Source organism: Stappia sp. (genome assembly GCF_965276915.1).
Classification (GTDB): domain Bacteria; phylum Pseudomonadota; class Alphaproteobacteria; order Rhizobiales; family Stappiaceae; genus Stappia.
The window spans coordinates 1,481,856-1,706,323 of record NZ_OZ255709.1 but is presented as its reverse complement, the minus strand read 5'-3'; the positions used below and the strand labels follow the sequence as shown (position 1 = coordinate 1,706,323).

At 66.3% G+C, this 224,468-nt stretch carries 217 protein-coding genes, 2 tRNA genes, 1 pseudogene and 1 riboswitch (2 of these 221 cut by a window edge); of the genes and pseudogenes, 88 read left to right on the top strand and 132 right to left on the bottom strand.

What is annotated here, in order from left to right:
- Together ACQY46_RS07980 and ACQY46_RS07975 are read left to right on the top strand one after the other, a co-directional pair.
- A protein-coding gene (locus ACQY46_RS07980; RefSeq protein ID WP_428699724.1) for a LysR family transcriptional regulator crosses the window boundary here: on the top strand, positions 1-324 show its final stretch. Its footprint begins 633 nt before the window's first position; the window shows 324 of its 957 coding nt (coding positions 634-957); the start codon falls outside the window, past its left edge; it ends in the stop codon at positions 322-324.
- A 156-nt stretch (positions 325-480) separates the two neighbouring features.
- A complete protein-coding gene (locus ACQY46_RS07975; protein WP_428699723.1) occupies positions 481-879 on the top strand; it encodes a c-type cytochrome in 399 nt (132 codons plus the stop codon).
- A gap of 131 nt (positions 880-1,010) precedes the next feature.
- Here the strand turns inward: ACQY46_RS07975 and ACQY46_RS07970 are convergent, their stop codons facing one another.
- The 4 genes from ACQY46_RS07970 to ACQY46_RS07955 all read right to left on the bottom strand — a co-directional run bounded on the left by ACQY46_RS07970 (position 1,011) and on the right by ACQY46_RS07955 (position 6,004).
- Positions 1,011-2,378, bottom strand: coding sequence for a DUF3422 family protein (locus tag ACQY46_RS07970; RefSeq protein ID WP_428699722.1), 1,368 nt, complete (start codon positions 2,376-2,378; stop codon positions 1,011-1,013).
- Between the two features lie 70 nt (positions 2,379-2,448).
- Entirely contained in the window at positions 2,449-3,831 is a 1,383-nt protein-coding gene (locus tag ACQY46_RS07965) for a TRAP transporter large permease (protein ID WP_428699721.1), read from the bottom strand.
- A gap of 16 nt (positions 3,832-3,847) precedes the next feature.
- Complete coding sequence (locus tag ACQY46_RS07960; protein ID WP_428699720.1) at positions 3,848-4,810, bottom strand: TRAP transporter small permease subunit; 963 nt, start codon at positions 4,808-4,810, stop codon at positions 3,848-3,850.
- A gap of 147 nt (positions 4,811-4,957) precedes the next feature.
- Entirely contained in the window at positions 4,958-6,004 is a 1,047-nt protein-coding gene (locus ACQY46_RS07955; protein ID WP_428699719.1) for a TRAP transporter substrate-binding protein, read from the bottom strand.
- Between the two features lie 364 nt (positions 6,005-6,368).
- Here ACQY46_RS07955 and ACQY46_RS07950 point away from each other — a divergent pair, with 364 nt between their 5' ends.
- From ACQY46_RS07950 to ACQY46_RS07910, 9 genes are all read left to right on the top strand, one after another.
- Entirely contained in the window at positions 6,369-7,199 is an 831-nt protein-coding gene (locus ACQY46_RS07950) for an FCD domain-containing protein (RefSeq protein ID WP_428699718.1), read from the top strand.
- On the top strand, positions 7,196-8,017 hold the full coding sequence (locus tag ACQY46_RS07945; protein ID WP_428699717.1) for a (Fe-S)-binding protein: 822 nt from the start codon (positions 7,196-7,198) through the stop codon (positions 8,015-8,017). Before ACQY46_RS07950 ends, ACQY46_RS07945 begins: the two co-directional genes overlap by 4 nt.
- A gap of 3 nt (positions 8,018-8,020) precedes the next feature.
- Entirely contained in the window at positions 8,021-8,569 is a 549-nt protein-coding gene (locus tag ACQY46_RS07940) for an arsinothricin resistance N-acetyltransferase ArsN1 family A (RefSeq protein ID WP_428699716.1), read from the top strand.
- On the top strand, positions 8,562-10,001 hold the full coding sequence (locus tag ACQY46_RS07935) for a LutB/LldF family L-lactate oxidation iron-sulfur protein (RefSeq protein ID WP_428699715.1): 1,440 nt from the start codon (positions 8,562-8,564) through the stop codon (positions 9,999-10,001). The genes ACQY46_RS07940 and ACQY46_RS07935 overlap by 8 nt, the downstream gene beginning before the upstream one ends.
- Entirely contained in the window at positions 9,998-10,678 is a 681-nt protein-coding gene (locus tag ACQY46_RS07930; RefSeq protein ID WP_428699714.1) for a LutC/YkgG family protein, read from the top strand. Before ACQY46_RS07935 ends, ACQY46_RS07930 begins: the two co-directional genes overlap by 4 nt.
- An 86-nt stretch (positions 10,679-10,764) precedes the next feature.
- A complete protein-coding gene (locus tag ACQY46_RS07925; RefSeq protein WP_428699713.1) occupies positions 10,765-11,394 on the top strand; it encodes a thioredoxin family protein in 630 nt (209 codons plus the stop codon).
- A gap of 3 nt (positions 11,395-11,397) precedes the next feature.
- Positions 11,398-12,015 (top strand): hypothetical protein, encoded by a 618-nt coding sequence (locus ACQY46_RS07920; protein ID WP_428699712.1) that lies wholly within the window; start codon positions 11,398-11,400, stop codon positions 12,013-12,015.
- 166 nt (positions 12,016-12,181) lie between these two features.
- A complete protein-coding gene (locus ACQY46_RS07915) occupies positions 12,182-12,442 on the top strand; it encodes a hypothetical protein (protein ID WP_428699711.1) in 261 nt (86 codons plus the stop codon).
- Between the two features lie 136 nt (positions 12,443-12,578).
- Complete coding sequence (locus tag ACQY46_RS07910) at positions 12,579-13,520, top strand: DMT family transporter (protein ID WP_428699710.1); 942 nt, start codon at positions 12,579-12,581, stop codon at positions 13,518-13,520.
- 26 nt (positions 13,521-13,546) lie between these two features.
- Here the strand turns inward: ACQY46_RS07910 and ACQY46_RS07905 are convergent, their stop codons facing one another.
- Positions 13,547-14,431, bottom strand: a complete 885-nt coding sequence (locus ACQY46_RS07905; RefSeq protein WP_428699709.1) for a LysR substrate-binding domain-containing protein — start codon at positions 14,429-14,431, stop codon at positions 13,547-13,549.
- A 231-nt stretch (positions 14,432-14,662) separates the two neighbouring features.
- On the opposite strand from ACQY46_RS07905, the gene ACQY46_RS07900 reads away from it, so the two are divergent.
- The 4 genes from ACQY46_RS07900 (at position 14,663) to ACQY46_RS07885 (ending at position 18,506) form a co-directional block, all read left to right on the top strand.
- Positions 14,663-14,971, top strand: coding sequence for a DUF1127 domain-containing protein (locus ACQY46_RS07900; protein WP_428699708.1), 309 nt, complete (start codon positions 14,663-14,665; stop codon positions 14,969-14,971).
- Between the two features lie 310 nt (positions 14,972-15,281).
- The gene (locus tag ACQY46_RS07895) at positions 15,282-16,877 is read left to right on the top strand and encodes a DUF4173 domain-containing protein (protein WP_428699707.1); all 1,596 of its coding nucleotides are present in this window, start codon (positions 15,282-15,284) and stop codon (positions 16,875-16,877) included.
- Positions 16,855-17,532, top strand: coding sequence for a response regulator (locus ACQY46_RS07890; RefSeq protein ID WP_428699706.1), 678 nt, complete (start codon positions 16,855-16,857; stop codon positions 17,530-17,532). The genes ACQY46_RS07895 and ACQY46_RS07890 overlap by 23 nt, the downstream gene beginning before the upstream one ends.
- Positions 17,529-18,506: a sensor histidine kinase gene (locus ACQY46_RS07885; RefSeq protein WP_428699705.1), complete on the top strand. Its 978-nt coding sequence runs from the start codon at positions 17,529-17,531 to the stop codon at positions 18,504-18,506. Before ACQY46_RS07890 ends, ACQY46_RS07885 begins: the two co-directional genes overlap by 4 nt.
- Before the next feature lie 17 nt (positions 18,507-18,523).
- Here the strand turns inward: ACQY46_RS07885 and ACQY46_RS07880 are convergent, their stop codons facing one another.
- The 3 genes from ACQY46_RS07880 to ACQY46_RS07870 all read right to left on the bottom strand — a co-directional run bounded on the left by ACQY46_RS07880 (position 18,524) and on the right by ACQY46_RS07870 (position 21,629).
- Positions 18,524-19,306 carry a DUF937 domain-containing protein gene (locus ACQY46_RS07880; RefSeq protein ID WP_428699704.1) on the bottom strand — a complete coding sequence of 261 codons (783 nt, stop codon included), beginning with the start codon at positions 19,304-19,306 and terminating at the stop codon, positions 18,524-18,526.
- Between the two features lie 81 nt (positions 19,307-19,387).
- Positions 19,388-20,761 (bottom strand): glutamate--cysteine ligase, encoded by a 1,374-nt coding sequence (locus ACQY46_RS07875; protein ID WP_428699703.1) that lies wholly within the window; start codon positions 20,759-20,761, stop codon positions 19,388-19,390.
- Between the two features lie 118 nt (positions 20,762-20,879).
- A complete protein-coding gene (locus ACQY46_RS07870) occupies positions 20,880-21,629 on the bottom strand; it encodes a 16S rRNA (uracil(1498)-N(3))-methyltransferase (protein ID WP_428699702.1) in 750 nt (249 codons plus the stop codon).
- A gap of 108 nt (positions 21,630-21,737) precedes the next feature.
- Between ACQY46_RS07870 and xseA the strand changes: the two genes are divergently transcribed.
- The gene (gene xseA / locus ACQY46_RS07865; RefSeq protein WP_428699701.1) at positions 21,738-23,186 is read left to right on the top strand and encodes an exodeoxyribonuclease VII large subunit; all 1,449 of its coding nucleotides are present in this window, start codon (positions 21,738-21,740) and stop codon (positions 23,184-23,186) included.
- Between the two features lie 76 nt (positions 23,187-23,262).
- Here the strand turns inward: xseA and ACQY46_RS07860 are convergent, their stop codons facing one another.
- The 5 genes from ACQY46_RS07860 to ACQY46_RS07840 form a co-directional block, all read right to left on the bottom strand.
- Positions 23,263-24,630 carry a TRAP transporter large permease gene (locus ACQY46_RS07860; protein ID WP_428699700.1) on the bottom strand — a complete coding sequence of 456 codons (1,368 nt, stop codon included), beginning with the start codon at positions 24,628-24,630 and terminating at the stop codon, positions 23,263-23,265.
- Positions 24,627-25,274: a TRAP transporter small permease subunit gene (locus ACQY46_RS07855; protein ID WP_428699699.1), complete on the bottom strand. Its 648-nt coding sequence runs from the start codon at positions 25,272-25,274 to the stop codon at positions 24,627-24,629. The genes ACQY46_RS07860 and ACQY46_RS07855 overlap by 4 nt, the downstream gene beginning before the upstream one ends.
- 258 nt (positions 25,275-25,532) lie before the next feature.
- Complete coding sequence (gene dctP / locus ACQY46_RS07850) at positions 25,533-26,543, bottom strand: TRAP transporter substrate-binding protein DctP (protein WP_428699698.1); 1,011 nt, start codon at positions 26,541-26,543, stop codon at positions 25,533-25,535.
- 250 nt (positions 26,544-26,793) lie between these two features.
- Positions 26,794-28,218 carry a sigma-54-dependent transcriptional regulator gene (locus ACQY46_RS07845; protein ID WP_428699697.1) on the bottom strand — a complete coding sequence of 475 codons (1,425 nt, stop codon included), beginning with the start codon at positions 28,216-28,218 and terminating at the stop codon, positions 26,794-26,796.
- 52 nt (positions 28,219-28,270) lie between these two features.
- Positions 28,271-30,136 carry an ATP-binding protein gene (locus ACQY46_RS07840; RefSeq protein WP_428699696.1) on the bottom strand — a complete coding sequence of 622 codons (1,866 nt, stop codon included), beginning with the start codon at positions 30,134-30,136 and terminating at the stop codon, positions 28,271-28,273.
- 56 nt (positions 30,137-30,192) lie between these two features.
- On the opposite strand from ACQY46_RS07840, the gene ACQY46_RS07835 reads away from it, so the two are divergent.
- From ACQY46_RS07835 to ACQY46_RS07825, 3 genes are all read left to right on the top strand, one after another.
- On the top strand, positions 30,193-31,347 hold the full coding sequence (locus tag ACQY46_RS07835; protein WP_428699695.1) for an acyl-CoA dehydrogenase family protein: 1,155 nt from the start codon (positions 30,193-30,195) through the stop codon (positions 31,345-31,347).
- 192 nt (positions 31,348-31,539) lie between these two features.
- Positions 31,540-32,367 carry a universal stress protein gene (locus tag ACQY46_RS07830; RefSeq protein WP_428699694.1) on the top strand — a complete coding sequence of 276 codons (828 nt, stop codon included), beginning with the start codon at positions 31,540-31,542 and terminating at the stop codon, positions 32,365-32,367.
- A 202-nt stretch (positions 32,368-32,569) separates the two neighbouring features.
- Positions 32,570-35,284 carry a bifunctional acetate--CoA ligase family protein/GNAT family N-acetyltransferase gene (locus ACQY46_RS07825; RefSeq protein ID WP_428699693.1) on the top strand — a complete coding sequence of 905 codons (2,715 nt, stop codon included), beginning with the start codon at positions 32,570-32,572 and terminating at the stop codon, positions 35,282-35,284.
- Between the two features lie 9 nt (positions 35,285-35,293).
- On the opposite strand, the gene ACQY46_RS07820 is transcribed toward ACQY46_RS07825, so the two are convergent.
- The 8 genes from ACQY46_RS07820 to ACQY46_RS07785 form a co-directional block, all read right to left on the bottom strand.
- Entirely contained in the window at positions 35,294-36,967 is a 1,674-nt protein-coding gene (locus tag ACQY46_RS07820) for a thiamine pyrophosphate-binding protein (protein ID WP_428699692.1), read from the bottom strand.
- A 127-nt stretch (positions 36,968-37,094) separates the two neighbouring features.
- Positions 37,095-37,475: a hypothetical protein gene (locus ACQY46_RS07815; protein WP_428699691.1), complete on the bottom strand. Its 381-nt coding sequence runs from the start codon at positions 37,473-37,475 to the stop codon at positions 37,095-37,097.
- A gap of 490 nt (positions 37,476-37,965) precedes the next feature.
- The gene (locus ACQY46_RS07810) at positions 37,966-38,511 is read right to left on the bottom strand and encodes a GcrA family cell cycle regulator (RefSeq protein WP_428699690.1); all 546 of its coding nucleotides are present in this window, start codon (positions 38,509-38,511) and stop codon (positions 37,966-37,968) included.
- 264 nt (positions 38,512-38,775) lie between these two features.
- Complete coding sequence (locus ACQY46_RS07805) at positions 38,776-39,198, bottom strand: hypothetical protein (RefSeq protein ID WP_428699689.1); 423 nt, start codon at positions 39,196-39,198, stop codon at positions 38,776-38,778.
- A 172-nt stretch (positions 39,199-39,370) separates the two neighbouring features.
- Positions 39,371-39,790 carry a hypothetical protein gene (locus tag ACQY46_RS07800; RefSeq protein ID WP_428699688.1) on the bottom strand — a complete coding sequence of 140 codons (420 nt, stop codon included), beginning with the start codon at positions 39,788-39,790 and terminating at the stop codon, positions 39,371-39,373.
- Between the two features lie 276 nt (positions 39,791-40,066).
- Positions 40,067-40,143 (bottom strand) — tRNA-His (locus ACQY46_RS07795).
- 247 nt (positions 40,144-40,390) lie between these two features.
- Complete coding sequence (locus ACQY46_RS07790) at positions 40,391-40,906, bottom strand: phasin (RefSeq protein ID WP_428699687.1); 516 nt, start codon at positions 40,904-40,906, stop codon at positions 40,391-40,393.
- Between the two features lie 361 nt (positions 40,907-41,267).
- On the bottom strand, positions 41,268-41,603 hold the full coding sequence (locus ACQY46_RS07785; RefSeq protein ID WP_428699686.1) for a phasin family protein: 336 nt from the start codon (positions 41,601-41,603) through the stop codon (positions 41,268-41,270).
- Positions 41,604-42,070: 467 nt separating this feature from the next.
- Here ACQY46_RS07785 and ACQY46_RS07780 point away from each other — a divergent pair, with 467 nt between their 5' ends.
- From ACQY46_RS07780 to ACQY46_RS07765, 4 genes are all read left to right on the top strand, one after another.
- Positions 42,071-46,531 carry an ATP-binding protein gene (locus ACQY46_RS07780; protein WP_428699685.1) on the top strand — a complete coding sequence of 1,487 codons (4,461 nt, stop codon included), beginning with the start codon at positions 42,071-42,073 and terminating at the stop codon, positions 46,529-46,531.
- A 131-nt stretch (positions 46,532-46,662) separates the two neighbouring features.
- Positions 46,663-47,625, top strand: a complete 963-nt coding sequence (locus ACQY46_RS07775) for a threonine dehydratase (RefSeq protein ID WP_428699684.1) — start codon at positions 46,663-46,665, stop codon at positions 47,623-47,625.
- A 224-nt stretch (positions 47,626-47,849) separates the two neighbouring features.
- Positions 47,850-48,902: a Fe(3+) ABC transporter substrate-binding protein gene (locus ACQY46_RS07770; protein WP_428699683.1), complete on the top strand. Its 1,053-nt coding sequence runs from the start codon at positions 47,850-47,852 to the stop codon at positions 48,900-48,902.
- 148 nt (positions 48,903-49,050) lie between these two features.
- Positions 49,051-50,763, top strand: a complete 1,713-nt coding sequence (locus ACQY46_RS07765) for an ABC transporter permease (protein WP_428699682.1) — start codon at positions 49,051-49,053, stop codon at positions 50,761-50,763.
- Positions 50,764-50,779: 16 nt separating this feature from the next.
- On the opposite strand, the gene ACQY46_RS07760 is transcribed toward ACQY46_RS07765, so the two are convergent.
- The 4 genes from ACQY46_RS07760 to ACQY46_RS07745 all read right to left on the bottom strand — a co-directional run bounded on the left by ACQY46_RS07760 (position 50,780) and on the right by ACQY46_RS07745 (position 55,788).
- A complete protein-coding gene (locus tag ACQY46_RS07760; RefSeq protein ID WP_428699681.1) occupies positions 50,780-52,072 on the bottom strand; it encodes an NAD(P)/FAD-dependent oxidoreductase in 1,293 nt (430 codons plus the stop codon).
- Between the two features lie 23 nt (positions 52,073-52,095).
- Entirely contained in the window at positions 52,096-53,493 is a 1,398-nt protein-coding gene (locus ACQY46_RS07755) for an aspartate aminotransferase family protein (protein ID WP_428699680.1), read from the bottom strand.
- Between the two features lie 65 nt (positions 53,494-53,558).
- The gene (locus tag ACQY46_RS07750) at positions 53,559-54,956 is read right to left on the bottom strand and encodes a glutamine synthetase family protein (RefSeq protein ID WP_428699679.1); all 1,398 of its coding nucleotides are present in this window, start codon (positions 54,954-54,956) and stop codon (positions 53,559-53,561) included.
- A 109-nt stretch (positions 54,957-55,065) separates the two neighbouring features.
- Positions 55,066-55,788, bottom strand: a complete 723-nt coding sequence (locus ACQY46_RS07745) for a GntR family transcriptional regulator (protein WP_428699678.1) — start codon at positions 55,786-55,788, stop codon at positions 55,066-55,068.
- Positions 55,789-55,916: 128 nt separating this feature from the next.
- Here ACQY46_RS07745 and ACQY46_RS07740 point away from each other — a divergent pair, with 128 nt between their 5' ends.
- The 5 genes from ACQY46_RS07740 to ACQY46_RS07720 all read left to right on the top strand — a co-directional run bounded on the left by ACQY46_RS07740 (position 55,917) and on the right by ACQY46_RS07720 (position 61,735).
- Positions 55,917-57,308 (top strand): glutamine synthetase family protein, encoded by a 1,392-nt coding sequence (locus ACQY46_RS07740; RefSeq protein WP_428699677.1) that lies wholly within the window; start codon positions 55,917-55,919, stop codon positions 57,306-57,308.
- Positions 57,309-57,566: 258 nt separating this feature from the next.
- A complete protein-coding gene (locus ACQY46_RS07735) occupies positions 57,567-58,658 on the top strand; it encodes a polyamine ABC transporter substrate-binding protein (protein ID WP_428699676.1) in 1,092 nt (363 codons plus the stop codon).
- Between the two features lie 69 nt (positions 58,659-58,727).
- A complete protein-coding gene (locus ACQY46_RS07730) occupies positions 58,728-59,876 on the top strand; it encodes an ABC transporter ATP-binding protein (protein WP_428699675.1) in 1,149 nt (382 codons plus the stop codon).
- Positions 59,877-59,934: 58 nt separating this feature from the next.
- Positions 59,935-60,873: an ABC transporter permease subunit gene (locus tag ACQY46_RS07725; protein WP_428699674.1), complete on the top strand. Its 939-nt coding sequence runs from the start codon at positions 59,935-59,937 to the stop codon at positions 60,871-60,873.
- Positions 60,874-60,913: 40 nt separating this feature from the next.
- Positions 60,914-61,735 carry an ABC transporter permease gene (locus ACQY46_RS07720; RefSeq protein ID WP_428699673.1) on the top strand — a complete coding sequence of 274 codons (822 nt, stop codon included), beginning with the start codon at positions 60,914-60,916 and terminating at the stop codon, positions 61,733-61,735.
- Between the two features lie 57 nt (positions 61,736-61,792).
- On the opposite strand, the gene ACQY46_RS07715 is transcribed toward ACQY46_RS07720, so the two are convergent.
- Positions 61,793-62,035, bottom strand: a complete 243-nt coding sequence (locus tag ACQY46_RS07715; RefSeq protein ID WP_428699672.1) for a DUF6460 domain-containing protein — start codon at positions 62,033-62,035, stop codon at positions 61,793-61,795.
- A 130-nt stretch (positions 62,036-62,165) separates the two neighbouring features.
- Entirely contained in the window at positions 62,166-63,965 is a 1,800-nt protein-coding gene (locus tag ACQY46_RS07710; RefSeq protein WP_428699671.1) for an AsmA family protein, read from the bottom strand.
- Positions 63,966-64,292: 327 nt separating this feature from the next.
- On the opposite strand from ACQY46_RS07710, the gene ACQY46_RS07705 reads away from it, so the two are divergent.
- From ACQY46_RS07705 to ACQY46_RS07695, 3 genes are all read left to right on the top strand, one after another.
- Positions 64,293-64,988, top strand: a complete 696-nt coding sequence (locus ACQY46_RS07705) for a CoA transferase subunit A (RefSeq protein ID WP_428699670.1) — start codon at positions 64,293-64,295, stop codon at positions 64,986-64,988.
- A gap of 17 nt (positions 64,989-65,005) precedes the next feature.
- Positions 65,006-65,641, top strand: a complete 636-nt coding sequence (locus ACQY46_RS07700; RefSeq protein ID WP_428699669.1) for a CoA transferase subunit B — start codon at positions 65,006-65,008, stop codon at positions 65,639-65,641.
- A 215-nt stretch (positions 65,642-65,856) separates the two neighbouring features.
- The gene (locus ACQY46_RS07695; protein WP_428699668.1) at positions 65,857-67,098 is read left to right on the top strand and encodes a diguanylate cyclase; all 1,242 of its coding nucleotides are present in this window, start codon (positions 65,857-65,859) and stop codon (positions 67,096-67,098) included.
- A 27-nt stretch (positions 67,099-67,125) separates the two neighbouring features.
- On the opposite strand, the gene ACQY46_RS07690 is transcribed toward ACQY46_RS07695, so the two are convergent.
- Positions 67,126-67,875 (bottom strand): SDR family oxidoreductase, encoded by a 750-nt coding sequence (locus tag ACQY46_RS07690; RefSeq protein ID WP_428699667.1) that lies wholly within the window; start codon positions 67,873-67,875, stop codon positions 67,126-67,128.
- Positions 67,876-67,912: 37 nt separating this feature from the next.
- Entirely contained in the window at positions 67,913-69,382 is a 1,470-nt protein-coding gene (locus ACQY46_RS07685; protein ID WP_428699666.1) for an aldehyde dehydrogenase family protein, read from the bottom strand.
- 255 nt (positions 69,383-69,637) lie between these two features.
- Here ACQY46_RS07685 and msrA point away from each other — a divergent pair, with 255 nt between their 5' ends.
- Complete coding sequence (gene msrA, locus ACQY46_RS07680) at positions 69,638-70,228, top strand: peptide-methionine (S)-S-oxide reductase MsrA (RefSeq protein ID WP_428700435.1); 591 nt, start codon at positions 69,638-69,640, stop codon at positions 70,226-70,228.
- 39 nt (positions 70,229-70,267) lie between these two features.
- Here msrA and ACQY46_RS07675 read toward each other — a convergent pair whose 3' ends face one another.
- From ACQY46_RS07675 to cysG, 9 genes are all read right to left on the bottom strand, one after another.
- Positions 70,268-71,419, bottom strand: coding sequence for a lytic murein transglycosylase (locus tag ACQY46_RS07675; protein ID WP_428700434.1), 1,152 nt, complete (start codon positions 71,417-71,419; stop codon positions 70,268-70,270).
- 141 nt (positions 71,420-71,560) lie between these two features.
- On the bottom strand, positions 71,561-72,565 hold the full coding sequence (locus tag ACQY46_RS07670) for an NADP-dependent oxidoreductase (protein ID WP_428699665.1): 1,005 nt from the start codon (positions 72,563-72,565) through the stop codon (positions 71,561-71,563).
- A gap of 37 nt (positions 72,566-72,602) precedes the next feature.
- The gene (locus ACQY46_RS07665; RefSeq protein ID WP_428699664.1) at positions 72,603-73,235 is read right to left on the bottom strand and encodes an NUDIX domain-containing protein; all 633 of its coding nucleotides are present in this window, start codon (positions 73,233-73,235) and stop codon (positions 72,603-72,605) included.
- Positions 73,236-73,311: 76 nt separating this feature from the next.
- Positions 73,312-74,124, bottom strand: a complete 813-nt coding sequence (locus ACQY46_RS07660; RefSeq protein ID WP_428699663.1) for a ferredoxin--NADP reductase — start codon at positions 74,122-74,124, stop codon at positions 73,312-73,314.
- Between the two features lie 82 nt (positions 74,125-74,206).
- Complete coding sequence (locus tag ACQY46_RS07655; protein WP_428699662.1) at positions 74,207-74,731, bottom strand: DUF934 domain-containing protein; 525 nt, start codon at positions 74,729-74,731, stop codon at positions 74,207-74,209.
- A 2-nt stretch (positions 74,732-74,733) separates the two neighbouring features.
- Positions 74,734-75,480, bottom strand: a complete 747-nt coding sequence (locus ACQY46_RS07650; protein ID WP_428699661.1) for a phosphoadenylyl-sulfate reductase — start codon at positions 75,478-75,480, stop codon at positions 74,734-74,736.
- Entirely contained in the window at positions 75,467-77,122 is a 1,656-nt protein-coding gene (locus tag ACQY46_RS07645; RefSeq protein WP_428699660.1) for a nitrite/sulfite reductase, read from the bottom strand. Before ACQY46_RS07645 ends, ACQY46_RS07650 begins: the two co-directional genes overlap by 14 nt.
- 87 nt (positions 77,123-77,209) lie before the next feature.
- A complete protein-coding gene (locus tag ACQY46_RS07640; RefSeq protein WP_428699659.1) occupies positions 77,210-77,515 on the bottom strand; it encodes a DUF2849 domain-containing protein in 306 nt (101 codons plus the stop codon).
- 22 nt (positions 77,516-77,537) lie between these two features.
- Entirely contained in the window at positions 77,538-78,983 is a 1,446-nt protein-coding gene (cysG, locus tag ACQY46_RS07635; RefSeq protein ID WP_428699658.1) for a siroheme synthase CysG, read from the bottom strand.
- 688 nt (positions 78,984-79,671) lie between these two features.
- On the opposite strand from cysG, the gene ACQY46_RS07630 reads away from it, so the two are divergent.
- Positions 79,672-80,373, top strand: a complete 702-nt coding sequence (locus ACQY46_RS07630; protein ID WP_428699657.1) for an HAD family hydrolase — start codon at positions 79,672-79,674, stop codon at positions 80,371-80,373.
- A 110-nt stretch (positions 80,374-80,483) separates the two neighbouring features.
- Here ACQY46_RS07630 and ACQY46_RS07625 read toward each other — a convergent pair whose 3' ends face one another.
- Positions 80,484-81,650 carry an acetyl-CoA acetyltransferase gene (locus ACQY46_RS07625; RefSeq protein ID WP_428699656.1) on the bottom strand — a complete coding sequence of 389 codons (1,167 nt, stop codon included), beginning with the start codon at positions 81,648-81,650 and terminating at the stop codon, positions 80,484-80,486.
- Positions 81,651-82,003: 353 nt separating this feature from the next.
- On the bottom strand, positions 82,004-83,287 hold the full coding sequence (locus ACQY46_RS07620) for a porin (protein WP_428699655.1): 1,284 nt from the start codon (positions 83,285-83,287) through the stop codon (positions 82,004-82,006).
- A gap of 444 nt (positions 83,288-83,731) precedes the next feature.
- Here ACQY46_RS07620 and ACQY46_RS07615 point away from each other — a divergent pair, with 444 nt between their 5' ends.
- The 3 genes and pseudogenes from ACQY46_RS07615 to ACQY46_RS07605 all read left to right on the top strand — a co-directional run bounded on the left by ACQY46_RS07615 (position 83,732) and on the right by ACQY46_RS07605 (position 87,474).
- The gene (locus tag ACQY46_RS07615; protein WP_428699654.1) at positions 83,732-84,535 is read left to right on the top strand and encodes a glycosyltransferase family 2 protein; all 804 of its coding nucleotides are present in this window, start codon (positions 83,732-83,734) and stop codon (positions 84,533-84,535) included.
- Positions 84,536-84,580: 45 nt separating this feature from the next.
- A pseudogene (locus ACQY46_RS07610) lies at positions 84,581-85,825 on the top strand (TIGR03862 family flavoprotein); the annotation flags it as partial.
- A gap of 374 nt (positions 85,826-86,199) precedes the next feature.
- The gene (locus ACQY46_RS07605) at positions 86,200-87,474 is read left to right on the top strand and encodes a diguanylate cyclase (protein WP_428699653.1); all 1,275 of its coding nucleotides are present in this window, start codon (positions 86,200-86,202) and stop codon (positions 87,472-87,474) included.
- Between the two features lie 132 nt (positions 87,475-87,606).
- Here ACQY46_RS07605 and ACQY46_RS07600 read toward each other — a convergent pair whose 3' ends face one another.
- Positions 87,607-87,945 carry a BA14K family protein gene (locus ACQY46_RS07600; RefSeq protein WP_428699652.1) on the bottom strand — a complete coding sequence of 113 codons (339 nt, stop codon included), beginning with the start codon at positions 87,943-87,945 and terminating at the stop codon, positions 87,607-87,609.
- A gap of 269 nt (positions 87,946-88,214) precedes the next feature.
- Between ACQY46_RS07600 and ACQY46_RS07595 the strand changes: the two genes are divergently transcribed.
- From ACQY46_RS07595 to ACQY46_RS07565, 7 genes are all read left to right on the top strand, one after another.
- A complete protein-coding gene (locus ACQY46_RS07595) occupies positions 88,215-89,411 on the top strand; it encodes a substrate-binding domain-containing protein (RefSeq protein WP_428699651.1) in 1,197 nt (398 codons plus the stop codon).
- Positions 89,412-89,502: 91 nt separating this feature from the next.
- Positions 89,503-90,309: an ABC transporter ATP-binding protein gene (locus ACQY46_RS07590; RefSeq protein WP_428699650.1), complete on the top strand. Its 807-nt coding sequence runs from the start codon at positions 89,503-89,505 to the stop codon at positions 90,307-90,309.
- Positions 90,302-91,027, top strand: coding sequence for an ABC transporter ATP-binding protein (locus tag ACQY46_RS07585; RefSeq protein ID WP_428699649.1), 726 nt, complete (start codon positions 90,302-90,304; stop codon positions 91,025-91,027). The genes ACQY46_RS07590 and ACQY46_RS07585 overlap by 8 nt, the downstream gene beginning before the upstream one ends.
- Positions 91,024-92,052 (top strand): branched-chain amino acid ABC transporter permease, encoded by a 1,029-nt coding sequence (locus ACQY46_RS07580; protein ID WP_428699648.1) that lies wholly within the window; start codon positions 91,024-91,026, stop codon positions 92,050-92,052. Before ACQY46_RS07585 ends, ACQY46_RS07580 begins: the two co-directional genes overlap by 4 nt.
- 8 nt (positions 92,053-92,060) lie before the next feature.
- On the top strand, positions 92,061-93,119 hold the full coding sequence (locus tag ACQY46_RS07575; RefSeq protein ID WP_428699647.1) for a branched-chain amino acid ABC transporter permease: 1,059 nt from the start codon (positions 92,061-92,063) through the stop codon (positions 93,117-93,119).
- Positions 93,116-93,925 carry an alpha/beta fold hydrolase gene (locus ACQY46_RS07570; RefSeq protein WP_428699646.1) on the top strand — a complete coding sequence of 270 codons (810 nt, stop codon included), beginning with the start codon at positions 93,116-93,118 and terminating at the stop codon, positions 93,923-93,925. The genes ACQY46_RS07575 and ACQY46_RS07570 overlap by 4 nt, the downstream gene beginning before the upstream one ends.
- A gap of 277 nt (positions 93,926-94,202) precedes the next feature.
- Positions 94,203-94,415, top strand: a complete 213-nt coding sequence (locus ACQY46_RS07565) for a cold-shock protein (RefSeq protein WP_306026921.1) — start codon at positions 94,203-94,205, stop codon at positions 94,413-94,415.
- Between the two features lie 113 nt (positions 94,416-94,528).
- Here the strand turns inward: ACQY46_RS07565 and ACQY46_RS07560 are convergent, their stop codons facing one another.
- From ACQY46_RS07560 to ACQY46_RS07530, 7 genes are all read right to left on the bottom strand, one after another.
- Positions 94,529-94,894, bottom strand: coding sequence for a phosphate acetyltransferase (locus ACQY46_RS07560; RefSeq protein WP_428699645.1), 366 nt, complete (start codon positions 94,892-94,894; stop codon positions 94,529-94,531).
- Complete coding sequence (locus tag ACQY46_RS07555; RefSeq protein WP_428699644.1) at positions 94,894-95,319, bottom strand: MaoC family dehydratase; 426 nt, start codon at positions 95,317-95,319, stop codon at positions 94,894-94,896. The genes ACQY46_RS07560 and ACQY46_RS07555 overlap by 1 nt, the downstream gene beginning before the upstream one ends.
- Positions 95,316-96,851 carry an AMP-binding protein gene (locus tag ACQY46_RS07550; RefSeq protein WP_428699643.1) on the bottom strand — a complete coding sequence of 512 codons (1,536 nt, stop codon included), beginning with the start codon at positions 96,849-96,851 and terminating at the stop codon, positions 95,316-95,318. The genes ACQY46_RS07555 and ACQY46_RS07550 overlap by 4 nt, the downstream gene beginning before the upstream one ends.
- Positions 96,848-97,642 carry an enoyl-CoA hydratase/isomerase family protein gene (locus ACQY46_RS07545; protein WP_428699642.1) on the bottom strand — a complete coding sequence of 265 codons (795 nt, stop codon included), beginning with the start codon at positions 97,640-97,642 and terminating at the stop codon, positions 96,848-96,850. The genes ACQY46_RS07550 and ACQY46_RS07545 overlap by 4 nt, the downstream gene beginning before the upstream one ends.
- Positions 97,639-98,388: a TetR/AcrR family transcriptional regulator gene (locus tag ACQY46_RS07540; protein ID WP_428699641.1), complete on the bottom strand. Its 750-nt coding sequence runs from the start codon at positions 98,386-98,388 to the stop codon at positions 97,639-97,641. Before ACQY46_RS07540 ends, ACQY46_RS07545 begins: the two co-directional genes overlap by 4 nt.
- 97 nt (positions 98,389-98,485) lie before the next feature.
- Positions 98,486-99,121, bottom strand: a complete 636-nt coding sequence (locus ACQY46_RS07535) for a LysE family translocator (RefSeq protein ID WP_428699640.1) — start codon at positions 99,119-99,121, stop codon at positions 98,486-98,488.
- Between the two features lie 100 nt (positions 99,122-99,221).
- Entirely contained in the window at positions 99,222-99,848 is a 627-nt protein-coding gene (locus ACQY46_RS07530) for a pyridoxamine 5'-phosphate oxidase family protein (RefSeq protein ID WP_428699639.1), read from the bottom strand.
- 166 nt (positions 99,849-100,014) lie between these two features.
- Here ACQY46_RS07530 and ACQY46_RS07525 point away from each other — a divergent pair, with 166 nt between their 5' ends.
- Positions 100,015-100,926, top strand: a complete 912-nt coding sequence (locus ACQY46_RS07525; protein WP_428699638.1) for a LysR substrate-binding domain-containing protein — start codon at positions 100,015-100,017, stop codon at positions 100,924-100,926.
- 94 nt (positions 100,927-101,020) lie between these two features.
- Positions 101,021-101,488 (top strand): Rrf2 family transcriptional regulator, encoded by a 468-nt coding sequence (locus ACQY46_RS07520; protein WP_428699637.1) that lies wholly within the window; start codon positions 101,021-101,023, stop codon positions 101,486-101,488.
- Positions 101,489-101,666: 178 nt separating this feature from the next.
- Here ACQY46_RS07520 and ACQY46_RS07515 read toward each other — a convergent pair whose 3' ends face one another.
- The 8 genes from ACQY46_RS07515 to kynU all read right to left on the bottom strand — a co-directional run bounded on the left by ACQY46_RS07515 (position 101,667) and on the right by kynU (position 109,263).
- The gene (locus ACQY46_RS07515; RefSeq protein ID WP_428699636.1) at positions 101,667-102,866 is read right to left on the bottom strand and encodes an ABC transporter substrate-binding protein; all 1,200 of its coding nucleotides are present in this window, start codon (positions 102,864-102,866) and stop codon (positions 101,667-101,669) included.
- 158 nt (positions 102,867-103,024) lie between these two features.
- Complete coding sequence (locus tag ACQY46_RS07510) at positions 103,025-104,005, bottom strand: branched-chain amino acid ABC transporter permease (RefSeq protein WP_428699635.1); 981 nt, start codon at positions 104,003-104,005, stop codon at positions 103,025-103,027.
- 15 nt (positions 104,006-104,020) lie between these two features.
- Positions 104,021-104,893: a branched-chain amino acid ABC transporter permease gene (locus ACQY46_RS07505; RefSeq protein WP_428699634.1), complete on the bottom strand. Its 873-nt coding sequence runs from the start codon at positions 104,891-104,893 to the stop codon at positions 104,021-104,023.
- A gap of 5 nt (positions 104,894-104,898) precedes the next feature.
- The gene (locus ACQY46_RS07500; RefSeq protein WP_428699633.1) at positions 104,899-105,606 is read right to left on the bottom strand and encodes an ABC transporter ATP-binding protein; all 708 of its coding nucleotides are present in this window, start codon (positions 105,604-105,606) and stop codon (positions 104,899-104,901) included.
- On the bottom strand, positions 105,603-106,373 hold the full coding sequence (locus ACQY46_RS07495; RefSeq protein WP_428700433.1) for an ABC transporter ATP-binding protein: 771 nt from the start codon (positions 106,371-106,373) through the stop codon (positions 105,603-105,605). Before ACQY46_RS07495 ends, ACQY46_RS07500 begins: the two co-directional genes overlap by 4 nt.
- Before the next feature lie 88 nt (positions 106,374-106,461).
- Positions 106,462-107,088, bottom strand: a complete 627-nt coding sequence (kynB, locus tag ACQY46_RS07490; protein ID WP_428699632.1) for an arylformamidase — start codon at positions 107,086-107,088, stop codon at positions 106,462-106,464.
- Positions 107,089-107,155: 67 nt separating this feature from the next.
- A complete protein-coding gene (gene kynA, locus ACQY46_RS07485; protein WP_428699631.1) occupies positions 107,156-108,031 on the bottom strand; it encodes a tryptophan 2,3-dioxygenase in 876 nt (291 codons plus the stop codon).
- On the bottom strand, positions 108,028-109,263 hold the full coding sequence (gene kynU, locus ACQY46_RS07480) for a kynureninase (protein ID WP_428699630.1): 1,236 nt from the start codon (positions 109,261-109,263) through the stop codon (positions 108,028-108,030). Before kynU ends, kynA begins: the two co-directional genes overlap by 4 nt.
- Before the next feature lie 167 nt (positions 109,264-109,430).
- Between kynU and ACQY46_RS07475 the strand changes: the two genes are divergently transcribed.
- On the top strand, positions 109,431-110,138 hold the full coding sequence (locus ACQY46_RS07475; protein ID WP_428699629.1) for a GntR family transcriptional regulator: 708 nt from the start codon (positions 109,431-109,433) through the stop codon (positions 110,136-110,138).
- A gap of 128 nt (positions 110,139-110,266) precedes the next feature.
- A complete protein-coding gene (locus tag ACQY46_RS07470; RefSeq protein ID WP_428699628.1) occupies positions 110,267-111,649 on the top strand; it encodes an L-serine ammonia-lyase in 1,383 nt (460 codons plus the stop codon).
- 9 nt (positions 111,650-111,658) lie between these two features.
- Here ACQY46_RS07470 and ACQY46_RS07465 read toward each other — a convergent pair whose 3' ends face one another.
- Positions 111,659-113,005 carry an NAD(P)H-dependent oxidoreductase gene (locus tag ACQY46_RS07465; RefSeq protein ID WP_428699627.1) on the bottom strand — a complete coding sequence of 449 codons (1,347 nt, stop codon included), beginning with the start codon at positions 113,003-113,005 and terminating at the stop codon, positions 111,659-111,661.
- A gap of 94 nt (positions 113,006-113,099) precedes the next feature.
- Between ACQY46_RS07465 and ACQY46_RS07460 the strand changes: the two genes are divergently transcribed.
- Positions 113,100-113,762 (top strand): thiamine diphosphokinase, encoded by a 663-nt coding sequence (locus tag ACQY46_RS07460; protein WP_428699626.1) that lies wholly within the window; start codon positions 113,100-113,102, stop codon positions 113,760-113,762.
- A 38-nt stretch (positions 113,763-113,800) separates the two neighbouring features.
- On the opposite strand, the gene ACQY46_RS07455 is transcribed toward ACQY46_RS07460, so the two are convergent.
- From ACQY46_RS07455 to thiD, 9 genes are read right to left on the bottom strand one after another with little or no spacing between them, the layout of a single operon-like run.
- Positions 113,801-114,577, bottom strand: a complete 777-nt coding sequence (locus ACQY46_RS07455) for an ABC transporter permease (RefSeq protein ID WP_428699625.1) — start codon at positions 114,575-114,577, stop codon at positions 113,801-113,803.
- Positions 114,574-115,302 carry an ABC transporter ATP-binding protein gene (locus ACQY46_RS07450; protein WP_428699624.1) on the bottom strand — a complete coding sequence of 243 codons (729 nt, stop codon included), beginning with the start codon at positions 115,300-115,302 and terminating at the stop codon, positions 114,574-114,576. The genes ACQY46_RS07455 and ACQY46_RS07450 overlap by 4 nt, the downstream gene beginning before the upstream one ends.
- On the bottom strand, positions 115,299-116,036 hold the full coding sequence (gene tenA, locus ACQY46_RS07445; protein ID WP_428699623.1) for a thiaminase II: 738 nt from the start codon (positions 116,034-116,036) through the stop codon (positions 115,299-115,301). The genes ACQY46_RS07450 and tenA overlap by 4 nt, the downstream gene beginning before the upstream one ends.
- 45 nt (positions 116,037-116,081) lie before the next feature.
- Positions 116,082-117,029 (bottom strand): ABC transporter substrate-binding protein, encoded by a 948-nt coding sequence (locus tag ACQY46_RS07440; protein WP_428699622.1) that lies wholly within the window; start codon positions 117,027-117,029, stop codon positions 116,082-116,084.
- Between the two features lie 60 nt (positions 117,030-117,089).
- Entirely contained in the window at positions 117,090-117,710 is a 621-nt protein-coding gene (locus ACQY46_RS07435) for a thiamine phosphate synthase (protein ID WP_428699621.1), read from the bottom strand.
- A complete protein-coding gene (locus ACQY46_RS07430; protein WP_428699620.1) occupies positions 117,707-118,480 on the bottom strand; it encodes a thiazole synthase in 774 nt (257 codons plus the stop codon). The genes ACQY46_RS07435 and ACQY46_RS07430 overlap by 4 nt, the downstream gene beginning before the upstream one ends.
- Before the next feature lie 3 nt (positions 118,481-118,483).
- Positions 118,484-118,681, bottom strand: a complete 198-nt coding sequence (gene thiS, locus ACQY46_RS07425; protein WP_428699619.1) for a sulfur carrier protein ThiS — start codon at positions 118,679-118,681, stop codon at positions 118,484-118,486.
- Positions 118,650-119,660, bottom strand: a complete 1,011-nt coding sequence (thiO, locus tag ACQY46_RS07420; RefSeq protein WP_428699618.1) for a glycine oxidase ThiO — start codon at positions 119,658-119,660, stop codon at positions 118,650-118,652. The genes thiS and thiO overlap by 32 nt, the downstream gene beginning before the upstream one ends.
- Complete coding sequence (gene thiD / locus ACQY46_RS07415; protein ID WP_428700432.1) at positions 119,657-120,517, bottom strand: bifunctional hydroxymethylpyrimidine kinase/phosphomethylpyrimidine kinase; 861 nt, start codon at positions 120,515-120,517, stop codon at positions 119,657-119,659. The genes thiO and thiD overlap by 4 nt, the downstream gene beginning before the upstream one ends.
- Before the next feature lie 164 nt (positions 120,518-120,681).
- A riboswitch (TPP riboswitch) is annotated at positions 120,682-120,784 on the bottom strand.
- 157 nt (positions 120,785-120,941) lie between these two features.
- Here thiD and ACQY46_RS07410 point away from each other — a divergent pair.
- Positions 120,942-121,505 (top strand): YybH family protein, encoded by a 564-nt coding sequence (locus tag ACQY46_RS07410; RefSeq protein WP_428699617.1) that lies wholly within the window; start codon positions 120,942-120,944, stop codon positions 121,503-121,505.
- A 12-nt stretch (positions 121,506-121,517) separates the two neighbouring features.
- Here the strand turns inward: ACQY46_RS07410 and ACQY46_RS07405 are convergent, their stop codons facing one another.
- The 3 genes from ACQY46_RS07405 to ACQY46_RS07395 all read right to left on the bottom strand — a co-directional run bounded on the left by ACQY46_RS07405 (position 121,518) and on the right by ACQY46_RS07395 (position 123,677).
- Entirely contained in the window at positions 121,518-122,030 is a 513-nt protein-coding gene (locus tag ACQY46_RS07405; RefSeq protein ID WP_428699616.1) for a hypothetical protein, read from the bottom strand.
- 148 nt (positions 122,031-122,178) lie between these two features.
- Entirely contained in the window at positions 122,179-122,916 is a 738-nt protein-coding gene (locus tag ACQY46_RS07400) for an SDR family oxidoreductase (protein WP_428699615.1), read from the bottom strand.
- Between the two features lie 56 nt (positions 122,917-122,972).
- Positions 122,973-123,677, bottom strand: coding sequence for a GntR family transcriptional regulator (locus ACQY46_RS07395; protein ID WP_428699614.1), 705 nt, complete (start codon positions 123,675-123,677; stop codon positions 122,973-122,975).
- A gap of 144 nt (positions 123,678-123,821) precedes the next feature.
- Between ACQY46_RS07395 and ACQY46_RS07390 the strand changes: the two genes are divergently transcribed.
- The 3 genes from ACQY46_RS07390 (at position 123,822) to ACQY46_RS07380 (ending at position 126,723) form a co-directional block, all read left to right on the top strand.
- Entirely contained in the window at positions 123,822-124,796 is a 975-nt protein-coding gene (locus ACQY46_RS07390) for a sialic acid TRAP transporter substrate-binding protein SiaP (RefSeq protein ID WP_428699613.1), read from the top strand.
- A gap of 88 nt (positions 124,797-124,884) precedes the next feature.
- Positions 124,885-125,433, top strand: coding sequence for a TRAP transporter small permease (locus ACQY46_RS07385; protein WP_428699612.1), 549 nt, complete (start codon positions 124,885-124,887; stop codon positions 125,431-125,433).
- A gap of 9 nt (positions 125,434-125,442) precedes the next feature.
- Entirely contained in the window at positions 125,443-126,723 is a 1,281-nt protein-coding gene (locus ACQY46_RS07380; protein WP_428699611.1) for a TRAP transporter large permease, read from the top strand.
- A 91-nt stretch (positions 126,724-126,814) separates the two neighbouring features.
- Here ACQY46_RS07380 and ACQY46_RS07375 read toward each other — a convergent pair whose 3' ends face one another.
- Positions 126,815-127,144, bottom strand: a complete 330-nt coding sequence (locus tag ACQY46_RS07375; protein WP_428699610.1) for an L-rhamnose mutarotase — start codon at positions 127,142-127,144, stop codon at positions 126,815-126,817.
- Positions 127,145-127,297: 153 nt separating this feature from the next.
- On the opposite strand from ACQY46_RS07375, the gene ACQY46_RS07370 reads away from it, so the two are divergent.
- The gene (locus ACQY46_RS07370; RefSeq protein ID WP_428699609.1) at positions 127,298-128,809 is read left to right on the top strand and encodes a UxaA family hydrolase; all 1,512 of its coding nucleotides are present in this window, start codon (positions 127,298-127,300) and stop codon (positions 128,807-128,809) included.
- Between the two features lie 60 nt (positions 128,810-128,869).
- Here ACQY46_RS07370 and ACQY46_RS07365 read toward each other — a convergent pair whose 3' ends face one another.
- Both ACQY46_RS07365 and ACQY46_RS07360 read right to left on the bottom strand, forming a co-directional pair.
- Positions 128,870-129,886 (bottom strand): aldo/keto reductase, encoded by a 1,017-nt coding sequence (locus ACQY46_RS07365; RefSeq protein WP_428699608.1) that lies wholly within the window; start codon positions 129,884-129,886, stop codon positions 128,870-128,872.
- A gap of 85 nt (positions 129,887-129,971) precedes the next feature.
- A complete protein-coding gene (locus ACQY46_RS07360) occupies positions 129,972-130,712 on the bottom strand; it encodes a GntR family transcriptional regulator (protein WP_428699607.1) in 741 nt (246 codons plus the stop codon).
- Positions 130,713-130,921: 209 nt separating this feature from the next.
- On the opposite strand from ACQY46_RS07360, the gene ACQY46_RS07355 reads away from it, so the two are divergent.
- From ACQY46_RS07355 to ACQY46_RS07325, 7 genes are all read left to right on the top strand, one after another.
- A complete protein-coding gene (locus ACQY46_RS07355) occupies positions 130,922-131,668 on the top strand; it encodes an SDR family NAD(P)-dependent oxidoreductase (RefSeq protein WP_428699606.1) in 747 nt (248 codons plus the stop codon).
- A 52-nt stretch (positions 131,669-131,720) separates the two neighbouring features.
- Complete coding sequence (locus tag ACQY46_RS07350) at positions 131,721-132,566, top strand: fumarylacetoacetate hydrolase family protein (RefSeq protein ID WP_428699605.1); 846 nt, start codon at positions 131,721-131,723, stop codon at positions 132,564-132,566.
- Positions 132,567-132,575: 9 nt separating this feature from the next.
- Entirely contained in the window at positions 132,576-133,445 is an 870-nt protein-coding gene (locus tag ACQY46_RS07345) for an amidohydrolase family protein (RefSeq protein ID WP_428699604.1), read from the top strand.
- Positions 133,446-133,575: 130 nt separating this feature from the next.
- Positions 133,576-135,075 carry a sugar ABC transporter ATP-binding protein gene (locus ACQY46_RS07340; protein ID WP_428699603.1) on the top strand — a complete coding sequence of 500 codons (1,500 nt, stop codon included), beginning with the start codon at positions 133,576-133,578 and terminating at the stop codon, positions 135,073-135,075.
- Positions 135,072-136,070 carry an ABC transporter permease gene (locus ACQY46_RS07335; RefSeq protein WP_428699602.1) on the top strand — a complete coding sequence of 333 codons (999 nt, stop codon included), beginning with the start codon at positions 135,072-135,074 and terminating at the stop codon, positions 136,068-136,070. Before ACQY46_RS07340 ends, ACQY46_RS07335 begins: the two co-directional genes overlap by 4 nt.
- A complete protein-coding gene (locus ACQY46_RS07330) occupies positions 136,067-137,032 on the top strand; it encodes an ABC transporter permease (RefSeq protein ID WP_428699601.1) in 966 nt (321 codons plus the stop codon). Before ACQY46_RS07335 ends, ACQY46_RS07330 begins: the two co-directional genes overlap by 4 nt.
- A 27-nt stretch (positions 137,033-137,059) precedes the next feature.
- A complete protein-coding gene (locus ACQY46_RS07325) occupies positions 137,060-137,995 on the top strand; it encodes a sugar ABC transporter substrate-binding protein (protein WP_428699600.1) in 936 nt (311 codons plus the stop codon).
- A 75-nt stretch (positions 137,996-138,070) separates the two neighbouring features.
- On the opposite strand, the gene ACQY46_RS07320 is transcribed toward ACQY46_RS07325, so the two are convergent.
- The 12 genes from ACQY46_RS07320 to ACQY46_RS07265 all read right to left on the bottom strand — a co-directional run bounded on the left by ACQY46_RS07320 (position 138,071) and on the right by ACQY46_RS07265 (position 151,821).
- A complete protein-coding gene (locus ACQY46_RS07320; protein ID WP_428699599.1) occupies positions 138,071-138,979 on the bottom strand; it encodes a 4'-phosphopantetheinyl transferase family protein in 909 nt (302 codons plus the stop codon).
- Positions 138,957-141,941 (bottom strand): AMP-binding protein, encoded by a 2,985-nt coding sequence (locus ACQY46_RS07315; protein WP_428699598.1) that lies wholly within the window; start codon positions 141,939-141,941, stop codon positions 138,957-138,959. The genes ACQY46_RS07320 and ACQY46_RS07315 overlap by 23 nt, the downstream gene beginning before the upstream one ends.
- A 254-nt stretch (positions 141,942-142,195) precedes the next feature.
- On the bottom strand, positions 142,196-143,122 hold the full coding sequence (locus ACQY46_RS07310) for a Pnap_2097 family protein (RefSeq protein ID WP_428699597.1): 927 nt from the start codon (positions 143,120-143,122) through the stop codon (positions 142,196-142,198).
- Positions 143,123-143,176: 54 nt separating this feature from the next.
- Positions 143,177-143,986, bottom strand: a complete 810-nt coding sequence (locus tag ACQY46_RS07305) for a class II aldolase/adducin family protein (protein ID WP_428699596.1) — start codon at positions 143,984-143,986, stop codon at positions 143,177-143,179.
- A gap of 87 nt (positions 143,987-144,073) precedes the next feature.
- Entirely contained in the window at positions 144,074-145,099 is a 1,026-nt protein-coding gene (locus ACQY46_RS07300; RefSeq protein WP_428699595.1) for a TauD/TfdA family dioxygenase, read from the bottom strand.
- Positions 145,100-145,125: 26 nt separating this feature from the next.
- Positions 145,126-145,551, bottom strand: coding sequence for a PaaI family thioesterase (locus ACQY46_RS07295; protein ID WP_428699594.1), 426 nt, complete (start codon positions 145,549-145,551; stop codon positions 145,126-145,128).
- 69 nt (positions 145,552-145,620) lie between these two features.
- A complete protein-coding gene (locus ACQY46_RS07290) occupies positions 145,621-147,399 on the bottom strand; it encodes a fatty acyl-AMP ligase (protein WP_428699593.1) in 1,779 nt (592 codons plus the stop codon).
- A gap of 22 nt (positions 147,400-147,421) precedes the next feature.
- Positions 147,422-148,201: a thioesterase II family protein gene (locus ACQY46_RS07285; protein WP_428699592.1), complete on the bottom strand. Its 780-nt coding sequence runs from the start codon at positions 148,199-148,201 to the stop codon at positions 147,422-147,424.
- Positions 148,198-149,502, bottom strand: a complete 1,305-nt coding sequence (locus ACQY46_RS07280; RefSeq protein ID WP_428699591.1) for a cytochrome P450 — start codon at positions 149,500-149,502, stop codon at positions 148,198-148,200. Before ACQY46_RS07280 ends, ACQY46_RS07285 begins: the two co-directional genes overlap by 4 nt.
- Before the next feature lie 121 nt (positions 149,503-149,623).
- Positions 149,624-150,511 (bottom strand): class I SAM-dependent methyltransferase, encoded by an 888-nt coding sequence (locus ACQY46_RS07275; protein ID WP_428699590.1) that lies wholly within the window; start codon positions 150,509-150,511, stop codon positions 149,624-149,626.
- Positions 150,512-150,519: 8 nt separating this feature from the next.
- Positions 150,520-150,807, bottom strand: coding sequence for an acyl carrier protein (locus ACQY46_RS07270; protein ID WP_306026864.1), 288 nt, complete (start codon positions 150,805-150,807; stop codon positions 150,520-150,522).
- Between the two features lie 36 nt (positions 150,808-150,843).
- A complete protein-coding gene (locus ACQY46_RS07265; protein WP_428699589.1) occupies positions 150,844-151,821 on the bottom strand; it encodes an acyl-CoA desaturase in 978 nt (325 codons plus the stop codon).
- A 426-nt stretch (positions 151,822-152,247) separates the two neighbouring features.
- On the opposite strand from ACQY46_RS07265, the gene ACQY46_RS07260 reads away from it, so the two are divergent.
- Complete coding sequence (locus tag ACQY46_RS07260; RefSeq protein WP_428699588.1) at positions 152,248-152,886, top strand: LysE family translocator; 639 nt, start codon at positions 152,248-152,250, stop codon at positions 152,884-152,886.
- Positions 152,887-152,942: 56 nt separating this feature from the next.
- Here the strand turns inward: ACQY46_RS07260 and ACQY46_RS07255 are convergent, their stop codons facing one another.
- Together ACQY46_RS07255 and ACQY46_RS07250 are read right to left on the bottom strand one after the other, a co-directional pair.
- A complete protein-coding gene (locus ACQY46_RS07255) occupies positions 152,943-154,208 on the bottom strand; it encodes an MFS transporter (protein WP_428699587.1) in 1,266 nt (421 codons plus the stop codon).
- A 12-nt stretch (positions 154,209-154,220) separates the two neighbouring features.
- Positions 154,221-155,642 (bottom strand): amidase, encoded by a 1,422-nt coding sequence (locus tag ACQY46_RS07250; protein ID WP_428699586.1) that lies wholly within the window; start codon positions 155,640-155,642, stop codon positions 154,221-154,223.
- A gap of 183 nt (positions 155,643-155,825) precedes the next feature.
- Here ACQY46_RS07250 and gcvA point away from each other — a divergent pair, with 183 nt between their 5' ends.
- Positions 155,826-156,719, top strand: a complete 894-nt coding sequence (gene gcvA, locus ACQY46_RS07245; RefSeq protein ID WP_428699585.1) for a transcriptional regulator GcvA — start codon at positions 155,826-155,828, stop codon at positions 156,717-156,719.
- A 47-nt stretch (positions 156,720-156,766) separates the two neighbouring features.
- On the opposite strand, the gene ACQY46_RS07240 is transcribed toward gcvA, so the two are convergent.
- From ACQY46_RS07240 to ACQY46_RS07220, 5 genes are all read right to left on the bottom strand, one after another.
- Positions 156,767-156,843: transfer RNA gene (locus ACQY46_RS07240), tRNA-Arg, on the bottom strand.
- Between the two features lie 211 nt (positions 156,844-157,054).
- On the bottom strand, positions 157,055-158,569 hold the full coding sequence (locus ACQY46_RS07235; protein WP_428699584.1) for a sensor histidine kinase: 1,515 nt from the start codon (positions 158,567-158,569) through the stop codon (positions 157,055-157,057).
- A gap of 134 nt (positions 158,570-158,703) precedes the next feature.
- A complete protein-coding gene (locus tag ACQY46_RS07230; RefSeq protein WP_428699583.1) occupies positions 158,704-160,134 on the bottom strand; it encodes a dihydrolipoyl dehydrogenase family protein in 1,431 nt (476 codons plus the stop codon).
- 85 nt (positions 160,135-160,219) lie between these two features.
- Positions 160,220-161,020 (bottom strand): TVP38/TMEM64 family protein, encoded by an 801-nt coding sequence (locus ACQY46_RS07225; RefSeq protein ID WP_428699582.1) that lies wholly within the window; start codon positions 161,018-161,020, stop codon positions 160,220-160,222.
- Positions 161,021-161,069: 49 nt separating this feature from the next.
- Positions 161,070-161,915: a DUF547 domain-containing protein gene (locus tag ACQY46_RS07220; protein ID WP_428699581.1), complete on the bottom strand. Its 846-nt coding sequence runs from the start codon at positions 161,913-161,915 to the stop codon at positions 161,070-161,072.
- A gap of 415 nt (positions 161,916-162,330) precedes the next feature.
- Between ACQY46_RS07220 and rpmH the strand changes: the two genes are divergently transcribed.
- From rpmH to ACQY46_RS07175, 9 genes are all read left to right on the top strand, one after another.
- Positions 162,331-162,465: a 50S ribosomal protein L34 gene (gene rpmH / locus ACQY46_RS07215; protein WP_067220180.1), complete on the top strand. Its 135-nt coding sequence runs from the start codon at positions 162,331-162,333 to the stop codon at positions 162,463-162,465.
- Between the two features lie 38 nt (positions 162,466-162,503).
- The gene (gene rnpA / locus ACQY46_RS07210; protein ID WP_428699580.1) at positions 162,504-162,926 is read left to right on the top strand and encodes a ribonuclease P protein component; all 423 of its coding nucleotides are present in this window, start codon (positions 162,504-162,506) and stop codon (positions 162,924-162,926) included.
- A gap of 9 nt (positions 162,927-162,935) precedes the next feature.
- On the top strand, positions 162,936-164,762 hold the full coding sequence (gene yidC / locus ACQY46_RS07205; RefSeq protein WP_428699579.1) for a membrane protein insertase YidC: 1,827 nt from the start codon (positions 162,936-162,938) through the stop codon (positions 164,760-164,762).
- A 227-nt stretch (positions 164,763-164,989) separates the two neighbouring features.
- The gene (locus ACQY46_RS07200) at positions 164,990-165,679 is read left to right on the top strand and encodes a CatB-related O-acetyltransferase (RefSeq protein WP_428699578.1); all 690 of its coding nucleotides are present in this window, start codon (positions 164,990-164,992) and stop codon (positions 165,677-165,679) included.
- 144 nt (positions 165,680-165,823) lie between these two features.
- Positions 165,824-166,420, top strand: coding sequence for a ribosome biogenesis GTP-binding protein YihA/YsxC (gene yihA / locus ACQY46_RS07195; protein ID WP_428700431.1), 597 nt, complete (start codon positions 165,824-165,826; stop codon positions 166,418-166,420).
- A 232-nt stretch (positions 166,421-166,652) separates the two neighbouring features.
- On the top strand, positions 166,653-168,875 hold the full coding sequence (locus ACQY46_RS07190) for a sensor domain-containing phosphodiesterase (protein WP_428699577.1): 2,223 nt from the start codon (positions 166,653-166,655) through the stop codon (positions 168,873-168,875).
- A gap of 111 nt (positions 168,876-168,986) precedes the next feature.
- Positions 168,987-169,874 (top strand): acetylglutamate kinase, encoded by an 888-nt coding sequence (gene argB / locus ACQY46_RS07185; RefSeq protein ID WP_428699576.1) that lies wholly within the window; start codon positions 168,987-168,989, stop codon positions 169,872-169,874.
- Positions 169,871-170,608, top strand: coding sequence for a pyrimidine 5'-nucleotidase (locus ACQY46_RS07180; RefSeq protein WP_428699575.1), 738 nt, complete (start codon positions 169,871-169,873; stop codon positions 170,606-170,608). The genes argB and ACQY46_RS07180 overlap by 4 nt, the downstream gene beginning before the upstream one ends.
- Positions 170,609-170,620: 12 nt before the next feature.
- Positions 170,621-171,520, top strand: coding sequence for a DUF817 domain-containing protein (locus ACQY46_RS07175; RefSeq protein WP_428699574.1), 900 nt, complete (start codon positions 170,621-170,623; stop codon positions 171,518-171,520).
- Here ACQY46_RS07175 and ACQY46_RS07170 read toward each other — a convergent pair.
- Positions 171,480-172,403 carry a LysR family transcriptional regulator gene (locus ACQY46_RS07170; RefSeq protein WP_428699573.1) on the bottom strand — a complete coding sequence of 308 codons (924 nt, stop codon included), beginning with the start codon at positions 172,401-172,403 and terminating at the stop codon, positions 171,480-171,482. The genes ACQY46_RS07175 and ACQY46_RS07170 overlap by 41 nt on opposite strands.
- A gap of 124 nt (positions 172,404-172,527) precedes the next feature.
- On the opposite strand from ACQY46_RS07170, the gene ACQY46_RS07165 reads away from it, so the two are divergent.
- The 4 genes from ACQY46_RS07165 (at position 172,528) to ACQY46_RS07150 (ending at position 175,687) form a co-directional block, all read left to right on the top strand.
- A complete protein-coding gene (locus ACQY46_RS07165) occupies positions 172,528-173,631 on the top strand; it encodes an alkene reductase (RefSeq protein WP_428699572.1) in 1,104 nt (367 codons plus the stop codon).
- The gene (locus tag ACQY46_RS07160) at positions 173,628-173,975 is read left to right on the top strand and encodes a cupin domain-containing protein (RefSeq protein ID WP_428699571.1); all 348 of its coding nucleotides are present in this window, start codon (positions 173,628-173,630) and stop codon (positions 173,973-173,975) included. The genes ACQY46_RS07165 and ACQY46_RS07160 overlap by 4 nt, the downstream gene beginning before the upstream one ends.
- 14 nt (positions 173,976-173,989) lie before the next feature.
- Complete coding sequence (locus ACQY46_RS07155; RefSeq protein ID WP_428699570.1) at positions 173,990-175,000, top strand: zinc-binding alcohol dehydrogenase family protein; 1,011 nt, start codon at positions 173,990-173,992, stop codon at positions 174,998-175,000.
- A 153-nt stretch (positions 175,001-175,153) separates the two neighbouring features.
- On the top strand, positions 175,154-175,687 hold the full coding sequence (locus tag ACQY46_RS07150; RefSeq protein ID WP_428699569.1) for an alkylphosphonate utilization protein: 534 nt from the start codon (positions 175,154-175,156) through the stop codon (positions 175,685-175,687).
- Between the two features lie 29 nt (positions 175,688-175,716).
- On the opposite strand, the gene ACQY46_RS07145 is transcribed toward ACQY46_RS07150, so the two are convergent.
- Positions 175,717-176,622 carry an EamA family transporter gene (locus ACQY46_RS07145; protein ID WP_428699568.1) on the bottom strand — a complete coding sequence of 302 codons (906 nt, stop codon included), beginning with the start codon at positions 176,620-176,622 and terminating at the stop codon, positions 175,717-175,719.
- A gap of 207 nt (positions 176,623-176,829) precedes the next feature.
- Between ACQY46_RS07145 and ACQY46_RS07140 the strand changes: the two genes are divergently transcribed.
- The 6 genes from ACQY46_RS07140 (at position 176,830) to ACQY46_RS07115 (ending at position 181,460) form a co-directional block, all read left to right on the top strand.
- A complete protein-coding gene (locus ACQY46_RS07140; protein ID WP_428699567.1) occupies positions 176,830-177,174 on the top strand; it encodes a DMT family transporter in 345 nt (114 codons plus the stop codon).
- A gap of 1 nt (position 177,175) precedes the next feature.
- Positions 177,176-177,757 carry a TetR/AcrR family transcriptional regulator gene (locus tag ACQY46_RS07135; RefSeq protein WP_428699566.1) on the top strand — a complete coding sequence of 194 codons (582 nt, stop codon included), beginning with the start codon at positions 177,176-177,178 and terminating at the stop codon, positions 177,755-177,757.
- Between the two features lie 135 nt (positions 177,758-177,892).
- On the top strand, positions 177,893-178,750 hold the full coding sequence (gene dapD, locus ACQY46_RS07130) for a 2,3,4,5-tetrahydropyridine-2,6-dicarboxylate N-succinyltransferase (RefSeq protein ID WP_428699565.1): 858 nt from the start codon (positions 177,893-177,895) through the stop codon (positions 178,748-178,750).
- Positions 178,751-178,859: 109 nt separating this feature from the next.
- Positions 178,860-179,288, top strand: a complete 429-nt coding sequence (locus ACQY46_RS07125; RefSeq protein WP_428699564.1) for a DUF805 domain-containing protein — start codon at positions 178,860-178,862, stop codon at positions 179,286-179,288.
- Between the two features lie 55 nt (positions 179,289-179,343).
- The gene (gene dapE, locus ACQY46_RS07120) at positions 179,344-180,519 is read left to right on the top strand and encodes a succinyl-diaminopimelate desuccinylase (RefSeq protein WP_428699563.1); all 1,176 of its coding nucleotides are present in this window, start codon (positions 179,344-179,346) and stop codon (positions 180,517-180,519) included.
- 101 nt (positions 180,520-180,620) lie between these two features.
- Entirely contained in the window at positions 180,621-181,460 is an 840-nt protein-coding gene (locus tag ACQY46_RS07115; protein WP_428699562.1) for a DUF2189 domain-containing protein, read from the top strand.
- On the opposite strand, the gene truA is transcribed toward ACQY46_RS07115, so the two are convergent.
- The 5 genes from truA to def form a co-directional block, all read right to left on the bottom strand.
- Positions 181,448-182,254 carry a tRNA pseudouridine(38-40) synthase TruA gene (gene truA, locus ACQY46_RS07110; protein WP_428699561.1) on the bottom strand — a complete coding sequence of 269 codons (807 nt, stop codon included), beginning with the start codon at positions 182,252-182,254 and terminating at the stop codon, positions 181,448-181,450. The two genes, ACQY46_RS07115 and truA, sit on opposite strands and share 13 nt — an antisense overlap.
- A 19-nt stretch (positions 182,255-182,273) precedes the next feature.
- The gene (locus tag ACQY46_RS07105; RefSeq protein WP_428699560.1) at positions 182,274-182,801 is read right to left on the bottom strand and encodes a GNAT family N-acetyltransferase; all 528 of its coding nucleotides are present in this window, start codon (positions 182,799-182,801) and stop codon (positions 182,274-182,276) included.
- A gap of 110 nt (positions 182,802-182,911) precedes the next feature.
- Entirely contained in the window at positions 182,912-183,859 is a 948-nt protein-coding gene (gene fmt, locus ACQY46_RS07100; protein ID WP_428700430.1) for a methionyl-tRNA formyltransferase, read from the bottom strand.
- Positions 183,860-183,908: 49 nt separating this feature from the next.
- Positions 183,909-184,541: a MarC family protein gene (locus ACQY46_RS07095; protein ID WP_428699559.1), complete on the bottom strand. Its 633-nt coding sequence runs from the start codon at positions 184,539-184,541 to the stop codon at positions 183,909-183,911.
- A 33-nt stretch (positions 184,542-184,574) separates the two neighbouring features.
- Positions 184,575-185,093, bottom strand: coding sequence for a peptide deformylase (gene def / locus ACQY46_RS07090; protein ID WP_428699558.1), 519 nt, complete (start codon positions 185,091-185,093; stop codon positions 184,575-184,577).
- 129 nt (positions 185,094-185,222) lie between these two features.
- Here def and ACQY46_RS07085 point away from each other — a divergent pair, with 129 nt between their 5' ends.
- Complete coding sequence (locus tag ACQY46_RS07085) at positions 185,223-186,503, top strand: DNA recombination protein RmuC (protein WP_428699557.1); 1,281 nt, start codon at positions 185,223-185,225, stop codon at positions 186,501-186,503.
- A gap of 33 nt (positions 186,504-186,536) precedes the next feature.
- Here the strand turns inward: ACQY46_RS07085 and ACQY46_RS07080 are convergent, their stop codons facing one another.
- The gene (locus tag ACQY46_RS07080) at positions 186,537-186,863 is read right to left on the bottom strand and encodes a hypothetical protein (protein ID WP_428699556.1); all 327 of its coding nucleotides are present in this window, start codon (positions 186,861-186,863) and stop codon (positions 186,537-186,539) included.
- A 211-nt stretch (positions 186,864-187,074) separates the two neighbouring features.
- On the opposite strand from ACQY46_RS07080, the gene ACQY46_RS07075 reads away from it, so the two are divergent.
- On the top strand, positions 187,075-188,019 hold the full coding sequence (locus ACQY46_RS07075) for a 2-hydroxyacid dehydrogenase (RefSeq protein WP_428699555.1): 945 nt from the start codon (positions 187,075-187,077) through the stop codon (positions 188,017-188,019).
- 24 nt (positions 188,020-188,043) lie between these two features.
- Here the strand turns inward: ACQY46_RS07075 and ACQY46_RS07070 are convergent, their stop codons facing one another.
- From ACQY46_RS07070 to ACQY46_RS07055, 4 genes are all read right to left on the bottom strand, one after another.
- A complete protein-coding gene (locus ACQY46_RS07070; protein ID WP_428699554.1) occupies positions 188,044-188,472 on the bottom strand; it encodes a response regulator in 429 nt (142 codons plus the stop codon).
- A 346-nt stretch (positions 188,473-188,818) separates the two neighbouring features.
- Positions 188,819-189,718, bottom strand: a complete 900-nt coding sequence (locus tag ACQY46_RS07065; RefSeq protein ID WP_428699553.1) for a C40 family peptidase — start codon at positions 189,716-189,718, stop codon at positions 188,819-188,821.
- A gap of 29 nt (positions 189,719-189,747) precedes the next feature.
- Positions 189,748-190,098, bottom strand: a complete 351-nt coding sequence (locus tag ACQY46_RS07060; protein ID WP_306026826.1) for a MarR family transcriptional regulator — start codon at positions 190,096-190,098, stop codon at positions 189,748-189,750.
- A 115-nt stretch (positions 190,099-190,213) separates the two neighbouring features.
- Positions 190,214-191,602 carry a leucyl aminopeptidase family protein gene (locus ACQY46_RS07055; RefSeq protein WP_428699552.1) on the bottom strand — a complete coding sequence of 463 codons (1,389 nt, stop codon included), beginning with the start codon at positions 191,600-191,602 and terminating at the stop codon, positions 190,214-190,216.
- Between the two features lie 193 nt (positions 191,603-191,795).
- Between ACQY46_RS07055 and ACQY46_RS07050 the strand changes: the two genes are divergently transcribed.
- On the top strand, positions 191,796-192,617 hold the full coding sequence (locus ACQY46_RS07050) for a tetratricopeptide repeat protein (RefSeq protein WP_428699551.1): 822 nt from the start codon (positions 191,796-191,798) through the stop codon (positions 192,615-192,617).
- 160 nt (positions 192,618-192,777) lie between these two features.
- On the opposite strand, the gene ACQY46_RS07045 is transcribed toward ACQY46_RS07050, so the two are convergent.
- From ACQY46_RS07045 to ACQY46_RS07005, 9 genes are all read right to left on the bottom strand, one after another.
- Positions 192,778-193,758 carry a type II secretion system F family protein gene (locus ACQY46_RS07045; protein WP_306026823.1) on the bottom strand — a complete coding sequence of 327 codons (981 nt, stop codon included), beginning with the start codon at positions 193,756-193,758 and terminating at the stop codon, positions 192,778-192,780.
- 36 nt (positions 193,759-193,794) lie between these two features.
- Positions 193,795-194,814, bottom strand: coding sequence for a type II secretion system F family protein (locus tag ACQY46_RS07040; protein ID WP_428699550.1), 1,020 nt, complete (start codon positions 194,812-194,814; stop codon positions 193,795-193,797).
- On the bottom strand, positions 194,807-196,339 hold the full coding sequence (locus ACQY46_RS07035) for a CpaF family protein (protein WP_428699549.1): 1,533 nt from the start codon (positions 196,337-196,339) through the stop codon (positions 194,807-194,809). The genes ACQY46_RS07040 and ACQY46_RS07035 overlap by 8 nt, the downstream gene beginning before the upstream one ends.
- A gap of 48 nt (positions 196,340-196,387) precedes the next feature.
- Complete coding sequence (locus tag ACQY46_RS07030) at positions 196,388-197,707, bottom strand: AAA family ATPase (protein WP_428699548.1); 1,320 nt, start codon at positions 197,705-197,707, stop codon at positions 196,388-196,390.
- A gap of 21 nt (positions 197,708-197,728) precedes the next feature.
- Positions 197,729-198,493 carry a CpaD family pilus assembly protein gene (locus ACQY46_RS07025; protein ID WP_428699547.1) on the bottom strand — a complete coding sequence of 255 codons (765 nt, stop codon included), beginning with the start codon at positions 198,491-198,493 and terminating at the stop codon, positions 197,729-197,731.
- A gap of 11 nt (positions 198,494-198,504) precedes the next feature.
- Positions 198,505-199,914 (bottom strand): type II and III secretion system protein family protein, encoded by a 1,410-nt coding sequence (locus tag ACQY46_RS07020; RefSeq protein ID WP_428699546.1) that lies wholly within the window; start codon positions 199,912-199,914, stop codon positions 198,505-198,507.
- A gap of 40 nt (positions 199,915-199,954) precedes the next feature.
- The gene (cpaB, locus tag ACQY46_RS07015) at positions 199,955-200,731 is read right to left on the bottom strand and encodes a Flp pilus assembly protein CpaB (RefSeq protein WP_306026817.1); all 777 of its coding nucleotides are present in this window, start codon (positions 200,729-200,731) and stop codon (positions 199,955-199,957) included.
- 242 nt (positions 200,732-200,973) lie between these two features.
- Positions 200,974-201,480 carry an A24 family peptidase gene (locus tag ACQY46_RS07010; RefSeq protein WP_428699545.1) on the bottom strand — a complete coding sequence of 169 codons (507 nt, stop codon included), beginning with the start codon at positions 201,478-201,480 and terminating at the stop codon, positions 200,974-200,976.
- A gap of 216 nt (positions 201,481-201,696) precedes the next feature.
- Positions 201,697-201,876, bottom strand: a complete 180-nt coding sequence (locus ACQY46_RS07005; RefSeq protein ID WP_306026815.1) for a Flp family type IVb pilin — start codon at positions 201,874-201,876, stop codon at positions 201,697-201,699.
- Between the two features lie 416 nt (positions 201,877-202,292).
- On the opposite strand from ACQY46_RS07005, the gene ACQY46_RS07000 reads away from it, so the two are divergent.
- The 3 genes from ACQY46_RS07000 (at position 202,293) to ACQY46_RS06990 (ending at position 204,042) form a co-directional block, all read left to right on the top strand.
- Positions 202,293-202,766, top strand: a complete 474-nt coding sequence (locus ACQY46_RS07000; protein ID WP_428699544.1) for a pilus assembly protein N-terminal domain-containing protein — start codon at positions 202,293-202,295, stop codon at positions 202,764-202,766.
- An 86-nt stretch (positions 202,767-202,852) separates the two neighbouring features.
- On the top strand, positions 202,853-203,425 hold the full coding sequence (locus ACQY46_RS06995) for a TadE/TadG family type IV pilus assembly protein (protein WP_428699543.1): 573 nt from the start codon (positions 202,853-202,855) through the stop codon (positions 203,423-203,425).
- Positions 203,426-203,427: 2 nt separating this feature from the next.
- Positions 203,428-204,042: a TadE/TadG family type IV pilus assembly protein gene (locus ACQY46_RS06990; protein WP_428699542.1), complete on the top strand. Its 615-nt coding sequence runs from the start codon at positions 203,428-203,430 to the stop codon at positions 204,040-204,042.
- 44 nt (positions 204,043-204,086) lie between these two features.
- Here the strand turns inward: ACQY46_RS06990 and ACQY46_RS06985 are convergent, their stop codons facing one another.
- Positions 204,087-205,145 (bottom strand): phosphate/phosphite/phosphonate ABC transporter substrate-binding protein, encoded by a 1,059-nt coding sequence (locus tag ACQY46_RS06985; RefSeq protein WP_428699541.1) that lies wholly within the window; start codon positions 205,143-205,145, stop codon positions 204,087-204,089.
- Between the two features lie 196 nt (positions 205,146-205,341).
- On the opposite strand from ACQY46_RS06985, the gene ACQY46_RS06980 reads away from it, so the two are divergent.
- Entirely contained in the window at positions 205,342-205,959 is a 618-nt protein-coding gene (locus ACQY46_RS06980; RefSeq protein WP_428699540.1) for an HAD family hydrolase, read from the top strand.
- Positions 205,960-205,963: 4 nt separating this feature from the next.
- On the opposite strand, the gene ACQY46_RS06975 is transcribed toward ACQY46_RS06980, so the two are convergent.
- The 19 genes from ACQY46_RS06975 to ACQY46_RS06885 form a co-directional block, all read right to left on the bottom strand.
- A complete protein-coding gene (locus tag ACQY46_RS06975; RefSeq protein WP_428699539.1) occupies positions 205,964-206,998 on the bottom strand; it encodes a histone deacetylase family protein in 1,035 nt (344 codons plus the stop codon).
- The gene (locus ACQY46_RS06970) at positions 206,995-208,026 is read right to left on the bottom strand and encodes an aldose epimerase family protein (protein ID WP_428699538.1); all 1,032 of its coding nucleotides are present in this window, start codon (positions 208,024-208,026) and stop codon (positions 206,995-206,997) included. The genes ACQY46_RS06975 and ACQY46_RS06970 overlap by 4 nt, the downstream gene beginning before the upstream one ends.
- Before the next feature lie 90 nt (positions 208,027-208,116).
- Complete coding sequence (locus ACQY46_RS06965) at positions 208,117-208,629, bottom strand: retropepsin-like aspartic protease family protein (protein WP_428699537.1); 513 nt, start codon at positions 208,627-208,629, stop codon at positions 208,117-208,119.
- 148 nt (positions 208,630-208,777) lie between these two features.
- Entirely contained in the window at positions 208,778-209,701 is a 924-nt protein-coding gene (locus tag ACQY46_RS06960; protein WP_428699536.1) for a ribokinase, read from the bottom strand.
- Between the two features lie 73 nt (positions 209,702-209,774).
- A complete protein-coding gene (locus ACQY46_RS06955; RefSeq protein ID WP_428699535.1) occupies positions 209,775-210,563 on the bottom strand; it encodes an SDR family NAD(P)-dependent oxidoreductase in 789 nt (262 codons plus the stop codon).
- Between the two features lie 125 nt (positions 210,564-210,688).
- Positions 210,689-211,318 (bottom strand): uracil phosphoribosyltransferase, encoded by a 630-nt coding sequence (gene upp, locus ACQY46_RS06950; RefSeq protein ID WP_428699534.1) that lies wholly within the window; start codon positions 211,316-211,318, stop codon positions 210,689-210,691.
- Positions 211,319-211,451: 133 nt separating this feature from the next.
- Positions 211,452-212,471, bottom strand: a complete 1,020-nt coding sequence (locus tag ACQY46_RS06945) for an adenosine deaminase (RefSeq protein ID WP_428699533.1) — start codon at positions 212,469-212,471, stop codon at positions 211,452-211,454.
- 6 nt (positions 212,472-212,477) lie between these two features.
- Entirely contained in the window at positions 212,478-213,341 is an 864-nt protein-coding gene (locus ACQY46_RS06940; protein ID WP_428699532.1) for a phytanoyl-CoA dioxygenase family protein, read from the bottom strand.
- 104 nt (positions 213,342-213,445) lie between these two features.
- Positions 213,446-214,666 (bottom strand): phosphopentomutase, encoded by a 1,221-nt coding sequence (locus ACQY46_RS06935; RefSeq protein ID WP_428699531.1) that lies wholly within the window; start codon positions 214,664-214,666, stop codon positions 213,446-213,448.
- An 84-nt stretch (positions 214,667-214,750) separates the two neighbouring features.
- A complete protein-coding gene (gene deoA, locus ACQY46_RS06930) occupies positions 214,751-216,073 on the bottom strand; it encodes a thymidine phosphorylase (RefSeq protein WP_428699530.1) in 1,323 nt (440 codons plus the stop codon).
- A 4-nt stretch (positions 216,074-216,077) separates the two neighbouring features.
- The gene (deoC, locus tag ACQY46_RS06925) at positions 216,078-216,854 is read right to left on the bottom strand and encodes a deoxyribose-phosphate aldolase (RefSeq protein ID WP_428699529.1); all 777 of its coding nucleotides are present in this window, start codon (positions 216,852-216,854) and stop codon (positions 216,078-216,080) included.
- Positions 216,847-217,659, bottom strand: coding sequence for a purine-nucleoside phosphorylase (locus tag ACQY46_RS06920; RefSeq protein WP_428699528.1), 813 nt, complete (start codon positions 217,657-217,659; stop codon positions 216,847-216,849). The genes deoC and ACQY46_RS06920 overlap by 8 nt, the downstream gene beginning before the upstream one ends.
- The gene (gene cdd, locus ACQY46_RS06915) at positions 217,656-218,066 is read right to left on the bottom strand and encodes a cytidine deaminase (protein ID WP_428699527.1); all 411 of its coding nucleotides are present in this window, start codon (positions 218,064-218,066) and stop codon (positions 217,656-217,658) included. The genes ACQY46_RS06920 and cdd overlap by 4 nt, the downstream gene beginning before the upstream one ends.
- A 42-nt stretch (positions 218,067-218,108) precedes the next feature.
- Complete coding sequence (locus ACQY46_RS06910) at positions 218,109-219,077, bottom strand: ABC transporter permease (RefSeq protein WP_428699526.1); 969 nt, start codon at positions 219,075-219,077, stop codon at positions 218,109-218,111.
- 14 nt (positions 219,078-219,091) lie between these two features.
- Positions 219,092-220,198 carry an ABC transporter permease gene (locus ACQY46_RS06905; protein WP_428699525.1) on the bottom strand — a complete coding sequence of 369 codons (1,107 nt, stop codon included), beginning with the start codon at positions 220,196-220,198 and terminating at the stop codon, positions 219,092-219,094.
- Positions 220,195-221,733 carry an ABC transporter ATP-binding protein gene (locus ACQY46_RS06900; protein ID WP_428699524.1) on the bottom strand — a complete coding sequence of 513 codons (1,539 nt, stop codon included), beginning with the start codon at positions 221,731-221,733 and terminating at the stop codon, positions 220,195-220,197. The genes ACQY46_RS06905 and ACQY46_RS06900 overlap by 4 nt, the downstream gene beginning before the upstream one ends.
- A complete protein-coding gene (locus ACQY46_RS06895; RefSeq protein WP_428699523.1) occupies positions 221,730-222,722 on the bottom strand; it encodes a BMP family lipoprotein in 993 nt (330 codons plus the stop codon). The genes ACQY46_RS06900 and ACQY46_RS06895 overlap by 4 nt, the downstream gene beginning before the upstream one ends.
- A 76-nt stretch (positions 222,723-222,798) precedes the next feature.
- Positions 222,799-223,791, bottom strand: a complete 993-nt coding sequence (locus ACQY46_RS06890; protein ID WP_428699522.1) for a BMP family lipoprotein — start codon at positions 223,789-223,791, stop codon at positions 222,799-222,801.
- 37 nt (positions 223,792-223,828) lie between these two features.
- Positions 223,829-224,468, bottom strand: partial view of a sugar-binding transcriptional regulator gene (locus tag ACQY46_RS06885; RefSeq protein ID WP_428699521.1) — the 3' portion only. It continues 338 nt past the right edge of the window; 640 of the gene's 978 nt are visible here — the last part of the coding sequence; its start codon lies off the right edge, out of view — the gene reads right to left on this strand; the stop codon is at positions 223,829-223,831.

The window sequence follows — 224,468 nt, the reverse complement described above, 5'->3', positions numbered from 1 at the left end:
ACCGGCGGTCCGATCCGCACGAATTCCAGCGAAGTCGTGCGGGAGGCCCTTCTGGCCGGGCTCGGCATCGCGCTCAGGTCGACATGGGATATCGGCCCGGAGCTGCACGACGGCCGGTTGCGCATCGTCCTGCCGCATTACCGCGCCTCGAAGAATGTCGGCCTGCACGCGGTCTATCCGAGCCGGCGCTTCCTGCCGGCGAAAGTTCGCGTCTTCATCGACTTTCTCGCCAAGCTCTATGGCCCCGCTCCCTACTGGGACCAGGGGCTCGACCAGTGGCTGACGATCCCCGACAGCGCGCCGGTGACGGCCGAGGCCGGCTGATCCGCAAAGGGGCGCCCGAGCCAATGCGACATACTGACCCTGCCCTTGCGGGGTGACGTCGCCGTGGAGCATGCTAGTCTTCAGGGACCTGTCCGACAGGCCTTCGGGCGACACGCGCCCGGACTGAGGAACAAGAGAGTTTCGGGAGAGATGCTTATGAAACGTCTGATGCTGCTTGCTGGCGCTGCCATTCTGGCTTTTTCGGCGAACGCGCATGCCGAAGGCGACGCAGCCGCCGGCGAGAAGGTTTTCCGCAAGTGCATGGCCTGCCATGCCGTGGGAGAAGGCGCCAAGAACAAGGTCGGCCCCGCACTCAACGGCATCGTCGACGGCCCCTGGGGCCATGCCGACGACTACAAGTATTCCAAGCCGCTGCTCGAGGGCAAGGAAGCCGGCAAGGTCTGGGACGCCGAGACGCTCGGTGCCTATCTCGAGGCACCCAAGAAGGTGATCCCGAAGGGCAAGATGGCTTTTGCCGGCCTCAAGAAGGAAGACGAGCGCGCCGACGTGATCGCCTATCTGACGCAGTTCAACGCGGACGGCACGACCAAGTGACGCCGGCCGCCGGGCCAGGGTCCGGCGGCTGCCGATCAAGTGCGACAAGAAGGGGCCGGACCATTGTCCGGCCCTTTTCACATCGAAGCTCCCGCCGGACGGCGCCCCGGACGAAGTGAGGGAGGCCGCGGTCATTCGCGCCCGTCCGCGTCTCCGTGATGGCGGCGAATGCGCCGAACGACGAGATAGACGGCGGCCAGCACGACCGGCACGGAGGCACCGGCCATGACCTCCGGCGATGGCAGGAAAGTCGCGAGCGGGCCGCTCTTCATGCCCTTCACCAGATAGGCAATCAGGCCGACCACGTAATAGCTGATGGCGGCAACCGACAGGCCCTCGACCGTCTGCTGCAGGCGCAACTGCAAACGGGCGCGATGGTTGATCGCTTCAAGCTGCGTGCGGTTCTGTTCCTGCAACTCGACGTCGACCCGGGTGCGCAGCAGCGTCGCGGCGCGGGCGAGCTTGCGCGACAGGTTCGCCTGACGCTCGTCGAGGGTCTCGCAGGTGCGCATGGCCGGTGCCAGCCGCCGGTTGAGAAACTGGGTAAAGGTGAAATAGCCGCCGCGCGGGTGCTCGCCGAGAACCTCCAACCGCTGCTTGACGATCTGATAATAGGCGCGGCTGGCTCCAAGACGGTAGGCGCTTGCTGCCGCGCCGGCCTCCAGGTCGGCCGCAAGCCGGGTCAGTTCGTCGAGCAGCAGGCGGTTGGCATCAAGGCCGACGCTGGCGCGCATCCGCTCGGTGATGGCCAGAAGGCCGGCCTCGATCTCCGAAACCCGCGGCGCCTGCCGGTTGGCCTCGGCCAGTCCAAGCATCGCGAAGGTGCGGTAAGTCTCCAGTTCCAGCAGGCGCTGGGTCAGAGCGCCCGCCTGCACGGCATTGAGCGACTGGTCCCCGACAAGAAGCCGGGTGAGGCCGTCGCGGTCCTGCCGGAAGTCGGTCGCGATCACCGCCGCGCCGCCGTCGGTTTCCGCCACAGACAGGCTGGCCTGGTCGAAACGCTCGAAGCGGGTCTCGAAGGCGGCGCTGGCAGCGGGAACGAAATCGCACCGGATCGCGACCATCAACGGCCCCGGCGCCTGGAAGCGCGCACCGAAGGGATGGCCTTCGGGGGGAACCTCGCCATTCGCCGCTGCATCGAGCGGCCCGTCCCATGTGTAGGTAATGAACTCGCCATGACGCTCGCGCCGAAGCACCGCCTCGCCAAGGCGCAGGAGATGGTGGCGTTCGGCGGCCGCCGGGCCGGGCATGCCGATCGACCGGCAATAGCCGGAAAACCACTCCCGGTCGCGCTCGACCGAAGCCTCGTCGACGACGAAACCGTAGCGCAGGAAGACACGCGGTCCGGCGAGCGGGTGGAACGGACGGGCATGCACCTCGCCCAGGACAAGATCCCGCGCGGGATGCGCCGCAAAGGCGGGAAGCCGCTCGGACCCATGGCGATCCCCGCCGTCGGCCCGAACGGCCTGTGGCGCAAGCTCCTCGTCCCTGTTCGCCATGGTCTGGCGCCTCCCGTGCTGCCGGCCGGTTCTCCGTCACGAAAGACGGAGAACCATTAGTTCACAGGCATCACTTGCCAAGCAACAGGTTAGGTAGCCACAGGACCAGATCCGGGAACAGGATGCACAGTCCAAGTCCGATCAGCTGCAACAGCACGAAGGGGATGATGCCCTTGTAGATGTGCTGGATGGTGACGCCCGGAGGCGCGACACCCTTCATGTAGAACAGCGCGAAGCCGAATGGCGGCGTCAGGAAGGATGTCTGCAGGTTGGTCGATACCAGGATCGTGAACCAGATCAGGGCCGCCTCGCCAACCCCCTCGTAGCCGCCGAGATGGGTGCCGAAGTCGAGCGCGGCGACGATCGGGCCGAAGACCGGCAGGACGATCAGGGTGATCTCGACCCAGTCGAAGAAGAAGCCGAGGAAGAAGATCATCCCCATCAGCACGAAGAGGATGCCCCAGGGACCGACACCGGCCCAGGCGATGAACTCGTCGATCAGCACCTCGCCGCCCAGCCAGCGGAACATCAGCGAGAAGCAGGTGGCGCCAAGGAAGATGCCGAACAGCATGGCGCCGGTGAGCGCCGAGCGATGGCACACCTCTTTCATGACGCTCACCGACAGTTTCCTGTTCAGCAGCGCCAGCAGCGTCGCGCCAGCAGCGCCCACGCCCGCCGCCTCGGTGGGCGTGGCCAGGCCGGCGAAGATCGAACCCAGCACAATGACGATCAGGAAGACCGGCGGAATGAAGCTCTTGAAGATCATCGTCCAGAACTCGGCCCGGTTGGTCGGTCCGATATCGTCCGGCAACGGCGGGGCGAGATGCGGCTTCAGCCGGCACAGGACGATGATGTAGAGCGCATAAAGCGCGGCAAGCAGAAGTCCCGGGACAATGGCGGCGACGAAGACGGTGCCGACCGGGATCGACATCAGGTCCGACATGATTACCAGCATGATCGATGGCGGAATGAGGATGCCGAGGGTTCCCGACGAGGCGATCGTGCCGGTTGCCAGGGGAATGTTGTAGTTGCGCTCAAGCATCACCGGCAGGGCCAGCAGGGTGATCATCACCACCGAGGCACCGATGATGCCGGTGGTGGCGGCCATGATGGTGCCCATCAGCGTGACCGACAGCGCAAGACCGCCGGGAATGCGCCTCGTCAGCACCTGCAGGCAGTGGAGCAGATCCTTGGCGACGCCGGATTTTTCCAGCATCGTTCCCATGAAGATGAACATGGGAATGGCCACAAGGACGGGATTTTCCATCGTCCCGCCGAAGATGCGGTTCGGGATGATGACGAGCCGGGCGACGTTGAAGGCGCCCAGTTCCTGCGCAAGGAAGGCAAAGCCAAGACCCACGCCGCCAAGGATGAAGGCGACGGGAAAACCGGTGAACAGCAACAGCGCAAGCGCCAGGAACATGAAGACCGGCAGAAGTTCCACAAATGTCATGATGCGAAATCCCCGATCAGTCCGTTATCGGCCCATTGGTGGCGACATCCTTGGGCAGGTCCGCATGATGGGTCCCTGCGTAGTCGCCGGAGCGTTCGTTCAGGTAGGTCGGACCGAACAGGTAGACGACGCATCTGAAAGCGGCCGAAACCCCGGCCGCAAAGAGCAGCGCGAAGCCGACAGGCAGCATCCCCTTGATGACCCAGCGGTGACTGAGCCCGGTCTGGGCCGCCGACACCTCCCCGATCTGGTACGACTTGGAGGCAAAGACCCAACCGAACTCGACCGTCAGGTAGCAGTAGGTCAGCAGGAAGAAGAGGATGCCGAGCAGCTCCATCCACACCCGGGCCCGCTGGCGGAGGCGGTCGCGAACCAGCTCGATGCGCACATGGGCGTCGTAGCGGTAGCCGAAGCCGAGGCACAGCAGGAACAGCGTGGCATGCAGGTGCCATTCGAGCTCCTGCAGCTTGGTGCTGTCGAAATAGAAGGGTGAATCGATGATCGAGTTGTCGAAGTCGAGCAGCTTGCGCTGGCTGACGTCGTAGAAGATCACGATCATCATCGGCACGAAGAGCCAGGAGGCCAGCTTGCCGACGCCGTTGACGACGCGGTCGATATCGTCCGATGCGCCGAGCATGGTCTCGAACCCCTGCGGCGCGTGGCGGCGTGCCATCAGCAGGGTCAGCCCAAGGATCAGAAGGGCGCCGATCAGGCCCGAGAGGCCGTCATAGGCGCGGAAGAAATTGCGCGGATTGACGTCGAGCGACGTCAGCAGCGCCGTCATGCCGTCCGACGTGATGGCGAAAACGAAAGCGCTCAGCACCATTCCCGCCATCGCCAGCGACAGCCGACCGCGGGCAAGACCGCCGATCGCGCTGAGGACGAAGGCGACGGGGCACAGGATGTAGGCGGGAACGCCCAGCCCGAACAGCGCGATCACGGACAGCGCAATGCCGGCAAGGCAAAGCAGAGTTGACATGAAGACCTTACTCCCGACTGGGGTATCGCGACACGACAGGGACAGCGGCGGCAGATCCATCCGGGGGACACGCAGTCCGTCACCTGTGACCCGCGCACGCAGGATCGCGCGACCCGAAGGCCGCGCGATCGTTTCTTGCCGTCCGGATTACCTCTTCAGGTAACCGATGTCGGACCAGATCTTGTATTCCTCGCGGAACTTGGTCAGCGAGTCCCAGGCCTTGACGAAGTTCGGGTTCGCGGCCTTTTCCTCTTCCACGACCTCGAGCCATGCGGCCTCGAGCGCGGTGAGGGTGGCGTCATCCCACTCCATGATGTTGACGCCGTTCGACTTCAGCTCGGCAAGAGCCGAAGCCTGGATCGCCTCGCCTTCGGCCATGCCGTAGACGATGTTGGCATCGCAGACCGTCTCGAAGATCGAGCGGGTCTGGTCGTCGAGGCCATCCCACTCGGCCTTGTTGAGCATCAGCTCGAACATGGTCGACTGCTGGTGCCAGCCCGGGAAGTAGTAGTACTTGGCGACCTGGTAGAAGCCGAGCTTCAGGTCGATCGCCGGCATCGAGAACTCGGTCGCATCAATTGTGCCGAGCTCCAGCGCCGGGAAGATGTCGCCGCCGGCGAGCAGCTGCGTCGAGACGCCGAGCTTCTGCATCACCTTGGCGCCAAGACCGAAGAAACGCATCTTCAGGCCCTTGAGGTCGTCGACCGACTTGATCTCCTTGCGGAACCAGCCGGCCGCTTCCGGCGCGATGACGGCGCAGATCAGCGACTTGATGCCATATGCGGCGTAGATCTCGTCGAGCAGCTCCTGGCCGCCGCCGAACTTGAGCCAGGACACGTATTCCGGCGTGCTCGGACCGAAGGGCACGGCCGCGAAGAGCGCCAGCGAGCTGTCCTTGCCGGTCCAGTAGCCCGGCGTCGACCACGCCGCCTGGACGGCGCCGCTTGCCACGGCGTCAAACGCCTCCAGCGCCGGAACGATCGCACCCGGCTCCTGGAACTTCAGGTTGATCTCGCCGCCGGACACGGCGTTGAGGCGCTCCGACAGAACCTTTCCGAGGGTGCCGAGCTGCGTCAGCGACCCGGGATAGGTGGACTGCATGTCCCAGTCGAGCTTGTCGAGCGCGACGGCCGGCGAAGCCGCGCCTACCGCAAGAGACGCCGTTACGGCAACTGCTGAAAGAAATGATTTCACGTTGATGTCCTCCCTAGGAACAGACATACGGGCGTTTGCCCGCACGTACGTCAAACCGCCGCGGTCCCAATTCGCAGCGGGTCGGCACAAGGTGACAGCCTTCCGCTCCGGCACATCACAAGACACGCCTCAGACCAGCCCAACCGACGCCGCCCGGTCAGGCGCAGACATGTCCCATTCTCCATCCGGAACGAATGATGCTCCCCCCGGCCTCCCAACCGGAGCAATCACCTCGCCCTAACTGGATAACAATATTGACCACTCAACGCAACACAGAATAGATTGCTGGTCCGCGCCGTAAGCGAACGCTACTTGCTGCGATGCAATATCATCTTCTGGCGCTGCAATAAAAACGAACGGGAAAATGGTATTCCGAAAGATCCAACACAACCGGACAGCAGATTCGGTTGTCGACCAGGTTGAGGAGCTCATCCTCCAGGGCGTCCTGCGCCCCGGCGACCGGCTGCCGGCCGAGCGCGATCTGGCCAAAAAAGTTGACGTCTCCCGTCCCATTCTCCGCGACGCCATCAAGACGCTGGAGGAGCGCGGGCTGCTCGTCACCCGTCATGGCGGCGGCACGTTCATCGCCGATGTCATCGGAACCGTGTTCTCCGACGCGATCGTCGAGCTGGTGCGCCGTCATCCGCCGGCCATTGCCGACTACCTGGAATACCGCCGCGAGATCGAGCGGATGACGACGCGCCTGGCCGCCCTTCGCGCGACCGAAGCCGACCGCGAGATCATCAGCCGCATCTTCAACGCGATGGAGTCCGCCCACGACAGCGAGAATTTCGACACCGAGGCGGAGCTCGACGTCGAGTTCCACCAGGCAATCGGCGAAAGCGCGCACAATATCGTGCTGCTGCACACGTTGCGCTCCTGCTACCGGCTGCTGGCCGACGGCGTGTTCTACAGCCGCGTGCAGCTTTACCGCTATCCCGGGTCGCGCGAGCGGCTGCTTGCCCAGCACAGGGCGATCTACGAGGCGGTGATGTCCGGCGACGCGGCCGCGGCCACCGAGGCAGCTGGCGCCCATATCGACTATGTCGAACAGATTGCCCATGCGATGGCGCGGACGGGCAGCTGGAACAACGTCTCCGCCCTGCGTCTCGAACAACGCATCGAGAGCGAACAGGACGACAGCAAGAGGCGCCGCCCGCAGCGCCGCTCGACAGAGGAAGCCACCACTCCATGACAGCCAACGCGCAGCACGACGCGCAGCAAAACCCCGACGGCCGCTCCGAGGCCGGAAAGGCGCCACGTGTCGGCCTCTTCGTGACTTGCCTTGTCGACCTGTTCCGGCCCAGCGTCGGTTTCGCCTCGGTCAAGCTCATGGAAGATGCCGGCTGCCGCGTCGACGTGCCGGCCGCGCAGACCTGCTGCGGCCAGCCGGCCTTCAATTCCGGCGACCGCAAGGATGCGCGCGCGATCGCGGAAGGCGTCATCCGCTCGTTCGAGGACTACGACTATGTCGTTGCCCCGTCGGGCTCGTGTGCCGGCATGCTGAAGAAGCATTACGCCGAGCTGTTCGACGACGATGACGAGGCTCGCGCCCGCGCCGAAGCCTTCTCCGCCAAGGTGTTCGAACTGGTCAGCTTCCTCGCCGACGTGCTCGGCGTTACCGAGGTGAGCGCGCGTCATGACGGAACGGTCACCTATCACGACAGCTGTTCCGGCCTGCGCGAGCTCGGCATCAAGGAACAGCCGCGCCAACTGTTGCGCTCCGTCGAGGGGCTCGAGCTGAAGGAAATGAAGGATTCCGACGTGTGTTGCGGCTTTGGCGGCACGTTCTGCGTCAAGTATCCGGACATCTCCAACAAGATCGTCGAGGAAAAGACCGGAACCATCGGCGAGGCCGGCGCATCGCTGCTGCTGGCCGGCGATCTGGGCTGCCTGATGAACATGGCGGGCAAGCTGAAGCGCGAAGGTTCGGCGATCGAGGCGCGGCATGTCGCCGAGGTGCTTGCCGGCATGACCGACCAGCCGGCAATCGGCGAGAAGAGGCGCGGCTGAACCATGACGGCCCCCGCCCCCGCCGCAGATGTGCCCGCCGCAATGTCCTTCACCGCGCGTGCCGGTCGCCGGGCGGATGCGGCGGCGATCGCCGCGATCTACAACCAGGGCATCGACGACCGGGTCGCGACCTTCGAGACCGAACACCGCGATGCCGACGCCATCGGAACCTGGTTCGATGCCGGCCATCCGCTCGTCGTTGTCGAGGATGCGGGCGGCGACATCGTCTCCTACGCCGCCGCTTTCCCCTACCGCGCCCGCCCCTGCTATGACGGGGTCAGGGAGTTTTCCGTCTATGTCCGGCGTGATGCCCGGGGCACGGGATGCGGCCGGGCAGCACTTGCCGGCCTGATCGAGGCGGCACGCGTGAACGGCGCCTGGAAGCTGCTGTCGCGGATCTTCCCGGAAAACACCGCCAGCCTGGCGCTGTGCCACAGTCTCGGCTTTCGCGAGGTCGGCACCTATACCCGCCACGGCAAGCTCGACGGCCGCTGGCGCGACACGGTGATCGTCGAGATTCTGATCGACGAAGAAGGAGAACCCCGTGGTTGAGATCACCTCCCCGGCGTTCAAGGCCAATGCCCGCGAGGCGCTCGCGGATGCGCCTCTCCAGCGCGCGCTCGGCCATGTGCGAACCGGTTTCATCGCCAAGCGCGCGGTCGCGGCCGAGGCCCTGCCCGAGTTTGACAGGCTCCGCGACAACGCCCGCGACATCAAGGACCACGCACTCGCCCATCTCGACCTCTACCTGGAGGCCTATGCCGACAAGGTGGAGGCGGCCGGCGGCCATGTGCACTGGGCCGAAACGGCGGAAGACGCGCGGCGCATCATCCTCGACATCTGCCGCCAGAAGAATGCCCGCACGGTGACCAAGGGCAAATCGATGATCACCGAGGAGATCGGCCTCAACGCCTTTCTCGAGGAGCACTCGGTGGCGCCCGTCGAGACGGATCTGGGCGAATACATCATCCAGCTGCGCGGCGAGCATCCCAGCCACATCATCGCGCCGGCCGTGCATGTCAACAAGGACCAGGTGGAAGCCGACTTCCGCCGCGTCCATACCCATCTCGACCCGGACCGCAATCTCGATGAGCCGACGACGCTGCTGGGCGAGGCCCGGGCCGTGTTGCGCGAGAAGTATTTCCAGGCCGATATCGGCATCACCGGCGCGAATTTTCTGGTCGCCGAAACAGGCACGTCGGTCATCGTCACCAATGAAGGCAACGGCGACCTGACGCAGTCGCTGCCGAAGACGCATGTGGTGGTCGCCTCGATCGAGAAGATCGTGCCGACGCTGGAGGACGTGTCGCAGATCCTGCGCGTGCTGGCACGCTCGGCCACCGGCCAGGACATGTCGGTCTACACGACCTTCTCCACCGGGCCGCGCCGCGAGATCGACCCCGACGGGCCGGAAGACTATCACGTCGTGCTTCTCGACAACGGCCGCTCGTCGATGCTCGGCACGGAGTTCCAGGACATGCTCCGCTGCATTCGCTGCGGCGCCTGCATGAACCATTGCCCCGTCTATCACGCGGTCGGCGGCCACGCCTATGGCTGGGTCTATCCGGGCCCGATGGGCGCGGTGCTGACCCCCTCGCTGATCGGCGTCGACCAGTCCGGCCACCTGCCCAACGCCTCCACCTTCTGCGGGCGCTGCGAAAGCGTCTGCCCGATGCGGATCCCCCTGCCGAAGATGATGCGGCACTGGCGCGAGCGGGAGTTCTCCCGCAACCTCAATCCGGCGGCGGCCCGCTACGGTCTCGGCCTGTGGGCGTTTTTCGCCAAGCGCCCGGCGCTCTACCAGGCGCTTACCCGGGTCGCCATCGGCACGCTCGGGCTCATGGGCCGCGCACGCGGGCGCTTCCGGGCGATGCCGCTTGCCGGCGGATGGACCCGCTACCGCGACCTGCCGGCTCCCGAGGGAGGGACATTCCAGGCCCAATGGGCAAAACGGCACGGCAACAGCAGGAGAGGCGCCCGATGAGCGATGCACGAGCCGCCATCCTGGCCAAGATGCGCGCCGCCATGGGACGGGGAAGGGACGACGACGCACGCCGCGCCGCCGTCACCGACCGGCTGCAGCGCAGCCCCCGCGGCCTGATCCCCGCACGCGGCCAGCTTGACCCCGCCGGCCGGATCGCCCTCTTCTGCGAAATGGCGGAGAAGGTGCAGGCGAGCATCGCCCGGCTCCCGGGCAGTGCGGATGTTCCGGCCGCGGTCAGCGACTATCTGAAATCGAAGAACCTGCCGGCGCGCGTGCGCACCGGCGCCGATACCCGCCTGGCCGACCTGCCCTGGCAGGGCCAGGCACATCTGGAGGTGGCGAAAGGCCCGGCGCAGGCCGACGACATGGCCAGCGTCTCGCACGCGCTTGGCGGCGTTGCCGAGACAGGAACGCTGATGCTGACATCGGGACCGGACAATCCGACGACGCTGAACTTCGTTCCCGAACACCACATCGTGGTGCTTCGGGCCGCCGACATTGCCGGCGATTACGAGACGCTGTGGGACCGCGTCAGGGAGATACACGGCAAGGGCGTCATGCCGCGCACGGTGAACCTTGTGACCGGCCCGTCGCGGTCGGCGGATATCGAACAGACCCTGCTGCTCGGCGCGCACGGCCCGCGGGCGCTGCACATTCTTGTCGTCGACGACGTCTGAGAAACCCACCCTCGCGATTTCACCGGATGGCAAGGCGCGGAAGACCTGATACATTCCCGACACGGAATATGTCGGGAGGACACATCATGATCACGAGACGGCACTTCGGCCTTGGCGCGCTGGCCGCCGGCACGGCGGCGACCCTGTCAACAGCCCCCGCGCGCCCTGCCCGCGCCGCGACACTTGGCGATGACGGGCTCTACAAGCAGGACTGGTTCGTCGAGAGCTTTCTCGATCTGGGCGAGGACCTCGCCGAGGCACATGCGGCGGACAAGCATCTGGTGGTCATGTTCGAACAGGGCGGCTGCCCGTTCTGCCGCAAGACCCACGAGGTCAACCTCGCACGCGAGGATTATCTCCCCTATCTGAAGGAGAATTTCTCCTTCATCCAGCTCGACCTGTTCGGCGCCCGCGAGACCACAGATTTCGACGGCGAGGCGATGGAGGAGCGGGCGCTGGCGCGGCGCTGGCTGGTCAATTTCACGCCGACGATCGTCTTCTTCCCCAAGAGCATCGAGGCGGTGGAGGGCAAGGACGGGCGCTCGGCGGAGCTGGCCCGCATCCAGGGCTACCTCCCGCCTTTCTACTTCTATCATTTCTTCGAATGGGTGCGCAGCGGCGCGCATCAAAGCGAGGGCTTTCAGCGTTACTCCAACGATCGCGTCAACCAGCTGCGGGACAAGGGCGTGGAGACCGAGGACTGGCGGCTGGGCTGAGCCGTGGCACTGCGAAACCGGGTCGCACCGGACGGCACGTTCCACGCGGTGACGGCGCGCGGCACCCTGATGGGCAATCGCGGCGGCCGGCTGCATGACCCGCAAACGCGAACTCTCGGCCGGGCCCGTTGGCGCTCGCGCGCATGGATCTGCTGCGAGATCGCCTTCAAGGACCGGCATCGCAGCGTGATGGGCGCCGGCTACACGGAGTTCTTCTTCCTCGACGAGGTGACCGCGCTCGCCGCCGGCCATCGTCCCTGTTTCGAGTGCCGGCGCGCCGATGCACTGCGCTTCCGGGAGGCCTGGACACGGGCCGACGGCACCCGGCCAGGACCAAGCGCCCCCGAGATGGATGTCAGGCTGCACGGCGAGCGAACCGGGGAGCGCCCCCTGGCGCGGCTCGGCGCCTTGCCGGACGGGGCAATGGCCCGTGTCGGCGACCAGGTCGTCACGCCCTGCAAGGGCCGCCTGCTCGGCTGGAGCTTCAACGGCTACGCAGCGGTAGCGGGAACGGATCCCGATGCACTGGCGGAACTCCTCACCCCGCCGGCCATCGTGTCGGTGCTTGCCGCCGGCTACCGGCCGCGCTGGCACGAAAGCGCCGGCGGCATCGCGGGCTGAGACACGCACGCACGCCTCCCGGGCAAGCCGGTCGAGATTGTCGCAGGGACAGGCCGTCGCATCACCGGGCGCGGGGTCTCGAGGCTAAGGTGCCGGTTTCGCGCCCGTGGAGGGCAGGCCGCCAGCCGCGGCCTGCCGGGCGCCGCGACAACAGGACGGACATTTCATGACGAACAGGCTCATCCGCCTTCTCGAATACATCCCCGTGTTCGGCGCCTTCGTGCGCAGCGCCCGGCTGGGCGGCTATGCGGAGCGGCTCGCCTTCGTGCTCAACATCCTCGCGCTCTGGCTGCTGGCCGTCATCTGGGTCGGCTATCCCCTGCTGATCGTCACGATGCTGTCGATGACGGGGCTCTATCTCTTCGGTCTTGTCTATCTGACCTCGGAAGGCATCCGTTCCCGCTGGCGCGCGCGCGGGCGCGCCTGAACCAGCGCAGGACAGCAAGGCCCGGGACGCGATCCATCACCAACAGGCATGGATCGCGTCAACAATCATGATTTGTCTGCATGGACCGGTTGGGCCATGCTGCGAGCCTGATCTCCCAAAGGAATTTCCGCCCCCCATGACCTCGCTCGCCACCGGCGCGCCGACGCGCGATGCCCCTTCCCTGACCCCGGCCGACCTTGGCCTCTATGGCCTGACCGTGATCGCCTGGGGGTTTTCCTGGTACGCGCTGAAGCTGCAGCTCGGCACCGTTCCGCCGGAAGTCTCGGTGTTCTGGCGTTTCGTCGTGGCGGCGGCGATCATGATGGGCTGGGCGCTGGCGCGCGGCGCCAGACTGCGCTTTCCGGCGATGACGCACCTTCGGTTCGCGGGCCTTGGCCTGTTCATCTTCTCGACCAATTTCACGCTGTTCTACTATGGCGGCCAGTATGTCCCCTCCGGCCTCCTGTCGGTAGTGTTCTCCCTGACCTCGATCTTCAACATGATCCTCGGCTTCGTCATCTTCCGCCAGAGGATCAGCCGACGCGTGCTGATCGGCGGCGTGCTCGGCTTTGCCGGGATCGCGCTGCTGTTCTGGCCGCAGATCGCCGACCAGGCGGGCGGCGGCTTCGACCGGCAGGCCCTGCTCGGCCTGGCGCTGTGTATCGGAGGAACGCTGTCGTTCTGCTTCGGCAGCATGGTCTCGGCGGCAAACCAGCGGGACGGCATCTCCATCGTTTCGGCGAGCGCCTGGGGCATGGTCTATGGCGCGATCTTCCTGGGGCTGTTCGCCAGCGCGCGCGGCGCGTCCTTCGCCATCGAGTGGACGCCGACCTATCTCGGCGCGATGGTCTATCTCTCCGTCGTCGCGTCCGTGGTCGCCTTCGCCTGCTACCTGACGCTGCTTGGCCGCATCGGGTCGGCGCGCGCCGGATATTCGACCGTGATGTTCCCGGTCGTGGCGCTGCTGGTTTCGACCGTGCTGGAGAATTTCCACTGGGGCGCGGCCGCGCTGACCGGTCTTGCCTGCGTGCTCGCCGGCAACCTGCTGGTGCTGCGCACCGGCAAGGCGCGCGGCTGACGCTGCCCGTCGAGCTGCGCGCGGGCCTATTCGGCCGCCATCAGCTCCGCCGCGACGTTGCCGATCGCCGCGCGGATATGACAGCAGAGCGCATCATGCACCGGATCGGTCGCGGCCGCGGCCCGGATCATCGTGATGTCGCAGGGCGGCAGCATGGGGAAGCCGTCGTTCTCGCCAAGGATGCGCATGCCTGACCGCACCGCGCTTTCAGGCAGGACGGCGACCGCGAGACCGGCCTGGACAGCGCCGATCAGGGCGGCGGCGCTCGACGAGGTGTAGGAGATGACATGCCGGCGATTGATCCGGTCGAGCAGGGAAACGGCTTGCGAGCGCCAGGCGCAGCTTGTCGGTCCGAGCGCCAGGCGGACCACATCCTCGGTATGGATGCACATGTTGGCCGGAGCGACCCAGTGCAGCGGTTCGCGGCGGATCACCTCTCCGTGCACCTTGACGCAATCGCCGGAGGTGACGATGGCAAGGTCGAGATCGCCCCGCTCTATCATGTCACCGGTGAGGGTCGAGCCCTGGCACTGGACGGCGATCTCGATGGCCGGATTGAGACGGGCGAAGGCGGCGAGGACCTGCGGCAACAGCCGCTCGGCATAGTCGTCGGGAAGTCCGAGGCGGACGCGGCCGACGATCGAGGGCTCGGCAAATGCGGTCATCGTCTCGTCGTTGAGGCGGATCATGCGCTGCGCGAACTCGATCAGGCGGTGGCCGTCCTCCGTCAGGCGCGACTGCCGCCCGTCCTTGACGAAGATCGGCCGTTCAACCCGATCCTCCAGGCGCTTCATCTGCATGGAGACGGCGGACTGGGTCTTGTTCACCGCATCGGCGGCCTTTGTGAAGCTGCCGAGCTCGGCAATCGCAAGAAAGGTGCGCAACTGGTCGATATCGAGTGCATGGGCCATGGCTGTCGCCTCCGGCTTGCGCAGCGCGCCAAAGGGCCGCCTGCCGCGCTGACTGTGTCCTGATCCCAATACATCACGGATCAAGATCGATATCCATCGAAAACATTCGTTTGTTAAATCTATCTCCCGGGCTTAATTTCTTCTCATACGAAACGACCAGAGGCGACGGCCCGCCGTCGCCAGCCAATACCAGGCTCCGGAACCCCGGGCGTCGGAAAGGAGACTGTTGCCATGACACAGGCATGCGATACCCAGACTGCCAGATCCTACCGCTTCTCCGCGAGCACCGTTGCAGCTGCCGCCGCGTCCAGCTTCTACCTCGCGCTGGCCGGCGCATGGCGACGCTACCGCAACCGGAAGGCCGTCTCCGGACTGCTCGAGCTGGACGAGCACATGCTTGCCGATCTCGGCGTGACGCGGAGCGACGTGGCCGCGTCCCTGCATGGCAGCGACTACATGGATCCGAGCGTTCAGCTCGCCCGCCTGCGCAACGAACGCCGTTCGTCGACGCTGTCCGCAAGGCGGATACGCCGTCGCTAGAGGCTTGACCCGCGGCTAGTTGCATCCCCGCAGCCTGCCGCAGGTCCCCGGAAGGGCCCCGCCTTCCTGACCTTCTTCGCACCGGGCCGGGTTGAAGACCCTCTCCCACCGCCCCGTGCCGAGGCCCTGTCGGCCCCTCGCCGACGCACCTTGCCCGCCTCTCCGGAGGCGGGCTTTTTTTGTGCCTCCGCCGGCATCTGCACAAAAGCTGCAGAACTCCTTCAGGCGAACTCCGCAATCGCCATGGCACGGGAATGCCGGCTGATCCGCCCGGATCGGTCCTGCCTCGTCCCTGCCGAAGGAACCTCCGATGACGCTTGCAGCAACACTGGACCGCAGCCTGCCACGCCTGCTGCAACGGGAGGGATGGTGGCTGACCTCGGCCGCCGCACCAGCCGGAGCGGATGCAGGAACGCCGGCGACGACGGCCGCCGCGCGGCCCGAGAGGCACGCAGACGTCTCGTCCGACGCGGACGAGGCACCCGCCGCCAGCCACGGACCTCCGGACGGCCGCTTCCGCTGGCCGTCGCAGGCAAGCCTTGCCGCACTGCTTGCCTGCGTGATCGCCGCGAACCTCCTGCTCTACCACCGTTGGCCGGGCCTTGCCTTCGTCCCGTTCGCCGTCATCGTCTTCCTCGCCGGCATCGCCGCCCTTCCGGGCCGCAAGATCCCGCGCGGGCCGGCGCTGCTGCTCCTGGCGAGCCAGCTGCCGCTGATCGAGTACCAGCAGCTGCTCGCCGTCGCCTTCGCCGTTGCCGGCCTCGCCGTCAGCCTCGTGTGGGCACGCGCCGCCGCAAGACCCGGAGCGGTGCAGGTCATCACCAGCGCGGCCCTCCTGCTGTTCTCGTCGGTGAAACAACCCTTCAGGGCGATCCGTTTCGCCTCCCTCGCCGTGCAGGCGGGAGGTCGGGGCAAGAACACCGGGACAGTGGCGCTGAAAGCAGCGAGCAGGCTCGCCTTCCCGATGCTGGGTGCAGCGGCGCTGCTGGTGCTGCTGGCCGTGGCCAATCCCGTCATCGAAGGCTGGCTCGACCGGTTGCTTAGCCTGGACATCCATGTCGTCCTGCTGTTGTGGCGGCTGGTGTTCCTGTCACTCGTCGCATCGCTGGTCTGGCCGTTCCTGGCTTGGTCCGGCGTCCTGCCGCCAATGCGGGTGACGGATGCCGGCGCGCCTGTCGGCCGCTGGCTCGGCCTCAATGCCGGCTCGGTGAGCCTGGCGCTCATTCTGTTCAACGCGATGCTGCTGGTGCAGGTCGGCACGGATGTCCGCTACCTGCTCGTCGGTGGCGAGTTGCCCGAGGGGCTCACCTATTCGGCCTATGCCCGGCACGGTGCCTTCGCGCTGATGGCGACGGCGATCCTGGCCGGCGCCTTTGCCGTGCTGGCGCGCCCGTTCCTCGGCGAACGGCCCGGGCTGCGCGGCCTGATGTATCTGTGGCTTGTCCAGAACCTGGTCCTGACGGCAGCGGCCGGATACCGCCTGTGGATCTATGTCGAGGCGTACGGGCTGACCTATCTGCGCATCCATGCAGCGATCTGGACGCTGCTGGTCGGCGTCGGCCTCGCCCTGATCGCCTGGCAGATCCGGCGCGAGCGCTCGGCGGGATGGCTGCTTGCGCGGATCGCGGCGCTGGCGCTGGCAACGCTCTATCTCTGCTCCTTCGTCAATTTCGGGCACATCATCGCCAGCCACAACATCGCCCGGCTAAAGGGCCCGGGCGAACCCGTTTGCGAGGCAGGCTATCCGGTGATGCCGAGCCATGCCCCCTCCAACGCACGGTGCAGGGCCTACGCGCCGCGTATCGGCAACTGGCGCAATTGGGACTTTCGCACCTGGCGAGCGATCGGTTATCTGGAGGCCGACAAGGTCCGGAGGCGCATGAATGAAAATCCTGGTCGTCGATGACGACCCGCACCTGCGGGACCTGCTGTCGATCACGCTGCAGCGCTCCGGCTTCGACGTGCTGACGGCAGCGGACGGCCAGATCGCCCTCACCCATGCGGCACGCGAACGGCCGGACCTGATCGTCCTCGACGTCGGCCTGCCGGAGATCGACGGGTTCGAGGTCTGTCGCAGGCTGCGCACGCGCTCCGAGGTGCCGGTGCTGTTCCTGACCGCACGGGACGAGGAGATCGACCGTGTGGTCGGGCTGGAACTGGGAGCGGACGACTACGTCACCAAGCCGTTCAGCCCGCGCGAACTCGTCGCGCGGGTTCGCGCGATCCTCAAGCGCGGGCAAGGGGCGGCCGCGCCGCGCCCGATGCGGCACGGGGCGCTCGAGCTCGATCCGCAGGCGCATGACTGCCGGCTGGGCGGCACCGCCATCGCCCTCACCTCGACCGAGATGCGCATCCTTGCCGCGCTTATGCAGGACCCGGGACGCACGGTGTCGCGGCAGCGGATCGTCGACATCGTCTGGGGACCGGCGAGCCAGGTGTCGGACCGTACGCTCGACAGCCATGTCCGGAACCTGCGCCAGAAGCTCGCTGCGGCCGGCGGCGGCGAGGCGCTGGAAACGGTGCATGGCGTCGGCATCCGCATGGGGGCTTGCGCGCCGTGACCCGCAAGTGGCGCCCCTCGCTGTGGCTTGTGCTGGGCGGCGCGCTGGCCGGGACGCTGGCGCTCTCGCTCGCCGGCATCGTGGCGCTGCGCTATCTCGGTCCGGAAATCGGCTTCCGCCACGCGGCGATCCTGCTGGCGGCGATCATCGGCCTGCTGACCGCCGTCCTGTGGCTGATGCTGCTGCGCGTCTTGCTGCGGCCGGTCGCCGCCCTTGCCGCCTATGCCGCCGCGATGCGGGCGCCGGGCCGCGAGGCGGTCGCCCCACCAAGCCATTTCGGCACGCGCGAGCTGCACGACATGGGCATGAGCGTGATCGACATGGCCGCGACGCTGAGCAATCGCGAGACCACCGTGCGCAGCTTCACCAATCATGTGACGCACGAGCTGCGCACGCCGATCTCGACGCTGCGCGCAGCGACCGAACTGCTGGAGGACAGCGCCGAGCTGTCGCCGGCCGACCGGCATCTGGTGGCCCAGATCCGCGGCGCCGGGCAGCAGCTCGACCGACAGATGGAGGCACTGCGCCAGATGGCGGCGGCCCGCGAGGCGGACTACCGCGGACGCACTGCGCTATGTGCCGTGATCGAGCGGCTGGCACCGCGCCACCCCGGTCTTCGGATCGTCCCGGAGGGCGAAAGGGCCGTGCTGCCGCTGACGATGGAGGGGGCGGAGATTGTCTTCTCGCATCTTTTCGGCAATGCGACCGGGCACGGAGCGAAGACGGTGAGCGTGGAAACGCGGAGCAAGGCAGGGCTTCTCGTCGTTGTGCGCGACGACGGGCGCGGCGTGTCGGCCGGCAACCGCGAGCGGATCTTCGAGCCGTTCTTCACAACACGGCGGGAGAGCGGCGGCACCGGCATGGGACTGCACATCGTCGCCAGCCTGCTGCGCGCCCATGGCGGACGGATTTCGCTAGAGCCGGCCGCTGCCGGCAGTGGCGCGGCGTTCCGGATCGAATTCCCGCAAACCTGACGCAGCGCGCCGGACCATCATTCCTTCTTACCGGAAGAGGCCTGCTCGAACAGGGTCTCGAAGCTGCGGATCTGCCGCTCCTGGATATCGCGGCCGAGCGACAGCCAGCTGTCAACCAATGCCGAACCGTCATCCGCAGCGGTGTCGTCGGCGGGTTCATCGCCAGGTCCAGGGTTGGGCCCGGACGCAGGCTCGGGCGAGACTTCCGGCGCGGGCTCCTCTTCTCCCTGGTGCGCCGCGACGCCGGTCGCTGTGGCGGCGCCGACAAGCCCGAGATAGCCATCCCAGAAGGAGCGCATCGCCTCCGTATAGGGCGCCATCATCCGCATCGGATTGGGAACCGGTTTCGGCCGGCCGCGCGCATAGCCGGCCAGGAACGCGTCGAGCAGTTCCCGTGCCGGACCGACGGTGAACCCGCGGGCCGCCTGGCCGAGCGCCAGCGTGGCGACGACCGGCATCATGGTCTCGATGCCCGGAAGTTCGAGCCCGGTCTGTTCGGACACATATCGGGCAACGGAGCGCTGGACCTCGGCCGGACCGAAGATCAGCGCCAAGGGCTCGCCGACAAGGCTGTCCGGCCCGGGCATGGCGGTTGCCCGCCCGGGACCCGGCAGAAAGGCAAGCAGCGCCTCGAAGGCGGACGGTGTGGCGGCGTAGCGGCGCATGCCGGCAAGGGCGGCGGGCATCAGGGCCCCGGCGGCCCGCGCGACATCGGCGTCGCGCCAGCCGAACTGGCGCTGCATGGCCTCGCTGACGGAGGCCGGATCGAAGGCGCCGAAGGTCGGGAATCGGTCGGTCATGATGCGCCTCTCCGCTTGGGTTGCCGCATCTTCCGACGTCCGTGCGGACGGGTCAAATGGCCCGTCCGCGCGCAACGGCCTTCAATAGGCGTAGGCCTGGTACACTTTCGACAGATCGCCACCCCATTCACCGTGATAGCGGCGCAGCATGACGTCGGCCGGCGTCATGCCGCTTGCCAGCGTCTCCTCGACCGCCGCCAGATGAACCCGCTCGTCCTGGCCGCCGTCATTCAGGCGAGCCCGGCGCTTCAGCCCCTCGCGGGAAAGCGCGACCATGTCCTTGGCGAGATCGCGGACGGTGCGATTACGGAACGGCGTCTCAAGCCCGAGGCGCGGCACCTCGTCGCGAAGATGCACGCGTTCCTCTTCGGTCCAGTCGCGGATCATCTCGCCTGCCTGGTCGAGCATCCCCTGGTCGTACAGAAGCCCCACCCAGAGCGCGGGGAGCGCGCAGATACGCCGCCACGGGCCGCCATCGGCGCCACGCATCTCCAGATACTTCTTCAGCCGGACATCCGGGAAAAGCGTCGACAGGTGGTTGTTCCAGTCGCCCAGGGTGGGGCGCGCGTCCGGGATCACGCCTTCGAGCGCGCCGTTCATGAAGGCGCGGAAGGTGGTGCCGGTAACGTCGTGATAGGTGGTGCCGCGCTTGACGAAATACATCGGCACGTCGATCGCCCACTCGACATAGGATTCAAAGCCGAACCCGTCCTCGAAAGCGATCGGCAGCGGCCCGGAACGGTCGTTGTCCGTGTCCTTCCAGATCTCCGCGCGGAAAGACTTGAAGCCGTTGACCTTGCCGTCGGTGAAGGGCGAATTGGCGAAGATCGCCGTGGCGACCGGCTGCAATGCCAGCCCGACGCGCATCTTGGCCCGCATGTCGGCCTCGGTGGAAAAGTCGAGATTCACCTGGATGGTCGAGGTCCGGTACATCATGTCGAGACCGAGCGAGCCGACCTTGGGCATGTAGCGCGTCATGATCTGGTAGCGCGACTTGGGCATGACCGGCACGTCCGCGCGGGCCCAGGTCGGCGTCATGCCGAGGCCGAGAAAGCCGATGCCGAGCGGCTCGGCGACCTGACGCACCTGGGCGAGATGACAGTTCGTCTCCCGGCAGGTCTGGTGCAGGTTGTCCAGCGGCGCGCCGGACAGCTCGAACTGTCCGCCCGGCTCGATGGAAATGGCGCCGCCACCGACCGGATCGGCAAGTCCGATGATCAGGCCGTTGTCCTCTATGCGCTCCCAGCCGAGCAGCCCTTCCATGCCCTTGAGGACGGCCTCGATGCCGCGCGGCCCCTCGTAGGGAATGGGGGAATTGTCGGAGAGGTTGAAACCGAATTTCTCGTGTTCGGTGCCGATGCGGAAATCGCTTTCCGGCTTGCACCCCGCCTCAAGTGTAGCGGCAAGTTCAGCAACCCCGGATACTGGGGTCGAATCAATGGTATCGCGGGCCATGAAGATGGGTTCCTTCGCGCTGTTGGCGCGCACCTTACTCAGGCGCCCGGATCAAAACAAACGCGTTTTTTTGTGATGATCGATCAATGTTCTGGGCTTGATCGCGGCGCAAAAGCGCCTATCGCCAGTCGCCGAGGACGGCCTGGACAACGGCAAGCGCGGCGACCGCAGCCGTGTCGGCACGAAGCACCCGGGGCCCGAGCGGCATCGGCGTGACGAAAGGAAGGCGGCGCAGCAACTCCCGCTCGTCTTCCGCAAAGCCGCCTTCCGGCCCGATCAGCACCGCAAGCGGCCCGCGTTCAAGACCCCGAAGCGCATCGAGGGGGTTCTGGCTCGCCTCGCCCTCGTCGCAAAAAACAAGCCGGCGTCCCGGCTCCGACGCCTCCCACCCCTGCAGCAGCACCTCCAGCGCGACAGGCTCGCGGATCTCCGGCAGGCCGAGCACGCCGCATTGCTCGCAGGCCTCGACCGCGTTGGCGCGCATCCGCTCCAGGTTGACCCGCGCCGACTGGGTGTGGCGGGTGATGACAGGCCGCAGGGCACCCGCCCCCATCTCGACAGCCTTCTGCGCCATGTAGTCGAGGCGCGCATGCTTCAGCGGCGCAAAGAGGTAGTGGAGATCGGGAAGCGGCTCCTGCGCACGGGTGAGCGCGCCCGCGACCAGGGACGCCTGCTTGCGTCCCTCCTGGCGGATCGCCGCGCGCCATTCGCCGTCCCGGCCGTTGAACAGCAGCACCTCGTCGCCATCCTTCAGCCGCAGCACGTTCAACAGATAATTCGACTGCGCCCGGTCGAGCGGAAGCGCCGCGCCCGGCCCGAGATCCGGCTCGACGAAAAGGCGCTGCATGCGGAATTCGTAACGGGGCATCGGGAAGCCGGTCCTCAAAGCTTGCGTGGACTTGCGGGCGCGCGGTCTTGACGGCGGGACCCGGGTACGGTCCCCTCCCAGGAACCAGACAGCGAATGGATACGAACCTTGTCCGACGACAGCAACATTGCCGAATACTCGGTGTCAGAGATTTCCGGCGCGATCAAGCGCACGATGGAGGACACGTTCGGCTATGTGCGCGTGCGCGGCGAGTTGGGGCGCATCTCGCGCCCCGCGTCCGGGCATATCTACCTGGACCTCAAGGACGCGCAGTCGGTACTCTCGGGTGTCATCTGGCGCGGCCAGGCATCGCGGCTGAAGATCCAGCCCGAACAGGGGCTGGAAGTGATCGCCACCGGCAAGATCACCACGTTCCCCGGCCAGTCGAAATACCAGATGGTGATCGATTCGATCGAGCCGGCCGGCATCGGCGCGCTGATGGCGCTGCTCGAGGAACGGCGCAAGAAACTCGCCGCCGAAGGCCTCTTCGCGGAGGCGCGCAAGCGCCCGCTGCCCTATCTGCCGCGCGTCATCGGTGTCGTCACCTCGCCGACCGGCGCCGTCATTCGCGACATCCTGCACCGGATCTCCGACCGGTTTCCACTGCATGTGCTGGTCTGGCCGGTGCGCGTGCAGGGCGAGACCTCGGCGCGGGAAGTGGCGAACGGCATCGAGGGTTTCAACGCATTGCAGCCGGGCGGCGCGATCCCGCGTCCCGACCTCATCATCGTGGCGCGCGGCGGCGGCTCCATCGAGGATCTGTGGGGCTTCAACGAGGAGGTTGTCGTGCGTGCAGCGGCAGCCTCGCGGATCCCGCTGGTCTCCGCGGTCGGTCACGAAACCGACTGGACCTTGATCGACCATGCCGCCGACCTGCGCGCGCCGACCCCGACGGGGGCCGCGGAGATTGCCGTGCCGGTGCGCGGCGAACTGATCGCCTCACTCGACGACCTTGCCCGGCGCACCATCTCCGGGCTGCTCCGGCTGATTGCCGGGCGGCGCACGGAACTCCGGGCAGCGTCGGCGGCCCTGCCCTCGCCGCGCGACCTGCTGGCGCTGCCAAGGCAACGGCTCGACACCTATGGCGAACGGCTTGCACCGGCCCTGCGTGCCGGGCTACGCGACAAGCGCGGGCGCTGCGATGCCGCCTCCGCACGGCTTTCCCCGCATGCCCTGTCGCGTGGCGTTTCGCTGGGGCGCGAGCGGCTTGCCGGGCTCGAGGCGCGGGCGCGGCGGGCGCATTGGCAGCGGCTCGCAACGGAGCGGGCACGGCTGTCCTCGTCGGTGAAACTGCTCGAAAGCCTGTCCTACAAGAACGTGCTGGGGCGCGGCTACGCCCTGGTGCGCGGCGGCGACGGCGAACCGCTGCGCTCGGCCACGGGAGTTGCGACCGGCGCGGCGCTTTCCATCGAGTTCGGCGACGAGACCCGGCTCGCCGCCGTTGCGGGCGGGGATGGCGGGCCGACACCTCCCGCATCGCAGTCCGCAGCGCCGCGCCCCAGGAAAAGCGGCAAGACGGCAAAGGCGGCGAGCAAGGGGCAGGGCTCGCTGTTCTGACCCCGCGCTTTGGACGGCACCAACGAAAAGGGGCGCCCGGCGGCGCCCCTTCGATGTTCAGGCTGTTGCCCGCCCCTTACATGATCGACGGCAGGAAGGTGATGATCGACGGGAAGGCGACGAGGCCGCCGATGGTCAGGATGTCGGCGACGAAGAAGGGCGTGCAGCCCCGGAACACTTCCTGCACCGGAATGTCGTCGCGCACCCCCGCCACGACGAAGCAGTTCAACCCGATCGGCGGCGTGATCAGGCAGAGCTCCGCCATCTTCACCACCAGGATGCCGAACCAGATCGCGCACATTTCACCGGACATGCCGAAGGCGCTGTCCGCCGCTGCGACGCTTTCCCCGCCGTTCAGCGCCATCACCGCCGGATAGACCACCGGAAGGGTGAGGATCAGCATGCCGATCGCGTCCATGAACATGCCGAGCAGCGCATAGACGCAAAGGATGAGGATCAAAATCAGCCAGGGCGAGAAGTGCAGCGACACGATGAACTGCTCGAACGCATCGGGAAGACCGGCGAAGCCGAGGAAGCGCACATAGACGAGCACGCCCCAGATCAACGTGAAGATCATCACCGTGAGCTTCGCCGTCTCGTGCAGGGCCTGCCAGAGCTGCTTGCCGCGCATGCCGTTGACGAAGGCCGAGATCAGCACCACGAAGGCGCCGAGCGCGCCGGCTTCCGTCGGCGTCGCGTAGCCGTAGTAGAGCGATCCGAAGATGATCACCACGACGGCGATGATCGGCAGGGTCCCGGGAACCGAGACGAAGCGCTGCTTCCAGGTGAAGCCGCCGACCGCCGGGGCATCGCCCTTCCACATCGCCATGCCGATGATGATCAGAACATAGACCAGCGCGGAGAAGATGCCGGGCAGGAAACCGGCAAGCAGCAGCTTCGCCACCGACTGCTCGACCAGGATCGCGTAGATGACGAGGATGGCCGAGGGGGGGATCAGCGAGGCGAGCGTGCCGCCGGCCGCGACAACCGCCGCCGACAGGCGCTTGGAATAGCCGACCGCAAGCATTTCCGGGATCGCCACGCGGGCGAAGACGGCGGCAGTTGCGACGGAAGCGCCCGACACGGCGGCGAAGCCGGCGGTGGCGAAGACCGTGCCGACCGCCATGCCGCCGGGCAGCCAGCCGAGCCAGCGCTTGGCCGCCTCGAAGAGCTGGCGGGTGAAGCCGGCATAGAAGGCGAGAAAGCCGATCAGGATGAAGGTCGGCAGCACTGACAGCGAATAGGTCACCGACTTCGAATGCGGAATGGTGCCGGCCATCTTCAGCGCAGTGACCACACCGCGCTCGAAACCCATCCGCATGGAGAAGATGGCGATCAGGCCGAGCGTGCCCACAAGGGCGGCGGCAAAGGCGACCCGCATGCCGAGCACGACGAGAACCAGCAGCAGGCCGGTCATGATGAGACCGATATCGAACGGGGTCATCGGCGCGTTCCTTCATTGCCGGAGGCATCGTCCGCATCGTCGCCGAGCGCTTCCTCGATCTCGTGTTTGGCAACCGATTCGACATCGCTGATCACCGGAACGGCGATCGGCTCGGCCGACGGGTCGCGCACCAGCCGCCAGTATCCGTAAAGCTGCAGGCTCAGGCGCAGCAGCAGCAGGGACAGCGCGACGGGGATGACCAGCTTCGACGGCCAGGTGGGAAGGCCGATGTCGATGGTGCTGTCGCCGAACGACCAGGACCGCTCGAAGTGGAACCAGGAACCGTAGATGAGGGCGGCGACGACGATCCAGATGCCGGTGATGCCGACCATCTCGGCGACCCACATGGCGCGGCCCGAGAGCTTGCCGAGCAGCAGTTCCATCCGGATGTGCCCGCCGACGCGCTGGCAATAGGCAATGCCCATGAAAGCGAACACGGCCATGGCCTGTTCGGTGATGTCGATGAAACCCGGCACCGGCCAGTTGAAGGCGTTGCGCCCGACGATCTGGACAACGGCCAACAGCATCAGCAGCAGGATGCTGCCGGCGGCGACGAGATTGAAAGCGTTTTCCAGACCGCGCAGCCATCCGTCGAAGCGGATATAGGTGCCCGGCCGGCCGCTTGGTGCGGATGGCGATGTCATGGCTAACTCCGGCCGTGCGGCCGCTCGTCAGGCGGGTGCCGGCACGCGCCCGCAAACAGCGGTGCTCGCCCGGCTCCGCTTGACGGAAACCGGCATCGCAGGCGGAGCCTGGCGCGCTGGTCCCATTGCGGGCGGTGAAACGGCTTCAAGGGTCTGGGCGGAACTCAGGTCACACGTGGTGCCGGCCGCAAGGCCGGGGCAATCCGTGCGGCGGACCGCCCGGGAATTGCCCAGACGGCCCGTTGCATCGGCGCGTGATCAGTTGAGCTTGGACAGGGCCAGGTCGAGAAGCTCCTGACCGGGAATGCCCTGGGCATTCATCTTCTGCACCCAGGCATCCCAGAGCGGCTTGCCGGCCTTCGCCTTGAACGCGTCAAGCTCTTCCTTGGTGAACTCGACCTTCTGGATCTTCATCTCGTCAAGCGTCGGGAACCACTTCTCGTAGACCTTGTCGTAGGTGGCAAGGTAGTGCTCCAGCGATGCGTCGACGGAGCTGTCCAGAGCCTCGCGGAAATTGTCCGGCAGGGCGTCATAGGCGGCGGCGCTGACGACGACCGGGCAGCTCACCGTGCCGGGGTTCATGTTGGTGGTCCACCAGTTGCCGGCTTCGACCGTCTTGAAGGACAGGTGCGCATGCGGCGCGAAGGACGCCGCGCGCACCGTGCCGGAATCGATCGCCTGGAATGTCTCCGAAGCGGTCACCGTGGTGGGAACCGCGCCGATGGTCTGCATGGCCTGGCCAATGCCGCCAAGCGCACGCACGCGCATGCCTTCGAAGTCCGACACCTTGGTGGGCACCTCACCCTTGCCGACGAAATTGTACTGCGGCATCGGCGAGGACATCAGCAGCTTGGCATCCCAGCGCATCAGGTCCTTGACCACGGCTGGGTGCGAATAGATCGCCTTGTCGAGCTCGATCTGCGTGGGCAGGTCCGGCACGCCGAGGAACGGCAGCTCGATAACGGTCAGGGTCGGGTTCTTGTCCTCGTGATAGGACGCGCAGATCTGCGCCATCTCGAAGGCGCCGATGGAGATGCCGTCGAGGTTCTCGCGCGACTTGGACAGGGCCTCGCCATAAGCGATGTTGAGGGTGAATTCGCCATTGGTCTTCTCGCTGACCAGCTCGGCGAGCTTCTCGATGTGCTCGGTGAAAGCGCGGCGCTTGCCCCAGACGGAAACGTTCCACTCGAGCGCCATGGTCTCGCTGGCAAAGCCAAAACCGAGAATAGTGGCCGTGCCGAGCACGACCAGCTTGCGGGAAATGTTCATGTCAGTCCTCCCAAGGATAATTTCCGGCCCGGCGGGTTGACCCCGTCGCGGCCTGTCTTGCCATCCTCGCCAGCCCTCCCAGGCAGGCGATTGCAATTCCCATGGCAATCACCATGCCAGTTGGCCGCGGCCACGCGCAACCCGCGCCGCTCCTCAACAAAAGATTAACGGACAGCCGGGACAGCGCGCGCCCTCAGGCAACATATTGCCGATAAGACGGAGGCCGTCGGCAAGATCTTGCCGACGCGGCTCATGCATCGGCCGAAGGGTCGATGTCCCCGCGACTGAGACCAAGGCGCGTCATCTTCTCGTTGAGCGTACGGCGCGGCAGGTCCAGTTCGGCCAGAACCGCAGCGACGCTGCCGCCGTGGCGGCGCAGCGCGTCCGCGATAATCCGCCGCTCATACCCCTCCATCAGGTCGCGCAGGCGCCCGTGCGGTTGCATGTCCGCCGCCTCCCGCGCCCCGCCTGCCAATGTGCGCAAGGCCGGGGCGCCCATCGGCGTGTTGAGGACATAGCGTTCCGCCGCGTTGCGCAACTCGCGCACATTGCCCGGCCAGTCATGCGCGAGCAGGAAGGCGGCATCGTCGGCGGAAAGCGGCGCGGGCTCGATCCCGTAGTCGGAGGCGAAGCGATTGACGAAACTGTCGAACAGGAGCCGCGCGTCGCCGCCGCGCTCGCGCAGCGGCGGAATGCGGATCTCGACGGCATTGAGCCGGTAGAGCAGATCCTGTCGCAGCAGGTTTTCCGAGACCGCGCGATGGGGATCCATGTTGGCGGCGCTGACAACGCGGATATCGACCCGTGTCGTGCCCCGCCCGCCGATCCTGTCGACCTCCCGTTCCTGCAGGACGCGCAAGAGCTTGGGCTGCAGCGCCAGCGGCATCGCCGAAATCTCGTCGAGAAAAAGTACGCCCGCCTCGGCCTGCTCGATGCGGCCGGCACGTGCCTGACCCGCTCCCGTGAAGGCTCCGGCCTCGTGGCCGAAAAGCTCCGCCTCGACCATGGTCTCCGGCAGGGCGGCACAGTTCAGGGCGACGAACGGACCGCCCGCGCGGGCCGACAGGTCGTGCAGGGCGCGCGCCACGACTTCCTTGCCGGTCCCCGTTTCACCGACGATCATCACCGAGGCATCGGTCGCCGCGAAATGGGAGATCTGCTCGCGCAGGGCGCGCATCCGCGCGGATTCCCCGATCAACCGCGCCGCCAGACCGTTCAGATCCTGGAGGCGTCGGGTCAGGCTGCGGTTTTCAAGCACCAGGCGGCGGCGTTCGACCGCCCGGCGCACAACGGCGGCGAGAAGGTCGGGATCGAACGGCTTCTCGATGAAGTCGGCGGCCCCCTGGCGCATGGCCTCGACCGCCATCGGCACATCGCCATGGCCGGTCATCAGCACCACCGGCAACTCGCTGTCGATCTCCTTCACCCGGCGCAGGAGATCGACTCCGCTGGCTCCGGGCAGCAGCACATCGGAGACGATGCAGCCGGGAAAGGCCGCGTCAATCCGCGCGAGCGCGGCTTCCGCGTCGACGGCCTCGACCGGCTCGAACCCGGCCAGCCGCATCCACTGGCGCAGGCCGGCGCGCATCGACGGGTCGTCGTCGACGACCAGCACCGGCGTCCGGTCGATCGCGGCCGGTGCTGTCCCCGGTGTGGTGTCAGTGTCCCTGCTCATCAGCCCCAGCCCCGTGGCGCGGATCGGCCGCCATTTCCCTGAAATCCGCCCGTCATTGGCGCGCAAGCGGCAGCGACAGGACGAAGCAGGCGCCGCCCGACCGCCCCTCGCGCACGCTCAGGCCGCCGCCGAGGTCTTCGACGATCCTGGCCGAAATCGCAAGTCCCAGGCCAAGACCGGCTGCCGCGGGCTTGGTCGTGAAGAAGGGCTCGAAGATCCGCTCGCGCAGCTCTTCGGGAATGCCCGCGCCATTGTCAGCGACCTCGATCATGGCGCACCCTCCCTCGCTCCAGGCGCGCGCCTCGACACGCGGCTCGGCTTCGCCCTGGCAGGCATCGATGGCGTTGCGGATCAGGTTGACCAGAACCTGCTCGACCCTGAGCGGCGCGGTGGTCGCCAGGAGGTCGGCGGAGGTCAGGTGCAGGTGCAGCGCCACGCCGGTTTCCTCGACGCGCGGCCGCACCAGCTTGGCGCTGGTCTTCAGGCAATCCCGCAAATCCACCGTCTCGATGCGCGATTCCCCCGGTCGGGCGAAGCGCTTGAGTTCCTGCGTCAGGCTCGCCATGCGCAGGCGCAGGGCGTCGATCTCGTCGAGGTTCTCCAGCACTTCCGCCGCCTCGCCGCGCTGGTGATAGAGCCGCGCACCGGAGACGAACATGCCAAGCGCCGCCAGCGGCTGGTTGAGCTCATGCGCCACCGCCGCCGACATCTGGCCGACCGCCGCAAGCCGGCTTGCCCGCGCCAGATCCGCCTGGGTCTCGCGCAATTCGCGCTCGACACGGCGGCGTTCGTCCACCTCGTCGACAAGGCGCCGGTTGAGGTCGCGCAGGCCGGCCGCGTCCTGGCGCAGACCCGCCGTCACCCGGCCGAGCCGCCGGCTGCGCAGGAACAGCAGTGCAACCGCATAGACCAGGATCAGCGCGAAGGCGGCCGCCCAGACCGTCCCGCGCGGGGCACGCACCTCCGCGAGAGGCGTGAAGTAGTGGATCGACCAGTCGAGCAGGCCGACCCTCAGCCGTGCCTGCCGGTAGGCCGTCCCGCCGATTTCAAGATCGGTTGCATGCGCCGGTCCCTCCTGAAGGCTTTGCAGCCGTTCGCCGCCATACTGGCGGTCGGAGCGGATCGCGGCGACCACCATGTCATCGAGCGGCGCGATCGAGGCATAGCGCCAGTCGTCACGGGTGCCGAGGAAGACGACCCCGTGGACATCGGTGACGATCACCGTCTCGCCGCCCTCGAGCCAGTTGCGCTCCAGCCGGTCCATGTCGACCTTGACCACCACGACGCCGCGTGGCCGCACCCCGGACGGCGTGGAACGCGCGAAGAAGAAGCCCGGCTCGCCGGTCGTCGCGCCGACGGCGAAGAAGCGCCCCTCCTCGCCCTCGAGCGCCGCCTGGAAATACGGGCGGAAGGCATAGTTGCGGCCCATGAAGGAATTGGCCGTATCGAAATTGCTGGCGGCAACCGTCAGGCCGTTCCGGTCCATCACGTAAAGGGCGTCCGCTCCCGTGGTCGCGGCAAGGTCCTTGAGGAAGCGGTTGGCGGCATCCGTCTCGTCCGGATCGGAAAGCACCCCGACGGCGCGCGGATCGCGGGCGACGATGTAGGGCAGGTAGCGGTACTTCTCCAGCTCCCGCAGGATTGTCTCCCGGTAAAGCGTCAGCCGCTCGCGGGCGCCCGCGTCGCTGCGCTCGCGCGAGCGTTCCTCCGCCCAGTCCGCGGCAAGGACGGCGGCGGCGAGCACCGCCAGCGGCGGCAACACAAGCACCAGCCTGCGCAAGACCCGCCGCGACAGGCGCAGGCCCAGGACCGGCCATGACGCATCCGGCCGGGCGACGCTCGCGCCGGTTGCATCCGCCGCCGCCGCCTCGGGCGTGGACACGGCCGGAGCCTGCCCGTATGAATTTGCTGTTGTCATGATCAATCGTAGCGGCCGTGGGCCGCGGTTGCCACCATTGCCCTGAAAGGACGCAGATGCAGTTTTCACTGAGCGAGGAAGAGTATCTCATCCAGGATACGGCGCGAAAGCTCGCCGAGGACAGGATCGCGCCGCTGGCCGAGGAACTGGACAAGGGTGAGGGCCGGGAGGCCTTTCTCGCCAATCTGAAACTGCTTGCGGAAAACGGCTTCATGGGCCTCAACGTGTCGCCGGACCACGGCGGAACGGGAGCCGGCACGGTCGCCTTCGCGCTTGCCGTGGAGGAGCTTGGCCGTGCATGCGCCTCGACCGGGGTGACGGTGTCGGTCTCCAACATGGTCGCGGAAGTCATCCAGGCCGTGGGAACCGATGAGCAGCGGGCAACCTACCTGCCGAAGCTGACCGACGGCACCTATTCCGCCGGCGCTTTCTGCCTGACGGAGGCCGGCGCCGGGTCGGACCCCTCCTCGATGCGCACCCAGGCCGTGCGCGACGGGGACGACTACGTCCTCAACGGCGCCAAGCTCTACATCACCTCGGCGGAATATGCAGGCGTCTTCGTCGTCTGGGCGGTGACGGACAAGGCCGCCCCGAAAGGCAAGGGCATCACCTGTTTCCTGGTCGAGGCGGGCACGCCCGGTCTCCTCATCGGCAAGGCCGAGAAGAAGATGGGCCAGACGGGCTCGGCGACCAACGAAGTGCTGTTCCAGGACTGCCGCGTGCCGGAAAGCGCCATTCTGGGGCGCCCGAACGACGGCTTCCGGATCGCGGTCGGCGAGCTTGCCGGCGGGCGGATCGGCATCGCCTCGCTGTCGCTCGGCATCGCCCGCGCTGCGATGGATCGGGCCAAGGCCTATGTGAAGGAACGCCGCCAGTTCGACAGGACGATCGCCGAGATGCAAGGCGTGCAATGGATGATCGCCGACCGCGAGACGGAACTCGAGGCGGCAAAGCTCCTGATCCTGCAGGCGGCCGCACTCAAGGATGCCGGCAAGCCCTTCGCCCGGGAAGCGTCGATGGCCAAGCTGTTCGCCTCGGAGGCCGCGCAGAAGGCGACCTACACAGCGCTGCAACTGCATGGCGGCGCCGGCTACATCCAGGACTATCCGCTGGAGCGCCTGGCCCGCGATGCACGGATCACGACGATCTACGAAGGCACCTCGGAGATCCAGCGCCTGGTGATCGCCCGCGAAGCGCTCAAGTCCGTCTAGTCACCCTGATCCGAGGTTCGTTTCACGGCGCAGCATGCTCCGGGCGAACTTCGGATCGACCACACCAGCAGGTGATTGATCCCGGATTGATCCCGGTCAAAGATCGGCCTTCGTCTTCGTCCTAGATATAGGCAACTTTCATGGAGGCTGCGGCATCGCGCCGGAGCCTCCGTTCAAGGAGGGACGTATCTCATGGCGATCAAGGACATCCTCACGCTGGTCGATCTTGCCGGCAAGCAGCAGGCGGCACAGGTGGCCCTGCAACTGGCGGCCCGGACCCAGGCGCACGCAACGGGCCTGACCGTCGCGTTCGAGCCGGTCGTGCCCGGTTTCATCGCAGGTCCGATGCCGGCCGACTACGTCGCCATCGCCCGCGACCAGGCCTTGCGGGCGGCGCATACGGCGGGCGAGGCCTTTGCCGAACTGGCGCGCAAGGCCGGCGTTTCCTCCGAGACACGCATCGCCGAGGTGATCACCGGCGGCTCGGCGGAAGCGGTGCTCGCCCATTGCCGGCTGACCGATCTTGTCGTCGTCGGCCAGGACAATCCGGACGAACCCGAGCCCATGCGTGAAATGCTGATCGAGACGGTGCTGTTCGAAGCCGGCGTACCGGTTCTGGTGGTGCCCTATATCGGCGGCGGCCTGCCGATGAACAATGTCATGGTCGCCTGGGACGGCAGCCCGACGGCAAGCCGGGCCGTGCATGCCGCGATGCCGATGCTGCAGATGGCGAAGAAGGTCACCGTGATGATCGTCGAGACCGGACGCCGGCACGATGGCGAACCCGGCGCCGACATCGCCACATATCTGGCCCGGCACGGCCTGTCGGTCACGATCGACGTGGTCCCGCGCCCCCATTCCGGCGTCGCCGACGCGATCCTGAACTATGTCTCGGACCATTCCGTCGACATGATCGCGATGGGTGGCTACGGTCATTCGCGCATGCGCGAGTTCCTGTTTGGCGGGGCGACCCGCGACATTCTCGCCTCGATGACGGTCCCGGTGCTGATGGCGCACTGACACCGGAGAGAAGTCCGCGTTCCCCTCACGCCAGGCCGCGTCCCGCGGCCGGCGTGGTGGGAGGGCGCCGCCATTCGGGGGGATGGCGGCGCCTTTGACTTGCTCCCCCCATCGCCACATTGTCTCTGAAGAACAGGCAGCTCCCGCACGGCGCGGGTTTCGACGTCCCTGACGCGCATTGCCACCTGCATGAGACGGGCCCATGACGATCCGAAATCTCGACGCCCTGTTTCGCCCGCGATCGATTGTCGTCGCCGGCCCCAACCGCCTCGGCGCGGAGGCATTGGAGCTGTTGCTGCGGCGGATCTCCGAGGGCGGTTTTGCCGGCACGAAGACCGTGGTTGGATGCGGCGAGGAACTGCCGGACGGCTATCGGCCGAAACGACGCATTTCGGACATGCAGGAGGGCGCGGAGCTCGCCATCCTGCTCGGCGCGCCGGAGGAGGCGGCGGCCACCGTCAAGACGCTCGCGGCATCGGGAACGCGCGCGGCCGTGGCTCTTTCGCCGCACTATGACCGGTGGCGCGACGCCGACGTCACAGCGACGCTGCAGGCCGGACAACCGGCAACACTACGTCTTCTGGGACCCGGCAGCCTCGGCGTCGCGGCGCCTCTGGCCAATGTGTCCGCGCATCTGGGTGCCTGCGACGCGCATCCCGGCGACCTGGCCTTTATCGCCCGCTCCGGCACGGTGGCGAACGCCACCCTGTCCTGGGCGGCGGCGAACGGGGTGGGCTTTTCAGGCGTGGCCTCGCTCGGGCAGCGCGCCGACATCGACGTCTCGGACATGCTCGACTGGTTCGCGCTCGATTACCGCACGCGCGCCATCCTGGTTCATCTGGAGACCATCGCCAATCCGCGCAAGTTCCTGTCGGCGGCGCGTGCCGCCGCCCGTTCCAAGCCGGTGGTGGTGCTGCGGTCCGGCGCCAGCCGGGAGGTGAGCGGCGAACGCGTCACTCACGCGGGACGGATCGCGGTGGCCGATGCGGTCTATGATGCCGCCCTTGCACGCGCCGGCGTCCTTCGGGTCGAGGATATCGACGAGATGTTCGAGGCGGTGGAAACCATCAGCCGGGTGAAGCCGGTCAGCGGACGACGGCTCGCCATCGTCGCGACGGGAGGCAGCCTTGCGACGCTGGCCGCCGACCAGTTGCAGCGGCAGGGCGGGGTTCTGGCCGAACCTCATCCCGACACGGCCAGCGCACTCGCGGCCAGCCAACGCCCCGGACATCCCGCATCGAATCCCCTGTGCCTGTGCGAGACCGCCGGTGCGGAGGCCTATGCGCAAGCCGCCGGCGCATTGCTGGCGGACCGCAATGTCGATGCGGTGCTCGCGGTCGTCGCCCCGTCCGCCTTCACCTCGCTGGAAGACACCGCCAACGCGCTGGCGCATGCGGGCTCCGCCGGAGGATCGGCGTATGGGCGACGAAAACCGCTGCTGGTGGCGCTGACGGCCGGCGCACCGCTGCCGCGCAAATCGCTCGACCGGGCGCGCATCCCCTGCCATGGCAGCGCATCGGAGGCGGTCCGCGCCTTCATGCATCTGGTACGCTATGCCGACGGGCGCGACATGCTGATGGCCGCACCGCCCAGCCTGCCGGCGGATTTCCAGCCCGACCCGGAAACGGCCCGCGATGTGGTGCGCATGGCGCTTTCGCGCGGGCAGCAATGGCTTACCCCGCCGGAAATCCACAGGATACTGGCGGCCTACGGCATCTCGCAGGTGGAGACCCGACTGGCGCGAAGCCCGCAAGAGGCGGCGTCCATCGCCGCGGAACTGATGCAGACCGGCGACAGGATCGCGGCAAAGCTCGTGTCCCCGCAACTGCCCTTCAAGTCGGATGTTGGGGGCGTCCTGCTCGACCTCGACACGCCGGAGGCGGTGGAGAGCGCCGCCAGGGACTTGCTCGCCCGCATCGCCGAAACCCATCCCGACGCAGAGATCACCGGCATCGCGCTGCAGCCGATGTTGCACCATGCCCATTCCAGCGAGGTGTTCATCGGCCTCGCCGACGACCCGACGTTCGGCCCGGTCCTGCTCTTCGGCCATGGCGGCACCGGCGTCGAGGTAATGGGAGACATCGCAATCGGACTGCCGCCCCTCGATCTCAACCTTGCAGAGGCGATGGTGCGCGGAACCCGTGTCAGCCGCCTGCTCGAAGGTTTCCGGAACCGCCCGGCGGCGGACATGCACGCCATCGCCCTGACGCTGGTCAAGGTGGCCCAGATCGCCGTCGACATTCCCGAAATCCGCGAGCTCGACCTCAACCCGCTGATCGCCGACAGCCGTGGCGTGACGGTGCTCGATGCCCGCATCGCCATCTGCGAGGCGCGGGTGCATCCCGGCCGCCGCCCGACGTCGCGGCTGGCGATCGCTCCCTATCCCAAGGAATGGGAACGGGACCTGGCGCTGAAGGACGGTACGCGCGTCGACATTCACCCCGTCCGGCCGGAGGACGAGGACCGTTATCGCCGCTTCTTCGAGAAAGTGTCGCCGGAGGACCTGCGCCTGCGCTTCTTCGCGCCGGTCAAGGAGTTCAACCACGCCTTCATGGCGCGTCTCGTGCAACTCGACTATTCGCGCGCCATGGCCTTCGCCGCCTCCGACCCGGAGAGCCGCGACATTCTCGGCGTGGTGCGGCTGCATGCCGACCCCGACCATCGCACCGGCGAATACGCGATCCTGGTTCAGTCCTCGCTGAAGGGACAGGGGCTCGGCTGGGCCTTGATGCAGATGATCATCGACTATGCCGCGGCCGACGGCATCGAGACGATCAAGGGCGAGGTGCTGAAGGAGAACACCACCATGCTCGCCATGTGCACGGCGCTCGGTTTTTCCGTCCGCTCCTCGCCCGACGACGATGCCATCGCCGAGGTGACCCTGCCGGTGTCCCCGGCAGGAAGGCCTGCCGATTGAGACGGCGCCTCAGCCGGCGCGGATCTGGCTGAGCGAGCGAACCGGCGTGATCGCCTCCGGATCGAGCTTCAGATGCAGCAAGGCCGGCTTACCGGATGCCGCCGCGCGCTCGAAGGCCGGCGCGAATTCAGCCGCCGTTTCCACCGTCTCCGCATGGGCGCCATAGGCGCGGGCGAAGGCGGCAAAATCCGGATTGACCAGCGTCGTCGCCGAGACACGCCCGGGGAAGTCACGCTCCTGATGCATGCGGATGGTGCCATACATGCCGTTGTCGACGACAATGGTGATAATCGCGGCCCCCTCCTGCGCCGCCGTGCCGAACTCCTGCATGGTCATCTGCAAGCAGCCGTCGCCGGCAAAACAGACCACCATGCGCTCCGGATATTTCAGCTTGCCGGCGACCGCCGCGGGAAGGCCGTAGCCCATCGAGCCGCTGGTGGGCGCGAGTTGTGTGTTGAGGCGGCGAAAGCGGTGGAAGCGATGCACCCAGGTGGCGTAATTGCCAGCGCCATTGGCCAGGATCGCATCCTCGGGCAAGTGCTGCTCGAGCCAGTCCATCACCTGCGCCATCTGCAGCGCGCCGGGCACCTGCGGCCGCGCGCCCGACCAGGCGAGATAGTCGGCATGGGCCGTCCCGGCCGCTCCGTCCCAGGCAATCGCGTTGGGCGGCTGAAGTGCCTCGAGCGCCGCGCAGAAGCCGTTCGGCGTCGCGTGGATGGCAAGGTCCGGCAGGTAGACGCGGCCGAGTTCCTCGGCCCCGGCATGGACATGCACCAGGGTCTGGCTCGGCTGCGGAATGTCGAGCAGACCGTAGGACTGGCTTGGCATTTCCGACAGGCGGCCACCGACGAGCAGCAGCAGGTCGGCCTCGCGAACGCGCTCCGCCAGCTTCGGGTTGATGCCGATGCCAACGTCGCCGGCATAGTTTCCATGCAGGTTGTCGAACAGCATCTGGCGGCGGAAGGAGCAGGCGACGGGCAGTTGGAAGCGCTCGGCAAAGCGGGTGAAAGCCGCCCGCGCACCCTCGCTCCAACGGCTGCCGCCGAGGATGGCGAGCGGACGCTTCGCCGCCCACAGGCGCTTCTGCAGATCGGCCATCTGGGCAAGCGAGGGATGCGTTTCCAGCGGCGTGAAGGCCGGCAACGCGGACACCTCGGCACTCTCCGCCAGCATGTCCTCCGGCAGCGCCAGAACGACCGGGCCGGGGCGGCCGGACGTCGCCACATGATAGGCCCGCGACAGCATTTCGGGGATACGGGCGGGGCCCTCGATCTCGGCCACCCATTTGGCCATGCCGCCGAAGAACTGGCGGTAATCGACCTCCTGGAAGGCGTCGCGCCCGCGCATGCCGGTCTCGATCTGGCCGACGAAGAGGATCATCGGCGTGGAATCCTGCTGTGCGACATGGACACCGGCGGCCGCGTTGGTAGCCCCCGGGCCGCGCGTCACCATGCAGATGCCCGGCCGGCCCGTCATCTTGCCGAAGGCCTCGGCCATCATCGCCGCGCCGCCCTCCTGGCGGCACACGGTCACAGGGATCTCGGCGTCATGCAGCGCATCGAGGACAGGAAGATAGCTCTCGCCGGGAACGCAGAAGATGCGGTCGGCTCCCAACTGCTCGAGTGCCCTGACAAGCAGGGCCCCACCGGTGCCGGTGATCCGGCGCGCCGCACGCTTTTCCATGTCGATTGTCCCCGATCAAGCAGAGTGTTGCCCTTTCGATATACAACGGCGGCGCAGATCGGCGCAAAGGCACGAGACTCCGTTTCCAATTCCGGTCCGGAATGAACTTTATCCCGAAGCCGGAAACTCAGAGATCCTGCACGGTCACGACCTGGAACGTGTGCAGTTCGCCGTCCTCGTCCTTGATCGAAACGTACTCTCCGGGGCGGAAGGGGTGTGCGCCGAAACGGTATCCCGCCTCGTCGTCCTCATCGCCGTCGATATCGTAGTGGAAGGCCCAGGAGCCGCCCGGGCGATGACGGAGGTGTCCGATGTCCTCTTCCTCGTCGGCCCAGAACCGGCGCACCCGGCACTCGCCCCTGTGCTTCTTCCATCCCCCCGCGTCGATGTGATCGTCCGCATCGAGAGGAGCGATGAACTCGTAGCCATGCCGGGCCGAGCCGTTCGGGAATTCCCGGGTGCGGGCCAGGTTGAGGCGGATCTTCTTGAGGCCGGAATGAGTGGTCATGGATGTCGGAGCTCCTGCTTTCCGCTGGGCGAATATTAGCAGTTTCAACGGGATCGGGCATCCCGCAATGAGCGAGATCAAATTCGCCGCAAAGCCCCTCTCCGGCAGAAGCCGGACATGAAAAGGTGAGGGCCGGAACACCGGCCCCTCTCCGGCCCAGGCCGGACATGAAAAGGCGGGGCCGGAACACCGGCCCCTCTCCGGCCCAGGCCGGACATGAAAAGGTGAGGGCCGGAACACCGGCCCCTCTCCGGCCCAGGCCGGACATGAAAAAGGCGGGGCCGGAACACCGGCCCCTCTCCGGCCCAGGCCGGACATGAAAAAGGCGGGGCCGGAACACCGGCCCCTCTCCGGCCCAGGCCGGACATGAAAAAGGCGGGGCCGGAACACCGGCCCCGCCTGGGGCAAACGCATCTGCCTGGGAGGGAGGAAGCAGGGAGCGTCGTACCCGAACCGTTGGGCCCGAACCGTTGGGCCCGAACCTTTGCGCTCAGACCGCGATGGCGCGCAACGGAAGAGCGACAGGCGCCGAGGCCGTCTTCTCCGCCGGGCGGCGGCGACGCACACCCTGATATGCGAGCCGGTGATGGAATTCGCAGTAGGAACGGTTGTTCTCCGCGTCCTGGCTGCAGAAGTGGAAATCGGCGTCCGACGGATCGCCGATCGGCCACTTGCAGGTGCGGCTGGTCAGCGTCATCAGCGTGATGCGGTCCTCGGCGGCGACATCGGAGTGCGCAACATCGAAGCTCTTGTGCGCTGTGCCGAAGTCGAGGCCGCGGCGATACTGGACATCCGACGCGGTATCGCGAGGCGCCGGCTTTCCGCTGACGAAGGCGAGCGAAGGCTTGCCGCGCTGGACGCGGGGCTTGGGACGGTGGCTGGTCGCAGGAGACCGCTTGGGCAGACCCATGCGATGGGCCTTGCCGATCACCGCGTTACGGGTGACGCCCGCCATAACATAGGCGATCTGGCTTGCGCTGAGGCCTTGCAGCCAGAGCTTCCTGAGCAGATCTTCGCGTTCCTGTGTCCAAGCCATGTTCAGCCCCACTTCTTCTTGTCACCTGGCGGAGACGGTTACGCGGGTACACATCTCTCCCGTTCCGCCGGAACCCTTTTCTGGGGTACCGACGGCCGCCAACTCGTTTCTGTTGCGATAGCGACCGAGATCGCCGTGATGGGGACCCTGGCGGATACCGCCTTTCGGGCCACGTGCCGTTCGATGAACTCGCCATCGACTATGCGTAACTTATAGTGAACAAATCCTTAACAAGTCAATCTAAAGCTCTTTTCATTTTGGTTTTTACTTATTTTTCTCAAGTATTATTGCCGTAAGTGATTTTACTATGATATCCAATACATCTTTCTGAAAAATTTTATTTGAATTTTCTTCTTCTTGTTCAGGATGAGCAAATCTCATCTCAGGAGATATAGAAAACAAAAGCTTGTTGTTAGATCTCCTCATGCATATCATTCCGTCTTCACACATTTTATCAACTTTTCTGCGCACAGTTGAATACGGAATATCTGTCTCTTCAGAGATTACCTCAATATCCGGGTCGATCTTGTTTGCATTCGCGATTGCAATTGTCGTCAGTATCATCAACTGACCCAGGTCTTTTACTTCATACTCCTCCATGAACCGGAACATGAGACTGAAGAACATCTCATAGAGGCGGAGTATCCGGTGAGCCTGAGTCGAAAGTTCTTCATCCTGCGATGACATCGGCGCCTCCTTGGTGCCTTACATTCGTCATTTTGACGAATGTTGCCCGCTTTGCGCATGGATTCGCACGCATGCAACAACGGGTTCTCGACTTGGCTCCATATTCCCCAGGGTAATTCGGGCTTTAATTCAGCTTTTCCACAAATTTTAACCAAACCGGCCTTGCGGCGCCTCAATCGTTCGCCACGTCGAAAACCATCGCCATCACCGCCCGCACCATGTCGACGCTCATGTCAGGGTCCGTGCGCTCGGCGGATTTTCCGCAGGCCGCCTCCGTCGACCATAGATAAACGACCGACTTTCCGCGTCGTTCCTTGGCAATCCGGCCGTCATCGAGATAGGGGCGCAAGCGCCGCTCGACCGTCGAACGTGAGGTGCCGAGCTTTTCCGCCAGCAGCTCGGCATCCATCGGCGCGCCCCTCAGGTCCGCTATGGCGACCAGCACCAGCAGCAGAACGTCGGAAACATCGCGCACCTCGAGCCGGTCGCTGATCTGCAGCGTGAGGTCGTAGTAGGTCTCGAGCAGGCGCCGCATGCGGTAGGCGGTCGCGTTGCCACCGGCCGGCATCGGGGTTTCCGCTTCACTGTCCATGTCCCCTCCCCGCGTGACATCGGTCTCGCGAACAGACGGCCTTCAAAGAGGGCTGGCCATCGGCGGTCACGCGACGCTTGCACGCAGGCTCAAGGGTGCCTCAAGAGCGCCCGGCGACGCAAGCCGGGCGGAACCGCGCGGATCCCGCACGCACGCATCGACAGGAGGTCGCTCGAAACGCGGAAGCCGGCAGCGCCGCGCAGACAGCAGCGCAAGGCCCGGTGGGCCGGAGGCAACACGCTCGACAGGACAGGGGGGGGAAGACAGGGAGGCGAATGGTACAGACGGTTGGAGTTGAACCAACGACCTTCGGAGCCACAATCCGACGCTCTAACCAACTGAGCTACGTCTGCACGTCAATTCGGTGGCGGAAACTAGTTTGAAAAGCGGGGGAATGCAAGAGGCAGTACCGAGCATTCGCTACACTCGTCCACAGCATGGAAAAGCGTGTGCAAAAGCGCGAGAACCGCGTCCCGCGCCCTCTCCGCAAGGCCTTGCCGGAATGCCCGGTCGCAGGTGCGACAAGGCGGGCCGGCCGACAAAAAAGAACCCGGGCCGTGGGCGGCCCGGGTTCCGGTCTGCTTCAGGTCACGCCCGTGGTCAGGCCGCCTTGAAGTCCTTGGTCGTCTTCTCGACGGCACCCTTGAAGGTCTCCGTCACTTCGCCGGCCAGCTTGGAGGACAGCTCCTGCATGTCCTTGGCCTGGGCGCTGAACGCGTCGAACTGGCTGCGGGCGAACGACGTCTGCAACTCGATCGCCTCGGCCAGCGTCTTCACCTCGAAGAGGTTCTTGACGAACTGGAAGGTCGCATCGGTGTTCGACTTCGCGGCGTCGACGGCCTTGTGGTTGAAGTCGAGGACACCGCGGCGGGTGGTCTCGAAACCGTCTTCCATGAGGTCGGTCGCGTCCTCGGCAACCGTCTTGAGCTTGGAGTAGGCCTCACGGGCCTGCTCGATGCTCTTCTCGGCCATTTCGCGCGTCACGGCGGGGATTTCCATCTTGGGCATGTTGAAAGCCTCGAAGTTCGGGAATGCGGAAACCGTCGCATCGACGGTCTTGGCGGTCTTTGCACGCGGCGCCTTCGGCGCAGCGGCTGCGGTCTTCGTCTCGGTCATGATCTCAACTCCTTTGGCCGGGGCGCGCTTGAGCAGCGTCCCGCGCCTTGCGGGGAATTTTTTGCGATCTCAACGCCAACGCGCCGATCGCCATCTACAGGAGGATACATAGCAAGACTTATTGTGCATTGCAACATAAATATTGCGACGCACAAGATCACCGCCCCGGAAACCGGACCGGAAACGGCCGCACGCGGCGGGCCCTGGCCGGGCCGCCGCGTCCGCCAAGACGCCTGTCATGTCGCAAGCCGGGGTTGCGGCGGCGGCCGCCGTGACGCGGTCGCCCGCCGCGATATCCGCAGTGTGCGGCCGCGCCTCTTCAGCCCGTCACCGCAACCGCCAGTCTTCGCGCGCGCGTCTTTTAGCCGCGCGTTTTCTTCGCCGCATCCTGGGCGGTCCTTGCCGCCTTGTCGCCGAGATCGCGGACCTGCTCGCCGAGCGCCTCCATCTGCTTGCGCAGATATTCGCTCTGCAATTTCATCATTTCCTGCACGTCGCCGGCCCGCACCATCTTCTGTGCGAGATCGAATGCGGCGGAGACATGCTCCTCCGTGTATTCCAGCGCGGTGCGGCCCATGTCATCGGCGCCCGCCTTCACGGTCTGCGCCGTATCCTCGGCGCTGCCGACGGCCTTGCGCGTCGCGCTCATGTAGTCGTCGAAAGCCTTGCGCGCCTGGCCAACGCTCTGATCGGCCATTTCTCGCATCTGTTCAGGGATCTCAAAGCCGCTCTTGTCGCCTTTCGCCACGATGCCTCTCCTTGCCGTTGTTGATCATATGCCCAGACGCCAGGGGATCTTCGCCCGCCGGCACCGGCCTTCGATCCTAGAGGAAATAGCGCCCAAGGGGAGCCCCCAGATCTCTGTCCGGCACCGCTTCGCAGGCAGGCGTCATGCCAATGCCCGATTCCCGGGATTAACCACACTTGAAGAGAATGGCGGCATTCGGGGTGCTTGGCGTGGACGACTCGGATTTGAAACGATATTTACTCTTTGTTTACCGCGTGAGGCGTTAACGGAATGCGGTATGTACGCGCGGGTTTGCGTCGAAGCCCTTGAGAGACGGGGATTTCGGCCGTGCCGCGCGACCACCGCCCGGGTTCCGGCCGCGTATCGCGTTTGAGGGAACCACCGGCGAGCACCGCAACGGCGGAGAGAGCGTGCCCATGAACAGCCAGTTGAGCACCTTCATGGCGTTGAGCGGCCTCGCTGCCGCCAACATCTATCTCACCGACCCCCGTCCTGCCTGGATATGGGCGGAGGACGGGAAGAGCATTCTGTGGGCCAATCCGGCGGGCGCCGCGTTTTTCGGCGTCGACAGCCTGTCCGGGCTCGCCGACCTGACCGGCCTGGCCCGCGCGCCGGCCCGTCCTCATATCGCCCGCGTTGCCACATCCGGTCCCGTCGATCGCGACACGACCGACCGCCTGCGCTTCTATCGCGGGCTGCGGGTGATGCTTCTTACCTGTGCTTGCCGCCGCCTCGTGCTGGCGGACGGGAGCAATGGCGCGCTCATCGTCGCACTCGACGCTCCGGGGACCGCCGGCGCGCAGGATGAGAGCGCATTGCTCGCCCTGATCTCCCATTCCTCGCATGCCGCGTTTCTCTACCGCCGCGACGGCAGCGTGCAGTCCGGCGACGCCGGGCTCGCCGGTCCAGATCTCGACACCGTCAAGACGGCGCTGCGCAGCGCCAAGCATGCGCCCTTGCGCCGGAGCTTCGAGATCGAGGGCGCCGATCGCGACGCCTCGGTTCTAATGCTCGACACCGGGTCGATCCTGCTGCTCGCCGACATGACGAACGCCGGCGGCGTGGAGAAGACCGCTCCCATCGCCGACGTCCCTGTCGCCGACGTCCCTGTCGCCGACGCGGCTGCCATGGCCATGTCGCAGGAAGACCCGGACGGGTTCGAGCCGGAAACTGATGGGGACATTGCTTCAGCGGAAGCCGAGGCGCCGACGGGCGCTCCGGTTTCACAGGAAGAAGCCCCGCAAGACGAAGTCCGGCAAGACGAGACCGTGCCGCCCGGCCCGACCGAGGCCGACACCCGCACGCCGGAGCCGGCTCCCGCGCGGCGACGCTGGGCGCAGGGCGGCCTTTTTGCCTTCGCCAGCGGCACCCGGTTCCTCTCCTCCTCGCGCACGGCCGACAGGCCTGCGGACGAGATCTCCGCAGACGCCGCGCAGCTGCCGCCGGCGGGCACCGAGCCTGCCTATGAGGCGTTTCCTGGAGACGACGACGCAAGCGGCGACGTTGAGACCGCCAGCCAGCCGGAAGGGCTGTCGCCGGTGCCGGATCACGCCGACGGGGACACGGAAACCGCCGCGGCCGGCACGGAGCAGGCGGATACCGAGCGCGACCCACAATTCCCGGCGGATGCCGACGACGCTCTCGGTCTCGTCGGGGTCGACGACGCTCCCGATCTCGTCGGGGTCGACGACGGGGACGCCGGCCAGGACGAAGAGGATGCCGGTGCGCGAGCTCATGCAGGGCTTTCCACCTCTCCTGCCGAAGAGGCAAACGAGCGCGCGGCTGCCGATGACGGCGACCTTGCCGACGACATCCTGGGCGCCGGCGAGCTGACGTTCGACGACCTCGCAGCCACAGGCGAGGAAGCCCACGCGGCAGTCGACGGGCAGGCCGATGTCGATGCGGCCGACGAGGTGACTGAAGAAGAAGACGAGACCCCGGCTCCGCCTCACACGGGACCGGATCATGCGGACGACGCCGTTCCCGCCGTTGACCTGCCGGCGGCGGCCGCTTCCGGCTTCCTGTTCGACGCGCGCGAGCGTCCGGTGCGTTTTGCCTGGAAGATGGATATCGACCGGCGTTTCACCTTCCTGTCACCGGAATTCGCCGAGACGCTCGGCCCCGAAGCGGCCGACGTCGTCGGGCTGACCTGGGAAGAAGTGGCGGAACGCTTCGACCTCGATCGCGACGGCCGGGTATCGGCGGCGCTCAGGCGACGCGACACGTGGAGCGGCCGCACCGTCGCGTGGCCGGTCAGCGGCGCGGCCCTGCGCGTTCCCGTCGACATGGCAGCCCTGCCGGCCTTCGACAGGCAACGCATCTTCGAAGGCTTTCGCGGGTTCGGCGTCTGTCGCACCGGCGAGGCGGTGGACGACACCGACGCCCTCGGCACACGCCTTGTCATGCGCCCGACCCTGGAGGCCGTCAGCGCCGATCCGGCAGAGCCGGAGGAGGCTTCGGTCGCGGAGGAGCCGGTTGCCGACGACCTGATGCCTGATCTGCCGGTTCTTGCCGACGACGAGGCGGATGTCGCGGACGCAACAACCGCGGCGACGATTGAGGCCGATGCCGTTTCCGCCGCGGATACCGACGCGCCCACGATCATCGACGAAGGTTTCGAGCCGGAGCCGGAAGAAACCGGGCCCGAAGAGCCCGCCGCAACCGGTCTCCCGGGCGATGATGCAAGGGAAGAGTTCGCCTTGCAGCCTGCCGGGATGCACGGGATCAGCGCATCCGACGACGACATGCCCGCTGCCGAAGACAGCGCCCCCGGAACCGAAGATGACGACGAGGACATCGGGTTTTCCGGGCTCGCGGAGAACGCGCTTCCAGAAAGTCCGGAAGAAGAGCCGGACGCTGCCGACGAGGACGAGCACGCGGCGGGCGCGCTGCCGCTGGATGAGGTCGATGCGGACGCCGCAGCCCTGGCCGACCTGCTCCACCACACGGCAACCGATAGCCCCGCAGCCGACAACCCGGCCACCGACAGCCTTGCGAACCGGGAAGACGCGCCGGCCGGCACGGGTCCCGCGCCCGATGAAACCCCGATCCCGTCTGTCCGGTCCGCTTCGTCCTACAGGACCGAGGCCACGGACACCTCGCGCCTGTCGAAGCCCGAAAGGGAAGCTTTCCGCAAGATCGCCGAGGCGCTCGGCGCGCGTTCCGAATCCGACGAACCGGTGATGCTCGCCGCCGCTCCGCAGGACAGCGCGCCGACCGTTGCAACGGATGGTGCGAAAACGGACGCGGATCTCGTGGAGGCCGCCAAACCGACGGAAGACATCCCCGCTCCTGACGAAGACGATCTCGCGAGAACGCCGGCACCGGCCAATGTCGCGAGCCTTGGCATCATCCCGCGCGCTCCGGCCGGCACCACCCGGGCGGCGCGCACCAACCTGCTCGACAAGCTGCCCGTGGGCGTCGCCATCATCGACGGCGAGGACGTGGACTACGCCAACGCCACCCTGCTCGACCTGCTCGGCTACCCCGATCTCGAGGCGCTGCATGCCGTCGGCGGGCTCGACGCGATCTTCGCCGAGCCGGAGGACTGGCCAAGTTCGCTGCCAGGCGCGATGACGGAGCGCACCATGCGCATCCGTCTGGCCGATGGCGGGGCGAAGCCGGTCAAGTCGCGCCTGCACAGCGTCGCGTGGAAAGACGGTACGGCGCTGATGATGTCGCTGCTCGACCGCCACGATCCGGCGCAGGAAGCGGCGCTCGACCGGTTGCACGAGACGCAGTCGTCCCTGTCGCTTGCCGAGGAGCATCTTGCCGAGATGGACGCGGTGCTCGAGACCGCGACGGACGGCGTGCTGATCCTCGACGAAGGCGGCCGCATCATGAAGGTGAACCGGTCCGCCGAAGCGCTGTTCGACGCGGCGCGAGAGGACATGGTCGGCGCGCCGCTCAACGACTATCTGGCTCCCGAAAGCCACCGCGACGCGAGCGACTATCTCGACGGCCTCGCCCGCAACGGCGTCGCCAGCGTGCTCAATGACGGGCGCGAGGTGATCGGCCAGCTGCGCTCGGGCGGCCTGATCCCGCTGTTCATGACCATCGGCCGGGTCGGCCACGGCGCGGAAGGCCCGCGCTTCTGCACGGTGCTGCGCGACATCACCCAGTGGAAGACGGCGGAAGAGGAACTGACGGATGCAAAGCGGCAGGCGGAGAACGCCAGCTCGCAGAAGTCGGACTTCCTCGCCAAGATCAGCCACGAGATCCGCACGCCGCTCAACGCCATCATCGGTTTTTCGGAAGTGATGATGGAAGAGCGCTTCGGCCCGGTCGGCAACGAGCGCTACAAGGGCTACCTGCGCGACATCCACAATTCCGGCTCGCATATCATGAGCCTGATCAACGACCTGCTCGATCTCTCGAAGATCGAGGCGGGCAAGCTCGACCTTACCTTCGAGGCGGTCTCGGCGAACGACATCATCCGCGAATGCGTCGCCCTGATGCAGCCGCAGGCCAATCGCGAGCGGGTGATCATTCGCGCCAGCCTGCCGACCTCCGTGCCGAAGATCGTCGCCGACGGCCGCTCGGTGCGCCAGATCGTGCTGAACCTTCTGTCCAACGCGATCAAGTTCAACCAGCCCGGCGGCCAGGTCATCGTCTCGACCGCACTGGAAGACAGCGGCGAGGTTATCCTGAGGGTTCGCGACACCGGGATGGGAATGAGCCACCAGGATCTGGCCGCGGCGATGGAGCCTTTCCGCCAGTTGCACACCGCACGCCACGGCGGCGGCACGGGCCTCGGCCTGCCGCTGACCAAGGCGCTGGTCGAGGCGAACCGGGCAAGCTTCCGCATCGATTCGGAAGTCAATCACGGCACGCTGATCGAGGTCACCTTCCCGCCGCAGCGGGTGCTTGCCGAGTAATCCGGCGGGACGACGCCGACGCGCCGGGCAACAGGTCCGGCGCGGATTGACCCTTGCACGCTTCCTTGCCAGTGTGGTCGTCCCTCCTCTGGTCGCGCGCCGCAGGCCGCGCCCGTTCTCGCGGACACGCCATGCTCACTCTTGCCGCAATCGAAGACGCAGCCGACATCGTCTACCGGTCAATGCGTCCGACCCCGCAATATGCCTGGCCGCTGCTGGCCGAGGCCGTGGGCGGCCCCGTGTGGGTCAAGCACGAGAACCACACGCCGACCGGCGCGTTCAAGGTGCGCGGCGGCCTCGTCATGCTGCACGAACTGGCCCGGCGCTCGACACGCGGCACCGGCATCGTCTCGGCCACCCGCGGCAATCACGGACAGAGCCTCGCCTTCGCCGCGAGCCGGCACGGCATCGCCTGCACCATCGTCGTTCCTCGGGGAAACTCCACCGAGAAGAACGCGGCGATGCGGGCGTTCGGCGCGGAACTCGTCGTTGAGGGCGAGGATTTCGACGCGGCCAAGGCGCATGCGAAGGCGCTGGCCGAGGAGCGCGGCCTGTTCATGGTGCCGAGCTTCCATGCCGATCTCGTGCGGGGCGTCGCGACCTATGCGATGGAATTCCTGCGGGCGGTGCCGGATCTCGATGTGGTCTATGTGCCGATCGGGCTGGGATCGGGCATTTGCGGGCTCATCTCCGCACGCAACGTCCTCGGCCTCACGACCAAAATCGTCGGCGTTGTGTCCGACAAGGCGGATGCCTACGCGCGCTCCCTCGAGACGGGCAGGCTGACCGAGACGGCCAGTGCCGCGACCTTTGCCGACGGCATGGCGGTGCGTTGTCCGGACGAAGCCGCGCTCGCCGTGATCCGGGCCGGTGCGGAGGACATCGTGCGCGTCAGCGACGACCAGGTGGCCGAGGCCATCCGCCTCTATTACCGCACCACGCACAACCTTGCCGAGGGCGCGGGAGCCGCTCCCCTCGCCGCACTGATGGCCGACGGCAAGCGGGGCAAGACGCCCGGCGTCATCCTTTGCGGCCAGAACATCGACACGACCTGGATGTGCGACGTACTCGCCGGACGGACGCCGTCGCCCTGACGGAGCAGGCATTTTCCCGCAAGGCCTTCTGCGAAAACCGGAAACCGCCATTCAGGTTAGTTTTGAACTCTTCTAATCTATTGATATTACAAGCGATATTTGTTGACACCAAAACTCCTGTTTCTATGATGCAGGCGCGCATGAGGCTCTTGCCGTAACGGCAGCGCTCCGCGCCAATGCAAACCGACATCAGGGCCTTGTCCCCTGGATGCTGGGAGAGACACATGATCAAGAAAGTTGCCGCCCTGCGCGGCGCGGCCCTGTCCGCCCTGCTGCTCGCTTCCGCCGCGATCGCGACGCCCGCTGTCGCCGAAGGCGAGGTCAACATCTATTCCTATCGCCAGCCCTTCCTGATCGAGCCGCTGCTCGAGGCCTTCACCAAGGAAACCGGCATCAAGGCCAACGTGATCTTCGCCTCCGACGGCCTTGCCGAGCGTATCGAGGCCGAAGGCGCGAACTCTCCCGCCGACGTGCTGCTGACCGTCGATATCGGCCGCCTCGACGGTGCCAAGCAGCTTGGCATCACCCAGCCGGTCTCGTCCGAGGTCGTCAACGGCAACGTTCCGGCCGCCTATCGCGATCCCGAGGGCCACTGGATCGGCCTGACGACCCGCGCGCGCATCGTCTATGCCTCCAAGGAGCGCGTCGAACAGGACGCGATCACCTACGAGGAACTGGCCGATCCGAAGTGGAAGGGCAAGATCTGCACACGCTCCGGCCAGCATGTCTACAACGTCGCCCTGTTCGCCTCGATGGTCTCCCATCTTGGCGCCGAGGAAGCAGAGAAGTGGCTTGCCGGCCTGCGCGACAATCTCGCCCGCAAGCCCTCGGGCAATGACCGCGGCCAGGTCCAGGCGATCTTTGCCGGCGAATGCGACATCTCGCTCGGCAACACTTATTACATGGGTGCCATGCTGACCAACGAGAAAGAGCCGGAGCAGAAGGACTGGGCCAACTCGGTCAAGATCCTGTTCCCGAATGCCGGCGACCGCGGCACGCATGTGAACATTTCAGGCGTCGTCATGGCCAAGCATGCCCCGAACCCGGATGCGGCCCTGAAGCTCGTCGAGTTCCTGTCCTCGGAAGAGGCCCAGCACATCTATGCCGAGGCCAACAACGAGTATCCGGTCAAGCCGGGCGTGGAAATCTCGGAAATGGTCGCCTCCTGGGGCGAACTGAACGCCGACACGCTGCCGCTCGACGAGATCGCCAAGAACCGCAAGACCGCCAGTGAACTGGTCGACAAGGTCGGCTACAACGACGGTCCTGCAAGCTGAGGGACCCTGCGTCCCGAAGCAAACCCGCTCCTGCGCGGCGCCCGACCACGAGGTCGGGCGCCGTTCGCCATTTCCAGCCAACGACCCTTCCGGATGACGACGCAGCCCGTCCGTCCGGCTTCGCCAGCAAACAGCCCCGACGACACGCATGACCGACACTGCCCGCATGGATGACCTGACCGCAGGCGCTCCCGTACCGCGTTCCGCCGCCACGCCGGCCGACAGGATCTGGCTCGTCGCCGGCTTTGCGGTCGCGGCGCTGACGCTGCTGCCTGTCGTGGCCCTTGCCGTCCTCGCGGCGCAGCCGACGGGGGACGTGTGGGGACATCTCGTTGGAACCGTCCTGCCGCGCTCGCTCTGGACAACGGTCCTCCTGATGGCGGGCGTCGGCGCGATCACTTTCGTCGTTGGCGTTGGCACCGCCTGGCTCGTGACCATGTGCCGCTTTCCCGGCCGCGCCTTCTTCGACTGGGCGCTGCTGGTGCCGCTCGCGGTGCCGACCTACATCATCGCCTATACCTATGTCGAAATCCTGGATTTCACCGGCCCGGTGCAGACCGCGATCCGGGAGATCTTCGGCTTCCGCACCTCACGCGACTACTGGTTTCCGGAGATCCGCTCGCTCGGTGGCGCCATCTTCGTCATGGGCTTCGTGCTCTATCCGTATGTCTACCTGACGACGCGCGCGTCCTTCCTGCTGCAATCGGCCTGCACGCTCGACGTCTCGCGAACGCTGGGCGCCGGGCCGATGCGCCTGTTTTTCCGCGTGGCGCTGCCGCTGGCGCGCCCGGCAATCGTCGTCGGCGTATCGCTTGCCCTGATGGAATGCCTCAATGACATCGGCGCGGTCACCTTCTTCGGTGTCCACACGATGAGCTTCTCCGTCTATGACACCTGGATCAACCGCTCGAGCCTGGCCGGCGCGGCGCAGCTTGCCTGCGCGATGCTGGCGCTGGTCTTCGCGCTGTTGTGGATCGAGCGGCACGCCCGTCGCAGGCAGCGCTTTCACGTCACCTCGACACGCTATCTGGCCCTGCCGAGCTACCGGCTCGAAGGTTGGCGCGCCGGACTGGCGACGGCGGCCTGCGCGGCGCCGGTGATGATCGGCTTCGTCTTTCCCGCCGGCCTGCTCGTCGACTATGCCAGCCGGCGGCTGGACGAGCTCGGCGATCCGGCACTCGCCGCCGCCGTGGTCAACACCTTGTCGCTGTCGGTTGCCGCAGCCCTGCTTACCGTGGCGATCGGCATCGTTCTGACCTATGCCCAGCGCGTGCAGGCCAACCGGGCAACGCAGCTGTTCGGACGGATCGCCTCCATCGGCTATGCCATCCCCGGCACGGTGCTCGCCGTCGGCATCCTCATTCCGCTTGCGACCTTCGACAATTTCATCGATGGCATCGCCCGCTCGACCTTCGGCTTCTCGACCGGCCTGCTGCTGATCGGCTCGGGCACGGCGCTGGTCTACGCCTACATGGTCCGCTTCCTCGCGGTCGCCTATGGCCAGGTGGAAGGCGGCTTCGGCAAGGTGACGCCGCATCTCGACATGGCGGCGCGCACCCTCGGCAGGAGTTCCGGCCGCATCCTGTTCGAGGTGCATCTGCCGATGATCCGCCCGGTGCTGCTGACCGCGCTGCTGCTCGCATTCGTCGACTGCATGAAGGAGTTGCCGGCAACGATCCTGCTGCGTCCTTTCAATTTCGAGACGCTGGCGACGACCGTCTACAACGCCGCCTCGCGCGAGGCGTTCGCAGACGGTGCGCTGCCGGCACTGCTCATCGTCATGGTGGGCCTGCTGCCGTCGATCCTGCTGGCCCGGACATCGGCCCGCAGCTTTCGCGACAAGTCGACCGAACGCGCCTGAAGATCGGCCCCTTCCCTCAGCCGAGCCGGTCGCGCAGGGCGAACCAGCTCATGGCCAGGACCAGGATCGGCCAGCGCAGGGCCCGTCCGCCGGGAAAGCGTGACGGCGCAAGGCCCGCGAAGACGTCGAAGCGCTCCGCGTCGCCGAGCATCGCGCGCGCCGCCACATGGCCGCAAAACCCCGCCATCGCAACGCCGTGCCCGGAAAAGCCCGCGGCAACATAGACACCCGGCCGCGTACGGCGCAGGCAGGGCATGCGCGAGCGGGTGACACCGAGCGTTCCGCCCCAGGCATGCGACACCGGCGCCTCGGCAAGCTGCGGATAGACATTGCGCAGGTGCGAGCGCACGAAGCTGCGCATGTCCGGCGGAAAGCCGCGCCGATAGGTTTCGCCGCCCCCGAAGAGCAGCCGCCGGTCCGCGGTCAGGCGCCAGTAATAGACGACGAAACGGCTGTCGGAGACCGCCTCCCTGCCCGGGATCAGGCGATCGGCGGCCTCTTGCGAAAGCGGCTCCGTCGTCAGGATGTAGTTGTTGATCGGCATGACGCGGGCCTCGCTGTCGGGATCGATCCCGGCGAGATAGCCGTTGCCGGCAAGCAGCACCGTCTCCGCGTCGATCATGCCGTTCGGCGTCGCGATCTCGACCCTGCCGCCGCGATCCGCGACCGTAGTCGCCGCCGTCCCTTCGTGGATGACCACGCCGCCGGCTTCGGCGGCATCGGCAAGCCCCTGCGCAAGCTTCAGCGGATGGAGATGCCCGGCGCCCGTGTCGCGGGAGCCGCCGAAATAGCCGGGCGTACCGATCGCGGCCGCAAGCGCATCCCGGTCGAGCGTCTCGATGCGGTCATAGCCATAGACCCGCTCCAGATGCTCGGCATAGTCCCATTCCTCGGCAACGAAACGCGGCTTGTGGGCGGCATGGATGAGCCCTGGCGTCCAGTCGCAATCGATGGCGTGGCGGATACGGCGCTGGTGCAGCAGCGCCTTCGCCTCCTCCGCCATTTCCCAGAGCCGGCGGGCGGTCTCTGCTCCGTAGGCGCGCTCGAGATGATGCTGGTCGCGCCTTTGGCCGCTGTGCAGCTGGCCGCCATTGCGACCGGACGCTCCCCAGCCGATGCGGTTCTGCTCGATCAGGACAACAGAGCGACCGGCATCCGCGAGGGTGATGGCAGCGTTGAGGCCGGTGAAGCCGCCACCGACGATCGCCACGTCGCACCTGACCCGCCCGGCGAGCGCCGGACGTGCCTCCCGGTCGGCCGTTGTCGCCGCATAGTAGGACGGGGCGTGAGCGCTCGTTGCATCGGCCATGCGGGTCCTCCGGCGCCTCGCCGTCAGGCAGCGAGACGTCCGTCCTTCTTCAGCGCCGCATGGGTCTGGTCGAGCGTGCGGACGATGCGGGCAACCATGTCGTCGGCCTCTTCGCGGGTGAGCACCAGCGGCGGCGAAATGATCATGCTGTCGCGTACCGCCCGCATGACCAGCCCGTTTTCGAAGCACAGGTCGCGGCACAGCGTCCCGGCCTCGCCGACGGAAGCGAACTTGCGCGCCCTGTCGCCCCTGGCCGGTACCAGTTCCAGCGCGCCGACAAGACCGACCATGCGCGCCTCCCCGACCAGCGGATGTTCTCCAAGAGCCCGCCATTTCGCCTGCAGATAGGGGCCGATGTCGTCGGCAACCCGCTCCACCAGCTTCTCGCGCTGCATGATCTCCAGATTGGCGAGAGCGGCCGCGCAGCACGCCGGATGACCGGAATAGGTGTAGCCGTGGAAGAATTCGCCGCCCTTTTCGATGAAGGCGTCCGCCACCCGGTCGGCAACCATCACGCCGCCGATCGGCAGGTAGCCGGAGGACAGCCCCTTGGCGATCGGCATCAGGTCCGGCTCGATGCCGTAATGCTCCGATCCGAACCAGCGGCCGAGCCGGCCGAAGCCGCAGATGACCTCGTCCGCGACGAGCAGGATCCCGCGCTCGCGGCAGATGCGCGAAACTTCCGGCCAGTAGGTGTCGGGCGGGATGATCACGCCGCCCGCCCCCTGGACCGGTTCGGCAATGAAGGCGGCCACCTTGTCCTCGCCGAGCCTGTCGATGGCCCGCTCCAGTTCGCGCGCCGCCCAGACGCCGAACTCGTCCGGCGACATGTCGCCGCCCTCGCCGAACCAGTAGGGCTGGGCGATATGGTGGACACCGGGAACCGGAAGGTCGCCCTGGCCATGCATCGCTGTCATGCCGCCGAGGCTCGTGCCGGCCAGCGTCGAGCCGTGATAGCCGTTCCAGCGGCCGATGATGGTCTTCTTCTCAGGCTTGCCCATCAGGTCCCAGTAGGTGCGGACCATGCGGAAGACCGTGTCGTTGGCCTCCGAACCGGAGGAGGTGAAGAAGACCCGGTTGAATTGCGGCGGGCTGAGCTCGGCCAGTTTCTCCGACAGGGCGATGACCGGCGGATGGCTGGTCTTGAAGAACGTGTTGTAGTAGTCGAGCTCGCGCATCTGGCGGTTGACCGCATCGGCGATCTCGTCTCGCCCGTGCCCGACCTGGCAGCACCAGAGACCGGCCATGCCGTCCAGGTAGCGGTTGCCGTCGCTGTCGGTCAGCCAGACGCCGTCCGCGCTGGTGATGATGCGCACGCCCTCCCGGTTGAGCGCCCCCGTATCGGAAAACGGATGCATGTGGTGGGCGGCGTCGCGAGCACGCAGCTCGGCCGTCGGATAGATGTTGGATGCACCGCTCATGGCGTCATCTCTCCCGATTTTCGTTCATGTGTGTTCGTATCCGGCGAGGGGTCCGAGCGTGCCGGTCAGACGTTGAGAAGCAGGTATTCCCGCTCCCAGGGGCTGATCACCTTCATGAAGGTCTCGAACTCCTCCTGCTTGATCGCACGGTAGGTGGCGACGAACTTCTCGCCGAAAACGTCGATCAGCTCGTCGCATTCCCCGAACAGCGCCACCGCCTCGAGGAGGCCGCGCGGCAGGGCATGCATGTCCTCGCTGAAATTGCCGCTGCGCGGCTCGTCCGGCGTCAGCTTCTGCTTCATGCCGAGATAGCCGCAGGCAAGCGAGGCGGCGATGGCGAGATAGGGATTGGCGTCCGATGACGGCACCCGGTTTTCCAGCCGCCGCGCCGCCGGCTTGGAATTGGGCACACGCAGGCCGACGGTGCGGTTGTCATAGCCCCAATAGGCATTGACCGGTGCCGTCGTCCCCCGGGTGAAGCGCCGGTAGGAGTTCACATAGGGCGCCAGGATGCAGGTCACGGCCGGCAGGTAGGCCTGATGGCCGGCGATGAAGGACAGGAAGCGGGGCGACGCCTCCCCGTCCTCGAGCGAGAAGACGTTCTTGCCGGTTTCCCTGTCGACCAGCGACTGATGGATATGCATCGAGGAGCCGGGCTGGTTCGACATCGGCTTGGCCATGAAGGTGGCGTACATCTCGTGGCGCAGCGCCGCTTCCCGGATGGTGCGCTTGAACAGGAACACCTGGTCGGCCAGCTCCAGCGGCCGGCCGTGACGCAGGTTGATCTCCATCTGCGCCGCGCCTTCCTCGTGGATCAGCGTGTCGATCTCCAGCCCCTGCGCCTCAGACAGGTCGTAGATGTCGTCGATGAGGTCGTCGAACTCGTTCAGCGCCGAGATCGAATAGGACTGCCGGCCCACCTCGGGACGGCCGGAACGGCCCGTCGGCGGCTCCAGCGGATAGTCCGGATCGGTGTTGGGGCGCACCAGGTAGAATTCCATCTCGGGCGCGACAAGCGGCTCCAGCCCCTCGTCCTCGTAGAGTTGCAACACGCGCTTGAGCACGTTGCGCGGCGCGGTCTCCACCGGGATCCCCTCGCGCGTATAGGCGTCGTGAATGAGCTGCGCGGTCGGATCGCTTTCCCAGGGCACGGCCGTCAGCGTCGCATAGTCGGCGCGGAAGAACAGGTCGCCATCGGTGACATTGTGCTGGAAGCGGTCATCGTCGGGCGGATAGTCGCCGGAGATCGTCTGCGCGAAGATCGAGGCCGGCATGGTCATGACCGGGCCGGAGAAGAACTTCTCCGTCGGCATCATCTTGCCGCGCGCGACCCCGGCAAGGTCGGGCACGATGCACTCGATATCCTCGATGCCCCGTTCCGACAGCCATGTGCGCGCATCCTCGAAGGAGCCCACGCCGCGACGGCTGTTGATACTGGGTTCCTGCTTCTTCTTCTTGCTCACGTCTCTCGCCTTTCAGGCGTGTCCGTCGGCGACCCCCAATGCCCGGGCCATGAACCGTCTTTCCCACGCCAATTTGTGATCACATTTATAAACGGCAATTCGCTTTCCGTCACCCCGGCGCCGGAAACCCCTCGACGAGCAGGTCCATGCCGCAGCGAATATCGGCGGCGACCGCGTCCCGCAATGCCCGGACATCAGCCGCACGAATCGCGTCGACCGCCTCCTTGTGATGATCCACCAGCGCGGACGTGCCGACCCTCCCGTAGACGGTGCGCATGAAGGGGGCGAACTGCAACCAGAGAGTTTCCACAAGCGGCAACAGCACCTGCGATCCGGCCGCACGATAGATCCGGAAGTGGAAGGCATGGTTGAGGCGCATATAGGTCTCCGCATCACCCCCATCGAGGCTTGCATCTATCCTGTCGTCGATCGCCGCGAGCCCGGCGGCATCCGCACGGTTCAGCCCCGGCCCGGCCAGGCCAGCGAGTTCAGGCTCCAGAAGAAGCCGCGCCTTGAGGATTTCCTCCAGGCGCGGGCGGGTCATTGTCGGCACCTGGATGCGGCCGTTGGGGCGGATCTCCAGCGCGTTCCCCGCGGACAGGGCGCGCACCGCCTCGCGCACGGGCATCGGACTGACGCCGAGTTCCTGCGCCAGGCCGCGCAGGGTCACTGCGCGTCCCGGCACGAACCGGCCGGTCAGCAGCGCCTCGCGCACGGCCCGCTCCACGGTGTCCCGGACCGAGCCACGCGGCGACATTGCACCCTTGATGGCACTCCCGCCGCGCCCATCCGTCGCAGGGACGTCCGCCCGGCCCGACAGTGGCTCCGCCATGTTCCAGAACCCTGATGGCCGACCCTTCGGCCGGCTTGCTTGACAGTCTTGCCGCTACGTGATCACATTTTTCTCAATCCGGCAATCGGTCCATCCCGGTCGATCCGCCACCCCAACCGGAGGACTTCATGTTGCAGACCCATCGCTCGGCCTGGCAGCGCCCGGCCGGCGGAGACGACTGGCAGGAGGAGGTCGCCCGCTTCGAGGCGGAACATCCCGACCTCGACACGCTTGAGGTGATCCTGCCCGACAGCAACGGCGTCCTGCGCGGCAAATGGCTGCCCGGAAGCGCGCTGCGCAAGGTCTTCGAAAGCGGTGTCGCGCTGCCCTTCTCCCTCTTCGGCCTCGACGTTTGGGGCCGCGAGGTCGAGGAAACCGGCATGCATATCGAAACCGGCGACAAGGACGGCGTGTGCTGGCCGGTGCCCGGATCGCTGCGCTCGGTCCCCTGGGCGGAGCGTCCGACGGCGCAGGTGCTCCTGTCCATGCATGACCGGCAGGGCGGCGCTTTCATGTGCGACCCGCGTCATGTGCTCTCTCGCATGTCCTCGCGCCTCGGCGAACACGGGCTGAGCGCAACGGCCGCTTTCGAACTCGAGTTCTACCTGTTCGAGGACCAGGACGACGGCGACTGGAGCGGCGCGCCGACGCCGGTCTTCTCGACCCATCTGGGGCCCGCACGCCAGAACATGTACGCCTTGTCCGATCTTGAGGCCTTCATGCCGCTGGTCGACGAGATCCGCCGCTCCGCCGACGCGCAGGACATTCCCGCCGATGCCGCCGTCTCCGAGGCGGCCCCGGGACAGTTCGAGCTCAACCTGCACTACCAGCGCGACCCGTTGCGCGCCGCCGACGACGCGGTGCTGCTGCGCCGGCTCGTTGCCGGCGTCGCCCGCAAGCACAACCTCAAGGCCTCGTTCATGGCCAAGCCCTTCGTCGAGTGGCCGGGCAACGGCATGCACGTGCATGTCTCGATGGAAGACGGCAGCGGCAATATCTTCGCCGACCCGGAAACGGGCGAGGCGCGGCTCGGCTACGCCATCAAGGGCCTGCTCGACACGATGCCCGAGGCGCATCTTCTGTTCGTCTCGACCTTCAACGGCTTCCGCCGCATGCAGCCCGGCTCCTATGCGCCGACCTCGATCTGCTGGGGGTTCGACAACCGCTCGGTGGCACTGCGCGTGCCGGCCGGAACGCCGGCCTCGGCCCGCATCGAACACCGGATCGCCGGTGCCGACGCCAATCCCTACCTGGTGCTGACGGGCGTGCTGGCGGGCATGCTGCAGGGCGTGGCCGGCGAGACGGCCCCGCCGCCGCCGGTGGAAGGCAACGCCTACGAGAAGACCGCACCGCGCCTGACGCCGTGGATGGACGAGGCGATCGACGCCTTCGCCGCCTCGAAACATATGCAGGATGCGGTCGGCGAGGAGATGCACAAGGTGCTGGTCGACATCAAGCGTCACGAACTCTTCGCATTCGGACGCGAGATTTCGACCCTGGAGCGTCAGACATACCTGTGAGCGGTCAGGCCGGAGAAACGAAGCGAGGCATTGCCACGGCCCCGGAAGAAGCGTCTGGCAAGGCGGATGAATTCCCGGCGACGCACGTCACGCCTCCCCTTGAGGCTGAGGGCTATCGCTTTTAGGCTGACGTCATGACGCCAACGGCGCATTCGGGAGCAACAGGCCCGCAGCACAGGATTTTGCCGCAGGGGACAAGACAATCGAAAACACGGCGCGCAAGATGATGCGCCGGAACAGGGCCAGACGGAGGGACACATGAAGAAGTTTCTATTCGCAGGCGTCGCGCTGATCGGCGCGGTCGCGGCAACCGGGCTCGCGGCGCAGGAGCGCACCGTGCGGGTCTTCAACTGGTCGGACTATATCGACGAGTCCGTGCTTGAGGAGTTCACCAAGGAAACCGGCATCAAGGTCGTCTATGACGTCTTCGACAGCAACGAGATGCTGGAGACAAAGCTGCTGGCCGGCGGCACCGGCTATGACGTCGTCGTGCCGACCGGCACGTTCCTCGGCCGCCAGATCCAGGCCGGCGTGTTCCAGAAGCTCGACAAGTCGAAGCTGCCGAACCTTGAGAACATGTGGCCGCAGATCATGGGCCGCATCGAGAAGTTCGACCCGGGCAACGAGCACGCCATCAACTACATGTGGGGCACCACCGGCATCGGCTACAATGTGGAGAAGATCAAGGAACGCATGCCCGACGCGCCGCTGGACAGCTGGGACATGATCTTCAAGCCGGAAATCATCTCCAAATTCGCCGATTGCGGCATTCACGTCCTCGACACCGCCGACGAGATCTTCCCGGCCGCGCTCAACTATCTGGGTCTCGACCCCGACAGCCAGAGCCCGGACGACTTCGCCAAGGCGGGGGAACTGCTGCTTTCGATTCGGCCCTATATCCAGAAGTTCCACTCGTCCGAGTACATCAACGCGCTCGCCAATGGCGACATCTGCATGGCCGTCGGCTGGTCCGGCGACGTATTGCAGGCCCGTGACCGCGCTTCCGAGGCCGACAATGGCGTCACCGTTGCCTATTCGATCCCGAAGGAAGGCGCGATGATGTGGTTCGACAACATGGCGATCCCCGCCGACGCCCCGCATGTCGAGGAGGCACACGCCTTCCTCAACTTCATCATGAAGCCCGAGGTTGTCGCCAAGGCCACCAACTACGTCTTCTACGCCAACGGCAACAAGGCGAGCCAGGCCTTCGTCGACAAGGAAGTGCTTGAGGATCCGGCCATCTATCCGACCGAGGAGACGGTCGAGAAGCTCTTCAGCACCACGACCAAATCGCCCAAGGCGATGCGGTCGCGCACCCGCGAATGGACCAAGGTCAAGACCGGTCAGTAACATGGCCGGCAGGGACCGGCCGCCGGACACGGCCGGTCCCTGCCCGTCGAACGAGGCAGGGGGCAGATCTTGGCAAAGAAACCGATCGGGCCGGTGCGCCGCGACTTCGCACCCTGGGACGACCCGCAGGCGCGACCATATATTGAATTTCGCAACGTCACCAAGACGTTCGGCGACTTCACCGCGGTCGACAACCTCAGCCTGAAAATCCACGAACGCGAGTTCTTCGCCCTGCTCGGCGGCTCCGGCTGCGGCAAGACGACGATGATGCGCATGCTCGCGGGCTTCGAAACGCCGAATGCGGGCGAGATCTTCCTCGACGGACAGAACCTTGCCGGCGTGCCGCCCTACAAGCGGCCGGTCAACATGATGTTCCAGTCCTATGCGCTGTTCCCGCATATGAGCGTGGAGGCGAATGTCGCCTTCGGCCTGAAGCAGGAAGGCATGCCGAAGGCCGAGATCGCCGGGCGCGTCGAGGAGATGCTGAAGCTGGTCAAGCTGCAGGATTTCGCCAAGCGCAAGCCGCACCAGCTGTCCGGCGGCCAGCGCCAGCGCGTCGCGCTTGCCCGCTCGCTTGCCAAGAAGCCGAAGGTGCTGCTGCTCGACGAGCCGCTCGGCGCGCTCGACCGCAAGCTGCGCGAGGAAACCCAGTTCGAGCTCACCGACCTGCAATACGAACTCGGCATGACGTTCCTCATCGTCACCCACGACCAGGAGGAGGCGATGACCATGGCCGACCGGATCGCGGTGATGGACAAGGGCCGCATCGTCCAGATCGCGACGCCGGCGGAGATCTACGAACTGCCGAACTCCCGTTTCGTCGCCGACTTCATCGGCGACATCAACCTGATGGAATGCAAGCTGACGGCGCGCGAGGGCGATGTTTCCCGGTTGCATGCGCCCGTCTTCGGTTGCGACATCGAGATATCCCAGGCCGTCGATGCAGGTATCGGCGACACGGTCTGGTTCGCCATCCGCCCGGAAAAGGTGCGCATTTCCTTCGAGGAACCGGAAAGCCGGGTCAACGCGCTGAAGGGCGAGGTCTGGGACATCGCCTATCTCGGCGACGTCTCCATCTACCACACGCATATCGCCAACGAGGAGACGGTCCGGGCGACAGTGGCCAACCGTTCGCGGGTCGTGGAACGGCCGATGAGCTGGGACGACGAAGTGTGGCTTTCATGGGATGCGGACGCGGGCGTCGTGCTGACCCGCTGAGGACAACCGACCGGCCCGGCGGCATGGCTGCGCGGGACGCAACGACAGGGAGTGAGGGATGAGCGACGACGACGTTGCGGCGCCGCAGGCGAAGCCCCGACGCAGTGCGGGCGGATGGCTGCTGATCGCCCTTCCCTATGCCTGGCTGCTGGTCTTCTTCCTCGCGCCCTTCTTCATCGTCTTCAAGATCTCGCTGTCGGAAATCGCGGTGGCGATCCCGCCCTACATCCCGAATTTCGACCCGGCGGCGGGCTGGAAGGGGTTCACCGAGATGCTCGGGGCCTTCTCCTTCGACAACTACATCTGGCTGACGGAAGACGACCTTTACTGGAAATCCTACCTCTCCAGCGTCTCGATCGCGGGAATTTCCACGCTGATCACGCTGGTCGTCGGGTTTCCGCTGGCATACGGCATGGCGCGGGCGCCGAAGGAATGGCGCGCCACGTTGCTGATGCTGGTCATCCTGCCGTTCTGGACAAGCTTCCTGATCCGCGTCTACGCGTGGATCGGCATCCTCAAGAACGAGGGCCTGCTCAACCAGTTGCTCCTGTCGCTGGGACTGATCGACCAGCCGCTGACGATCCTCAACACCAACGTCGCGGTCTATATCGGCATCGTCTATTCCTACCTGCCCTTCCTGGTACTGCCGCTCTACGCCAACCTGGAAAAACTCGACATGAGCCTCTTGGAAGCGGCGGCCGACCTTGGCTGTCCGCCATGGCGCAGTTTCTGGTCGATCACCGTGCCGCTGGCCCTGCCCGGCGTGCTGGCCGGCTGCTTCCTGGTCTTCATTCCCGCCGTCGGCGAGTTCGTCATTCCCGACCTGCTCGGCGGCTCCGAGACCCTGATGATCGGCAAGACGCTGTGGACGGAATTCTTCAACAACAGGGACTGGCCGGTATCGTCGGCCGTCGCGGTGATCCTGCTTCTCATTCTGGTGGTGCCCATCGTGCTCTTCCAGAACCAGCAGCAGAAGGCGGCGGAGAGGGGGCTGTGATGGCGGGCATGGCGACAAGAACACCGGGAGGATCGCACTGATGCGCCAGGGACCGAGCTGGTTCAACGTGACATCGCTGGTGCTGGGCTTTTCGTTCCTCTACCTGCCGATCGTCCTGCTTGTCATCTATTCCTTCAACGAGTCGCGCCTGGTCACCGTCTGGGGCGGGTTCTCGACACGCTGGTATGCCGGCCTGCTCGACAACCAGCAGCTCCTGGACGCGGCCTGGGTGACGGCCCGCGTCGCCTTCTTCTCCGCCACGATCGCAACGGTCCTGGGCACGCTCGCCGCCATGGTGCTCGCCCGGTCCGGCCGTTTTCTGGGCCGCACGCTCTTTTCCGGCATGGTCTACGCGCCGCTGGTCATGCCGGAAGTCATCCTCGGCCTGTCGTTGCTGCTGCTTTTCGTCGCCATCGACCAGGCGCGCGGCTTCTGGACGATCATCATCGCCCACACGACCTTCGCCATGTGCTACGTCGCCGTCGTCGTGCAGTCGCGGCTCGCCGGCTTCGACCGGTCGCTGGAGGAGGCGGCGCAGGATCTCGGCTGCCCGCCGTTCCGTACCTTTTTCGCCGTCACCCTGCCGATCATCCTGCCAGGCGTCGTGGCCGGCTGGATGCTGGCCTTCACCCTGTCGCTCGATGACCTTGTCATCGCCAGCTTCACCACCGGTCCGGAAGCGACGACCCTGCCGATGAAGATCTATTCGCAGGTGCGTCTGGGTGTAACGCCGGAGATCAACGCGGTCTGCACCATCCTCGTCGGGTTGGTGACCGTCGTGGTCGTCTTCGCCTCGATCATGACCAGGCGGCAGGAAGCGGCCAGGGTCCGCGACATGCGCAAGGCGGAAGCCCAGATCTGAGATCCGGGTGCCCGGGTTCCGCAATTGCCTTTCCCGTCTCGCGTGGCCGCAAACGGATCAGCCGCGCGGCGGGCGGAAAAGGTAGATCACCAGCCAGACCGGCAGCACGATCATCGAGCCGAGAATGATGTTGGGAAGCGCCCATTGCCAGGTGCGGACCGCATAGCCGGCAAGCTCTTCAGGCGTCAGGCCGGCACCCGCGAGCAGGTCGGCCGCGGACACATCGAATTCCGCAAGCACGGCACCCGTGATCAGCGAAACCAGGCCGATCTTCAGCACTGTCGACAAGAAGCGCAGCAAAGGCCCCCACCTTGTTGAAATCGCTGCCAGCTCGCGGCGGTCGCGGCTCTCCTGTCTTCATATCGCGTTTGCGCAACAAGGCGAAGCCTTTCGCAGCGACGTTCCGCACTTTGCGGCCCGGGGAGAAGGATCAGCGGCGGGAGGCGTCGTCGCTGCGCATCAGGTCGGGAAGAAGGCGTGGCTCGGTGAGGGTGCCCCGCAGTAGCACCGGCGTTCGCGGATCATCTTCTTCGCGGCCAGGCGTTTCAGAGCCGTCAACCGGCCCCGCCTCTCCAGGGGTTCCGACCGGCTGTTTCGCCAGGTGGCCGCGCAGTGAGAGAGCCATGTCCGGCAACGACACGCGACCGCTGGCCGTCAGCACATGGTCCGCGGTTTCCGCCGTCACCTGGTCAACACGCATGGCAGCCTTACCGACCTCCCCCTGGACATCTATCCTCTCGAACACCCCGGAGCCCGACGATGGCGCATCACCGTTCCCGGTCAGGCGCTGGAACAGGGCGGCCGGTTCGGCGCCCGCGAAGCGGGCATCGAACAACGAGAGGCTTGCCGTGGTGCTGGCCGAAGCCAGCACCTCCTCGACGTTCGCGCCACGGCCCACACGGTCAAGCCGCCCGCCCACCTTGCCCGAAAGGATTTCCGGCAGGGTTTCAGGGCGCGGCAGCGCCTCGGCCGACAAATTGGCGGCGATCATCTTCATCGAGAAGTCGAGAAAACCGCTGTCCTGGTCCGGCTTGAGCCGGCCGGCCAGTTCGACCGTGCCGCCGGCAACCGCCGTCTCGCTCAGATCAAGCGACAGGTCACCCTCGCGCAGTCGCAGCGACAAGCCTCCCGGACCACCCGAGAGCGGCCCCAGGACCAACTGCGTGGCCGAGAGGCGCAGATCCAGATCGAACTGGCTCAAGACGTCCCGCAGCGGCCACTGGCGCCAGGCACCGCCCGGCGCACCGGGCGCGGCAATGCCCAGCAACTCGCCGAACTCCCTTGCATAGACGGACATGTCGAAGCGCTCGAAAGCCAGCGTGCCGTCCATGCGCGCCCGCTCGCCACCCGTGTCCAGGCCGAGGCGCCCCTCGCCGACATTGCCGTCGAGTTCCAGCCTTGCCATGTCGAGATTGATCGCCGTGAGCGAGACACTGCCCGTGCCCGTCAGCCGGGCGGTGCCGAATGCCGCGTCGCCGGCGAGCTCCCTGCCGAAACGGGCCGCCAGCCCCCGCAGGTCACTGGCCGAGAACTCGATCGCTCCCTCTATGCGCCCCGACCCGGCAGGACGGACCTCGCCGTCGACACGGAGCGATGCAAGCGGGGCGGCAATCGAAACGGAGACGCGGCCGCTGCCCTCTCCCGCCAGGATCGCCTTGTCGGCAATGCTCACCCCGAACTCGACGGCCTGGTCCATGGCCGTCAGCGAGCCGCGTATCGTGGCACCGGGATCATTGGGTGCGGCGCGCAGGGCCACCTCCCGCCAGCGCGGGCGTTTCTCCTCGCCGAAAAACACGGTGCCGCCGGACAGGGAAACCGGGTGCTGAAGGAGGCGCCGGAACTCCGCGCCAAGCCGACCGGCATCCGCAAGGCGTGCAGGCGCCGTGGCCGAGGCCACGCGGATCCGCGCGCCCGAAACGGCCATCGCCGACATGCGGATCTCGCCCAGGAGGAGCGCGGAAACATCGACCTCGATGTCGATCCGCTCCGCCTCGACCGACCACGCACCGTCCAGGCTTTGCAGACGCACGTCGCGCAACACGAGCCCCGGACCGGAAGCGATCGTGGCGCGCGGCGCCTCGCCCACCCGAACCGACACATCGAGCCATTCCGCCAGCTCGCTCTCCACGCGCAGGCGCGCACGGTCGCTCGACACCAGCGCAAACCCCGCAATACCGGCGGCTGTGACGAGAACGAGCAGTATGATCAGGCTCGCCAGGAGGCGCTTCATGATGCAGTCCGGTTCGGCGCTGGTGGTTTCGGCGATCTGCGCAAGGAGCCGGCGGCAATCGCGAACGGCACATGCAATCGTGCGCCGGACTGCCTCGAACGCCCCGTCCCCTGCTTGCATACCGGGATAGGAGGTCTGGCGCGCGGGTTCAAGGTCCGCGCGCATGAAAAGCCACGCGTGACGCATCGCGCTTGAGAAGATATCGCAAGGACGCTATCACAGGTCGCCTGACGAACGGTTCATATTGCCAGGCGGGCCTGTGCCCGAAACCCAAGCGGCCGGCGGATGCAACCGATTGCATGGAGACGCTGATGCGAGGAGATGCCCATGAGTAAAATCTACCCCGACGCGGCCGCCGCGCTTGAGGGGCTGACGTTCGACGGAATGGTTGTGATGGCCGGCGGCTTCGGCCTTTGCGGCATTCCCGAGAACCTGATCTCAGCCCTTCGCGACAGTGGCGCCAAGGATATCACCGCCATATCGAACAATGCCGGCGTCGACGATTTCGGTCTCGGCCTTCTCCTCCAGACACGCCAGATCAGCAAGATGATCTCGTCCTATGTCGGCGAGAACGCGACATTCGAACGGCAGTATCTCAACGGCGAACTGCAGCTCGAGTTCAATCCGCAAGGCACGCTTGCCGAGCGTATTCGCGCCGGTGGCGCCGGCATCCCCGGCTTCTACACCAAGACCGGCGTCGGCACGCTGATCGCAGAGGGCAAGGAGCACAAGGATTTCAACGGCGAAACCTACATCATGGAAACCGGCCTCGTCGCCGACGTTTCCCTGGTCAAGGCGTGGAAGGCGGACAAGGAAGGCAACCTGATCTACCGGAAGACCGCCCGCAACTTCAATCCGATGATGGCGACAGCCGGTCGCAAGACGCTGGTCGAGGTCGAGGAGATTGTCGAGATCGGCGAACTCGATCCGGACAACATCCACACGCCCGGCATCTTCGTCGACCGCATCATTCTCGGCCAGCACGAGAAGCGGATCGAGAAGCGCACCACCCGCGCCGCCTGAGGACAAGGAGAACAGACATGGCCTGGACTCGCGACGAGATGGCTCAGCGCGCCGCGCAGGAGCTGGAAGACGGTTTCTACGTCAACCTCGGCATCGGCATTCCGACGCTGGTTTCCAACTACATTCCCCAGGGCGTGCACGTCACGCTCCAGTCCGAGAACGGCATGCTCGGCATGGGTCCCTTCCCGACCGACGACGAGGTCGATCCCGACCTGATCAACGCCGGCAAGCAGACGATCACCGAACTTCCTCAGACGAGCTATTTCTCGTCGGCCGACAGCTTCGGCATGATCCGCGGCGGCCATATCGACCTGTCGATCCTCGGCGCCATGGAGGTCTCCGAAAAGGGCGACCTGGCGAACTGGATGATCCCGGGCAAGATGGTCAAGGGCATGGGCGGCGCGATGGACCTGGTCGCCGGCGTCAAGCGCGTCGTGGTGATCATGGACCATACCTCGAAAGGCGGCGACCCGAAGCTGCTCGAGGACTGCACCCTGCCGCTGACCGGCGTGCGCTGCGTCGACCGCATCATCACCAATCTCGGCGTCTTCGACGTGACGGATGACGGCTTGACGCTGGTCGAGCTGGCCAGCGGCGTCACCGCCGAGGAAGTCATGGCGAGCACCAGGGCAAAGCTGACGGTGCCCGCCTGAGACCATTGCCGGGAACCCGGCGGGGCGGGCGGTTGACGCTTGCCCTGCCAGGGCCTGACAAGGGAGCGGGGGCCCCCGATCGCCCCTGATATCTGCCGACCCGCAATTGCCCGTATGAACCCAACAGCGATTCGGTAAACGCTTCCTTTACCCCTGCTGCGCAAGTCTAGCCGTCCCAGGGACGCGATTTGGACTGAAGGCATATGGGACAAGTATTGCTTGTAGAGGACGCCTCGTTCTTCGAGCGCGTCATCCGCCGCCAACTCAGCGAAATTCACGGGCTCGAGGTGGTATCCGCCACCAACCGCGCGGACGCCGAGGCCCTGCTCGCGCGGCCGGATTTCAATCCGGTCGTGGCGCTGGTCGACCTCACACTTCCGGACGCTCCTGACGGCGAGATCGTCGACGTGACACTCGCCGCGGACCTGCCGACCATTGTGTTTTCGGGGCGGTTCGATCAGGCCCTCCGCCACACCCTGCTCAACAAGGGCATCGTCGACTACATCCTGAAGGACAGTCCGGCGAGCCTCACCTATCTGACGACCCTGGTGCAGCGGGTCTATGCCAACCGCCATATCGACGCGCTTGTCGTCGACGACAGCCGGGTCGACACCGAAGTCATCGCCCGCCGCCTGTCGCTTTACCAGTTGCGCGTGCATACGGCTCCGGACCACCAGACCGCGATCGCGATGCTCGACACGATCGAGAACCTGCGGCTGGTGATCCTCGACTACATCCTGCCGAGCGTCGACGGGTTCGAAATCCTGCGCGCCATCCGGGGGCGCCAGGGGATGAATGAACTGGCCGTGATCGGCCTGTCGGGCAAGGCGGGGCCGGAAGTCATCGCGCGCTTCCTGAAATCGGGTGCCAATGATTTCCTGCCGAAATCCTGCACACCGGAAGAATTCATGCTCAGGATTTCGCAGAACCTGGACATGCTCGACCGGATCCAGACGCTCTCGACGATGGCGCATGGCGACGCGTTGAGCGGCCTGTCCAACCGCCGGCACCTGTTCTCGGAAGGCAATGGCCTGTTCGACAAGACGCGGCGCGGCGGCGAGGAAATCGCCGTTGCGGCAATCGACATCGACACGTTCAAGTCGGTCAACGACCGCCACGGGCACGAGCAGGGCGACGAGCTGATCCGGATGTTCGGCACGATCCTGCGCGGCGCCTGTCCCCAACGCGCCTTTCCCGCGCGCCTTGGCGGTGACGAGTTCTGCGTATTGCTGCCGGGGCTGCCTGCTCCGGACTGCATGGCCTTCGTCGAGAAGGTTCGGGCGGAGCTCGCCGGGCTGACCGGCGCCCGGGGCCAGTTGAAGTCGCTCGGTCCGGTGACGATCAGCGTGGGCGTGTCGAGCGGCACCGAGGCGAACCTCCATGCCGCCCTCAGGATCGCGGACATGCGCCTTTATGAGGCCAAGCATGGCGGTCGCAACCGGACGGTTGCCTCCTGACGCCAGGACACAGGCGCGGGCCACCGCTCAAACGCAGCGGCCGCCGTCCACTTCCAGCGCCACGCCGGTGATGAAGGCCGCTTCGTCGGAAGCAAGCCAAAGCGCCGCCCCTGCCATGTCGTCCGGTCGCGAGAGCCGGCCGAGCGGGATCGACGCCTGGAACTGGGCCCGCTTCTCCGGCGTGTCCTCTCCCATGAAGAGATGCAGCATGCCGGTCTCGCCCGCGACCGGGCAGAGCGCGTTGACGCGGATATTGTCCGGTGCCAGCTCCACCGCCATCGACTTGCTGGCGGTGATCGCCCAGCCCTTGGAGGCGTTGTACCAGGTGAGACCGGGGCGCGGGCGCAGTCCCGCGGTCGATGCCGTGTTGATGATCGAACCGCCGCCGCGCGCGCGCAGCATCGGAACGGCAACGAGGGCCGCGAGGTAGATCGCCTTGGCGTTCACGGCCAGGATACGGTCGAACATCTCCTCGTCGATATCCAGCATCGAACCGTTGCGATGGGTATAGCCGGCATTGTTGACGAGGACATCAAGGCCGCCAAACGCTTCGGCTGCCGCACACATGTCCCGGACATCCGCCATGACCGTGACATCGGCCCGCACGGCTCGCGCGGCCGGGCCGATGTCCGCCGCGACCCGCTCCGCCGCCTCGCCGTTTATGTCCGCGACGACGACGCTGGCACCTTCCTGGGCGAAGCGACGGGCGATGCCCTCGCCAAACCCGGATCCCGCACCGGTCACGATCGCAACCTTGCCCTCAAGCCTTCCAGCCATTCCCCGACGCTCCTCTTGCAATCCCCTGCCCGGCAATTCAGCCGTGGCTTACAACAATGGTCTTCAGCGCCGAGAATTCACGCAGGGCCTCAAAGCCCTTTTCACGGCCGTGGCCGGACTTCTTGAACCCGCCGAAGGGAAGTTCCACGCCGCCACCCGCGCCATATCCATTGACGAAGACCTGGCCCGAACGCACCGCCCGGGCGACGCGCATAGCGCGCGCGCTGTCGCTGGTCCATACGCCGGCCACCAGCCCGTACTCCGTGCCGTTGGCGATCCGCACCGCTTCCGCCTCGTCCCGGAACGGGATGACCGCGAGGACCGGACCGAAGACCTCCTCGCGCGCAAGACGTGCATCAAGCGGCACGGGGCCGTAGACCCGCGCGGGAACATAGAAGCCGTGCGGCGAACTGTCCGGGGCCACGGTCCCTTCCGCGATCAGTGGCACCCCGGCCTTTGCCGCGTCTTCCGCAAAACCTGCAACACGGCGTGCCTGCGCTGCATTGATCAGCGGCCCGAGATCGAGATCACGGTCATGTGGTCCGCTGACAAGCGCCCGGAAACTCTGGCGCAACCGCTCGACGACCGTGTCGAGATGGCTTGCCTCGACGAGAAGCCGACTGCCGGCGGAGCAGGTCTGGCCGCAATTCTGGATGATGGCATTGAGGACAACCGGCAGCGCGGCCTCGAGATCCGCATCGGCAAAAAGGATCTGCGGCGACTTGCCGCCCAGCTCCAGAGTGCAACCGATATGGTTTTTCGCCGCCGCGGTCTGGATCAGCGTTCCGACTTCGGGCGAGCCCGTGAATGTGAGAAAATCAAGTCCCGGGTGATTGGAAAGCGCCGCCCCCGCCTCCCCTCCGAAGCCCGTGACCACATTCCAGACGCCGGCGGGGAGACCCGCCTCAAGCGCCAGTTCGGCGATCCTGACAACGGAGAGGCAGGCATCCTCTGCCGGCTTCATCACCAGGGTGTTGCCCATGGCGAGCGCGGCGCCGGCAACGCGCGCCATGATCTGCGCCGGATAGTTCCATGGCACCACCGAGCCGACAACGCCGTGCGGTTCGCGCAGGGTCATGGCCAAGAAACCGGTCTGAACGGGCAGTGTCTCGCCGGTCACCTTGTCGGCGGCACCCCCGTAGAACTCGAAGTAGCGCGCGGCGGCGACGATATCCGCCCGGCCCTGCCGCAGCGGCTTTCCGGTGTCCCGCGATTCAAGCGCGGCCAGTTCGTCCTCATTCTCGCGGATCAAGGTGGACAGCCGCGACAGGATGCGGCCCCGCTCGACAGCCGGCGTCGACGGCCAGCCGCCCTCGTCAAAGGCACGTCTGGCGGCGACGACCGCCCGGCCGACATCGGCGGCATCGCAGCGAGGGACCGTCGCGAAGACCTTGCCGTCGCTCGGGCAGATCATCTCGATACGGCCGCCGGTCACCGAAGCGGCCGGTTTCCCGTCGATCACAGCCTCGTAGTGAGTGATTTGGGTCTGCAAGGCCTGCGCTCCCATTTGTCATATGATTGCAAGTTTTGCCGGACCGTAGCCGATGGCCCAGGGCCCGGCAATCGACTCATATCCATTTCCACATCCCGAGGATGTGAAGTCGATGGTGCTTGATCGCAAGCCCGGACGCGCCAAACTCCCGAGACGCAAAGACGCATCAACCGGGAGACGGACATGCAGGCCAACAGACACACAAGCCAGGGGCAAGCCGGACACAGGCGGCATGCCCGGGCGCTGGCGGCGCCGGCCGTTGTCGCCCTCATGCTGCTGCTTGGCGCGGGAAACCCGACGCGCGCGGCGGACGCCGAGACCGCGATCTTCGCGGGTGGTTGCTTCTGGTGCGTGGAGGCCGATTTCGACAAGATCCCGGGCGTCATCGAGACGGTCTCGGGCTACACCGGCGGCCACACGCAGAACCCTACCTATAAACAAGTGACAGGTGGCGACACCGGCCACTACGAGGCGGTGCGCATCCGGTTCGACCCGGACAAGGTCGGCTACGCGGAGCTGGTTTCCGCGCTCCTGAGAAGCGTCGACCCGACCGACGACGGCGGCCAGTTCTGCGACCGGGGCGCGTCCTACCGCACGGCGATCTTCACGCAGGGCGCGGACCAGACGCAGATTGCCGAGGCGCGGAAGGCGGAGGCCGAAAAGCAGCTCGGCACAAAGATCGTGACCCCTGTCCTGGAGGCCGGCGCGTTCTATCCCGCGGAGGATTACCACCAGGACTTCCATGAGCGTTCGCCGCGCCGCTACACCTACTACCGCTGGTCCTGCGGCCGCGACAAGCAGGTCAGGAAGGTTTGGGGAGAGAACGCCTACAAGGGCATTCCCGGCAAGCCGGGGAGCTGATCGCGGCAAGCGGTCGCGGGGCGGCAGACCGGTAATTAGCTACCTGCCGCCCAGCGCCTTGTAGATCCGCTGGCCGGGACGGCCGGTCCGGGGAAAGCCGAAGCGGGCCTCCGCCTGCCGGATCCCCTCGCGCGTCGCCGCGCCGACCCTGCCGTCGGCCTCGCCGATGTCATATCCCGCGCGCAAGAGCAGTTTCTGCAGTTCAAGCCGCTCGGCCCGCGACAATCCGGGATCGGCGGTCGGCCAGCCGACCTTGAAGGCGCCGCCGCCGCGCAACCGGTCGGCGAGATGCGAGATGGCGAGCGCGTAGCTCTCGGCGACATTGTAGGAATAGATCGCGTTGAAATTCTTGAAGACGAGAAAGGCCGGCCCTTCGGCACCTGCCGGCAGCAACAGCCCCGCATCGGCCGCGCCGGTCAGGTCGCCGCCATCGAGATGGCGGATACCGCGCTTGCCCCATGTCGTGACGCTTGCCCGCGTCTTTCGCCCCGACGGGCCGCTGTAGCCCTTGGGCAGCTTCACCTCGTAGCCCCAGGGCATGCCGGTGACCCAGCCGGCCTTCTTGAGGTAGTTGGCGGTGGACGCAAGCGCATCGGGTACCGAGTTGACGAGATCCTTGCGTCCGTCGCCGTCGAAATCGACGGCGAGACGCCGATAGGTGGACGGCATGAACTGGGTCTGCCCGAAGGCTCCGGCCCAGGACCCCTGGAGATCGGACAGGCGCACATCCTTGCGGTCGACGATCTTCAGGATCTCGATCAGTTCCGAACGGAAGTACTTGGCGCGACGCCCGGCACAGGCGACATTGGCAAGCGCGTGCGGGACGTGGAAGTCCCCGCGGAACTGGCCATAATCGCTCTCCACGCCCCAGACGGCGGCGACAATATGGCGGTCGACGCCATATCGCTTCTCGACATTGGCAAGCGTCGTCGCATGACGCTTCAGCATCGCACGCCCGTCCTCTATGCGCGCGTCATCGACGAGGAACGCCAGATAGTCCCAGATCGGGGTCTTGTATTCCGGCTGGCTCGTCGAGAAGCGCACCGCCTTCTCGTCATAGGCAACGCCCTGCAAGGCAGCCTCGACGGTCGACCGGCTCACGCCCGCTTTCACGGCCTGCGACCGGATCGCTGCGACGCAGCTGTCGAGAGAGGCAGCGGCGGGTCCGGTCAGACCCACGCATACGCTCATCGCGCCCGCCAACACGGCGGCGCCCAGTCCGGCATTGCCAAATCCAATAAGACGCATCGTGCTCCCCCGCCTTCATGATGATAGGCGAAGCCGATCTGGCCGTGCCTTCTTGTCAGCACGATGGCGCGACACGCGCCAGGCTCAGACCCTGAGGCTGAGCTTGCCGAAATTTCCGCCCGTATAGAGAAGGTTCAGCGTCTCGGGGAACGCATCAATGCCGCCATCGCGCACATCTTCGCGGAAGCGAAGTTTTTCCTGAACGATCCACTGCGAAAGATCGGCAAGCGCGATCGGGTTCTCGCGTGCGAAGTCGAAGACGATGAAGCCCTGCATCTTCAGCCGCATGGTCAACAGGAACCGGAGATTGGCGGGTCCCGGCGGCGGGGTGGTGGCCGTGTAGGCGGAGATCAGGCCGCAGACGGCGATCCGGCCGAACGGGTTCATCAGGGGAAGCACAGCGTCGAGGATCGGCCCGCCGACATTCTCGAAGTCGACATCGATGCCGTCCGGGCAGGCGGCGGCAAGATCGGCGGCGAGATTGCCCGCCTTGTAGTCGACCGCCGCGTCGAAACCGTCCTCCTCGACAAGGGCACGGCACTTCCCGGCGCCGCCGGCGATGCCGACGGCCCGACAGCCCTTGATCCTGGCGATCTGCCCGACGATCGAACCGACCGCGCCGGACGCGGCGGAGACCACGACCGTGTCGCCCTCCTTCGCCTCGGCAACGCGCAGCAGACCGAAATAGGCCGTCAGGCCCGGCATGCCGAGACCGCCGATCCAGGTTTGCAGCGGCGCGATGGATGTGTCCGCCCGCTGAACGCCCTTGCCGTCGGAAATCGCGTGGGTTTGCGCTCCGAACAGGCCGACGACCGCGTCGCCCTCATGAAAGTCGGGATGTCGGGATGCCTCGACCGTTCCGGCGGAAAAGGCGCGCATGACGTCGCCAAGGCCCACCGGCGGCACATAGGATCGTCCGTCATTGACCCAGCCGCGCATCGCCGGGTCGAGCGACACGAATTGCGCGCGGACACGGAATTCGCCCTCGCCCGGCTCAGGCACCGCCTCGTCACGGATCTCGAAACAGTCCGGGCTCACGAGACCGGGGGCTGGACGGTTGACGAGACGCGCGACACGGTTCATCGGCATGGGCAATTCCTCGAGGTTTGCGGGTGGGACCGGCAGGTTACGAGAAAAGCTCCGGCTGGCGCAACTGCAGCGCCTGGACAAGCAGCATCGTCTTGGCGTCGGCAATCTCGCCAGCGCTTACGAGGGCCGCGAGTTCCGCCAGGGGGCGCTCCAGCACCACGATATCCTCGCCGTCATCCGCAAGGCCGCCGCCCCCGGAGATCCGGTCTCCGGCACCATACGTTCCCAGATAGAGGCTCAGCTTCTCGGTCAGCGCACCGGGCGAGGCAAAGACATCGCCCACATGCACCATCTCGCGAACGGAGATGCCGACCTCTTCCGCAGCCTCCCGCCGCGCGGCCGACTGCGCATCCTCGCCGGCATCGATATGCCCCGCCGGAACCTCGGTGAGATATCCGTCATGATCGTCCCGGGCGAAAAGCGGAACGCGCAACTGGCGCGCCAGCATCGCGACACGGCGCACGGGATCATAGGGGAGGATTGCGACAACGTCCGTGCGGGTCTGGTACTCGCGCGAGATGGTCTGCTTGCCGCCATCCGCGGTCGAATGCTCGACCGTCATTTCACGGTAGCTGCCAAACCCCTCGAAAAGGGTCTTCCGTTCGAGTACGCGGACCGCATCCTGCCGGGTGCCGTCCGTCGCCAGTTCCCCATCATCACGTTCGTTCATGGAACCCCTCATGGTATCGCGCGTGTCGACACTCATGTCAGGCGCCGGGGGCCAGTGCAAGCGTGCCTCTACGGCATCAGCCGACGAAGGCACGCTCGATCACGAACTCGGCCGGCCGGTTGTTTGCGCCCTCGGTAAGGCCGGCAGCCTCGAGCAATGCCTTGGTGTCCTTCAGCATGGCCATCGACCCGCAGATCATCGCCCTGTCGACCGCAGGATCGAGCGGCGGCACGCCGAGCTTCTCGAAAAGCTCGCCATTCTCGATCAAGGTGGTGATGCGGCCGGTCGTTTCATAGGGCTCCCGGGTCGTCGAGGTGAAGAGCCGCAGGCGATCGGCGGCATATTCGCCGATCAGCGGGTCTTCCCTGGCGGCCGCGACCGTTTCCCTGGAATAGGCGAGTTCCGCCACGAAGCGGCAGGAGTGGGTGACGATCACCTCGTCGAACTTCTCGTAGGTTTCCGGATCGCGAACGAGACTGGCGAACGGCGCGAAACCCGTACCGGTCGAGAACATGTAGAGCCGCTTGCCGGTGATCAGCGCGTCGTTTACGAGCGTTCCAGTCGGCTTCTTCTTCATCAGGACCTTGTCGCCGACCTTGATCTTCTGCAGATGCTGGGTCAACGGGCCGTCGGGCACCTTGATGGAGAAGAACTCAAGCTCCTCGTCCCACGACGGAGAGGCGATGGAATAGGCCCTGAACACCGGCTTTTCGCCGGTCGCCAGGCCGATCATCACGAACTCGCCGGACCGGAAGCGGAAGCTCGCCGGCCGCGTCATGCGGAAACGAAACAGATCGTCCGTGTAGTGCTGGACTTCGGTCACCGTCTCGGCGGTGGCGCCGGCAGGAACGGCGTCCGCAAGATCGCCGGCAAGATTGACCACATTCATCCGCTTCATCCTCAAATCTGTCTGGGAACATCCATGGAGCGTGCCGCGCGCGGCAGAATAACCACCTGGCAGCGCCCTGGCATCAGGAAAGCTGCGCACCGGAGGGACGCCGCGCCCAGTAGCGGGCGCCGGCCGGCACCTCGTCGGAGCGTTCCGAGGGTTGAAGGTATAGAGGCACGTCCACATCATGACCAGCCTCGAGCGCCCGGATCGTCGGCTCGTTTGAGACCAGGAAACTGTCAAAGCCGACACGCCGCATGAGCGGGATCTGGTCGAGCAGAACATCGCCGACCGCCCTGACCTCGCCCGTGAAGCCGAGGCGCTGGCGCAGCAGGCGTGCCGTCGAATAGCCGCGTCCGTCCGAGAACTTCTCGAACGCGACGGCCACGAGCGGCAGTCCGGCAAGGTATCCGGCAAGGCGCTGCGGGTCCTCATGGGCTTGCACGAGCACCGCGAAACGCGGCTCGAGGCTCTCCGCCTCGGCCAGTTCCAGAAAGCGTCCGAGCGGCAGGATGACACACCCGGTCTCCGGCACCGCGTCCTCGTCGCCGAGCAACTGCCAGTCATCGGCGACAAATCCGCCGGCGCGATAAAGTCTTGCGGCCATGGTCAGATCCCGGCTCCCTGTTCGTTTTCGAGCGGCAGCGCGAAATGAATGCCGCATTCCGTCTTTTCCTGCCCGCGCCAGCGACCGGCGCGCGGATCCTCGCCTTCGGCAACCGGGCTGGTGCAGGGCATGCAGCCGATTGAGGGATAGCCCCTTGCGACCAGGGGATGAGGCGGAAGCCCGTGTTCCAGGACATAGGCGCGCAGGTCCGAAGGATCCCAGTCGGCAAGCGGATTGACCTTCACCCGGCCGCCTTCCGCCTCGAAGAGCGGGATGTCCGAACGGCTGCTCGCCTGGAACCGCTTGCGGCCGGAAATCCAGGCATCGAAGCCCTTCAGGCCGCGCGCCAGCGGCCGCACCTTGCGGATGTCGCAGCAGGCATCGGTGCTGCCCATCCACAGCATGCCGGCCGGATCCTCGGCGGCAAGGTCGGCGGCGTCCGGCGTCAGCGTGCGCACGTCGCCCAGGCCGAAACGTTCCACCAGCAGGTCCCGGTAGCGCAACGTGTCGGGAAACAGCTTCTTCGTGTCGATGAACAGCACCGGAATGTCCGCATCGACCCGCGAGACGAGATGCAGCAGCACCGCCGCCTCGGCGCCGAAGGAGGAGACCATCGCCAGACCGTTTCCGTAGCGCTCGCGCGCGGCGGCGATGACCTCCGTGGCGGAGGCTCCCTGGTGGCGCTGCGCCAGGGCAAGCGCCTCGAATGCCGCATCCGGTTCGGGCAGCAGGGCTTCAGGCTGTGCCATAGAGAGCCTCCTTGAAGGGAGCATCGCCGACCCGGCGATAGGCGGCGAGGAAGTCTTCCGCCGGATCGCTTCTCAGGCCGACATAGGTGTCGACAACCTTCTCGATGGCGTCGACGATCTCGTCGTAGGAGAAGCCCCGCCCGATGATCTCGCCAACGGACGTGTTCTCGTCGGCCGAGCCGCCAAGGGTGATCTGGTAGTACTCCTCGCCCTTCTTCTCCACGCCGAGAATGCCGATATGGCCGACATGGTGATGACCGCAGGCATTGATACAGCCGGAGATCTTGATCTTCAGGTCGCCAATGTCGCGCTGCCGCTGCAGCGAGGCGAAACGCTCCGAGATGCGCTGTGCGACCGGGATCGAGCGCGCTGTGGCAAGCGCGCAATAATCCATGCCCGGGCAGGCGATGATGTCGGTGACAAGGCCCGCGTTGGCATCGCCGAGACCGGCCCCGACCAGTGTCGCAAAGATCGCGGGAATGTCGGTCTTGCGCACATGCGGCAGGACGAGGTTCTGCTCGTGGCTGACGCGGATCTCGTTGTGGCCGTAGCGCTCGGCGAGGTCCGCAACGACTTCCATCTGCTCCGCGGTCGCATCGCCCGGTGCCTTGCCGACCGGCTTCAGCGAGATCGTGATGCTGGCATGGCCGGCACTGTGGTGCGCATGGACGTTGCGCTCGGCAAAGGCGGCAAGCGCCGGATCCGCGGCAACGGCCCGCTCGAACGCCTCGTCATCCGCGCCGGCGGCAAGCTCCGGCGGCGCGAAATATCCCACGATGCGGTCGATCTCGGCCTGCGGCAGGTCGAGCGCGCCGCCCCGGATTTCCTCGAATTCGCGCTCGATATCGGCCTTGAGCGTCTCCAGACCGGTTTCATGCACGAGGATCTTGATGCGCGCCTTGTACTTGTTGTCGCGGCGGCCGTAGCGGTTGTAGACGCGCAGGATCGCCTCGCTATAGGCCAGAAGGTCCTCCTCGGGGAGGAAATCCCGGACCTTGCGCCCGACCATCGGCGTACGGCCCAGACCGCCGCCGACGAAGACGGTGAAGCCGATATTGCCATCCGCGCCGCGCACCGCCTGCAGGCCGATGTCGTGCACCTGTACCGCCGCCCGGTCATGCGGCGCGCCGGTGACCGCAATCTTGAACTTGCGCGGCAGGAACGAGAATTCCGGGTGCAGCGACGACCACTGGCGCAGGATCTCCGCATAGGGGCGCGGGTCGACGATCTCGTCGGCGGCGGCTCCCGAGAAGTGATCCGCCGTGACATTGCGGATGCAGTTGCCCGAGGTCTGGATGGCGTGCATCTCGACTTCGGCAAGCTGCGCAAGGATATCGGGAATGTCCTTCAACCGCGGCCAGTTGAACTGGATGTTCTGGCGCGTGGTGAAATGGCCGTATCCACGGTCATAGGTGCGCGCGATATGGGCCAGGCGGCGCATCTGCCGGGCATCCAGCGTGCCGTAGGGAATGGCGATCCGCAGCATGTAGGCATGAAGCTGCAGGTAGACCCCGTTCATCAGCCGCAGCGGCTTGAACTGGTCCTCGGTCAGATCGCCGGCGAGCCGGCGGCGCACCTGGTCGCGGAACTGCTCGACCCGTGCCGAAACGAAATGCGCGTCGAATTCGTCGTAGCGGTACATCGCTGTCTCCTGGATCGACAGGCGCGGCGCATCCTGCGCCGGCGGCCCGAAGTTTGTCTGGGTTGCCCGGTATGCGCGTTGCGCCGCTCAGGCGGCCGAAACCTCGCGGCGGGCCTGCTTGCCGAGGTCGAGGCGCGTCGTCGGACCCTTGGCGCGGATCCGCTCGCGGAACCGGACCGGCGCGATCTCGTTGTCCTCCCGCCGCAGATCGATCAGGTACGGCTCGACGATCAGCCGCTGGGCGACGGCCTCCGTCCCCAGCGCTTCGGCTTCTGCAATCGCCTCGGCGCTCTCCAGCAACCGGGCCCCGTCAAGCGTTTCGACCCACTGGCCGGCACGGCCCAGCCAGACAACCTCGCCATCGATCAGACGGTTGGCGGTAAGAGCTTTCATGCAGTCGTTCCTTGTGGCGTGCTCAAGCGGCGGCGACGGCTCGGGAGGCGAGCGTCGCGCGCAAGGGCTGGCTTTCGGGCAGATCGGCATGGCCAACCGCCTTGCCGATGACGATGAGTGCAGGTCCGGTGACGTCGTCGCGCCCTTCCAGGGCGGCGAGATCGCCAAGCGTGCCGGCATAGAGGGTTTCCCCGCGCTGCGCGGCATTCTCCACAACCGCGACAGGGGTCTCGGCGGCAAGTCCTGCCTCGGCCAGACGTTCGGCGACGCGCGCGGCAACGCTACGACCCATATAGACGGCCACCGTGGCGCCGCCCATGGCGAGCCCCGCCCAGCCGGGCAGAGTGTCGCCGGAGCGGTCGTGACCGGTGGCAAACACCAGATCGGAGGCGATCCCGCGCAAGGTCAGCGGAATGCGCGCGCTGGCGGCCGCGGCGAGCGCCGCCGTCACGCCGGGGACGATGTCGTAGGCGATGCCTGCATCCCTGAGCGCCGCCATTTCCTCGCCGGCGCGCCCGAAGACCAGCGGATCGCCCGCCTTGAGGCGAACAACGCGGCGCCCGAGCGAGGCTTCCCGCACCAGGATCTCGTTGATGCGCGCCTGCGACACCGAATGCGCGCCCTTGCGCTTGCCGACCGCAATGCGTTCCGCGTCGCGCCGGCCCATTGCCACCACATCGGAGGGAACAAGCGCATCGTGGACGATCACATCCGCTTCCTGAAGCACGCGCTGCGCGCGCAGGGTGAGAAGATCCTCGGCGCCCGGCCCCGCACCGACGAGCCAGACGAAACCGGCATCGTCGCTGCGGCTGTTGAGCAGGCGCTGCGCCTCGGCGCGGGCGACGTCCGGCCGACCGGCCTGGAGGTGCGCGGCCACGGGACCGGAAAAGAACCGTGCCCAGAACCTGCGCCGCTCCGCCCCGCCCGTGATGACCCGGGCAACGGTCTCCCGGAAGCTCTCGGCGAGACGGGCGAGATCGCCGGTCTCGCGCGGCAGCAACGCCTCGATCCGGGCGCGAATGTGGCGTGCCAGCACCGGCCCGACGCCGGTCGAGGTGATGGCGATGGCAACCGGCGCGCGGTTGACGAGCGCGCCGACATAGAAGTCGCAGAGCTCCGGACGGTCAACCGCATTGGCGGGAATACCGAGTTTCCTGGCGGCCTCGACGACAGCCGTATCCTGCCTTTCCTCGCCGCTCGCGGCGAAGACCAGCGCAGCGCCCTCAAGGAGCCCGGGCCGGAACCCGGCACGAACCCATACGCCACCTGCGGTGTCGAGAGCCACGGCCACCGCGGGCTCGATCTCCGGCGCAACGACCTCGATCAGCGCCCGCGTTTCGGACAAAAGCCGGACCTTGGCGGCCGCCTCGTCGGCGGAACCGACCACGACAACCCGCCGCCCCTCGACCTTGTGAAAGGTCGGGAAGACGGCAAGCTTTCGATTTGCTGCGTCATCCTGTCGGGCCATTCGGCGCGGTCTCCGGCTGAATTCTGAGTGAACCTACAGATAGAGGCTCGCGTGCCGATCCGCCGGGCATGGCATTTCAAACGAGACGAGAAGAGGAGAAAAAACATCCCCGGGCGGGCATGTCGACACGGCAAAGGCAATGCCGCGGCCCTGCAGGCCTAAGGTTCCCCGCGCGAGAAACCTCCGTGCGAAGGCTCCTCAGATGAAACGCCGTACGCCCCGGCTTTCCGGTTCTGCCGACGCTGCCATTCGGTCGCGGCGCACCGCACCGATACATCTCCTGCGCCTGCGGGCATCGCATCCGGAGAGGCGTCACGCCAGAGATGTGCCGGCCGCTACGGCCGAACCCCGGGCGGCTTGCGCAATATTACCACCTGTGGTTTCTCTCCGCTTGCACCACCAGCATGTGGTTACAAGTTATTGCAAGACACCAACGCAACCAAACCAAAATCCAGAGACGCACATTCATTTCGTGCATACCGGTGATTTTATTTGAATCGAACTCGAACGACTTCAACTCGTAACCATATTTTTCACAACGACAGGGAAATTAGATTCTGCAACGAATCCATTTCAAGGATGCTACTATTGCGTCGAGGCTTAGCACTCTTGGTTGATTCTCGCATCCGGACAACTAATACTACGCTGTCGCGAGACATTTCAATCAAATCAATATCGAGTGAATCCCGTGGTAAAAGCTATTTTCTTTGATGTATTCGGCACCGTTATCGACTGGCGTAAAGGACTTGCCCATGGTTTCGAGCGGGCCTTTGCCAAGAGCGGTCGCGAGATCAGTTCCCACGCCCTGGCCGACGCGTGGTATCAGGCCTACAGGGCCCGTGTGCGGGATCCGCTTGCGCAGGATGTGCGCGGTGACGAGGTCGCAAGCGCATCCCTGCAGGATGTGCTGGAGGCCTGGAAACTGGATCGGGTTCTTGGCGACAAGGACACCGCGCAACTTGCAAGCAGCTGGCAACGGCTGCCGTCCTGGCCCGACAGCGTTCCCGGTTTGCGGGCATTGCGCCGCGAATACGTCATTGCCCCTTGCACGGACATCCCGACCTCGACCATGACCTGGCTTGCCAAGCATGCCGGCCTGCCGTGGGATCTGATTCTGGGAACCGACCTGGTCGGCGAGGGCCAGCGTGGCGGGTTGCTGGCCGGGGCAGTGCAGGCGATCGGCCTCGCACCGGGCGAGGTCATGTATGCCTCGGCCCACAATGCCGATCTTGCCGTCGCACGCAGTGTCGGCCTGAAGACGGCCTTCTTTGCCAGGCCGAAAGAGTTTGGAGCCGAGCAGACCAGCGACCTTGCACCCGGGGATTCCTGGGAAGTCGTGGCCTTCGACATGCTCGACCTCGCCCGCCACATGGAATCGGCGATCTACTGAAGCAGAACGGCCCTCCGCAACAGGAAACGGCGCGACAGCCGAAGCTTCGCGCCGTCAGAGCTGCCATGTCGGGCTTGCGCCCGAGGGATGCGAAGGCCGGAACCGAAACCCTAGCGCAGCGGCTGCAACACCGACACGTAGTTGGCGACAGCCGCTCCGCCCATGTTGAAAATGCCGCCGAGCCCGGCGTTCTTCACCTGGATGTCGCCGGCCGTACCGGTCAGCTGCATTGCCGAGAGGACATGCATCGAGACCCCGGTGGCGCCGATCGGATGTCCCTTGGCCTTCAGCCCGCCAGACGGATTGACCGGCAAGCGCCCGTCCGGCTGCGTCCAGCCTTCCAGGATGGCACGATGGCCTTCGCCCGGCTTCGTCAGCCCCATCGCCTCGTACTCGATCAGTTCCGCGATGGTGAAGCAGTCATGCGTCTCGACAAACGAGAGGTCGTCAAGGCCGACGCCGGCTGCCGACAGTGCCCGCCGCCAGGCTTCGCCACAGCCCTCGAACGCGAGAATGTCGCGCTTCGACATGGGCAGGAAGTCCTGGACATGCGACAGGCCGCGGAATGCCACCGCTTTCTTGCGCCCCAGCGCCGTTTCGACATCGGTGAGCACCAGCGCCGCCGCGCCGTCGGAGACGAGCGAGCAGTCGGTGCGCTTCAGCGGACCGGCGACGAACGGGTTCTTCTCGCTTTCGGCGCGGCAGAACTCGAAGCCCAGATCCTTGCGCATCTGTGCATAGGGATTGCTGACGCCGTTCTTGTGGTTCTTCGCCGCGATCGCTGCCAGCGCGTCCGAGCGGTCACCGTATTTCTGGAAATAGCCTTGCGCGATCTTGCCGAAGACGCCGGCGAATCCGCCCGGCGTGTCGCCGTCCTCGGGCAGATAGGACGCCTTGAGCAGGTTTCTGCCGATCTCCGGGCCAGGTGTCGTGGTCATCTGCTCGACGCCGACGACGAGCACCACGCGCGCCTCGCGGGAATTGATCGCCCGCACCCCCTGGTGCACCGCGGCCGAACCGGTTGCACAGGCGTTCTCGACCCGCGTCGCACGCTTGAACCGCAGGGCGGGATCCGCCTGGAGAACCAGGGACGCGGTAAAGTCCTGCGCCGAGAAGCCGGCGTTGAAATGACCGAGCACGATCTCGTCGATATCGCCGGGTTCGAAGCCTGCATCGGCAATCGCATCGCGCGCGACGGTGACGATGAGGCTCTCGACGCTTTCCTCGGAATGCTTGCCGAACGGCGTATGCGCCCAGCCAACGATCGCTGCAGTCATGGCATTGCTCCCTCGCGGTGCCGCTTGCCCTGCGAGATGGAGCGCAGCGGGCATTGGCCCGGCGCCTCAGCAGGCAAGCGTCTTGCTGTTCCAGTCGGGAGAGAAGATTCCACCTTGGAAGCGGGGATGCAAGCGACTTATTTACGGACACGTCAACGAAGGCAGTTTTTATGAAACAAAACAAACAATTATCAAAAATAACCAGGAAGCCCAAACGGACCGGCGACGCCCTCCGCATGAACCATGCCGGGTGCTGCAGATCCCTTCGGGGCAATACGCCTTTTGCGACGCACCCAAAAGAAAAGGCCCGGCGGTTTCCCGCCGGGCCTTCAATCCGATCTTAAAGGATCAGATTAGAACGTGCGCTGCACGCGGAAGATACCGACGAGATCGTCAGAGTCCGCGCCAACGACGTTGGTGTTGCGGTTGCGGTACTCGAGCTCGGCACCGACATAGAGGCCGGAGACCGGACGCCAGATCAGGTTACCCTGAACGTTCAGGTCGCGGATGTCCGCACCGCCAGCAGCCTGGTCGAGGCTGTTGTAGGACACGGTCAGAGCCGACGAGATGGCCGGGGTCCAGAAGTGGGTGAAGCCACCACCGATGCCCCATGCGCTCGACAGCTTGAGAGCGCCGGCAGCGTTGTAGGAAGCGTCAGAGAAGACGCCGTCCCAAGCCGAGCTCACGTAGCCGATAGCGCCCTGCGAGTACGAAGCCTGGATCGACACGTTGTCGCCCGGAGCAATCATCGGCAGGTTGAACGTGGCGCCAGCGCCGATCGCCCAGCCGAGCTTGCCCTTGCCGTTGGTGCTGACAATGGCGCCCGGGAAGTTGGTGGCGGCAGTGCCGGTACCCATCGTGGCAGCGTTCAGCGAACGGCCGTAGACGTGGTGCAGAGCACCCATCAACTGAGCCGAACCCCAACCCTGGTCGACGCGCAGGTTGGCGACGAAGTCCGGGATCTTGTGACCGCCGTAGCCGTCGATCGCTGCAGCAGCAGTGCCCGAGAGCGCAACGGTCTGGGTGCCGAGCTGGGCGCCGTTGTAGAAGATCTGGCCACGCTTGTTGGCAACTTCGACCGAGGCCGAAGCCGAGAAGCCGTTGCCGAACTGAGCGGTGTACGCGAACAGGTTGGTCTCGCCGAAGTCAGCGAAGCCCTGGTCGAGCACGGAACCCCAGTTGTTGCCCGTGTAGAACTGGAAGTACGAAGCGGTACGACCAGCGACGAAGCCGCCGAGCTGGATGAAGGCTTCATCCAGATAGAAGTCCGAGCCACCAGCGTTGTCGGTGGTCGACCAAGCAGCGACGTAGGTGCGCAGCAGGCCGTACTCGGTGTTGGTGCGGCTGTCGAAGTTCAGGTAGCCACGAGCACGGATACCGGTCGAGGTATCGGTGCGGGCGTCCCAAGCGCTGCCGCCGTCCTGGAGCATGTCGAACGCGCGGAATTCAACGCGAACGCCGCCGCCGATCTTCAGGCAGGTCTCGGTGCCCGGGATGTAGAAGAAGCCCGTGCCGAAAGCGTCGCAAACGCGGACGTAATCGACCGGCTCCGGAGCCACCGGAAGATCGGCGGCCTGTGCGCCCGTGGCTGCCAGGGCAGCTGCGGAAGCGCCGAGCAGGATGCTCTTAATGTTCATTTTCCTGACCTCGTCGTTGTTCCCTAGTGACCTTGTGGCCAACGGGAGATGAGAGTTGAGCAAGCTTCCCCGCGAGCTCGACCCTGTTCTAAGCCGGGCCGGCCGCGCCTCGCAACCGGCAAATGCCCGTTTGCGGCACTCCACGGACACAGTGTGTCTTTGCGGTGACACCCCGTTAAGCCTCTGTTAGCAAATGAGCCCCGTTTCCCGGCATTTCCGCCGTTTCGCTGCTTTTCACTCAAACCGGGAGGTGAAACACGCCGCGTGGCTTGCCGTCCGCCCGGCGCTTGCACAGCAATCCGCCTACATGCTTGATGACGGGAGAATCGCCACTTAAAGAAGGCGCGCGCGGTTTGCAGTTGCATCGCTCCCGCCTTTCCGGCCTGCCCGGGCAGGCGCGATTCGGCGCGATGCCGTCGCAGCAGCAGGAAGGCCGTTGCCCCAATGAGCGAAGCCCAGGCGATTTCCGTCTTTATAATAGCGCGGGACGAAGCGGACCGGATCGGCCGCGCCATCGACAGCGTCAAATCCTTCGCCGACGAGATCATCGTCGTCGACAGCGGTTCGCGGGACGGCACGAGAGACGTCGCCGAACGGCACGGCGCGCGCGTGATCGAGAATGCCTGGCCGGGCTACGGGCCGCAGAAGCGCTTCGCGGAAGACCAGTGCCGCAATCACTGGCTGTTCAATCTCGACGCCGACGAGGCGGCGACACCGGCATTGGCACTGGAGATCGAAACACTGGCGCGTTCCTCCGCCCTTGCTTCCAACTCGTTCTGGCAGGTGTCGATCCTGGATGTCTTCGCGCACGAGGACGGGCCGGCCCCCTGGGCCTACGGCTATATCCAGATCCGCCTTTATGATCGCCGGGTCGGGCGCTTTTCCGATTCGCCCGTGCACGACACCGTGCGGCCGCCCGAGGATGCGCGGCCAGCACGGCTCCGGCAGGCCATGGAGCACCGGTCGATCCGCTCGGTCGCCTTCCATGTCGAGAAGATGAACCGCTATTCCACGATGCAGGCGCTCGACATGGCAAAGCGCGGCCGCAAGGTCGCCCGCTGGCGTCTTCTCACCGAATTCCCGCTTGCCTTCCTCAAGGCCTATGTCCTGCGTCGCTACATGCTTTACGGATGGTGGGGGATCGTGATCTCGGGGAACTTCGCCTATACCCGCTTCCTGCGGATCGCCAAAGCCTACGAAGGCGAACTCGCTGCCCGCCGCGAGGCCGGGCCGCGCCCCCGGGTCTGAAATTCGCCCACTTCCCGGCCGGCTCCGAACGAACTTCCATTTCACCACACCGGGAACCAAGTCATGGGGAACCAAGTCATGGGCATCGCCAAACCCGCCGTTGTCATTGTCGGCGCCGGCCCCGCCGGCCTGATCGCCGCCGATGCGCTGTCGCGGCGCGGCGCGGCGGTGACCGTTCACGAGCGCATGCCCTCTCCTGCCCGCAAGCTTCTGATGGCGGGACGCGGCGGCCTCAACCTGACCCACAGCGAGCCGGTCGAAACCTTCCTCGGGCGCTACCGCGAGGCGGAAGACCGGCTGACGCCAGCCATCGGGGCGTTCGATCCGCAAGCCCTGCGCGCATGGTGCGCGGAACTTGGCATCGAGACCTTTGTCGGTTCGAGCGGGCGTGTGTTCCCGAGGCAGATGAAGGCCTCGCCGCTGGTGCGCGCCCTGCTCGCCCGCCTGGCGGCAAACGGTGTCCGTCTTCAGGCTCGCTCGACCTGGACGGGCCTTGGCGAGGATGGCGCGCTGCTTTTCGAGGGGGCGGACGGCCCCTCGCAGGTCCGTGCCGACGCCGCGCTTCTGGCGCTTGGCGGGGCCAGCTGGCCCCGGCTCGGCAGCGATGCCGGCTGGGTGCCGCTGCTCGCAGCACGCGGCGTGGCGATCTCGGCCCTGCAACCGGCCAATGCCGGCATTTCCGTTCCCTGGTCGCAGCACCTGCGCGAGCGCTTCGCCGGCACCCCGCTGAAACGGATCGCGATCACGGTGGGCGACCGGCGGGTCGCGGGCGAAGCTGTCGTCAGCGCCACCGGTCTCGAAGGCGGCGCCATCTATGCCCTGACGCCGGATGTTCGCGCCAGGATCGCCGAGACCGGGCGGGCCGACATCACGCTCGACCTGCGCCCCGACCTTGATCGCGAGGACTTGCGGCAGCGCCTGTCGCGGCCGCGCGGCAAGCAGTCGCTGTCGAACCACCTGCGCAAGAGCACAGGCCTTCCTCCCGTTGCCGTCGCACTCCTCTCCGAACCCGGCCACCGCCCAGGCGACCCGGAACAGCTGGCGGCCCTGATCAAGGCCCTGCCGCTGGTGGCGACCGGCTTTCCCGCTTCCGAGCGCGCGATATCCTCGGCCGGCGGCATCAGGTGGGACGCGATCGACGACACGTTCATGCTGAGCGCCCTGCCCGGCATCCATGTCGCAGGCGAGATGCTGGACTGGGAAGCCCCGACCGGCGGCTATCTTCTTCAGGCCTGTTTCGCGACGGGACTGGCAGCCGCTCACGGGGTCGCCGCGCGGCTCGGACTTTAAAACTCGATTCAAATCGCACCTTTGCCCGCAAGCAGCTGTTTGCGATAGCAGGTCTGCGATGGGTACATCCGCCCTTCGAGCCTTGAAGCCTTGCGTCCTCTACGGCAGGTTCCGGCATCCCTCGCTTTTTTCGCGATGCCCGACACCCCAGGACCGATCAACACGGCCGGGTCGGGCCGGTCAGGTCGGGTCGAGATGCATGGACGGTTGACGTGAAGGCACCGAATCCCGCGGGCAAGGTCAGGGCAACCGCGGCCCCGGCAAGCAGGTCCGGAGCAGGACCGGCCACGGGGTTGCATGCTCCCGCGGCCGACCAGGACACCAGGCTCCATGCCGACGCCGCAATGACCCGAATATTGCGGATTGCACGTCGCTTGTGCGAGGTCGATGCCGTGTTCGTCTATCTGCCCGGCGGGCACGGTACGCGCGACCTGCATCAGGACGGGTGCGCGCCCCCGCTTGCCGACCTCGCCTGCGCGATCGCGCAGGCCAGTGCCGCCGCGGGATCGTTTCTCTGGTCGCCCGGCACCAGCTCGCCCCATCGCGGCCTGCCCGAAGAGGCCCGGCTTGCCGGTACCGGGGTGACACTCCTCGCCGGGTTCCAGATGCAGGACAATGAAGGCCGCGCGGTCGGATCGATCTGTCTCGCGGACAGCCGAAGGCACTGTCTCTCCCGACGGGACCTTGACGCGGTCGAGGACGTTGCCCAACTCGTCCTTCGCGAACTGCAACAGGTGGCGGCCGAGCGCGTCGCCACCTCGTTCTGGGAAACGCTCACGGAATCCATCGAGATCCTGCCTGACGGCTTTGCCCTGTTCGACGCCGATGACCGGCTGCTGATCTGCAATGAGCAATACCGGCGGGTCTATCCGGAACTGGCCCATGCCATCCGGCCCGGGCAGCACTTCGAGGAAATCCTGCGCGAGGGCCTGAGATGCGGGCAGTTTCCGCAAGCTCGGGGGCGCGAGGAGGACTGGCTTGTCGAGCGTCTCGCCGCCCACCGCACCTCCACCGAGGCGATCGAGCAGTTGCTGCCCGACGGGCGCTGGATCCGGGTTCTGGAGAAGAAGTTGCCCAATGGCGGCACGGTCGGTTTCCGCGTCGACATCACCGCCCTGAAGCAGCGGCAGGCGGAGCTCTACGATCTCGCCCATCGTGACGAGCTGACCGGCGCCATGTCGCGGCGGGCCATCCTTTCGGCGGCAAGGCACCTTGCCGCGCAGCCCGACATCGTGGCGGCCGGCCTTGGCGTCATTCTTCTTGATCTCGACCATTTCAAGCAGGTGAACGACTGTCACGGCCACCTGGCCGGCGACACCGTCTTGCGGGAATTCGCCGAGCGCGCACGGGCGCTGTTGCGCGAGGACGATCACTTCGGCCGCCTCGGGGGCGAGGAGTTCCTCGTCGTCATGCCGCATGCCGACGCAGGCGCGGTCATGGCAATGGCGGAACGACTGCGTCTTGCCCTGACAGAAGAGCCCGTCCTGTTCGGCGGCACTGCCATCACCGCGACCGTCTCCGGCGGGGTCACGGCGGTTGTGCGGGCAGAAGACATCGACGATACGTTCAACCGCGCCGACCAGTATCTTTACGCCGCCAAGCAGGCCGGCCGAAACCGCATCGCCGGGGACCCGCGCCAGTTGCCCTGATCCGAAGTTATTGTCGGGCCTTTCTGCAGCCAATCCGACGAATCTCAGGTTCATCGCACCGGCGGGCGGGGCACGCACGGGAAAAAGGCCGGCAAAGGCCAGCCTCTTCCAGGTTCCTCACGACAGTTCCACTCAGCGGCAGAACTTCACCCGGCCCGAGTGGGTGCGGAAATAGCCGGTCGACGGATCGAACGAGCGATACTTCGACGAGCAGTAGCGGTACCACTCGGGCGTCCACGGGGCCGGACGGCCGTAGTAGGCCGGCGCCGGGACGTATTGCGGAGCGGGCTCGTAGTAGCGCGGCTGGGTCAGCGCCGATCCGACGATTGCGCCGGCAACGAAACCGCCTGCGGCGGCCCAGCCGTTGCGATGATGCCAGCGACGCGCCTCGGCATCGGTGGTGAAGGAGGCCATAACCGCACCGGCGGTCAGGGCAACTGCAAGACTTGTGATTGCGAACTTCTTCATCATGACTTAATTCCCTCTGTTCGATGCTGCTCTGTTTCCTGTATGACGCCACTTTTTCCTGCGTCCATGTTTTGAAGATAGCCGGCATTTCTGCAAATGAATGTGATCGCCATCACGAAGCGACGTAATGCGCAATTTCGCCGTCCCGCGGGGTTTCGCTCTCCCGATTGACATGAAACATGAATCATGCGTCATATACGAAAGGTGCAACGAGGCAGGCATGCTCCGGGAGGAACGGGCATGGCTTGCGCGCGCCGACAGGGAGGAACGCCATGCACAGACAATTCGCCTTGGTGGCCGCGCTGGCCACCAGCCTCGCGGCCGCTCCGCTGGGCGCTGCCGCATTCGCGCAGGACATCAAGATCGCCCATGTCTACGGCAAGACGGGCGCGCTGGAGGCCTATGCCAAGCAGTCGCATACCGGCTTCATGATGGGACTGGAATACGCGACCGACGGCACGATGGAGATCGACGGCCGCAAGATCGTCGTGATCGAGAAGGACACCCAGCTGAAGCCTGACATCGCCCGCGCGGCGCTGGCCGAGGCCTATGGCGACGACGAGGTCGACCTGGCCGTCGGGCCGGTCTCCTCGGGCGTGGCACTCGCCATGCTTCCGGTGGCCGAGGAATACGGCAAGCTGCTGATCGTCGAGCCGGCGGTGGCCGACAGCATCACCGGCGAGAACTGGAACCGCTACATCTTCCGCACAGGGCGCAACTCGTCGCAGGACGCCATCGCAAACGCGGTGGCGCTCGGCAAGGACGGCGTCACCATCGCCACGCTCGCCCAGGACTATGCCTTCGGCCGCGACGGCGTCGCGGCCTTCCGCGAGGCGCTGGCAGGAACAGGTGCAAAGCTCGCCTTCGAGGAGTACGCGCCGACCGACACGCAGGACTTCACGGCCAGCGCCCAGCGCATCTTCGATGCAATGAAGGATGTCGAGGGCCGCAAGTTCCTGTTCGTGATCTGGGCGGGCGGCAACAATCCGATCGGCAAGATCAAGGCGATGGAACCGGAGCGTTTCGGGATCGAGATCGCCACCGGCGGCAACATTCTCGCGGCGATGAAGGCCTACAAGGCGCTGCCGGGCATGGAAGGCGCCACCTATTACTATCACGACATCCCGAAGAACGCGGCCAATGACTGGCTCGTCGCCGAGCACGGGAAGCGTCACGGCTCGCCGCCGGACTTCTTCACCGCCGGCGGCATGTCGGCCGCCATCGCCGTCGTGGAAGGCATCCGCAAGGCCGGCTCGACCGACACGGAAGAGCTGATCACGGCGATGGAAGGCATGTCCTTCGAGACGCCAAAGGGCACCATGACCTTCCGCGCCGAGGATCATCAGGCCTTGCAGTCGATGTATCACTTCAAGATCCGCGTCGATCCTGATGTCGAATGGGGCATCCCGGAACTGGTGCGCGAACTGAAGATCGAGGACATGGCGATCCCGGTCCGCAACACACGCTGATCCGCATGGTCCGCCCTCCCCCGCATGCGGGCGGGGGGCGGACCGCCGCGATTGCCTGCGATATCCCACCCAACTGCCGGAGATCCGCGCCGTGACTCGCGAACCGCCCGTTCTCGAGACAGAGAACCTGACGATCCGCTTCGGCGGCCATGTCGCCGTCGACAGCGTTTCCTGCGCTTTCGAGCGCGGCACGCTGACGGCCATCGTCGGGCCGAATGGCGCCGGCAAGACCACCTATTTCAACCTCGTGTCCGGCCAGCTGCGGGCGAGCGCGGGGCGCGTCCGCCTCAACGGCGAGGACATCACCCGCAAGAGCGTCGCCGAACGTTGCGACCGCGGCATCGGTCGCGCCTTCCAGCTCACCAACCTGTTCGCGAGCCTCAGCGTGCGGGAAAACGTCCGCCTGGTCGTTCAGTCGCGCGCCGGCCGCGGGTTCGACATCTTCTCGCGCGCCAGCGCCCATGTGGAACTCATCGAGCGGGCCGAGCACGTGCTTGCCGAAGTGCGGCTTATCGACAAGCGCGACATGCCGGTCTCCGCCCTGCCCCATGGCGACCAGCGCAAGCTGGAAGTGGCCCTGATGATCGCGCTCAGCCCCCAGGTGCTGATGTTCGACGAACCCACGGCCGGCATGAGCGTCGACGAGGTTCCCGTCATTCTCGACCTGATCCGCGACCTCAAGAAGGACCGCGACCGCACCATCCTTCTGGTGGAGCACAAGATGGACGTCATTCGCACACTCGCCGACAGGATCATCGTGCTGCACAACGGCGCGCTGGTCGCCGACGGCGAGCCGGGCGCGGTGATGCGCTCGGCCATCGTCCAGGAAGCCTATCTCGGCAAGGCGCCGGAGACGGCCAGCCCGGAAACCGTCACCATCGAGACCGCCCATGACTGACATGCTCCTGCGGCTTGCCGGCGTGCACACGCATATCGGCCCCTACCATATTCTCCAGGACGTCACGCTCGACGTTCCGCGTGGCGGTGTCTCGGTGCTGCTTGGCCGCAACGGTGCCGGCAAGTCCACCACCTTGCGCACGATCATGGGCCTGTGGCGGGCAAGCGCGGGCGAGATCCATTTCGACGGCAAGGCGATCCATTCGCTCGCGACACCCGAGATCGCCCGCTCCGGCATTGCCTATGTGCCGGAGAACATGGGGGTCTTTTCGGACCTGACGGTGGCGGAGAACATGCGGCTTGCCGCCGTCGACGGCCCTTTCGATGCGCGCCGACTTGCCTGGATCAAGGAGCTCTTTCCGCCGATCGCAACGTTCTGGGACAAGACGGCCGGCACGCTGTCGGGCGGGCAGAAGCAGATGCTCTCCGTCGCCCGCGCGATCATCGAGCCACGCCGGCTGATCCTGATCGACGAGCCCAGCAAGGGGCTTGCCCCGGCGATCATCGCGTCGATGACGTCCGCCTTGCGGGAGCTCAAGGAGACCGACACCACCATCCTGCTGGTCGAACAGAACTTCGTCATGGCCTCGGCACTCGGCGACACCGTCGCGGTGATGGATGACGGTCGCATCGTCCATGCGGGCGATATGCGCGCGCTCGCCGCCGATGCCGGCCTGCAGGAACGGTTGATGGGCCTGAGCCTGGAGGAACACCAGTGAGCGAAACCGCGATCCGCCCCAAACTCGTCGGCCCGACGCCACTTGAGCGAGCGATACACGCGGCCCCGTTGCTGCTTGCTCCCGTCATGGCCCTCGCCGGCCTCATTGCCATCGGCGACCCGTCCGTGTGGCTGACACTGACCGTCGCCGGTCTCGCCATGGGGCTGATGATCTTCATCATGGCGTCCGGGCTGACGGTTGTCTTCGGCCTGATGGACGTGATCAATTTCGGCCATGGCGCCTTCGTTTCCGTCGGCGCCTTTGTCGGCTTCACAGTGCTTGCCTGGCTGGCCGGCTGGACCCAGAGCCCGGCCGTGATCCTCAACCTGGCCGCCGTCTTCCTGGCGATCCTTGCGTCCATGGCGATCACCGGTGCGCTGGGGCTCGCCTTCGAGCGGGTGATCGTCAAGCCGGTCTACGGCCATCACCTGAAGCAGATTCTCGTCACCATGGGCGGGCTGATCGTCGCCCAGCAGCTCATCCACGTGGTCTGGGGCCCCGACGCGATCCATGTCGCCCGCCCGCAGTCGCTGCAGGGCTCGTTCATCTTCGGCGAGGCGGCGATCGAGAAATACCGCGTCTTCGCCGTCTGCATCGGCGTCGTGCTCTTCCTCGCCATGCGCCACGTGCTGCGCGCCACGCGGCTCGGCCTCCTGGTGCGCGCCGGCGTCGAGAACGGCGAGATGGTGGAAGCGCTCGGCTACCGCATTCGCCGGCTGTTCCTGCTGGTCTTCATGGCAGGGTCCGCGCTTGCCGGCCTCGGCGGCGTGATGTGGGGCCTCTACCAGGAGACGATCACCGCCCATATGGGGTCGGAGATCATGGTGCTCGTTTTCGTCGTCGTCATCATCGGCGGCCTCGGCTCCATCGAGGGCTGCTTCATCGGCGCGCTTCTGGTGGGGCTGCTCGCCAACTACATGGCGTTCCTGGCCCCCAAGGTCGCGCTTGTCTCGACCATCGCGCTGATGGTCGGCGTGCTGATGTGGCGGCCGCAAGGCCTCTATCCCGTGGTCAAGGCGAAATAGGTCCCATCATGATCAACACGCTGCTCTCCGGGGACCGTCCGCAAAGCCGCATCCTGACCGCCATACTGGTCCTGATCGGGCTTGCGCTTGCCTTCGCGCCGTTCCTGTTTCCCGGTACCAAGCCGCTCGACACGGCGGCCCGCATCTGCATCTTCATCGTGCTGGTGGCGAGCTACGACCTGCTGCTCGGCTACACGGGGATCGTGTCCTTCGCCCACACGATGTTCTTCGGCATCGGTGCCTACGGTGTCGCCATCGCGCTCTCCGCGCTCGGGCCGGGCTTCGGGGCGATCGGCATCGGCGTTGCCGCGGGCACGCTCGTCTCGGCTGCGCTGGCGCTCGCCATCGGGCTCTTCTCGCTGAGGGTCAAGGCGATCTTCTTCGCCATGGTGACGCTCGCTGTGGCCAGCGCCTTCGCCGTGCTCGTGTCGCAGCTGTCCGGGTTCACCGGCGGCGAGGACGGCCTCACCTATCGCATACCGCGCGAGCTGACGCCGGCCTTCCGCCTCGCCGACATGCGTATCCTGGGCGTTCGCCTCGACGGGCGGCTCCTGTCCTACTACCTGGTCTTTGCTTGCGCACTGGTGCTCTTCCTCGCCATGCTGCGGATCGTCAACTCGCCCTTCGGCACGACACTGAAGGCGGTGCGCGACAACGCCTTCCGCGCCGAGGCGATCGGCTACCGGGTGATCTGGTACCGGACGACGGCAACCGTCCTGTCGGCCGCGATGGCGAGCCTTGCCGGAGCGCTGCTGGCGATCTGGATCCGCTATACAGGCCCGGCGACGACGCTTTCGATGGAGATCATGATCGACATCCTCCTGATGGTCGTCATCGGCGGAATGGGCACGATGTACGGGGCCGTGATCGGCGCGACGCTCTTCATCCTCGCCCAGACCTACCTTCAGAACCTGATGGGCGCGGCCGAGCGGGCAACCGAGGCGTTGCCGCTGGTGCCCGTGCTGCTCGCCCCCGAGCGCTGGCTGCTCTGGCTCGGCGTGCTCTTCATCCTGTCCGTCTATTTCTTCCCCGACGGGGTCGTCGGGCGACTGCGGAGACGGGGATGACCAGTCTCTTCGTCCGCCGCGCCGGCGCGCCGCGGCACGGACGTCGTCCGCTTGTGCTGCTGCATGGCTGGTCCTGCCATGGCGGCTTCTTCGAACCGCAGATGCAGGCGCTGGGCGGACAGACACGGGTACTGGCCCCCGACCTTCCCGGTCACGGCCGCAGCGCCGGGCACCTCGCGCCGACCATCGAGGCCGGTGCCGACGCGCTTCACGACCTGCTTGCGGAAGACGGGATCGAGGATGCCGTCGTTGTCGGCTGGTCGATGGGCGCGCTTGTCGCCTGGTCGATGATCGAACGGCACGGCGCGAACCGCCTGTCGGCGCTCGTGGTGGAGGACATGTCGCCCAAGGTGGTCAACGCGCCCGACTGGCAGTTCGGATCGCGCAGCGGCCTGGACGGCGACCGCAACGCGGTCTTTCTCAAGGCGATCGAGACGCAATGGCCGCTGCTCGCCGCACCGACCGCGCGGCGCACCTTCGCATCCGGGGCACCCCGGAACCTTCTCTGCTTCGCGGAGAGGGAAATGCGCGCCGCCGACCCCGGGTCGCTTGCCGCCATGTGGCGATCCCTGACCGCGCAGGACTTCCGCGGCCTGATCCCGCGCCTCGAACTGCCCGTGGTGCTCGCGCGCGGGGCGCAAAGCCAGCTCTATGACGCCGGTGCCGCCCACTGGCAATGCTCTCGGCTGGCGCGCGCGCACCTCCACACATTCCCCGCATCCGGTCATGCCCCGCACCTGGAAGAACCCGGTCCGTTCAACGCCATGCTAGGGGAAGTGATCGATCCGTGCCGCTCCCCCAACTGATGGCAGACGGCCGCGTTCCGCATCCCTCGCCCGTACCACGGCGCTTGCTGGCTTCCGTGTTTTCGCATACACTTCGCGCGTCGGGCCTAGGTCCGGCAAAAGCGGGCTTGAAAATTCGAACCCCGGTTAAGAAAGTTTCGGTATGCGGCTCTCTCCCGGTCTCCGTGACCGGTTCTGTCGAACAGAACTGCCTTTCCCGTTTCTGAATGCCACGCTCGCGCAAGCAAGCGCGCTTACTTGCGCTTTAACGTTTTGACTCGGGACAGGAGTTTCCCCCATGCGCCAGACCGGCACCCTCAAGTTCTTCAACCATGATCGCGGCTTTGGTTTCGTGACCCCGGCCGAAGGCGGCAAGGACGTGTTCGTCCACATCACCGCCTTCGAGCGCTCGGGCATCGCCGTTCCGGCGGAAGGCACGACCCTGACTTTCGTGACGGAAGAAGACCGTCGCGGTCGTGGCCTGCAGGCCGCCCAGCTCGAGCTCGCGTAACACGCGCTCCTCGGCCTGACAGCTGTTTGACGAACGCCGCCGGCTTGCCGGCGGCGTTTTTCGTTGGAGGCGCGTGCAGCGCTCCAGAATCCGGCGCTTCAGAGCCCGGCACTTCAGACGCCGACATCCTCCACATAGACGAGCGCCCTGCCTTCGCACACACGCCGGCCGTCCGCGCCCTCGCAGACCGTCTCCAGATCGACGAGATGTTTCTCCGGCCGAAGCCGCGTCACGGTCACGCGCGCGGTCAACTCCTCACCGAATGCAGCCGCTGCCAGGAAGCGCATCTCCTGCTTGAGATAATTGGTGCCGAAACCGGGCAGCTTGACGCCAAGGAGATAGGAGAAGAGCCCGCCGATCAACGGCTCGGGTACCGCGTCCGGCGTATCCTCGAGGCCCGCAAGCCGGGCGAAGGCGTCTGCGTCGCTTAGCGGAAAGGTCCGCCGCACCTCCGCTGTCTGGCCGAGTTCCAGCGTCATCAGATTTCCTCCAGCAGGCACTCACCCGACAGCACCACCTTTCCATCCGCGATCCTCCGGATCTCGATGGCCATCGTCCCGCCGTTCCCTTTCGCCTCGGCGCCCGAGAACCGGAAGGCGAGTTCCTCCCCCGCATAGGCAGGATTGGGAAACATCAGCGACTGCATGGCGTGGCGGCGGCCCGGGTGACGGGTGCCGAGCAACGCCCAGACCCGGGAGTAAAGCAGCATGCCGTGCGACACGGTCCGGCCAAAGCGGGTGCGGGCGGAAAAAGCCGGATCGACATGGATCGGATTGTCGTCGCCGGACAGTTCGGCAAAGGCATCGAAATCCGACTGGCTCGGGGTCCACGTCGCGACGACCTCTCCGGCAGACAGGGCGGCGGACAGGATGGCGGGCGGGGCGGCGTGCGGGTCTTCCGTCATCGGGCGCCCTCCTCATGCATGGATTTCAGGACATGCTTCTGCACCTTGCCGGCGGCGGTGCGCGGCAGATCCGCGACGATCGTCACGCTGCGCGGCACCTTGTAGCCGGCAAGCCTTTGACGACACCAGGCAAGGAGCATCGTCGTGTCGACCTCCGCGCCGGGTCTCGGGATCAGGTAGGCGGCGCCCACCTCTCCCCACTTCTCGTCCGGTACGCCGACCACGACCGCATCCAGAATGTCCGCATGGGTGACAAGCACCCGCTCGACCTCGGCCGGATAGACGTTCTCCCCGCCCGAAATGTACATGTCCTTGATGCGGTCGACGATGTAGTAGTAGCCGTCCCCGTCGCGGCGGGCGACATCGCCCGAACGCAGCCACCCCCCGTCCACGAAGGCGGCCCGCGTTGCCTCCGGGTTGCCGTAATATCCGGGCGTGACACCGGAACCGCGGATCTGCAACTCGCCCTCGCCAGCCCCTTCCACGACGCTGCCGCCGGCGGTGACGAGACGCACCTCGGCAAGGATCTGCGCCTTGCCGACCGAACCGATTTTCTCCGCCGCGCGGCCCGGGTCGGCGAGAAACACGGTCGGGCCGGTTTCGGTCATGCCCATGCCGTTGCAGACGGTGACGCCGCGCCTGAGATAGGTTTCCAGCAAGGGCGCGGGCATCGGCGCGCCGCCGCAACCGAGCGAACGCAGTGCCGAGAAATCCGCATTCGCGAAACCTGGCTCCAGGGCCAGCGCCTGATAGATCGCCGGCACGCCGAAAAAGGCGGTCACGGCGCCCCCTGCGATCAGCTTCAGCACTGCCGGGGCGTCGAACTTGCGCAGCACGATGGTCTCACCGCCAGCCAGAAACAGCGGCAGCGCGAAGAGATTGATCCCGGCGGTGTGGAACAGCGGCAGATAGTTGACGCCCGTGTCGCTGGCCAGCAGGCCGGTCGCCTGCGCGTAGTTGACGGCATTCGCCCAGGCCATTGCCGCCGTCTGGATCACCAGCTTCGGCGTTCCGGTGGTGCCGGAGGTGGCAAGCAGATACCAGGGTGCCCCGGCATCGACACGGCCATCGCCGAAAGCCTCGTCGCCTGCCCCCTCCAGCAGCGCCTCGAGCAGGACGCCCCCCTCGCCCGGGACCGCGTCGGCGAAACCGATCGTTTCCAGCGCCAGTGCGGATGCAAGCCCGGCAGCCGTCCCCGCCGTTGCCGCATCATGCAGGAGAAGGCGCGCGCCGGCCTCGACCAGAACGGGCTCAAGTTCCGCCGCCGGCTGCCGCCAGTTGAGCGGCAGCAGGATGAGGCTGGCCTTCTGGGCGGCGAAGAGCAGCACGAAGAAATCCGGATGATTATGGCACAGCACCGCAATCCGGTCGCCGGCGAGACACCCACGCGCGCTGAGCCCGCGCGCAATGCGGTTGGCCCGGCGATCGACTTCGGAAAAGCTGAGAACCACCCCCGTCTCGTGGTCTCGAAAGGCGATCTTTTCCGGCGTCAGCTCGGCGCGCTTTGCCGCCATGTCCGTCACGTGGATCATTTCGCGGGCTCCGCCGGACGGACCGCGGCGAGGAACCGCTGCATGCGCTCCAGCGTTTCAGGGCGCGCGATCAACGACAGGAACCCCTCCCGCTCGCGTTCCAGCGCGGCGGCGAACCGGGCCCGGCGCGCCGGGCTCCAGACATTCGCACGCGAAACCGCAAGGCTTGCCGCGTCCTTTTCCAGGATCGTCGCGACCTGCCCGCCTGTGACGGCGCGCAGTCGGTCTGCCTCGCACACATGATCGGCAATGCCGAGCTTCAGGCAGTCGTGCGCCGAAACGCGCTCGTTGAGATACAGTGCCTTCAGCGCCCGCGCGCTGCCGATACGTTCGGGCAGAAGCGCGGTCCAGCCACCATCGGGCGCGAAGCCGACCTCGCTGTAGTAGGGCTGCAGGAAGGCCGTTTCACTCATCGTCACCATGTCGGCGGCCAGCATGAGACCGGCCGAGCCTCCCGTCACCGGCCCGTTGACGGCGGCCAGGACCGGTGCGGGAAAGGCCAGCAGATCGAGGATCGCCGCGTTGAGTTCACCGACGATCTCTGCAGCATAGGCGCGCAGGGCGGCCGTATCGGATGCATGGGCGGCGAAGGCGGCGACATCGCCGCCGGTGGAAAAGGCCCGGCCCGCACCGGTGATCACGAGCGCCCGGGCGCCGGCCAGGCGCGCCTCGGCCACGCCGGAGCGCAGAGCGATGAGCAGTTCAGGCACCAGCGCATTGCCGCGCCCGGGCCGATCGAGCGTCAGCCATGCGGCCCCGCCGGCATGATCGAGATGAACAGTGCCGCTCATCGCCCGGCCTCGGCCTTGTCGCCCGGCGCCTTCAATCCGTTCTCGATAAGGTCGTGGGCAACCTCGACCATGGTGTCGAGCGGTGTCTGGCCGCCGAAGACCACCTGGAACTCGCCGAGCGAACGGGCAATGCCCATCAGCGCCCAGGCACGGATTTCGGCATCGCCCGGCCGGATGGCGCCGTTGCCAGCAGCGCGTTCCAGGCCTTCGCGATAGCCGTCCGCGAAGGTACGGAAATAGGCGAGATAGGCGGCGGGATCGACGAATTGCGCCTCCTGGACGATCCGGTAGAGCTCCGGATGGGCGGAGACGAAACCGAGAAAGGCCCGCAGGCCCTCGCGCTCGGCCGCCAGGCGGTCGGCATAGCCGGACGTCGCCTCGCTGATCGCATGGCGCAGCATGCGTCCCATCTCGGCGACAAGCTCGGAGAAGACCTCGTCCTTGCTGGCGAAATAGATATAGAAGGTGCCCTGCGCGACCCCCGCCTCGCGGGTGATCGAGCCGATCGACGCCTCGTTGAAGCCCTGCCGGCCGATGGCCCGTTCGGCCGCCTCCAGGATAGCGCGCCGGGTGGCCGCCCCGCGTGCCGTCTTCGGCATCCCGCTGGCGCTGTCAGCGGCCGTCTCCGCAGCCGTCTCAGCTGCCCTTGCGCGTCCACGCGGCGGCGCGCCATTATTGGCGCCGCGTGGCGCCCGCCCGCGTTCCGCCGGCCGCTTGCCGCCCTTGCCAGCCCTCGCCTCGCTCACGTCGCTTCCACCCGGCTTAATATGAATTATGAATCAGTATTCATATTTTTCACCGGACGTTCAAGCTGAAATGCTCAGAAGCGGCGGGGGCCCGCCTTCAGACGGTCGAACGACGGTAGGCGGCAAGCGACGCGGAGAGCGCCAACAAGGCGCCCCCGCAGATGCGGTCGAGCCAGAGTGCGCCGGCATTCCTGAGAACATGCGCAAGCCTTGAACCGCAGATCGCATAGGCGAACATCACAAGGAGATCGATCGCGGTGAAGATGCAGGTCAGGGCGAGATATTGCGGTACCTGCGCCGCCGCCGGGTCGATGAACTGCGGCAGGAAGGCGGAGAAGAACAGGTAACCCTTGGGGTTGGTGACCGCCACGAGAAAGCTCTTGAGGAAGATGGCCCTTGGCGAGCCGGCTTCCTGTCGGGCTGCGTCCGCGAGCGCCCCGTCCACCGATCCGCGCGAGCGCAAAAGCATCACGCCAAGAAAGGCGAGATAGCCGACGCCCAGCCATTTCACCACCTGGAACCAGAACTCGGACGCGGCGAGCAGCGCGCCCAGCCCGAGGGCGACCGCGCCAACCAGCACGAGGTCGGACAGGAGCGCGCCCGCCATGCCATAGAGCGCCCGGCCGAGGCCGAAGCGCGAGCCGTTGGCAAGCGCCAGCAACACGGTCGGCCCCGGTGTCGCGATCCCGATGAAGGCGACCATGGCAAAGGCGGCGAGCGTCATCTCCGTCATCGGGTGCCCTCCTCCCGGGTCTCGATCGCTTGCGCCTATCATCATCCGTACAGCCATGACAAGCGGATTGGTGCGCATGCAACCCGATGCGACCGGGTCTTCAGTCCGGCGTGCCAGCCCCCTTCAGGCGCGCGTTCTCCGCCGTGAGCCGCTCGATCTCGGCGCGCAGCGGCGCCAGATGCGGCTCCAGCTCGTCCAGGGTGAAGCGCCGCGGGATGTGCGAGGGACAGTTCCAGTCGAAAGCCTCGATCGTGATCACCACGGCGCGCTCCGGCAAGGCGCGGTATCCGGGGTCGGCAAGGTTGCCGATCAGCGTCGGATCGTTCGCCTTCTGGATGACACGGGCACGGCCCCACAGCTTCAGCCGCCCGCGGTTGGGATAGTCCGTCAGGATCAGCGACACCCGGTCGTCGGTGGCAAGGTTTCCAACGCTCAGATACTGCCGGTTGCCGCGGAAATCCGCATAGGCCACCGTCCGTTCGTCGAGCACCTTGAGAAAGCCGCGCGGCCCGCCGCGAAACTGCACATAGGGCCAGCCGGTTTCCGAGACACTCGCCTGATAGAACCCGTCGCGCAGCCCAATGAACGTCGCTTCCGCCTCGCCGAGACGGTCGCGGGGCTCGACGCCGGGCTCCAGGAACGGGTCATAAGCAGCATTCGACCCCTCCTGCTTCTGAAGGGCGCGCACAGTCGGCGTGAAGGCGATTTCAGCGAAGGCACGAGCCATTACATCCACTCCGTTCGGGCAATGCATGAGATGCCGCGGGCACCGATGCCCACCGGCTGCCGGCCGGACGCCGGCACGGCATTGCCGCGTTTCAGGCAATATGGCGAATGCTGATTGCCGAGATAATCGTCGATTATCGAATTAGTTTATTTCATTATGCGCAATCATGGATCGATTCAGTGAGATGCAGGCCTTCGTCGCAGTGGCAGAACGCGGTGCGTTCAATGCCGCCGCACGCGCCCTCAACCGGTCGCCGGCCGCCGTTACCCGCCTGATCGCGGGTCTCGAGGCGCGTCTCGATGCGCGGCTCTTCCTGCGCTCCACCCGCGCCATAGCCCTCACCGAGGCCGGCGAACGCTTCCTCGTCGAGGCTCGTCAGGTGCTTGCCGCCCTCGCGGAAGCGGAGGAAACCGCCAGGGGTGCCCACGGCACGCCGCGCGGCACCCTGCGCATCACGGCTCCGGTGCTGTTCGGCGAGATGCTGCTTGCCCCCGTGCTGCGCGACTTCCTCGATGCCAATCGCGAGGTCGCGGCCGAGTTGATGCTGCTCGACCGGATCGTCGACCTTGTCGAGGAAGGTTTCGACATCGCTCTTCGCATCGGCGAATTGCAAGGTGCCAGCCTGATGGCCCGGCGCGTCGGAACACTACGCCTCGTCACCGTCGCAGCGCCTGCCTATCTGGCGCATGCCGGCACGCCGGAAACGCCGGACGCACTTCGGAAGCATCGGCTGGTCGCGGCCCGAGGCCTGGGCGACGGCGACTGGACTTTCAGAAACGGGGAGCGGAGCATCGTTCATGCGCGCGCGCCGGCGCTCAGCGTCAACACGGTCCGGGCGGCGATCGACGCGGCGGTCGCCGGCTTCGGTGTCACCCGGGCACTGTCCTACCAGGTGCAGCCGGCGCTTGCCCGGGGAAGCCTTGTCGAGATCCTCGCCCCCTTCGAGACATCCCGCATACCGGTCCATCTGGTCCACCCGCACGGCCGACGCGTGCCGGCCCGCGTTCGCGCGTTCCTCGCCTTCGCCGCCAGCGCCCTCGGGCAACGGGCAGCTCCAGGCAACCGGCCTTTTCCGTAAGGGAACAGGCGCCGACAAAAACTTGACAAACAGAGGTGGGTTTTAGCTCGCTTTCCCGTTGACGCGGGCCAGCTAGCGCCTCATATCTAGTGGCATGCGCCTGACCCAGCAGACCAACTATGCCGTCCGCACGCTCATCTACTGTGCGGCCAATCCCGGATCTCCAAGCCGTGTCGCGGATATCGCGGCAAGCTTCGAGATGTCGGAAACCCATCTCTTCAAGATCCTCAAGGTTCTTGTCGATGCAGGGTTCGTCCGCACCCTGCGCGGGCGCAACGGCGGCATCATGCTGGCCCGCCCGGCCGAGGAGATCACCGTCGGTGCGGCGGTGCGCGCCGCCGAGGAAAGCTTCCTCTTGGCGGAGTGCTTCGAATCCGGTCGCAAGGACTGTCCGCTGATCACCTCCTGCGGCTTCAACGGCCTGCTTCACGAGGCGCTCGAGGCCTTCATGAGCGTGCTCGATTCGCACACGATCGCGGAACTGGCCGAGGATCGCACCGAAATCCGCTTCCTGCTGAACATGGACGCCCCCGCCGGTTCGGTGCAGCTGCAGCGCGCCTGATCCCGTCTTTCGATACGTCCGCCTTTCGACACTCACGCCCGGAACGCTGCCGGCGCGATGCCGCGCACGCGCGAGCGGGCGTCTCTCCGGAAATTTTGCCATAACGCAAAACGGCGGCACCTGAAGGCGCCGCCGCTTGTCTGGAAGGTGTCCGAAGCCGGTCCCGGCCCCGACCGTCCTATTTCATCTCGGCAACGACCTCGAAACCGTCGCCAGTCACCTTGAACAGCGCGTAGGCACCCGGAACGTCGCCGTTGGCGTCGAAGTTGTGATCGCCCGCGGCGCCCTTGTAATCGATGGCCGTGCCGGCCGCGATCAGTTCCTTCGCCTTGGCCCACTCGCCGGGACGGATCGGCTCGCCCTCGCCGCTGGAGATCTCGCGCAGGGACGCCGCAACCTTCGCCTTGTCGCCGCCGGCCTTCTCGATGGCCAGCGCCAGCATGAAGGTCGCGTCATAGGACGTGGTCACGAAGATCGCGCTCGGATCGCCGCCGACATCGGAAAAGGCCTTGCTGAACAGTTCCAGCGCATCCGACTTCTCGCCAACCGGGGCCGAGGCGAGGAAGGTTGCCAGGTTCTCCGCGCCGAGTTCCTTGATCGGCGCATCCGACTTCATGCCGTCGGCGCCAATGAAATTCTCGAAGAAGCCGTTCTCGAGTGCCTGGCGCAGCATGGTCAGGCCCGATCCGTCGCCATAGTCGAGAACGACAAGCGTGTCGGCACCGCCCGATGCGAGTTCCGCCAGGTTCGAGCGATAGGAAGCCTTCTCCCCCTCATGCGCGGCAAAGCCGGCGATCTCGCCGCCCTTGGCCTCGAATTCGGCCTTGAACGCGTCGGCCAGGCCCTTGCCGTAGTCATTGTTGAGATAGGCGACGGCGACCTTCTTGGTCCCGCGTTCCAGCAGCGTGCGCGCCAGCGCCCGGCCCTGGAAGTCATCGGAGGACACCGTGCGGAACACGGTGTCGTTGTCCTTCAGGCCCGTGATCTCGGGCGAGGTGCCGGATGGCGTGACGATGGTGATACCGGCGGGGATGGTGACCGAGTTCGCGGCCGCAAGCACCGAACCCGAGCAATGCGGGCCGACGATCGCCACGACACCCTCGATGTTCACGGCCTTGGTCGCCGCGTCGGTGCCGTTCTGCGGGTTGCACGCCGAGTCGCCCACGACACCGACAAGCTTCTCGCCGGCCAGGATGCCGCCGCCCTCGTTGACCTGCTGGATCGCCAGGTTGGCGCTGTCGATCATGGCCGGTGCCATCGCGGCGATCGGGCCGGTGACGCCGCCGAGCAAACCGATCTTGACGTCCGCATGAGCGGGGGCCGCAAGTGCGGTCGCGCCAAGAAGCGCCGCGGTCGCGGCGATACGGAACCTGTTCATGAAAACCTCCACCTTGTCGTTTTCGGCCGGGCGCGCGATGGCCGGCCGTTTCCCTTTGTCGCGGGAGCGTGTTGGCGCGTCCCGCTTCGCGGATCCGGCCAACGGCCGGACCCGATCGTGGCGGCAGTTTCAACCGAAACGCGCCGCCGCCACAAGTCTCAATCCGCCCCTCCGGCCGAGGTGGCGGTACGCTTCTTCTCCTTGTCGCGACCGCCCCCCTGCGGTTCCGGCAACAGCCCCTCGGGCCGGAAGCGGAGCACCAGCTGCAGCATCAGGCCGATCAGAAAGACGCGCAGATACTTTGCCTTGACCGCATATTCATGCGGCAACTGGTCGGTGACGATCTCCGACATGGACCAGATGATCCAGACGACGGTAACGCCGAGAATGGCGCCGCGATTGTTGCCCGAACCGCCAAGGATCAGCATGATCCAGACGAGGAAGGTCGCGACCATCGGGTCGATCGCCTCCGGCGTGATCGTCCGGTTGAAATGGGCGAAAAGCGCACCGCCGAGCCCCATCAGCGCGGACCCGAAGATGAACGCCTCAAGCCGCCGGTAGGGCACGTCCTTGCCCATGGCGCGCGCCGCGTCCTCGTTGTCGCGGATGGCCCGCATCATGCGGCCCCAGGGCGAGGCGAACTGGCGCTCGACCAGCAGGTAGACGGCAAGCAGCACGCCGGCGACGATCGCCAGATAGGCGAGCTGCGAGGCAAGATAGGGAAGATCGCCGAAGGGGCGCGGGATATCGGTGATGCCGCGCGCCGCGTTGGTGAGCCACTCCTCCGACTTGATCACCAGCCGGATGATCTCCGCGACACCGATCGTGGCGATGGCCAAATAGTCGGAGCGCAGGCGCAGGCAGATCTTGCCGATCGGCCAGGCGATCAGCCCGGCGGCCAGCATCGCGCCGAGCCAGCCAATCGGAACCGGCAGGTCGAAGCCGCCGATCCGCCCCGCCGCTGCCGGCGAGGTGAGGATCGCCGACGTGTAGGCGCCGACCGCGAAGAACCCCGCGATGCCCGCATTGAACAGGCCGGTGAAGCCCCACTGGATGTTGAGGCCCAGCGACAGCAGCGCGTAGATGCCGATGAAGATCGCCATGAAGACGGCGTAGTTGAGGAAGCCGAACCATTCCATTCGAGCCGTCTCCCCTTACAGAACCTTGCCCTTGAGCAACCCGGTCGGGCGCACAAGCAGCATGAGCAACAGGATGGCGAAGGCCGTCGCCGCCTTGTATTCGGTCGGCAGGAAGAGCGTCGACATCTCCTCCGCTATGCCGACGATCAGCCCGCCGAGAACCGCGCCCTCGACGCGCCCGACACCGCCGAGGATCGCGGCCGCGAACATCGGCAGGAGCATCGTCCAGCCCATCATCGCCTTGAGCTCGTAATTGAGGCCGAGAAACACGCCGGCGGCGGCGCAGAGCCCGCCGACGATCAGCCATGTCAGCATCACCACCTTGCGATTGTCGACACCCGACAGGAGCGCAAGATCGGGATTGTCGGACATGGCGCGCATCGCCTTGCCCCACTTGCTGCGCTTGAGGAACACCTGAAGCGCCAGCACCAGCCCCACCATGGCGAGCACGGTGACGATCTCGCGGTCGCGCAGGCGGATGCCGAACCAGTTGTCGGGGCGCACGATGCCGCGCGAATAGGTCTCGGAATCGACCCCCCACACGACCTGGACGATGGAGCGGACCATCAGCGCCACGCCGAGCGAGGCCATGACGGTGACGATCTTCGGACGTTCGCGAAGATAGGCGTAGAAGGTCTTGTCGATGCCGACCGAAATCACGGCGGTCAGCACCATCGCGACCGGCAGCGCGACATAGGGGGACACGCCAAGGATCGTGACCGCGCCGAGCGCCAGGAAGGCCCCGAGCGTCGCCAGGTCGCCATGCGCCAGATGCGCGTAGCGCAGGATGGCGAAGACGAGCGTGATGCCGACGGCTCCGAGCGCGTAGATGGAGCCGACGACAATGCCCGGCACCAGATAGAAATTGATGATTTCCAGAGCACCCATCGCGCTCATCCTCCGAGGAACATGGCGGCGACTTCGCGGTCGGCCAGCAGTTCGGCGCCGGTGCCTTCATGGCGATTGGCGCCGGACGCGAGCACGTAGCCGCGATCGGCGAAGGCGAGCGCCTGCTTGGCATGCTGCTCGACCAGCAGGATGGTGACGCCGGTATCGCGCACATCCCGGCAGATTTGGAAGATCTGCTCCATGTATCTCGGCGACAGGCCGGCGGTCGGCTCGTCCAACAGCAGCAGTTTCGGCTCCAGCATCAGCGCGCGGCCCATGGCGACCATCTGGCGCTGGCCGCCGGACAGGTTCCCGGCGAGCGCCCGGCGGCGTTCCTTCAGGTCCGGAAAGAGCCCGTAGACCCGCTCATAGGCCGCCGAAAGGTCGCCCGAACGCAGGAAGGCACCCATTTCGAGGTTCTCGTGCACCGTCATCTCTCGGAACACGTTGTCGACCTGCGGCACGTAGCAAACGCCGGCCTCGACAATGCGGTTGGGTTCAAGGCCGGTGATGTCGCGCCCGTCGACGGCAATCGTTCCGCCGCGCACGTTGAGCAGGCCGAAGATCGCCTTCATCGCCGTCGACTTGCCGGCTCCATTGGGGCCGACAATGGCGACGATCTCGGTTTTCCCGGCGCGTATGGTCACGCCCTGCAGGATGTCGGCCTCGCCATAGCCGCCGACCACCTGGTGCATTTCCAGCATGTCGCTCATGCGGCGTCTCCGACGGTCTCGCCGAGATAGGCCTCGAGCACGCGCGGGTCGGAGCGCACCGTGGCGAAATCGCCCTGGATCAACACGCGCCCTTCGGCCATGCAGATCACCGGATCGCAGAGCTTCTCGATCATTTCCATGTCGTGCTCGATCAGGATGAAGGTGTAGCCGCGCTCCCTGTTGAGGATCGCGATCTTCTCCTCGAGCTTCCGCAGCAGCGTCCGGTTGACGCCAGCGGCCGGCTCGTCGAGCAGTACGAGCTTCGCATCGGTCATCATCGTGCGGCCGAGCTCAAGCAGCTTCTTCTGGCCACCGGAGAGGTTTCCGGCGCGCTCGTCGGCGACATGGGAGAGCTCGAGGAAGGCAAGCGTGTCGAGCGCCCGGCGACGCACCCCGGCTTCGCCCTCGCGCACCCGGCCGACGGCGAACCAGTTGGCGGCGAGCCCCTCGCCGGTTTGCCCCGGCGGCACCATCATCAGGTTTTCCAGCGCGGTCAGGCGGTGGAACTCGTGCGGGATCTGGAAGGTGCGCACCAGCCCGCGGTGAAAGCGCCGGTCGGTGGAAAGGCCGGTGATGTCCTTGCCCAGATAGCGGATGCGCCCGGCGGTCGGCGGGAAGGCGCCGGCGATCAGGTTGAACAGCGTCGTCTTGCCGGCGCCGTTCGGACCGATCAGGCCGGTGATCGTTCCCTCGCGCACGGCCAGGGAACACCCGTCGACGGCGCGAAACCCGCCATAGGTCATGACGAGGTCGTCGACCTCCAGCATCCTGTCTTGCCCGCTCATCAGTCCCTCGCCCTTGCAAAGCGGCCTTGTCCCGGCCGTCTCCAGATTCTTTTCCCGGGGCACGCAAGCCCTACAGGCTGCGCAACACCGCCCTTACGGGCGCTGCGTCGAGCCCTTCTAGCTTCAATGGCAGCGCGATCAACTCATAATCCCCGAAATCCGCCCGCGCGAGCGCCAGGTTCTCCAATATCCGCATGTCGTGCCGGCGGACCGCCATATGCGCGGGAAGCTCCTTGGAGGTTTCCGGGTCGACGGACGGCACGTCGACCCCGACCAGCCGCACGCCGCGGGCGGCGAGCAGGTCGACCGTTTCCGGCGCCAGTGCCCGGAAGCCTTCGGGCCAGGCCTGCGGATCGAGCTCGTCGGCAAGCCTCAGCAGAACACGCGGCGGCGTGCCCTCAAGCGCGCCTTCGATATCTCCCGGCAGCACGAGCGATCCGGACCCGCGTGCGTCGACGAGCCGGGCCGGGCCGATATAGTCCTCAAGCGCCAGCGCATCGATGGTCGCGCCCCCGGCGTCGTAGTGGGACGGCGCATCGGCATGGGCGCCACAATGGGTGGAGAGCGAGACGGAGGTGACATTGACCGGGCAGCCCGGACCGATGGCGAAGGTCTGGCTGACCGCATAGGGCGCATCGCCGGGAAAGACGGCGGCGCCGACGCGCAAGGGCGGCGTGATGTCGATCAGCTTTGCCATGACGGGCCCCTCCCAAGGCCGGACAGCATATGTCGGGACCGGTCGCCAGCGCGACCCGCCCCCATCCTCACATGTCGGCGCGAATTTCCCACAATTCGGGGAACAGTACGACCTCCAGCATGCGGCGCAGGTAATGCACGCCGGACGTACCGCCAGTGCCCCGCTTGAAGCCGATGATCCGTTCAACGGTGGTCACGTGGTTGAAGCGCCAGCGGCGGAAGTAATCCTCGAAATCGACCAGCTTCTCGGCAAGATCGTAGAGCGACCAGTACTTGTGCGGGTCGCGATAGACCTCGAGCCAGGCCCGGTGGACGCTGTCGTTGCGCTGATAGGGCTGTGATACGTCGCGCGCCAGGTGCTCAGGGTCGATGGAAAGCCCCGAGCGCGCCAGCAGGCGTGTCGCCTCGTCATAGATGCTGGTGTCGCGGCGGATCTGGTCGAGCCAGTGATGCAGGCGCGGCACATGCGCATGCGGACGCATCATCGCGGCGTTCTTGTTGCCGGCAAGATACTCGATCGCCCGGTACTGGTGCGACTGGAAGCCGGAAGACTGGCCGAGATCGCTGCGGAACTCGGTGTATTCCGACGGCGTCATCGTGCGCAGCACCTGCCAGGCGCCGGTCAGTTGCTCGAAGATCCGCGACATGCGGGTCAGCATCTTGAACGCCGGCTGCAGGTCGCCGGCGGCGATCTTCGCCTTGGCCGCGGACAGCTCGTGAATGGCGAGCTTCATCCACAGTTCCGACGTCTGGTGCTGGATGATGAACAGCATCTCGTCATGGGCTTCCGACAGCGGGTTCTGCGCCGTCAGGATGCGGCTGAGACGCAGATAGTCGCCATAGGACATACGCCCGTCGAAGGCCATCTCCGCCCCGTCCTCGGCCGGATCGAACGGCCCCGACGCATAGGGCGACAGGCCTTCCCCCTCCCCGCCGGCGCTCATGTGACCTTGGCCCGTTTGTGAAACTCGGGCCGGTCCCAGGCGCGCGTCGTGACAATCTCCTCGAGAATGTCGCAGGCGGCGAGCACGTCGGCATGGGAAAGATAGAGCGGGGTGAAACCGAAGCGGACGATGTCGGGCGCCCGGAAGTCGCCAATGACACCGCGCGCGATCAGCGCCTGCATCAAGGCGTAGCCGTGCTCGAAGCGGAAGGAGACCTGGCTGCCGCGCGCATGCGGATCGCGCGGGCTCGCCAGCACCAGGTCGGGGCACCGGCGCTCGACCTCGGCGCGGAAGAGCTCGGCCAGAGAGATCGACTTCGTCCTGAGCACCTGCATGTCGACGCCGTCGAAGGCACCGAGCGCCGCTTCCAGCGCGATCAGCGACAGGATCGGCGGCGTGCCGACGCGCATGCGACCGATGCCGGTATCGGCGCGGAAATCGAGATCGAAGGCGAACGGCGCCTCGTGCCCCATCCAGCCGGTCAGCGGCGGCGTCACCTTGTCGAGATGACGGGCGGCAACATAGAGGAAAGCGGGCGCGCCGGGGCCGCCGTTGAAATACTTGTAGCCGCAGCCGACGGCGAAATCGGCTCCGGCCGCATCGAGTTCCACCGGCAGGGCGCCGGCCGAATGGGCGAGATCCCAGATCGCCAGCGCGCCCGCCGCATGGGCCTTCGCCGTCACCCCGGCCATGTCGTGCAGGCGGCCGGTCTTGTAGTCGACCTGGGTCAGCATGACGACGGCGACGCTCTCGTCGATCGCGTCCTCGACCGCTTCCGGATCGACGATCTTCAGCTCATGCCCCTGCCCCAGCAGATCGCGCAGGCCCTGCGCCATGTAGAGATCGGTCGGGAAATTGCCATTGTCGGAGAGGATTACCTTGCGCTCCGGACGGAGTGCCAGCGCCGCCGCCAGGACCTTGAAGACGTTGACGGAGGTGCTGTCGCTCGCCGTGACGGTGCCCGGCGTCGCCCCGACGATCCGTGCGATCCGGTCGCCGACGCGCTGCGGCAGGTCGATCCAGCCATGGGCGTTCCAGGCACGGATCAGACTCTCGCCCCATTCGCTCCTGACAGCCTCGGCCAGACGTTCCGGCACCGCCTTCGGCAAGACGCCGAGCGAATTGCCGTCGAGATAGATCACGCCTTGCGGAATCGAGAAGAGCTCGCGCCGCGCCTTGAGCGGGTCGTCGCGGTCGAGGGCATCGATATCGACCCCGGTCCTTGTCAGCATCGGGCCTGTCCTTGCAGTCATTGACGGCGCGGACGGCAGGCCGCCCGCATCTGTTCATGCCGGTACGGTAGCAGGGTGGACGGAGAGCCTCAAGAATTATATATAATCAGGTCTATTATATTTCCAAGATGCCCGGCGCTCCCGCCGGCATCCAGCACCGGGCCACGATGGCAAAGAGCAGTGAAGCCTACGAACGGCTGAAATCGGACATCCTGCGCGCCGTGATCGTGCCGGATACGCCGCTGGTGGTGGCCGGACTGAAGGAGCGCTACGGTCTCGGCTGGACGCCCTTGCGCGAGGCCCTGTCGCGGCTCGAGATCGAGGGGCTCGTGATCCTCGAGCACAATCGCGGCTACCGGGTCGCCCCGGTCTCGGCCGGCGCGATCCGCGACCTGCAGCTTGCCCGCCGCACGGTGGAGGAGACGTTGCTGCGCCGCTCCATCGAGAGCGGCGATGCGAACTGGGAAGCGGGCATCGTCGCAGAACATCACCGGCTGTCGCGCACGCCCTCGCCCGCACCGGGCATCAATGAGGCCGGCATGGCTCTGTGGGAGGAGCGGCATGACGCCTTCCACAGAGCCCTCCTCGCGGCGGGGCGCTCGGAGAGCCTGACGCGCTTCCAGCGCCAGATCACCGAACAGCTGCAGCGCCATCACCGCCACATGCTGTTCGATCCGGCCGCGCGCCAGGAGCTCGATCCGCTGGCGCAGCCCTCGTTCGGCGAACTGGTCGAGCGCACGCTCGGCCTTGCCCACCATACCGAGCTGATGGAGGCGACGCTTGCCCGCGACACGGACCGGGCCGTCGCACTGCTTGTCGAGCACATCGGATTTTCTCTTGCCGTCTACGCCTTCCTGTGGCCGCTCGAAGCCTGAAAGCGACAGCGATTTTCGCGTTTCCGCCATGCCACGCGGCAACGGGTGACAGAAGATGAAATGCCAAGCATGATCGCCGCCGAAAGGGTGCAGCAGACGCCCGTATCGGGGCCGGCCGGGAGGGTCACTTGTTCATCAGCGTCTTCGATATCTTCAAGATCGGGATCGGGCCCTCGTCCTCGCACACGATGGGGCCGATGGTGGCGGCCGGCCGCTTCCTGCAAGGCCTGCGCGAGACCGGAATGAAGCCGGCGCGCATTTCCGTGTCGCTGCATGGCTCGCTTGCCTTCACCGGCAAGGGCCACGCCAGCGACCGCGCCATCTGCCTCGGCCTTCTCGGCCATGATCCGGCAACCATCAACCCCGACTGCGTCGATGGCGAAATGGCACGCCTTGCAAGCGACAAGCGCATTGCCGTCGAGGGCGTCGGGCATATCGCCTTCGACCCGGAAGCGGATCTCGTCTTCGACTACGGCCCGCCGCTGCCCGGCCACGCCAACGGCATGATCTTCCGCGCGCTTGGCGCCGACGGTGAAACGCTAGCCGAGGAAACGCTGTACTCCGTGGGCGGTGGCTTTGTCGTCAGCGCGCAGGAACTTGCCAATCGTGACGAGCCGCTTGCGACCAATGTGGAAGAAGGTGTGCCGCATCCCTTCAAGTCGGCCGCCGAAATGCTGGCAATGGGCCGCGACAGCGGTCTCACGATCGCCGCGATGAAGCGTGCGAACGAGGAAACCCGCGCGCCGGACGGCGACCTCGATGCCGGGCTCGACCGTATCTGGGAGGCGATGAATGCCTGCCTGGAGCGCGGTCTTGCCCAGGAGGGCACGCTTCCCGGCGGGCTCAAGGTCAAGCGGCGCGCCCACCAGATTCACCGCAAGCTCATCGGGGAAACGGGGCAGAACCGCCCCTTCCAGCACACGGTGATGGACTGGCTCAGCGTCTATGCGATGGCGGTCAACGAGGAGAACGCGGCCGGAGGGACCCTCGTGACGGCGCCGACCAACGGGGCGGCGGGCGTCGTGCCGGCAGTGCTGCGCTACTATCTCGACCATTGCCCCGACTGCTCGCAGGCCGGCATTCGCGATTTCCTGCTGGTGGCGGCCGCCGTTGGCGGCATCATCAAGGCCAACGCCTCGATCTCCGGCGCGGAAGTCGGTTGCCAGGGCGAGGTCGGTTCCGCCTCGGCCATGGCCGCCGCAGGACTGTGCGCCGCGCTCGGCGGCAGCAACGAGCATGTGGAGAACGCCGCCGAGATCGCGCTCGAGCACCATCTCGGCATGACCTGCGATCCGATCGGCGGGCTTGTCCAGGTGCCCTGCATCGAGCGCAACGCGCTCGGCGCCGTCAAGGCGGTGACCGCCGCCTCCCTGGCGCTCAGGGGCGACGGTACTCATTTCGTGCCGCTGGACAGCTGCATCGAGACGATGCGGCAGACCGGCCTCGACATGACCGACAAGTACAAGGAGACCTCGAAGGGCGGACTTGCCGTGAACGTCGTCGCCTGCTGAAAGGCGAAGTCAGGCAGCCGGAACGAAGGCCTCTTCCATCTCGCGGCGGATGCGCACCGCCGTCTGCGTCGTGTCGATGGCGACATCGTCCCAGGCGAGCATCGCGCCTTCCGCGACATCGCGCACCAGCTTGACGTGGGTGGCTAGGCCCAGCGGCAGGAGACCGGAGCGCACGGAGGCCTCGGCCGGCTGCTGCTTGCCCCAGACCGTCGCCCCGCCTTCGCCGTCGAGCATCTCTCCGGCCTTGAGGTTGCGCTTGGCCGTTGCCACCACATCGGCGACGAAACCGCGCGGCGCGCCCGTCGGCTCCTTGCGCAGGACGGCGGAGGCCACCGACAGCCCGAGCTCCATGCCGATCATGTGTGTCGGCCGGTAGAGCGCGGCGAAGCGCCCGCTCTCGTCCTCCAGCATGTGATATTCGCGGAAGCACTGGCGGGCATAGTCGGTCTCGCCCTCGATGACGACGAAGGTACCCATGGCGAGGTGATGCGGGACGTCGGCACCGTCGCGGGTGAGCGAGGAGACGACTTCGGTCGTGCCGGTGATCGGCAAGGCACCGCCCGCCTCCTTCGGGCGCAGCACCGTGGACAGCTCGAAACGGCTCGCCGGCGGGAAGGAAAGCCCGTCGGGCTGCGGCAGGAGGCCGGTCGCGTTGCACACCGCCGTCATCTCGATGCCGGACTTGGTGCCGTCCAGGAACGAGTTGAACATCTTCGGATTGATCAGGCTGCGGTCGGTGATGCCGAGATACTGCACCAGCACGTCCCAGACCGTCTCCGGCGTCAGCTGGTGATAGGCCGGCAGGTAGCGCGTCCCCTTGCCGGCGCACACGACCTTGAAACCGCAGGCCCGGGCCCAGTCGACATGCTCGCAGATCAGCGCCGGCTGGTCGCCCCAGGCGAGCGAGTAGACCACGCCGGCCTTCTCCGCCTTGCGCGCCAGCAGCGGCCCGGCCAGCACGTCGGCCTCGACATTGACCATGACGAGATGCTTGCCGGCCTCGATCACTGCAAGCGCGTGGCGGATGCCGACCGCCGGATCGCCGGTCGCCTCGATCACCACCTCGACGCGCTCGTCGCCAAGCACCGTGGCAAGGTCGTCGGTGACGAAGGTCGCGCCTGCCGAGACGGCATCATCCAGGGAGGTTGCCGCCGACTGCTCCTCCGGCCAGCCGCAGGTGGCCAGTGTCGCACGCGCCCGACCCGGGTCGAGATCGACGATTGCCGTGATGTGCACGCCCACGGTCAGGCGGGCCTGCGTCAGGTACATGGAGCCGAACTTGCCGGCACCGATGAGCGCGACGCGAAGCGGTCGCCCGGACTGCGCGCGATGGGCGAGCATGTGAGACAGATTCATGAAGTCCTCCCCTTTTGCGCGAGCATGGCCGGGAAAAAGCCGATATTACAAGGCTGATTCCGTAATATCTCATATCGCACGGGAGGCATGGCTGATGACCGGAACGACGCCGTTCCTGATCCTGCTTGGCGGCGACCTGACACCGACCCCGCGTATCCGGCGGCAGATCGCGGGCTTACGCACGATCGCCGCCGATGGCGGCATGCGTCACGCCGGGGTTCTTGGCGTCGAGCCGGAGCTCTGGGTCGGCGACTTCGATTCCAGCCCACCCGCCCTGGCGGGCGACTGGTCGCATGTGGCCCGGCAGAGCCATCCGGCCGCCAAGGACGCGACCGACGGGGCGCTTGCGGCGGAGGAAGCGGTGGCGCGCGGCGCGGACCGGCTGGTCATCGCCGGGGCGCTTGGCGGCGAACGCTCCGATCACGCCTTGCAGAACCTCCTGCATGGCGCCGCGCTGAGGGCGCGCGGGCTGCCGGTGCTGCTGACCAGCGGCCACGAGGAGGCCTGGCCGCTGGTGCCAGGCGAACAGGCGCTTGACCTGCCGGCCGGATCGCTCTTCTCCGTCCTTGCCCTCACCGATCTCACCGCGCTGACGCTGGAGGGCGTTGACTGGCCGCTTCTTGACCGCAACGTGCCGATGGGCGGATCGCTGACGCTCTCCAACCGGGTGGCGCAAGGCGCGAACGGCATCCGCATTCGTCTGGGCGACGGCAGGGCCGTGCTCCTGTCACGGCCCTACGATCTTGAAAAGGCCTGACCTTCGGCGCCCACCGGGCGTAAGAGCGCGCCACCGGTTCAGATCGTGTCCGTGCTCTCCCGTGACCAGCTCGTCATGCGTCTCGTGAGGACGGAGACCACCGCATAGAGTGCCACGGCGAAGGCCGCCAGCACGAAGAGGCTGGCGAACATCAGGTCCGTCTTGGCCCGTCCGTTGGCAAGCAGCATCAGGTAGCCGAGCCCCTTGGAGGCGCCGACCCATTCGCCGATCACCGCGCCGATGGGCGCATAGACGGCGGCGAGCCTGAGGCCCGAGCCGAAGGCCGGCAGTCCGGCGGGAAGCCGCAGGAAGAGCAGCGTGCGCGCCGGCGTCGCGCCCATGGTGCGCGCAAGGTCGATCAGTCCCGGATCGGTCCTGCGCAAGCCGTCATAGAAGGTCGAGACCACCGGGAAATAGATGATCAAGAGGGCCATGGCGATCTTCGAAGCCATGCCGTAGCCCAGCCACAGGGTCAGGATCGGCGCCAGCGCGAAGACCGGCACCGCCTGGCTGAAGACCATGATCGGCAGGGCGATGCGGCGCGCCGCCGGCGATACCATCAGGTGCAGGGCGGTGGCGGCGCCGAGAAGAGCTCCGACGACAAGGCCGATCAGCACCTCGGCGATTGTGGTCAGCGCATGGTCGGCGATGAGGCCGATGTTGGCGACGAGCGTCGTCGCCACCCGCCAGGGCCCGGGCAGGATGAAGGCCGGCACGCCGGTCGCCCAGACAGTCCCCTGCCACAGGGCGAGTGCAACGCCGGCAGCTATCAGTGCATCGCGCGACCGGGCGAGGAACCGTTGCATCGGGCTCATGCCGGCATCCCCCTGAGCGCGCGAAAAAGGCGCGCCTGCATCGCCAGTGTCTCGTCCGCGTCGACCGCGCGGATCGGCGGCGAGCCGGGCGCCATGACTGTCTCAAGCCCCTGTTCGGACAGGATGAAGATGTGATCGCCGAGGCGCACCGCTTCGGCGGGGTCATGGGTCACGAGAAGCACGGTGCGCCCTTTCAGCGTCTCGAAGGCCAGTTCCTGCATCTCGGCCCGGGTGCGCGCGTCGAGCGCCGCGAAAGGCTCGTCGAGCAGCACGATCGGGCGGTCCTCCATCAGCACCCGGGCAAGCGCGACGCGCTGGCGCATGCCGCCGGAAAGGCTCGCGGGGCGCTTTTCGGCGTGTTCGGCAAGGCCGACTCGCTCGATCAGGTCGCGGGCGCGCGCGCGGTCGGGCGCCTCGCCGCGCAGGCGTGCGCCAAGCGTCACGTTGCCGAAGACGTCGAGCCAGGGGGCGAGCAGGTCGCTCTGCGCCATGAAGGCAATGCGGCCGGTGACGGGTTCGCCGTCGCCCGCCGCGATCTCGCCGGAAAAGCTGCCGCCGGTGTCGAGATCCGCGAAAAGCCGCAGGATCGTCGACTTGCCGACGCCCGAAGGCCCGAGCAGGCAGGTCCAGCCATTGGCCGCGACCGTGAAGTCGAGACCGGAAAAGAGCGGCCGCCCGGCGTGATGAAAGTCGCCGGAAAGCCGGATTTCAGGTGCAGTGGTCACGCAGCGCTCTCCGGGAGCGCGCCGCCGCGCAAGCCCATGTCCCAGAAGCCGATTTCAAGCTCTGTCGCGGTTCGGAACCGCTTCGAGAGAAAGGCCCAGCGCGGCACGGCAACAGGATCGGGACCGAGCCGCGAGGCGGCCGTTTCCTCGAGCAGGCGAGCGACCCGGTGGCAGACGTCCTGGTAATCCTTGCCCGAATAGGTGTCGATCCAGGCCCGGTAGGGCGTGTCGGGCGAGGCCTCGCGGGCAAGCCTTGCGCCGATCTCGCCATAGCCGAGCGCACAGGGTGCCAGGGCAGCAACGAGATCAAGGAAATCGCCGGTGAGCCCGGACTCCAGGACGTAGCGGGTGTAGGCGAGATTCTCCCGCTCCTCAGCCGCGCTTTCGAGGGCATCCTCGCTGATGCCGGCCTCGGCGCAAACACCGACGTGAAGCGCCAGTTCGGTGTTGAGCAGAGCGTCGACCGTGCCGGCGGCAAAGCGCGCCTCGGCCGGCGTTTCCGACTTCACCACGGCAAGCGCCCAGGCGCGGGCATAGTGGTGCAGGAAGACATAGTCCTGCACCAGGTAATGCAGGAAATTCGCCCTCGGCAGGCTGCCATCGGCGAGCCCGGCGACGAAGGCGTGGTTCGTATAGGCGCCCCATGCGGGACCGGCTTCCGCCCGCAGGCGGGCGAAGACCGGCGAACCGAAATCCGTTTCGCCGTCAAACCCCTTGTGTTCCATGGCGGTCATCACCGTCCCTCCTCAAGTTGCGTCACGCTGCTCTGCCACCGCGCCTTATTGCGCGGTCACGTCGACGGCGATGTCGGAGACCGGGCGTACCGCGTCTATCAGGCCGCTCTCCTTCAGGAAGGCCTCGAAGCGGGTATAGCGGCCATGGTCGAGGGCGGCGGGGCGCAAGGCGAAGCGGCGGATCGTGTCGGCCCAGGATCGCTTGTTGAGCTCATCGTCGAGCTCCGGCGCGGTGCCGGCATAGACGCGGAAACTCTCCTCCGGGTGGTTGACGATGTACTGGGTGGCGCGCTCGGTTGCCTCGAGGAAACGGGTAATCCTGTCCACGTCCATGGTCTGAGGATTGGCCACATAGATCAGCTCGTCATAGGGGGGAACACCCTCCTCCTCGATGAAGAAGCAGCGACCCTTGACGCCCTCGATCTCCATCTGGTGCAGCTCGACATTGCGATAGGCGCCGATCACCGCATCGACCTGGCCGGACATGACGGAGGGCGCCAGCGACCAGTTGACGTTGACCATTTCGACATCGTCGACGGTCAGGCCATGGCGGGCGAGCAGCGCCTTGACCTGGGCGCTCTCGACGCCCGAGACCGAGTAGCCGATCTTGCGGCCCTTCAGGTCGGCAATCGTCTTGATCGGGCCATCGTCCTTTACCATCAGGCAGTTAAGCGGCGTTGCCACAAGCGTTCCAACGCGCTTCAGGGGCAGGCCTTCCGCCACCTGGAGGTGGATCTGCGGCTGGTAGGAGATGGCGAGGTCCGCCTTGCCGGCAGCTACCATCTTCGGCGGGGCGGACGGGTCGGCGGGCGCGATGATCTCGACGTCGAGACCGGCGTCAGCGAAATAACCCTTCTCCCTGGCGATGATGACCGGGCCGTGATCCGGGTTCACATACCAGTCGAGAAGCAGGGTCATCCTGTCGGCGGCAAGCGCGGGAGAGGCCGCCGCAATGGCGACCGCGAGTGCGAAGATTCGGATCATTCTTGACAACTCCGGTGCAAGATTTTCGAAAAACTGATCGGATTTTGAGCGATATTGCACAATGCTTGTTCATGCGGGGCGGGTGGCCGCGAGCCATTCCCGCACCCGCTTCTCCGGGTCGGCGTTCAACGTGATGTCGGTGACGGCGGAGACGATGTCGGCGCCGTTTTCGAAAGCGCCGGCGGCGCGCTCGACGCTCATGCCGCCGATGGCGACAAGCGGGATGTCGCCGACGCGCTTCTTCCAGGTGCCGATCCGCTCAAGTCCCTGCGGGGCCCATTTCATCTTCTTCAGGATGGTGGGATAGACCGGACCGAGCGCGATGTAGTCCGGCCGGACGGCCAGCGCCTTGTCGAGTTCATCGTCGTCATGGGTGGAAAGGCCGAGCTTGAGGCCAGCTGCACGGATCGCTCCGACATCGGCCTCGGCCAGATCCTCCTGGCCGAGATGGACGAAGCGGCAGCCTTCCTTGATGGCGATGCGCCAGTGATCGTTGACGACCAGCATGCAGCCATGGGCAAGGCAGATCGCCTCGGCCGCGCGGATCTCGGCGACAAGTTCGGCCTCGGGCTTGTCCTTGACGCGCAGCTGCACCAGCCTGATGCCAAGCGGCACCAGGCGGTCGATCCAGGCGGCGCTGTCGAGGATCGGATAGAAGGGATCGAGCCCGGCGGTGACGGTCGCGGTCATTCGAGGAAGGCCTTTCCAAGAACAGGGGTGGAGGGGGCGGCCATGTCGCGCGGCTCCATCGGACCGGCCGTAAAGCCGATGCGGCCGGCCTCGATGGCGCGGGCGAAGGCGTCCGCCATGGCGACCGGATCGCCGGCCTTGGCCACTGCGGTGTTGAGAAGCACCGCGTCGAAGCCGAGCTCCATGGCGGCGGCCGCATGCGAGGGCAGGCCGAGGCCGGCATCGACGATCAGCGGCACATCGGGGAAATGGGCGCGCAACGAGCGCAGGCCGTAGACATTGTTAAGGCCGCGAGCCGAGCCGATCGGCGCGCCCCAGGGCATGAGCACCTCGCAGCCGGCCTCGATCAACCGCGCCGCGACACCGAGATCCTCGGTGCAATAGGGGAACACCTGGAAGCCCTCACCGGTGAGGATGCGCGCCGCCTCGACGAGACCGAAGACGTCGGGCGCCAGCGTCTCGGCATCGTTGATCACCTCGAGCTTGATCCACGGCGTGCCAAAGACCTCGCGCGCCATCTTCGCCGTGGTCACCGCCTCCTTGACCGAGTGGCAACCGGCGGTGTTGGGCAGGATGCGCAGGCCGAGATCGCGAATGAAGGACCAGAACTGCTGGCCGGCGCCGCCGGCTCCAGCCTCGCGCCGCAACGAGACGGTGACGATGCCGCAACGGGACGCACGCACCGCGTCCGCCATGATCGCCGGCGAGGGATAGAGCGCGGTGCCGAGCAGCAGCCGGCTTTCGACCGCTTCTCCGTAGAGTGTCAGCATAACTCAGCCCCCCTGCATGGGAGCAAGTATCTCGACCCGGTCGCCGGCGCGGACATCCGTCGCCGCGCGGTCCTCGGCCGGCACGAACTCGCCATTGAGGGCGGTGGCGACGATGGCCTCGCCATAGTCGAGCGCATCGAGCAGGGCCGCGAGCGAGCCGGGCGCAACGTCAAGCGGAGCGCCGTTGACAATTATGGTCATGGAAGAACTCCGGTTCGGTTTCAGGTTCGAGCAGAAGCCGGGCCGCCTGCCGGGCAAGAGCCGGCGCCAAAAGGTAGCCGTGTCGATAGGTGCCGTTGGCGCGCAGGATGCGGCCGTCGCGCGACAGGCGCGGCAGGTTGTCGGGGAAGGCGGGACGGGCGTCGACGCCGGTTTCCAGGATCTCCGCCTCTGCGAAGGCCGGGTTGAGCGTGTAGGCGGCGCCGAGCAGCTCCATCATCGAGCGGGCGGTGATGCGGCCGCGCTCGCCGCTTTCGATCATGGTCGCGCCGACCATGAAGACACCCTCCCCGCGCGGCACCACATAAAGCGGAATGCGCGGGTGCAACAGGCGGACGGGACGCGACAGCGCGATATCGGGCGCATGCAGCACCAGCATCTCGCCCTTGACGCCGCGCAATTCCGGCAGGTCGTCGCGCGCGCCGAGACCACGACAGTCGATGACCCGGTCGCCCGGCGCGTCCTGCGGCGCGAGTTCCGTGCCGAACCGCAGCTCCGCACCCAGGCCCTCCAGCCGGGCGACAAGGTCGGCAAGCGCCCGGCGCGGGTCGAGATGCCCCTCGCCGGAAAAAAACAGGCCCTGGCGGAAGCGTCCTTCCAGATTCGGCTCCAGCGCGGCGATGCGTCCAGCGTCGACCGCCTCATGGCACTCGGTCATCCGGGCGAAGCGGCGCAGGTCCGCCGTATCGCGCGGCGTCGCGACGACGAGACTGCCATTGAGCACGACGCCGCCGACACGCTCCGACCACCAGGAAATGGCATCGCGGCCGAGCCGCACCACCGGCTCCTCGGCGCTCTCGCCCTCGCACCAGGGGGCGAGCATGCCGCCCGCCCACCAGGAGCAGGAGGCGGGACCGGGCGCTTCCGCGCGCTCGTAAAGCGTCACCTCAAGCCCGCGTTCGGCAAGGACCGTGGCAACGCAAAGCCCGACGACGCCACCGCCGATGACGGAGACCTTCATCGCAAGCCCTCCCACAGCCGGTGGAAGTGATGGATCGGACCGTGGCCGGAGCCGACGACAAGCCGGTCGGCGGCGCGAATTGCGCCGTGCAGCCAGTCATGCGCCTCGCCAACCGCCTCCGGGAGGGCCATGCCCTTTGCAAGGCCCGCGGCAATCGCCGAGGAAAGCGAGCAGCCGGTGCCGTGGGTGTTGCGTGTGTCGAGCCGGCCGGCGGTGAAGGGAAGGGCCGGCTGGCCGGCCACAAGCAGCAGATCGGTGCAGACATCCCCTTGCGCATGACCGCCCTTCATCAGGACGGCGGCGGGACCGAGCGCCAGCAGCGCCCTGCCCTGCCGTTCGACCTCCGCCGCATCGCCGGCCGGCGCGCATTCCAGAAGGGCGGCGGCCTCCGGCAGGTTCGGCGTGACCACGGTCGCGCGCGGCAAAAGCCACTCCTTCAGCGCGGCGACCGCCTCGTCGCGCAGAAGCTTGGCGCCGGACTTGGCGACGATGACCGGGTCGAGCACCAGCGGCCCCGCATAGCCTTCCAGCGCCGCCGCCACCGCCGCGACGATCTCCGGCGAGGAGAGCATGCCGATCTTGATCGCGGCAACATCGAGATCGCCGAGCACGGCGGCGATCTGGCCCTCGACCACATCGAGCGGAATGTCGTGGATATGGGTGACTGTTCGGGTGTTCTGCGCGGTCACGGCCGTGATCACGCTGGCGCCATAGACGCCAAGCGCCGAGAAGGCCTTGAGGTCGGCCTGGATGCCGGCGCCGCCGCCGCTGTCGGACCCCGCGATTGTGAGCGCGATGGCCGGGGCGCCGCCCCGGCCGGGTGCCGTCCCTGTCGCCGATCCGGGCGTTGCTGCAATCGTCTCTGCCACGGCCTGTCCATCTCCCCAGGCGCCACGTCGGGCGCGCGTTTCGCGGACGCGGACAAGCGCCCGCGAGCATGCGGATCCAGGATGCGAGGAGCAGGAAACGGATGGCCGGACTTGCGGCTGTGGCCCTTTGCGCGCTTCCCGGGGGGAGCTTTCGGGCCTTCGCATTCGTTCCCTACGCCGGCATGACCCGGATCAGGTTCAGTGGGTTGACGCGGTCGCGTCTCTCAGCCGGCTAAGGCACCCCAACGAATTTCGCGGAAAGATAGGAGCAAGTCCTGCAGGCGTCAAGATGGGCGTCAAGGCGGGGCAGTCCGCAGAGGGACGCCTGCCGTCATGAAGATCTGTTCGTCGTCACTCCTCCGGGTTAGGCTGACGTCCTGCGACCATGACGGACGCTGCGTGAGGCACGGCAATGCAGGCCGCCACCATGAACGAGGAGAACCACATGCCCGGCAGCGCAGTATCCGTGCACCCGGACGGCACCGCCCCTGACGCATCGTCCGCGCCCGCCGCGGCGAGGTTGCGGAACGCGGCGGTAGCCCCGGTCCTCGCCATGCTGGCGGGTGTGTTTTTCGGGGCAGGTCCCGTGGCGGCCGAAGGGCTGGCAACGCCCGCCGACGCCGTGCAACGGTTTGTCACGGCAACGGCTGCCGGCGATGCCGACGCGATTGCCGCCATGTACGACCCGAAGGCGCTGTTCATCGCTCCCGGGAGCGCGCCGATTGCCGGCCGCGACGCCATCCGGGCCATCTTCCAGCGGAACTTCTCGCTTGGCCGCAACCGTATCGCCTTCACCAAGGTGCAGACCGAAACGGGCGCCGACCGGGCCGCGACCTACTGGGAATGGTCGGCGCAGATCGACGGACAGGACGGCAGGCAGACAAGGTTGAACGGGCGCTCGCTGGTCTACTTCACCCGGCGGGACGACGGCTGGCTGATCAGCGCCGACATGATGCACGTCTCCCGCGCCAAATAGAGCGGGACGGCGTCAGCCGGCCAGTGCCTGTGGCCGGGCGCTGCCGCCGGAGACGATCCAGCGCAGGACGCGGACCCGGGGCGACCAGCGGCGGACCGTCGGCGGCAGGTCGAGCTCGATCTCGGCGCGGGTCAGCGCGTCCTCGACAAGCGCATCATGCAAGGGGCGAAAGGCAAGCGGCCAGGACAGGCGCGCCACCCCCGAGATGGTCATTTCCAGCCGATGGCGCAGCAGTGTGCGCCCCTCGCCAAGCGCTTCGATCTCCAGCCCGTGGCCGCCGGCAAAGCCGGCGGGGCGCAGGAAAGCGAACCAGACGGACCGGCCTGGCCGGTAGGCCTCGACCCGGTAGCCGATCGGGCCGTGGCCGCCGGTCGCGCCGACCTGCAAGGGACGGTCGAAGGCCATTTTCGGCCAGGCGCCGACCGGCCAGAGCCGGTCGCCGCGGGACGCCAGCGTGCCCAGCAGCGCGCCAAGCGCGTCCGGCTCCGCCCGATAGACCCGCTCGTGAATGTTGACGACCCGCATCCGTCTCTCCCCCCTTGAAGGACAGAGAATGCGCGCGGCGCAGAGCGACCGCAACCAGGAGGGGAGCGACGGGTCGTCGCAACCGACGGAGGCTGCGGGATCTCGGAAATAGCGTGCCGGCCGGACCGAAGGGCTCGCGGGGGAGCTTCTACATCGCCCAGCCGCCATCGATGGCGTAGGCTTGGCCGGTGGTGTAGGTGGCCCCGGCAAGGTGCACGGCAAGATCGGCGATTTCCTCCGGCGTGCCGAGCCGGCCGATCGGCTGGCGGGCAATGAAGGCGGCGCGCGCGGTGTCCAGATCGCCGCCGAGCGCGCGCATCCGGTCGGCAAGCGAGGGACTTTCCACCGTACCGGGGCAGATGGCGTTGCAGCGGATGCCCTGGCCGACATAGTCGGCGGCGACGGACTTGGTCAGGCCGATCACCGCCGCCTTGGTCAGCGTGTAGGCGCAGCGGCTGGGCACGCCCTTCATGCTGCTGGCGACGGAAGCCATGTTGATGATCGCGCCCTCGCCGCGCTCCAGCATGCCCGGCAGGACGGCGCGGATGGTGCGCACCATCGAGCGCACGTTGAGGTCGAGAGCAAAGTCCAGATCGGTGTCGGGCATCTCCAGGATCGAGCCGGCATGGACGAACCCGGCGCAATTGAACAGCACGTCGAAAGGCCCGCGCGCGGCGACGACGGCGGCGACGTCCGCATCATCCAGCACGTCGAGCCGGCAGGTCCCGATGCCTGCCGTCCCCTCCAACTCCCCCAGGCGCTCCGTGTTGATGTCCGTGGCCAGCACTTTTGCGCCCGCGGCCGCGAAAGCCAGCGCGCTGGCGCGTCCGATCCCTTGCGCCGCCGCTGTCACCAGCACCGTCTTGCCGTTCAGTTTTCCGCTCAAATCCCGTTCCTCCCGTGTTGTCGTGCCAGCGCTCCGCGTGGGCACCTCAGGCCTTTCTAGCCGTTGGCAAAGATCTCGCGATTTCTCGCGGCGTAGTCCCGCAACTCCCCGGTGACCGTGTCGATATGCGCGGTCATCGCATTCCGGGCGATGTCCGCATCGCCGCACTCCAGCCCGGCGACGATCGCCTCATGCTCGCGCAGCGTCGCGGTCAGGCGCCGTGTCGAGCCGACGAGGCGCCGGGCCCGGTCGAGCGACAGGCGCAACTTCTCCACCGTGCCGCGCAACCGCGGGTAGGAGAGCGCGTCGGCGAGCGCATCATGGAAGGCAAGGTCGAGCTCGTGGAAGCCGTCGCTGTCATCCGCCTCGATGGCGGTGCGCTGGTAGCGCAGGTTGCGGTGCAGGTCATCGAGGAGACCGGCATCCTTTCGCACCGCCAGCCGCGCGACGATCTCCGCCTCAAGCGCCCGGCGCATGAGCAGGTCCTCCTCCATGTCCGCCAGCCGGATATGGGAGACGCAGGACCCGCTTTGCGGGCGAATATCAACCAGGCCTTCGTTGCGGAGCTGGTTGAGGGCCTCGGAAACCGGGTAGCGCGACACGCCGAAGCGCAGCGCAAGCTCGCCCTTGTCGAGCGTCTCGCCGGGCCGCAGGCGAAGGGAGACGATCTCGCGGCGCAACGCATTGGCGATCAGCTCACCAACGTTGGTACGCGAGGCCCGCGTTTGCGGCGATCGTGTCCGGATCGTGGAATTCGGCATTGAATTCATACTAATATGTTAGTATACAGGCATGGGTTTGGGAACCGAAAAGTTGTGACGGAGGCGCGATTTGCGCCGGGAGGCCGTCACGGCGAATGCGGCGACGCATCGGTCCGGATCTCGTCAGAAAGGGAGGAAAACCTAGTGAAGAACCTCAAGCAAACGCTCATCGGAACCGTCGCGCTGCTCGCCTTCTCGGGCTCGGCCGCGATGGCCGAGACGGCCCTGAAATGGGCCCATGTCTACGAGCCGACCGAGCCGTACCACACCTGTGCCGTCGCCTCTTCGGACAAGCTGAAGGCGGCAACGGACGGCCGCTATTCGATCGAGGTCTTCCCGGCCTCGTCGCTGGGCAAGGAAGTCGACATCAACGAGGGCCTGAGCCTCGGCACCGTCGACATCATCTATACGGGCCAGCTGTTCGCCGGCCGCGCCTTCGGACCGATCGCCATCGGCGGCGCGCCGTTCATGTTCCGCGACTACGACCATTGGGACAAGTACCGCAACTCGGAGCTGTTCGAGGATCTGTCCAAGGGCTACCAGGACGCCACCAAGAACCACATCACGTCGGTGACCTATTACGGCGAGCGCCATGTCACCTCGAACGTGCCGATCGACAAGCCGGAGAACATGTCCGGCCTCAAGATCCGGGTGCCGAACGCGCCGCTCTACATGATGTTCCCGCGGGCGGTGGGCGCCAACCCGACGCCGATCGCCTTCGCCGAGGTCTATCTCGCCCTGCAGCAGGGCACGGTCGATGCGCAGGAGAACCCGCTTCCCACCATCCAGGCGAAGAAGTTCTACGAGGTGCAGAAGCACATCAACCTGACCGGCCACATCACCGACGCGCTGCTGACCATCGTCGGCGACCCGACCTGGCAGCAGATGGACGAGGCCGACCGGGCCGCGCTCGGCACGGTGCTCGACGAGGCGGCCGACTGCGCCACCCAGCAGATCATCGACAAGGAAAAGAGCCTTGTGCAGTGGTTCAAGGACGAGGGCGTCGATGTGCGCGACGTCGATCGCGGGCCGTTCCGCGAGGCAACGATGAAGCTGCATAACGGAGACGACGCCACCTGGGACCAGGCCACCTACGACAAGCTCCAGGCCATCAAGTAGGCCTTACCCGTCCGCATCCGCTTATTGCCGGACCGCCGCGCGGCTGCCCGACCAGGGCATCCGCGCGGCGGCATGGGAGGAGCCAATCATGGACATCAAGCAGCAAACGGACGGCGATGCCGACGCCGCGTCCGAAGACCTTTCCGACATTTCCTGGGGCGACGGCATCGTTCTCACCGTCTTCTGGACGCTTGCCTTCGTCGTCTTCCTGCAGTTCTTCACGCGTTATGTCCTCAACAACTCGCTCGGCTGGACGGAGGAGATCGCCCGCTTCCTGCTGATCGGCGTGACGTTCCTCGGATCGTTCATGGCGGTGCGCAAGGAAAGCCATATCGCCGTCGAGTTCTGCTACCGCTACCTCAGCCGGAGCGCCCGCTTCGCGCTGCAGATCACGGTCGACGTCATCTGCCTCGTCTTCTACGCAGTCGCCGGCTGGCTGAGCGTGCAGCTCGCCGGCAACACGCAGCAGATGATGGTCTCGATCGACGTCCCGAAATCGACGGTCTACTGGATCGTCGCCGCCTGCTTCGCCGTGATGTCGCTCTATGCGCTGCAAGTGCTCGCGCGCCACTGGCGTTCCGGCACAAGCCGCCTCGTCGATCCCGAGGACGCCGCCGTTCCCGGCCCCAATCTCTGAGAGGCCCGCATGCTGCTCGCGCTGCTCTTCGTGCTGTTGTTCCTGCTCATCGCCATGGGCGCTCCCGTCGCCATCGCGCTGGCCGGCTCGTCGGCCGTCTTCATCCTGCTCGACGGCCGGGTGCCCGACGTCATCGTCATCCACCGGATGATCAACGGCGTGGACTCCTTCCCGCTGCTGGCGGTTCCCTTCTTCATCCTTGCCGGCAACCTGATGAACACCGCCGGTATCACGGCAAGGATCTTCGACTTCGCCAAGGCCCTGGTCGGCTGGATGCGGGGCGGTCTCGGCCATGTCAATGTCGGCGCCTCGGTGATCTTCGCCGGCATGTCGGGCGCGGCCGTCGCCGATGCCGGCGGCCTCGGCGCCATCGAGATCAAGGCGATGCGCGACGCCAATTACGACCCGGGCTTCGCCGTCGGCGTGACCGCGGCCTCCTCGACCATCGGGCCGATCATTCCGCCGTCGCTGCCGATGGTGATCTACGGCGTCGTCGCCGGCGCCTCGATCGGCCAGCTGTTCGCCGCCGGCTTCATCCCCGGCCTGATCATGGCCGTGGCGCTGATGATCATGATCGCGATCTATGCGCGGCGGCGCGGCTATCCCCGTGACCAGGCGTTCAGCATCTCGGTGCTCGGCAGCTCGCTGATGCGCGCCGGACTGTCGCTGATGACGCCGGTGATCATCGTCGGCGGCATCCTGTCTGGCGCCTTCACGCCCACCGAGGCCGCAATCGCCGCCTGCGCCTGGGCCCTGTTCCTGGGACTTTTCGTCTACCGGACGCTGTCGCTGCGGCGTTTCCTGAGAGTGTCGTTCGACACGATCGAGACGACCGCCGTGGTGCTGTTCATCGTCGGGGCGGCGACGACCTTCGCCTGGATCCTGACCTCGCAGCGCGCGCCGGAACATTTCGCCTCGCTGATCCTGACGATCTCCGACAACCCGATCATCGTGCTGCTGCTGATCAACCTGATCCTGCTGATCGTCGGCTGCTTCATGGAAACGGTTGCGGCGATCACGATCCTGGTGCCGGTGCTGCTGCCGATCGCGCTGAAGATGAACATCGATCCGGTGCATTTCGGCGTCATCGTGGTGCTGAACCTGATGATCGGGCTTCTGACGCCGCCGATCGGCATGGTTCTCTACGTGCTGTCGCGGGTCGCCAAGCTGCCCTTCGAGCGTTGTGTCTCGGCGACCCTGCCGTTCCTGGTGCCGCTGTTCCTGGTGTTGATACTGGTGACCTTCGTGCCGGCCGTGACGATGTGGCTGCCGACGCTGATCTACCGCTGAGGCACGTGCGATCCCGGCGCATGTCCCAGCGTGCGCGGCCCCGGCACACTGCCTGCCGGGGCCGCGCGGCGCCCTTCTTCAGGCACCGTGTTCAGGGATGATGAAACACCGGCTCCATCGCCGCCCACCATTCGCCCTCAAGGCGGGTTGCAAGCGGCTCCTGCAGCGGGTCGCAGATCTTCCACCATTCGCGCATCGCGGGATCGAGCTTCATCCGCTCCATGTCCTGCGCGAAGTGCTCGCCGACATATTCCCAATAGGCGAAGAGCAGGTTCTCCGGCTCCTTCAGGAAGATCGAGTAGTTGCGAATGTTGGCGGCCGAGATGGCGGCCAGCACCTGCGGCCAGACGGCGGCATGAAGTTCGCGGTATCGCGCAACCACATCCGGCTTCAGGCCTATGCACATGCCCATTCTGGTCATCAACACCCTCCCCGTGCGGCGGGAACAACGCAAAAACAAGCGCGAAGACAGGCGCTTCGATCTTGACATTGCCTATTATTATATTAGTATTCTTAATTGATATTGCGTAACAATGCAACCAGACGCAGCCACTGCGGAAACATCGACGGCACAATGACGCGCGCTCTCAGACTTACCGATGCCGACAACATCATCGTGGCGATCGAGGCCATCAGCCCCGGCGAGATCGCGAGCGGGATCAGCGCGGCGCAACGGGTGCCGCGCGGCCACAAGATGGCCATCGAGCCGATCGTCCGGGATGCGGCCATCGTCAAATACGGACAGGTGATCGGCTTTGCCAGGGACGACATCGCGCCGGGCGATTGGGTCCACGAGCACAATGTCTACCTGCACGCCTTCGACCGGGACTACGATTTCGGTCGCGATGCCCGCCCGACCGCCTATGTGGCGCAGGACAAGCGGCGCAGCTTCCGGGGCTTCAAGCGCGCGAACGGCAAGTACGGCACCCGCAACTACATCGCCATCCTCACATCGGTGAACTGCTCGGCCAGCGCCTCGCGCTTCATCGCCGACCAGGTGACCCGCTCGGGCGTGCTCGACGACTATCCCAATGTCGACGGGGTCATCTCGCTGGTGCACGGCACCGGCTGCGGTCTCGATGTCGATGGCGAGGCATACGAGCTGCTCAAGCGCACCCAGTGGGGCTTCGCCACCAATCCCAATATCGGCGGCGTCTTGATGGTCGGCCTCGGCTGCGAGGCCTTCCAGATCCCGCGCTGGATGAATTCCTACGGCATCAAGGAAGACGCCACGTTCCGCACGCTGACGATCCAGGAGGTCGGCGGCACGCGCAAGACCGTCGAGGCCGGGGTCAAGGCGGTGCTGGAGATGCTGCCCGTCGCCAATGCGGCGACGCGCAGCGAGGCACCCGCCTCGGAACTGATTCTGGCGCTGCAATGCGGCGGCTCGGACGGCTATTCCGGCATCACCGCCAACCCGGCGCTCGGCATGGCGGTCGACCTGCTGGTGGCGGAAGGCGGCACGGCGATCCTCTCCGAAACACCGGAAATCTACGGCGCCGAACATCTCCTGATGCGCCGCGCGGAGCAGGCCGCCATCGGCGAGAAGCTGGCCGGACGGATCCGCTGGTGGGAGGAATACACCGCCCGCCACAACATGGAAATGAACAACAACCCGTCGCCGGGCAACAAGGCGGGCGGGCTCACCACCATCCTGGAAAAGTCCCTCGGCGCCGCCGCCAAGGGCGGCTCGACCAACCTGACCGGCGTCTTCGACTATGCCGAGGCGGTCGATGCGAGGGGTCTCGTCTTCATGGACACGCCCGGCTACGATCCGGTCTCCGCCACCGGTCAGGTCGCGGGCGGTGCCAACATCCTGTGCTTCACCACCGGGCGCGGCTCGGCCTTCGGCTGCAAGCCGACCCCCTCGATCAAGCTTGCCTCCAACTCCTATATCTACGGGCAGATGAACGAGGACATGGACATCAATTGCGGCGACATCCTCGACGGCGTCAGCCTCGCCGACAAGGGCGAGGAAATCCTGCAACGGGTTCTTGCAGTGGCCTCGGGCGAGCGGACCAAATCGGAAGCGCTCGGTTATGGCGACAGCGAGTTCGTGCCCTGGCAGGTCGGCGCAACAATGTAATTCCCCGCAGTCGCGAGGCCCGGCCGCACCGGACCGGGAGGCCCTCGCCTGCCGCGCCTGCTATTCGACCGCCTCCAGGGCGCTCCACAATTCATCGGGAATGTCGCGCTCGAACCAGTCGACGCTGGTCGCGACATCCTGTGGGCTTCGCGCGCCGACGAGGACGGAGGCGACCGCCGGGTTGCGCAACGGGAAACGGATCGCCGCCGCGCCGAGCGGCACCTCAAAGCGGGCGCAGATCGCGGCAAGCCTGTCGACCTTGCGCAGGATTTCAGGCGGGGCATCAGTATAGTTGAACTTGCGGTCGCCGCCGGTTGCCGACGCCAGAATTCCCGAATTGTAGACACCGCCCATGACGATCGCGACGTCGCGGGCCTTCGCCTTGTCGAGGAGCGCCGCCCCGCTGCGGTCGAGCAGCGTGTATCGGCCGGCGAGCAGGCAGCAATCGAGATCGGCCTCGTCCATGGCCGCGTCGATCGCCTCCGCCTCGTTGACGCCGAGCCCGAGCCCCTTGATCAGCCCGGCCGCACGCAGTTCCGCAAGCGCCCTGAAGCCGCCGGTCACAAGCGCGTCCCAATGGCCGTCATGCCGCTCGCCATGAGTGACGCGGCCAATGTCATGGACGAAGAGGAGGTCGATCTCCGGTCGGCCCATGCGCTGCTGGCTGTCGTCGAAGCTGCGCATGATGCCGTCATAGCCGTAGTCGAAGATCTCCTGGAACCGCAGGCCGTTGCGCCAACCGGAATCGAAGGGATTGGCGGGCACCGGCGGCGGCAGGTCGCGGCCGGGGCGCGCGCGCGCCATCAGCCGTCCCGCCTTGGTGCTGACCACGGCCTCGCCGCTGTCGCCGGCCTCCTCCCGCAGGAAATGGCCGAGAAGGTGCTCCGCCCGGCCCAGCCCGTACATGGGTGCCACGTCGAAATGACGAATACCCGCCTCCCAGGCGGCGGCGAGCGTGGCCAGTGCCTGCGACGCATCGGCGGACCGGTAGAGACCGCCAAAGGCGGCGCATCCCAGACCGAGCGCGGTCACCTCGAGGCCGGTTCTTTTCAATATCCTGCGATCGGAAACCTTCACGGCCTGTCTCTCTCCCCGGTCTGGTGATCTTGGCGTTTTGCGGCGCGGCAAACGCAATCCGCTGGACGACCAGCCGGCACGCGGATCAGGCGGGCGACGCGGCGCGGCTGTCGGGCTCGGTGTCGAGATAGGCCAGCGTGTTGCGCAGGGAGGTCTCCAGATGCTCGCGCAGGGCGGTCATGGCGCCTTCCTGGTCGCGGTTTGCCAGCGCCGCCAGGATGGCGCGATGCTGGGCGATGGTTTCCTGGGCGGCGCCCGGCGAGGGAATGGTGCGCAGACGGCAGCGGTCCATCTGCGCCTTGGAGACGTCGACCGCCTTCCACAGCATGCTGAGCCCGTTCACCTCGGCGATATAGCGATGCAGGTCGTCGTCGCGGGCAATCGCCTCGTCGTATCGCTCGCGCTTCACGGCAACTTCCTGGGCGTGGATGATGTCCTCCAGATCGTGGATCTGGGAGGGCTCGATGACCAGCGCCGCCCGCTTGATGCTCTCCAGCTCCAGCGCGATGCGGATGATATAGGCCTCCTCGACCTGCTTGCGGCTGATCGCGGAGACGAATGTGCCATGCTGGGCGAAAACCTCGATCAACCCCTCGTCGCTGACCTTCTTCACCGCCTCGCGAACCGGCGTGCGCGAGATGCCGAGCTTGTTGGCGATCTCGATCTCGTTGATCGGGGCGCCCGGCTCCAGCTTGCCGATGACGATCGCCTTGCGCACAAGGGCATAGACCTGGTCGCGCAGGGGAATGGTGCGGTTGAGCGTCACGCCGTCCAGGAACCCCGAGAGCTTGAGCTTGTCCGCCTCTTCCCGCATTTTCGCAGCCATGTTCCAAAACCCCACTTTGTCCGCGGCCGTCTTGACCGATTGACCTCGGATTGTCGCGAAAAATAGCATGCGTCAATCAAATCGCGGGCGTCATCCTTGTTCACTCTATTATTATACTAGTGTAACATAAAACGGCAATCCGCAATGCGTACGGGCCGCGAAGAGATGGCCGGCGGCGGCGCGGTCCTGCAACAGGAGGAAATTCCAAGGTGAACACGATTGATCTGGGCGGCCAGTCGGCTGTCATCACGGGCGGCGCGCAAGGGCTCGGACTGGCCTTCGCCCGGCGCATCCTGGCGTCCGGCGCCAAAGTCAGCCTCTGGGACATGAATGGCGACCGCCTGGCGGCGGCGTGCGCGGACCTGGGCAGCAGCGTCGAAAGCACCGTCGTCGACATCACGGACGCGGAGGCAGTCGTCGCCGCGCATCGCGAGACCGAGGCGCGCCTCGGCCCGGTTTCGATCCTCGTCAACTCGGCCGGCATCGCCGGTCCCAATCACCGGCTCGAGGATTATCCGCTGGAAGACTGGCGGCGTGTGGTCGACATCAACCTGAACGGCACGTTCCACGTCAACCGCGCCGTCGTCCCCTCGATGAAGGCCAAGGGCTACGGCCGCATCGTCAATGTCGCCTCGATCGCCGGCAAGGAGGGCAATCCCAACGCCTCCGCCTATTCCGCCTCCAAGGCGGCGGTGATCGGCCTGACCAAGTCGCTGGGCAAGGAGCTTGCCGGCCAGGACATCGCGGTCAATTGCGTGACGCCGGCGGCCGCGCGCACGCCGATCTTCGACCAGATGAGCCAGGAGCATATCGACTACATGCTCTCGAAGATCCCGCGCGGACGCTTCCTGGAGGTGGACGAGGCGGCCAACATGGTCGCCTGGCTCGTCTCGAAGGAAAACAGCTTCACCACAGGCGCCGTGTTCGACCTGTCGGGCGGACGCGCCACCTACTGACCCCCTTCTCGCTCCCCCTTCCCCATCTTCCCAACTTTTTCGGAGACATGACATGAAGCTTCTGCGCCATGGCGAGGCAGGCAACGAAAAACCCGGCATCCTCGATGCGGACGGCAAGATCCGCGACCTGTCCGGCGTGATCGGCGACGTGGGCGGCGAACACATCCACCCCGACGCGCTGGCGAAGCTTGCAGCGCTCGACACGGCGGCGCTGCCGCTTGTCGGCGGCAATCCGCGGCTCGGCCCTTGCGTCGCCGGCACCGGCAAGTTCATCTGCATCGGCCTCAACTACGCGGACCACGCGGCGGAATCGGGCATGCCCGTGCCGAGCGAGCCCGTCGTCTTCATGAAGGCGACGTCGGCCATCACCGGCCCCAATGACGACGTGCTGATCCCGCGCGGCTCGACCAGGACCGACTGGGAGGTCGAGCTCGGCGTCGTCATCGGCAAGACGGCGAAGTATGTGAGCGAGGCCGACGCGCTCGACCATGTCGCCGGCTATTGCGTTGCCCATGACGTGTCCGAGCGCGCCTTCCAGACGGAACGCCAGGGCCAGTGGACCAAGGGCAAGAGCTGCGACACGTTCGGGCCGCTCGGCCCCTGGCTGGTGACGCGCGACGAGATCGCCGACCCGCAGAACCTTGCCATGCGGCTCAGCGTCAACGGCGAGACGATGCAGGACGGCTCGACGAAGACGATGGTCTACGGCGTCGCATTCCTGGTCTCCTACCTGTCGCAATTCATGTCGCTGCAACCCGGCGATGTCATCTCCACCGGCACGCCTCCGGGCGTCGGCATGGGCATGAAGCCGCCGCGCTACCTGAAGGCGGGCGACGTGGTCGAACTGGAGATCGAGGGGCTGGGTTCCCAGAAGCAGTCCGTGCACGCCGACGCCTGAGGCATGCCGATGTCCTCCAGCCCGAAACCGAAGCTCTCCCCGGTCATCGACGCCCACCACCATTTCTGGCGGGTGGCGCGCGGCGACTATCACTGGATGACGGCGGAGACGGGAGCCCCGCTCCGCCGCGACTACCTGCCCGAAGACCTCGCCCCGCTGCTGCGCAGGGCCGGCGTCGACAGGACGGTGGTGGTGCAGGCCGCGCAAAGCGAGGCCGAGACGGACTTCCTCCTCGACCTCGCAGACGAGGCCGGTTTCGTCGCCGGGGTGGTCGGTTGGCTCGACATGGAGGACGCCGGTTTCGCCGGCAAGCTGGATCGGCTGATGGCGCGGCCGAAATTCGTCGGCCTGCGCCCGATGCTGCAGGACCTCGACGACGATGGCTATATCCTGCGGCCACGCGTCATGGACAATCTCGCCCGCATGGCCGAACGCGGGGTTGCCTTCGACGTGCTGGGTTTCCCCCGGCACCTTGCCAACGTCACACGCGCGCTGGAGGCCGTTCCGCAGCTCAAGGCCGTCGTCGACCACCTGTCGAAGCCGGCGATCGCGGCGCGGGAATTCGACGACTGGGCGAGGGAAATAGCGCGCCTCGCCGCCCTGCCCAATGTCCATTGCAAGCTCTCCGGGATGATCACCGAGGCCGACCACAAGACGTGGAGACCGGCAGACCTCGAACCCTATGTCGACCATGCCCTGAAGGTCTTCGGTACGCGGCGGCTGATGTTCGGAAGCGACTGGCCGGTCTGCCTGCTGGCCGGCAGCTATGCCGAGGTTCTCGGTGCCCTGCGCACGGTGCTCGACGACAAGCTTTCCGACGCCGAGCGTGCCGGGGTCTACGGCTCGAATGCCGCACGTTTCTACGGCCTGGAAGGATAGGTCACGCCGCAAGAGTGGAGACAGGTCCAGTCTTGCGCTCATTATTATATTAGTGTAATAGATTGGTTATCCATCCGGCGGAAGCGGCGACAGACCAGCGGCGGCGGGACACGGAACCGGGAGGGAGGACATGGCCGCATCCGGCAGCGCCTTGCGCATGCGGGGCATCAGCAAGACGTTTCCGGGCGTCAAGGCGCTCTCCGATGTCAGCCTTTGCGCGGAATACGGCCGGGTCCACGCCATTGTCGGCGAAAACGGCGCCGGCAAGTCCACCTTGATGAAGATCCTGAGCGGCGCCTACCTGCCCAGCGCGGGAACGACGGAAGTCGACGGCGCGGAAGTGCGCATGCGCAGGCCGGCAGACGCGCAGAAGCTGGGCATCCGGATGGTGCATCAGGAGTTGAACCTGGTGCCGGACCTCAGTGTCGCGGAAAACGTCTATCTCGGCCGGATGCCCCGGCGGCGGGGCTTCGTCGACCGCGCTGCGATGCTGCGCGACACCAAAGCCATTCTGGAGGAACTGGGTGCGGCCATCGACCCTGAGGTGCGGCTGGGCGACCTGTCGATCAGCCAGCAGCAGCTCGTGGAGATCGCCAAGGCCTATTCGGCCGGCCCGCGCATCATTGTCCTGGACGAGCCGACCTCCAGCCTCAGCGAACACGAGACCGCGGCGCTGTTCCGCATCCTGCGGACGATGAAGGCGGCCGGGATCGCGATCATCTATATCAGCCACCGCCTGAAGGAAGTGCTGGAGATCGCCGACGACGTGACTGTCCTGCGCGACGGCTGCCTGATCGACACAAGGCCGGCCGCCGGCCTCACCGCGGCGGAGATGATCCGCCTCATGGTCGGGCGCGAGGTCACCAACGTCTTTCCGAAGACACCCTCGCAGATCGGCGCCCCGGTTCTGAAACTCGTCGGCCTCGGCGACGGACGCGACTTCCACGACATCAGCTTCGAGGTCCGCGCCGGCGAAATCCTCGGCCTGACCGGTCTTGTCGGAGCGGGACGCACGGAGCTCGCAAGGGCGATTTTCGGGCTTGCCCCGGCAAGCGAGGGACGGATCGAGATCAACGGCATGGCGGCCGCGATCACCTCGCCGGCGGCGGCGGTGAAGGCCGGCATCGCCTATGTGCCGGAAGACCGCAAGGACAGCGGCATCATCCCCTCGATGAGCGTTCGGGAAAACATCAGCCTGCCGGTGCTGCGACGGCTGTCACGCCTGGGGCGCGTCAGCATGAGCGCCGACCGCCGGCTGGCGGCACGATACACGCGCGACTTCGCCATTGCCCCGCCCGACCCCGAGCGCCGCATCGAACAGCTTTCGGGCGGCAACCAGCAGAAGGCAGTGATCGCGCGCTGGCTGTCGACGAGCCCTTCCGTGCTGATCCTCGACGAACCCACACGCGGTGTCGATGTCGGCGCCAAGGCGGAGATCCATCGCATCATCGGCGAACTCGTCGCCGGCGGCATGGCGGTCGTGATGATCTCGTCGGAACTGCCGGAGGTGCTTGGCGTGTGCGACCGAGTGGTGGTGATGCGCGACGGCCGCGCCTCGCCGCCGGTGGCGCGCGATCGCCTCAGCGAGGAACGGATCATGGCGCTTGCCACGGGAGAGGAAGCGGCATGACGGACGTATCGGCAACCATGCGACAGGAGGCCGGCAGCGCGCGCTTCAGCAAGGACGGCCGACTGGCCGCGCTGCTCGCGCGGGCCGGGCTCGGCATCGCCATCCTGGCGGTGATCGCCTATGGCAGCGCCGTCAGTCCGGTCTTCTTCACCACCGGCAACCTGATCAACGTGATGACCTCGATGGCAATCATCGGCATCGTCGTCGTCGGCATGACCTTCGTGCTGGTGGTTGGCGGGCTCGCCGACCTCTCCGTGCCTGCAACGATCGCCTGCGGCGCCATTCTCTCGCTGGCGCTGCAGCCGGTGATCGGCCCGGTTCCCGCCTTTGTCGCGGCCATCGGGCTGGCCGGGTTGTGCGGCCTCGTGAGCGGCGTTCTGATCGGGTATGTCGGCATCAATCCGATCATCGCGACGCTCGGCGTCGGCACCATCGTGCTCGGCATCGTCCAGGCCGCCGTCGGCGGCGTCATCGTCTACGGCACCAACCCCGACACGGCGATGCTGGTGAAGAGCCGCCTGTTCGGCATTCCCGCCATTGTGCTGATCTTTCTCGCCGTCGCCATTGCCGGAAACTTCCTGCTGGCGCGCTCCTGGTGGGGCCGCTGGACCTTCGCCACGGGCGGCAACCAGAAGGCCGCGGAAGCCGCCGCCGTGCCGGTCCGGGCGGTCAAGGCCGGTGCCTTCGTCATCACCGGGCTCTGCTCGGGCCTGAGCGGGGCCCTGCTCGGCCTGACCCTGCAAAGCGCGCGGCCACTGGTCGGCACCGGCTACGAGTTCAGCGCGATCACCGCCGTCGTGGTCGGCGGCGTCTCGATCATGGGCGGCGCCGGCTCCGTGCCACGCGCCATAGCCGGCCTCGTCTTCGTGCAACTGCTGACCAACGTGATGGTGCTGCAAGGGGTGCGAACCCCGGTCCAGGGCCTCGTGCTCGGCCTGCTTATTGCCGGCGCTGTGGCGCTCGATGTCGCGCTTCGCCGCCGGGGAGGCGCATGATGGGCCTGCTTTCCACCCTCGTCCGGTTCCGCGTCGCCGTCATCCTCGGGCTGACGCTTGTGCTAGCGTCCCTGCTGGTGCCGGGGTTCCTCGGGGCGACCACGCTGAGCCTCGGTCTCGACCGGGGCGCGACGGTCGGCCTCATCGCCATCGGCATGACGGTGCTGCTCATCGCCCGGCAGATCGACCTTTCCGTCGGCTCGACCTTCGCGCTTGCCGGGATCGTCGCGGTGATGCTGCAACCGAGCCTCGGCATCTGGCCGGCGGCGGTGGCCGGGCTCATCGCCGGTGCGGCGGCGGGCGCCGTCAACGGGGTGCTCGTCGTCGCCTTCCGGGTGAACCCGCTGGTCGCGACCCTCGCCACCATGCTGATCTTCCGCTCGGCCGCCCACTGGCTCACGGACAGCCAGCCGGTACCCGGCACCGACATCATGCTGTCGGTGTCCCTCTCGAAAATCTATCTGGGCGTCTTCACCCTGCGCAGCGCGCTGTTCATCGGCGCAGTGCTGCTCCTGCATGTCTGGCTGACCCGGACCGTCGCCGGCCGCAACCTGTTCGCGGTCGGCTCGAACGCCGAGGCGGCGGAGGCAAGCGGCATTTCGCCCGGCCGGACCGTGTTCCTCGGCTTCGTCTTCGCCGGCCTGTTCGCCGGTCTCGCCGGGGTGCTGCAAAGCCTGACCACCAACACGGGCTCGCCGGTCTTCGGCTCGGAGCTGCTTGTCGCCGTGATCGCGGCCGTCGTCGTCGGCGGCACCCGCATCGAGGGAGGACGCGGCTCGGCGCTTGGCACACTGGGCGGCGTGCTGACCATCGCCTCGCTGACCACCGCGATGGAGTTCCAGTCGGTGCCCGCCTACGTCCAGCAGGTCGTCGCCGGCTGCATTCTGATCCTGCTTGTCGTTCTGGACCGCACGATGCGGCCCGCTCACCGCAGCCATGCCGCAACAGGCAGCGCGCACTGACTTTCTAGCCATTCGAAGGAGGAGACGATGGCCAACTGGAAACATGGATTGCTTGTCGGAACGCTGGCGCTACTGGCATCCGCCAGTTGGGCGCAGGCCAAAACCGTCTGTTACGTGACAGCGGCCGACGCTCACGCGTACGCGACCCCCGCCAACGAGGCGCTGGAGGCACGCGCCAAGGAACTGGGCATCGAGATGATCACGCTCAGCCAGAATTTCGACGTGCAGACCGGCACCGAACAGCTCGGCACCTGCATTGCGCGCAGCGTCGACGGGATCATTCTCTGGCCGCTCGATCCGCAGGCCTATATCCCCGGCCTTGCCCGCGCCCAGCAGGCCGGGATCCCGGCGATTCTGATCAACTCGCCGATGGACGAACAGGCCAACCAGTTCATCAAGTCGTTCACGGGACCGGACGTCTACGAGGAAGGCGAGATGGCGGCAGACTCGCTGAACGGCGCGCTTGGCGGTAAAGGTTCCGTCATCGTCATCGCCGGACAGGCCGGTAACGGCACGACCATCGGCCGCGTCGGCGGTTTCGTCGACCGGCTCGCCGAAATCGGCAGCAAGATCGAGGTGCTGGACACGGTCAATGCCGATTTCGACCAGCAGAAGGCGCTGGTCGTGAGCCGCGACCTGATCACCCGCTTCGGCGACAGGATTGACGGCGTCTACGCCAATGACGACACGATGGCGCGCGGCTTCATCGATGCCTGGAAGGAGGCCAATCCCGGCAAGCCGACACCGCCCATCGTCGGCATCAACGGCCAGAAAGATGCTTTCGCCTCGATCAAGTCCGGCGAGATGTATTCGACCATCGTGCAGTCTCCGGTGGAGGACGGGCGCCTGGCGATCGAGACCATCGCCGAGATCCTCGAGGGCAAGGAGGTGGAGGCCCGCCGCCCGATCCCTCTGACGGTGGTGACCATCGAGAATGTCGACAGCGTCGAACCGGCGTTCTGAGCCTTTCGAGGCCACTGGCAAAGGAAAACGGGCCCGGCAGCGCTGCCGGGCCCGTTGTGTTTTACGTTCCTGTGGTCAGACCGCGACCGGGCACCTGTCCCAGATCGGGGCAAGGCGGCGAACGGCGCGCCCCGGAACGGCCTCGAAGACCGCGATACCGTTGTCGTCCGGGCAGTTCCCGGCTCCCGCACACAGCGCGAGCGAATGACGTTCGCCTGCCGGCGAGGACAGCATCGTCTGCCAGAAGAGCGGGGTGAAACCGTCCGTGCCAAAGCCTGCCGGAAGGCGATCGGGATGGTGTCGGAAGGAAACGCTATCCGGTGTGCCGAAGGCGAAGGAAAAGCTGTCCAGCGGCAGTGACAGACCAAAGCCCGTTGCCTTGATGTAGCTCTCCTTCAGGCTCCAGAGAGCGAAGAAGCGGTCGCGCTGTTCCGGTTCAGGCAAGGCTTCCAGATCCGCCACTTCCTCGGGTGCAAAATAGCGCCGCGCGATGCCGGGACCGATGTTGCGGGCGGCCTGTTCGACATCCACGCCGACCGGATCGCCGCTAAAAACCCCGGTCTCGTCATGCGCAACCGCAAGCGCGACAAGCCCCTCAGCGTGCGACAGGTTGAAGCCGATACGCGGCAGGCCGGCGGCGACCTCCGGCTTGCCCTGCGCGCCGGTGTCGAAGCGCCAGTCGCGCGGCGCCACCTGCGGATGGAAGAGCGAGAGAACATGACGGACAAGGCCATGAGCGATGGCGAACTGCCGCCGCAGAGCAGGAAAGCGGAATCGGGCCATGCGGGCCAGCTCCTCGTCGCTCAGGCAATCCCGGCATTCGGCGATGGCAGCGGCCGCGTCTGGCTCCGCGTCGCGGCAGAGCCAGACCGAGAGACTGCCGGGCGCCAGGTCTTCACCGGGCCAAGGGCACCAGGCCGGGGCACGGCCGGCGCTTTCACTGGTGGCGTCACTGGTAACGTCATTGGCGGGCGGCAAGTTCACCCTCGATCGCCTTTCTCATCCGCGACACGATGGCAAGGATATCATCGTCGCTAAACGCCTTGGTGCGGTAAAGGAACCTCAGAACGCAGCCGTCGGCATAGGGCCTCGCGAAGGCCAGCATCTCGTGCGGCAGCGAGGCGCGAAGCGCCCCGCCCCGGGGCGCCAGCGCCAGGCCGGCGGGCATGCGCTCGCTCACGTCATAGCCGTCGAGGGCGAAGCTGATGCCGGTGACCGGGTGGATGTGCTCGTCGGGCGGCTGGCCGATCAGTCTTGCCAGGTCCTCGAAACCGACGTCCTGGTGCTCCCGCGCCTCGTCGAGCAGACGGTCTAGATACGCGACGATCTCGCGTGTCGGCGCTGCCGCGCAATCGAGACGCAGCGGCACCGCACTGAAGACGAGACCGAGCGTGTCGAGCAGTTCCGGCCGGTAGCGACCGTGGGTGGTGACGCGGATGATCAGATCATCGACACCGACATGCCACGCCATCGCGCGATAGAAATGCGACATGAGATAAGGGAAGACGCCGGTCTTCATCTCCTTCGCCGTGGCAAGGAGGGCCGCGTGATCGCAGCCCAGCGGCACGGTCAGCGAGCGGCCGGACATGTCGTGCCTGTCGGGCCCGGCGATGAACCGCTTCATCGGCGGCGCATCCCGGATATGTCTCAACCAGTGAGCCGCCGAGCCGGATTTCTCGCCGCACTGGAGCGCCAGCACCGAGCTGAAGGGCGTGCGCGGCGCGACGGGCACGCCTTTCAGCCCGTCCTCGATGTCGCGCCGGATGTATTCACGCGACATGCCGTCGCTGATCAGGTGATGCATCGACAGGACGAGACGCCCGGCGCCGGAGGGTGCGCTCAGCAGCAGCAGACGAAAGGGGCGCTCGGTCTCTATGTCGAAGGCCCGCTCGCAAAAGGCCGTGGCCAGCCGGTCGAAATCCGCTTCCCGCGCGGCGACCTCCTCGAAATCGTCCGCCTCGCACCGGGTCGGCACGAAATACTGGCGCAGGCCGTCCGTCCCCTGGCGGAAGCGGAGGTGGAAACAGTCGTTGCCGGCGACGACCTGCGACACCGCCTCGCGGATCCGCTCGGGCGCGCCCGCCGCAACCGGCATTTGCAAGGTCATGTTGATGGCGGCGCCGACCGCCTTCGTGCAGAAGATGTTGTAGATGGTTCGCTGACGGCTGGTCAGCGGCCAGTCCCGGCCCTGCTCCGGGCGCGCCGGCCGGCCCTTCGCCTCGTCCACCGGCGGTCTGTAAACACCGCCGTTGCACTCCAGCCAGCCGGCGATCGCACGCGGCGTCCCGGACCGGTAGAACAGGTCCTGCGGGAGCGAGATGCCGAAAGAGGCTTCCAGTTCCAGCGCGATCAGGCCGGACATCAGCGAGTTGCCGCCGATGCTGACGAAGTCCGTGTCGAGGCCGCAAGGGCGCCGCAGCACCTTCGAGATCACCGCCTGGACATGGCTTGCGGCCGCGCCGGGGGGCGCCTCGCGCTCCCCTTCCGCCTCCGTGTCCTCTCCGGCAGGTGCGGCAAGCCGCTCAAGCGCCAGCGCGACGAGCGCCACGCGGTCGACCTTGCCGTTAATGGTGACGGGGAAACTGCCAAGGGCGCCGTAAAGGGTCGGCACCACGGCCGGGTGCAGGTTATCGGCGAGATGCGCGCGCAACGTTGCCTCGCAAACCTTGTCGCCCTGATGGAACAACGCCAGCGTCTCAAGCGGAGCCTCGGGCGGCGCCAGCTTGACGACGACGGCGCGCGCGACCCCGACGCAGCCTTCCGCCAGCCGCTCGACCTCACCGGCCTCGATGCGGATGCCGTTGACCTTCATCTGGCCGTCGATCCGGCCGAGCAGGTAGAGCTCGCCGTCGATCACCTCGCCCCGGTCGCCCGTCGCATAGGCGCGCCAGCCCGGCGAGGCGTCAGGAAAGGGCGTCACCGTGCCATCCTTCTGCCGGTAGCCATTGGCGAGGAAGGGCGAGCGAATGACGACCTCGCCATCTTTTGCCAGCTCATAGGCGACCGCTTCGTCAATCGGCCGGCCGACCGGATAGAGCCCGCCAGGTGTCGGGCAGCCGTCATCGACGCGGCGGCAGAACTTGGCCATCGTCGTTTCGGAAGGACCGTAGAGATTGTAGATGCGGCCCGCGTAGCGAGACTTCAGGTCATCGACCAGATGCCGCTTCAGCGGTTCGCCGGCAAAGAACAGAGCGGCAGCGGGAAGCGGCGGCAGGTCGCCGCCGGCAAGCCAGGCCCCCATGATCGAGGGCACCACATGGGCGATGTCGATATCCTGCCCGATCAGCCAGTTCCAGCCGGAGGCGATGTTGAACCCGGCTTTGCCGTCCGGAATGACCAGCGTCCCTTGCGTGCAGAGCGGCAGCAGCAGGTCCCGATACATGACGTCGAAGGAGAGCGGCGTCAGCCAGGAGACGCGGGGGCGGTCGATCCACGTGCCGACCAGGCGCGACTGCCAGGCCATGAAATGGTCGATGCCCTCAATCGTTCCCTCAATGGCCTTGGGCTTGCCGGTCGTGCCAGAGGTGAAGGTGACATAGGCCGGTTGCCGCTCGGTGCGGGCGGCAACGACACTTGCCGCTGCGCCGGGAGCCTTGGCCCCGCAGGCCAGATCCGCCAGGATCGCGGAGACCGCGCCACGGTCCTGCGCGACATCGCACCAGTCGAGCAGTGCCTGCTGGCGCGCGGGCGGCAGCCGTTCGTCGACCGGTACGGCGACGTCGCCCGACGCCATCGCCGCCAGGATGCCGATACCGGCCTCGATCGACGGCCGCCCGTTGACGCCGACAAGCCCCGGACCCGGCATCGCCAGCCCCTGCCGTCCAACATGGCGGATGCATTCGACAAGTCCGGCATAGGAGAGACGTCGCTCTCCCTCCTCCATTGCGATGAGGTCGCCATGCGCCAGGGCGGTCTCCTCGATCCGCCGCAGCACCGAAAATCCCATGAATTTGCCCTCGTCATCGCAATCGGGGCCTGTCGACGAAGACCGATACTGCGCGGAGGAAGGCATGCGTTTCTGAAAAATGGTCACTTCGACATGCGCTCACTGTAAAATATACTTACAAAGATCCCCGCTTGCTCCAGCAAGAGGCGATCATGTCGGATATCACGAGCCCAACGGGGTGTAAAATCCGCGCATGCGTTGCCGTTTCATGGAACCATCTGTCTGGCATTCAGCCGGCTTCGGGGTCCGGACTGCTATCCGGGACAGTCGGGGCCGCCGACACAGTCGACTTCGCGGGGAGCCGCGACCCGCCTGGAGCCGGCAACCTCCACCCGGCTCCGCACGGTGAGGACATCGGCCATGTGCTTGCCATCGGTGGCGCGGGTGACGCGGCATTTGTGCCGCCACAGGACGGGGCTGCGCTCTAAATCGACCACCTCGATCGAAATCGCCTCGCCGGGATCGATGTTGGCGAGATAGGTGACACGCCGCCAGCGGGTGACGGCATTGCGGGCGAAGTCCTGATCGACATTCCATTCCGCCCGGTCCACGAAGGCCGGCACATTGGCAAAGTAGAGAAAGCCCGCGCCGTTGAAATCCTGCGAGGGGCACGGGAAGAAAACCTGCGGCCGGCGGCCCGCGGTCTCAACGGCCTCCGTGTCCCAGATCGTTCCTTCGATGGATGGCCTGACCAGCGCCGACTTGTGCGCCTGCGAAATCGGCGGCAGGCCCTGGATCTCGACCCGGACCACCGAGCGGTTCGACGACTTGCCGTTGCGATGCACGAAGACGGACACCATCCGGATGGTCCCGATCGCGGCGCCGCCGACGGTCAGGCGGTGCTCGCTCTGCACCTGCGTGCGCGAGATCCGCACCAGGTTAGAGCGGATGACGAGCGTGTCGTTCTCCTTGGCCAGATCGAAGCGGGCATCCTCGATCTGCACGGAGCGGAACGCCGCGTAGACGATGTTGCCGGCCGCGTCGTAGAAGTCCGGCAGTCCGGATGCGGCCATGCGCGCGAGCTGCATCCAGTGGCGATGCCCCAGCTCCTTCAGGAGCCATGCCTCGGACAGGCCGCTGAAGGCCAGATGCGGCATGCCAAGCTGCACGCGGAAGCTGCTGGCCCAGACGCCCAGCCGCTCCCGGCGCGCCTGGCCTGTGCTGTTCTCTGCAAGTGACACGGGACGAACCTCCCCAATCTTACGAAAACGCGCGGCAGGCGCGTTTCTCAGGCGTTACCGCAGCCGGTCGGGCGCGGTGTCTCCGGCCCAAAGGGGACCCCTGTCGCGCCGGACCTTGCGCATCATCGCGTCGAAGAGCTTGGCGGCGAAGGCATCGCCGGCAATGAGTTCCTCCGCGACCTGCGAGCAGCGTTCGCGCACGTCCACACCGAGACCGGTGTTGCCCCCCGGCAGCATGCCGGCCTGGCACTGGATCTCGGCTGCGCGCTGCGCGGTATAGAGCAGCCAGAAGGTACGCGGCACGTCGCGCTCGCCAACCGCGATGCCGTGGTTGCGCAGCACGAGCACGTTCCTGTCGCCAAGGCTGGCGATCATTCGCGGCCGCTCTTCGGCGAAGACCGTCACGCCCTCGAAGGCGTGATAGCCGACCCGGCCGTAGAGCTGCGCCCCGTAGAAGTCGTCATAGGTGAAGCCGTCTTCCTTCAGCGCAATCGCGGAGATCGGCGTCGTATGCGTGTGGGCGATGCAGTGGATGTCGTCACGCGCCTCGTGAATCGCCCCATGCAGGGCGAAGCCGGTGCGGTTCGGCGGATGGTCCGACGTCCCCACGAGATTGCCCTCGATATCGACCTTGACCAGGTTGTCCGGCGTCACCTCCTCGTAGTGGAGGCCGAAGGGATTGACCAGGTAGTGTCCCTCCGGGCCGGGGACCCGCAGGGAGATGTGATTGAAGATCATCTCCGTCCAGCCGAGATAGGCGACGAGATGATAGAACTCGGCAAGCTGGACGCGCAGCAGCGCCTCCTCCTGGTGCTCGTCTGCGTCCGAATGGCCGGCGGTCTGGTTCGATACTGTCTTCAGCATGGTCTTCTTCCGATCAGATGGGGCAGGACCGGGAAGAGCCACTCGGGCGAGGCTCTCCCGGAGCCGTGAAAGGTCGGCGCGACGCGCCTAGTGGGCGTGCTGGATGAGTGCGGTCAGCACGCTCCTGTCGCCGGCGAACTTGCGGCGACCGTGGGCGACCAGGATGTTGTCGAGGATGAGCACGTCGCCCGCCTGCCACTTGACCGGCCGGGCGTTGGCCGTCAGCACGTCATAGATGTGCAGGACGTCGGCTTCCTCGATTTCCGTGCCGTCGCCGTAGCGCATGTGATCGAGCAGCTGCGGCGCCTCCTCGAGCGCCCGGGCCAGCCTGTCGGCCGCCTCCGTGCGCCCGTCCTCGCGCGCCCACTTGAGCGCTGAGGCGGGCGAGAAGATGTGAACCTGGTTGAACCAGACCTCGTCACCGGATCTCGGATGCAGGCGGGTGGTGGGCCGCACCTCCTGCCAGAGCTGCATGGAACCGTCCTCCATCCACTCGAAACGCCAGCCTGACTTCCCGGCGACTTTTTCAGCCTCGCTGCGATCCTTGGTTGCGAAGACCTCATGCCAGGTCTTGGGCACGCCGGGACGCGCATCCACCCGGTCGGGAAGCGGCAGGTTGCGGCAGAGCTGAACGCCGCCATGCGCTTCGAAGCGAGCCCGGACCGCGGCATCCATGTTCCGGGTGATGGCACGCATGTCGCCGATGGTCGTCTCGCCGCCTTCCGTGGCCGGACGTTCGCAAAAGAAGGATATGCGGTCGGGCGAGTTGTCGGTGTAGGACATCTCCTGATGCAGCGGGATCGAATAGGTGCCGGGGATCTCGGTCGCCGTCATGATCCGGCCGTTGACCACCTTGCGCGGCGAGGTGCCGCCGACATAGTCCATCAGGTCCGGCGCGACGACATCGAGAACCTTCTGATAGTCATCGGAGGTGCGGACGCAGTCGAAGCCGCGCAACAGCACGCCGCCATGCTCGTCGAGTTGGGCCGACAGGCGGTCCTTGCTGTCGGCGAGATAGCGGGTAAGGCCGTCAAGGTCGAAACCGCGCCCGTTGGCGGGAGACCAGACGACGATCGGCATGTCGGAGCCGAGCGGGTTTTCGGTGTGATACATGATGCAACCTCCCAAGCGGTTTGTTGTTACCGTTTGACCTGAACGATCGTGGCAAGCGCGGTCGCCACGAGCTTTCGCCGTTCGGACGCGATGGCGTAGAGATCGGCGCGGCAAACGACCTGACGCCCTCCGGCATGGACGACCGAGCCACATCCCACGAGGGTCTGGCCGACGGCCGGTGCCACCAGGTTCAGCTTGTATTCCGACGTCACGACGTCGCCGGCGACCGAGGCCCCCGCCCATGCACAGGCGCTGTCGGCAAGGAAGCCGATGATGGCGCCATGCCCGAACCCGTGATGCTGCGTCAGGTCGCGGCGCATCGGGATGCTGATCTCGACCTCACCGCGCCGGTAGACATCGAGACGCGCGCCCACCCAGACCGCGAACGGCGTCTTTGCGATGATCGCCTCGATCTCCTCACGGGAGAGTGCCGGCGCCTGGTCGTCGGACATGGTCTGATCCGCCTCGTCATTTCGGGTTGGAACCGCGAGCAGCGGCATTTTCAGCACCGCCCGCGAGGGTCAGTCGCTGCCGGCCGCCGCCGCCGTGGCCGGCGAGCGCCTGGAGAGAATCGACAGCGTTTCCTCCAGGTAGCGGATCCTCGTCTCGGCGCGGCGGATCTTGCCGCTCGACGTCTTGGGGATCGATCCCGGATCGAGCAGGACGATCTTGTGCACCGTGACGTCGGCCTCCTTCAGGATTTCCTGGCGGATCGCCTTGGTCGCCGCGTCGATATCGATCGCCTGCCGATTGCCCATCATCACCTCCTGGGCAAGGACCAGCGTCTGGATGCCGGTTTCCGGATCCTCCACGGCAAACGCCGCACCGGAATTCTTCTTCAGCCCCGGCCAGGCCCGTTCGGCCATGTATTCGATGTCCTGCGGGTAGATATTGTGGCCGCGGACGATGATCAGGTCCTTGTGCCGCCCGGTGACGTAGAGCTCGTTGTCAAGGACGAAGCCGAGGTCTCCGGTCCTGAGAAAGCGGGGACCGGGTTCGCCGTCGACCCTGGCGTGGAAGGTGTCCTTCGAGGCCTGCTCATGGCCCCAGTAGCCTTCCGGAATATGCGGCCCGGCGACCCAGATCTCGCCGACCTCGCCGTCCGGCAACGCCGCCGAGGTTTCGGGGTCGACGATGCGCAGCGTCTCGTCCCGCAGCGCGCGGCCGCAGCCGACCGCGAGGGTCTCGTCCTTCTCGTCGGCGGGCGGGCCCGCGCTTCCCCGGGCGAGGCCGCCGCGGCTGACGGAGCGGACGATCGGTTCCTCCTTGCGGCTGCCGCCGGTGATCAGAAGGGTCGCCTCCGCCATCCCGAAACAGGGATAGAAGGTGTGCGGCCGGAAGCCGATCGGCTCGAAGGTCTTCGTGAAGCGCTCCAGCGTGCCGGCGCGCACCGGCTCGGCGCTGTTGAAGGCAAGCTTCCAGGACGACAGGTCGAAGCCGGCCTCCAGGATCTGGTCACGCCGCTCGATGCAAAGGTCATAGGCGTAGTTCGGCCCGCCGCTGACGACGGCGCGGTAATCGCTGATCGCCTTGGGCCAGAGCCATGGCCGGTGGGCGAACAGGTTCGGCGACATGAGGATGCAGAAGGACCCGAGATAGAACGGCTCCAGCACGTTCGCGATCAGTCCCATGTCGTGATAAAGCGGCGCCCAGCCGACATAGGTCGGTGTGTCATCGTTGCCGAAGGCTTCGGCCATCATCTCCAGATTGGCCGCCAGGTTGGCATGGCTGACCATGACGCCCCGGGGAACCGAGGTCGACCCGGACGTGTACTGGATGAAGGCGAGTTCCTGCGGCGAGGCCTCATGGGCGTCCGCCACCGGCGCCGGGGAGCCGTTGTCGAGATCGACCGCGATATAGGTCGCCTCGCGGTAGCTCGGCAACGGGCTGAGCTGGGCGTGAACGAGTTCGGCCTGCTCGACATTGCTGAGCACGACGGACGCGGCACAGTTCTCGGCGATGGCATGCACCGTGTTGCGCAGCCGCTGCCCTTTCAGCGGCACCATCGGCACGGGTACCACGCCGGCAAAGTGACAGGCGAAGAAGGCCACCACGAATGCGAGACCCGAGGGAAACATCAGGATGACCCGGTCGCCGGGCCTCGAATGCTGGCGGAGGCGCTGGCCATAGACCCGCGCAAGGCGCAGCAGTTCGGCGTAGGTCAGGACCTCCTGCTCGATGTTGTCGGGCCCCAGATACAGGAACGCCTTCTCGTCGGGCCGCGTGGCGGCGAAGCCATCCAGAAGACCCCACAAGGTCGGGACGGCGGGGGCGCTCAACTCGTGTCTCTTGTCCAGCATGGTGTCCCTCCGGAAAGACTGTTTACGCGGGCACGGCCGCAGGCTCGAACTCGGCCCAGCGGGCCAGGGTGTCGATGAGAATTTCTTGCAGTTGCGCCGTTCCCGCTGCGTCGAAGAAATGCGCACCCGACAGTTCCGCGCAGACGAACTCCCGTGTCGTGTGGGTCGACCATGCGGCAAGCTCGTCGCGCGAGAGGATCGGATCGTCAAATCCCTTGACCGCCAGGATCGGGCAAGCGAACGGCGGCTGGCCGGCATAGCGGTAGATATCGGAGAGCATCAGGTCGGCCCGGATGACCGGCAGCATCTGGCGCAGCCAGTCGTCCTTGCCGCGCATATGGGCGGGAACGCCGCCGAGGCGGTGCAGAGCGGCGACCAGTTCCTCGTCCGGCAGGCTGAACAGTTCGCCATGGGTCAGCGGGCATTGCGGCGCGCGGCGGCTGGCAACGACCAGCCCGGCCGGCATCTCCGCACCGAGCAGGCGGAGGAACCGGGCCAGCTCGAAGGCGATCAGCGCGCCAAGGCTGTGCCCGTAGAACACGAAAGGCCTGCGCGATCCGGCGCGCTCGCGCACGAACCGGCGCGCCAGGTCCGGGATCAGCCCGCCCGCCCATTTCGGCAGCAGGTCGCTCGCCTCCGCGCTCCGTCCCGGCAGTTGCACCCGGTGCAGGGCGATGGCATCGGGAAAGCGGGTCTGCCAGGCGGCAAAGGAATGACGACTGCCGCCCGCATGATGGAAGGCATAGAGATCGAGCGCGCTTTCCTTGCGCTCACTCGCGAATATGTCGGTACACGCCCTCACGCGATCCCCCGCCGTGCCGCGAAGCGCATGTCGAGCCGTGCCGGGCCGCGCAGGATGAGGCTGTTGGCCTGCCAGCTGCGCTGCTTGTCGACGCGCTCGAACGCCTCGTAACCGTCAAGAAGAACCTGAAGGAAGGTCGCGCTCTGCACCCGTCCCAGGAGCGCGCCGAGGCAGGAATGCATGCCGAAGCCGAAGCCGACATGGGCGGGTCCCGACCGCTGCAGGCGCAGCGCGTCCGCGTCCTCGAAGACGGTCTCGTCCCGATTGGCGGCCCCCAGGCAGAGCAGGATCTGCTCGCCCGCCCGGATATCGATGCCGCCGACGCTGCAATCCTCCACGGCCAGCCGCTTGGTGAACTGCAGCGGCGTCTCGTGCCGCGTCACCTCCTCGATGGCCGCGCGGATCGCCGCATCATCGCCAGCAAGCGCAGCAAACTGGCCAGGCTCGTTCAGGAGCGCGTCCGTGATGTTGCCGATCAGGCATTGCGTCGTTTCGGTACCGGCGACGAAGGACATCACGCAGGCAAAGGCAACTTCCTCGTCCGACAGGCCCTTGCCATCGAACCGCGCCTCATGGAGCCGGGCCACAAGCGTGTCCTTGCCGGACTTGCGCAGGCGCGCGGCGTGCTCGCCGAAATAGCCGGTCAGCTCCTGCATGCTGCGCGCGGCGGTCTCGAAGCTCGACCGGTTCATCATGCCGGGATCGAGCAGGTATCGCACCGCATGGACCTTCTCGGAGATGCCGGGACGGGCCTCCTCCTCCACCGCCATCCAGTCGCACAGGATGTGGATCGGCAGCGGCTCGGCAATGTCGCCGATGACCTCGCAGGCGCCGTTGCGGGCATGATCCGCCAGCAGCCGCTCGATCCTGTCGGTCATCGCCGGCAGGAGGGCGTTGATCGCCTCGTTCGAATAGGCCTGGTTGACCAGCCGGCGCAACCGCATGTGGTCCGGATTGTCGGTGAAGACGATGGATGCCAGCAGGAAACGCAGCATCTGGCCGTATTCGGTGAAGCGAAGCCGGGAGGCCTGCTTGACCACGGTGTCCGGTATCAGGCTGACGCTGAATTTCCGGCTGCGAAGAATGGCAACCACGTCCTCGTAGCGGGACAGGATCAGCGTTCCTTTCGTCCGCAGAACGGGTGCTTCCGCGCGCAGCCGCGCATAGACCGGATAAGGATCCTCCCGGAAGGCGGGATCGAGCGGGTTGAACACGATGTCCGCGGCGGCACGTCCCGCGGTGGCCGGGCTCGAAGCCTTGCTCTGGGCCGGGTCCGTGATGGTTGGAGCCGTGAGGGTCATTGCACTGTTCCCTGATCCTGGACACGCAAGGGGGAGGCGACCGGCGACGCGGGATCCGCGCCGCCGCCGTACTGTCATGCCGCGATGAAAAGCGGACGGGCCTGCCGTCTATCGGGACAGCCTAGATCTTCGCCAGGACGGACACGCCACGGTCGGTCGGGCGAAGCGAGATGCGAAGCAGGCCGATCTTGCCGGTATAGAAACCGATCGAGGTCTGTTTCAGGTAGCGCTCGTAGCGCTCCGTCACCTCCTCGCCGACAAGGCGAACCGCCTCGTCCCGCCTGCGGCGCAGGTTTCGCGCCCACGCGTCATAGGTGCGCGCGTAGTGAAGGCGGTGATTGACCAGGTAGGTCATCTCCATTACGCCGTCGATCGCAGCGGCGATCTCCTCCAGCCGGGGAAGGTCGGCGGCGGGGAAGATCTCCTCGTTGATGAACTCGCTCGCCTCCTCGTTGCGCATCGTGCCGTAGACGAAGGTCTGCAGCGAAAGCCGCCCGCCCGGCGTCAGCCACCCCGCACAGGTGGAGAAGAAATCCCGATAGGTGGAGATCTTGACCTCCCGGCTGTCCTCGGGCTTGGCGAAATGCTCGAACGCGCCGACGGAAATGATGCTGTCGTAGGGCTGGTCCGGCTTGTGCTGCGTCCAGCTTTCGAGGCGCACCTCGATCTTCGGGATCGCGAAGCCGCGGACCTGGTCCGCCTGGTCCTCGCTCAGCGTCAGTCCGACGATACGCTCGAGTGCGGGAAAGGCGCTGGCCTTGCGCACCAGCGCGCCCCAGCCGCAGCCGATGTCGAGAAGCGAGGTCGCCCGCGCGACCCGAGCCTCGCTCAGGTGATGGTCGATCTTGCGCTGCTGGGCCGCGGCCAGGGTGTCGTCCTCGCCTTCCCAGAGAGCGCTGGAATAGGTCAGGCTCTCGTCCAGCCAGAGGCTGTAGAATTCCCGGCTGACATCGTAGTGGTACTGGACGGCCGACATCGAGCCGCCATAGTCCTGCTGGTCGTTCTTCATGGCGGTACTCATCCTGCGGTTACCTGCTGGCGCTGGGTCTCGAGCGTGACGCCCTCGGCGATCTTGTCGAGCGTCTCCGCCTCGAACAGGATGGCGAGAGGGATCTCGATGCCGAGCCATCCTTCCATGTCCATCGCCAGGGCCGTGGTCAGCGCCGAGTCCAGGCCAAGGGAGTCCAGCCCGTCGCTGCCCTTGATCGCGGCATCTTCCATGCCGAGCACATTGGCGATGTAGGACTTCAGCCAGGCGGCAACGGCCGCTTCGTCGATCTGTTCTGCAATCTGGACATGATCCATGGGATCTCCCTCCTCTTTCACTGCTGGTCGAGAATGTCAGGACGCGCGGATTTCCCGGCGGCTGATCTGCTCCCTCGTGGGGACCTTGACGTCCCAGGCCTGTCCGAGGAGAGACAGCATGCAGATGACCCAGTAACCGGGGTCGATGCGGTACCACGCGAGGCCGAACGACGCGGAAGCGGGGAAGGCGTGGTGGTTGTGATGCCAGGATTCCCCGAAGATGAACGGCGCCAGCCAGCTGATGTTGGTGCTCTGGTCATCGGTGGTGAAGCGACGCCGTCCGATCAGGTGACAGAGCGAATTGAGCGAGAAGATCCCCTGCTCGACGACGAACATGCGCACCATGCCGCCCCACAGGAAGCCGGTCACCGCCCCCATCCAGGTCTGCGTGACAAGCGCGCCGATCAGCGTGGGAGCCAGCAGCCCCAGGACGATCCAGGTGTAGTAGTGCCTGTTGACCCAGATGATCACGGGGTCCTTCAGAAGGTCCGGGGCATAGTGGACGACGTTGGGATAGGGATGCGCGACCATCCAGGTGAAATGCGCGTGAACGAAGCCCTTGAGCTTGCCGACAAGACCGCTGCCATGGAGGTTGGGCGAGTGCAGGTCGCCTTCCTGGTCGCCCAGTTCGTGATGCCTGCGATGCATGGCCGTCCAGGAGATCACCCCGCCCTGCCCCGCCATCGAGCCGAAGATGCCGAAAAGCGCGCGCACCACCGGCGTGGTCTTGAAGCTTCTATGGGTGAACAGGCGGTGATATCCGACCGAAACGCCCAGCCCCGTCAGTATCCACATGACCGCGAAGAGCGCGATGTCGACCACCGAAACGGGATGAAAGAAAAGCAGCGCGACCGCGCAGACCGTTCCAACGATCGGCAACACGTCGAAGAGAAGGAAGTGCATCCTTTGCAACTTGTGCAGATGCGGACTGTCGAGCACCTTCTGGCGCGGCTGATCCGGAGACTGCACCTCCTGGAACATCTCATGAGCGATCTGGTCGTCCCGGTTCAGCATGTTTCATCCTCCAAACATATATGGTGTTTCGTCGACACATGACGCTCGGGATTTATGTATAAATTCATCTTTCATCCGGCCAATTCATAAAAATTGGCAGGATATTCAAAGTATTTGTTTTGTATTATCTATCACACGGACACTTTTGTACGAAATTCTTTAAATATATCAGGTGAGTCACTGTCTATATGATAGACGACCAAATGCATATGCATTCCGACATTTACGTAAATTTATCAAGGTAAGAATTTGGGGGACGCGCCGCGCGCGCCTTGAAAGAGGCGCTTCCTGCCAATGTGAGAGGCCGAGGGGTTGCGCGGATTGCGGGCCGGCGACAAATATCGACTATCAGGGATTGCGGCGGCCTTGCTATAATGCGCCGTACACTTCCCCTCCCCTTCAACCCGCTACCGGATCTCCTGGCACATGTCGGTCATGCCCCATGATTTGGCGAACATGCTGTCCGCCTTCCTGGTCTATATTGTCGGCGCGGCGAGCCCGGGCCTCGGCAACATGACCATCGCCACCACATCGGTCCAGCAGGGCCGCCTGCCCGGCTTTGCGGTAACGGCCGGTGTCATGACCGCGGGCCAGACATGGGCCCTGCTTGCCGCGATCGGATTGTCATCGGTGCTTGTCGCCATGCCCGCGGCGATGATGACGATCGGTATCGCCGGCGGGGTCTACCTGGTGTGGCTGGCCTGGAGGACGAACATGCGCCGGCCGGTGGCCGCGGGCGGCGACACAGGCACTGCCGGAACCAGCCTTGCCGGCAACTTCAGGCGGGGGTTCTTCATCCAGATCCTCAATCCGAAAGCGGTGGTCGGCTGGATCCTGATCATCGCAACGGGCGTGCGGCAGGACTCGCCCTGGTATGTGCCGCTGGCGATCGTGCTCGGTTGCCTCGTCCTTGGCGCCGTCATCTTCTCCAGCTACGTGCTGCTGTTCTCCTCAAGGATGCTGACACGCGAGACAGTGGCCAATTCCACCGGCTTCAAATACGCACTGGTCACCGTCTATTCGCTCTCCGGCCTGTGGCTGATCGTGGATAGCCTGCAGAGATAACAGGCACCACCCGCGCACCGAAGCGGTCTTGTCCTTGGAAACGCGGATGCCCGGCCTCAACCGTCCGGCCCCCTCGAAGACCGACGGCTTCCGAATATGTCTGAACGGCAGGCGACCGCGATGAGGCAGGCTCCCGCCATACCGGCGACGGCGCTCACCGCGATCGGCAGCATGTAGCTTCGGGTGAGGTCGAACGCGAGGCCCGCGGCGCTCGGCCCGGCCAGGGTTCCAAAGGCGACGCTGGTGTAGAGGACCCCGATGATACCCCCGACGTTTCGCCCGCCGAAACCGTCCATGACCACGGCCGGAAGCAACGCCACCCAGCCGCCATAGAACAGGCCGTAGACAAGCGCGAAGACGACCAGCTGCCATGCCTGGGTGGACAGCGCCCAAATGCCCATGGCAAGCGCCATCCCGACGAACATCGCCAAAAGCGATGCCTGCCGTCCGAGGCGGTCGGCCACCCCTCCGAGGAAGAAACGCCCCGCCGTGCTGCCGATACCGATGGCTCCCAGGATCCACACGGCCGACGACGGCGGAATACCGTGATCGAGCGCATAGGGCACGAGATGAGCGAAGGGCACAAACACACCGAACGAACAGAGCAGGCAGGCTGCGTAGAGCGCGATGAACCGTCGTGACAGGACGGCGTCGCGGATCGAGGCGCCTTCCGGTTGCGCCCTGCGCAACGGGGATCCGGGCGGACCGCCATCCGGCATCAGTCCGCGCTCGCGGGGATCGTTGACGACCAGCAGGGACACGCCTGCCCCGATGACGCCGGCAAGGCCACCGATCAGCATATAGCTCATGCGCCAGCCGAGATGCCCGATCAGCCAGGAGGCCAGCGGCGGCATGACGAGGGTTCCGACGCCGATCCCGCTCACCGCGATACCCGAGGCGAAGCCGCGCCGCCGGTCAAACCAACGCTGCACGGCACCGACAACCGGCACATAGGAAAGCCCGATCCCCAATCCCACGCCGAGACCATAGGCAAGGCAGACCTCCGTCAGGCTGCGCGCCGCGCCAGCCAGGACCAGTCCCGAACCGAGAAGGACCATGCCGACGACAGCGAGCGGACGGGAGCCGATCCTGTCGGCGAGCGGGCCGCTGACGATGCCGGCGCCGAAATAGAGGAAACCGGCAAACGAGAACACGAGAGAGGTCGCCCCCCGCGACGCCGAGAACTCCCGTTGAAGCGGCTCGAAAAAGGCACTGAACGTATAGGCGCTGCCGAAACCGAGCAGGGTCACGGTGAAGGCGGCGAGAACCACGAACCAGCCGTAGAACACACGGGGGCCCGGCCTGGCGGGTTTGCTGCTCATGATGACCATCCGTCAGCCAAGCGGATGCCGGCGGTGCCAGGACGTTACGCCCTGGAACGCTGCGCCCGCGCGCAGCAGGGCCGGCTCGCCCAGATGTGCGGCAACCAGTTGAATGCCGACCGGCAGCCCGGCGCCGGAGAAGCCGCCGGGCAATGTGAGCGTGGGATTGCCGGTCAGGTTGAACGGGCAGGTGTAGCGCTGCAGCCTCGCAATGAGTTCGGGCTGTGTTCCGAGCGTCCGGATCGTCTCCAGAGTGAGTGGCCCAAAGGGTTGAACCGGCGTCAGCAGAAGATCGATCGCGCCGAACACGGCGGCCATCCTGCCGCGCAACTCCAGACGCCGGAGCAGGATTTTCTGGTACTCCATGCTAGGGAGAGCCCGGCCGCTTTCCACAACCGACGCCAGAACGGGGCCGTATTCCGATCTGCGCGCCGGATAGGTTGCCTCGTGGGCGACGGCCGCCTCGACCGCGCAATGGGGCGTCCAGTCGGCGACGGCCTGCGCCACGTCGGGGCAGGCAACCTCGACGATTGCCGCGCCGAGCGAGCGGAACGCGTCCGCCGCGCCCTGGAGCGCTTCCCTCACCTCCGGATCCACCTCGTCGCTGTTCCAGCCAGGGTCGACGCCGATCTTCAGACCGGCCGCCCCCGCGCCGGCCAGACCGGCATAGTCCGGCACCGGGACAGTGAGCGCTGTCGGGTCGTTCTGGTCCGGGCCGGCAACCGCTGCCAGGATCAGGGCGCAGTCCATTGCGCTGCGGGCCATCGGGCCGATGTGATCCAGCGTGGGGGCAAGCGGAAAGACACCATGGCGGCTGACCCGCCCCCAGGTCGGCTTCAGGCCAGTCAGGCCGTTGGCCGCGCAAGGCCAACGGATCGACCCCCCGGTGTCGGACGCGATCGCGCCGTAGCACAGGCCAGCGGCCGTCGCCGTGCCCGCGCCGCTTGAGGAGATGCCGGGCCAGTAGCTCGCATTCCAGGGGTTCTTCGGCGGGAGTATGGATGAATGATGGTCCGAATAAGCCCCTTCCGTCATCTGAAGCTTGCCGAGGATGATCGCGCCCGCCTCCTTCAACCGGCGGACCACTGTCGAATCCTCGGGCGAGAGCCGGTCCCGGTGTATCGGCATACCGGCCGCGGCCGGATGACCTGCCATCAGGCACAGGTCCTTGACGGCAAGCGGCACGCCGTGCAGCGGACCGCGGTAGCGGCCGCTCTTGATTTCCGCCTCGGCCGCGCCGGCCTGTGCCAGCGCATCCTCCGCCGTGACCAGCGCATAGGCATTCAGCGACGGGTCCAGCCGGGAGATCCGGTCGAGCAGCGCGCGCGTCACATCCACGGGCGAAACGGCGCCCGCCCTGATGCGTGCGGCAAGATCCGAAAGATCAAGATAATGGAGAGCGGTGGAAGGGGCATTCATGTCGATCACTTTCATGCAGCTTCGGTTTGATCAATCCGGAGGCGGTCGAAGGCACTCGCAAGCGCCACCCTTTCCGACTGAACTCAGTTGGGCTAAACTGTTTTGACGAAACCTTATCCGGGTCAGTGATCTCATTTGCGCCGATAAATACCTCATGAGCAAACCAGATTTTTTGAGAAAAAGAATTAGGAAAACTAAATGAAATCGGGGAAATTCCCTCCACTTAACGCATTGCGTGCTTTCGAGGCCAGCGCACGACACCTGTCGGTGAAGCACGCCGCTGCGGAGCTCTGCGTGACACCGGGTGCGGTCAGCCAGATGCTCAAGGTTCTGGAGTTGCATCTTGGAACGAAGCTGTTCCATCGCATCAACCGGGGCATCTTGCTGACAGAAGAAGGGCAAGCCTATCTTCCGCCCATCCGCAATGCCTTCAGGCAGATTGCCGAGGCAACGCAGCGCATCGCGGGCGAGGCGGACACGACGCTGACGGTGAGCGTCACCCCGTTTTTCGCGTTGACATGGCTCGTCCCGCGCCTGAAGAAATTTCAGGATGCGTATCCGGACATCGACCTGCGGGTTCTGACGACCGGCGCGCTGGCGAATTTCTCTCATGACGGTGTGGACGTCGCGGTCCGCCATGGTCTCGGCCTGTATCCGGGGCTTTGCAGCCACCGGATCCTGACGGTGGAAGTCGTACCGGTCGTCGCCCCCTCGCTCCTCGCGGAAAGAGGCAGGCCCACCGCGACGGCCAGCCTGGCGTCATGGCCGCTCGTTCACGACGCCGAACGAAAAGCCTGGCACCTCTGGTTTCAGTCGCAGAGCATCGAGGAAACGGTGCCTTCCCGCGGATCGTCGTTCGACGACGCGGGTCTCCTTCTCAAGGCCGTTATCGGCGGCCAGGGAGTTGGCCTTCTTCCGGCCGCGCTGATCGAGACGGAACTGGCGGACGGGCGCCTCGTTCAACTTGCGGACAGCATCCTACTCGACGCGTTCGCGTATTATCTCGTCTATCCGAAAGGAAACGGCTCGCGGACGAAAATCGACGCGTTCAGGTCATGGATGCTGAATGAAGCCGCAGGCGACGTCAGGTAATTGACGCGGCAGGCTGCAGCCTATGCAATCAAGGAAAAAAGAGGAAATGGCGCACCGGGGAAGATTCGAACTCCCGACCCCCAGATTCGTAGTCTGGTGCTCTATCCAGCTGAGCTACCGGTGCTTTTGCCGTCAGGCCGTCGCATGGCGCGAGGCGAGGCGTTCCGTCCGAAGGCATTACCTTTCGAACAGGGCGCTACCTCTACTCCGGTCCTTTGCCGATTGCAAGCGAGGCAATGCGTTTTTAGCGCATTTTTCGGACCCGGCGAGCATGCCTGTTGATAAGCCCGGCGACCCGCAGGGAAGGCCAGGGCGCACACCATCCGGAAGCAAGGCTACATGGCCGCATCGCGCCCGGAAACACCGGCGCCATGCGCCTGCGGCAAGGTGCCGGACCGCTCCCCGGGCAGACGCGCCGGCAGGACGATCTCGAATTCGGCCCCCGGACCGTCGCGCGCGACATGGCGGATACTGCCGCCATGGGCGCGCACCAGTTCGGCCGCGATGGCAAGGCCAAGACCCGTGCCGCCCCGCTTGGCGGCAGACTGGAACGGCTTGAACAGCTTGTCGCGCAGGGCCGGCGGAATGCCGGGCCCGGTATCGCGAACCCGGATCAGCGCGCCATCGGCGCCGCACTCGGCCTCGACAACGACCCGTCGCACCAGCACATCGGCCCCGTTCTGCTCCAGCACCTGAACCGCGTTGCGGCACAGGTTCATCAACACGCGAAAGAGCTGCTCCGGATCGGCGTCGATTTCCACTCCTTCCGACACCCGGTTGTCGAAGGAAATGTCGCCATCGGGCGCAAGGCCGAGCACGTCGCCGACATCGCGCACGACGGCGTCGAGGCGCACGAGCCGACGGGCAAGCGGTGCCTCCCGGGCGCTGCCATAGGCAAGCACCGACTGGGTGTAGCCGACGGCCCGGTCGAGGGTGGCGATGATCTTCGGCACCAGCCGCTGCACCGTCGGGTCGGCGACATGCTCCAGGCGTTCGGAGAAGAGCTGGGCGGAAGCGAGGATGTTGCGCAGGTCGTGGTTGATCTTGGAGACCGCGAGCCCCAGGTCGGCAAGCCGCCGCCGGCTCTGCAGCGTCTCGGTCAGCGTCGCCTGCATGGCGGCCAGCCGGTGTTCGGCGTCGCCCATCTCGTCGTTGCGTCCGGACGGGACGATCGCCCGGGACGGGTCCTCGGGCGCCTCCTGGAACCGGGCCATCGAGCGCGTGAGCTTCTGCATGGGCCGCACCAGCAGCCAGCGCAGCGACAGATAGACCAGCGTGGCGGTGATCGCCGAAATCACCAGCGACAGGGCCAGGATGCGGACCGAGAAGGCGAGCATCGCATCGCGCAGAAGCGCCTCGGGCAGAACGATGTCGACGCGTCCGCCGAGCCCCATCTGAGAGGGCCCGACCACGCGAAGCTGCCCGTCGCCGCCGAAAAGCAGCGTGGAGAAGCTGTCGAGGACGGAACTCATCGGATCGGCCTTGCCCATATCGACCATCCGGTCGACCGCACCGGGCGAACCGGACATGGCGATGAGCCGGCGGCGCTCGCCGTCATCGAGGGCGATGGCCAATGCCCCGGTGGTGCGCAGCAATTCGGCCTGCACGGCGGGCGAGACCATGTCGGTCTCCACCAGGATCGCCGCCGCAACGCCGGCCACCGTCAGCTTGTCCGTGAGCCAGGTATTGCGGAAATTGGCGATCGAGGGGACGAAGATCAGCACCTCGCTCAGCATCACGAAAAGCACGGTGAGAATGAGAAGCTTGCCGGACAGGCCGCCCCAGCGCCTCCTGCCTTCGCGTGGCATCTCCGCCCCGGTAACGGAGTTCTCGCGCGGGTCGTCGGTCATCTGCGGCGCCGTCACTAGCCACCCTCTCGCGGCCGCATCGCCGCGGCCCGCCTGTCGCCTGTCCGTCCGGACGCTGCCACGTCCGGCGCTGCTCAACGCCCCCCGTGCGCAGGACCGGAAGATGCAGCCGGCCGCTAGCCGAAACGGGCAAGGAAGCGGACGAGGCGGCGAATCCACGGGTTGCGCGCGCTGTCAGCATAGTAGGAAATCGCCGCGCGGCGAACCGCTTCCGAAAGGGACGGATAGGGAGAGACGAAACCGGCGATATCGCGCACGGTAAGGCCGCGCGCCACGATCAGCGACAGCATGTTGACGATCTCGCCGGCCCCGGCGCCGAGAGCATCGCCGCCGACCACCTTGCCGCCCTTGCCGACGACGAGGCGCACCAGCCCTTGCGTGCGCCGTTCCGCCTGGGCGCGATCATTGCCGGAGAACGGCGCCTCGAGCACTTTCACCCGTTCCGCGCCGTAGCGGCCGCGCGCCTCGTCGGCGGTCAGCCCGACATGGCCGATCTCCGGATCGGTAAAGGTGACCCGGGGAATGATGTCGCGGTTTTCCTTTGCCGGCAGGCGGAAGAGAAGCGCGCGGATGACGACGCCCGCGTGATAGCCCGCGACATGGGTGAACTGCAGTCCGCCGGCGACATCGCCGATGGCATAGACGCGGCGGTTGGAGCTTCTCAAGTCGGCTCCGACGGTGATGCCGCGCCGGTCGAAGGCGATGCCAGCCTCCTCCAGTCCCAGCCCCTCGACATTGACCTTGCGACCTGCGGCAACAAGCAGGTCGGTGCCGGAGATCTCGCGTATGCCGGAGGCATCCTCGAGCGTGAGCCACATGTCTCCGGCCGCGCCGGCCGCCTTTATCACCTTGGTCTGCTCAAGGATCTCCACCCCCTCCTCTCGCAGGGTCTCGATCACGATCGCGGCAAGTGCCGGGTCCTCCTTTGCCAGCGCCCTGGCCGCCTCCACGACGGTGACGCGCGCGCCAAGCCGGCGATGTGCCTGGGCAAGCTCCAGCCCGATCGGCCCGCCGCCGATGACGAGGAGATGCGAGGGACACTCGCGGCGGGTGAAGATCGTCTCGTTGGTATCGAAGGGCACCGTGTCGAGACCGGGGATCGGCGGCACCAGCGGCGAGGAGCCGGTGGCCACGACGAAACGCCGGGCGCAGATCTCGGCGTCGCCGGCGACGACCGTCTCGGCATCGCGAAACCGGGCTGGCGCGCGAATGACGGTGACGCCGAGCCCTTCGAAACGCTCCTGCGAATCATGCGGGGCAATCGCCGCGATCACGGAGTGGACATGGTTGTTGACGGCGGCGAAATCGATGTCGACGCGCGGCGCGGTGACGCCGAGTGCCACGGAATGGGCGGCATGATGCGCGGCCTTGCCGGCGGCGATCAGCGCCTTGGAGGGCACGCAGCCGTAATTGAGGCAATCGCCGCCCATCTCGCCCTTCTCGACCAGGACGGTCTCGACACCGAAGGCGGCCGCCGCGGCGGCGACCGAGAGGCCGCCGGAGCCCGCGCCGATGACACAGATATCGGGCGTCAGGATGCGGGTCATCGTGCTTGCTCCGGATTTGTCACGGCAGGCGCTGCCGCGCGGGGCACGACCGGCCCCCTTGAAAAGGACATGGTGCCCGACGCGCTCAGCCGCGGGGCGGACGGTTCTTCGCCCGCCACTTGCGAACGACAACGGGAACGAGGGCCGCGATCCCGAGCGCCGCGAAAGCGAGCACCAGATCGCGGGTGACAAGCGCCGACAGCTCGATGCTGCAGGTGCCGGCGGCGGCACAGCCGGGAGAGGCCGCTTCCTGCGCGGCGATGACGCTGTCGAGGCCGGCGCCGATGAAGGCATAGGCATAGGTACCCGGCAGGATGCCGAAGAACGTCGCCGTCACATAGGGGCGCAGGCTCATGCCGAACAGCGCCGGAGCGATGTTGACCAGCCAGAAGGGAAAGACCGGCGCCAGCCGGAGGAACAGGAGATAGTTGAAGGCGTCCTCCCGGAAACCCGCCGCGAGGCGGGAGAGGAAGGGACCGGCACGGTGCTTCAGCGTTTCGCCGAGCGAGGTGCTCGCGGCCAGGAAGATGAGCGCCGCGCCGATGGTGGCGGCAAAGGCGACCAGGGTGCCGCCAAGCGCCCAGCCGAACAGGAAGCCGCCGATGATGGTGAGGAGCGAGGCGCCGGGAAAGGACAGCGCCACGGCCACAACATAGACGCCGACGAAGGCCGCCATGGCGAGCGGCAGGTTGCCCGATACGAAGGAAGTAAGTTCGGCGCGCTCGCGGATCAGGTTCGACAGGCTGAGATATTCGTGAAGGCCGAAGGCGTAGCCAAGCCCCATCGCGGCGGCGATGACCGCGAGCGGCGCGAAGCGACGCAGCGCACCGCCGCCCGCTGGCGGCGGAACCGGTGCCGGTGCATCGCCTTCCTCGCCCTGCCGCATTGCGCCCTCCCCCGTTTTCGCGGTCGCGGCCGCACTGTCCGCGTCCCGTTCAGCCCGCATCGTTCAGCCCCCAGTCGTAATCATATCCGGCGATTCGCGGATTGGCATCGAGCCCGCGACGAAGCCCTGCCCCGGCATGGGCACGCCAATGTTCGCGCAGTTGTTCCCCGGTTCCGAAATCCTCGGAAAACCAGCTGTAGATGCGCGAGGCCCGCACGCCGTCCGCCGTCACCGCGACGCCGCGCCGGTGATTGATGAAGGCGCGGGCGCCCTCGTCCAGCATCCGCTCGAGCGTCGCGCCCGACCAGGCCTCCCGGGCAAGGTTGGGGCAGCCGATGGAGGCGCAGTTGACGGCATAGTGAACGCGCGGCTCCGACCAGCGCTTGCGCAGGATCCCGTGCTCGATGTCGTCGAGCGACAGGTCGCGCCCCTCGACGGCAACCAGGTTCTTGCGCCAGGGGCCGCGGGCGAAAAAGCCCCCGCCAAGGTCGATCTCGCGAATCGAGCGGACGGGGTAGTGGGCGAGCACCACCTGCAGGGTCACGGCATTGTAGAGATTGACCCAGAAGGCAAAGGCATCGTCGCGACCAAGGCCCGACACGCGGGTCGCGGCAAGCGATGCGATGTAGCGATCGAGAGACCCGCCCGCCTCCGCCTTGAAACGGGCATAGCGGACCCGGTTGAGCCCGTCGCGACCGGCAACGACATAGCGTTGCAGCAGATCTGTGAAGGGGCCGTGCGACGGCGCTGCCGCCCTGGCGGCACCGGCCGGCAGCAGGAAGGCGGCGCCCAGTCCGGCAACGAGAGAGCGGCGCGACACCGGCGCGGCGACACCGAAAGCGTGCTCATCCGTGTGCGGAGGCCCTTCGGCCGGGCAGCCTGCCACGTGTCGCATGTCATTGGTCTCCTGTTTCAGCCATCAGGGCGCCGGAGCGGACCAGCCCTTGCGTTCTACCTTCTATCTGGGATGTCGTGAGGCGGAATCGGCCCCTCTCACCGGGAAGTGAAAGGCGCTGGAAGGCTCGTCACCCGCCTGTGAAGCCGGCTCACCGCGACGTGCTCGGGAGCTTGCAGGAAACCGGGAGGAATGGGCCAACCGCGGCGGCGCGGTTTCCCGTCGCAGGACGCCCGCTTGTCGTTGACTTCGGGGTGTTCGGCCCGTATAAGCCCCGCAATCGGGTCGTGCTGACTTTTGCGGCGCCCACGACATCCTTGCCTCTACGGGTCGCGGCCCGGACGGGTGGGGGGATCGACCACCAGACAATTCGAGAACCAGGGCCGCGCGCCCCTCGCGCGCGGGAGAAGAAACAATGAAGCGCACATATCAGCCGAGCCGCCTCGTCCGCAAGCGCCGCCATGGCTTCCGCAGCCGCATGGCGACCAAGAACGGCCGTCAGGTCCTTGCCCGCCGTCGCGCGAAGGGCCGCAAGCGGCTGAGCGCCTAAGCGGGCCCGGCCGGGTTGGCGGTGGAGGAATCGTTTACGTGATCCAGTCCCCGCCGGCCACGACATTGCCAACGCTAAAGAAGCGCGCCGAGTTCCTGGCCACCGCAAAGGGCGGCCGGAGCGCACGGCGGGCCTTTGTCTTGCAGGCCGCGACCGCCGCACGGGCGGACGCAGTGCCGCGCATGGGCTACACGGTCACCAAGAAGACCGGCAACGCCGTAGAGCGCAACCGCATCCGCCGACGCTTCCGCGAGGCGGTGCGCGCCGCAGCCGTGCAGGCGCGCCCGGGCGTCGACTATGTGCTGATCGGCCGCCGCGCCGGACTGTCCATGGATTTCGACACACTGGTGCGCGAGATCGGACACTGCCTGGCCAAGGCGCCAGTGACCGCCGACCCGTCGCAGGACAGGCGTCGCACGGGTCGCACCCCATCCAAAACTCCAGCGAAAAACCGAAGGTGAACGCCGATTATGGCCGACAACCGTAACACGATCCTGGCTATCGTCCTGTCGCTGATCGTCCTGCTTGGCTGGCAGTACTTCATTGCCAAGCCGCAGCTCGAACAGCAGCGACAGGTTGCCGAGCAGCAGGCGGCCGAGCAGGGTCAGCCGGTTACCGGCGATGCCACACCGCAGACCCCGGGCGCGCCCGGCAACGCGGCTACCGGCGCGGCGAGCGTGCCGGGCGGCACGGCGCCTGCAACGACGGCGATGTCCCGTGAAGCGGCGATCGAGGCAACCCCGCGCGTCATCATCGACACGCCGCGCGTGAGCGGATCGATCAACCTGGCGGGCGGGCGCATCGACGACCTCCGGCTGAAGGACTACCGGGAGACGGTCGACGCCTCGAGCCCGACCATTGTGCTGTTTTCGCCGAAGGGCGCACCGGCGCCCTACTACGCCGATTTCGGCGTCACCGCCGATCCGGGCGCGGATGTCGCACTGCCCCAGGCAACCACCGTGTGGACGGCGGCGGACGGCGCGAAGCTGACGCCGCAATCGCCCGTCACCCTGACCTGGGACAATGGCGGCGGGCTTGTCTTCGAGCGCGTCATCTCGATCGATGCCGACTACATGTTCACCGTCGAGCAGCGGGTGCGCAACGAGACCGGCGAGGCCGTCCAGCTCTACCCCTACGGCCTGATCGTTCGTAACGGCACACCGAAAACCGCCGGCTTCTACATCCTTCATGAAGGCCTGATCGGCGTCTTCGGCGAAACCGGGCTTTCCGAGGTCGATTACGAGGACGTCCAGGAAGACGGCCGGGTACGCCCCGCCGCCGTCAGCAACGGCTGGCTCGGCATCACCGACAAGTACTGGGCATCGGCGCTGATCCCGGCGCAGGGCACCGGCTTCCAGCCGCAGTTCTCCTACGCACAGGCGTCCGACAACTTCCAGGCCGACTTCCTCGCCGACCCCGTCCGCGTCGAAGCCGGCGCGAGCGCAACCTCGACAACCCACCTGTTCGCCGGCGCCAAGGAAACAGCCAAGCTCGACGCCTACGAAGAGAACCTCAGCGTCAAGCAGTTCGAGCTGCTGATCGACTGGGGCTGGTTCTACTTCCTCACCAAGCCGCTGTTTTTCGTCATCGACTACCTGTTCAAGGTGGTCGGCAATTTCGGCGTCGCCATTCTTCTCGTGACGGTCGCGATCAAGACGGTGTTCTTCCCGCTGGCCAACAAGTCCTACGTCTCGATGAGCAAGATGAAGCTCGTCCAGCCGCAGATGACCGAGATCCGGGATCGCTACAAGGACGACAAGCAAAAGCAGCAGCAGGCCCTGATGGAGCTGTACAAGAAGGAAAAGATCAATCCGCTCGCCGGCTGTCTGCCGGTGCTGGTGCAGATCCCCGTCTTCTTCGCGCTCTACAAGGTGCTGTTCGTCACCATCGAGATGCGGCATGCGCCGTTCTTCGGCTGGATCCAGGACCTTTCGGCTCCCGATCCCACTTCAGTGTTCAACCTGTTCGGCCTGATCCCCTGGGACCCGCCGCAGATGCTGATGCTGGGCATCTGGCCGCTGATCATGGGCGTCACCATGTTCGTCCAGATGAAGATGAACCCGGCCCCGCCGGACCCGACCCAGCAGATGATCTTCACCTGGATGCCGGTGCTGTTCACCTTCATGCTGGCCTCGTTCCCGGCCGGCCTGGTGATCTACTGGGCCTGGAACAACTCGCTGTCGATCGCCCAGCAATACGTGATCATGCGGCGCCAGGGCGTGAAGGTGGAACTCTGGGACAACCTGAAAGGCTCCTTCAGTCGAAAGAAGGGGGAGGCCGACAGCAAGTCCAAGTGACGCTGGCGGCGCTAAAAGGCCCGATCATGACTGTGGCCCCGGGAACACCCCCGGGGCCTTTTCGTTTGTCCCGGATGGTTCGAGGGTTGCAGCGGCAGCATCCGCTTCCCATTAAGGGTCGAGACGAATGCGGGGAGAGGACCGATGAACAGGATCGCCTGAAGACGGCGCGAGCGACGGCATGCAACGCAACCGCCTCGCGCCCTACCCTGCGGCGGCGAGCCGGCATGGCCGACGTCGCGACACGCGAACCTTTTCCCGATCCGGAGACATCCCCCATGCACGGCCCAGACCCGAGCACGCGCCACCCCCTTGCCGGCGAGGCACATACCGTTTTCCTCAACACGGTGATCACCCGAACGAATATCGAGGTGGGCGACTACAGCTACTATCACGACCCGGATCACGCGGCGGAGTTCGAGGACCGCAACGTGCTCTACCATTTCGACTTCATCGGCGACCGGCTCAGGATCGGGCGTTTCTGCGCGCTGGCAACGGATGTGCGCTTCATCATGAACGGTGCCAATCATCCGATGGACGGCTTCTCCACCTATCCTTTCGCGATCTTCGCCGAAGGCTGGGAGAAGGGTTTCGACATGGCGGAGCTTGTCAGCGCGCATCGCGGCGACACGCTGGTCGGCAATGACGTGTGGATCGGCCGCGGAGCGACGATCATGCCCGGCATCACCATCTGCGACGGCGCGGTCATCGGCGCCGGTGCGGTGGTCGCCTCCGACGTGCCGCCCTTCGCCATCGTCGCCGGAAATCCGGCGCGGGTCGTGCGCATGCGCTTTGACGAAGCCACCATCGACGCCTTGCTGGAGATCGCCTGGTGGAACTGGCCTGCGGAGAAGATAGCGCGGAATCTCGCCGCCATACGCGGCGCCGATCTCGACAAGCTAGCGCAGGCCCGCTAGAGCATCAGGCCGGGTCGCGGCACACGGGACCGCCCGCCGCGACCCGGCACACCCCATGCGAAGCGAGACGCAATGAGCGAGCCGGACAATTCCTTCAAGCCCGACGCCCCCTATACCGAAGGGGAGATCGAGGCCGGCCGGCTGATGTTCCGCCGCCCCTGGGGCTTTGTCACCAGCGTCGCCCATCTCGAGCAGTTGCCGCCCGAAGCCGCCACCGAAGTCGCTTTCGCGGGCCGGTCCAATGTCGGCAAGTCGAGCCTGATCAACGCTCTCACCGGCGTTAAAGGACTGGCGCGGACATCGAACACGCCGGGCCGGACACAGATGCTCAATTTCTTCGCCGCGCCGGAATCCCCTGTCACTCTTGTCGATATGCCCGGCTATGGCTACGCTCAGGCTCCGAAGTCGCTCGTGGATGCGTGGACGGAGCTGGTTTTCACCTATCTCCAGGGCCGCGCGCGTTTGCGCCGTGTCTTCGTCCTGATCGACAGCCGCCATGGCCTAAAGGAGGTCGATCTCAAGGTCATGGGGCTGCTTGATCGCGCGGCCGTCAGCTACCAAGTCGTTCTCACCAAGACGGACAAGATAAAACCGGGTCAATTATTGCGCATCCGGCAGGACACGGCCGAAAGCCTGAAAAAGAGGCCTGCCGCCCATCCGAACATCATCGACACCTCCTCCGAAAAGGGAGCAGGCATCGGGGATGTCAGAGCAGAGATTTACAAGCTTTCGATCGACTGACCGCCAAGAGCAATCAAGAGGCAACGGTCAACCGATCGGCACCGGGGAGTTTACTGGCGTACCCGACAGTCTTACCTGTCGACATGCGTGGCGAATCCCCTCACTTTTAACGTAGCGTAAATTTACTTACGCTATGCCTGCGGAATGAGGGGATAACCGCATGCACGTGGAAGGCAGGAGTGCCACGGACGAGATTGCCGTCCCAGCGACAACCGCGCGGGAAGAAGCGCGCTTGCGCGCGGAGCTCGCAAGCCTCCACCTTGCCGGCAATGCCCCCGACCTCGCCCTCGACCATATCGTCAAGGCCGCCGCGCGGATCACCCGTTGCGAAAAGGCCTTCGTCACCTTTGTGCATGGCAACGACGTGCATGTGCTCGCCGCCGTCGGCAGCGACGTCACCCAGACACCGGCGGCAACGTCGGTCTGCGGCGTCGCCTATCGCGAGGATGCCCCGCTTGTCGTCGCCAACCTGGCGATCGATCCGCGCTTCAAGACATATCCTTACGTCGACATCGACAAGGGCAACCGCTTTTATGCCGGCTTCCCCGTCCGCGTGGAAAGCGGTTTTCCCATCGGCACGCTCTGCGTCATCGACCGGACCGTGCGCGAGGAAGGGCTGACCCCGGACGAGTTCGCGAGCATGCAGGCACTGACGGCGCTTGCCGTGCGCGTGCTCGAAGGCCGTCGGCGTGATGCCCGTTTCGCCGACTATCTGGAGATCGCTTCAGACTGGATCTGGGAGCAGGATGCCGATTTCCGCTTTACCTACCTGTCCTCCAGCGCCCGCGACAATGGCATCGTCATCGACCGTTTCCTCGGCAAGACCCGCTGGGAGGCAGAGAGCGGCAATGGCGAGAGCGCAGCTTTCTGGGAAGCTCATCACGAGCTTCTGAAGGCTCACAAATCGTTCCGCGATCTGCGCTTCCGCTGGTTTTCCGGCGATCAGGAGCGCATCTATTCAATCAGCGGACGGCCGGTCTTCGCGCATGACGGCGGCTTTCTCGGCTACCGCGGCACGGCGCGAAACGTCACCGAGATCGAGCAGGTGCACCGCGAGATCGAGCATATGGCGCGGCACGACCCGCTGACGGGCCTGGTCAACCGCTCGACCTTCGAAAACCGTGTCACCGACGCGTTCCGCTGCTGGCAGGAAACGGGCGCGGAGGCAACGCTGTTCCTGCTCGATATCGACCATTTCAAGCTCGTCAACGACACCTTTGGCCATTCCAGCGGCGACGCGCTGCTGATGGAGGTGGCGGACCGGCTGGCCGCCAGCGTCGGTCCGAAGGCAACCGTTGCCCGGCTTGGTGGCGACGAATTCGCAGTCCTGGAGCCGGACCTTTCGCGCGACGGTGCCATCGCGGAATATGCCGCGGCCCTTGCCCAGGCGATCGGCCGCCCCATTCCGACCGGCCGCGAGAGCGTCGAATGCGGCTGCAGCCTCGGCATTGCCGTCCTGCCCGATCACGGCGGCTCCTTCAGCCAGTTGATGGGCAACGCCGATCTCGCGCTCTACGAGGCAAAGTCGAAGGGCCGCGGCCGTTTCATGATCTTCGACGCGGCGATGCGCCGCGACGCGGATCATCGCAACACCCTGGCGCGTGAGCTGACCGAAGCAGTGGACGGCAAGCAATTCCATCTCGACTATCAGCCGGTGGTCCGTATCACCGACGAGGTCGTGATCGGCGCCGAGGCGCTGATCCGCTGGGATCATCCCGACCGGGGCTGCCTGCAGCCCGGCGCATTTATCGGCGCGCTCGACGGCAGCCGCCATGCCGCCGATGTGGGCTACTGGGTGCTGGAGGAGGCTTGCCGCACCGCGCGGCCCTGGGCGCTGGTCGCGCCAAACGGCTTCCGCCTTTCGGTCAACCTGTTCTCCGGCCAGTTGCGCGACACGCGGCTGGTCAACCGGGTGCGCTCCATTCTCGAGAGCACCGGCTTCGACGGACGCGACCTCGATCTGGAGATCACCGAAAACATCCTGCTCACGCCGAGCGCCGATCTCGTGGAGACGTTGACCAAGCTGAAGCGGCTCGGCATCTCGATCGTGCTCGACGACTTCGGCACCGGTTACGGATCGCTCAATCACCTGCTGCAGTTCCCGATCGACCGGATCAAGGTCGACCGGCAATTCGTCCGCGGCCTGGGCGAGCGCGTCGACTACAACACCGTGACCCATGCAGTTGTGAAGCTCGCCGTCGATCTTGGCCTGAAGGTAACGGCCGAAGGGATCGAGACCGAGGAGCAGAAGAACTTCCTCGCCCAGATCGGCTGCAGCGACCTGCAGGGTTTCCATTTCTCCCGCCCGGTCGCGGCGAACAGCATTCCGCGCCTGATCGAGGCCGGCTCCTTCTCCCGAAGGCAAGACGACGGGCCCGACCCCGCGCTCGCGCCGGCGCAGGCGCTGCGACATGAACCGCAGAGCGACGACGCGCTGAAGGTCGGCGCCGCCTGATCCGGCAGGCCGCATCGCCGGGCCATCATTGAGCCCTTTTGTGAAAGCAGCTATAGACCGGTCAAGCGCCTGTGCGCGGCCCGCGAAACAGTCCGAGAGCTCCCTCCCGACATGACAGACACCGCTCCGATCAATCCCGCCAAGGTGATTTCCACGGCTCTGCCGCACATGCTGCGCTACGACGACCAGGTCGTGGTGGTGAAGTATGGCGGCCATGCAATGGGCGACCCGGCGCTGGGCAACGCCTTTGCCCGGGACATCACCCTGCTGCGCCTGGCCGGCGTGCTGCCGGTGGTGGTGCATGGCGGCGGCCCCCAGATCGGCTCCATGCTCGACCGGCTCGGCATCAAGAGCGAGTTCAGGAACGGCCTGCGCGTCACCGACAAGGCGACGGTGGAGATCGTCGAGATGGTGCTGGCTGGCTCGATCAACAAGGAAATCGTCCACCTGATCAATGCCGAGGGCGGCAAGGCCGTGGGCCTGTGCGGCAAGGACGGCAACATGGTCACGGCGGAGAAGCTGCAGCGGCGGGTGCGCGATCCGAATTCCGCCATCGAGCAGGTTCTCGACCTCGGCTTCGTCGGCGAACCAGCATCGGTCAACCCCACCGTTTTGCGCCTGGTCATGAAGGAGGAGCTGATCCCGGTGGTCGCTCCGGTCGCACCGGGCGCCGACGGCGAGACCTACAACATCAATGCCGACACGTTCGCCGGCGCGATCGCCGGCGCGCTCGACGCCAAGCGGCTGCTGTTCCTCACGGACGTGCCGGGCGTGCTCGATGCCAATGGCAAGCTGATCAAGGAGCTGACCGTCAGCCAGGCTCGCGCGCTGATCGAGGACGGCACCATTTCGGGAGGCATGATCCCCAAGGTGGAAACCTGCATCGAGGCGCTGGAGCGCGGCGTCGAGGGCGTCGTCATCCTCAACGGCAAGGTGCCGCATGCGGTGCTGCTCGAGCTGTTCACCGACCAGGGCGCGGGGACGCTCCTGCGTCCATGACCCCCGACGAAAGGGAAGGCCTCCAGGCGCACGAGCAGGACCTGCGCGTCTTTACCGGCGTGGAGGCCTGGGTCTTCGACCTCGACAACACGCTCTACCCGCCAAGCTCCGACCTGTTCTCGCAGATCGACGTGCGCATTTCCGACTATATCGCCCGTCATCTGGGCCTTTCGGCGGAGGACGCGCGCCTGAAGCAGAAGGCGTTCTACCGGGACTACGGCACCACCTTGCGCGGGCTGATGATCGAGCACGACATCGAGCCGGACGCCTTTCTCGAATATGTCCACGACATCGACTATTCGCCGGTTGCACCGAACCCGGCACTCGGCCGCGCCATCGCCCGGCTGCCGGGCAGGAAGTACATCTTCACAAACGGCGACCGCCCGCATGCGGAACGCACGGCGGCGCGGCTGGGCATCGCCGAGCATTTCGACGATATTTTCGACATCGTCGCCGCCGGCCTGCTGCCGAAACCGAACCTGGAAACCTACAACCTGTTCATCGAGAAGACCGGCGTGTCACCGGTGCGCGCGGCCATGTTCGAGGACCTTTCCCGCAATCTCGCCGTTCCGCACGGGCTCGGCATGCGCTCGGTGCTTCTGGTGCCGGAAGGCACGCGCGCCGTCTTTCGCGAGGAATGGGAACTGGAAGGCCGCAATGCGCCGCATGTCGACTTCGTCACCGACGACCTCACCGGCTTCCTGAATGCTGTGCTCGGTGCCATCAACGCGTAGGCCAAGCAGAAGATGGGACTGAACCTGGTCCGGAGGCTCGGCCGGCCGGCGAACGCCGCCTCGCGCACCGAACGCCTGCTGCACAGGACGCTGCCGCTCGTCTACCGGCGTCTCGGCAAGGGCGTGCTGGCGCGGGCGGCGGTCGAATTCCTCGCCTTCGGCATCAAGCAGGCCTATGCCTGCATCTATGGCGCGCTGCTGCTGGCGCTGATCCTGGCGACCCGCTTCTGGTATCCCGACGGCATCGCCCTCGCCCGCTACGACTTTCTGTTCCTCGCCGCCCTCGCCATCCAGGCATGGTTGCTCGCCGCCCGTTTCGAAACGCTGGACGAGGCCAAGGTGATCCTGATCTTCCATGTGGTGGGGACCGCGATGGAAGTCTTCAAGACCGCCGCGGGCTCCTGGATCTATCCGGAGGAGAGCTTCTTCCGCATCGGCGGGGTGCCGCTCTTTTCCGGTTTCATGTATGCCGCGGTCGGCAGCTATCTCGCCCGCGTCTCCCGCATCTTCGACTTCGCCTATTCGCGCTACCCGCCGCTATGGACGACCTGGCTGCTGGCGCTGGCGATCTACGTGAACTTCTTCAGCCACCACTACACGCTCGATATCCGGCTTGCCCTGTTTGCCGCCCTCTTCCTGCTCTACGGGCGAACCTGGGTGCACTATTCCGTCTATCGCTACCGACACCGCATGCCGCTGGTGCTGGGCTTCTTCCTGGTGGCGCTGTTCATCTGGCTGGCCGAGAATATCGGCACCTTCGCGCGGGCCTGGCGCTATCCCGACCAGGCAAACGGCTGGACGCTGGTCTCCCTGGCCAAGCTCAACGCCTGGGTGCTGCTGATGATCATCTCTTTCGTGCTGGTAACGCTCGTCAACCGGCCGAGGACGGAAGGACAGGCCGCGGATCGGTAAAGGCGGAGAGTTCGGCGGCCAGGCATTCGATCAGCACGCGCACCCGGCAGGGCTGCACAACGCTTGGCGGATAGACGATCTGCAGCGCGGTGCGGCCGTGGGAATAGTCCTCGAGCAGTTCGACCAGGGCGCCGGTCGCAAGATCCTCTTCCACGTCGCGGATCGACTTGAGGGCGATGCCGTGCCCGTCCCGGCACCATTGCCGCACCAGCCCGCCGTCATTGGCGACGCGGCGGCCGCGTACGGCGACCTTGCGCGTCTTGCCGTCGATCAGGAACGGCCATTCCCGGTCGAGATTGCCGCCAAAGCGCATCAGAATGCAGTCGTGGCCGGAAAGATCGTCGGGATGCTCCGGCATGCCGTTCGCCTCAAGATAGGCGGGTGCCGCGCAGACGACACGCCGGTTTTCGCCCAGCGACCTTGACCGCAAGGCGCTGTCGGCAAGCAGCCCGTGCCGGATCGCCAGATCGAGGCCCTGGCCGGCGAGATCGAGATAGCCGTCGGTGAGATCGAGATCGACGCTCACGTCCGGATGCCGGGCGAGAAACGCATCGATGATCGGCACGACACGGCGGCGACCGAGGTCCTCCGGGGCGCTCATGCGGATCGGCCCGGAAATCCGCTCGGCGCCGTAGCGGATGCGGTCCTGCAGTTCCTCGGCCTCGGTCAGCAGCCGGCGCGCTCCCTCGACAAGCAGGGTGCCCTCGTCGGTCAGGCGCAGGCTGCGCGTCGTGCGCAGCAGCAAGGTCGCACCATAGTGGCGCTCAAGTGCTGCAAGCCGCTCGGAGACCGTGGCCGGCGACAGGCCGAAATCACGTCCTCCGGCGGCCAGTCCGCCCTTTTCGACGATGCGCAGGAAGAGAGCCAGAGTGTCGAGCATCATTGTTCGATATATCCGAATTATAATTTCGGAAATTAGCCGATTATCCGGATGATCCGCAACGCCTAAATCCTGATCGAACCACGCGGCCCACCCCGCCTCCCATTCGCCCAGGAGACCGCTTTTCATGACGACTTCCCTCTTCGATCCCGTGATGCTCGGCGACCTGTCGCTGCCGCATCGCGTCGCCATGGCGCCGATGACGCGCGCCCGCTCCACCCAGCCCGGCAACGTGCCCAACGAGATGATGGCCCGCTACTACGCCCAGCGCGCCGGCGCCGCCGCGATCATCACCGAGGCAACCCAGATCTCCCCGCAGGGCCAGGGCTACTCCTTCACCCCCGGCATCCACTCCGACGCGCAGGTCGCCGGCTGGCGAACCGTCACCGACGCGGTGCATGCGGCCGGTGGACGGATCGTGCTGCAGCTGTGGCATGTGGGCAGGATGAGCCACGCGATCTTCCACGAGGACGGACTGCCCGTGGCCCCGTCCGCGCTGGCGCCCGATGCCAAGGTCTGGATCGCCGACCCGGCGACCGGCGTGGCCGGCATGGCCGACTGCCCGGTGCCGCGCGCCCTGGCGACGGCGGAGATCGGCGGGATCCTCGAGGATTTCGCCAGGGCCGCCGCCAATGCGATGACCGCCGGCTTCGACGGCGTCGAGATACACGGCGCCAATGGCTATCTCATCGACCAGTTCCTGCGCCGCTCGTCGAACCGGCGCGACGACCGCTATGGCGGCCCCCGGGAAAACCGCATCCGCTTCCTGGTCGAGGTGGCGGAAGCCGTCGCCGCAGCCGCCGGGCCCGGCCGTACCGGCATCCGGCTGTCGCCCGTCATCACCCAGCGCGGCATGGTGGACGACAAGATCATGCCGACCATGCTGATGGCTGCACGCGAGCTCGATCGCATCGGCCTTGCCTATATCCATCTGGCGGAGGCCGACTGGGACGACGCCCCGGAAACGCCCGAGAGTTTCCGGCACGCGTTGAGGGCGGCGTTTTCCGGCCGCATCATCGTGGCCGGGAAATACGACAAGATGCGCGCCGACAGCATCCTGGCGCGCGGGCTCGCCGATGTCGTCGCGTTCGGGCGTCCGTTCATCGCCAATCCGGACCTGCCGCGCCGGCTCGCCGAAAACCTGCCACTCTCCGAGTTCGACCCCGTGTCGCTGTTTGGCGGTGACGCCCAGGGCTACTCGACCTATCCAGCCTGGGGAGAAGCGGCGTGAGCATGCCGCTGACGGCCGAAGAAGCGCGGGCCGGCCTTGCAAACGCGACCATCGGAACGGCCCTGGTGCTCGAGGATCGCGCGATGCGGGTGTGGCACCTGCGCCTCGCCCCGGGTGACACGCTTGCCGCCCACCGCCACGACCGTCCCTATTTCTGGACCGTCCTTAGCGACGGCCAGGGACGCTCGCGCCATGGCGACGGCCGCGTTGCCGACATCAGCTACCGTGCCGGCGACACGGGGCATTTCCCCGACCTCGGCCCGGACACGGCCTTCGTCCACGACCTGACCAATACCGGAGCGACGGAGCTTGTCTTCGTCACCGTCGAGTTCGATCTCCAATGACAAGGATGACAAGCATGAAAGCCGTCGGCTTCACCCGCTACCTGCCCATCGACGACCCGCAATCCCTGATCGATCTCGACCTGACGAACCCCGTCCCCGAAGGCCGCGACATTCTCGTTGCCGTCAGGGCCGTCGCCGTCAACCCGGTCGACACCAAGGTCCGCGCGCCCAAGAACGATGTCGAGACCGCGCCCCGCGTCATCGGCTACGACGCCAGCGGCGTGGTCGAGGCGATCGGTCCCGACGTCACGCTCTTCAGGCCGGGCGACGAGGTCTATTATGCCGGAGACATCACCCGCCCCGGCACCAACCAGGAATTCCATCTGGTCGACGAGCGCATCGTCGGGCGCAAGCCGGCAAGCCTCTCCTTTGCCGAGGCAGCCGCCCTGCCGCTGACGACGATCACCGCCTATGAATCGCTGTTCCACCGGCTCGGCCTCGACCGGGACGGAGCGGATGCCGGCCGCTCGATCCTGATCATCGGCGGGGCGGGCGGTGTCGGCTCGATCGGCATCCAGCTGGCCAAACGTGCCGGGCTCACCGTGATCGCCACCGCCTCGCGACCGGAGACGGTTTCGTGGGTGCGTGAACTGGGTGCAGATCATGTCGTGAACCACCGTGAACCGCTCGTTCCGCAGGTGCGCGCGCTCGGGATCGAGCATGTCGACCATGTGGCGATCTTCAACGACATGCGGCACTGGAACGACGCGGCCGAACTGATCCGGCCGCAGGGCTCGATCGTGACGATCGACGACACCGACCTGCCGATGCCGATGGGGCAGATGAAGACCAAGGCGGCGAGCCTGCACTGGGAGATGATGTTCACCCGGGCGATGTTCAAAACGCCGGACATGATCGAACAACACCGGTTGCTCGGCTTCGTCGCCGACGAGGTCGATGCAGGCCGGCTGCGCAGTACGCTCGCCGAGACGCTGTCACCGGTCAACGCCGCCAACCTGCGCGAAGCGCACCGGCGCATCGAGGCCGGGACCGCGCGCGGCAAGATTGTCATCGAAGGGTTCTGAACCACGACAACCGCAGATGCGGGACGGGAGACCGAAACGACGACAGGGTCCGTATCGCCACGGACCCGGCGTCGACGCGATGGACAGGGAGGCTGGCGTGACGTAAGCCACGCCAGCCTCCTTATTCTTGCCCTCGCGCCGACGGAACCGACAATGTCGCACTGCTCCCTTTGCCACGCCGATGGCGCCACCCCCTATGAAGTCGCACCGAGGGCGGACAGCGCTCCGGTCTGCGCCACATGCCGGCAGGGACTGGAAGAAGGCCTGGCGAGCGGGCTGGAGGACAGCCCCCACTGGCAATGCCTCAACGAGGCGATCTGGAGCCCGGAACCGGCCGTGCAGGTGCTCGCCTGGCGCCTGCTCAAGGCCTTGCCGGAAGCCGTCTGGGCCCGCGACGTTCTGGAGCTTGCCTATCTGGAACCGGACGTCCTCGACTGGGCACAGCAGGGAGCCGGCGGTGGCGACACGGACGCGGTCGTCCATGTCGACTGCAATGGTACGGTGCTTGCCACCGGCGATACCGTGACCCTGATCAAGGACCTTCCCGTCAAGGGAGCGGGCTTCACCGCCAAGCGGGGAACAGCGGTGCGCAAGATCGCGCTCGTTCCCGACAACGCGGCGCAGCTCGAAGGCCGCGTCGAGGGACAGCGCATCGTCATTCTCTGCCAGTTCGTGAAAAAGGCCTGATGCGCAAGGGGCGGAACGCGCCGCCCCCCTCACACGCCCAGAAGCAGCACCACGATGCCGGCGACGATCAACATTGCGCCGGCCGCCTCGACCGTGCGGACACGCTCGCGGAAGATGAGCCAGGAGACGACGAAGGTGAAGACCAGCTCGATCTGGGCGAGCGCGCGCACATAGGCGACCTGCTGCAGCGTCATCGCCGTGAACCAGCCGGCCGAACCGGCGACACCCGACAGGCCGACCCAGATCGCGGTACGCCAGCTTGCGATGCTCGCGACCAGTTGGCCCGGCTCGCGCCAGACCATCCACAAACCCATGGCGATCGTCTGGAAGACGGTGACATAGGCGAGCGTGAAACCGGCCTGCATGAGGAAATTCGGTCCGCCCAAGGAGAGCGAGGCACCGCGCACGCAGACCGCCGATACGCCGAACAACGCCGCCGAGGCAAGACCGATCAGTGCCGCCCGTCCGGCGAGCGCGGCGAAGACGCTCTTCAGCCCGACACGCTGGCCGGCGAGCGAAATCATCACGACGCCGGCAACGCCGATGGCGATCGCGAAAGCGGCAATCGCGGTCACCGTCTCCCCGAGAAAGACCAGACCGAACACGGCCGCCTGCACGGGTTCGGTTTTCGAATAGGCCGTGCCGACCACGAAGTTGCGATAGCTGAAGAGATGCACCAGCAGAAAGGTGGCCGCGATCTGCGCAAGCCCGCCCACCGCGCCGATGAGCCAGAAATCCGTCCCAGGCGAAGGCAGCGGATAATCGAAGCCGTAGCGCAGGATCGCCAGGTAGGCGAGCGCGAAGGGAAAGCCGTAGCCGAAACGCACGAATGTGGCGCCGGTCGTGCCGAGCCGGCCCCTCAGGTGCTTCTGAAGGGCGGAGCGTGCATTCTGGCAAAAGGCGGCAAAAATCGTGATGGGGATCCAGAGTTCCATGGCATCCGCACATACAGCAAGGGCAGCGGTGGGGGTAGCGCGAAAACGCGATGGCCGCCATTCGGCAACCCGCAGGGCACATCCCGCACGACCGGCGCGCCCGGACGCATGATGACGACCCGGTGGAGCGAAGGCCGGCGCCCCCTTGAAAAGAAACCGAACAGTTGGCATCTTTATAGGAATGTTTCCCCTAATCGAGACGCTGTCATGAACCCGGTCCTGATCGCCTATGCCTCGCTTGCCCTCGCCATCGTCTGCGAGGTGACAGGCTCGTCCCTGTTGCAGAAGACAGAGCAGTTCTCGCGGCTCGTTCCCACGCTTGCCACGGGTCTTTGCTTCGTCGCGGCGCTGTTCTTCCTGTCGCAGGCGCTGAAGGTCATTCCGCTCGGCATCGCCTATGCCATCTGGGCCGGGGTCGGCATCGTGCTGACGGCGATCATCGGCGTCGTCGTGTTCCGCTTCACCCTCGACGCGGCGGCACTGATCGGCATGGCGCTGATCGTTGCCGGGGTCGTCGTCATCAATGTCTTCTCCCGCAGCGCCGTGCACTGAGATGGAGAACCCCTACGCCCGCAAGAAGCAGCCCGAGGCCGTTCGCCGCGCCCTTCTGGACCGCGCGGCGGAACTCGCCGTGGCGCAAGGGCTTGCCGCTGTCACGGTCCAGGCCGTCGCCGATGCGGCGGGTGTCACCAAGGGTGGCTTCATGCATCATTTCCCCAGCAAGCAGGCGCTGATCGACGCCGTGTTCCAGGAGCTTCTCGACGCGCTCGACCGGGATCTCGACGCGCGGATCGCGGCGGATCCCGACGCCCGTCCCGAAACCCCTTCCAAAGCCTGGGGCATCTTCACCCGCGCCTATCTGGATGCGGTTCTCGATATGGTCCCGGGCACGGGCGGGGGGCCGTGGGCAGCGCTTTACGTCTCCATGCTCGCCGACCCGGACCTGCGGGCCTTGTGGGCAGGCTGGTACGAGGCCCGCCTCGAACGGCACCGGGCCACCGACGACGACGTGCGGCTCGCGGCCGTGCGCACCGCTGCCGACGGCATCTGGCTTGCCGACCTGACCGGCATCACGATCAAGGGGCGCACCGACCTGCACGCGCTCCTTCGCGACATGACACGTCGCCATCCCTGAGACCCACCTCGTCATGCGTCCTGCCCGGCGCCGGGGACAAGGCCTGCCCGGCCTTGACTTCGCATCGCCACGGGTCTTAGGTCCGCGCACAGAATTCCCGCCACGATCCCCGAGACTTGCTGGAGACCCGCGCGCATGAACCACGCCCATACCGACACGGCGAAGCTCGCCGCCATCATCGACGCCGCCTTCGAGGACCGCGCCAACATCGATACGCGCACCACGGGCGAGATCCGGGACGCGGTCAATGCAGCGCTCGACCTGATGGACCGGGGGCACGCGCGGGTGGCGGAAAAGACCGATGGCGACTGGCAGGTGAACCAGTGGCTGAAGAAGGCGGTGCTGCTCTCCTTCCGGCTCAATCCGATGGAGGTCATCAAGGGCGGCCCGGGCGACGCTGCTTGGTGGGACAAGGTACCGTCGAAGTTCGACGGATGGCGTGGCGTCGACTTCGAGGAAGCCGGCTTTCGCGCCGTACCGGGCGCCATCGTCCGTCGCTCGGCCCATATTGCCCGGAACGTCGTGCTGATGCCCTCCTTCGTCAATCTCGGCGCGCATGTCGGCGAAGGCACGATGGTCGACACCTGGGCCACCGTCGGCTCCTGCGCCCAGATCGGCAAGAACGTCCACCTGTCGGGCGGCGTCGGCATCGGCGGCGTGCTTGAGCCGCTGCAGGCCGGCCCGGTGATCATCGAGGACAATTGCTTCATCGGCGCGCGTTCGGAAGTCGTCGAGGGCTGTATCGTGCGCGAGGGCGCAGTGCTCGGCATGGGCGTGTTCATCGGCCAGTCTACCAAGATCGTCGACCGCGCCACGGGCGAGGTCTTCTATGGCGAGGTGCCGTCCTACTCGGTGGTCGTCGCCGGCACGATGCCGGGCAAGCCGATGCCGAACGGCGAGCCGGGCCCGAACCTCTATTGCGCCGTCATCGTCAAGCGCGTCGACGAGAAGACCCGTTCCAAGACCTCGATCAACGAGTTGCTGCGCGACTGATCACGGAAGAGCGCGGGGCAGTGTGTCCCTGCGCTGCCATGCCACGCCTTCAAAATGCCGGGACACGCACCAGATAGGGTGGGCAGGCATTCGCCCGGCAAGGAGAGACATGACCGCCCCCGTTCCCCATCCCGGTCCGCTCGGGCCACTCTGGCTGCTGTTCAGCCCGATCGGACGCGTCTCGCGCGAGCCCTACTGGCTGGCGCTGGCGCTGACCTGGGCGCTGTTCATGATCCCCGTTGCCGTCTGGGCGCGCACCGTCGAGGTCGTCGAGGGCCGGGACATGGCGAGCTATCTCGGCGATTTCATCAACGCCAACCCGCTGATGCCATTCATGCTGATCGCATTCCAGTGGGTGGAACTGGCGCTGGTGATCAAACGGTTGCAGGACCGTGGTCTGAGCGGGTTGCTCGCGATCCTTGTGTTCATGCCCTATCTCAACATCCTCTTTGTCATCGGCCTCGGCTTCATGCCGGGAACGCCCGGCCCGAACGCCTACGGCCCCTGGGCCAACGGCCGCTGGGCGCGACCGAAATAAACCATATGCCCCCCTGCCCGCGCCGCAGCGGCGCCTTCCTTCCGGACTTGCCCGCATGACCGACCAGACGCTGTCTCCCGCCGCCGAACTTGCCCGCGCCCTGCTGCGCTGCCCTTCCGTGACGCCGGAGGAGGGCGGCGCGCTGGCACTGCTTGCGGCACGGCTTGAGGCGGCGGGCTTTGCCGTCGAGCGCATGGTGTTTTCCGCGCCCGGCACGCCCGATATCGAGAACCTCTTCGCCACCATCGGCGACAAGGGACCGAGCCTTGCCTTCGCCGGGCATACCGACGTTGTGCCGGCCGGCGATCTCAACGCCTGGCGGCACGCCCCCTTCGCCGGCACGATCGAGGACGGCGTCCTGTTCGGCCGCGGTGCGGTCGACATGAAGGGCGGCATCGCGGCCTTCGCCGCCGCGGCCCTCGCCCACATACGCGAACGGGGCGACGGGCTTCATGGCCGCATCTCCTTTCTGATCACCGGCGACGAGGAAGGCCCGGCCATCAACGGCACGGTCAAGCTGCTCGACTGGGCGGCGGAACGCGGCCACCGTTTCGACGCCTGCATCGTCGGAGAACCCACCAATCCGGAGAGGCTCGGCGACGCGATCAAGGTCGGCCGGCGCGGTTCGCTGTCCGGCATCGTCACCGTCACCGGCGTGCAGGGCCATGTCGCCTATCCGCATCTGGCGAAGAACCCGCTCTCCGATCTCTTGCGCCTCGCCGCCGCGCTCGACCGGATCGAGCTGGACACCGGCAACGAGCGGTTCCAGCCTTCGAACCTCGAGATCACTTCCATCGACGTCGGCAACACCGCCTTCAACGTCATCCCGCGCAAGGTGGAGGCGAAGTTCAACGTGCGCTTCAACGACACCTGGTCAGTGGAGAGTCTCAAATCGCGCCTGCGCGCCGAACTGGGCGGCGTCAACGAGCTCGCCTGCGAGTGGGCGCTCGACTTCACCGACGATGCCAGCGACAGTTTTCTCACCCATGACACGGCGTTGATCGAGGCGCTTGCCGACGCGATCGAGGCGGAAACCGGCCACCGGCCGGAGCTGTCCACCGGCGGCGGCACGTCGGATGCCCGCTTCATCAAGAATTTCTGCCCCGTGGTCGAGTTCGGTCTTGTCGGCCAGACAATGCACCAGGTCGACGAGCGGGTCGCCATCGCCGATCTCGACCGGCTCACCGCGATCTACAAGCGCTTCCTCGACGACTACCTGCGCGCGGGCTGACGCACGTTGTCCGCGTGTCGCCCTCGTAGCATTGCGAAGGTGACGGCCCCTTCCGGATGTTGTTTCACTGACGGGAAACAATCGACGTGGAGGAGAGGCCGATGACAGGCGAAACGGAGACAGGGCAGCCCGGCATCGAACCGCAACGCCGGCCCGACCCGACGCGGGTGAACCCCATCGGCTTCGATGCCATCGTCGACGCGCTCGGCGCCGGGCTGCGCGATTTCCGTGCCGCTCCCCGCTTCGGCCTGTTTTTCGGCGGCGTCTACGCGGCCGGCGGCATTCTCGTGCTGCTGACGGCTTCCGCCTTCCACATGAGCTATCTCAGCTATCCGCTCGCGATCGCTTTCGGTCTGGCCGGTCCCTTCGTCGCCGTCGGCCTCTACGAGGTCAGCCGCCGCCTGGAAACCGGCGAACCGCTCAAGTGGGGCGGCGTGCTCGGCGTCGTCTGGGAGCAGCGTCGGCGCGAGATCGCCTGGATGGCCTTCGTCGTGCTGTTTGTCCAGATCATGTGGATGTACCAGGTGCGGCTGCTGCTCGCCCTGTTCCTCGGCTTCAAGTCCTTCGCCTCGTTCGGCGCCTTCGCCGAGGTGGTGGTGACCACGCCGGAAGGGCTGATGTTTCTCTTCATCGGCAATGTCGTCGGTGCCGTCCTGTCGGTGATCCTGTTCTCGCTGACCGTGGTGTCGTTCCCGATGCTGCTCGACCGGGACGTCGACTTCATCACCGCGATGATCACCAGTGTGCGCTCGGTGGTGACCAGCCCGAGGCCGATGATCGGCTGGGCCATCCTCGTCACCGCGACGCTGGTCGTGTCGATGCTGCCGCTGTTCATCGGGCTGGTCGTCGCGCTGCCGGTGCTCGGCCACACGACCTGGCATCTCTATCGCAAACTGGTGCCTCCGGCGGACGAGCAGACGGCGGAAGATCAGCTCTCCTGAGCAGATCCCGTTTCCGCGAGATAGGCGGCAAGCGAGGCCCGGTCTTCCTCGGCGGATCGATAGTCGACCTGCGTCAGGTAGAGCCCGTCAGGCGGAGCCACGGGCCCGCAGGCCTCGCGGTCGCGCGCGGCAAGCGCCCGCGCCACGTCGACCGGTCCCCAGCGCCCCTCGCCGACCAACCGCAAGGTGCCGACCATCGAGCGGACCTGGTTGTGAAGGAAGGAGCGCGAGGAACACTCGGCGATGACGCTCTCGCCTTCGCGGCGCACCGAAAAGGCCTCAAGCGTCTTCCACGGGCTCTTCGCCTGGCAGCGCGAGTGGCGAAATGTCGTAAAGTCGTGATGACCGACAAAAACCTGCGACGCCGCATGCATCGCATCGGCATCGAGCGGCTTCTTCACATGCCAGGCAAGGCCGAGATCATGGGTGAGCGGCGCCACCCTGTTGACGATGCGAAAGCGGTAATGCCGACGGATCGCCGAAAAGCGCGCGTCGAAACCCTCGTGCATCACCTCGCAGGCGCGGATCGCGACCGGATCGGGCTGGCAATGGAAGTTCAGCGCGCCCAGCACCGTCGCCGCGGGCCAGTCGCGCTCAAGATCGAGATGGGCCACCTGTCCTGTCGCATGCACTCCGGAATCGGTGCGTCCGGCACCGCCGATGGTCACCCTCTCGCCGGAAAACGCCATCACCGCGCGCTCGATCACCGCCTGGACCGAGGGGCCGTTGTCCTGGCGCTGCCAGCCGACGAAGGGCCGGCCGTCATAGTCAACCGTGAGCTTGTAGCGGGGCATGGCGAGGCGACGTTCCGTTCTACTCGAATACCTGGAAGGGCGTGGCGAACGTCACCTCGATGGGAAGCGCGGCGGCGACCTCGTCCCTGAGCGCCAGCGCCTGGAACGCGGCCCCCGCATAGGGACCCGCGACCTTTTGCGCAAGCTTCGGGTCGAAGCCGAAGCGCGGATAGTAGTCGGGATGGCCGAGCACCAGGACGAGATCCTCGTCCTGCTCGCGCAAGGATTCCAGCCCGGCACGGATCAGCGCCGAACCGACACCGCCACGCTGGCGGTCAGGGCTAACGGAGATCGGCGCCAGGCAGGTAATGGCAAGGCGATGGCCGGCTCCGGCCCCGGTCACGCGGGAGAAGGCGACATGACCGACAATGCGCCCGTCGCGGTCGACCGCCACCCGCTCCAGCACCAGCGCGCCACAGGAGCGAAGCTCGCGAACAAGGCGCGCCTCCGCCTCGTCGCCGAAGGCCGTGGCGGTGACGAGGGAGATGTCCGCCTCGTCGGCTGGCGTCGCCGGGCGGATATCGGGTTCAAGCGCGGGATGGGTCATGTCGGGGCATTCCGTTTGCGGTATGGCTACAGCGGTTGCTTTGGGTTTTCGGTCCGTCGGTCCATCATAGACCGCCGGCCACCGGCTTGGCGACGCCATGTCGGCCGGGATCAGGACAGGCTGGTGCCGACAGCGAGCTGGGCACCGCGCTGGAACTCGGCCGCCGGCATCGCCTTCTTGCCGGCACGCTGCAACTGCACGAGCCGCAACGCACCGCCATCGCCACAAGCGACCAGCAACCCGTCCGCCGCATCCGCGTCGAGCAGCGTGCCGGGCGCGGCCGCGGCCATGACATCGGTACGGGAACTGCGCAGGATCTTGACCCGCTCGGTGCGGCCGCCGATCGCGATCTCGCACCAGGCTCCGGGAAACGGCGACAGGCCGCGAACATGATCATGCACCTCGCGCGCCGGTCGCGACCAGTCGATCCGGGTCTCGGCCTTGTCGAGCTTGCGCGCATAGGTCACGCCCTCCTGCGCCTGCGGCGTTGCCGTCAGGCCGCCGCGCGGCAGGGCGGCCAGCGCGCGCACCATCAGGTCGGCGCCAAGCACCGACAGCCGGTCATGCAGCTCGCCCGCTGTCATCGCCTCGTCGATGACGACCTTTTCCGCCATGTAGACGGGACCGGTGTCGAGACCGGCCTCCATCCGCATCACCTCGATGCCGGTCTCCGCATCGCCGGCCATGATCGCCCGGTTGATCGGCGCGGCTCCGCGCCAGCGGGGCAGCAGCGAGGCATGCAGGTTGAGGCAGCCATGCACCGGAATGTCGAGCACGGCCTGCGGCAGCAGCAGCCCGTAGGCGACCACGACGGCGACATCAGGGGCAAGGTCGGCGAGTGCGGCGCGCTCCCCCTCGCCTTTCAGCGAGGCAGGTGCGCGCACCTCGATGCCAAGCGTCTCGGCCGCGTCGTGAACGGGAGAGCGCCGCTCGTCCATGCCGCGGCCGGCCTTGCGCGGCGGCTGGGTGTAGCAGGCGACGACGTCGTGCCCCTGTCCGACGATCTCCATCAGCGTGGGCACGGAGAACTCCGGCGTTCCCATGAAGACGATACGCAGGCTCATGGTTTGTCCTTCAGTTGCCGGTCGCTTTGTTGACATTGCCGCATCACGCCAGCCCCGGTAGCAGGACCTTGAGGCTCGTCACCATCATCTCCATGGCGATAGCCGCCAGAAGCATGCCCATCAACCGGCTCATGATGCTGACCGCGGTGCGACCGAGCAGGCGCGACAACAGGGGGCCCGCGAGAAACGTCACCCCGAGCAGGGTCACGATGGCGGCGAGCGCGGCGACCAGCGCGATCTCCTGCCCGGCGCCCGTCGCCTGCTCGCGGAAGATGACGATGGTGGAAATCGATCCGGGGCCAAGCAGCATCGGCACGGCAAGCGGGTAGATGCCCGGGTTGTCCACCGTCCGGTGATGTTGCTTTTCCGCCTCGGAGCCGGCATGGGCCGCGCTTTCCCCGCCATGCAGCATGGAGAGCGCAATGAACAGGATCAGCAATCCCCCGGCAAGGCGGAACCCGTCGATGCTGATGCCGAACAGCGCCAGGATCGCCTCGCCGCCCACAAAGACGACCACCGCGCCGACGCAGAGCGCGACGACCGCCGTCAGCGCCACCGCCCTCTTGCCGGTCGCGTCCCGGTCGCCGGTCAGCGCGAGGAAGACGGGCAGGTTGGCGATCGGGCTCATGATCGCAAACAGTGCGGCGAAAACCTTGAGGAAAAAGGCAATGTCCATGCGTCTCGCTCCCGTCCGCAGGTTGGCTCGACGTCAGGCCTTCTCCGACTGGCGCGCCTGCTTCTGGAACTTGCGCAAGACCCGGCCGCGTTTCAGCCGGGAAATATGGTCGATGAAGAGCACGCCGTTCAGGTGATCGATCTCGTGCTGCAGGCAGGTGGAAAGAAGGCCCTCGGCCTCGATCTCGCGCTCGGCGCCGTCCCTGTCGAGAAAGCGCAGACCGATCTTCTCCGGACGCTCGACATCCTCGTAATATTCGGGGATCGACAGGCAGCCTTCCTGGTAGACGGAGTGCTCCTCCGATGCCCAGACGATTTCCGGATTGATCACCACCAGCGGCGCGGGCTCCTCGCCCTCGCGGGCGACATCAAGCACCAGCATGCGGCTCGGCACGCCGATCTGGATCGCGGCAAGCCCGATGCCCGGCGCGGCATACATCGTGTCCAGCATGTCGTCGGCAAGCTGGCGCACGGCATCGTCGACCCGTGCCACAGGTTCGCTCACCAGGCGCAGCTTGGGGTCGGGCAGGATCAGGATGTCACGCTTCGTCATGAGGCTCAGATATTGGAGAACTCGGGCCGCGTCAACGCAGGCGTGCCCGCTTGCGACAGTGCGGTGCATGTCGCAAGGCAACCGGCGTCGCCATTTCGCGCTTCGCTCAAATGTTCTATCTTTGTTTCCATGAATGCGATTCTGTTCGACTTGGCCGGACGTCCGGTGACGCTTGGGGAAGGCGTGGCGGCCTTTGGCGCCCTTGCGCTGTTGCTGTTCCTCGCCAGCGTGCTGGGAGCAGCGCGGCAGGCGCGCGCGCGGCGGCTTGCCGAGTGGCGAGCCGAAAAACAGGCACACGAACTGGAAGCCCGGATCTCCGACCTGCTCAAGGTCCAGTCGGAGATGACCGGCCGGATGCAGACCATGGCCGAGGTTTTCGGCACAAGGCAGGGCGACCTGATGCGTGCCGTCAACGACCGGATCGACGGAATGAGCCACAAGCTCGGCCAGTCGATGGCCGACACGACCAAGCGCACCCATGACGGATTGCGGCACCTGCACGAACGGCTGGCGGTCATCGACCGGGCGCAGGTCACGATCCGCGACCTTTCCGGACAGGTCAGCGCGCTGCAGGCGATCCTTTCCAACAAGCAGACGCGCGGCGCCTTCGGCCAGGGGCGGATGGAGGCGATCATCCAGGACGCCCTCGCGCCGGGCGGCTACAGCTTCCAGGCAACGCTTTCCACCGGCGCCCGGCCCGACTGCCTGATCCGTCTGCCAAACGGCGCAGCGCCGCTCGTCATCGACGCCAAGTTTCCTCTGGAGGCGCATAATGAGCTGCGTGCCGCGCAGGACCCGGAAGCGCTGAAACAGGCCAGCGCCCGGTTTCGCCGCGATATCGGCAAACATCTCACTGATATCAAGGAGCGCTACCTGATCCCCGGGGAGACCCAGGACACCGGTTTCATGTTCGTGCCGTCGGAAAGCGTCTTCGCCGAAATCCACGAGCGGTTCGACGATCTCGTCCAGCGCGCCCACCGGTTGCGCGTCGTCATCGTGTCCCCGTCGCTGCTGCTTCTGTCAGTCCAGGTGGTGCAATCGGTGCTGCGCGACGCGCGGATGCGCGAGGAGGCGCACCGGATCCAGGCGGAGGTGGCGCATCTGGTCGCCGATGTCGACCGGCTGGACGAGCGCGTGCGCAAGCTGCAGCAGCATTTCGGCCAGGCAGGCCGCGACATCGAGCAGATCCTCATCTCGTCCGACAAGATCGGCAAACGCGGCCGCAGCATCGGCGAACTCGACCTCGCCCCGGCGCGCACGGACCCCGATGCCGATCGCACGGCCCCGGCAGGGAACAGGGAGGCCAACGGAACGGGCAACGGCAGCGTGCCCCGTCACGAGACGGGGGAGCCGGCCCGCGCCTTTCCCGCCGCGCATCGCACTGTGGCAGAAGACCCGGAGCGGTTCTGAGCTTGCCGGCCATTGCTGCCCGCGTGTTGCCGGTCAACTGACGATCTGGATGTCCACCGTCTTGCTGTCCGTGTCGGACAGCACTCTCACCTGCTTCGAAGTGCCAGCATAGTTTCGCTCCACATAGTGGAACTCCTTGTCGGTCAGCACCTGCGGGCAAAGACCGGGCCGCTCGCTGAGCGTCACCTTGACCCGATAGACCGGCGGATCCGACTTGTCGAAGCCGTCGAACTCGGCCAGCACCTCGTAACAGGGCGTCGGAGCGGTGACCTTGCCGGTCACATGCAGTGTCGGGGCACTGCCGGGCCCCGGCATTGCGTTCACCCAGGCCACCACATCCTTCACATCGCCAACTTTCATGACATCCCCTCCCCATGCCGGAGCACCGTGGAATGATGCATCCTGCGGCCGGCACACAATAAACGGTTACAATTTACCTATTCTAGATTGCATCAACTTCCCGCGCAATCCGCCGTCAACGTCGCCAGTCAACCCGGCATCTTTGCGTCGGCATGCGAAGGTCGGTATGACGGGCGAAACTCGATCGCATGACCACCGGGAGGATTGCCGCATGAGCCTGCTCGTCGCCGTCAAGGGCTGGGACCCAGCGCCATGGGCCACGCGCCTGTCAGTCCGCCTGCCCGGCCGCGACATCCGCACCTGGCCGGACGCGATCGGCGAGGCATCCGATATCCGCTACGCACTCGCCTGGAAGGCGCCGGCGGAGGCACTCAGCGCCTGCCCCAATCTCGAAGTGATCTTTTCGCTTGGCGCGGGCGTCGACCATTTGCTTGCCCAGCCCGGCCTGCCTTCCGTCCCCGTGGTGCGGGTCGTCGACCCGGACCTGACGGCGCGCATGGCCGAATGGGTGGTGCTGCAGGTGCTCCTGCACCATCGCCAGCACCTCGCCTACGCCGCCCAGCAGCGGGAGCGGGTCTGGCGCGACCTGCCTCAGCCGGCGGCGCGTAGCGTCCGTGTCGGCATCATGGGGCTCGGCGTTCTTGGCGAACGGGCCGCGCGCGCGGTCGCCGATCTCGGCTTCGACGTCGCCGGCTGGGCGCGCGGACGCAAGCAGATCGAAGGGATCGCCTGCTACGCCGGAGAGGAAGAGATGGACGCCTTCCTGCAGCGCACCGACATCCTGGTCAACCTGCTGCCGCTGACGCCGCAGACCACGGGTCTCGTCAACCGCCAGGTGCTGTCGAGGCTTGCCAGTGACGGCGCGCTCGGCGGCCCGGTCTTCGTCAACGCCGGACGCGGCGGCAGCCAGGTCGAGGAAGATCTCGTCGCAGCGCTTCGCGACGGCACGCTGAAGGCGGCGAGCCTCGATGTCTTCGAGACGGAACCGCTGCCGGCAACAAGCCCTTTCTGGCAAATGGAGAACGTCGTCGTGTCACCGCATGTGGCAGCCGACAGCGATCCGGAGGCCATCTCGGACTATGTCGCCGAGCAGATCCTTGCCTATGAGGCGACCGGCGTCTTGTGCAACAGGGTCGATCCGGGAACCGGCTACTAACCTGGAAAGCGCGAGCACGCGCGTTCAGCAATGGAAGCGGCGGGCCTGGGAGAACCAAAGGTCGACAGCGGCCTGAGCGGCCGCGCGCAGGCCGCGCGGTGTCTCGCATTTCTGGTAGACCGCATCGAACCAACCCCGGTCGTCATTGCCGACCGGGGTGTCCCGGGTCATGCCGATAAGCGGCAGGGTGGCGCTGTCATAGCGCTGCCGCAGCCGCCGCGCGAGGTCGCCGCCGCCCATGCCGGGCAGGTTCAGCGACGTCACGACGCAGTCGAAAGGCGGACCGCCCTCGCCGCCGGCGCCGCCGATCAGTTCAAGCGCGGTCTCCGCCGAGGCAACCCGCCGGACGCGAATGTTGCTGGTGACACTCTCGACCGCCTGACGAAATACGCGGGCGTCGTTGACGTTGTCCTCAACGTGAAGAAAAACGGCACGTGGAATGACATGAAGCATGATTTCGCGACTATCCGTATGGACAACAGCACAAGCAATCCATCGCGTTTTTCACAACGCAGATGGAGAACCGTGGTTGTTTGATTTCGAGCGGATTGCGCGCTTTCGGGCACCGTTGTCCGAACAGCCGGTCGATCCGTCACTGTCGCGCGGCAAAAGCGTCGCGCCAAGTCATCGCTTGTATATTACATGAAACGATTCACGACAAATGCGATCCCTGCATACCTGCTACGCTAGGGAAGTTTGAAATTCCACGGTAATTACGCATACTGCAAAGCAAGTAAATTCCCAAAACGCAGGTCTGCGGAAAATTTTCAGAAAATCAGAAAAGCCCGACACACCGGGGTCAGACCGGAGGGACCCTGCCCAGCCGGCGGCAGGCGGTCACGGCACCCCATTCGCTGGAGGCAATCCGCGCCACGGCGGTCGCCAGCGGCTCGCTCGCGACGCTCATGGTGAAGCCGTTGGCATGAAGCAATGTTTCGGCGTCGCGCAGGATGCCGACATGCCCTTTCCAGAAGACCAGGTCGCCGCGCCTCAGTTCCGGCAACCCACCGGACATGTCCAGGTCCGCCCCCGCCTCGCGCTCCTGCATGTCGCTGTCGCGCGGCACGACAATGCCGGCCTCGGCGGCGGCGAGCTGGACAAGAGCGGAACAGTCCAGGCCGAGTGTGGTGCGTCCGCCCCACAGATAGGGCGTGCCGAGCAGTTCCTCGGCCACCGAGACCCAGTCACCAACGAAGCTGCCGAACGGCAACAGGTGCCGCGCGACAACGGCACTTCCGTCGGCGAGCATGGCGTAGTCGAGCCCGCGTGTTTTTGCCGAGCCGACGACATTCACCTGCGCGCCGAGCGACAGCAGGCCAAGCGGAGGAGACTTCAGCTCGGCCCCGGGGTAGCGGTAGCTGCGCGGCACGCAGACCCGGTGGGTCGGGGCTACGCCCGGATCTCCCAGCGCCTCCGTCGGCAGATAGCCGACATACCCGTCCGTCGCCAGTTGCCCCCAGGACCAGCCATCGGCGCGCGTCTCGTAGACGTCGAAGCCCTCGCCGTGGAGCGCCTCGGTGTCGATGGAACGCGCCGCGTCGGGAACCGGTCGAAGCGCGACGCTGTCGGCCGCAATCCGCTTTGCCAGCGGATCCGCGAATCGCAAGGCGTCCACAACGCCGCGATAGCGGGTTGCGGCAAGGTCCGGGCGCACCGGGTGGAGGCGCCTGTCGAGAGAGGAAAAATCGGTACCGGCCATGTGTGTCTGCCCGCGGATCCTTCTGCGTGTCAGCGCGGCATCTCGGCCGCCTTGGCGACGATCGTATCGGCAATGTGTTCCAGGTAGAGCGCCCCTGCAACCGTACGGGTGACGACGACATTGCGCCGATCCGCCTCGTCGCGCCGCCGCGACAACAGTTTCATCGCGCCGAGCGTGTCGAGCGCACGGGTGATCACCGGTTTGGTGACATCGAGGCGCGAGGCAAGCCCGCGCACCGTGTGCGGCGGCGGCTCGAGGTAGACGGTCATGAGGATGGCCATCTGTCTTGAGGTGAGATCCTTGTCGCCGTCGGTCACCAGCGACATCGTCACGTCGTGCCAGAGCCGCAAAGCCTGCGACGGCCGTATGTCGACACCCATCCCCTCACCTTCACCTGAACGCGCGGCCCGCTGGCCGCTTCCGGTGCATCATGACCGGCAATTCATTTCGGTTCCGTTAGAAAAACGGCGAAACAATCCGGCAACGCAACGACATTCAGCGACCCGGGTAGCGACTGGCGAGAAGGTCGAACAAGGCGCGGGCACCCTGCGCCTCGCCGCCCTGGGGACGACCCGGGCGATCGGCCGGGTTCCATCCATAGATGTCGAAATGCACCCATATGGCCGCCTTCTCGACAAAGCGGGAGAGGAACAGCGCCGCGGTGATCGAGCCGGCGAACCCGGCGCCGCTGGTGTTGATGTGGTTGATATCGGCAATCCGGCTGTCGAGATAGCTCTCGTAGGGCCGCCACAAAGGCATCCGCCACAGAGGGTCGCGGGCGGTGTCCGCGTGGCGCGCCAGGTCCGCGGCAAAACCCTCGTCATCGGTGTAGAAGGGCGGCAGATCCGGCCCCAGCGCGACACGGGCCGCCCCCGTCAGGGTTGCCATGTCGATGACAAGGTCGGGCGCGTCCTCGTCGGCGAGCGCCAGCGCGTCGGCAAGGACGAGCCGGCCTTCCGCGTCGGTGTTGCCGATCTCCACGCTGATGCCCTTGCGGCTAGCGAGGACATCGCCGGGCCGGAAGGCGGAGCCGGAAATGGCGTTCTCCACGGCCGGAATGATCACCCTGAGGCGCACCGGCAGCCCGGCAGCCATGATCATGGAGGCCAGCGCCAGCACGCTTGCCGCCCCGCCCATGTCCTTCTTCATCAAGGCCATTCCGCTCGACGGCTTGATATCGAGGCCGCCTGTGTCGAAGACAACGCCCTTGCCGACCAGCGTCACCTTGGGGTGGGTCTCCTCGCCCCAGAGCGCATCGACAAGCCGGGGAGCGCGATCGCTTGCCCGTCCGACGGCGTGCACCATCGGGAAGCCTTCGTCGAGAAGCGCATCGCCCTCGATGACACGCACCCGGCCTCCGTGATCGGCAAAGAGCTTCAGTGCCGCATCGGCCAGTTCCGCCGGACCGAGATCGCTCGCCGGCGTGTTGACGAGGTCGCGCGCAAGGCCAACGCCGTTGAGAACATGCCCCAGCCTTTCCAGATCGACACCCTCGCCCACCATCAGGCGCGGCCGCGGCTTGTCGGCGGGTTTGCGGTAGCGCTCGAAACGGTAGGAGGAAAGAGCAAAGCCGAGTGCCGCGTCATGCTGGTCTTCCGGGGCGCAGACCAACCGGTAGTCGCCGCCAGGCAGCTTGCGGGCGAGATCGCCGAGGGCGAGCGGCGAGGCATCCTTCGCCACGCCGAAAAGCACCGCCAGCGGCACCCCTCCCGCGTCCGGCACGAGCAGCAGTTGACCGGAAGTCCCTTCGAAGCCGCTTGCCTCGGCATAAACGCGCGCCGCCTCGCCGAAAGAGGGCAGCAGGCCGGCCGCGCCCTCCTTGTCAACGGGATGGACGGGAATGGCCGTGGAAGCGGGATCGAAGGCAATCAGCGAGGAACGCATGGGCGGGCATCCTGACAAGGCGGGAGGGAACAAGGTGTTCCGTTTAAGCATGAAGGCGAGGGCGCGGCAATTGGCCCGCCCACCCGCGCGAGTGCCGTCATCCGTGTCTGCTTAACGAAGCATTAGGGTTAACGACGTATTGATGGGACAGCGCAATTTGCAAATCCCGTTTCGCGTTGAGGAGCCCGGCACCATGCCCGCCACGCGCCAAAGTTCGCGACGTCCCGTCGCCACCCGCCTGATGCTCGCGGCCTCTGTCGCCGCGCTTGTCGCCCTCACCGGCTGCGCATCCTCGAAGCGCAATGTCGGCACACACTCAAGCGCCACCCAGGGATATGCCGCACCCGGTTCCAGCACCGCGACCCAGGCTGTCGGCTACTGGGGCCAGGCCTATGAGCGGGCGCCGAAGGATCGCGAGAACATTCTCAACTACGCGGCCGCGTTGCGGCGCAACGGCCAGGTCGACCAGGCCGAGGCGGTGCTGCGCAAGGCGGTGATCGCCCATCAGAACGACCGCGACATCGCCGCTGCATACGGCAAGGTGCTGGCCATGAATGGCCGCCTTCCCGAGGCGCTGCAGGTCATCAACGGCGCGCAGACCCCGACCCGGCCCGACTGGCGGCTGATGTCGGCGGCGGCCGCAATCCACGACCAGATGGGTGAGACCAAGACGGCGCGCGAGTTGTACAATCAGGCCCTGAAAATCGCCCCCGGCGAACCGAGCCTGCTCAACAATCTCGCCATGTCGCACCTGCTCGCGGGCGAGGTGAAGGAAGCGGAGAAGATCCTGCAGGCTGCCTCCACCAGCCCCAAGGCGGACAGCCGGATCCGACAGAACCTTGCACTCGCCATCGGCCTGCAGGGCCGCTTCCAGGAAGCAGAGGACGTGGCCCGTTCGGAAATCGACCCGCAGCAGGCCAACCAGAACATCGCCTATCTGAAGTCGATGCTCGCGCAGCGCAACTCATGGGCGGAAATATCCGCCGCCGACAAGAAGAAGAAGCGCGGAGGCTGACCGGGCCGAAGCGAAGGACCTGCCCGGCGGCGCGTCGAGGCAGGAAAGACGACATGAACGCAAGAGGCCGCCGGGTTCCCCCGGCGGCCTCTTGCGTTCAGAATTTCATGCCTGGGCCGTGCTCGGGCCTGCCGGGACGTTCGGCCGGCCCCGCCGGTCTTCAGAAGGTGGCAATCGCCTGGATGATCGCCGGGCCGATGATAACGGCGAGCAGCACAGGCAGGAAGAAGACGATCATCGGCACTGTGAGCTTCGGCGGCAGTGCGGCGGCCTTCTTCTCGGCCGCCTGCATGCGCTGCATCCGGTTTTCATCGGCCATGACGCGTAGCGCGGTCGAAACGGGCGTGCCGTAGCGCTCGGCCTGAATCAGCGCGAGGCTGACGTTCTTCACGCCTTCCAGGCCCGTACGGTTGGCGATGTTCTCGAAGGCCATGCGACGATCGCCAAGATAGGAGAGCTCGGCGTTGGTCAGCGTCAGTTCCTCGGCCAGCGGTATCGACTGGATGCCGATCTCCTCGGACACCTTGCGGAAGGCAACCTCGACCGACATGCCCGATTCCACGCAGATCAGCATCAGGTCGAGCGCATCCGGCCAGGCACGGTTGATCGACACCTGACGCTTCTGGATCTTGTTCTTCAAGAAGAGATCGGGCGCGTAGAACCCGATGAAGGCCACCGCACAGGCAATGAAGATCTTGACCATCGCCGGCTGCTCGAGCTGCAGCACGGCGAAAACGTAGAACAGCGAGAAGAAGAACATGATGACCGGCATCACCATGCGGGCGAAGAGGTAGGTGTAGAGCGGCTTGGTGCCACGGTAGCCGGCCATGACCAGGCGCTTCTTCGTGCCTTCGTCGGACAGGAGGTTCTTCAGGTTGAGCCGGTCGACGATGCTCTGCATCTGCTTCTTCGGCTTGTTGCGCAGGGACATGCGCGCATTGTTCTTGTCGTCGACCATGCGGGCGCGCTCGCGGGCGCGCATCTGGTCGCGCTCCAGCGCCACGGACTTCATCCGTCCCTTCAGCTTGTCGCCTTCAAACAGCGGCACGACGATCGAGTAGAGCGTGCCGGCAATCGCCACCGTGGTCAGGACGGCAATGATCATCTGCTGCGAGAGAAGATTGGAGAAGTCGAAACCCATGGTCGTGGTCCGTCCGGTTGCGTGCCGCCCGCGCGATCAGAAATCGAAGTTGATCATCTTCTTCATGATGAACAGGCCGAGCATCATCCAGATCACGCTCGCGCCGACGATGATCTTGCCGGCCGGGTCGGTGAACAGAACCATCATGTAGGACGGGCTCAATACCGACAGCGCTCCGATCACGAGGAAGGGCAAGGACCCGATGATGGCGGCGGAGGACTTGGCCTCCTGGCTCATCGCCACGATCTTTCCCTTCATCGCCTTGCGCTCGCGCAGCACCTTCGACAGGTTGCCCAGCGCCTCGGACAGCGAGCCGCCCGATTGCGACTGGATCATGATGACGATGGCGAAGAAGTTCGCCTCGGCGACCGGCATGCGGGCCGGCAGCTTGGACACCGCTTCAGCCAGCGTGATGCCCATCGTCTGCGCCTCGACGATGCGCTTGAACTCCGTGCGGATCGGTTCGCGCGCCTCGGCCGAGACGATCTGGATGCACTCGCCCAGCGGCAGACCCGCCTTGGTGCCGCGCACGACGACGTCGACGGCGTTCGGCAACTCGTTGAGAAAGGCGTTGACGCGCTTCTTGCGACGGCGCGAGAGATAGAAGCGCGGCACGCCGAGCGCCCCGACAAAACCGAGCCCGGCCGTCAGGTACAGGGATCCGGTGGCGAACAAACCGACCAGGATCAGGACGACGGCACAGATACCGGAGAAGACGAAGAACGTCGTCCTGGACCAGCTCAGGCCGGCCTGGTCGATGCGTTCCTCGAGGCTGAGGCGTGCGGCTTTCTGCGCCTTCTTCTTCTCGCGGCTCTCGAATTCCTTGAGCTGGTCCTGCACCGACTTGCGCCGGCGGTCGCCATCCTTGGCGCGGCGGGCCGCATCGATGGTGGCACTGCGCGAGGAGACGGAGTGCATCCGCTTTTCGCGCGCCTTGCGACCGCTCAGGCTCGGTTCGAAGATCGCGTAGATGATGCCTCCGATGGAAAAGGCGGCCAGCAGCGCCACGGCGATGGTGGTGACCTGCGGGGTGAGGAACGCCTGAAGGTCAGCCACGATGGTCGTTCTCCACGACTTCGGCCGCGTCGAGGGCGGCGGCCAGGCGCTGCTCCTCGCCGAAATAGCGAGCCTTTTCCCAGAATTTCGGCCGGCCGATGCCGGTCGAACGATGGCGACCGATCAGCTTGCCGTTGGCATCCTCGCCAAGGACGTCATAGAGGAACACGTCCTGCGTGATGATGACGTCGCCTTCCATGCCCATCACCTCGGACACGTGGGTGATGCGGCGCGAGCCGTCGCGCAGGCGCTGCGCCTGGACGATGACGTCGATCGAGGAAACGATCATCTCGCGCAAGGTCTTGGAGGGCAGCGTGAAGCCACCCATTGTGATCATCGATTCCAGACGCGAGAGCGCCTCGCGCGGGCTGTTGGCGTGCAGCGTGCCCATCGAACCGTCATGGCCGGTGTTCATCGCCTGCAGCAGATCGAAGGCCTCGGGCCCGCGCACCTCGCCGACGATGATGCGCTCGGGACGCATGCGCAGGCAGTTCTTGACCAGGTCGCGCATGGTCACCTCGCCCTCGCCCTCAAGGTTGGGCGGGCGGGTTTCCAGGCGCACCACATGCGGCTGCTGCAGCTGCAGCTCGGCCGCGTCCTCGCAGGTGATGATGCGCTCGGTGGAGTCGATATAGGCCGTCAGGCAATTGAGCAGCGTCGTCTTGCCCGAACCGGTGCCGCCCGAGATCAGCACGTTGCATCGGCTGCGGCCGATGATCTCCAGCACGGTCGCCCCTTCGGGAGAAATCGAACTGTACTGGACAAGCTGCTTGAGCGTGAGCTTGTCCTTCTTGAATTTACGAATGGTGAGGGTCGGACCGTCGATCGCCAGCGGCGGGGCGATGACGTTGACGCGCGAACCGTCGGCGAGGCGGGCATCGCAAATCGGGCTCGATTCGTCGACGCGGCGGCCAACCTGGCTGACGATCCGCTGACAGATGTTCATCAGCTGCTTGTTGTCGCGGAAGCGGACGCCCGTCTGCTGCATCTTGCCCTCGGTCTCGATATAGACCGTGCTGGCGCCGTTCACCATGATGTCGGCGATGTCGTCGCGGGCAAGCAGCGGCTCCAGCGGACCGTAGCCGAGCACGTCGTTGCAGATGTCTTCCAGCAGGTCTTCCTGCTCGGAAATCGACATCACCACGTTCTTCAGCGCGATGATGTCGTTGACGACGTCGCGGATTTCCTCGCGCGCGTCCTCCGCCGACAGCCTCGTCAGCATGGACAGGTCGATCGCTTCGACCAGCGCGTTGAAGATCGAGGCCTTGGTCGCGTAATAGCCTTCCGAGCGGTTCGGTGCCTTGGGCTCCGGCGGCGGCGGGGGCGGAGGCGCCGCCTTTTTTACCGCCACCGCGGGTGCTGCAGGGGCCGGTTCGTCGCGCATCACGGGCGGCGCCGACGAGGCGGCCGGCGCCGGATCGGACACGGGGGGCGGAGGCGCGGGCGACAGCGGCGCGGCCCCCGGCGCGGGCGCCCTGGGCTGGGAAATCGGTGTTCCTGTTGTTGCGCCACGTCGACCGAACATAATCACCTGCTCTCAACTGCGTCTCGAAGACCGGATAGGGGGGCGGATCTAGCCGCCCGCGTTGCCCTTCTTCAGGAAACGGTTCATCAGCTTGCCAAGCGCAAGCCCCTTGGGCTTGGTCACCTCGCCCTTGCCGGTCACGACCTGCGAAATCTGGCCGAAGACATCGGACGTGGGGTGTTTCTCGTCCTGCTCGCCAATCATCTGGCCGTTGTTCGCGGCTGTTCCGAACAGCAGCGGGTCGAACGGGATCGCGGCAACCGCGACCAGCTCCAGCGCATCGGCGAATTCCGTCGCCTTGATCTCCGGGCGCTTGGGGACGTTCACCCGGTTGAGCACGAGGCGCGGCGCGGCGTCGTTGGGACGCAGCTGGCGCAGGGTGTCGATCATGTTCTTGGCGTTGCGCAGGTTGGCCAGATCCGGCTCGGCGACAATCACCACCTCGTCGACGGAAGCCAGCACGCGCCGAACCCAGCCCGACCATACATGCGGCAGATCGAGGATCACCGCCGGCGCACCCTGGCGCATCACGTCCAGCAACCCGTCGAAACTGGTTTCCCCGTGATCGTATGTGCGCTCGAGAGACGCCGGCGCCGCCAGCAGGCTGAGCCGCTCTGCGCATTTCGAGAGCAACCGGTCGAGCATGGTCTCGTCCAGACGCTCCGGCGAGGACACCGCCTCGAAGACGCCTTGCAGCGGATCCTGGTTGAAGTCGAGACCAGCCGTGCCGAAGGCAAGGTCGAGGTCCGCGAGAACGACATCGCTCTCATAGACCCGCGCGATCGACCAGGCGACATTGTGGGCAATCGTGGACGAGCCGACGCCGCCCTTGGCGCCAACAAAGGCGATGGTGCGGCCAAGCGGATCGGCGTCCGGGTTCACGTAGAGCTCGCCGATGGTGCTGATCACCTGGAACAGGTTGATCGGCGCGACGAGATAGTCGCTGATGCCGCGATGTATCAGGTCGCGATAGAGCTTCACGTCGTTGACGTGACCGATGATCATCACCTTGGTGCCGGCATCGCAGACCTCGGCGAGGCGATCGAGCCCCTCCACCAGCCGCGACTGCTCCATCCGGCTTTCCAGGATGATCAGGTTCGGCGTCGGCGCCGAACCGTAGAAGTCGACCGCGGCGCCAAGGCCACCCTTGTGAACCTTGACATGGGCCTTGGCCATGCGCCGGTCCTGGCCGGCTGCCTCGATGGCGCGCGCCACGTCATCGCTTTCGCAGAACGCCTGGATGGCGATGCGCGGTACCGACTTCAGGTCGAGCGTGTCGACCGGCACATCCGTGGAGAAGCTGCCTGCCTCCACGTGATCCGATGCCTCGACCTCGTCGAGCGGGCTGTCATAGGCGAGCGTGTTCATCCGTCCAGCTCCTCTCGGGTATCAGTTGCCGGCTGCGTCGGAGACACGCGCGCCGTCGCCTTCTTTGATGCTGGCCGAGGTCTGCTCGCCGGCACGATACTTTTCGTAGACCGTTCCGCGGCGCATCTGGTCGGCCGGCGCGGAGGCGCGCGGATACAGAAGGTCGGACGGGTTCTCGACCATCGCTGCGAGGTTCGCCTGACTGGCGCAACCGAAGTTGTGATACTGCGTGTTGTTCAGCTGCGGATTGTGCCGCATGCCGTTTCCACCGCCGGTGATGTTGTCCGGCCACTGTCCGCACGGACCGACCTTGGCCTGGATCCCGGAATAGGCAAGACGCACGGGCGCTGCCGCCGACGGGTCCTGGACAGGATATCCGCGCGTTGCAATGCGCTTGGGGGAAACGCCGCCGGAGACCAGCGCCTTGCGGATCTGCGGCAGCACCGCATGCACCGCCGCCTCGTTGCGGGAGCCGGACGGGACGATGATCTCCATCGCACCGCCGCCGCGCGAACGCGCCTCGGCGGCGAAGCTGGAGACCACCGCGGAAATCTGCGGCGACAGGCGACGCATGTCACTGCCGACCGGCAGATCGAGCGTCTTCACTCCCTCGCCGACAATGATCGGGTGGCGCAGGCGATAATCGTTGGTCGCCAGGACGTCGGAGGTGGGCTGCTGCGTCTGGCAGCCGGCAGCGAGCAGGGCGGCGAGAATGGCAAGAGCGGGCACAACGGTCCTGCCCTGCCTGGCGGGAGCGACGCGACGCTTGTCGGGTGCACGATGCATGGGACCGGTCCTCATTCGTAGATGTAGCCGACCTGGCCGTGATAGGCGCCTTCGGCGGGATCGCCGGAGACCCTGTAGACCCGGTTCAGCCGGTTCAGGAAAATGGTGCCGCCGTCGGTTGCCGGGGCGAAATTCTTGGTTGGCTCCACCAGTTCCGAGCGGGCGACCGGGCGCACCGTGTAGGGCGTGACGAAGACGGCAAGCTCGGTTTCCTGACGGAGGAAGTCGCGGCTCTTGAACAGCGCGCCGAGGATCGGCACCTGCATCAGGCCGGGGACGCCGTTCAGGTCCTGCTTGTAGGATTCCTTCAAAAGGCCGGCCATCACCAGCGTTCCGCCCGAGGGAAGCTCGATGGTCGATTCGGCTCGGCGCACCTTCAGGGCCGGGATGGTCAGCGACCCGATGGTGACCGCGCCTTCCTGGGTGATCTCGCTGACCTCGGTCTTGATGCGCAGCGAGATGCGGCCGCCGCTCAGCACGACCGGCGTGAAATCGAGGCCGACACCGAATTTCTTGAACTGCACGGTGAGCTTGCTGTTGTCTTCCGCGATCGGGATCGGGAACTCGCCGCCGGCCAGGAAGCTGGCGTTCTCACCCGAGATCGCCGTCAGCGTCGGTTCGGCCAGCGTCCGGATCACACCGTCGCGCTGCAGCGCCTGCAGGTCGGCGTTGATCTTCGAGCCGCCGGCAAGGAAACCGCCGGTGCCCGAACCGCGTCCGACGATGTTGGAGTTGACCGAATAGGCCGGGCTGTTGTTGAAGCCGAAATTGTAGTTGCCGATGCCGATCGTGCCGGACAGGTTGAGCCCGAGCTGCTTGATGATCGAACGCTCGACCTCTGCCACGGTGACCTTCAGGTGAACCTGGTCCTTGCCGGTGACGGAAATCATGTTGAGCACCGGCAGCGCCTCGCCTTCGGTCTTGGCGAAACGGGCCGCAAGGTCGGCGGCGCGTTGCGCGTCGGCGGTGCTGGAGGCGGTGCCGCTCACGACAATGTTGCCATTGACGGATTCGGCGGTGATATCGGCATTGGGAATGGAGCGGCGGATCATCGTGTTGAGATCCGTCGTGTCATTCTCCACCGCGAGGTCGAAACTGGCGATCTGGTTGCCGGCCCGGCCGAAGAGGAAGAGGCTCGCCTGCCCCGCCTTGTTGCCGAGAATGAACACGCGGCGCGACGAGCGCACGACCGCATCCGCGACCTCGGGGTTGGAGACGATCACGTCGCTCACTTCCTCGCCGAGATTGATCACCACCGAGCGCCCAAGGCCGACCTTGAGCAGCCGCCCGGCGACGCGTTCACCGGCGCTGATCGTCAGCGACTTGGGATAGCCGTCCGCGCGCGCCGCATCCGTTTCGGCAAGCCCGCAAAGGACAAGGCCGACCGCCATGCCGATCCGGAAGAAACGTTGAGCCAACATCCGAGTTCTCCTTGCCGTCATTGCCGCGCCGGTTCCGCGTTCAACGCTGTGTCTGTATCTGGCTGGCAACGCCGAATTTCACGAAGTTCACGCCACCGCCGATGATGGCGGGTTCGGCGTCGTCGGCCGAATCCTGGGCGGACCGCAGGACCAGCGCGATGGTGCCGAGCTGCGAGGCCTGGGCAACGACCTCGGCCTGGGTCGGCTCGAGTTCCAGCGTCGCCGTCTGGCCGGGGGGAAGCGCCTTCTCGTCCTGCTCGCCGGCCGTCGTGGTGTCGATCGCCAGGACGCGGACATTCTGAAGGATGGTCTCGCTGGTGAAGGTGTTGCCGGACCGCGCCGCGGTCTGCCGGGTCAGGATCACGTCGACCTTGTCGCCCGGAAGGATGAAGCCGCCGGCCGCCGTCAGTGCCTCGACGGAAACCGCGATCGCGCGCTTGCCCTTGGGAAGTATGGTCGACATGAACCCGCGATCGCTGTTGATCAGGCGTTCCTCGCGCAGCGGCTCGCCCTGGTAGAGCGGGGCCTTGGCGATGCGGCCGGCCATCTCGGCCATCGCATCGGGGCGCTGCGACCGCAGGATTGCGGTCGCGGGGGCGAGATCGCGCGGCCAGCTTGTCCAGGAAAGATCATCCGGATTGACAACCTGGCCGAGGCCGATGTCCTGCGACGCGGTCAGGACCTCGTCCTTCTCCACCGTCTCCGTCACCATCACCGGTTCGGCAACCGGCTCGGGAGCGGGGCTCATCACCATCCGCGCCACCAGCAGGCCGGCACCGAGGGAAACGCCCAGAATTGCGAAACGCGCGATCTTCATAACTGTTACCCGCATGGATCGGACTGGACCGGACGCGGATGCGCCAACGGTCATCGTGCGATTACTGTTGCGGGCAAATGGTCAAGACATGGTTAATCAGGTGTGAGCAATGTTGATGAACAGGCCTTAAACTTTTCGCAAATTCAAATCGAAGCTTCGACTTCGTTTATCGTTCGTTAATTTCTTGATCCCTGACGGCAACGAGTCGGGATGCCGCACGCGCCGAGAGCCCGTCTATCGCCTTACAGCAGGGCGCGGAACCAGATCGAATGGGGATAGACGTGAAGGGCGGCCACGGCGATGGCGATGCCATAGGGAATGCCGTTCCGGCCGTCATGCAGCCGGGCAATCCATTCGGCCCTGTAGACGAAAGCCGGAAGCAGGACGATGGTTCGGAAGTAAAGCACGGCAAGGGTCAGCACGGCGCCGTAGACGCTGGCGATCAGCAGGAAATCGCCGAGCGCCGGCGTCAGGCCGAACCAGAGAGCAATGGCCGTCATCATCTTGGCATCACCGCCGCCCATCCAACCGAGAGCGAAGAATGTGATGCCCACGGCAAGGGCGATCCCGGCGGCAGCCACATGGAACCCGACAGCCGCGGGGGCAAGGCCGACGGCAGGCGCCAGCACGGCGAAACCGGCAACAAGCAGAAGCGATACGCGGTTGGGAATGGTCATCGTGAACAGGTCGGACGCGCCGGCAAAGGCCACCAGGCACGGAAACACAACCAGGAGCGCGGCCTCGATCATGTATCACCCCTTCCCTTACTTGCCACTGCCGGTCGCCAGGTTGCAGGACCGGCCATGTCCGCCCTTATAGGCCCGACCCCTTAAGGGCCGGTTGACGCCCGGGAACCCCGGAACGGTCCCCAAACGGAAACGGGCGGCTCCCGCCGCCCGCATCAGGCACTTCCACGCGTCCCGGCATCGCTGCCGGGACAGCCGGTGAAAGCGCTACAGCCGTCCTTACTGGGAGGCGGCGGTGTTCAGCTCGGTAGCAACGCGGGTGAACATCGCGGTGATCGAACCGCCGGCAGCGGTGATCGCGGCAATGATGGCGACGCCGATCAGACCTGCAATCAGGCCATACTCGATGGCTGTCGCACCAGATTCGTCGTTCGCGAAACGAGCAAAGAGATTCTTCATTGGTTGGCTCCTAACTTTCACTTGTTTTGTCTGCACCATCTCGCCGACCTGTTTTTATTCGGTCGTTCGAAGATGATGTCACTATAGGCAGCACATCTTGCCACAAAGTTAAATTCCACGGCACGGCCCAGCAACCTTTGAACGAGAAGAAGTATAGTTAATGCATAGGAAATACATTTCCAAAGATCTTAACCATGATTCCCGCCGAGGCCTCCGCAAGCAGCTCCAGCCCCTCCTGCCAATCCGATGAGCGATCATCGCGCCGCTGCAACCGGAGTGGCGCCCGGCCGGTCACGAAACCCCGCCAGCCACGTTAACGATGCTCGCAAAACGCCCCCGGCAGCGGGGCGCGTTAGGCCTTCCTTCACCAATATCCTTCACGCTCGGGTAGGAATTTCTCCGAGGAGCACAGATCGATGCCGCAAATTCGCGATCTTCTTCGCGCCCCGATGCTGGCGGTTCTCATGACCGCCCTGGCCGGCGCCGCCATTGCCGAGGAAACCGGCGTTCATGTCATGACCGACCGCGCCAAGGTGTTTCGCATCGACGCGCCTGCCGACACTGTCATCGTCGGCAATCCGGCGATTGCCGACGTCACCATGTATGACCGCCAGACGGTCGTCGTCACCGGAAAGCTCTACGGCACGACAAATCTCGTCATCCTCGACAAGGACGGCGAGCCGATCATCGACGAGGTGATCACCGTCGGCGCCGTGACCGGCGACGTCATCACCGTGCAGCGCAAGCTGGCGCGCTCGACCTATTCCTGCTCACCTTCCTGCGAGCCCGTGCTCCGGGTCGGCGACAGCGAGGCCGGCTACGAACTTCTGACCAAGCAGTCGACGCAGCGCAACGACATGTCGGAAAAGGCCGCCGGCGCGACGAACTGATGCCGGCGCGGTGGCCGCGCCCGCACCCCTTTTCCGAACCGCTTCGTTGAACCCCGCATGCCCTGCCACAAGCGAGTGCCCACCTGATGCCGAAGCAGCAAAAACCCCGTCGTTTCGCGCGTTTGCGCCCGATCCGCGCGGTCTTGCGCGACAAGGAAGGAACGACCGCGATCGAATTCGGTTTCGTCGCCATTCCTTTCCTCATGCTTCTCTTCGGGACGATCGAGATCGGTCTTGCCTTCTTCGCGGACCAGGTTCTCAGCAACGCGGTGCTCGACGCCGCCCGCACGATCCGCACGGGCCAGGCGCATGCACAAGGGTTTGATGCCGGCAAGTTCAAGGAATCGATGCTTGAGCGCCTGTCCGGCTTTCCGATCACCTCGGATCGCCTGACCATCGATGTCGAGCGCATCAACAATTTCGCGGGCTACTCGTCCAAGCCGCTGATCAAGGATGGCGATGTCACCTCGGACATCGGCTACAACCACGGCGAAGCGGGCGAGATTGTCATCGTGCGGGCCCTGTATCGCTGGCCGATGTTCACTTCGATGATGAAGACCAATTACGGCGACCTGTCCTCCGGCGACCGCCTCCTGGTCGCGACGACGGTGTTCCGCAACGAGCCATTCCCCTGGTCCACGCAGCAAGCGAGCAACTGACGATGTATCAGGCCAATCCGAAAGACACGCGCGGCGCGCCGAGTCGTATCCTGCGGCGTGCGGCGGCCCGCCTGACACTCGCGCTGGCGCGCGACCGAAAGGGCGTTGCCGCGGTCGAGTTCGCCCTTGTCCTGCCCTTCATGCTGGTGCTTTTCCTCGGCATGAACGAGTTGAATTCCGCCCTGACGCTCGACCGCAAGGTCAGCCAGGCTGCAAGTTCGGTTGCCGACCTTGTCGCGCAGGCGGACAAGTTGAAAAGCTCGGAGGTCAACGACCTGATGAAGCTGTCCAAGGCAGTACTCGACCCGTATCCGGAGGGCGAGCTGAAGCTCGTGGTGGCCAGTGTCTGGATCAAGGAGAAGGATCAACCGCGCGTGGTCTGGAGCCGGGCGATGAACACCAGCCAGTGGGGCGCGAACACCGCCCCCCCGATAGAGATACCGGCGGAACTGGCAAAGCAGAAGGACAGCTACCTGGTCGTCACCCATGCGGAGTACAACCACAAGCCGGCCTTCGCCAATGTTCTCAAGGACGTCTTCAACACGACGACGATCGGGCTGAGCGATACCTATTTCCTGCGGCCGCGCGTGAGCACCAGCGTCGAGTGCTGCAACTAGGATCAGGGCCTCGATAGCAGCGCTGAAACAGGCCTTCAGATGCGCTACCTGGGCGGGGAGAGCGGGCGCAGCCGCCCGGCCGGAGAACCGGCCTGCCCGTCGAATGTCGCCAGCACCGGCGCATAGTCCTGCGCCTCGACCGGCACGAAGCCGAAGGGCGAGATGGCGCGCGCCGCCTCGAAACCACCCTCCCCCTCCGCCGTTTCCGACAAGAGTTCCACAATCGCCGCACGGATCGGCTCCGGCAGCGTATCGCGCGCCGCATGCGCGGCGTTGGGAATGGGCGGCGACGCCCACAGGATCCGCAACGATGCGGCCGTGCCGTCACGCTCGAAAAGATCCCGGAGCGTGCCGCGCGAGTATCCCTCATCCGCATCGCCCCGCAGGGATGACCAGCCGAAGGAAACGTCGGCCTCGCCGCGCCGCACGGCATCGGCGGCCGCCAGCGGGTTGGCATGGGCGACGAGCGCGGCAAGATCGCGCTCGGCGTCCAGCCCTTCCGCCGCAAGCGCTGCCAGCGGAACCCGACGCGCGCCGGTCGATTGCAGCGGCCCCGTCGCGACACGAGTGCCGGCCAGATCGGCAAGCCGCTGCAACGGGCTGTCCCGGGCGACCAGCGCCACCGCATGCCAGCCCGCCGATCCGTCTGCGGCACGCGGCGAAAGCAGCGGCACCAGACACCGGCATGTGCGCTGCGCCTTCGCATAGGCGGATGCCGACAGCGGTGCATAGTCGACCTCGCCGGCAACGAGTGCGCGCTGCAGCCGCGACAGGTCGCGATAGGCGACCAGCAGCACCGGCAGCCGCAAGCCGCGCTCCAGCGCCTCGCGGAACGGCGCCGCGCGGTCGAAGTCGCCAGCCGCAGGGTCGAGCACCAGCCCGACGCGCAATTGCGGCAGAAGCGCAAGACGGGCCGGATCGAAAGGCGTATCGGCCGCCGGCGACGTTCCGTCACCGGGTGTCGCAACCTCGCCGGTCCAGGGAACGTGCGCGGCCGGCGCATCTCCGCCACCAGGATCTCCGACCACGGTGTCCGGTGCCTGGGCATGCGCACCGCCTGCAACTCCCGCAGCCAGCACGAACAGCACACTCAGCGCCCGCAAGGCGACCCGGACCCGGGCAGCTGCAAACGCGCCGTGAACTACCCGTAATACACACCGGAAACCCGACCAGGCCGCAATTACCGCTTGCCGAGCCCGTCCTTGTCGCGCCAGTTTCTCCACCATGCCCTCGTCTTCGGGCCCTCGTCTTCGGGCCCTCATCTTTGGGTCGATTCGACTCATCCCTTCAGGAGCCATCATGCCACGCAGCCCGGACACGGTCGTCTTCGATATCGGCAACGTGCTGATCCAGTGGGATCCGCGCCTTCTCTATCGCGAGTTCTTCGGCAACGACCACGATGCCGACCGGTTCCTGGCAGAGGTCCTGCCGCCTGAATGGAACCTGGAACAGGACCGCGGCCGCAGCTTCTCCGAGGCCATCGCCGAGGCGATCGCGCGCCGCCCGGACCAGGAAGAGCCGATCCGCGCTTGGGACATCCGCTGGCACGAGATGGTTCCCGGCGAGGTGCCGGGCAGTGTCGCCATTCTCAAGGCTCTGAAGGCAGCAGGCGTGCCGCTCTACGCGATCACCAACTTCTCGCGCGAGAAATTCGCCGAATGCCGCGAGCGCTTTCCCTTTCTCGCCGACGATTTCATCGACGTGGTGATCTCCGCCCATGAGGGGCTGATCAAGCCGGACCGACGCATCTACGAGGTGTTGTTCTCGCGCAACGCGCTTGCTCCCGCACAGACCGTGTTCATCGATGACAGCCCCGCCAATGTCGAGGCGGCGCGCGAGATCGGCATGCACGCGATCCATTTCACCGGCGCCGAACCTCTCGACCGCGCGCTGCGAGACCTCGGTTTCGTCTTCTGAGGTCTCAGCTGCCCGCCTCGAAACCGGCCAGCACATTGACGCAATTGACGCCGAGCGCCTCGACGGCATAGCCCCCTTCCATGACAAAGACGGTGGGCAGGCCGGCGGCGGCGAGACGCGCGCCCATCCGGGTGAAGTCATCGCTGGTCAGGCGGAAGCGCGAGATCGGATCGTGCTCATAGGGATCAAGGCCGAGCGAGACGACCAGCGTGTCCGGCTTGTACTGCGCAACACGCGCAAGGCTGGCATCGAGCGCGCGGGACCATGCGTCCCAGTCCGCCCCCAGTTCCAGCGGATAGTTGGCGGTGAAACCGGTTCCCTCCCCGGCGCCGGTCTCGCCGGCATGGCCGAGAAAGTAGGGGTACTCCTCGCGCGGGTCGGCATGGACGGACAGGAAGAGAACGTCCCGGCGCTCGTAGAAGATCGCCTGGGTGCCGTTGCCGTGATGATAATCGACGTCAAGCAGGGCGACGCGCTCGGCGCCGGCATCGCGCAGCCATTGCGCCGCGATCGCCGCATTGTTGAGGAAACAGTAGCCGCCGTAATAATCGGCCGCGGCGTGGTGTCCGGGCGGGCGGCACAGCGCGAAGGCGGCGCGCTCGCCGCCTGCGACCAGGCGTGCTGCGGTCAGGGCGGAATTGGCGCTCGCGCGCGCGGCCGCAAACGTGTGTTCCCCCATCGGGGTCCCGGCGTCGAAGGAATAGCGCCCGAGCAACCCGTCGATGTGGTCGGGAACGGGATCGATGTTCAGCCCGCGCACGGGCCAGACGAAGGGGAACGCCTCGCCGGAGCGGCCGGCATTGGTCCAGCGGGTCCAGAAGCTCTCCAGGAAAGCGAGATAATCGGCATCATGGACGCGCGCCAACGGCTCCATCCCGAAATCCTCCGGTTCGAGGATTTCGCCAAGGCGGCGCGCCAGCACCGCCTCGCGGACCATTTCGGCGCGGGCCGGAATCTCCACGGCGGGTTTCAGGGTGCCATCGGAAATCTCGTGCCTGGGATCGTGGGCGAGTTGGCCGGCGGAAAAAACGGTCTTCATGACGGGCGGATCTCTTGTCCTGGCAGGGTGGAGAAGCGGTACTCGGTGATCTGTCGATAGCGCTCGCCGGGCCGCAAGACGGCATCGGCGAAACCGGCATGGTTCGGGCTGTCCGGCCATCGCTGCGGCTCCAGGCAAAGCCCGGCGCGCGCGCCGTAGTGACGGCCCGACAGGCCGGGGCATGGCACCGCAAGCTTGTAGCCGTCGTAGAATTGCAGTCCTGGCTCGGTGGTCAGCAGCTCCATGACAAGGCCCGACAGAGGGCCGGTCAGCCGGGCAACGGGGCGAGGGTCCTCCACCGCTGCCCGCGCCAGGCAGAAATTGTGGTCATAGGCCGTGGTGACCTCCCCGCCAGCAGCGCCGATGGCGCGTGGCACCCGGAAATCGAAAGGCGTTCCCGCAACGGGGCGGATCTCGCCGGTCGGGATCGCCTCGTCGGTGACGGGAAGATAGGTCTCGGCTTCCATCGCCAGGTGGTGGCCGAGAATGTCCGGCGTGCCGTCGAGATTGAAATAGCTGTGCGCGGCCAGGTTCACAAGCGTCGCCCTGTCCGTCTCGGCGCTCAAGGTGATGCGAAAGCAGGCGTCCGCGTCGATCTCGTAGCGGCAGCGCACCTCGACCCGGCCCGGATACCCGCCATCGCCATCCGGCGAGACCAGCATCAGCTCTACATGGGCAGCGCCGTGATCGGCGAGCGACCAAAGCCGCTTGCCGAACCCCGCCACCCCGCCATGCAGATGGTGGCGACCGGCTTCGTTGAGGTCGAGCGCGTGCTCCTCACCGTCGAGAACGAACCGGCCGTGGCAAATCCGGTTGGCGTGGCGCCCGGCAATGGCGCCGAAATAGGGGGAATGTGCGAGATAGTCGTCAAGCGTCTCAAGGCCGAGCACGACACTTCGTCCGGCAAACCGGAGATCGCGGATTGCCGCGCCATAGGTGAGGATTTCCGCCGAGAGATCACCGCGGGCAATCCCGATACAGCGGACCGGCGCGCCGTCAGAAAGCGCGCCAAAGAGCCTTTCGCCCATGAAATGACGTGTCCCGTAGCAATGCAGGCGATGAACACCGCCTTGTCCGGGACCTTACAACGGGACCTCGCCCGAAATCACCTGTCGTGATTACTGTATCAACCGCATCGTGCCGGAACGGATGTCCACCTTGGCAAGGCGCCCAAGCACCGACATGCCGATCAGCGGGATCTCGAGGGCGCCGTCGGGCATCACCAGCGCCTCGACATTGGCAAGGCGGATGCTGCCGAGACGCAGTTCACGCAATTGCACCTGCGCTGCCATGACGATGCCATTGGCGGTGCTGACGCGAACCTTGTAGGCCGAGGCCGGCGGCGCCAGACCCGACAGCCGCGCCACCTCGGCGGGAATGGCAAGCGCCGATGCGCCGGTATCGATGAGAGAGTTCACGGGCCGGCCATTGATATGGGCGCTGACCTCATAGTGTCCGCCGCGCCCGGCCTTGAGCACCAGCGTGCGTGGACCGGTCGTCCTTTCCGCCTTCTCGGGCATCTCGCGCGCGGTCGCCACGACCGCCTGGCCAGCAAGATACTGCCTGGCGAGGTCGGGCACGAACGCCGCGGCGGCGATGGCGGCAACGGCGATGATGATATAGCGCGCCATGATCCTGTCCCCGGCCGCCTGTTTCGACAAGGAGAAGCATGCGCCGGCAGGTTTTAGCAAGGGGTGAAACCCTGCGCGAAATCTTCGCAAAGGGTTGCCGCAAGGTTGCCGGAAAGGCGAAAATCCGAACGACGGGCGCACGTTCCCGTTAACCCGCGATGCTCTCGCATTCGAGCGTGTCGGCAAGGGTCGCGATCGCCTGGGCGTCAGGCGAAGAGGATTGCGCTCCGCTCGCCTTGCAGGCGAGCGCGCCGGCCGCGGTGCCCTCGCGAAGCGCCCGTTCGATGTCCGCCCCGCGGTCAAGCGCCGCCGCCAGCGCCCCGACAAAGGCGTCGCCTGCGCCGGTCGTGTCGACCACGTCGACGCGCGGGGCGGCAACCCGCCAGCGCTGACCGCCCCGTTGCGCGACAAGACCGCGCGCACCGAGCGTGATGACGGCAAGACGGCGCTCCCCGGAAAGTGCCGCGCAATGGGCTTCCGGCACCAGGGATCCGTTGCCCACAAGCGCGGCAGCGAGCTCGGCCGCTTCCCCCGCATTGGCAACGAGCACATCGACATCGCCCACGAGGCCGGCAAGTTCTCCCGCCCCGGAAGGCGCCGCATTGAGCAGGATCCGCGCTCCGCACAGGCGCGCGCGGTCGATGGCCTGCGAGATCGGCTCCGGGCTCAGTTCCCGCTGCAGGACAAGCAGGTCTCCCCGCGCCAGCCGTCCGTCGAGCCACTCGGCGACCACGCGTGCGTTGACGCCGCTGGCGCACATGATCAGGTTCTCGCCTTTCGCATCGACACCGATCATGGCGATGCCGGTGGTGCCGTCGAGATGGCGCACACCGGAAAGGTCGACGCCGGCCCGGTCGAGATTGACGAGCGCGGCTTGCGCGTGGGCGTCCTGCCCGACGGCGCCGATCATCCGGACGAGAGCCCCGGCCCGCGCCGCGGCCAGCGCCTGATTGGCGCCCTTGCCGCCTGGAAACGACTGGTGATCCGGCCCGACAACGGTCTCGCCGGGCGCCGGCAGGCGCGGCAGGGAGACGACAAGGTCGAGATTGATGGAGCCGAAAACAGTGATCACGAAAGGCCTCCGGTCGTGCGGGCTTTCAGTCTTTGCACAGGAACACCGGAAAAGCACTCGCGGGACCTGTCACTCAGACCCAGCCACCATCCACGATATAGGTCTGGTTGGTGCAGGCCGATGCCTCGTCGGACGCAAAAAACAGCACCACCCGGGCAACGTCGGCCGGCACCAGTTTCCGTTTCAGGCACTGGCGTTGCATGATCTCGCGCTCGCCCTCCTCGTCGAGCCAGAGCTCGATTTGGCGATCGGTCATGATCCAACCCGGCGCGATGCAGTTGGCGCGGATGTTGTCCGGCCCGAGATCACGGGCAAGCGAGCGGGTCAGACCGATAATCGCCGACTTGGCCGCCGTGTAGCCGGCCATGCCGCCCTGCCCGATCATCCAGGAGATGGAACCCATGTTGACAATGGCGCCGCCGCCAAGCGCACGCATGTCCGCCGCGACCGCCTGGGCACAGAAGAACTGGTGCTTCAGGTTGACGGCCATGCGGCTGTCCCAATAGTCGGGCGTCACATCCTCAAGACGATGGCGCTCGTCATGGGCGGCGTTGTTGACCAGGATCGAGATCGGGCCCAGCGCCTCGCGGATCGTACCGATCGCCGCACGCGTCGCCTCGATGTCCGTCAGGTCGGCCGCAGCGAAACGGACCGTTGCACCGGAGGCCGAAAGCTCCGCGACAAGACGCTCCGACCCCTGTGTGTCGATATCGAGGAAACCGACCCGCGAGCCCTGACGCGCGAAATGACGGACGATCTCGGCGCCGATCCCTCCGCCCCCGCCGGTGACCAGCACGGTCCGCTCGCGCAGGTCCGGATAGGTCGCGCCGCCCCCGAGCCCCCGTTCTTCGCCTGCGCTCATGTTTCAACCTCCCGCGGTGACGCTTCCCCGGCCGGTGCCAGGGAAGTCAGTCTTTTTAATTCGGATACCGAAAAAATAAAAGACCGCCGCGCCTTCCCTCTCGCATCCGCCGACCCGTCATCGGCTCACTTGGTGCCGTACATCCGGTCACCGGCGTCGCCGAGACCTGGAATGATGTAACCCTTCTCGTTCAGTCGCTCGTCCACCGCGGCGGTGAAGATCGGCACGTCCGGATGCGCCTTGTTGAACTTGGCGATGCCTTCGGGCGCGGCGAGAAGACAGAGGAAGCGAAGCTGGGTGGCGCCGCGCTCCTTCAGCCTCTGGACGGCAGCAATGGCGGAGTTGGCCGTGGCGAGCATCGGATCGACGACGACGACGAGACGCTCCGCGAGGTCCTCCGGCGCCTTGAAGTAATACTCGACCGGCTCCAGCGTCTTGGGGTCCCGGTACAGCCCGATATGGGCGACGCGGGCCGCGGGCACGAGTTCCAGCATGCCTTCCAGAAGACCGTTGCCGGCGCGCAGCACGGAGGCGAAGACCAGCTTCTTGCCCTCGATGACCGGGGCCGCCATCGGCTGCAGCGGCGTCTCGATCTGCATCGTGGTAATCGGCAGGTCGCGCGTCACCTCGTAGGTGAGCAGCACGGAGATCTCGCGCAGCAGGCGGCGAAACCCTTGCGTCGACGTCTCCTTCATCCGCATGTGGGTGAGCTTGTGCTGCACCAGCGGGTGATCGATCACGGTTGCTCCGCTCATTGTCTCGCGCCTTTCATCCTTGCCGCCGCCGAACCTTTCCGCCCGGCCCTTTCAGTCTCATAGATCAAGCCGGGCCAAAGCGGAACCGCCGGGAGGCCGGAAGCCACGCCTGGTCCACCGTCACGCCGTGCGCTCAGCTTTCGTTCCTGGCCGCGACATGCGCCTCGAGCCGCCCGGCGAGGCGCCCGCGCGTCTCCTCGTCGCAAAAGGCGGCAGCGACGGCATCACGGGTCAGGGCAAGCTGCACGTCCTCGCTCCAACCGAAGGTTGCCGCGCAGCTCCGGTATTCGTGGCCGAGCGTCGTGCCGAAAAAGGGAGGGTCGTCGGAGTTGAGCGTGATCCGGCACCCGGCCCGACGCAGCAGGTTGACCGGGTGGAAGCGCAGCGTCGAATAAAGGCCGAGCGCCAGGTTCGAACCGGGACAGACCTCGAGCACGATGCCGTCCTCCGCGATGCGCTCCACCACCGCCCTGTCCTCGATGGCGCGCACGCCGTGGCCGATACGCGTGACGCGCAGGAAGTCGAGGGCCGCGGTGACACTCTCGGGACCGGCGAATTCGCCGGCATGGGCTGTCAGGCCGAGCCCGGCCTCGCCCGCCATGCGGAAGGCACGGGCGAAATTCGCCGGATGCCCCTCGCGCTCATCGCCCGCCAGACCAAAGCCCGTGACCAGCGGATGCGGATGCGCGATCACCTGCGTCGCGACCTGCTCGACCGCACGCGCGCCGAAATGGCGAACCCCGACGGCGATCATCCGCGCCTCGATGCCGCTTTCCGCCTGCGCGCGCCCGATACCTTCCGCAAGCCCCGCAACGTAATCGGGATAGGAAAGCCCGGCGGCGGCGGCATGATCGGGCGAGATGGTCAGTTCCGCGTAGATCGTCCCTTCGGCGGCCAGCGAGCGCAGATAGGTTTCCGACAGGAGTGCAAAGTCCTGTGGCGTGCGGAAGACGCTGCTGGCCCGGTCATAGGCGGATAGAAATCCGGCGAAATCGTCCCAATCGTAGGTCCCGTCCTCGCCGAACAGGTCCTCAAGGTCGATGTGGTGCCGCTTGGCGAGCCGGCGGACGAGGTCGCCGGACGCCGCGCCTTCCACATGGACATGCAGTTCCGCCTTGGGAACGACGGGCCTTGCGGGTGAGGTATTCGCCATAGGTCCTCAAAAACCCCGCATCGGATTTTCCGGGGCCCGCAGGAGCCAGTTGTCGGACGACCAGCGCGCGGCCGCATCGACCAGGTGCAGGGCATAGGCATGGCGGGAGCGCGGCGAGCGGTTGGGGGCGGATCGGTGCGGCACCAGCCCGTGCAGGACCACGAGCGTCCCTTTCGGCGCCATCAGCGGCACGTCTCCGGCAAGGGGCGTCTCGTCGAGACAGTCCATCACCAGTGCCTCGCCGTCATAATGAAAGCGCTGGCGCAGTGGCCCCTTGTGACCGCCCGGCCCGCCGATGAGGCCGCCATTGGTCTCGTCGGCATCCTCCAGCGCGAACCAGAAGCCCGTACAGGACAGCGGCTCGGTGTGCAGGAAGGTCGAATCCTGGTGGCAATTGACCTCGCCGCCGATCTCCGGCGGCTTGAAGATGTACATGGACTGGGCAAGACGCGGATCGGCGAGGCCGAGATCACCGGCGGTGCGCGACAGCCTGGGATCGCGGGAAAACCGCTCGAAGACCGGATCGAGATCGTGCAGCGCATGGCCGACCTTGTTCAGCGCCGCGTGTTTCGGCCGGGTCAGCCGTCCGTTGCCGTCGAAGGCCTCCTCCTCGAAGAAAAAACGGATCTTGTCGCCGCTTTCGCGAAAATACCTGTCACGGGCATGACTTTGCGCACCGGTCTCGAAAACGGATGCGTTCTCGCTGGGATCGAAGGCGGAGATCAACTCATCCATCCGGGCGCGCAGCGCATCGCATTCGGCCGGTGTCTTGTAGCCGGTGAGGACAAGGAATCCGTCCTCCTCGTAAGCACGCGTCATCTCGGCGGTGAGGGCGCCGTCGGCGGGGGCGGGAAAGGACCGTGCGGTCATGCGCGTCTCCGGTTCGGGACATCTGCCGGGCGAGTCGTTGGCGATCACTCTAGCGGGATCATGGAGCGCGCTCCAGTTCGCCGCCGCCGTCCGCGCCCCAAGGATCAGAGGAAGGACGTGCCATGTCGTCCAGGGGCAAGGCCGAGATGGGTGGCCACGCTCTCGCCGATATCCGCGAAACTGGTGCGTACGCCAATGTCGAGCGGCGAGCCGCCCTTGAGGAGGCCGATCACCGGCACCCGCTCACGGGTGTGGTCCGTTCCCTTCCAGGTCGGGTCGCAACCGTGGTCGGCGGTGAGCATCAGCAGATCGCCATCGCGCAGCCGGTCAAGCAGCTCCGGCAGGCGCCGGTCGAGCGCCTCGAGCGCCGCGGCATAACCGGCGACATCGCGGCGATGGCCGTAGAGACTGTCGAAGTCGATGTAATTGGCGAAGACGAGATCGCCATCGCCCGCATCTTCCATCGCCTCGAGCGTGCGGTCGAAAAGCGCGTCGTTGCCGGCCGCCTTCAGCACCACGGAAATGCCCTGATGGGCGAAGATGTCGGAGATCTTGCCAACCGTAAGCGTCCTGCCCCCGTTCGCGACAACACGGTCAAGCAGCGTCGGTTCCGGCGGCAGCACCGAGTAGTCGCGCCGGTTGGGGGTGCGTTCGAAGCTTGCCGCGTCCTTCCCGGTGAAGGGGCGGGCGATGACACGGCCGATATTGTAGGGATCGACCAGATCCCGCACGGTCTCGCAGAGGCTGTAAAGCCGCTCCAGTCCGAAATGCTCCTCGTGCGCGGCAATCTGGAACACTGAATCGCCGCTTGTGTAGCAGATCGGCTTGCCGCTGCGCAGATGCTCCTCGCCGAGTTCGGCGATGATCACCGTGCCCGAGGCGTGACAGTCGCCCAGAATACCCGGCACTCCCCCTTCACGCATGATCGCCTGGGTCAGTTCGCTCGGAAAGCTGGGCACCGTGTCCGGAAAATAGCCCCACTCGAAGGAAACCGGCACACCGGCGATTTCCCAGTGACCTGAAGGCGTGTCCTTGCCGCGCGAGGTTTCGCTTGCGGCGCCGTGAATGCCGATCGGCTCGATGGATGCATCCATGCCGGCCGGCACCGCGCCGGCGGCAAGTTCCGCCGCGCGAGCAAGACCGAGCGCGGTCATGTTGGGCAGGGCAAGCGGACCGGAGCGCAGGCCCTCGCGGTCGCCTTGCCCGCGCATGCAGGCGGCGGCGATGTGGCCGAGCGTGTTCGAGCCTTCGTCGCCGAAGCGCGCGGCATCCGGCGCCCCGCCGATGCCGAAACTGTCCAAGACGCACAGGATCGCGCGTGCCATGAGGTTTCCCCGTTTGTCGTTGCCGGGCGGTTGTGTCCCGCCCCGTTGCAGTCCCGAAAACCCGGTTCCCGATCCGGGCCGCCGTCAGACAGACGGCGCGATACGCTCCACGACGACGGGCCGATCCTCTACGTCGCGCGGCGCGCCCAGCCGATAGGCGGCGCGCACCGCTTCGCCTGCCCTTCGCGCCGCCGCCTCGTCGGCGGCGTGGACGATGGCAAGCGGAGCGTCGCTGTCGGCGGAGTGGCCGATACCGGCAAGATGCACCAGCCCTACCGCCGGATCGATCACGTCGCCGGCCCGGCGGCGCCCGCCGCCGAGTTCGACGACGGCAACACCGATGGCGCGCGCGTCGACGCCGATGACAGTGCCTGGCTCCTGCGGATAGACCGGCAGTTCCACCCGCGCGGCAGCGAGATAGCCTTCCGCCTTTTCAACGAAGTCCGCCGGGCCGCCGAGGGCCGAAACCATCTTGGCGAACCGCTCGGCCGCCGCGCCGCTGGCGAAGGCCTCGCGCATTTTCTCCGCCCCCTCTTCGGCACGGGCGCAAATCCCGCCAAGGACGAGCGCTTCGGCGCCGAGCGCCACCGTGACGTCGAACAGACGGTTGTCGATCGCACGTCCGGTCAGGAAGTCGACGGCATTGCGCATCTCGACCGCATTGCCGGCGGCGGAGGCGAGCGGCTCGTTCATGTCGGTGAGCAACGCGCTCGTGCGGCAGCCGGCACCATTGGCGACCGTCACCAGGCTTTCGGCCAGTGCCCTTGCCTGTTCTAGCGTCGCCATGAACGCGCCCGTCCCCCACTTCACATCGAGAACGAGACCCTGCAGGCCAGCGGCGAGCTTCTTCGACAGGATCGAGGCGGTGATGAGGTCGAGACTTTCGACGGTGCCCGTCACATCGCGAATGCCGTAGAAACGCTTGTCGGCCGGCGCGAGATCCGGCGTCTGGCCGATCACCGCGCAGCCGACCTCGCGTACCACCTTGCGGAACAGCGCATTGTCGGGCTGCGTCCTGTAACCGGGGATCGCGTCGAACTTGTCGAGCGTGCCGCCGGTATGGCCGAGGCCTCGCCCCGAGATCATCGGCACCGCCGCACCGCAGGCGGCAAGGGCAGGCGCCAGCATCAGGGAAACATTGTCGCCGACGCCGCCGGTCGAATGCTTGTCGAGGACCGGCGCGTCGATGTCCGACCAGTCGAGCACCGAGCCGCTGTCGCGCATGGCGAGCGTCAGCGCAACGCGCTCGTCCGGCGACAGCCCCTGGAAGAAGACGGCCATGGCAAGCGCCGCCACCTGGCCCTCGCTGACGCTTTCGTCGGAGAGCCCCTTGACGAAGAAAGCGATCTCCTCGGTGCTCAGCGTGCCGCCGTCGCGTTTCCTGCGGATGAGTTCCTGTGCAAGCATCGTCTCAATATCCTTGGCCGGCCGTGTCGTCGCGCCCGTCGAGCGCGGCAAGCAGCGCATCGAGCAAGCCGCTCGCACCGAAGCGGAAATGCGTCGCCGAGACCCAGTTGGCGCCCAGCAGCCGGTCGACGAGCGTCAGATAGGCCGCCGCATCGTCGAGCGTGCGCACACCACCGGCCGGCTTGAAACCGATCTCGCGGCCGCCCTCGCGGCGCAGTTCCTCGATGACCGTCAACATGATCTCCGCCGCTTCCAGCGTGGCGTTGACCTTGACCTTGCCGGTCGAGGTCTTGATGAAATCCGCGCCGGCGGCAATCGCCACGTTCGAGGCCGCATGGATCAGCAGCGGATCGCCGATCTCGCCGGTCTCCAGGATCACCTTGAGCAGCGCCTCGCCGCACGCCACCCGGACCCGGCGGATCTGCTCCTCGGCAAATCCCCTGCGTCCGGCAACGAAGGCCCGGTAAGGCATCACCAGATCGATCTCGTCGGCACCGTCGGCGATTGCCGCCTTCGTCCCGGCGACGACGGCGAGCGTGTCATCGCCGCCTTGCGGGAAGTTGACGACGGTTGCGACGTTCACGCCGCTCCCGGCCAGCAGGCTTGCCGCCTGCACCACGTGCCGCGGCCAGATGCAGACGGCGGCAACGCTTCCGTGCGGCGTCACCGCGCGGGCACAGAGCGCATCGATGTCCGCCGTCGTGCAGGCATCGTCCAGATTGGTGAGGTCGACCAGCGGCAGGGCGCGGCGGGCGACCTCTGCGGGCGTCATGTCAGTCATTGGCAAGGTCCTTCACGAAACGGCGGATCAGCCGCTTCAGCGCGTCGACCGCCTTCAGCGCGGTCGACTTGGTTTCGTCATGCGACAGACCATGCGCCTGCATGCCGGCGCCATAGTTGGTGATCGTCGAGATCGCGGCGACCCTCAGACCCAGGTAGCGGGCGAGGATCCCCTCCGGCACGGTCGACATGCCGACCGCATCGGCGCCCAGCGCCTTGGCCATGCGGATCTCGGCCGGCGTCTCGAAGGACGGGCCGGAGAACCACATGTAGACACCTTCGCCGAGCGGGATGTTCTCCTCCCCGGCCAAGGCACGCAGCCGCGCCCTCAGGTCCGGATCGTAGGCCGCGCTCATGTCGAGGAAGCGCTTGTCGCTCTCCTCGCCGATCAGCGGATTGAGCCCCGACCAGTTGATGTGGTCGGAAATCAGCATCGGCGTTCCGGGCGCGAAATCCTCGCGCAAGGACCCGGCCGCGTTGGTCAGGAGAACGGTGTCGCAGCCGAGTTCCTTCAGCGTCTCGACCGGCGTGCGCATCACGTCGGCACCGCCTCCTTCATAGTAGTGGGCCCGCCCGGACAGCACGACGACCGGAACCCCGGCAAGCGTGCCGGCGACCAGTTCGCTGCCATGGGAGGAGACGGAGGACACCGGGAAGCCGGAGAGCTTCGAGTACGGCACCCGCACGGCGTCCTCGATCTCGTCGGCGAGCTGCCCGAGCCCGGAGCCGAGCACCATGCCGAGGCGATAGTTCCCCGGACGCGCCGCACGCACCAGTTCCGCGCATTCCGGTCCGTAGCCGCTCATAGGTCTCTTTCCTCATCCTTCAGAACAAACCGCGCCGGAAGCAGTTCCGACAGTGTCAGGGTGCGGCGCAGTCCCTTCGTGTCGCAGACATGCACCGGCGTTTCCTCCCCGGCAAACTCGGCAAGCCGTTGGCGGCACCCGCCGCAGGGCGTGCACAGCGCCGCATCGGCGGTCACCACCACCTCGACGACATCGCCCGGCTGGCCACCGGCAGAGACCATGGCACCCAGCGCGCTGGTTTCCGCGCACCAGCCCTCCGGAAAGCTGGCATTCTCCACATTGCAACCGGCGAAAATGCGTCCATCCCTGGTCAGGAGGGCGGCGCCCACCGCGAAACCGGAATAGCGGGCATGGGCATTGGCCCGGGCCGCACGGGCGGCGGCGAAGAGATCATCGAAACGGGACATGGGATCCTCGGCTTGCAGCGACCGGGCGACCGGCGGGCCCGGTCAGCCGCGTTCCTTCACATAGGCGACACCGCCGGCTCGGGGCGGGACCGCCTTGCCGATGAAACCGGCCAGCAGGATGACGGTGAGAATGTAGGGCAGCGCCTGGATCGCCTGCACCGGCACTTCGCCGATGCCGGGCACCTTCTGGCCTTGCAGGCGAATGGCGACGGCATCGAGGAAGCCGAAGAGCAGGCAGGCGAACATCACCGGCACCGGCTTCCACTTGGCGAAGATCAGCGCGGCGAGCGCGATGAAACCCTTGCCGGCGGTCATGTTGGAGATGAACCCGGCCGACTGGGCGATGGCGAGATAGGAGCCGGCCAGACCGCACAGGATGCCGGTGCAGATCACCGCGCGGTAACGCAGCCAGGCAACGGAGATACCGGCCGTGTCGACGGCGGCAGGGTTCTCGCCAACGGCGCGCAGGCGCAGCCCGAAACGCGTGCGGAACAGCACCCACCAGGAAAACGGCACGGCCAGGAAAGCCGCGTAGACCAGAATGTTGTGCCCCGACAGGAGCTCGGAATAAAGGCCGCCCAGCACGGGCACATCCCGCAGGCTTTCGGCAAAGGGCCAGACGAGATTGGCGAAGCGGGCATCGCCCGAGACCGGCGGGGTGCGGCCGCCCTGGCTGAACCAGGCCTGCCCGAGCAGCGCGGTCAGGCCCATGGCGAGGAAGTTGATGGCAACGCCCGAGACGATCTGGTTGCCGCGATGGGTGATGCAGGCAAACCCGTGCACCAGGGCAAGCCCGACGGACAGGAGAATGCCGGCGGCAAGGCCGAGCCAGGCGGAGCCGGTCACGGCGGCGGCGGCACCGGCGGCAAAGGCCGCGCCAAGCATCTTGCCCTCAAGGCCGATGTCGAAGACGCCCGAACGCTCCGAATAAAGGCCCGCGAGAGCCGCGAGAAGCAGCGGTGTGGACAGCCGCACGGTGCTGTCGAGGATGAGGATCAACGTGTCGAACATGCGCGCGCTCCCACTCAGGCCGGCGTGCCGGCAGGGGCTGACAGCACCCCGAAGACGCGTAAAAGCGCCGGACGGAACATGTGCTCGAGCGCACCGGCGAACAGGATCACCAGTCCCTGGATGACGACGATCATGTCGCGGGTGATGGCCGGCATCTCGAAGGCGAGTTCGGCGCCGCCCTGATAGAGCATGCCGAACAGGATCCCGGCAAAGACGATACCGACCGGGTGCGCCCGGCCCATCAGCGCAACGGCGATGCCGACGAAACCGTAGCCGGAAACGAACTCCATCAGCAGCCGGTGCTGCGATCCCATGATCTCGTTGATCGCCATCATGCCGGCAAGGCCGCCGGAGAGCAGCATGGTGATCACGGTGATGCGCACCGGCGAGATGCCGGCATAGATGGCCGCCGTCGGGTTGGCGCCGAAGGTACGGATCTCGTAGCCGAGCCGCGTGCGCCAGACGAGCACCCAGACGAACAGACACGCGGCGAGCGCCAGCAGGAAGGAGAAATTGACCGGGGCCGATCCGAAATCGGTGAAGGGCAGGACATCCTGCAGCAGCGGCAGGCGGCCGCCATCCTCGAAGGTGCGGGTCTCCGGCTGCATCGAGCCGGGCTTCGACATGACGTTGACCAGCAGGTAGACCATGAGCGAGGCGGCGATGAAGTTGAACATGATCGTGGTGATGACCACGTGGCTGCCGCGCTTCGCCTGCAGCACCGCCGGAATGAAGGCCCAGGCCGCGCCGAAGGCGGCGGCCCCCGCCACGGCGACAGGCAGCGTCACCCACCAGGGCACGTAGCGGTCGAGGGCCAGACAGGCGAGCGCCACGCCGAGCCCGCCGAGATAGGCCTGCCCCTCCCCGCCGATATTGAAAAGCCCCGCATGGAACGCGATCGCCACCGCCAGCCCGGTGAAGATGAAGTTGGTGGCGTAGAACAGGGTGAAACCGATGCCCTCGTTCCAGCCGAGCGAGCCCCAGACCAGAACCTTGACCGCCTCGATCGGGTTCTCGCCGATCAGCAGCACGACAAGGCCGGAGACAATGAACGCCGCCGTGACATTGATTGCCGGCATCAGGATGTAGTCGGCCCAGCGCGGGAGTTGTCCTGCCGTCATTCCGCCGCCTCCTGTCCGGCCGCGCCTGCCATCAGCAGCCCGAGTTCGCTGTCCTCGGTTTCCGGCGCCCGTTCGCCGACCACCCGACCGTCGAACATCACCAGCACCCGGTCGGCAAGCGCCCGGATCTCGTCCAGTTCGACGGAGACGAGCAGCACGCCCTTGCCGGCATCGCGCAGGGCCACCAGCCGCTTGTGAATGAACTCGATCGCACCGATATCGACACCGCGCGTCGGCTGGCCGACAAGCAGGATCACCGGATCACGCTCGATCTCGCGGGCAAGCACGATCTTCTGTTGGTTGCCGCCGGAGAAGTTGGCGGTCTTGAGCATGCATTGAGGCGGGCGAATGTCGTATTTTTCGATCTTCTCGCGCGCCGCGTTGCGGATGGCGTCATAGTCGAGGAATGCGCCCCGCCCGTAGGCCGGGTCGTGGTGATAGCCAAGGATGGCGTTCTCGCATTCGGGAAAGCGCGTCACCAGCCCCATGCGGTGGCGGTCTTCCGGCACATGGGCAAGGCCAAGCCGGCGCATGCGCGCTGCGTCCACCTCCGTGGCGGCCAGATCGATACGGGTCCCGTCGACGGTAACGGACCCGGAGCGCACCTTGCGGATACCGGCGATTGCCTCGAGCAATTGCGACTGGCCGTTGCCGGACACGCCGGCGATACCGACGATTTCCCCGGCCCGAACCTCGAGCGAGACATCGCGCACGACGTCGACGCCCCGCCCGTCGCGCACCGTCAGCCCCTCCACCTGCAGCACCGGCCGCCCCGGCGTTGCCGGTCCCTTGGTCACCTCGAGCAGCACGCGCCGGCCGACCATCAGCTCCGCCAGTTCGCCCATCGACGTCTTCTGCGTCTGCCGCGTGGCGACGATCTCGCCGCGGCGCATCACCGACACATGGTCGGTCGCGGCCATGATTTCGCGCAGCTTGTGGGTGATTAGGAGGACGGTCTTGCCCTCGTCCCGCAGCACCCGGAGGATGCGGAAGAGATGGTCCGCCTCGGCCGGGGTCAGCACGCCCGTGGGTTCGTCGAGGATCAGGATGTCGGCACCGCGGAACAGCGCCTTGAGGATCTCCACTCGTTGCTGCAGGCCGACGGGCAGGTCGCCAATCACCGCATCGGGGTCGACCTTCAGGTCGTAGTCGGCGGCCAGGCGCTTGAGTTCGGCCCGCGCCCGCGACATGCCGCCGGCCAGAACCGGGCCGCCTTCAGCGCCCAGGATGACGTTTTCCAGCACCGTGAAATTCTCGACCAGCATGAAGTGCTGATGGACCATGCCGATGCCGAGCGCGATGGCGGCCTGGCTGCCGGCAATCGAGACCGTCTTGCCGTCGACACGGATCTCGCCGCCATCCGCGTGATAGAAGCCGTAGAGGATCGACATCAGCGTCGACTTGCCGGCGCCGTTCTCGCCGACAATGCCGTGGATCGACCCTTTGCGGACCTTCAGGTCGATGTTCCTGTTGGCATGGACCGGGCCGAAACGCTTGTCGATGCCGACAAGCTCGATGGCAAGCTCTTCGCTCATAGCGGGCACTCCCCATCGCTCGCCGCGTCGTGAACCTTGATCCGCCCCCCGGCGATCGCCGCCTCCGCGGCACGCGCGGCCGCTTCCATCTCCGGTGTGACCAGATCACGATTGTCACCGTCGATGACCCAGTCCATGCCGCCCTCGGCAAGACCCAGAACCTGGACCCCGGCCGACCATTTGCCATCGCGGGCATCGGCGAAATTGCCGAGGACCGCCACGTCGACGCGCTTGCGGATGGAGGTAAGAACCTTCCCAGGGTGCAGGCCGTTCTGGTTGCTGTCGGTGCCGATGCCGAGCTTGCCGGCGTCCGCAACCGCCTGCAGCACGCCGATGCCCGTGCCCCCGGCCGCCTGGATCACCACGTCGGCGCCCCTGGCGATCTGCGAACGCGCCAGTTCCGCGCCGCGCGCCGGATCTGCAAACGCCGCAGGCGTGTCGCCGGCCATGTTGAACAGGACGCGTGTATCCGCAGAGACGGAAGCCGCGCCCTGCCGGTAGCCACAAAGGAACCGGCGAATGATGGGTATGTCCATGCCGCCGACGAAACCGATGGTGCCGGTTTGCGAGGCCATTGCGGCCAGAAGCCCGGCGATATAGGCGCCTTCATGCTCGCGGAAGACGACAGAGCGCACATTCGGTGCCTCGACCACCATGTCGACAATGGAGAAACGGGTCTGCGGATAATCCTTCGCCGCTGCCGCGACAGCCGAAGCCTGGTTGAAGCCGATGGCAACGACAGGCGACAGGCCTCGGGAGGCGAAACTCCTCAGCGCCTGCAGGCTGTCGGCGTCGCGTGCGATCTCGAAGTCCCGGTAGCTCTCGCCGGTCTCCGCCGTGAAGCGTTCGGCACCGCGATAAGCCGCCTCGTTGAAGGAGCCGTCGAAACGGCCACCGACCGAATAGACCAGGGCCGGCTCGGCCATCGCCACCGATGACAGGACAGTGGCAAAGGCAAGGCCCGCAAGGAGACAAGGAAAGCGCGTCATCGCCGGCGTCCCATGGTGCGCGTCGAAAGAAGCCGGAGCCGCGGCTTGCCGCCACGGCCCCGGCCGGTTGGCCCGATCAGTAGGGGCAGTCTTCCGTTGCCATGTAGTCGTGGACGGCGATCTTACCGGAGACGATATCGGCCCGGGTCTGATCGACCGCCGCCTTCATCTCGTCGGTGATCAGCGGCTCGTTGTTTTCGTCGAGCGCCCAGTCGACACCGCCCTCGGCAAGGCCCAGCGTGTAGAAGCCGGACGTCCAGTTGCCGTCCTTGGCATCCGTGAAGGTGGAAGCGACGGCCACGTCGACGCGCTTGAGCATCGAGGTCAGCACCTTGCCCGGGTGAACGCCGTTCTGGTTGCTGTCAACGCCGATGCCGAGCGCGCCGGAATCTGCCGCCGCCTGCAGGACACCGAGGCCGGTGCCGCCGGCAGCGTGATAGATCACGTCCGCGCCGCGATCGATCTGCGACTTGGCCAGTTCGCCGCCCTTCACGGGATCGTTCCAGGCCGCGCCGGTCGAGCCGGTCATGTTTTCGAAGACTTCCGCGTCGGCATTGGTTTCCTTGACGCCCTGCTTGTAGCCGCAGGCGAATTTGCGGATCAGCGGAACGTCCATGCCCCCGACGAAGCCGACCTTGCCGGTCTTCGACGCCATCGCGGCGAGCTTGCCGACGATGTAGGAGCCTTCGTGCTCCTTGAACAGGATCGAGCGGACGTTCGGCAGGTCGACGACCATGTCGACAATGGCGAACTTGGTGTCCGGGAATTCCTTGGCGACCTTCTCCAGGGCATTGGCGTGGGAGAAGCCGATGGCGACCACCGGATTGGCGCCGCGGCGCGCGAAATTGCGCAGTGCCTGCTCGCGCTGGCTGTCGTTCTGGATCTCGAAATCGCGATACTCGATACCCGTGTCGGCCTTGAACTTCTCCGCGCCGGTATAGGCCGCCTCGTTGAACGACTTGTCGAACTTGCCGCCAAGATCATAGACGACCGCCGGCTGGAATTCCTGCGCCAGCGCCGTGCCGGACAGCAGCGCCGCCGCGGCGACGCCGAGAATGAAACGCTTCATCACCACACTCACCTCCACCTGTTGTCACCCGTCGGCTTCATGCCGATCGGGCCTGTCTGGTCCCCTCCGCCGAGGCCAGGGCGCGGCCCAGGCTTTCATCGACGATCAGGTCCGTGATCAGCCCCGCGCGCAGGGCCGCGCGCGTTGCCTCAAGCTTGCCCGCGCCGCCCGCCAGCGCCACCACGCGCGCGCCGCGCACCGCCTCGAACGGCAGGCCGACGGCCTTCTCGCCGAGCTTGGCAGCGACGAGCCGGCCGTCCCGGCCGATGAAGCGCCCCATCAGGTCGCAGACCGCGCCGGTCGCGATCAGGTCGCGCTGCTCCTCGCGCGAGATCAGGTCGCGACGTATCAGATGACCGTCATCCTCGACCGACCCGATACCGATGACGAAGAGATCGGACGCGCGCGCGCGCTCCAGCAGGGCCTGGACGCTGCGCTGGCCCAGGAACATGTCGCGCTCGGCGGCGTCTTCGGCCAGATAGGGCACGGGCAGATAGTACCCCTCGCCGCCCGTGCGTTCGGCCAGTTGCTGAACCACATCGAACGGATTGGCGGAGAGTTTGCGCGTCAGCGATCCCGAGATCGAGACGATGCCGAGATCCGGCCGCTGGATGCGCGGCATCAGGTCGATGGCCGCCTTGAGCGTGCGCCCCATTCCCACACCAAGCTGGGACACC

Excerpts from the sequence above, each read along its gene's own strand:
- ACQY46_RS07620 (WP_428699655.1), bottom strand. The coding sequence starts at position 83,287 with ATGAACATTAAGAGCATCCTGCTCGGCGCTTCCGCAGCTGCCCTGGCA.
- yihA (WP_428700431.1), top strand. The coding sequence starts at position 165,824 with ATGTTCCGCCGCCCCTGGGGCTTTGTCACCAGCGTCGCCCATCTCGAG.
- ACQY46_RS07300 (WP_428699595.1), bottom strand. The coding sequence starts at position 145,099 with ATGTATCACACCGAAAACCCGCTCGGCTCCGACATGCCGATCGTCGTC.
- ACQY46_RS07025 (WP_428699547.1), bottom strand. The coding sequence starts at position 198,493 with ATGCATCGTGCACCCGACAAGCGTCGCGTCGCTCCCGCCAGGCAGGGC.
- ACQY46_RS07690 (WP_428699667.1), bottom strand. The coding sequence starts at position 67,875 with ATGGCTGGAAGGCTTGAGGGCAAGGTTGCGATCGTGACCGGTGCGGGA.
- ACQY46_RS07115 (WP_428699562.1), top strand. The coding sequence starts at position 180,621 with ATGACAGGCGAAACGGAGACAGGGCAGCCCGGCATCGAACCGCAACGC.
- ACQY46_RS07380 (WP_428699611.1), top strand. The coding sequence starts at position 125,443 with ATGCTGCTCGCGCTGCTCTTCGTGCTGTTGTTCCTGCTCATCGCCATG.
- ACQY46_RS06940 (WP_428699532.1), bottom strand. The coding sequence starts at position 213,341 with ATGACCGCACGGTCCTTTCCCGCCCCCGCCGACGGCGCCCTCACCGCC.
- ACQY46_RS07070 (WP_428699554.1), bottom strand. The coding sequence starts at position 188,472 with ATGCTTCATGTCATTCCACGTGCCGTTTTTCTTCACGTTGAGGACAAC.
- ACQY46_RS07385 (WP_428699612.1), top strand. The coding sequence starts at position 124,885 with ATGGACATCAAGCAGCAAACGGACGGCGATGCCGACGCCGCGTCCGAA.
- ACQY46_RS07405 (WP_428699616.1), bottom strand. The coding sequence starts at position 122,030 with ATGCGGGTCGTCAACATTCACGAGCGGGTCTATCGGGCGGAGCCGGAC.
- ACQY46_RS07915 (WP_428699711.1), top strand. The coding sequence starts at position 12,182 with ATGACGAACAGGCTCATCCGCCTTCTCGAATACATCCCCGTGTTCGGC.
- ACQY46_RS07890 (WP_428699706.1), top strand. The coding sequence starts at position 16,855 with ATGAAAATCCTGGTCGTCGATGACGACCCGCACCTGCGGGACCTGCTG.
- tenA (WP_428699623.1), bottom strand. The coding sequence starts at position 116,036 with ATGACCGCCATGGAACACAAGGGGTTTGACGGCGAAACGGATTTCGGT.
- ACQY46_RS07325 (WP_428699600.1), top strand. The coding sequence starts at position 137,060 with ATGGCCAACTGGAAACATGGATTGCTTGTCGGAACGCTGGCGCTACTG.
- ACQY46_RS07375 (WP_428699610.1), bottom strand. The coding sequence starts at position 127,144 with ATGACCAGAATGGGCATGTGCATAGGCCTGAAGCCGGATGTGGTTGCG.
- ACQY46_RS07140 (WP_428699567.1), top strand. The coding sequence starts at position 176,830 with ATGAACCCGGTCCTGATCGCCTATGCCTCGCTTGCCCTCGCCATCGTC.
- ACQY46_RS07810 (WP_428699690.1), bottom strand. The coding sequence starts at position 38,511 with ATGGCTTGGACACAGGAACGCGAAGATCTGCTCAGGAAGCTCTGGCTG.
- ACQY46_RS07060 (WP_306026826.1), bottom strand. The coding sequence starts at position 190,098 with ATGGGTGTCGACATACGGCCGTCGCAGGCTTTGCGGCTCTGGCACGAC.
- ACQY46_RS07010 (WP_428699545.1), bottom strand. The coding sequence starts at position 201,480 with ATGATCGAGGCCGCGCTCCTGGTTGTGTTTCCGTGCCTGGTGGCCTTT.
- ACQY46_RS07020 (WP_428699546.1), bottom strand. The coding sequence starts at position 199,914 with ATGTTGGCTCAACGTTTCTTCCGGATCGGCATGGCGGTCGGCCTTGTC.
- ACQY46_RS07150 (WP_428699569.1), top strand. The coding sequence starts at position 175,154 with ATGTCGCACTGCTCCCTTTGCCACGCCGATGGCGCCACCCCCTATGAA.
- ACQY46_RS07340 (WP_428699603.1), top strand. The coding sequence starts at position 133,576 with ATGGCCGCATCCGGCAGCGCCTTGCGCATGCGGGGCATCAGCAAGACG.
- cpaB (WP_306026817.1), bottom strand. The coding sequence starts at position 200,731 with ATGAAGATCGCGCGTTTCGCAATTCTGGGCGTTTCCCTCGGTGCCGGC.
- yidC (WP_428699579.1), top strand. The coding sequence starts at position 162,936 with ATGGCCGACAACCGTAACACGATCCTGGCTATCGTCCTGTCGCTGATC.
- ACQY46_RS07940 (WP_428699716.1), top strand. The coding sequence starts at position 8,021 with ATGACGGCCCCCGCCCCCGCCGCAGATGTGCCCGCCGCAATGTCCTTC.
- ACQY46_RS06995 (WP_428699543.1), top strand. The coding sequence starts at position 202,853 with ATGCCGAAGCAGCAAAAACCCCGTCGTTTCGCGCGTTTGCGCCCGATC.
- ACQY46_RS07950 (WP_428699718.1), top strand. The coding sequence starts at position 6,369 with ATGGTATTCCGAAAGATCCAACACAACCGGACAGCAGATTCGGTTGTC.
- ACQY46_RS07930 (WP_428699714.1), top strand. The coding sequence starts at position 9,998 with ATGAGCGATGCACGAGCCGCCATCCTGGCCAAGATGCGCGCCGCCATG.
- ACQY46_RS07575 (WP_428699647.1), top strand. The coding sequence starts at position 92,061 with ATGATCAACACGCTGCTCTCCGGGGACCGTCCGCAAAGCCGCATCCTG.
- ACQY46_RS07510 (WP_428699635.1), bottom strand. The coding sequence starts at position 104,005 with ATGGAATGGTTCGGCTTCCTCAACTACGCCGTCTTCATGGCGATCTTC.
- ACQY46_RS07870 (WP_428699702.1), bottom strand. The coding sequence starts at position 21,629 with ATGCCCCGTTACGAATTCCGCATGCAGCGCCTTTTCGTCGAGCCGGAT.
- ACQY46_RS06920 (WP_428699528.1), bottom strand. The coding sequence starts at position 217,659 with ATGAGCGGCTACGGACCGGAATGCGCGGAACTGGTGCGTGCGGCGCGT.
- ACQY46_RS06970 (WP_428699538.1), bottom strand. The coding sequence starts at position 208,026 with ATGGGCGAAAGGCTCTTTGGCGCGCTTTCTGACGGCGCGCCGGTCCGC.
- ACQY46_RS07330 (WP_428699601.1), top strand. The coding sequence starts at position 136,067 with ATGATGGGCCTGCTTTCCACCCTCGTCCGGTTCCGCGTCGCCGTCATC.
- ACQY46_RS07045 (WP_306026823.1), bottom strand. The coding sequence starts at position 193,758 with ATGGGTTTCGACTTCTCCAATCTTCTCTCGCAGCAGATGATCATTGCC.
- ACQY46_RS07220 (WP_428699581.1), bottom strand. The coding sequence starts at position 161,915 with ATGCGACACGTGGCAGGCTGCCCGGCCGAAGGGCCTCCGCACACGGAT.
- ACQY46_RS07000 (WP_428699544.1), top strand. The coding sequence starts at position 202,293 with ATGCCGCAAATTCGCGATCTTCTTCGCGCCCCGATGCTGGCGGTTCTC.
- ACQY46_RS07665 (WP_428699664.1), bottom strand. The coding sequence starts at position 73,235 with ATGAACGAACGTGATGATGGGGAACTGGCGACGGACGGCACCCGGCAG.
- ACQY46_RS07465 (WP_428699627.1), bottom strand. The coding sequence starts at position 113,005 with ATGAATCTGTCTCACATGCTCGCCCATCGCGCGCAGTCCGGGCGACCG.
- ACQY46_RS07260 (WP_428699588.1), top strand. The coding sequence starts at position 152,248 with ATGTCGGTCATGCCCCATGATTTGGCGAACATGCTGTCCGCCTTCCTG.
- ACQY46_RS07265 (WP_428699589.1), bottom strand. The coding sequence starts at position 151,821 with ATGCTGAACCGGGACGACCAGATCGCTCATGAGATGTTCCAGGAGGTG.
- cysG (WP_428699658.1), bottom strand. The coding sequence starts at position 78,983 with ATGGCCCGACAGGATGACGCAGCAAATCGAAAGCTTGCCGTCTTCCCG.
- ACQY46_RS07530 (WP_428699639.1), bottom strand. The coding sequence starts at position 99,848 with ATGGCTCGTGCCTTCGCTGAAATCGCCTTCACGCCGACTGTGCGCGCC.
- ACQY46_RS07350 (WP_428699605.1), top strand. The coding sequence starts at position 131,721 with ATGAAGCTTCTGCGCCATGGCGAGGCAGGCAACGAAAAACCCGGCATC.
- ACQY46_RS06910 (WP_428699526.1), bottom strand. The coding sequence starts at position 219,077 with ATGTTCGACACGTTGATCCTCATCCTCGACAGCACCGTGCGGCTGTCC.
- ACQY46_RS07395 (WP_428699614.1), bottom strand. The coding sequence starts at position 123,677 with ATGCCGAATTCCACGATCCGGACACGATCGCCGCAAACGCGGGCCTCG.
- ACQY46_RS07435 (WP_428699621.1), bottom strand. The coding sequence starts at position 117,710 with ATGACCGCGACCGTCACCGCCGGGCTCGATCCCTTCTATCCGATCCTC.
- ACQY46_RS06895 (WP_428699523.1), bottom strand. The coding sequence starts at position 222,722 with ATGACGCGCTTTCCTTGTCTCCTTGCGGGCCTTGCCTTTGCCACTGTC.
- ACQY46_RS07085 (WP_428699557.1), top strand. The coding sequence starts at position 185,223 with ATGAATGCGATTCTGTTCGACTTGGCCGGACGTCCGGTGACGCTTGGG.
- ACQY46_RS07785 (WP_428699686.1), bottom strand. The coding sequence starts at position 41,603 with ATGGCCGATCAGAGCGTTGGCCAGGCGCGCAAGGCTTTCGACGACTAC.
- ACQY46_RS07175 (WP_428699574.1), top strand. The coding sequence starts at position 170,621 with ATGGGACTGAACCTGGTCCGGAGGCTCGGCCGGCCGGCGAACGCCGCC.
- kynA (WP_428699631.1), bottom strand. The coding sequence starts at position 108,031 with ATGAGCGCCGGCGGGGAGGGGGAAGGCCTGTCGCCCTATGCGTCGGGG.
- ACQY46_RS07805 (WP_428699689.1), bottom strand. The coding sequence starts at position 39,198 with ATGTCATCGCAGGATGAAGAACTTTCGACTCAGGCTCACCGGATACTC.
- ACQY46_RS07570 (WP_428699646.1), top strand. The coding sequence starts at position 93,116 with ATGACCAGTCTCTTCGTCCGCCGCGCCGGCGCGCCGCGGCACGGACGT.
- ACQY46_RS07615 (WP_428699654.1), top strand. The coding sequence starts at position 83,732 with ATGAGCGAAGCCCAGGCGATTTCCGTCTTTATAATAGCGCGGGACGAA.
- ACQY46_RS07050 (WP_428699551.1), top strand. The coding sequence starts at position 191,796 with ATGCCCGCCACGCGCCAAAGTTCGCGACGTCCCGTCGCCACCCGCCTG.
- ACQY46_RS06965 (WP_428699537.1), bottom strand. The coding sequence starts at position 208,629 with ATGGCGCGCTATATCATCATCGCCGTTGCCGCCATCGCCGCCGCGGCG.
- ACQY46_RS07555 (WP_428699644.1), bottom strand. The coding sequence starts at position 95,319 with ATGACGGAAGACCCGCACGCCGCCCCGCCCGCCATCCTGTCCGCCGCC.
- ACQY46_RS07875 (WP_428699703.1), bottom strand. The coding sequence starts at position 20,761 with ATGGCCCGCGATACCATTGATTCGACCCCAGTATCCGGGGTTGCTGAA.
- ACQY46_RS07565 (WP_306026921.1), top strand. The coding sequence starts at position 94,203 with ATGCGCCAGACCGGCACCCTCAAGTTCTTCAACCATGATCGCGGCTTT.
- ACQY46_RS07545 (WP_428699642.1), bottom strand. The coding sequence starts at position 97,642 with ATGAGCGGCACTGTTCATCTCGATCATGCCGGCGGGGCCGCATGGCTG.
- ACQY46_RS07035 (WP_428699549.1), bottom strand. The coding sequence starts at position 196,339 with ATGTTCGGTCGACGTGGCGCAACAACAGGAACACCGATTTCCCAGCCC.
- ACQY46_RS07250 (WP_428699586.1), bottom strand. The coding sequence starts at position 155,642 with ATGAAAGTGATCGACATGAATGCCCCTTCCACCGCTCTCCATTATCTT.
- ACQY46_RS07230 (WP_428699583.1), bottom strand. The coding sequence starts at position 160,134 with ATGACCCGCATCCTGACGCCCGATATCTGTGTCATCGGCGCGGGCTCC.
- deoA (WP_428699530.1), bottom strand. The coding sequence starts at position 216,073 with ATGCTTGCACAGGAACTCATCCGCAGGAAACGCGACGGCGGCACGCTG.
- ACQY46_RS07360 (WP_428699607.1), bottom strand. The coding sequence starts at position 130,712 with ATGGCTGCGAAAATGCGGGAAGAGGCGGACAAGCTCAAGCTCTCGGGG.
- ACQY46_RS07835 (WP_428699695.1), top strand. The coding sequence starts at position 30,193 with ATGCAGTTTTCACTGAGCGAGGAAGAGTATCTCATCCAGGATACGGCG.
- ACQY46_RS07005 (WP_306026815.1), bottom strand. The coding sequence starts at position 201,876 with ATGAAGAATCTCTTTGCTCGTTTCGCGAACGACGAATCTGGTGCGACA.
- ACQY46_RS07645 (WP_428699660.1), bottom strand. The coding sequence starts at position 77,122 with ATGTACCGCTACGACGAATTCGACGCGCATTTCGTTTCGGCACGGGTC.
- ACQY46_RS07655 (WP_428699662.1), bottom strand. The coding sequence starts at position 74,731 with ATGGCCGCAAGACTTTATCGCGCCGGCGGATTTGTCGCCGATGACTGG.
- ACQY46_RS07455 (WP_428699625.1), bottom strand. The coding sequence starts at position 114,577 with ATGAGCCCGATGCAACGGTTCCTCGCCCGGTCGCGCGATGCACTGATA.
- ACQY46_RS07505 (WP_428699634.1), bottom strand. The coding sequence starts at position 104,893 with ATGGGTGCTCTGGAAATCATCAATTTCTATCTGGTGCCGGGCATTGTC.
- ACQY46_RS06945 (WP_428699533.1), bottom strand. The coding sequence starts at position 212,471 with ATGGCGAATACCTCACCCGCAAGGCCCGTCGTTCCCAAGGCGGAACTG.
- ACQY46_RS07145 (WP_428699568.1), bottom strand. The coding sequence starts at position 176,622 with ATGGAACTCTGGATCCCCATCACGATTTTTGCCGCCTTTTGCCAGAAT.
- ACQY46_RS07290 (WP_428699593.1), bottom strand. The coding sequence starts at position 147,399 with ATGCTGGACAAGAGACACGAGTTGAGCGCCCCCGCCGTCCCGACCTTG.
- ACQY46_RS07520 (WP_428699637.1), top strand. The coding sequence starts at position 101,021 with ATGCGCCTGACCCAGCAGACCAACTATGCCGTCCGCACGCTCATCTAC.
- ACQY46_RS07765 (WP_428699682.1), top strand. The coding sequence starts at position 49,051 with ATGACCGACACTGCCCGCATGGATGACCTGACCGCAGGCGCTCCCGTA.
- ACQY46_RS06975 (WP_428699539.1), bottom strand. The coding sequence starts at position 206,998 with ATGAAGACCGTTTTTTCCGCCGGCCAACTCGCCCACGATCCCAGGCAC.
- ACQY46_RS07270 (WP_306026864.1), bottom strand. The coding sequence starts at position 150,807 with ATGGATCATGTCCAGATTGCAGAACAGATCGACGAAGCGGCCGTTGCC.
- cdd (WP_428699527.1), bottom strand. The coding sequence starts at position 218,066 with ATGTCCCGTTTCGATGATCTCTTCGCCGCCGCCCGTGCGGCCCGGGCC.
- ACQY46_RS07280 (WP_428699591.1), bottom strand. The coding sequence starts at position 149,502 with ATGACCCTCACGGCTCCAACCATCACGGACCCGGCCCAGAGCAAGGCT.
- ACQY46_RS07720 (WP_428699673.1), top strand. The coding sequence starts at position 60,914 with ATGCGCCAGGGACCGAGCTGGTTCAACGTGACATCGCTGGTGCTGGGC.
- ACQY46_RS07700 (WP_428699669.1), top strand. The coding sequence starts at position 65,006 with ATGGCCTGGACTCGCGACGAGATGGCTCAGCGCGCCGCGCAGGAGCTG.
- ACQY46_RS07305 (WP_428699596.1), bottom strand. The coding sequence starts at position 143,986 with ATGCTGAAGACAGTATCGAACCAGACCGCCGGCCATTCGGACGCAGAC.
- ACQY46_RS07640 (WP_428699659.1), bottom strand. The coding sequence starts at position 77,515 with ATGAAAGCTCTTACCGCCAACCGTCTGATCGATGGCGAGGTTGTCTGG.
- ACQY46_RS07960 (WP_428699720.1), bottom strand. The coding sequence starts at position 4,810 with ATGTCAACTCTGCTTTGCCTTGCCGGCATTGCGCTGTCCGTGATCGCG.
- ACQY46_RS07295 (WP_428699594.1), bottom strand. The coding sequence starts at position 145,551 with ATGTCCGACGACCAGGCGCCGGCACTCTCCCGTGAGGAGATCGAGGCG.
- ACQY46_RS07430 (WP_428699620.1), bottom strand. The coding sequence starts at position 118,480 with ATGCTGACACTCTACGGAGAAGCGGTCGAAAGCCGGCTGCTGCTCGGC.
- ACQY46_RS07155 (WP_428699570.1), top strand. The coding sequence starts at position 173,990 with ATGAAAGCCGTCGGCTTCACCCGCTACCTGCCCATCGACGACCCGCAA.
- ACQY46_RS07315 (WP_428699598.1), bottom strand. The coding sequence starts at position 141,941 with ATGGGATTTTCGGTGCTGCGGCGGATCGAGGAGACCGCCCTGGCGCAT.
- upp (WP_428699534.1), bottom strand. The coding sequence starts at position 211,318 with ATGAGCGGAGCAACCGTGATCGATCACCCGCTGGTGCAGCACAAGCTC.
- ACQY46_RS07200 (WP_428699578.1), top strand. The coding sequence starts at position 164,990 with ATGGCCGACGTCGCGACACGCGAACCTTTTCCCGATCCGGAGACATCC.
- ACQY46_RS07410 (WP_428699617.1), top strand. The coding sequence starts at position 120,942 with ATGCAGGCCGCCACCATGAACGAGGAGAACCACATGCCCGGCAGCGCA.
- ACQY46_RS07515 (WP_428699636.1), bottom strand. The coding sequence starts at position 102,866 with ATGAACAGGTTCCGTATCGCCGCGACCGCGGCGCTTCTTGGCGCGACC.
- ACQY46_RS07335 (WP_428699602.1), top strand. The coding sequence starts at position 135,072 with ATGACGGACGTATCGGCAACCATGCGACAGGAGGCCGGCAGCGCGCGC.
- ACQY46_RS07900 (WP_428699708.1), top strand. The coding sequence starts at position 14,663 with ATGACACAGGCATGCGATACCCAGACTGCCAGATCCTACCGCTTCTCC.
- dctP (WP_428699698.1), bottom strand. The coding sequence starts at position 26,543 with ATGAACATTTCCCGCAAGCTGGTCGTGCTCGGCACGGCCACTATTCTC.
- argB (WP_428699576.1), top strand. The coding sequence starts at position 168,987 with ATGACAGACACCGCTCCGATCAATCCCGCCAAGGTGATTTCCACGGCT.
- ACQY46_RS06890 (WP_428699522.1), bottom strand. The coding sequence starts at position 223,791 with ATGAAGCGTTTCATTCTCGGCGTCGCCGCGGCGGCGCTGCTGTCCGGC.
- ACQY46_RS07065 (WP_428699553.1), bottom strand. The coding sequence starts at position 189,718 with ATGGCCGGTACCGATTTTTCCTCTCTCGACAGGCGCCTCCACCCGGTG.
- ACQY46_RS07345 (WP_428699604.1), top strand. The coding sequence starts at position 132,576 with ATGTCCTCCAGCCCGAAACCGAAGCTCTCCCCGGTCATCGACGCCCAC.
- ACQY46_RS07370 (WP_428699609.1), top strand. The coding sequence starts at position 127,298 with ATGACGCGCGCTCTCAGACTTACCGATGCCGACAACATCATCGTGGCG.
- ACQY46_RS07165 (WP_428699572.1), top strand. The coding sequence starts at position 172,528 with ATGACGACTTCCCTCTTCGATCCCGTGATGCTCGGCGACCTGTCGCTG.
- ACQY46_RS06900 (WP_428699524.1), bottom strand. The coding sequence starts at position 221,733 with ATGAGCGAAGAGCTTGCCATCGAGCTTGTCGGCATCGACAAGCGTTTC.
- ACQY46_RS07460 (WP_428699626.1), top strand. The coding sequence starts at position 113,100 with ATGACCGGAACGACGCCGTTCCTGATCCTGCTTGGCGGCGACCTGACA.
- ACQY46_RS07895 (WP_428699707.1), top strand. The coding sequence starts at position 15,282 with ATGACGCTTGCAGCAACACTGGACCGCAGCCTGCCACGCCTGCTGCAA.
- ACQY46_RS07760 (WP_428699681.1), bottom strand. The coding sequence starts at position 52,072 with ATGGCCGATGCAACGAGCGCTCACGCCCCGTCCTACTATGCGGCGACA.
- dapE (WP_428699563.1), top strand. The coding sequence starts at position 179,344 with ATGACCGACCAGACGCTGTCTCCCGCCGCCGAACTTGCCCGCGCCCTG.
- ACQY46_RS07095 (WP_428699559.1), bottom strand. The coding sequence starts at position 184,541 with ATGGACATTGCCTTTTTCCTCAAGGTTTTCGCCGCACTGTTTGCGATC.
- deoC (WP_428699529.1), bottom strand. The coding sequence starts at position 216,854 with ATGACTGACATGACGCCCGCAGAGGTCGCCCGCCGCGCCCTGCCGCTG.
- ACQY46_RS07075 (WP_428699555.1), top strand. The coding sequence starts at position 187,075 with ATGAGCCTGCTCGTCGCCGTCAAGGGCTGGGACCCAGCGCCATGGGCC.
- ACQY46_RS06980 (WP_428699540.1), top strand. The coding sequence starts at position 205,342 with ATGCCACGCAGCCCGGACACGGTCGTCTTCGATATCGGCAACGTGCTG.
- ACQY46_RS07500 (WP_428699633.1), bottom strand. The coding sequence starts at position 105,606 with ATGAGCGACATGCTGGAAATGCACCAGGTGGTCGGCGGCTATGGCGAG.
- thiO (WP_428699618.1), bottom strand. The coding sequence starts at position 119,660 with ATGAAGGTCTCCGTCATCGGCGGTGGCGTCGTCGGGCTTTGCGTTGCC.
- ACQY46_RS07790 (WP_428699687.1), bottom strand. The coding sequence starts at position 40,906 with ATGACCGAGACGAAGACCGCAGCCGCTGCGCCGAAGGCGCCGCGTGCA.
- ACQY46_RS07125 (WP_428699564.1), top strand. The coding sequence starts at position 178,860 with ATGACCGCCCCCGTTCCCCATCCCGGTCCGCTCGGGCCACTCTGGCTG.
- ACQY46_RS07030 (WP_428699548.1), bottom strand. The coding sequence starts at position 197,707 with ATGAACACGCTCGCCTATGACAGCCCGCTCGACGAGGTCGAGGCATCG.
- kynU (WP_428699630.1), bottom strand. The coding sequence starts at position 109,263 with ATGCTGACAAGGACCGGGGTCGATATCGATGCCCTCGACCGCGACGAC.
- ACQY46_RS07710 (WP_428699671.1), bottom strand. The coding sequence starts at position 63,965 with ATGAAGCGCCTCCTGGCGAGCCTGATCATACTGCTCGTTCTCGTCACA.
- ACQY46_RS07225 (WP_428699582.1), bottom strand. The coding sequence starts at position 161,020 with ATGCGGCAGGGCGAGGAAGGCGATGCACCGGCACCGGTTCCGCCGCCA.
- ACQY46_RS07775 (WP_428699684.1), top strand. The coding sequence starts at position 46,663 with ATGCTCACTCTTGCCGCAATCGAAGACGCAGCCGACATCGTCTACCGG.
- def (WP_428699558.1), bottom strand. The coding sequence starts at position 185,093 with ATGACGAAGCGTGACATCCTGATCCTGCCCGACCCCAAGCTGCGCCTG.
- ACQY46_RS07475 (WP_428699629.1), top strand. The coding sequence starts at position 109,431 with ATGGCAAAGAGCAGTGAAGCCTACGAACGGCTGAAATCGGACATCCTG.
- ACQY46_RS07780 (WP_428699685.1), top strand. The coding sequence starts at position 42,071 with ATGAACAGCCAGTTGAGCACCTTCATGGCGTTGAGCGGCCTCGCTGCC.
- ACQY46_RS07255 (WP_428699587.1), bottom strand. The coding sequence starts at position 154,208 with ATGAGCAGCAAACCCGCCAGGCCGGGCCCCCGTGTGTTCTACGGCTGG.
- ACQY46_RS07905 (WP_428699709.1), bottom strand. The coding sequence starts at position 14,431 with ATGGCCCATGCACTCGATATCGACCAGTTGCGCACCTTTCTTGCGATT.
- ACQY46_RS07180 (WP_428699575.1), top strand. The coding sequence starts at position 169,871 with ATGACCCCCGACGAAAGGGAAGGCCTCCAGGCGCACGAGCAGGACCTG.
- ACQY46_RS07705 (WP_428699670.1), top strand. The coding sequence starts at position 64,293 with ATGAGTAAAATCTACCCCGACGCGGCCGCCGCGCTTGAGGGGCTGACG.
- ACQY46_RS07735 (WP_428699676.1), top strand. The coding sequence starts at position 57,567 with ATGAAGAAGTTTCTATTCGCAGGCGTCGCGCTGATCGGCGCGGTCGCG.
- ACQY46_RS07855 (WP_428699699.1), bottom strand. The coding sequence starts at position 25,274 with ATGACATCGCCATCCGCACCAAGCGGCCGGCCGGGCACCTATATCCGC.
- ACQY46_RS07600 (WP_428699652.1), bottom strand. The coding sequence starts at position 87,945 with ATGATGAAGAAGTTCGCAATCACAAGTCTTGCAGTTGCCCTGACCGCC.
- ACQY46_RS07925 (WP_428699713.1), top strand. The coding sequence starts at position 10,765 with ATGATCACGAGACGGCACTTCGGCCTTGGCGCGCTGGCCGCCGGCACG.
- ACQY46_RS07685 (WP_428699666.1), bottom strand. The coding sequence starts at position 69,382 with ATGGGAGCGCAGGCCTTGCAGACCCAAATCACTCACTACGAGGCTGTG.
- ACQY46_RS07740 (WP_428699677.1), top strand. The coding sequence starts at position 55,917 with ATGTTGCAGACCCATCGCTCGGCCTGGCAGCGCCCGGCCGGCGGAGAC.
- ACQY46_RS07745 (WP_428699678.1), bottom strand. The coding sequence starts at position 55,788 with ATGGCGGAGCCACTGTCGGGCCGGGCGGACGTCCCTGCGACGGATGGG.
- ACQY46_RS07560 (WP_428699645.1), bottom strand. The coding sequence starts at position 94,894 with ATGACGCTGGAACTCGGCCAGACAGCGGAGGTGCGGCGGACCTTTCCG.
- ACQY46_RS07975 (WP_428699723.1), top strand. The coding sequence starts at position 481 with ATGAAACGTCTGATGCTGCTTGCTGGCGCTGCCATTCTGGCTTTTTCG.
- ACQY46_RS07495 (WP_428700433.1), bottom strand. The coding sequence starts at position 106,373 with ATGCTGGAGGTCGACGACCTCGTCATGACCTATGGCGGGTTTCGCGCC.
- truA (WP_428699561.1), bottom strand. The coding sequence starts at position 182,254 with ATGCCCCGCTACAAGCTCACGGTTGACTATGACGGCCGGCCCTTCGTC.
- ACQY46_RS07135 (WP_428699566.1), top strand. The coding sequence starts at position 177,176 with ATGGAGAACCCCTACGCCCGCAAGAAGCAGCCCGAGGCCGTTCGCCGC.
- ACQY46_RS07845 (WP_428699697.1), bottom strand. The coding sequence starts at position 28,218 with ATGAGCAGGGACACTGACACCACACCGGGGACAGCACCGGCCGCGATC.
- gcvA (WP_428699585.1), top strand. The coding sequence starts at position 155,826 with ATGAAATCGGGGAAATTCCCTCCACTTAACGCATTGCGTGCTTTCGAG.
- ACQY46_RS07910 (WP_428699710.1), top strand. The coding sequence starts at position 12,579 with ATGACCTCGCTCGCCACCGGCGCGCCGACGCGCGATGCCCCTTCCCTG.
- ACQY46_RS07055 (WP_428699552.1), bottom strand. The coding sequence starts at position 191,602 with ATGCGTTCCTCGCTGATTGCCTTCGATCCCGCTTCCACGGCCATTCCC.
- ACQY46_RS07830 (WP_428699694.1), top strand. The coding sequence starts at position 31,540 with ATGGCGATCAAGGACATCCTCACGCTGGTCGATCTTGCCGGCAAGCAG.
- ACQY46_RS07965 (WP_428699721.1), bottom strand. The coding sequence starts at position 3,831 with ATGACATTTGTGGAACTTCTGCCGGTCTTCATGTTCCTGGCGCTTGCG.
- ACQY46_RS07625 (WP_428699656.1), bottom strand. The coding sequence starts at position 81,650 with ATGACTGCAGCGATCGTTGGCTGGGCGCATACGCCGTTCGGCAAGCAT.
- ACQY46_RS07945 (WP_428699717.1), top strand. The coding sequence starts at position 7,196 with ATGACAGCCAACGCGCAGCACGACGCGCAGCAAAACCCCGACGGCCGC.
- ACQY46_RS07825 (WP_428699693.1), top strand. The coding sequence starts at position 32,570 with ATGACGATCCGAAATCTCGACGCCCTGTTTCGCCCGCGATCGATTGTC.
- thiS (WP_428699619.1), bottom strand. The coding sequence starts at position 118,681 with ATGACCATAATTGTCAACGGCGCTCCGCTTGACGTTGCGCCCGGCTCG.
- ACQY46_RS07535 (WP_428699640.1), bottom strand. The coding sequence starts at position 99,121 with ATGACGGAGATGACGCTCGCCGCCTTTGCCATGGTCGCCTTCATCGGG.
- ACQY46_RS07585 (WP_428699649.1), top strand. The coding sequence starts at position 90,302 with ATGACTGACATGCTCCTGCGGCTTGCCGGCGTGCACACGCATATCGGC.
- dapD (WP_428699565.1), top strand. The coding sequence starts at position 177,893 with ATGAACCACGCCCATACCGACACGGCGAAGCTCGCCGCCATCATCGAC.
- ACQY46_RS06935 (WP_428699531.1), bottom strand. The coding sequence starts at position 214,666 with ATGGCACGCGCGATCCTGTGCGTCTTGGACAGTTTCGGCATCGGCGGG.
- ACQY46_RS06990 (WP_428699542.1), top strand. The coding sequence starts at position 203,428 with ATGTATCAGGCCAATCCGAAAGACACGCGCGGCGCGCCGAGTCGTATC.
- ACQY46_RS06955 (WP_428699535.1), bottom strand. The coding sequence starts at position 210,563 with ATGAGCGCAGGCGAAGAACGGGGGCTCGGGGGCGGCGCGACCTATCCG.
- rpmH (WP_067220180.1), top strand. The coding sequence starts at position 162,331 with ATGAAGCGCACATATCAGCCGAGCCGCCTCGTCCGCAAGCGCCGCCAT.
- ACQY46_RS07820 (WP_428699692.1), bottom strand. The coding sequence starts at position 36,967 with ATGGAAAAGCGTGCGGCGCGCCGGATCACCGGCACCGGTGGGGCCCTG.
- ACQY46_RS07550 (WP_428699643.1), bottom strand. The coding sequence starts at position 96,851 with ATGATCCACGTGACGGACATGGCGGCAAAGCGCGCCGAGCTGACGCCG.
- ACQY46_RS07235 (WP_428699584.1), bottom strand. The coding sequence starts at position 158,569 with ATGACCGACGACCCGCGCGAGAACTCCGTTACCGGGGCGGAGATGCCA.
- ACQY46_RS07675 (WP_428700434.1), bottom strand. The coding sequence starts at position 71,419 with ATGAGCGTATGCGTGGGTCTGACCGGACCCGCCGCTGCCTCTCTCGAC.
- ACQY46_RS07670 (WP_428699665.1), bottom strand. The coding sequence starts at position 72,565 with ATGCCGATGAACCGTGTCGCGCGTCTCGTCAACCGTCCAGCCCCCGGT.
- msrA (WP_428700435.1), top strand. The coding sequence starts at position 69,638 with ATGCTGCTGCTTGGCGCGGGAAACCCGACGCGCGCGGCGGACGCCGAG.
- ACQY46_RS07105 (WP_428699560.1), bottom strand. The coding sequence starts at position 182,801 with ATGACCCATCCCGCGCTTGAACCCGATATCCGCCCGGCGACGCCAGCC.
- ACQY46_RS06905 (WP_428699525.1), bottom strand. The coding sequence starts at position 220,198 with ATGACGGCAGGACAACTCCCGCGCTGGGCCGACTACATCCTGATGCCG.
- ACQY46_RS07815 (WP_428699691.1), bottom strand. The coding sequence starts at position 37,475 with ATGACCACTCATTCCGGCCTCAAGAAGATCCGCCTCAACCTGGCCCGC.
- ACQY46_RS07970 (WP_428699722.1), bottom strand. The coding sequence starts at position 2,378 with ATGGCGAACAGGGACGAGGAGCTTGCGCCACAGGCCGTTCGGGCCGAC.
- ACQY46_RS07650 (WP_428699661.1), bottom strand. The coding sequence starts at position 75,480 with ATGGCACAGCCTGAAGCCCTGCTGCCCGAACCGGATGCGGCATTCGAG.
- ACQY46_RS07725 (WP_428699674.1), top strand. The coding sequence starts at position 59,935 with ATGAGCGACGACGACGTTGCGGCGCCGCAGGCGAAGCCCCGACGCAGT.
- ACQY46_RS07770 (WP_428699683.1), top strand. The coding sequence starts at position 47,850 with ATGATCAAGAAAGTTGCCGCCCTGCGCGGCGCGGCCCTGTCCGCCCTG.
- ACQY46_RS07860 (WP_428699700.1), bottom strand. The coding sequence starts at position 24,630 with ATGACCCCGTTCGATATCGGTCTCATCATGACCGGCCTGCTGCTGGTT.
- ACQY46_RS07275 (WP_428699590.1), bottom strand. The coding sequence starts at position 150,511 with ATGAAGAACGACCAGCAGGACTATGGCGGCTCGATGTCGGCCGTCCAG.
- ACQY46_RS07525 (WP_428699638.1), top strand. The coding sequence starts at position 100,015 with ATGGATCGATTCAGTGAGATGCAGGCCTTCGTCGCAGTGGCAGAACGC.
- ACQY46_RS07880 (WP_428699704.1), bottom strand. The coding sequence starts at position 19,306 with ATGACCGACCGATTCCCGACCTTCGGCGCCTTCGATCCGGCCTCCGTC.
- ACQY46_RS07170 (WP_428699573.1), bottom strand. The coding sequence starts at position 172,403 with ATGATGCTCGACACTCTGGCTCTCTTCCTGCGCATCGTCGAAAAGGGC.
- ACQY46_RS07660 (WP_428699663.1), bottom strand. The coding sequence starts at position 74,124 with ATGAATGTGGTCAATCTTGCCGGCGATCTTGCGGACGCCGTTCCTGCC.
- ACQY46_RS07595 (WP_428699651.1), top strand. The coding sequence starts at position 88,215 with ATGCACAGACAATTCGCCTTGGTGGCCGCGCTGGCCACCAGCCTCGCG.
- ACQY46_RS07080 (WP_428699556.1), bottom strand. The coding sequence starts at position 186,863 with ATGAAAGTTGGCGATGTGAAGGATGTGGTGGCCTGGGTGAACGCAATG.
- kynB (WP_428699632.1), bottom strand. The coding sequence starts at position 107,088 with ATGGCAAAGCTGATCGACATCACGCCGCCCTTGCGCGTCGGCGCCGCC.
- ACQY46_RS07755 (WP_428699680.1), bottom strand. The coding sequence starts at position 53,493 with ATGAGCGGTGCATCCAACATCTATCCGACGGCCGAGCTGCGTGCTCGC.
- ACQY46_RS07800 (WP_428699688.1), bottom strand. The coding sequence starts at position 39,790 with ATGGACAGTGAAGCGGAAACCCCGATGCCGGCCGGTGGCAACGCGACC.
- ACQY46_RS07840 (WP_428699696.1), bottom strand. The coding sequence starts at position 30,136 with ATGACAACAGCAAATTCATACGGGCAGGCTCCGGCCGTGTCCACGCCC.